Annotated in this window: 202 protein-coding genes, 1 pseudogene and 4 riboswitches (1 of these 207 cut by a window edge); of the genes and pseudogenes, 123 read left to right on the forward strand and 80 right to left on the reverse strand. The window is 68.5% G+C overall.

All coding sequences use genetic code 11. From position 1 onward, the window contains the following. Positions 1-167: 167 nt before the first annotated feature. From GC106_RS00490 to GC106_RS47430, 4 genes are all read right to left on the reverse strand, one after another. Positions 168-1,478 (reverse strand): nickel/cobalt transporter, encoded by a 1,311-nt coding sequence (locus GC106_RS00490; RefSeq protein ID WP_246364596.1) that lies wholly within the window; start codon positions 1,476-1,478, stop codon positions 168-170. Further along, positions 1,475-2,638: a tetratricopeptide repeat protein gene (locus tag GC106_RS00495; protein WP_173123163.1), complete on the reverse strand. Its 1,164-nt coding sequence runs from the start codon at positions 2,636-2,638 to the stop codon at positions 1,475-1,477. Before GC106_RS00495 ends, GC106_RS00490 begins: the two co-directional genes overlap by 4 nt. Continuing rightward, on the reverse strand, positions 2,635-4,194 hold the full coding sequence (locus tag GC106_RS00500; RefSeq protein ID WP_246364598.1) for a DUF4331 family protein: 1,560 nt from the start codon (positions 4,192-4,194) through the stop codon (positions 2,635-2,637). The genes GC106_RS00495 and GC106_RS00500 overlap by 4 nt, the downstream gene beginning before the upstream one ends. Before the next feature lie 87 nt (positions 4,195-4,281). Beyond that, positions 4,282-5,112, reverse strand: coding sequence for a hypothetical protein (locus tag GC106_RS47430; RefSeq protein ID WP_246364599.1), 831 nt, complete (start codon positions 5,110-5,112; stop codon positions 4,282-4,284). A 203-nt stretch (positions 5,113-5,315) separates the two neighbouring features. Here GC106_RS47430 and GC106_RS00510 point away from each other — a divergent pair, with 203 nt between their 5' ends. Together GC106_RS00510 and GC106_RS48645 are read left to right on the forward strand one after the other, a co-directional pair. Next, positions 5,316-6,119 carry a hypothetical protein gene (locus tag GC106_RS00510; RefSeq protein WP_173123165.1) on the forward strand — a complete coding sequence of 268 codons (804 nt, stop codon included), beginning with the start codon at positions 5,316-5,318 and terminating at the stop codon, positions 6,117-6,119. Continuing rightward, complete coding sequence (locus GC106_RS48645; RefSeq protein ID WP_173123167.1) at positions 6,116-7,882, forward strand: serine/threonine-protein kinase; 1,767 nt, start codon at positions 6,116-6,118, stop codon at positions 7,880-7,882. Before GC106_RS00510 ends, GC106_RS48645 begins: the two co-directional genes overlap by 4 nt. 144 nt (positions 7,883-8,026) lie before the next feature. On the opposite strand, the gene GC106_RS00520 is transcribed toward GC106_RS48645, so the two are convergent. After that, a complete protein-coding gene (locus GC106_RS00520) occupies positions 8,027-8,947 on the reverse strand; it encodes an anti-sigma factor RsbA family regulatory protein (protein WP_173123169.1) in 921 nt (306 codons plus the stop codon). Positions 8,948-9,074: 127 nt separating this feature from the next. On the opposite strand from GC106_RS00520, the gene GC106_RS00525 reads away from it, so the two are divergent. Further along, positions 9,075-9,680, forward strand: a complete 606-nt coding sequence (locus tag GC106_RS00525) for a GNAT family N-acetyltransferase (RefSeq protein ID WP_173123171.1) — start codon at positions 9,075-9,077, stop codon at positions 9,678-9,680. Positions 9,681-10,042: 362 nt separating this feature from the next. Here GC106_RS00525 and GC106_RS00530 read toward each other — a convergent pair whose 3' ends face one another. Next, positions 10,043-11,068: a 2-dehydropantoate 2-reductase gene (locus tag GC106_RS00530; RefSeq protein WP_312872330.1), complete on the reverse strand. Its 1,026-nt coding sequence runs from the start codon at positions 11,066-11,068 to the stop codon at positions 10,043-10,045. A gap of 58 nt (positions 11,069-11,126) precedes the next feature. Here GC106_RS00530 and GC106_RS00535 point away from each other — a divergent pair, with 58 nt between their 5' ends. From GC106_RS00535 to GC106_RS00570, 8 genes are all read left to right on the forward strand, one after another. Next, entirely contained in the window at positions 11,127-12,815 is a 1,689-nt protein-coding gene (locus GC106_RS00535) for a SelB domain-containing protein (RefSeq protein WP_173123175.1), read from the forward strand. Beyond that, on the forward strand, positions 12,812-13,078 hold the full coding sequence (locus tag GC106_RS00540; protein ID WP_217279907.1) for a DUF6457 domain-containing protein: 267 nt from the start codon (positions 12,812-12,814) through the stop codon (positions 13,076-13,078). The genes GC106_RS00535 and GC106_RS00540 overlap by 4 nt, the downstream gene beginning before the upstream one ends. Before the next feature lie 78 nt (positions 13,079-13,156). Continuing rightward, a complete protein-coding gene (locus GC106_RS00545; protein WP_173123177.1) occupies positions 13,157-14,890 on the forward strand; it encodes a thiamine pyrophosphate-binding protein in 1,734 nt (577 codons plus the stop codon). Between the two features lie 13 nt (positions 14,891-14,903). Continuing rightward, entirely contained in the window at positions 14,904-16,133 is a 1,230-nt protein-coding gene (gene frc / locus GC106_RS00550) for a formyl-CoA transferase (RefSeq protein ID WP_173123179.1), read from the forward strand. A 4-nt stretch (positions 16,134-16,137) separates the two neighbouring features. Beyond that, positions 16,138-18,270 carry an acetate--CoA ligase family protein gene (locus GC106_RS00555; RefSeq protein ID WP_173123181.1) on the forward strand — a complete coding sequence of 711 codons (2,133 nt, stop codon included), beginning with the start codon at positions 16,138-16,140 and terminating at the stop codon, positions 18,268-18,270. 210 nt (positions 18,271-18,480) lie between these two features. Next, positions 18,481-19,887, forward strand: a complete 1,407-nt coding sequence (locus GC106_RS00560; protein ID WP_246364600.1) for an Nramp family divalent metal transporter — start codon at positions 18,481-18,483, stop codon at positions 19,885-19,887. After that, positions 19,887-20,444 (forward strand): hypothetical protein, encoded by a 558-nt coding sequence (locus GC106_RS00565; protein WP_173123185.1) that lies wholly within the window; start codon positions 19,887-19,889, stop codon positions 20,442-20,444. Before GC106_RS00560 ends, GC106_RS00565 begins: the two co-directional genes overlap by 1 nt. After that, positions 20,441-21,427 carry a TerC family protein gene (locus GC106_RS00570; protein WP_173123187.1) on the forward strand — a complete coding sequence of 329 codons (987 nt, stop codon included), beginning with the start codon at positions 20,441-20,443 and terminating at the stop codon, positions 21,425-21,427. Before GC106_RS00565 ends, GC106_RS00570 begins: the two co-directional genes overlap by 4 nt. Before the next feature lie 35 nt (positions 21,428-21,462). Here GC106_RS00570 and GC106_RS00575 read toward each other — a convergent pair whose 3' ends face one another. Beyond that, positions 21,463-21,651, reverse strand: coding sequence for a hypothetical protein (locus tag GC106_RS00575; RefSeq protein WP_173123189.1), 189 nt, complete (start codon positions 21,649-21,651; stop codon positions 21,463-21,465). Between the two features lie 242 nt (positions 21,652-21,893). On the opposite strand from GC106_RS00575, the gene GC106_RS00580 reads away from it, so the two are divergent. Further along, positions 21,894-22,298, forward strand: a complete 405-nt coding sequence (locus GC106_RS00580) for a VOC family protein (RefSeq protein ID WP_173123191.1) — start codon at positions 21,894-21,896, stop codon at positions 22,296-22,298. 73 nt (positions 22,299-22,371) lie between these two features. On the opposite strand, the gene GC106_RS00585 is transcribed toward GC106_RS00580, so the two are convergent. From GC106_RS00585 to GC106_RS00595, 3 genes are all read right to left on the reverse strand, one after another. Then, the gene (locus GC106_RS00585; protein ID WP_173123193.1) at positions 22,372-23,568 is read right to left on the reverse strand and encodes an HNH endonuclease signature motif containing protein; all 1,197 of its coding nucleotides are present in this window, start codon (positions 23,566-23,568) and stop codon (positions 22,372-22,374) included. Between the two features lie 341 nt (positions 23,569-23,909). Beyond that, positions 23,910-24,647 carry a GntR family transcriptional regulator gene (locus GC106_RS00590; RefSeq protein ID WP_173123195.1) on the reverse strand — a complete coding sequence of 246 codons (738 nt, stop codon included), beginning with the start codon at positions 24,645-24,647 and terminating at the stop codon, positions 23,910-23,912. Then, positions 24,644-25,987 carry an OFA family MFS transporter gene (locus GC106_RS00595; RefSeq protein WP_173123197.1) on the reverse strand — a complete coding sequence of 448 codons (1,344 nt, stop codon included), beginning with the start codon at positions 25,985-25,987 and terminating at the stop codon, positions 24,644-24,646. Before GC106_RS00595 ends, GC106_RS00590 begins: the two co-directional genes overlap by 4 nt. A 52-nt stretch (positions 25,988-26,039) precedes the next feature. Between GC106_RS00595 and sucC the strand changes: the two genes are divergently transcribed. The 5 genes from sucC (at position 26,040) to GC106_RS00620 (ending at position 30,769) form a co-directional block, all read left to right on the forward strand. Next, positions 26,040-27,179 carry an ADP-forming succinate--CoA ligase subunit beta gene (gene sucC, locus GC106_RS00600; RefSeq protein ID WP_173123199.1) on the forward strand — a complete coding sequence of 380 codons (1,140 nt, stop codon included), beginning with the start codon at positions 26,040-26,042 and terminating at the stop codon, positions 27,177-27,179. A 1-nt stretch (position 27,180) separates the two neighbouring features. Next, positions 27,181-28,059, forward strand: coding sequence for a succinate--CoA ligase subunit alpha (gene sucD / locus GC106_RS00605; protein WP_173123201.1), 879 nt, complete (start codon positions 27,181-27,183; stop codon positions 28,057-28,059). Positions 28,060-28,134: 75 nt separating this feature from the next. Continuing rightward, positions 28,135-29,310 (forward strand): precorrin-6y C5,15-methyltransferase (decarboxylating) subunit CbiE, encoded by a 1,176-nt coding sequence (gene cbiE, locus GC106_RS00610; protein ID WP_173123203.1) that lies wholly within the window; start codon positions 28,135-28,137, stop codon positions 29,308-29,310. Continuing rightward, entirely contained in the window at positions 29,307-30,047 is a 741-nt protein-coding gene (gene cobM, locus GC106_RS47445; RefSeq protein WP_173123205.1) for a precorrin-4 C(11)-methyltransferase, read from the forward strand. Before cbiE ends, cobM begins: the two co-directional genes overlap by 4 nt. Then, a complete protein-coding gene (locus GC106_RS00620; protein WP_173123207.1) occupies positions 30,044-30,769 on the forward strand; it encodes a cobalt-precorrin-6A reductase in 726 nt (241 codons plus the stop codon). The genes cobM and GC106_RS00620 overlap by 4 nt, the downstream gene beginning before the upstream one ends. On the opposite strand, the gene GC106_RS00625 is transcribed toward GC106_RS00620, so the two are convergent. The 6 genes from GC106_RS00625 to GC106_RS00650 form a co-directional block, all read right to left on the reverse strand. Further along, on the reverse strand, positions 30,738-32,231 hold the full coding sequence (locus GC106_RS00625; protein WP_173123209.1) for a precorrin-2 C(20)-methyltransferase: 1,494 nt from the start codon (positions 32,229-32,231) through the stop codon (positions 30,738-30,740). The two genes, GC106_RS00620 and GC106_RS00625, sit on opposite strands and share 32 nt — an antisense overlap. Positions 32,232-32,298: 67 nt before the next feature. Next, complete coding sequence (locus GC106_RS00630; RefSeq protein WP_312872331.1) at positions 32,299-32,928, reverse strand: precorrin-8X methylmutase; 630 nt, start codon at positions 32,926-32,928, stop codon at positions 32,299-32,301. Further along, positions 32,925-33,959 carry a ferredoxin-like domain-containing protein gene (locus tag GC106_RS00635; RefSeq protein WP_173123211.1) on the reverse strand — a complete coding sequence of 345 codons (1,035 nt, stop codon included), beginning with the start codon at positions 33,957-33,959 and terminating at the stop codon, positions 32,925-32,927. The genes GC106_RS00630 and GC106_RS00635 overlap by 4 nt, the downstream gene beginning before the upstream one ends. A 23-nt stretch (positions 33,960-33,982) precedes the next feature. Beyond that, positions 33,983-34,513 (reverse strand): LppA family lipoprotein, encoded by a 531-nt coding sequence (locus tag GC106_RS00640; protein WP_246364602.1) that lies wholly within the window; start codon positions 34,511-34,513, stop codon positions 33,983-33,985. Next, positions 34,513-36,222, reverse strand: coding sequence for an alpha/beta hydrolase (locus GC106_RS00645; protein ID WP_173123213.1), 1,710 nt, complete (start codon positions 36,220-36,222; stop codon positions 34,513-34,515). Before GC106_RS00645 ends, GC106_RS00640 begins: the two co-directional genes overlap by 1 nt. A 3-nt stretch (positions 36,223-36,225) precedes the next feature. Further along, a complete protein-coding gene (locus GC106_RS00650) occupies positions 36,226-36,516 on the reverse strand; it encodes a hypothetical protein (RefSeq protein WP_173123215.1) in 291 nt (96 codons plus the stop codon). Between the two features lie 84 nt (positions 36,517-36,600). Further along, positions 36,601-36,739, forward strand: a riboswitch (cobalamin riboswitch). Between the two features lie 39 nt (positions 36,740-36,778). On the opposite strand from GC106_RS00650, the gene cobN reads away from it, so the two are divergent. After that, positions 36,779-40,366 (forward strand): cobaltochelatase subunit CobN, encoded by a 3,588-nt coding sequence (cobN, locus tag GC106_RS00655; RefSeq protein ID WP_173123217.1) that lies wholly within the window; start codon positions 36,779-36,781, stop codon positions 40,364-40,366. Positions 40,367-40,411: 45 nt separating this feature from the next. Here the strand turns inward: cobN and GC106_RS00660 are convergent, their stop codons facing one another. Both GC106_RS00660 and gltB read right to left on the reverse strand, forming a co-directional pair. After that, positions 40,412-41,863 (reverse strand): glutamate synthase subunit beta, encoded by a 1,452-nt coding sequence (locus GC106_RS00660; protein ID WP_173123219.1) that lies wholly within the window; start codon positions 41,861-41,863, stop codon positions 40,412-40,414. Then, positions 41,856-46,370, reverse strand: a complete 4,515-nt coding sequence (gene gltB / locus GC106_RS00665) for a glutamate synthase large subunit (protein WP_173123221.1) — start codon at positions 46,368-46,370, stop codon at positions 41,856-41,858. The genes GC106_RS00660 and gltB overlap by 8 nt, the downstream gene beginning before the upstream one ends. Positions 46,371-46,768: 398 nt before the next feature. On the opposite strand from gltB, the gene GC106_RS00670 reads away from it, so the two are divergent. Then, positions 46,769-49,900, forward strand: coding sequence for a family 78 glycoside hydrolase catalytic domain (locus GC106_RS00670; RefSeq protein WP_173123223.1), 3,132 nt, complete (start codon positions 46,769-46,771; stop codon positions 49,898-49,900). An 89-nt stretch (positions 49,901-49,989) separates the two neighbouring features. Continuing rightward, positions 49,990-50,898 (forward strand): proteasome assembly chaperone family protein, encoded by a 909-nt coding sequence (locus tag GC106_RS00675; protein ID WP_173123225.1) that lies wholly within the window; start codon positions 49,990-49,992, stop codon positions 50,896-50,898. Positions 50,899-50,951: 53 nt separating this feature from the next. On the opposite strand, the gene GC106_RS00680 is transcribed toward GC106_RS00675, so the two are convergent. Genes GC106_RS00680 through GC106_RS00690 form a run of 3 tightly spaced genes read right to left on the reverse strand, consistent with a single transcriptional unit; the run spans position 50,952 to position 53,976 of the window. Then, the gene (locus GC106_RS00680; protein WP_217279970.1) at positions 50,952-52,247 is read right to left on the reverse strand and encodes an ABC transporter permease; all 1,296 of its coding nucleotides are present in this window, start codon (positions 52,245-52,247) and stop codon (positions 50,952-50,954) included. Between the two features lie 5 nt (positions 52,248-52,252). Continuing rightward, positions 52,253-52,981 carry an ABC transporter ATP-binding protein gene (locus GC106_RS00685; RefSeq protein WP_312872332.1) on the reverse strand — a complete coding sequence of 243 codons (729 nt, stop codon included), beginning with the start codon at positions 52,979-52,981 and terminating at the stop codon, positions 52,253-52,255. Further along, positions 52,978-53,976, reverse strand: coding sequence for an efflux RND transporter periplasmic adaptor subunit (locus GC106_RS00690; protein WP_173123229.1), 999 nt, complete (start codon positions 53,974-53,976; stop codon positions 52,978-52,980). Before GC106_RS00690 ends, GC106_RS00685 begins: the two co-directional genes overlap by 4 nt. Before the next feature lie 147 nt (positions 53,977-54,123). On the opposite strand from GC106_RS00690, the gene GC106_RS00695 reads away from it, so the two are divergent. Continuing rightward, positions 54,124-55,086 (forward strand): hypothetical protein, encoded by a 963-nt coding sequence (locus GC106_RS00695; RefSeq protein WP_173123231.1) that lies wholly within the window; start codon positions 54,124-54,126, stop codon positions 55,084-55,086. Between the two features lie 120 nt (positions 55,087-55,206). After that, positions 55,207-56,865, forward strand: a complete 1,659-nt coding sequence (locus GC106_RS00700; RefSeq protein ID WP_217279973.1) for a serine/threonine-protein kinase — start codon at positions 55,207-55,209, stop codon at positions 56,863-56,865. Here GC106_RS00700 and GC106_RS00705 read toward each other — a convergent pair. The 5 genes from GC106_RS00705 to GC106_RS00725 all read right to left on the reverse strand — a co-directional run bounded on the left by GC106_RS00705 (position 56,826) and on the right by GC106_RS00725 (position 62,136). Beyond that, the gene (locus tag GC106_RS00705; RefSeq protein WP_173123235.1) at positions 56,826-57,707 is read right to left on the reverse strand and encodes a PfkB family carbohydrate kinase; all 882 of its coding nucleotides are present in this window, start codon (positions 57,705-57,707) and stop codon (positions 56,826-56,828) included. The genes GC106_RS00700 and GC106_RS00705 overlap by 40 nt on opposite strands. Then, on the reverse strand, positions 57,704-58,684 hold the full coding sequence (locus GC106_RS00710; protein WP_173123237.1) for an ADP-ribosylglycohydrolase family protein: 981 nt from the start codon (positions 58,682-58,684) through the stop codon (positions 57,704-57,706). The genes GC106_RS00705 and GC106_RS00710 overlap by 4 nt, the downstream gene beginning before the upstream one ends. A 136-nt stretch (positions 58,685-58,820) precedes the next feature. After that, the gene (locus GC106_RS00715) at positions 58,821-59,513 is read right to left on the reverse strand and encodes a hypothetical protein (protein ID WP_173123239.1); all 693 of its coding nucleotides are present in this window, start codon (positions 59,511-59,513) and stop codon (positions 58,821-58,823) included. A 43-nt stretch (positions 59,514-59,556) separates the two neighbouring features. Beyond that, on the reverse strand, positions 59,557-61,287 hold the full coding sequence (gene argS, locus GC106_RS00720; protein ID WP_173123241.1) for an arginine--tRNA ligase: 1,731 nt from the start codon (positions 61,285-61,287) through the stop codon (positions 59,557-59,559). Between the two features lie 33 nt (positions 61,288-61,320). After that, positions 61,321-62,136, reverse strand: coding sequence for a PaaX family transcriptional regulator (locus GC106_RS00725; RefSeq protein WP_281368330.1), 816 nt, complete (start codon positions 62,134-62,136; stop codon positions 61,321-61,323). 127 nt (positions 62,137-62,263) lie between these two features. On the opposite strand from GC106_RS00725, the gene GC106_RS00730 reads away from it, so the two are divergent. Next, entirely contained in the window at positions 62,264-63,157 is an 894-nt protein-coding gene (locus GC106_RS00730) for a M23 family metallopeptidase (protein WP_173123245.1), read from the forward strand. Positions 63,158-63,169: 12 nt separating this feature from the next. Here the strand turns inward: GC106_RS00730 and GC106_RS00735 are convergent, their stop codons facing one another. After that, the gene (locus GC106_RS00735) at positions 63,170-63,871 is read right to left on the reverse strand and encodes a DUF998 domain-containing protein (RefSeq protein ID WP_173123247.1); all 702 of its coding nucleotides are present in this window, start codon (positions 63,869-63,871) and stop codon (positions 63,170-63,172) included. A 138-nt stretch (positions 63,872-64,009) separates the two neighbouring features. Here GC106_RS00735 and GC106_RS00740 point away from each other — a divergent pair, with 138 nt between their 5' ends. Further along, entirely contained in the window at positions 64,010-64,342 is a 333-nt protein-coding gene (locus tag GC106_RS00740) for a hypothetical protein (protein WP_173123249.1), read from the forward strand. A gap of 64 nt (positions 64,343-64,406) precedes the next feature. On the opposite strand, the gene GC106_RS00745 is transcribed toward GC106_RS00740, so the two are convergent. Further along, positions 64,407-65,723 carry a protein kinase domain-containing protein gene (locus tag GC106_RS00745; RefSeq protein WP_173123251.1) on the reverse strand — a complete coding sequence of 439 codons (1,317 nt, stop codon included), beginning with the start codon at positions 65,721-65,723 and terminating at the stop codon, positions 64,407-64,409. Between the two features lie 10 nt (positions 65,724-65,733). Beyond that, entirely contained in the window at positions 65,734-66,282 is a 549-nt protein-coding gene (locus GC106_RS00750; protein ID WP_173123253.1) for a GNAT family N-acetyltransferase, read from the reverse strand. Positions 66,283-66,325: 43 nt separating this feature from the next. On the opposite strand from GC106_RS00750, the gene GC106_RS00755 reads away from it, so the two are divergent. The 3 genes from GC106_RS00755 to ku are packed head-to-tail and all read left to right on the forward strand — an operon-like array spanning position 66,326 to position 68,140. Next, complete coding sequence (locus tag GC106_RS00755) at positions 66,326-66,919, forward strand: TetR/AcrR family transcriptional regulator (protein WP_173123255.1); 594 nt, start codon at positions 66,326-66,328, stop codon at positions 66,917-66,919. Then, positions 66,910-67,317: a RidA family protein gene (locus tag GC106_RS00760; protein WP_173123257.1), complete on the forward strand. Its 408-nt coding sequence runs from the start codon at positions 66,910-66,912 to the stop codon at positions 67,315-67,317. Before GC106_RS00755 ends, GC106_RS00760 begins: the two co-directional genes overlap by 10 nt. A gap of 43 nt (positions 67,318-67,360) precedes the next feature. After that, the gene (gene ku, locus GC106_RS00765) at positions 67,361-68,140 is read left to right on the forward strand and encodes a non-homologous end joining protein Ku (protein ID WP_173123259.1); all 780 of its coding nucleotides are present in this window, start codon (positions 67,361-67,363) and stop codon (positions 68,138-68,140) included. Here ku and GC106_RS00770 read toward each other — a convergent pair. The 3 genes from GC106_RS00770 to GC106_RS00780 all read right to left on the reverse strand — a co-directional run bounded on the left by GC106_RS00770 (position 68,106) and on the right by GC106_RS00780 (position 71,369). Continuing rightward, positions 68,106-68,465: a DUF6401 family natural product biosynthesis protein gene (locus tag GC106_RS00770; RefSeq protein WP_173123261.1), complete on the reverse strand. Its 360-nt coding sequence runs from the start codon at positions 68,463-68,465 to the stop codon at positions 68,106-68,108. The two genes, ku and GC106_RS00770, sit on opposite strands and share 35 nt — an antisense overlap. Before the next feature lie 70 nt (positions 68,466-68,535). After that, the gene (locus GC106_RS00775; protein ID WP_173123263.1) at positions 68,536-70,716 is read right to left on the reverse strand and encodes an MMPL family transporter; all 2,181 of its coding nucleotides are present in this window, start codon (positions 70,714-70,716) and stop codon (positions 68,536-68,538) included. A gap of 59 nt (positions 70,717-70,775) precedes the next feature. Then, on the reverse strand, positions 70,776-71,369 hold the full coding sequence (locus GC106_RS00780; RefSeq protein ID WP_173123265.1) for a TetR/AcrR family transcriptional regulator: 594 nt from the start codon (positions 71,367-71,369) through the stop codon (positions 70,776-70,778). An 88-nt stretch (positions 71,370-71,457) separates the two neighbouring features. Between GC106_RS00780 and GC106_RS00785 the strand changes: the two genes are divergently transcribed. Continuing rightward, positions 71,458-72,711, forward strand: a complete 1,254-nt coding sequence (locus tag GC106_RS00785) for a cytochrome P450 (RefSeq protein WP_312872333.1) — start codon at positions 71,458-71,460, stop codon at positions 72,709-72,711. On the opposite strand, the gene GC106_RS00790 is transcribed toward GC106_RS00785, so the two are convergent. Next, the gene (locus GC106_RS00790) at positions 72,665-73,492 is read right to left on the reverse strand and encodes a serine hydrolase domain-containing protein (protein ID WP_173123267.1); all 828 of its coding nucleotides are present in this window, start codon (positions 73,490-73,492) and stop codon (positions 72,665-72,667) included. The two genes, GC106_RS00785 and GC106_RS00790, sit on opposite strands and share 47 nt — an antisense overlap. Before the next feature lie 421 nt (positions 73,493-73,913). Then, positions 73,914-78,185, reverse strand: a complete 4,272-nt coding sequence (locus tag GC106_RS00795; protein ID WP_173124578.1) for a HAMP domain-containing protein — start codon at positions 78,183-78,185, stop codon at positions 73,914-73,916. 195 nt (positions 78,186-78,380) lie between these two features. On the opposite strand from GC106_RS00795, the gene GC106_RS00800 reads away from it, so the two are divergent. After that, positions 78,381-79,640 (forward strand): PP2C family protein-serine/threonine phosphatase, encoded by a 1,260-nt coding sequence (locus GC106_RS00800; protein WP_173123269.1) that lies wholly within the window; start codon positions 78,381-78,383, stop codon positions 79,638-79,640. A 1-nt stretch (position 79,641) separates the two neighbouring features. On the opposite strand, the gene GC106_RS00805 is transcribed toward GC106_RS00800, so the two are convergent. Both GC106_RS00805 and GC106_RS00810 read right to left on the reverse strand, forming a co-directional pair. Further along, positions 79,642-80,004, reverse strand: a complete 363-nt coding sequence (locus GC106_RS00805; RefSeq protein ID WP_173123271.1) for an STAS domain-containing protein — start codon at positions 80,002-80,004, stop codon at positions 79,642-79,644. A gap of 9 nt (positions 80,005-80,013) precedes the next feature. Continuing rightward, positions 80,014-81,084 carry a YhjD/YihY/BrkB family envelope integrity protein gene (locus GC106_RS00810; protein WP_246364604.1) on the reverse strand — a complete coding sequence of 357 codons (1,071 nt, stop codon included), beginning with the start codon at positions 81,082-81,084 and terminating at the stop codon, positions 80,014-80,016. Positions 81,085-81,116: 32 nt separating this feature from the next. Here GC106_RS00810 and GC106_RS00815 point away from each other — a divergent pair, with 32 nt between their 5' ends. Genes GC106_RS00815 through GC106_RS00825 form a run of 3 tightly spaced genes read left to right on the forward strand, consistent with a single transcriptional unit; the run spans position 81,117 to position 82,821 of the window. Next, positions 81,117-81,665 carry a hypothetical protein gene (locus tag GC106_RS00815; protein WP_173123273.1) on the forward strand — a complete coding sequence of 183 codons (549 nt, stop codon included), beginning with the start codon at positions 81,117-81,119 and terminating at the stop codon, positions 81,663-81,665. Beyond that, entirely contained in the window at positions 81,662-82,138 is a 477-nt protein-coding gene (locus GC106_RS00820) for a hypothetical protein (RefSeq protein ID WP_173123275.1), read from the forward strand. The genes GC106_RS00815 and GC106_RS00820 overlap by 4 nt, the downstream gene beginning before the upstream one ends. Positions 82,139-82,188: 50 nt before the next feature. After that, positions 82,189-82,821, forward strand: a complete 633-nt coding sequence (locus GC106_RS00825) for an HNH endonuclease family protein (RefSeq protein WP_312872334.1) — start codon at positions 82,189-82,191, stop codon at positions 82,819-82,821. Positions 82,822-82,836: 15 nt separating this feature from the next. Here the strand turns inward: GC106_RS00825 and GC106_RS00830 are convergent, their stop codons facing one another. The 4 genes from GC106_RS00830 to GC106_RS00845 are packed head-to-tail and all read right to left on the reverse strand — an operon-like array spanning position 82,837 to position 85,771. Continuing rightward, positions 82,837-83,679, reverse strand: coding sequence for a helix-turn-helix domain-containing protein (locus tag GC106_RS00830; protein WP_173123277.1), 843 nt, complete (start codon positions 83,677-83,679; stop codon positions 82,837-82,839). A gap of 48 nt (positions 83,680-83,727) precedes the next feature. Continuing rightward, positions 83,728-84,534, reverse strand: a complete 807-nt coding sequence (locus GC106_RS00835; RefSeq protein ID WP_173123279.1) for a maleylpyruvate isomerase family mycothiol-dependent enzyme — start codon at positions 84,532-84,534, stop codon at positions 83,728-83,730. Further along, a complete protein-coding gene (locus GC106_RS00840; RefSeq protein WP_173123281.1) occupies positions 84,531-85,214 on the reverse strand; it encodes a mycothiol-dependent nitroreductase Rv2466c family protein in 684 nt (227 codons plus the stop codon). Before GC106_RS00840 ends, GC106_RS00835 begins: the two co-directional genes overlap by 4 nt. After that, complete coding sequence (locus tag GC106_RS00845; protein ID WP_173123283.1) at positions 85,211-85,771, reverse strand: TetR/AcrR family transcriptional regulator; 561 nt, start codon at positions 85,769-85,771, stop codon at positions 85,211-85,213. The genes GC106_RS00840 and GC106_RS00845 overlap by 4 nt, the downstream gene beginning before the upstream one ends. A gap of 140 nt (positions 85,772-85,911) precedes the next feature. Here GC106_RS00845 and GC106_RS00850 point away from each other — a divergent pair, with 140 nt between their 5' ends. The 8 genes from GC106_RS00850 (at position 85,912) to GC106_RS00885 (ending at position 94,283) form a co-directional block, all read left to right on the forward strand. After that, positions 85,912-87,219: an erythromycin esterase family protein gene (locus tag GC106_RS00850; protein WP_173123285.1), complete on the forward strand. Its 1,308-nt coding sequence runs from the start codon at positions 85,912-85,914 to the stop codon at positions 87,217-87,219. 81 nt (positions 87,220-87,300) lie between these two features. Further along, positions 87,301-88,350 carry a sensor histidine kinase gene (locus tag GC106_RS49180; protein ID WP_217279915.1) on the forward strand — a complete coding sequence of 350 codons (1,050 nt, stop codon included), beginning with the start codon at positions 87,301-87,303 and terminating at the stop codon, positions 88,348-88,350. Beyond that, positions 88,347-89,006 carry a response regulator gene (locus tag GC106_RS00860; protein ID WP_173123287.1) on the forward strand — a complete coding sequence of 220 codons (660 nt, stop codon included), beginning with the start codon at positions 88,347-88,349 and terminating at the stop codon, positions 89,004-89,006. Before GC106_RS49180 ends, GC106_RS00860 begins: the two co-directional genes overlap by 4 nt. Before the next feature lie 136 nt (positions 89,007-89,142). After that, complete coding sequence (locus tag GC106_RS00865; protein WP_173123289.1) at positions 89,143-91,368, forward strand: sensor histidine kinase; 2,226 nt, start codon at positions 89,143-89,145, stop codon at positions 91,366-91,368. Positions 91,369-91,407: 39 nt separating this feature from the next. After that, on the forward strand, positions 91,408-92,034 hold the full coding sequence (locus tag GC106_RS00870; protein WP_173123291.1) for a response regulator: 627 nt from the start codon (positions 91,408-91,410) through the stop codon (positions 92,032-92,034). Positions 92,035-92,068: 34 nt separating this feature from the next. Further along, positions 92,069-92,806 carry a nucleotidyltransferase domain-containing protein gene (locus GC106_RS00875; RefSeq protein ID WP_173123293.1) on the forward strand — a complete coding sequence of 246 codons (738 nt, stop codon included), beginning with the start codon at positions 92,069-92,071 and terminating at the stop codon, positions 92,804-92,806. Between the two features lie 6 nt (positions 92,807-92,812). After that, on the forward strand, positions 92,813-93,217 hold the full coding sequence (locus tag GC106_RS00880) for an FxsA family protein (RefSeq protein ID WP_173123295.1): 405 nt from the start codon (positions 92,813-92,815) through the stop codon (positions 93,215-93,217). A gap of 25 nt (positions 93,218-93,242) precedes the next feature. Beyond that, entirely contained in the window at positions 93,243-94,283 is a 1,041-nt protein-coding gene (locus GC106_RS00885; protein WP_173123297.1) for a DUF3616 domain-containing protein, read from the forward strand. A gap of 50 nt (positions 94,284-94,333) precedes the next feature. Here GC106_RS00885 and GC106_RS00890 read toward each other — a convergent pair whose 3' ends face one another. Continuing rightward, complete coding sequence (locus GC106_RS00890; RefSeq protein WP_217279916.1) at positions 94,334-94,795, reverse strand: MarR family winged helix-turn-helix transcriptional regulator; 462 nt, start codon at positions 94,793-94,795, stop codon at positions 94,334-94,336. Between the two features lie 74 nt (positions 94,796-94,869). Between GC106_RS00890 and GC106_RS00895 the strand changes: the two genes are divergently transcribed. Both GC106_RS00895 and GC106_RS00900 read left to right on the forward strand, forming a co-directional pair. Further along, entirely contained in the window at positions 94,870-95,238 is a 369-nt protein-coding gene (locus GC106_RS00895) for a cupin domain-containing protein (protein WP_173123299.1), read from the forward strand. Between the two features lie 100 nt (positions 95,239-95,338). After that, a complete protein-coding gene (locus tag GC106_RS00900) occupies positions 95,339-98,338 on the forward strand; it encodes an alpha-mannosidase (protein ID WP_173123301.1) in 3,000 nt (999 codons plus the stop codon). A 38-nt stretch (positions 98,339-98,376) separates the two neighbouring features. Here GC106_RS00900 and GC106_RS00905 read toward each other — a convergent pair whose 3' ends face one another. Both GC106_RS00905 and GC106_RS00910 read right to left on the reverse strand, forming a co-directional pair. Continuing rightward, positions 98,377-98,754 (reverse strand): hypothetical protein, encoded by a 378-nt coding sequence (locus GC106_RS00905; RefSeq protein WP_173123303.1) that lies wholly within the window; start codon positions 98,752-98,754, stop codon positions 98,377-98,379. Between the two features lie 10 nt (positions 98,755-98,764). Beyond that, positions 98,765-99,310: a hemerythrin domain-containing protein gene (locus GC106_RS00910; protein ID WP_312872335.1), complete on the reverse strand. Its 546-nt coding sequence runs from the start codon at positions 99,308-99,310 to the stop codon at positions 98,765-98,767. Between the two features lie 70 nt (positions 99,311-99,380). Here GC106_RS00910 and GC106_RS00915 point away from each other — a divergent pair, with 70 nt between their 5' ends. Further along, positions 99,381-99,800, forward strand: coding sequence for an SRPBCC family protein (locus GC106_RS00915; RefSeq protein ID WP_173123307.1), 420 nt, complete (start codon positions 99,381-99,383; stop codon positions 99,798-99,800). Between the two features lie 453 nt (positions 99,801-100,253). On the opposite strand, the gene GC106_RS00920 is transcribed toward GC106_RS00915, so the two are convergent. The 6 genes from GC106_RS00920 to GC106_RS00945 all read right to left on the reverse strand — a co-directional run bounded on the left by GC106_RS00920 (position 100,254) and on the right by GC106_RS00945 (position 107,196). Next, positions 100,254-100,622 carry a hypothetical protein gene (locus GC106_RS00920; RefSeq protein ID WP_173123309.1) on the reverse strand — a complete coding sequence of 123 codons (369 nt, stop codon included), beginning with the start codon at positions 100,620-100,622 and terminating at the stop codon, positions 100,254-100,256. Further along, positions 100,619-103,318, reverse strand: coding sequence for an FtsK/SpoIIIE domain-containing protein (locus GC106_RS00925; protein ID WP_173123311.1), 2,700 nt, complete (start codon positions 103,316-103,318; stop codon positions 100,619-100,621). Before GC106_RS00925 ends, GC106_RS00920 begins: the two co-directional genes overlap by 4 nt. Continuing rightward, positions 103,318-103,563 carry a hypothetical protein gene (locus GC106_RS00930; RefSeq protein WP_173123313.1) on the reverse strand — a complete coding sequence of 82 codons (246 nt, stop codon included), beginning with the start codon at positions 103,561-103,563 and terminating at the stop codon, positions 103,318-103,320. Before GC106_RS00930 ends, GC106_RS00925 begins: the two co-directional genes overlap by 1 nt. Then, entirely contained in the window at positions 103,560-103,820 is a 261-nt protein-coding gene (locus GC106_RS00935; protein WP_173123315.1) for a hypothetical protein, read from the reverse strand. Before GC106_RS00935 ends, GC106_RS00930 begins: the two co-directional genes overlap by 4 nt. 136 nt (positions 103,821-103,956) lie before the next feature. Further along, the gene (locus GC106_RS00940; RefSeq protein ID WP_173123317.1) at positions 103,957-106,551 is read right to left on the reverse strand and encodes an AfsR/SARP family transcriptional regulator; all 2,595 of its coding nucleotides are present in this window, start codon (positions 106,549-106,551) and stop codon (positions 103,957-103,959) included. A 69-nt stretch (positions 106,552-106,620) separates the two neighbouring features. Then, entirely contained in the window at positions 106,621-107,196 is a 576-nt protein-coding gene (locus tag GC106_RS00945; protein ID WP_217279917.1) for a histidine phosphatase family protein, read from the reverse strand. A gap of 164 nt (positions 107,197-107,360) precedes the next feature. On the opposite strand from GC106_RS00945, the gene GC106_RS00950 reads away from it, so the two are divergent. The 3 genes from GC106_RS00950 (at position 107,361) to GC106_RS00960 (ending at position 108,931) form a co-directional block, all read left to right on the forward strand. Continuing rightward, positions 107,361-107,552: a CbtB domain-containing protein gene (locus tag GC106_RS00950; RefSeq protein ID WP_173123319.1), complete on the forward strand. Its 192-nt coding sequence runs from the start codon at positions 107,361-107,363 to the stop codon at positions 107,550-107,552. A gap of 7 nt (positions 107,553-107,559) precedes the next feature. Further along, complete coding sequence (locus GC106_RS00955; RefSeq protein ID WP_173123321.1) at positions 107,560-108,285, forward strand: CbtA family protein; 726 nt, start codon at positions 107,560-107,562, stop codon at positions 108,283-108,285. A 169-nt stretch (positions 108,286-108,454) separates the two neighbouring features. Next, on the forward strand, positions 108,455-108,931 hold the full coding sequence (locus GC106_RS00960) for a hypothetical protein (RefSeq protein ID WP_173123323.1): 477 nt from the start codon (positions 108,455-108,457) through the stop codon (positions 108,929-108,931). Between the two features lie 113 nt (positions 108,932-109,044). Here GC106_RS00960 and GC106_RS00965 read toward each other — a convergent pair whose 3' ends face one another. Together GC106_RS00965 and GC106_RS00970 are read right to left on the reverse strand one after the other, a co-directional pair. Next, positions 109,045-109,509 carry a hypothetical protein gene (locus tag GC106_RS00965; protein WP_173123325.1) on the reverse strand — a complete coding sequence of 155 codons (465 nt, stop codon included), beginning with the start codon at positions 109,507-109,509 and terminating at the stop codon, positions 109,045-109,047. Between the two features lie 167 nt (positions 109,510-109,676). After that, entirely contained in the window at positions 109,677-110,882 is a 1,206-nt protein-coding gene (locus GC106_RS00970; protein ID WP_173123327.1) for a glycoside hydrolase family 18 protein, read from the reverse strand. Positions 110,883-111,036: 154 nt separating this feature from the next. Here GC106_RS00970 and GC106_RS00975 point away from each other — a divergent pair, with 154 nt between their 5' ends. Continuing rightward, positions 111,037-111,609, forward strand: coding sequence for a hypothetical protein (locus GC106_RS00975; RefSeq protein WP_173123329.1), 573 nt, complete (start codon positions 111,037-111,039; stop codon positions 111,607-111,609). Here the strand turns inward: GC106_RS00975 and GC106_RS00980 are convergent. Further along, positions 111,578-113,614, reverse strand: coding sequence for an AMP-binding protein (locus GC106_RS00980; protein WP_173123331.1), 2,037 nt, complete (start codon positions 113,612-113,614; stop codon positions 111,578-111,580). The two genes, GC106_RS00975 and GC106_RS00980, sit on opposite strands and share 32 nt — an antisense overlap. Positions 113,615-113,699: 85 nt before the next feature. After that, complete coding sequence (locus GC106_RS00985; protein ID WP_173123333.1) at positions 113,700-114,257, reverse strand: PadR family transcriptional regulator; 558 nt, start codon at positions 114,255-114,257, stop codon at positions 113,700-113,702. Between the two features lie 73 nt (positions 114,258-114,330). Between GC106_RS00985 and GC106_RS00990 the strand changes: the two genes are divergently transcribed. The 5 genes from GC106_RS00990 to GC106_RS01010 all read left to right on the forward strand — a co-directional run bounded on the left by GC106_RS00990 (position 114,331) and on the right by GC106_RS01010 (position 117,911). Beyond that, complete coding sequence (locus GC106_RS00990; protein WP_173123335.1) at positions 114,331-115,353, forward strand: LLM class F420-dependent oxidoreductase; 1,023 nt, start codon at positions 114,331-114,333, stop codon at positions 115,351-115,353. Continuing rightward, a complete protein-coding gene (locus GC106_RS00995) occupies positions 115,350-116,393 on the forward strand; it encodes an MBL fold metallo-hydrolase (RefSeq protein ID WP_173123337.1) in 1,044 nt (347 codons plus the stop codon). Before GC106_RS00990 ends, GC106_RS00995 begins: the two co-directional genes overlap by 4 nt. An 80-nt stretch (positions 116,394-116,473) precedes the next feature. Then, the gene (locus GC106_RS01000; protein WP_173123339.1) at positions 116,474-116,812 is read left to right on the forward strand and encodes an ArsR/SmtB family transcription factor; all 339 of its coding nucleotides are present in this window, start codon (positions 116,474-116,476) and stop codon (positions 116,810-116,812) included. Continuing rightward, entirely contained in the window at positions 116,809-117,285 is a 477-nt protein-coding gene (locus GC106_RS01005) for an SRPBCC domain-containing protein (protein WP_173123341.1), read from the forward strand. Before GC106_RS01000 ends, GC106_RS01005 begins: the two co-directional genes overlap by 4 nt. After that, positions 117,282-117,911, forward strand: coding sequence for a dihydrofolate reductase family protein (locus GC106_RS01010; protein WP_173123343.1), 630 nt, complete (start codon positions 117,282-117,284; stop codon positions 117,909-117,911). The genes GC106_RS01005 and GC106_RS01010 overlap by 4 nt, the downstream gene beginning before the upstream one ends. Positions 117,912-117,989: 78 nt before the next feature. On the opposite strand, the gene GC106_RS01015 is transcribed toward GC106_RS01010, so the two are convergent. Beyond that, the gene (locus GC106_RS01015; protein ID WP_173123345.1) at positions 117,990-118,421 is read right to left on the reverse strand and encodes a DUF6319 family protein; all 432 of its coding nucleotides are present in this window, start codon (positions 118,419-118,421) and stop codon (positions 117,990-117,992) included. 107 nt (positions 118,422-118,528) lie between these two features. Between GC106_RS01015 and GC106_RS01020 the strand changes: the two genes are divergently transcribed. Further along, positions 118,529-120,046, forward strand: coding sequence for a cobyric acid synthase (locus GC106_RS01020; RefSeq protein ID WP_173123347.1), 1,518 nt, complete (start codon positions 118,529-118,531; stop codon positions 120,044-120,046). On the opposite strand, the gene GC106_RS01025 is transcribed toward GC106_RS01020, so the two are convergent. Continuing rightward, positions 119,986-121,101: a sensor histidine kinase gene (locus GC106_RS01025; RefSeq protein WP_173123349.1), complete on the reverse strand. Its 1,116-nt coding sequence runs from the start codon at positions 121,099-121,101 to the stop codon at positions 119,986-119,988. The two genes, GC106_RS01020 and GC106_RS01025, sit on opposite strands and share 61 nt — an antisense overlap. Beyond that, the gene (locus GC106_RS01030; RefSeq protein WP_173123351.1) at positions 121,098-121,754 is read right to left on the reverse strand and encodes a response regulator transcription factor; all 657 of its coding nucleotides are present in this window, start codon (positions 121,752-121,754) and stop codon (positions 121,098-121,100) included. Before GC106_RS01030 ends, GC106_RS01025 begins: the two co-directional genes overlap by 4 nt. Positions 121,755-121,840: 86 nt before the next feature. Between GC106_RS01030 and dacB the strand changes: the two genes are divergently transcribed. The 9 genes from dacB (at position 121,841) to GC106_RS01065 (ending at position 133,678) form a co-directional block, all read left to right on the forward strand. Further along, positions 121,841-123,334 (forward strand): D-alanyl-D-alanine carboxypeptidase/D-alanyl-D-alanine endopeptidase, encoded by a 1,494-nt coding sequence (dacB, locus tag GC106_RS01035; protein ID WP_173123353.1) that lies wholly within the window; start codon positions 121,841-121,843, stop codon positions 123,332-123,334. Continuing rightward, positions 123,331-124,422 carry a serine hydrolase domain-containing protein gene (locus tag GC106_RS01040; protein ID WP_173123355.1) on the forward strand — a complete coding sequence of 364 codons (1,092 nt, stop codon included), beginning with the start codon at positions 123,331-123,333 and terminating at the stop codon, positions 124,420-124,422. Before dacB ends, GC106_RS01040 begins: the two co-directional genes overlap by 4 nt. A gap of 135 nt (positions 124,423-124,557) precedes the next feature. Continuing rightward, the gene (locus tag GC106_RS01045; RefSeq protein ID WP_173123357.1) at positions 124,558-127,257 is read left to right on the forward strand and encodes a lectin; all 2,700 of its coding nucleotides are present in this window, start codon (positions 124,558-124,560) and stop codon (positions 127,255-127,257) included. 23 nt (positions 127,258-127,280) lie between these two features. Next, complete coding sequence (locus GC106_RS48650) at positions 127,281-127,412, forward strand: hypothetical protein (RefSeq protein ID WP_281368307.1); 132 nt, start codon at positions 127,281-127,283, stop codon at positions 127,410-127,412. Between the two features lie 10 nt (positions 127,413-127,422). Continuing rightward, positions 127,423-127,494, forward strand: a riboswitch (cobalamin riboswitch). Positions 127,495-127,569: 75 nt separating this feature from the next. Next, complete coding sequence (locus GC106_RS01050; protein ID WP_173123359.1) at positions 127,570-129,519, forward strand: putative cobaltochelatase; 1,950 nt, start codon at positions 127,570-127,572, stop codon at positions 129,517-129,519. Between the two features lie 12 nt (positions 129,520-129,531). Continuing rightward, positions 129,532-130,146, forward strand: a complete 615-nt coding sequence (cobO, locus tag GC106_RS47455; RefSeq protein ID WP_312872336.1) for a cob(I)yrinic acid a,c-diamide adenosyltransferase — start codon at positions 129,532-129,534, stop codon at positions 130,144-130,146. After that, positions 130,143-131,474, forward strand: a complete 1,332-nt coding sequence (locus GC106_RS01055) for a cobyrinic acid a,c-diamide synthase CobB (protein WP_312872413.1) — start codon at positions 130,143-130,145, stop codon at positions 131,472-131,474. The genes cobO and GC106_RS01055 overlap by 4 nt, the downstream gene beginning before the upstream one ends. Positions 131,475-131,528: 54 nt before the next feature. Next, positions 131,529-132,695, forward strand: a complete 1,167-nt coding sequence (locus GC106_RS01060; RefSeq protein WP_173123363.1) for a bifunctional cobalt-precorrin-7 (C(5))-methyltransferase/cobalt-precorrin-6B (C(15))-methyltransferase — start codon at positions 131,529-131,531, stop codon at positions 132,693-132,695. Beyond that, entirely contained in the window at positions 132,692-133,678 is a 987-nt protein-coding gene (locus GC106_RS01065; RefSeq protein WP_173123365.1) for a cobalamin biosynthesis protein, read from the forward strand. The genes GC106_RS01060 and GC106_RS01065 overlap by 4 nt, the downstream gene beginning before the upstream one ends. 193 nt (positions 133,679-133,871) lie before the next feature. Here GC106_RS01065 and GC106_RS01070 read toward each other — a convergent pair whose 3' ends face one another. The 3 genes from GC106_RS01070 to GC106_RS01080 are packed head-to-tail and all read right to left on the reverse strand — an operon-like array spanning position 133,872 to position 136,896. After that, positions 133,872-134,693 (reverse strand): enoyl-CoA hydratase family protein, encoded by an 822-nt coding sequence (locus GC106_RS01070; protein ID WP_173124590.1) that lies wholly within the window; start codon positions 134,691-134,693, stop codon positions 133,872-133,874. Further along, on the reverse strand, positions 134,690-136,165 hold the full coding sequence (locus tag GC106_RS01075; protein ID WP_173123367.1) for a benzoate-CoA ligase family protein: 1,476 nt from the start codon (positions 136,163-136,165) through the stop codon (positions 134,690-134,692). Before GC106_RS01075 ends, GC106_RS01070 begins: the two co-directional genes overlap by 4 nt. Continuing rightward, complete coding sequence (locus GC106_RS01080) at positions 136,165-136,896, reverse strand: creatininase family protein (RefSeq protein WP_173123369.1); 732 nt, start codon at positions 136,894-136,896, stop codon at positions 136,165-136,167. Before GC106_RS01080 ends, GC106_RS01075 begins: the two co-directional genes overlap by 1 nt. 50 nt (positions 136,897-136,946) lie before the next feature. On the opposite strand from GC106_RS01080, the gene GC106_RS01085 reads away from it, so the two are divergent. The 3 genes from GC106_RS01085 to GC106_RS01095 are packed head-to-tail and all read left to right on the forward strand — an operon-like array spanning position 136,947 to position 139,704. Further along, positions 136,947-137,744, forward strand: coding sequence for a PaaX family transcriptional regulator (locus GC106_RS01085; protein WP_246364606.1), 798 nt, complete (start codon positions 136,947-136,949; stop codon positions 137,742-137,744). After that, the gene (locus tag GC106_RS01090) at positions 137,741-138,529 is read left to right on the forward strand and encodes a tryptophan 2,3-dioxygenase (RefSeq protein ID WP_173123371.1); all 789 of its coding nucleotides are present in this window, start codon (positions 137,741-137,743) and stop codon (positions 138,527-138,529) included. The genes GC106_RS01085 and GC106_RS01090 overlap by 4 nt, the downstream gene beginning before the upstream one ends. Continuing rightward, positions 138,526-139,704: a kynureninase/PvdN C-terminal domain-containing protein gene (locus GC106_RS01095; RefSeq protein WP_173123373.1), complete on the forward strand. Its 1,179-nt coding sequence runs from the start codon at positions 138,526-138,528 to the stop codon at positions 139,702-139,704. Before GC106_RS01090 ends, GC106_RS01095 begins: the two co-directional genes overlap by 4 nt. Positions 139,705-139,728: 24 nt before the next feature. On the opposite strand, the gene GC106_RS01100 is transcribed toward GC106_RS01095, so the two are convergent. Beyond that, positions 139,729-140,994: a PucR family transcriptional regulator gene (locus GC106_RS01100; RefSeq protein ID WP_312872337.1), complete on the reverse strand. Its 1,266-nt coding sequence runs from the start codon at positions 140,992-140,994 to the stop codon at positions 139,729-139,731. A 450-nt stretch (positions 140,995-141,444) separates the two neighbouring features. Here GC106_RS01100 and GC106_RS01105 point away from each other — a divergent pair, with 450 nt between their 5' ends. From GC106_RS01105 to GC106_RS01160, 12 genes are all read left to right on the forward strand, one after another. Beyond that, entirely contained in the window at positions 141,445-142,623 is a 1,179-nt protein-coding gene (locus tag GC106_RS01105; protein ID WP_173123375.1) for a DUF6801 domain-containing protein, read from the forward strand. 68 nt (positions 142,624-142,691) lie between these two features. Next, entirely contained in the window at positions 142,692-144,068 is a 1,377-nt protein-coding gene (locus GC106_RS01110) for a DUF6801 domain-containing protein (protein WP_173123377.1), read from the forward strand. Then, positions 144,068-144,856, forward strand: a complete 789-nt coding sequence (locus GC106_RS01115; protein WP_173123379.1) for an MlaE family ABC transporter permease — start codon at positions 144,068-144,070, stop codon at positions 144,854-144,856. Before GC106_RS01110 ends, GC106_RS01115 begins: the two co-directional genes overlap by 1 nt. A gap of 2 nt (positions 144,857-144,858) precedes the next feature. After that, positions 144,859-145,671: an MlaE family ABC transporter permease gene (locus GC106_RS01120; RefSeq protein WP_173123381.1), complete on the forward strand. Its 813-nt coding sequence runs from the start codon at positions 144,859-144,861 to the stop codon at positions 145,669-145,671. Continuing rightward, entirely contained in the window at positions 145,668-146,852 is a 1,185-nt protein-coding gene (locus tag GC106_RS01125) for an MCE family protein (protein ID WP_173123383.1), read from the forward strand. Before GC106_RS01120 ends, GC106_RS01125 begins: the two co-directional genes overlap by 4 nt. After that, entirely contained in the window at positions 146,849-147,862 is a 1,014-nt protein-coding gene (locus GC106_RS01130) for an MCE family protein (RefSeq protein WP_173123385.1), read from the forward strand. The genes GC106_RS01125 and GC106_RS01130 overlap by 4 nt, the downstream gene beginning before the upstream one ends. Continuing rightward, on the forward strand, positions 147,859-148,908 hold the full coding sequence (locus tag GC106_RS01135) for an MCE family protein (protein ID WP_246364608.1): 1,050 nt from the start codon (positions 147,859-147,861) through the stop codon (positions 148,906-148,908). Before GC106_RS01130 ends, GC106_RS01135 begins: the two co-directional genes overlap by 4 nt. Then, complete coding sequence (locus GC106_RS01140) at positions 148,905-150,005, forward strand: MCE family protein (RefSeq protein ID WP_173123387.1); 1,101 nt, start codon at positions 148,905-148,907, stop codon at positions 150,003-150,005. Before GC106_RS01135 ends, GC106_RS01140 begins: the two co-directional genes overlap by 4 nt. Beyond that, complete coding sequence (locus tag GC106_RS01145) at positions 150,005-151,039, forward strand: MCE family protein (protein ID WP_173123389.1); 1,035 nt, start codon at positions 150,005-150,007, stop codon at positions 151,037-151,039. The genes GC106_RS01140 and GC106_RS01145 overlap by 1 nt, the downstream gene beginning before the upstream one ends. Further along, positions 151,039-152,229 (forward strand): MlaD family protein, encoded by a 1,191-nt coding sequence (locus GC106_RS01150; RefSeq protein WP_173123391.1) that lies wholly within the window; start codon positions 151,039-151,041, stop codon positions 152,227-152,229. The genes GC106_RS01145 and GC106_RS01150 overlap by 1 nt, the downstream gene beginning before the upstream one ends. Then, entirely contained in the window at positions 152,226-152,711 is a 486-nt protein-coding gene (locus GC106_RS01155) for an Rv1363c family protein (protein WP_173123393.1), read from the forward strand. The genes GC106_RS01150 and GC106_RS01155 overlap by 4 nt, the downstream gene beginning before the upstream one ends. After that, entirely contained in the window at positions 152,708-153,307 is a 600-nt protein-coding gene (locus GC106_RS01160; RefSeq protein ID WP_173123395.1) for a nuclear transport factor 2 family protein, read from the forward strand. The genes GC106_RS01155 and GC106_RS01160 overlap by 4 nt, the downstream gene beginning before the upstream one ends. Before the next feature lie 64 nt (positions 153,308-153,371). Here GC106_RS01160 and GC106_RS01165 read toward each other — a convergent pair whose 3' ends face one another. Both GC106_RS01165 and GC106_RS01170 read right to left on the reverse strand, forming a co-directional pair. Further along, complete coding sequence (locus GC106_RS01165) at positions 153,372-153,959, reverse strand: hypothetical protein (RefSeq protein ID WP_173123397.1); 588 nt, start codon at positions 153,957-153,959, stop codon at positions 153,372-153,374. Between the two features lie 123 nt (positions 153,960-154,082). After that, entirely contained in the window at positions 154,083-154,667 is a 585-nt protein-coding gene (locus GC106_RS01170) for a helix-turn-helix domain-containing protein (protein ID WP_173123399.1), read from the reverse strand. Between the two features lie 79 nt (positions 154,668-154,746). On the opposite strand from GC106_RS01170, the gene GC106_RS01175 reads away from it, so the two are divergent. Further along, a complete protein-coding gene (locus GC106_RS01175) occupies positions 154,747-155,670 on the forward strand; it encodes an NAD(P)/FAD-dependent oxidoreductase (RefSeq protein ID WP_173123401.1) in 924 nt (307 codons plus the stop codon). Positions 155,671-155,749: 79 nt separating this feature from the next. After that, positions 155,750-157,258, forward strand: coding sequence for an alpha/beta hydrolase (locus tag GC106_RS01180; protein ID WP_173123403.1), 1,509 nt, complete (start codon positions 155,750-155,752; stop codon positions 157,256-157,258). Here GC106_RS01180 and GC106_RS01185 read toward each other — a convergent pair. Further along, entirely contained in the window at positions 157,233-158,444 is a 1,212-nt protein-coding gene (locus tag GC106_RS01185; RefSeq protein ID WP_173124598.1) for an ROK family transcriptional regulator, read from the reverse strand. The genes GC106_RS01180 and GC106_RS01185 overlap by 26 nt on opposite strands. A 126-nt stretch (positions 158,445-158,570) precedes the next feature. Between GC106_RS01185 and GC106_RS01190 the strand changes: the two genes are divergently transcribed. After that, positions 158,571-159,155, forward strand: a complete 585-nt coding sequence (locus GC106_RS01190) for a phosphatase PAP2 family protein (protein ID WP_173123405.1) — start codon at positions 158,571-158,573, stop codon at positions 159,153-159,155. A gap of 70 nt (positions 159,156-159,225) precedes the next feature. Here GC106_RS01190 and GC106_RS49185 read toward each other — a convergent pair whose 3' ends face one another. Beyond that, positions 159,226-162,354, reverse strand: a complete 3,129-nt coding sequence (locus tag GC106_RS49185) for a CHAT domain-containing protein (RefSeq protein ID WP_173123407.1) — start codon at positions 162,352-162,354, stop codon at positions 159,226-159,228. A 372-nt stretch (positions 162,355-162,726) separates the two neighbouring features. Between GC106_RS49185 and GC106_RS01200 the strand changes: the two genes are divergently transcribed. The 14 genes from GC106_RS01200 to GC106_RS01265 all read left to right on the forward strand — a co-directional run bounded on the left by GC106_RS01200 (position 162,727) and on the right by GC106_RS01265 (position 182,307). Continuing rightward, a complete protein-coding gene (locus GC106_RS01200) occupies positions 162,727-163,962 on the forward strand; it encodes an ROK family transcriptional regulator (RefSeq protein WP_173124600.1) in 1,236 nt (411 codons plus the stop codon). A gap of 29 nt (positions 163,963-163,991) precedes the next feature. Continuing rightward, positions 163,992-165,476, forward strand: coding sequence for a sugar ABC transporter ATP-binding protein (locus GC106_RS01205; RefSeq protein ID WP_173124602.1), 1,485 nt, complete (start codon positions 163,992-163,994; stop codon positions 165,474-165,476). An 83-nt stretch (positions 165,477-165,559) separates the two neighbouring features. Then, on the forward strand, positions 165,560-166,486 hold the full coding sequence (locus GC106_RS01210; RefSeq protein WP_173124604.1) for an ABC transporter permease: 927 nt from the start codon (positions 165,560-165,562) through the stop codon (positions 166,484-166,486). A 26-nt stretch (positions 166,487-166,512) separates the two neighbouring features. Continuing rightward, a complete protein-coding gene (locus GC106_RS01215; RefSeq protein ID WP_173123409.1) occupies positions 166,513-167,586 on the forward strand; it encodes a substrate-binding domain-containing protein in 1,074 nt (357 codons plus the stop codon). Positions 167,587-167,638: 52 nt separating this feature from the next. Continuing rightward, positions 167,639-168,796 carry a Gfo/Idh/MocA family protein gene (locus GC106_RS01220; protein ID WP_173123411.1) on the forward strand — a complete coding sequence of 386 codons (1,158 nt, stop codon included), beginning with the start codon at positions 167,639-167,641 and terminating at the stop codon, positions 168,794-168,796. Positions 168,797-168,827: 31 nt separating this feature from the next. Beyond that, positions 168,828-173,516: a ThuA domain-containing protein gene (locus GC106_RS01225; protein WP_173123413.1), complete on the forward strand. Its 4,689-nt coding sequence runs from the start codon at positions 168,828-168,830 to the stop codon at positions 173,514-173,516. 70 nt (positions 173,517-173,586) lie between these two features. Then, entirely contained in the window at positions 173,587-174,735 is a 1,149-nt protein-coding gene (locus GC106_RS01230; protein WP_173123415.1) for an inositol-3-phosphate synthase, read from the forward strand. Beyond that, entirely contained in the window at positions 174,732-175,571 is an 840-nt protein-coding gene (locus tag GC106_RS01235; RefSeq protein WP_173124606.1) for an SCO3242 family prenyltransferase, read from the forward strand. The genes GC106_RS01230 and GC106_RS01235 overlap by 4 nt, the downstream gene beginning before the upstream one ends. Before the next feature lie 85 nt (positions 175,572-175,656). Beyond that, a complete protein-coding gene (locus GC106_RS01240) occupies positions 175,657-177,111 on the forward strand; it encodes an EboA domain-containing protein (protein WP_173123417.1) in 1,455 nt (484 codons plus the stop codon). After that, complete coding sequence (locus GC106_RS01245; RefSeq protein WP_173123419.1) at positions 177,111-177,974, forward strand: TatD family hydrolase; 864 nt, start codon at positions 177,111-177,113, stop codon at positions 177,972-177,974. The genes GC106_RS01240 and GC106_RS01245 overlap by 1 nt, the downstream gene beginning before the upstream one ends. Further along, entirely contained in the window at positions 177,971-179,056 is a 1,086-nt protein-coding gene (eboE, locus tag GC106_RS01250) for a metabolite traffic protein EboE (RefSeq protein ID WP_173123421.1), read from the forward strand. The genes GC106_RS01245 and eboE overlap by 4 nt, the downstream gene beginning before the upstream one ends. After that, a complete protein-coding gene (locus tag GC106_RS01255) occupies positions 179,053-180,456 on the forward strand; it encodes an alkaline phosphatase family protein (protein WP_173123423.1) in 1,404 nt (467 codons plus the stop codon). Before eboE ends, GC106_RS01255 begins: the two co-directional genes overlap by 4 nt. After that, positions 180,453-181,460, forward strand: a complete 1,008-nt coding sequence (locus tag GC106_RS01260) for a sugar phosphate isomerase/epimerase family protein (protein ID WP_173123425.1) — start codon at positions 180,453-180,455, stop codon at positions 181,458-181,460. Before GC106_RS01255 ends, GC106_RS01260 begins: the two co-directional genes overlap by 4 nt. A gap of 10 nt (positions 181,461-181,470) precedes the next feature. Continuing rightward, positions 181,471-182,307, forward strand: coding sequence for a sugar phosphate isomerase/epimerase family protein (locus GC106_RS01265; protein WP_173123427.1), 837 nt, complete (start codon positions 181,471-181,473; stop codon positions 182,305-182,307). A 53-nt stretch (positions 182,308-182,360) separates the two neighbouring features. On the opposite strand, the gene GC106_RS01270 is transcribed toward GC106_RS01265, so the two are convergent. Next, complete coding sequence (locus GC106_RS01270) at positions 182,361-186,074, reverse strand: patatin-like protein (protein ID WP_173123429.1); 3,714 nt, start codon at positions 186,072-186,074, stop codon at positions 182,361-182,363. A 129-nt stretch (positions 186,075-186,203) separates the two neighbouring features. Beyond that, positions 186,204-186,371 carry a hypothetical protein gene (locus GC106_RS01275; RefSeq protein WP_173123431.1) on the reverse strand — a complete coding sequence of 56 codons (168 nt, stop codon included), beginning with the start codon at positions 186,369-186,371 and terminating at the stop codon, positions 186,204-186,206. A 212-nt stretch (positions 186,372-186,583) separates the two neighbouring features. Between GC106_RS01275 and GC106_RS01280 the strand changes: the two genes are divergently transcribed. Together GC106_RS01280 and GC106_RS01285 are read left to right on the forward strand one after the other, a co-directional pair. After that, a complete protein-coding gene (locus GC106_RS01280) occupies positions 186,584-187,405 on the forward strand; it encodes a crotonase/enoyl-CoA hydratase family protein (RefSeq protein ID WP_173123433.1) in 822 nt (273 codons plus the stop codon). Further along, positions 187,405-189,081, forward strand: coding sequence for an AMP-binding protein (locus GC106_RS01285; protein ID WP_376777697.1), 1,677 nt, complete (start codon positions 187,405-187,407; stop codon positions 189,079-189,081). The genes GC106_RS01280 and GC106_RS01285 overlap by 1 nt, the downstream gene beginning before the upstream one ends. Here GC106_RS01285 and GC106_RS01290 read toward each other — a convergent pair. From GC106_RS01290 to GC106_RS01300, 3 genes are read right to left on the reverse strand one after another with little or no spacing between them, the layout of a single operon-like run. Beyond that, positions 189,071-189,676 (reverse strand): DsbA family oxidoreductase, encoded by a 606-nt coding sequence (locus GC106_RS01290; RefSeq protein ID WP_173123435.1) that lies wholly within the window; start codon positions 189,674-189,676, stop codon positions 189,071-189,073. The two genes, GC106_RS01285 and GC106_RS01290, sit on opposite strands and share 11 nt — an antisense overlap. A 34-nt stretch (positions 189,677-189,710) precedes the next feature. Further along, complete coding sequence (locus tag GC106_RS01295) at positions 189,711-193,529, reverse strand: CHAT domain-containing protein (RefSeq protein WP_173123437.1); 3,819 nt, start codon at positions 193,527-193,529, stop codon at positions 189,711-189,713. Positions 193,530-193,533: 4 nt separating this feature from the next. Further along, positions 193,534-194,331 carry a caspase family protein gene (locus GC106_RS01300; RefSeq protein WP_173123439.1) on the reverse strand — a complete coding sequence of 266 codons (798 nt, stop codon included), beginning with the start codon at positions 194,329-194,331 and terminating at the stop codon, positions 193,534-193,536. Positions 194,332-194,454: 123 nt separating this feature from the next. On the opposite strand from GC106_RS01300, the pseudogene GC106_RS01305 reads away from it, so the two are divergent. From GC106_RS01305 to gcvP, 9 genes and pseudogenes are all read left to right on the forward strand, one after another. Next, positions 194,455-196,264: pseudogene (locus tag GC106_RS01305) on the forward strand (MFS transporter). Between the two features lie 174 nt (positions 196,265-196,438). Continuing rightward, entirely contained in the window at positions 196,439-196,648 is a 210-nt protein-coding gene (locus tag GC106_RS01310) for a hypothetical protein (protein ID WP_173123441.1), read from the forward strand. Between the two features lie 118 nt (positions 196,649-196,766). After that, positions 196,767-197,336: a cardiolipin synthase ClsA gene (gene clsA / locus GC106_RS01315; protein ID WP_173123443.1), complete on the forward strand. Its 570-nt coding sequence runs from the start codon at positions 196,767-196,769 to the stop codon at positions 197,334-197,336. A gap of 49 nt (positions 197,337-197,385) precedes the next feature. After that, the gene (gene gcvH / locus GC106_RS01320; protein WP_173123445.1) at positions 197,386-197,766 is read left to right on the forward strand and encodes a glycine cleavage system protein GcvH; all 381 of its coding nucleotides are present in this window, start codon (positions 197,386-197,388) and stop codon (positions 197,764-197,766) included. Positions 197,767-197,888: 122 nt separating this feature from the next. Continuing rightward, a complete protein-coding gene (gene garA, locus GC106_RS01325) occupies positions 197,889-198,335 on the forward strand; it encodes a glycogen accumulation regulator GarA (protein ID WP_173123447.1) in 447 nt (148 codons plus the stop codon). A 32-nt stretch (positions 198,336-198,367) separates the two neighbouring features. Next, a complete protein-coding gene (gene ftsR / locus GC106_RS01330; RefSeq protein WP_173123449.1) occupies positions 198,368-199,018 on the forward strand; it encodes a transcriptional regulator FtsR in 651 nt (216 codons plus the stop codon). A gap of 167 nt (positions 199,019-199,185) precedes the next feature. Beyond that, positions 199,186-199,659 (forward strand): bifunctional nuclease family protein, encoded by a 474-nt coding sequence (locus tag GC106_RS01335; RefSeq protein ID WP_037260078.1) that lies wholly within the window; start codon positions 199,186-199,188, stop codon positions 199,657-199,659. 239 nt (positions 199,660-199,898) lie between these two features. After that, complete coding sequence (locus GC106_RS01340) at positions 199,899-200,471, forward strand: MerR family transcriptional regulator (RefSeq protein WP_173124611.1); 573 nt, start codon at positions 199,899-199,901, stop codon at positions 200,469-200,471. A 123-nt stretch (positions 200,472-200,594) separates the two neighbouring features. After that, a riboswitch (glycine riboswitch) is annotated at positions 200,595-200,691 on the forward strand. Beyond that, positions 200,692-200,797: riboswitch (glycine riboswitch) on the forward strand. A 41-nt stretch (positions 200,798-200,838) separates the two neighbouring features. Then, positions 200,839-203,712 (forward strand): aminomethyl-transferring glycine dehydrogenase, encoded by a 2,874-nt coding sequence (gene gcvP, locus GC106_RS01345; protein ID WP_173123451.1) that lies wholly within the window; start codon positions 200,839-200,841, stop codon positions 203,710-203,712. 46 nt (positions 203,713-203,758) lie between these two features. On the opposite strand, the gene GC106_RS01350 is transcribed toward gcvP, so the two are convergent. Then, positions 203,759-204,808: an FAD-dependent oxidoreductase gene (locus tag GC106_RS01350; RefSeq protein ID WP_173123453.1), complete on the reverse strand. Its 1,050-nt coding sequence runs from the start codon at positions 204,806-204,808 to the stop codon at positions 203,759-203,761. A 3-nt stretch (positions 204,809-204,811) separates the two neighbouring features. After that, positions 204,812-205,465 carry a hypothetical protein gene (locus GC106_RS01355; protein ID WP_173123455.1) on the reverse strand — a complete coding sequence of 218 codons (654 nt, stop codon included), beginning with the start codon at positions 205,463-205,465 and terminating at the stop codon, positions 204,812-204,814. Between the two features lie 29 nt (positions 205,466-205,494). Between GC106_RS01355 and GC106_RS01360 the strand changes: the two genes are divergently transcribed. Beyond that, positions 205,495-206,103, forward strand: a complete 609-nt coding sequence (locus tag GC106_RS01360) for a TetR/AcrR family transcriptional regulator (protein ID WP_173123457.1) — start codon at positions 205,495-205,497, stop codon at positions 206,101-206,103. On the opposite strand, the gene GC106_RS01365 is transcribed toward GC106_RS01360, so the two are convergent. Next, complete coding sequence (locus GC106_RS01365) at positions 206,095-206,355, reverse strand: SWEET family sugar transporter (RefSeq protein ID WP_173123459.1); 261 nt, start codon at positions 206,353-206,355, stop codon at positions 206,095-206,097. The genes GC106_RS01360 and GC106_RS01365 overlap by 9 nt on opposite strands. A gap of 49 nt (positions 206,356-206,404) precedes the next feature. Here GC106_RS01365 and GC106_RS01370 point away from each other — a divergent pair, with 49 nt between their 5' ends. The 7 genes from GC106_RS01370 (at position 206,405) to GC106_RS01400 (ending at position 213,429) form a co-directional block, all read left to right on the forward strand. Then, positions 206,405-207,559: an ROK family protein gene (locus tag GC106_RS01370; protein WP_173123461.1), complete on the forward strand. Its 1,155-nt coding sequence runs from the start codon at positions 206,405-206,407 to the stop codon at positions 207,557-207,559. A 20-nt stretch (positions 207,560-207,579) separates the two neighbouring features. Then, entirely contained in the window at positions 207,580-208,494 is a 915-nt protein-coding gene (locus GC106_RS01375) for a Gfo/Idh/MocA family protein (RefSeq protein WP_173123463.1), read from the forward strand. A gap of 53 nt (positions 208,495-208,547) precedes the next feature. Next, positions 208,548-209,522 (forward strand): GlxA family transcriptional regulator, encoded by a 975-nt coding sequence (locus GC106_RS01380; protein WP_217279919.1) that lies wholly within the window; start codon positions 208,548-208,550, stop codon positions 209,520-209,522. 64 nt (positions 209,523-209,586) lie between these two features. Further along, on the forward strand, positions 209,587-210,726 hold the full coding sequence (locus tag GC106_RS01385) for an epoxide hydrolase family protein (RefSeq protein ID WP_173123465.1): 1,140 nt from the start codon (positions 209,587-209,589) through the stop codon (positions 210,724-210,726). A gap of 148 nt (positions 210,727-210,874) precedes the next feature. Then, on the forward strand, positions 210,875-211,699 hold the full coding sequence (locus tag GC106_RS01390) for an aldo/keto reductase (protein ID WP_173123467.1): 825 nt from the start codon (positions 210,875-210,877) through the stop codon (positions 211,697-211,699). A 107-nt stretch (positions 211,700-211,806) separates the two neighbouring features. Beyond that, positions 211,807-212,364 carry a putative immunity protein gene (locus GC106_RS01395; protein WP_173123469.1) on the forward strand — a complete coding sequence of 186 codons (558 nt, stop codon included), beginning with the start codon at positions 211,807-211,809 and terminating at the stop codon, positions 212,362-212,364. 99 nt (positions 212,365-212,463) lie between these two features. Next, positions 212,464-213,429 (forward strand): ABC transporter substrate-binding protein, encoded by a 966-nt coding sequence (locus GC106_RS01400; RefSeq protein ID WP_173123471.1) that lies wholly within the window; start codon positions 212,464-212,466, stop codon positions 213,427-213,429. 49 nt (positions 213,430-213,478) lie between these two features. Here the strand turns inward: GC106_RS01400 and GC106_RS01405 are convergent, their stop codons facing one another. Next, positions 213,479-214,981 (reverse strand): peptide deformylase, encoded by a 1,503-nt coding sequence (locus tag GC106_RS01405; protein WP_173123473.1) that lies wholly within the window; start codon positions 214,979-214,981, stop codon positions 213,479-213,481. Positions 214,982-215,170: 189 nt separating this feature from the next. On the opposite strand from GC106_RS01405, the gene GC106_RS01410 reads away from it, so the two are divergent. Continuing rightward, a complete protein-coding gene (locus GC106_RS01410; protein WP_173123475.1) occupies positions 215,171-215,404 on the forward strand; it encodes a hypothetical protein in 234 nt (77 codons plus the stop codon). Positions 215,405-215,561: 157 nt separating this feature from the next. On the opposite strand, the gene GC106_RS01415 is transcribed toward GC106_RS01410, so the two are convergent. Further along, positions 215,562-216,128, reverse strand: coding sequence for a GyrI-like domain-containing protein (locus GC106_RS01415; RefSeq protein WP_173123477.1), 567 nt, complete (start codon positions 216,126-216,128; stop codon positions 215,562-215,564). Then, positions 216,121-216,879, reverse strand: a complete 759-nt coding sequence (locus tag GC106_RS01420; protein WP_173123479.1) for a MerR family transcriptional regulator — start codon at positions 216,877-216,879, stop codon at positions 216,121-216,123. Before GC106_RS01420 ends, GC106_RS01415 begins: the two co-directional genes overlap by 8 nt. Before the next feature lie 59 nt (positions 216,880-216,938). On the opposite strand from GC106_RS01420, the gene GC106_RS01425 reads away from it, so the two are divergent. The 3 genes from GC106_RS01425 (at position 216,939) to GC106_RS01435 (ending at position 218,693) form a co-directional block, all read left to right on the forward strand. After that, positions 216,939-217,709 (forward strand): SGNH/GDSL hydrolase family protein, encoded by a 771-nt coding sequence (locus tag GC106_RS01425; RefSeq protein ID WP_173123481.1) that lies wholly within the window; start codon positions 216,939-216,941, stop codon positions 217,707-217,709. A gap of 92 nt (positions 217,710-217,801) precedes the next feature. Next, on the forward strand, positions 217,802-218,227 hold the full coding sequence (locus GC106_RS01430; RefSeq protein ID WP_173123483.1) for a MarR family winged helix-turn-helix transcriptional regulator: 426 nt from the start codon (positions 217,802-217,804) through the stop codon (positions 218,225-218,227). Further along, positions 218,214-218,693, forward strand: a complete 480-nt coding sequence (locus GC106_RS01435; protein ID WP_173123485.1) for an aspartate carbamoyltransferase — start codon at positions 218,214-218,216, stop codon at positions 218,691-218,693. The genes GC106_RS01430 and GC106_RS01435 overlap by 14 nt, the downstream gene beginning before the upstream one ends. A 1-nt stretch (position 218,694) precedes the next feature. Here GC106_RS01435 and GC106_RS01440 read toward each other — a convergent pair whose 3' ends face one another. The 5 genes from GC106_RS01440 to GC106_RS01460 all read right to left on the reverse strand — a co-directional run bounded on the left by GC106_RS01440 (position 218,695) and on the right by GC106_RS01460 (position 224,561). Continuing rightward, positions 218,695-220,458 (reverse strand): substrate-binding domain-containing protein, encoded by a 1,764-nt coding sequence (locus GC106_RS01440; protein ID WP_173123487.1) that lies wholly within the window; start codon positions 220,456-220,458, stop codon positions 218,695-218,697. A 125-nt stretch (positions 220,459-220,583) separates the two neighbouring features. After that, positions 220,584-221,471, reverse strand: a complete 888-nt coding sequence (locus GC106_RS01445; protein ID WP_173123489.1) for a 3-methyladenine DNA glycosylase — start codon at positions 221,469-221,471, stop codon at positions 220,584-220,586. Continuing rightward, positions 221,471-222,511 carry a hemolysin family protein gene (locus tag GC106_RS01450; protein ID WP_173123491.1) on the reverse strand — a complete coding sequence of 347 codons (1,041 nt, stop codon included), beginning with the start codon at positions 222,509-222,511 and terminating at the stop codon, positions 221,471-221,473. Before GC106_RS01450 ends, GC106_RS01445 begins: the two co-directional genes overlap by 1 nt. Beyond that, complete coding sequence (locus GC106_RS01455; RefSeq protein WP_173123493.1) at positions 222,508-223,857, reverse strand: hemolysin family protein; 1,350 nt, start codon at positions 223,855-223,857, stop codon at positions 222,508-222,510. The genes GC106_RS01450 and GC106_RS01455 overlap by 4 nt, the downstream gene beginning before the upstream one ends. Positions 223,858-223,997: 140 nt before the next feature. Further along, positions 223,998-224,561, reverse strand: coding sequence for a TIGR03086 family metal-binding protein (locus GC106_RS01460; RefSeq protein ID WP_173123495.1), 564 nt, complete (start codon positions 224,559-224,561; stop codon positions 223,998-224,000). Positions 224,562-224,900: 339 nt separating this feature from the next. Here GC106_RS01460 and GC106_RS01465 point away from each other — a divergent pair, with 339 nt between their 5' ends. The 6 genes from GC106_RS01465 to GC106_RS01490 all read left to right on the forward strand — a co-directional run. Continuing rightward, positions 224,901-226,169: a DUF8832 domain-containing protein gene (locus GC106_RS01465; protein WP_173123497.1), complete on the forward strand. Its 1,269-nt coding sequence runs from the start codon at positions 224,901-224,903 to the stop codon at positions 226,167-226,169. Beyond that, positions 226,166-226,549, forward strand: a complete 384-nt coding sequence (locus tag GC106_RS01470; RefSeq protein ID WP_173123499.1) for a FixH family protein — start codon at positions 226,166-226,168, stop codon at positions 226,547-226,549. Before GC106_RS01465 ends, GC106_RS01470 begins: the two co-directional genes overlap by 4 nt. Continuing rightward, on the forward strand, positions 226,546-227,550 hold the full coding sequence (locus tag GC106_RS01475; protein ID WP_173123500.1) for a hypothetical protein: 1,005 nt from the start codon (positions 226,546-226,548) through the stop codon (positions 227,548-227,550). The genes GC106_RS01470 and GC106_RS01475 overlap by 4 nt, the downstream gene beginning before the upstream one ends. A 2-nt stretch (positions 227,551-227,552) precedes the next feature. Next, the gene (locus GC106_RS01480) at positions 227,553-228,080 is read left to right on the forward strand and encodes a hypothetical protein (protein ID WP_173123502.1); all 528 of its coding nucleotides are present in this window, start codon (positions 227,553-227,555) and stop codon (positions 228,078-228,080) included. Positions 228,081-228,131: 51 nt separating this feature from the next. Beyond that, on the forward strand, positions 228,132-228,665 hold the full coding sequence (locus GC106_RS01485) for a DUF1707 SHOCT-like domain-containing protein (protein WP_173123504.1): 534 nt from the start codon (positions 228,132-228,134) through the stop codon (positions 228,663-228,665). A gap of 75 nt (positions 228,666-228,740) precedes the next feature. Further along, on the forward strand, positions 228,741-230,686 hold the 5' portion of the coding sequence (locus GC106_RS01490; protein ID WP_173123506.1) for a molybdopterin-dependent oxidoreductase. 268 nt of this gene lie beyond the right edge of the window; only the first 1,946 of its 2,214 coding nucleotides appear in the window; it begins with the start codon at positions 228,741-228,743; its stop codon lies off the right edge, out of view.

Below are 230,686 nucleotides of genomic sequence, written 5' to 3' on the forward strand. Positions count from 1 at the left end.
GGCACCCCCGCCCCAACAACTCACAGTGGAAAAGCTGGGCAGACCAGCGGCTCCCGCACGCCCACGACAGAAACCACCGGCCCACCAACACAACCACCCACGACCAAGATCACCAACAAAACCCATCGGTGGATCTGGGTTAGAACACGGATAAACACTCACGAGGGTCAGGCTGCGAGGCCGCGGACGGCGAGGCCACTGCCGACGAGCAGGACCATGGCCGAGGTCATCACCGGGACGAGTTTCGTGTAGCGCTGGATCCGGTCCGACAGTCCGTCCATCCGGTCACGCAGCTTCACCAACAGCAGACCGGCCGCGGTCAACGTCCCGGCCATGCCCAGTCCGTACGCCAGCACCAGCAGCACACCGAACCACGTGCGGCCCAACGCGATCGCGCCCAGCAGGACGACCAGCGCGGACGGGCTGGGCACCAACCCGCCCGCCACACCCATCCCGACCAGACCGGCCTTGCCGAAATGCCCGTGCCCGTGGCCGTGCCCGTGGCCGTGAGCTCGGCGGCCGCGAAGTGCGGACCGCATGAGCACGATCCCGATCCCCGCGATCAGCAAGCCGCTGGCCACGCCGAGCCAGCGAAGCACGGCCTCACCGGCGAGCACACTGGAAACGCTGATCAGCAGACCCAGGACGAGCACGCCCGCGGTGTGGGTCAACGTCACGGTCGCGCCCACCAGAACGGCGTCCTTCGGGGTTCCCCTGCGGCCGACCAGATACGCGGCGATGACCGTCTTGCCGTGTCCAGGCAGCGCCGCATGGGACGCTCCGAGGACGAGCGCGAGCAACACCGCCAGCAAACCCAGCCACAGCGTGAGATCGGCCGTGCCGACGATGTCGTTGAACGCCGCCGCGAGCCCTGATTCACCCTGAACCGGAACGACGGCGGACGCCGGAGCCGACCCCAGGCCCGGCTCGGCCATGAGCTCGACGCTCCGGACATCCAGCGGCGACGACAGCAGGTCCTCCGGGTAGCTGCGCAGTTCGTCGCTGACGCTCCGCGCGGGGACCGCGGAATCGACACGGACGTCCGTCCCGACCGCGGTGATCTCGTGCCAGCCGACCCGGTCCGGCCGATAGGAGTCGGTGAACGCCAGCCGCACCGGCCCGCGGATCTCGGCGGGCGCGGTCAGCTCACACGTCAACCGGCTGGTGGACAGGTCCGCCTGGCCCCGGGGGAATTCGAGCTGTGCGCGGCGGACCGACAGGGCCAGCCGTTGGGAGTCCACTGTGGCCCGGACCGAACCGGCGAGGTCGCGGCATTCCCGGCCGGCGTCGCCGGGCTTCTCCTGGAGTGTCGGGATTTCGGCGAAGTCCACCACCGAGCGGACGTCCACACGGTCGGGACGCAGGTGCAGGCCGTGGTAGTGGTTGACGCTGAAGTTGCCCAACGGATGCGCTGACGCCGTCCCGGACGGCCAGAGCAGGACCAGGCCGAGCACCATGAGAACCAGACGCTTGGTCATCGCAGGGCCTCCAGGATGGCGGTGCGGTGTGCCAGGACGGTCGCGTCGCGCCAGCCCGATGCGACGGCTTTGTCCGCGTACGAAAGGGCTTCGGCGTGGCGTCCGTTGAGGTGCAAGGCCCATGCCATGGCGTCGGCGACAAAAACGCTTTGCCGCTTCGCCCATTCGGCTTCGGCCAGACGCAGTGCCTCGGCCTTGTCGCCACGGTCCGCGGCGACGGCCGACGCGACCAGATCGTCGCTCGCGCCTTGTGCGGCCAGCAGTTTCCGCTGTTTCGCCAGGATCTCGTACTGCTGATCCGCCTCGGCGTTCCGGCCTGACGAGGACAACAGGCGCGCGTAGTCCGGCAGGTACTGCGGTGCCCGCACGGTCAGGTCGCGGTACACGGTCAGTGCTTCGTCGGCTCGGCCCTGGGCGGCGGCGACCTTGGCACGTCCGTGCAGCAGCGCCGTGTCCTTCGGGTTGGTCACGAGACCTTGTTCGTAGTGCGACGACGCCTCGTCCACCTGCCCGGAGTTCCACGCGAGTTCACCGAGGTGGAACTGGCAGAACGCGATCTCGTCCGACGAGGTGGCCGAGTCGAGACCACGCCGCATGGCCTCTATCGCTTCGGCTTGCCGGCCGTGCAGCTCGAAGTGGTACGAGGCACGTGTGAACGCCGCGACGTTCGGGCGCAGGTCCAGCATCCGTTGGACCGCGTCCATCGCTGCCTTGTCCTCGCCCAGCTGGGTCGACGCGTCCGCGAGAACGCCATAAACCTCAGCCGTGTCAGGCATGACGGCCTGCGCGCGAGTACCCCAGTCCTTGGCGGCGGCGAAGTCGTGACGGGCGTTGGCCAATGCGCCCATGCCGATCATGGCCTCGCCGTTGGCCGCCGGCTTGAGCTTCAGTGACCGGTCCAGCGCGCCCTGTGCCTTCGCGTAGTACGTCGGATCCGTGGTGGTACGGGCCAGTTCGACGTAGGACACGCCGAGCCGGGCCCAGCCGGAGGCGTCCCCGGGCACCCGGTTCAGCCTGGCCTGCAACGAGTCCACGTTCTGCCGGAGCCGGTTGGCCCGGCTGATCGGCTCGACGGCCACAGTGGACTCGTCAGTCTCGGTGAGGGTGACCACGGCGGCGATCAGCGCCGCCGCCGCGATGACGACGAGCAGGAATCTCATGACTGACGCCTGCGCCTGCGCAGCATCCAGAAACCGCCGCCCACCAACGCGAGCGCGCCGGCCGCGCCGCCGATCACCGGCCCGGCGGGCATGTCGTCCATGACGCTCCCACTCGGCTTGACGTCGATCAGCGCGGTGTTCGAGTTCACCGCGGTGTTGTGCGGCAGTGCCACGTAAGGGAACTGCTTGCCGAACCACTTGTCGTTGGCGTCCACTTTGTCCCCGGCGGCCAGTTCGGGCACGAGCCGTCCGGTCTGCGCGGCACCCGCGAGCGCCTGCAACTCGATGTCGACGACGTCGTCGGCGAGCCTGCGGCCGTTCGGGAAGCCCTGCAGATCACCGCCGATCACCCCGAGCCGGTTGGGCTGGTCGTTCGGCTGGATCGAGGTGTTGAGCCGCAGCATCTCCGACGGCACGAACTTCTTCGGGTCCACGTCGGCGTTGTTGAGCTGCGAGTTCAGGTCGGCCTTGATCGGGCCGCCCGCCTTGGTGGTGATGCCGGTCAGGAAGATCTCCACCAGGTCGTCGCGCGGGGCAGCCGGTGCCTTGAGCTGGTAGATCGATTCGAGCAGCTTGGCCACCTCGGGGCTGGTCACCCTGTCCAGCAACGGTTTCACGGTCCGGTCCTTGTCCGGGGTCAGACCGTTGAACGAGTCCTTCAACGCGGCCGAGGAGATGACCTCGTTGACCAACGGGTTGCCCAGCCGGGAAACCTGGACGAACGGGCCCTCGGGCTTGGCCTGGCCGGGGGACAGGCGCATGGTTCGCCGCTCGGTGTCGCTCCAGACGCCGATCACCGGGTTGCGCTTCGGGTCACCTTTCAGGCTCAGCATGGACTTGGGCACCTGGATGGCGATCGTGTTGACGTTGTAACCACGCAGCGTGTCCTGGCCGACCTCGCTCAGGTTTCCGCCGTATAGCAGGTCGAACACCCGCAGGTCGAGGAAGAACGAGTCCTCGGCCGCGCCGACGTACGTCTGGCCGCCGCCCGGGATCTGGGTGATCGCCTGGTCGCGAAGCGGCTTGTAGTCCGGAATGGACGCCGGGCCCACAGTGGACGGTGCCACCCGGCCCTTGCGGATCAACGTCTTGTCACGGCCCTTGTCGTCCATCACCTCGAGCTTGTAGTTCTGGCGGAACAACAGGTTCTCGTCGTCAAGGGACGTGACCGGACCGTTGTTGTACAGGAACGTGCTCTTGCCCCGCCGGTCGTCGTTCTCGAAGGTCCAGCGATAGGTGATGTCCGGCTTGGCGTCACCGTCGTTGTCGATGTTGATGTCGTAGTTCGCGTCGGTCGCCCACGGGTAGAAGTTCGGGCCGCCGTTCGGCTCCTGCAGACCGAACCAGTTGGCCACCACCGTGACCGTGTCCGGGTTGTCCGGGCTGACGAACGCGTACACGTCGGTGTTGTCGACAGTCGGGTCCGCCGCGATGAGCGGCGCCTCCCGGTGGCTGGACGCGCTCGCGGAACCGGGGATGAACCCGGCGAGCCCGGTGCACAGCAGCAGTGCCGCGGCCATCGCCAGCGGCTTGTGCCGCCCACGTAAGGCATTCATGACCATCCTCCCCGCCCCGGCGACGAAAGAGCCGGGCGCACCTACTGTTCGGTGCGCCCGGCTGTGCGGATTGCGGGAGGTTCCCGGTTACCTGAATCGGAGTACGGCGGCCCCGGCCAGGACGAAGAACACCAGGATGATCAACGAGCTGCTCTGCCCGCCGGAAGAGCTGGTCACCAGCTGGTCGACGGCTGCGGTGAGCACCACGCCGCAGTTCGCGGTGACCCAGTGCCTGCCCGCCTCGATCCGGTTGAACTGGACCGTCGCGGTGAAGTTGCCCTGGGCGTCGGCGATCGTCGCGCCGACCCGTTCGCCCTTCGACATCAGCGTCACCGGAGCGCCGGGTGTGCATCCCTTGCCGGTGGCCGAAAGTGAATCACCCGGGCCGACCGTCACACGGTCGAACACGAGGTCACCGTCGGCCCTCGGCCGTTGCTCCGCTGTGGACAGTGGAGGCAGTTCGGTCGACGGGATCGGTGGTGGCGGCGGGGTCACCGGCGTTCCGGGATTGCTCGCCGGTGGCTGTGACGGCGGCGGAGTCACCGGTGGGCGGCGGCTGCTCGTCGGCGGCGGTGGCGTGACGGGTGGCGTCACCGGCGGAGTCACCGGCGGGGTGACCGGGGGATTGCTGGGCGGGTTCGACGTCGGCGGCGGGGTCACCTGGAAGTCCGTTTCGTCGAACAGTTCCAGACTCGGACAGGTTCCGGTGACCCGGTGACCGCCGACCGTGGCGCCCGCGGGCACCTGGGCGCCGATCGACCCGCTCGCCCGGCCGGGTTCCGCGCTGGCCACCGTGGCGTCGTCGAAACGGAAGACGATCCCGGTCTTGCACAACGCCCTGCCGCCGTCGCGGGAGAACCCGGACCAGCTGATGGTGAGGGCCGATCCGGCGGGCCCGCCGGCCGGATTCACCGTCACTTGTGGGTTCGGTGGTGGTGGTGGCTGACTACTGCTCGTCTGCGCCGCCGCGAACGGAGCGCTGACCAAAAGTACGGCTATTCCGCCCGAAAGGGCAGCGATTCCTAGCGAACCAGTGCGCATGGCTACTACTCCCCTGAATACGTCCGCCACAGGTTGTAGCATCCCCATCCAGTTATCAACACCGACAATCGGGATGCCCAATGAGACGCGTGATTGCGGCAGGGGTTGCGCTCGGGGTGTGCGCTGTCCTTTTCGGTGGGTCGCCCGCCGCGGCCGCCGAACCGTTGAGGATCGCGATCACCTTCGACGGCAAGGACATCACCGGAAACACCGTCACGGTCGAGCCGAGCAAGCCGGTCGAGCTGACGGTCACCACGACCAACGAGAGCGACTCGCTGGTCAAGGTCCGCAGTGTGCGGGTGTCCGGGGTGGCACTGGCGTTGACCTTCTTCTCCTACGACACAGTGGTTCCGTACGACGTCCCGGCACGTCAGACGGTGACCCGGACGCTCGTGCTCGACCTGGCCGAACTGGAAGGCCAGGCCATCGGCCTGCTGCCGGCCACGGTGGAAGTGCTGGACCCGCAACGGGAAGTGATCGGCAGTTCGAAGACGGTGACCGACGTGCGCGGTTCACTGTGGTCGGTCTATGGCGTGTTCGGACTGGCGTTGCTGGCGCTCACGGCGTTCATCTGGACTACCGCGCTGGTCGCTTTGGCCCGGCACCGCCTTTCCCCCAACCGGTGGAAGCGCGCGCTGCGGTTCCTGCCCGCGGGCATCGGAACCGGCCTGGTGGCAGTGGTTTCGCTGTCGGTTCTGCGGCTCGTGCCGCCGGAGCCGTCGGTCGAGATCCCGATCGTCATCGCGGCGGCGGCGATCGGCCTGGTGCTGGGATACCTGACACCGCACCCGGTTCCGCCGCCGGTTCCGCCGATCGGTCCGGATGATCCCACGATCGGCATGACCACCCGCCGGATGGACAGCACCACCGAGGCATACGGATGACAGCGCCGCTGAGCATGGTCAACGCCTTGCCGCAGTACACGATCGGCGGGCAGATCGGCTCCGGCGGCATGGGCGAGGTCTTCTCCGGCGTGCACCGGACCCTCGGCCGTCAGGTGGCGATCAAGCAGTTGCCACCGGACCTGGCGGGCAGGGTCGGTGCCTACGTCCAGTTCGACCGCGAGGCAAGGGTTCTGGCCAGTCTCGACCACCCGCACATCGTGCCGGTCTACGACTACGTGCAGAACCTGCTCGTGATGGAGAAGCTGGACGGCGGCACCGTCTTCGACCGGTTCCACGCCGGGAAGATCGACAACGAACAGGCCTGCGCGATCACGCTGGCCATGCTGTCCGGACTGCACGCCGCGCACGTCGCCGGTGTGTTGCATTTGGACGTCAAACCGAAGAACCTGCTGTTCAACACCGCCGGCGTGGTGAAGGTCGCGGACTTCGGGATCGCGCAGGTGATCAGCGAGGGCGCGACGCTCGTCACGCACGGCGGCCAGATTCTGGGCACGCCCGCGTACATCGCGCCAGAACAGGCGATGGGCAACGCGTTGACGCCCGCGGCCGACGTGTACGCGGCCGGAACGGTGTTGTACGAACTGCTCAGCGGTGAGCTGCCGTTCGACCGTGAACGCGGTTCGCTGGCGTTGATCCGTCAGCACATGTTCGCCGATCCCAAGCCGATCGAACGGGTTCCCGAGCCGCTGGCGACCGTGGTGATGCGCAGCATCGCGCGGGAACTGCCCGCCAGGTACCGGGAAGCGGAGGCGTTCGCGACGGACCTCGCCGCGGCGGCGACCCAGGTCTACGGCCAGGGCTGGCTGGAACGCTCCGGCATCCCGGTCCTGCACCTGGCGCCGCGGGTGGTCGCGAGCCTGGCTTCCGGTGCCGCGCCGCGTGAGGAACTGACTGTCGCCACGCCGAAAGCAGGCGGTGCGGCGTCCGATCCGACCATTGTGGACCCGGACGGGCCGGGCCTGAAGCGGCCGAGGGTGCCGGGCTGGATCGCGGCGGCGGCGCTGCTCGGCGTCGTCGTCGTGTCGTTGCTGGCGCCGGCGACGTTGTCCCACGACAACACGTCGAACATGTCCGTGCGCGGCGCGCCCAGTGTCGGCCCGGCGACCGTGGACCTCACCAAACCGGTCTCGGTCACCGGGGACGACGTGGTCGACGGCGACCTGACGATGAGCATGTCCGGCGCGGGCATCCCGCTCGGGTCCGGGACCAGCGCGGTCGAGCCGGACCGGGATCGCAAGTTCACCACGGACATCGCCATGCCGCCGATCGCGCGCTGGATCGTCGGCGGCACGGTGACCGGCGAACTGCGGTGGACGCCGAAAGGCGGGGGACCGCAGGCAGTCCAGACGTTCACGCTGAAGTCCGAGCAGCATCCGCTCGCCACCTTCATGGGGACCGGCAGCCTGTTGCTCGGCTTGTTCGCCGTGGCGTACCTCGAATCCACCGCGCGCACGCTGCGGCGGGGCTATCGCCGCCCCTCGGCCCGCTACAGCGCCGGGTTCCTCGGTGCGCTGGTCGGCCTGGCGATCTGGCTGTTCACGTCACTGATGCTGGGCCACGAGCTGAGCATGATCTTCGGCGTCACGTCGGTCGTCCTGGCCGCGGCCGGTGCGGTCTGCCTGATCGTCGCGACCGAACGTGCCACCCTCATCGCCCGCCACCGGGCATTACGGGACGCACGGCACGGCGCACCTGGCGAAGGTGATCAGCGGCCGGCTCCGAGCAACACGGGAACCGCCTGAATCCGAGATTCGCCGTGTCCACCATTCCCGCACCATGAAATTCCCCAACGGCCGGGTCACGGCGGATCTCGGGGTGCCCGAAAGGGCGTTTCACGGTGCCGGAAAGGGTATTTCGAGGTGCTGGAAAGGTGGATACGGCGGCCGTCAGGCCAGCCTGAAGTAGATGCGGATTGTCGTCCCGGCCGGTGTCGTGTGCGTCCTGACCAGGTCGGACAGCAGGTTGACCAGCAGCAGGCCGCGCCCGCCGACCTGCTGGACCGGGGCGGGGATTCGTCCGGCCAGCGGGTTGCTCAGGTAGCCGGTGTCGCTGATCTGGCAGATCAGGTCGCCCGGCTCGGTCCACAGGCACACCGTTCCGGTGCCGCCGCCGTGCCGTGCGCTGTTGGCGGCCAGTTCGTCGACGGCGAGAACAAGATCGTCGATCCGGGCCGCCGCCAGACCGGCCTCGTCGGCGAACTTGGTGACGACTCGCCGTAGGTCGGCGAGGCTTGAGGCATCGACTGCCCGGCGCTCGGCGTTTGCCGGCGCGATCAGTGGCTGGTTGTACGCCGCGACCACAGCGTCCGGGGCGTACGAGCTGCTGTCGCGGGTGCCGTCCGTGTCGATCACCGTCGGGTGCGTGCGGAACGCGTCGGCCAGAACAGCGGGGGACAGCGTCCCGGTGTCGTACGGACACAGAATCGTGACCTGGCGACCGGTGAACGCGTGGTTGATCAGCGCTTCGTGCTGGGCGCAGGCCGGGTACTCGGCCACGGACCGGCCCGCCCAGATCGGCTCGCCGATGATCCGGACCCGGCCGTCCTGGTGCTGGTCGGCGAACGCGCGAAGGACACCGGGGATGATGCGGCCGGGGTTGCGGCCCGCCTCGGTCATGTCGAGCAGCCGCACCTTGGCCGCCGACGAGCCCAGTGCGGTACGGATCAGATCCAGTTGGGGCCCGGGTACGGCGACCGCCACAGGTTCGCCCTTCGCCAGCCCTTCGGCGATGAACGGCACTGTGCCGGCCACGTACTCGTCGGCACCCCGGTAGAACAGCGCGGGGTGCACGAATGGATCTGCGGTCATCTAGCCCCTTTGACGTCTGCGTCGATTCTACGATCCCATGGCCGGGAAACTGGCGCATGACGCGGTCCGGGGAGTATCCACGCGGTCACGGGGCATGTGCGTTGCGTGCGCGAAGTAGGTTGTTCCTGTGATCAATGTCAGGCCCGGCAGGCTGGATGACCTCGACGCGCTGTACCGGATCTGCCTGCAGACCGGTGACGCGGGCGAGGACGCCACAGCGTTGTACGAGGACCCCCAGCTGCTCGGCCACATCTTCGTAGGGCCGTACGCGGTGCTCGAACCGTCGTTGGCGTTCGTCGCCGAGGACGCCGAGGGGGTGAGCGGATTCATCGTCGGCGCCCTGGACACGAAGGCGTTCGAGGCGGAACTGGAACGGGACTGGTGGCCGGAGCTGCGGACCCAGTACCCGGACCCGCCCGAGGACGCCGTGCTGACCGAGGACCAGAAGCTGATGAGAGTGATCCACCATCCCTATACCACACCGGAGGAATATCTCGACCGGTACCCGTCGCACCTGCACATCAACCTGTTGCCGCGGACCCAGGGGCAGGGGGTGGGCGGCCGGCTGATGACCACCCTGTTCGACGCGTTGCGAGCGAAGGGGTCTCAGGGCGTGCACCTGGGCGTGTGGGCGGCCAACACCAGGGCGATCGGGTTCTACCGGCACCTCGGGTTCACCGAGATCGACCGGAGCGAGACGGGGTTCACGTTCGGGATGAGCCTGCGCTCGTGAGCGTTTATCGGTGTTCTAACACGGATAAACGCTCACGAGGGGCTGAGCGGTCAGGGTGGCCGGGAAGGTCCCGGCCGGGGCGTCCCGGCCACCCTCCATTGTGGACAAACCTGGTCGTGGTTCCCCGCACTTCGAGGATCCGGTGCCCTTCCAAGGAACACCCGTTCGCCTTGCGGCGTAGGACCGTCGAATCTGTTACCCGGGCGGACGATCGGCACGTCGGGCTCGTGGGTACGAGCTCGCGGATCGCCGCGGACAGCGACGGTGGGAAACGTGACACGCCTGCGCTGCGCGCGAGAAAGGCCCCTCGCGAGCCAGGGCCACGAGGTCACTCGAGCTGACGCAGCAACACGGCCCGAAGGCTACGCGGCGGTCAACTGCTCGTTCAACAGGTCGGCCACTGCGCCGATGGTGCGCAACGTGGGTACCTTGACGCCGGTCAGATCGGCCAGCTCCACGACCGCCTTGATGATCACGTCCAACTCGAGGGGCTTGCCCTTCTCCAGGTCCTGGAGGGTGGACGTCTTGTGCTCACCCGCTTTCTCGGCGCCGGCGAGCCTGCGCTCGACCGACATCCTGGGGTGGCACCCGAGGCTGGCGGCGACCTCGAGGGTCTCGGTCATCATCCTGACGACCAGTTCGCGGGTCTCGTCGTGACGGCAGATCGATGCCATCGTGGCCCGCGACAGTGCGCTGATCGGGTTGAACGCGATGTTGCCCATCAGCTTGATCCAGATGTCGTTGCGCAGGTCGGCCTCGACCGGGCACTTCAGCCCGCCCGCGACCATCGCGTCGGAGAACTCCTTGCAGCGCACGGACATCGTGCCGTCCGGCTCGCCGATCGAGAACCGGGTGCCTTCCAGGTGACGGATCACCCCGGGCTGTTCGATCTCGGTCGCCGCGTAGACCACGCAGCCGACGGCACGGTGGACCGGTAGTGCTCTGCTCACCGCGCCGCCCGGATCGACGCTCTCGATCCGGTGACCCTCGTAAGGACCGGGCAACCCGTGGAAGTACCAGTACGGGATGCCGTTCTGTGCGGTGATCAGTGTCGTGGTCTCGTGCAGCAACGGTTTGACCATGGGGCCCGCCGCTGCGTACTGGTTGGCTTTGAGGCCGAGGAAGACGTGATCGACTGGCCCGACCTCTTCTGGGTTGTCGGTAGCGTACGGATGGACCTCGAAGTCTCCTCGCGGAGACAGTACCTTGAGACCCGACGCCTTGATCGCCTGCAGATGGGCTCCACGGGCGATCAGATGAACCTCGACTCCAGCACGATGGAGTCCGGCTCCGACATACGCGCCGATTGCACCGGCGCCAAGAACAGCAACTCTCACGGGCGGCTCCGTTCTTGCGTCGATAGTGTATTCAGTATACCGTATGAACACCTTCGGTCAACGGTGTCGAGGAGGCATGCCAAATGCCTGGTACGGGGCGATATGAGCGATGTTTGTGATCGCTACGGCCGGCCATGCCGACCACGGAAAGTCGACACTGGTGCAGCGGCTCACCGGGATGACGCCGAACCTCGGTTCGGCGTGGACGAAATTGCCGTCCGGGCGCATGGTCGAATTGGTCGATTTGCCCGCGGCCGCCACTTTGGCGGGCATTTGCCCGGTCTCCGCGGTACTCCTGGTGGTCGCCGCGGACTCCGGCTGGATGCCGCAGTCCGGTGAGCATTTGGCGGCGCTCAACGCGTTAGGAATCCGGCACGGCCTGCTCGTGGTGACCCGCAGCGACCTGGCCGATCCGCTGTCCACGGTGCGGCGCGCTCGCGCGGAGCTGGCCGGCACCAGCCTCGCCGAGGCCGAACCGGTCGTGGTCAGCGGTTCGACCGGCGAAGGCATTCCTCAGCTGCGGCACGCGCTGGACCGGCTCGCCGACCGGATGCCGCCGTCCGGCACGGATACCGCCGTGCGGCTGTGGGTGGACGAGACGGCGGGAACAGTCGTCACCGGCACACTTCCGGTTGGCACTTTGCACACCGGAGATGAATTGGTGGTCGCGCCGACCGGGCGCCGGGTCCGAATCGAGTCCCTCGAGTCACTCGGGCGGCCGGTGAACCAGGTGATCGCGCCGGGCCGGGTGGCGGCCGGAATCGACGGAATCAATCCCCGGCGGATGCGCCGGGGACAGGCTCTGGTCGCGCCGAACAGCTGGCGATTCGTGGCCGTTGTCGACGTGCGGCTGAAGATGCTGGACAAATCGGGGATGCCGGCGCGGGAACTGGTGTTGCACATCGGTTCGGCCGCAATACCCGCCCAGGTCCGTCATCTCGGCCCCTCGGTGGCGCGGCTGACGCTGCGCTCCCCGTTGCCGCTGCGGCTCGGCGACTCCGGCCTGTTGCACGATCCGCAGCGGCACCTGGTCGTCGCCGGTGTCACCGTGCTCGACATCCTGCCGCCCGACCTGCGGCTCGGCGGGACCGTCGCCGAACGCGCCGTCGAACTGTCCAAACGCGACATCACCACCGACGGCATGGCGGAGTTGCGCAGGCGTGGCATGGTCCGGCGCAGTGACCTCGTCGCCATGGGATGTACGGTGCCGCGCGCGCCGTCGGTGGGGGAGTGGCTGTTCGATCCCGACCGGTTCCAGAAGCTGCGCCAGTCCCTGCTCGAGGCCGTGCGCGAGTACGCCGCCCGGCATCCCGAGGACCCGGCGATGCCCAAACCCCTTGCCGCGCAGACGATCGGCCTGCCGGATCGCCGGCTGGTCGAGCCGCTGGCGCGGGCGTCACGGGGACTGGGCGTGCGCATGTTGGGCGGACGGCTCGTACTGGGCCCGCGTGACGCGCTGGAAAAGCTGATCGACGATCTGGCGATGGAACCCTTCGCCGCGCCGGAACAACCCAGGCTCGCCGAGCTGGGCCTGACCACCAAGCGGCTGAACGCCGCTGTGGCGAGGGGAATGCTGATCCGGCTGGCCGACGGGGTCTACCTCCGGCCGGACGCGATCGACCTGGCCAAGGCCGTGCTGACCGAACTGCCCGAGACGTTCACGGTGGCACAGGTGCGCACAGCGCTGCGGACGAGCAGGCGCGTGGCCGTGCCTCTGCTGGAACTGCTGGACGCCCGGGGGGTGACCGAGCGACTCGACGCAAGTCAACGACGACTGCGGAAGGGGCGGCGGCAGTGAAGTTCTCCCTCACACACAACAAGGTCCTGGACGAATGGGCCGAGCTGGCCGTCGCCGAACTCGGCGTCGGTCCGGACGAACTGGACAAGCAGGAACTGTTGTCCGTGGCGCACTGTGTCGCCAGGGACGTGGGCGGCTCGGCCGCCGCACTGGCTTGTTACCTGATCGGAATCGCTGTCGGACGGGGGATGTCCTTGTCCGAGGCGGCATCCCGAGTGTCCACAGTGGTGGAACGGTGGCGCGGCGTGGACTGGCGCGACTGAAGTCTGGACAAAGGGACGTCAGGAGGTCCACTATGAAGTACATACGGTATGCAGTATGCGACCCGAGGAGCTGACCAGATGGCACAAACGGCCCAGGCGGTGCCCGAGAACGCAGGTGTCGAGGCATCCAACGGTGCCGCTGAGCCCGAGATGATCTCTGGTGGTCACCTCGTGGCTAAGGCGCTCAAAGCCGAAGGCATCGATGTGATCTTCACGCTCTGCGGCGGTCACATCATCGATATCTACGACGGCTGTGTCGACGAGGGCATTGAAGTGGTCGACGTACGCCACGAGCAGGTGGCGGCGCACGCGGCCGACGGGTACGCCCGCATCACCGGCAAGCCCGGTTGCGCGGTCGTCACCGCGGGCCCAGGCACGACCGACGCGGTGACCGGTGTCGCCAACGCGTTGCGTGCGGAGAGCCCGATGCTCCTGATCGGCGGCCAGGGTGCGTTGAGCCAGCACAAGATGGGCTCACTGCAGGACCTGCCGCACGTCGACATGATGACCCCGATCACCAAGTTCGCCGCGGGCGTGCCGCACACCGAGCGCATCGCCGACCTGGTGTCGATGGCGTTCCGTGAGGCGCTGGCCGGCGCGCCCGGCCCGTCGTTCCTGGAGATCCCGCGCGACATCCTGGACGCGAAGGTGCCGCTGGCCAAGGCCCGTATCCCCGAGGCGGGCCGCTACCGCGCCTCCACCCGCTCGATCGGCGACCCGGCCGACATCGAGCGCCTCGCGGACCTGATCGTGCACTCCGAGAAGCCCTGTGTGCTGCTCGGCAGCCAGGTCTGGACCACCAGGGGCAGCGATGACGCGATCGACTTCGTGCGCACGCTGAACATCCCGGCGTTCATGAACGGCTCCGGCCGCGGCACCCTGCCGCCCGGCGACCCGCACCACCTGCAACTGGCGCGCCGCTACGCGTTCCAGAACTCCGACCTGATCATCATCGTCGGCACCCCGTTCGACTTCCGGATGGGGTACGGCAAGCGGCTTTCGCCGTCGGCCACGGTCGTGCAGATCGACCTGGACTACCGCACGGTCGGCAAGAACCGCGACATCGACCTCGGCATCGTCGGCGACGCCGGTGCCGTGCTCGCCGCGGTCACCCAGGCCGCGTCCGGCCGCACCAGCACCGGGGCCGCCAACCGCAAGGCCTGGCTGGAGGAGCTGCGGGGCGTCGAGGACGCCGCGTACCAGAAGCGCCTGCCGCGCCAGCACTCCGACGCCAGCCCGATCGACCCGTACCGGCTGGTGCACGAGATCAACGAGTTCCTCACCGAGGACTCGATCTACATCGGCGACGGCGGTGACATCGTCACCTTCTCCGGCCAGGTCGTGCAGCCCAAGTCGCCCGGCCACTGGATGGACCCCGGTCCACTGGGGACGCTCGGTGTCGGTGTGCCCTTCGTGCTGGCGGCCAAGTACGCCCGCCCGGACAAGGAGGTCGTCGCGCTGTTCGGTGACGGCGCCTTCTCGCTGACCGGCTGGGACTTCGAGACGCTGGTCCGCTACAACCTGCCGTTCGTCGGCATCGTCGGCAACAACTCGTCGATGAACCAGATCCGCTACGGCCAGATCGCCAAGTACGGCGCCGACCGCGGCCGCGTGGGCAACACGCTCGGCGACGTCAGGTACGACGAGTTCGCCAAGATGCTCGGCGGCTACGGCGAGGAAGTGCGTGACCCCAAGGACATCGGTCCCGCGCTGCGGCGCGCCCGGGAGTCCGGCCTGCCGTCGCTGATCAACGTCTGGGTGGACCCGGAGGTCTACGCGCCCGGCACGATGAACCAGACCATGTACAAGTAGGGAGGGCACTGTCATGGGCAAGGCACTCGACGGCGTTCGCGTCCTGGACTTCACCCACGTCCAGTCCGGGCCCTCCGCCACTCAGATCCTGGCGTGGCTGGGAGCCGATGTGGTCAAAGTGGAGGCTCCGACCGGCGACATCACCCGCAAGCAGCTGCGGGACCTGCCGGACGCGGACTCGCTGTACTTCACGATGCTCAACTGCAACAAGCGCAGCATCACGCTGAACATGAAGAGCGACCGGGGCAAGCAGCTGTTCACCGAGATGATCGGCAAGTTCGACGTCATGGTGGAGAACTTCGGCCCCGGAGCGGTGGACCGGATGGGGTTCCCGTGGGAGAAGCTCCAGGAGCTCAACCCGCGGCTGATCTACGCGTCCATCAAGGGTTTCGGCGACGGCCCTTACACGCACTACAAGGCGTACGAAGTGGTGGCTCAGGCCATGGGCGGCTCGATGAGCACCACCGGCTTCGAAGAGGGCCCGCCGCTTGCCACCGGCGCGCAGATCGGCGACTCCGGCACCGGTATGCACGCCGTGGCAGGCATTCTTGCCGCGCTGTACCAGCGTGAGCAGACGGGACGCGGCCAGCGCGTGACGGTCGCGATGCAGCACGCGGTGCTCAACCTGTGCCGCGTCAAGCTTCGCGACCAGCAGCGCCTGACCCACGGCCCGCTCAAGGAGTACCCGAACAAGGAGTTCGGCGACACGGTGCCGCGTTCGGGCAACGCCTCCGGCGGTGGACAGCCGGGATGGGCGGTGCGTTGCGCACCGGGCGGGCCGAACGACTACGTCTACGTGATCGTCCAGCCGGTGGGCTGGGAACCGATCACCCAGCTGATCGGCCGCACCGACCTGACCGAGGACCCCGAGTGGGCCACCCCGGAGGCCCGGCTGAACAAGCTGGACAAGATGTTCCAGCTGATCGAGGAATGGTCGATCAACCACACCAAGTGGGATGTGCTCGCGATGCTGAACAAGCATAACATCCCCTGTGGACCGATCCTGTCCACCAAGGAGATCATCAACGACGATTCGTTGCGCGCCAACGACATGGTCGTCGATGTTCCGCACCCGCAGCGGGGCACGTTCACCACGGTCGGCATGCCGATCAAGCTGTCCGACTCGCCTGCGGAGGTCGAGCGCTCACCGCTGCTCGGCGAGCACAACAGGGATATCTACGTCCAGGAACTGGGCGTCGCCGAGGAGGAGCTCGCCGAGCTCTCCGCGAACGGAGTGATCTAGAGTCATGAGTTACGACGCCGAGACGGTCCGGGAGATCCTGGACAAGGTGCGGGCCGAGGGCCGTGAGGCGCTGACCGCGCCAGAGGGCAAGCGCGTGTGCGACGCCTACGGCATCCCGACACCCGGCGAAGGACTGGCCGCGACCGCCGACGAGGCGGTCGCGCTGGCCGAGAAGATCGGCTTCCCGGTCGTCATGAAGATCGTGTCGCCGGACATCCTGCACAAAACGGAAGCAGGCGGTGTCCTGGTCGGCGTCGCGGACGCCGACGGCGCACGGTCGGGCTACGACCAGATCATCGCCAACGCGAAGAACTACAAGGCCGACGCGCAGATCGACGGCGTGCAGGTGCAGCAGATGGTCGGTGGTGGCCAGGAGGTCATCATCGGTGCCACGACCGACCCGACGTTCGGCAAGGTCGTCGCGTTCGGACTCGGCGGCGTGCTGGTCGAGGTGCTCAAGGACGTCACCTTCCGGCTCGCGCCGGTGAGCCAGGACGAGGCACTGTCCATGCTGGACGGCATCGCGGCCGCCGAAGTCCTCAAGGGAGCCAGGGGCGCCGACCCGGTCGACGCGGACACGCTGGCCGACGTGCTGCGCCGGGTGTCCGAACTGGTCACCGACTTCCCGGAGATCAGCGAGTTCGACCTCAACCCGGTGTTCGCCTCGAAGGACGGCGCGGTCGCCGCGGACGTGCGGATCATCCTGCAGACCGGACCGGTCACGCCCCGCGAGCAGATCCCGCAGGAGGAGATCCTGCGGGTGATGACCAAGCTGATGAATCCCGCCGCCGTCGCCGTGATCGGTGCCTCCGACCAGGAGGGCAAGATCGGCAACTCGGTGATGAAGAACCTGATCAACGGCGGCTACCAGGGCGGGATCCACCCGATCAACCCCAAGGCCGACGAGATCATGGGCAAGAAGGCCTACGCGTCGGTCAAGGACATCCCCGGTGACGTCGACGTCGCGGTGTTCGCCATCCCGGCGAAGTTCGTGCCCGCCGCGCTGGAGGAGTGCGGCGACAAGGGCATCCCGGCCGCGGTGCTGATCCCGTCCGGCTTCGCCGAGACCGGCAACCACGAGCTGCAGGACGAGATCGTCGAGATCGCCAGGCGGCGCGGGATCCGCATGCTCGGCCCGAACATCTACGGCTACTACTACACGCCGCAGAACCTGTGCGCCACGTTCTGCACGCCGTACGACGTCAAGGGCGGCGTCGCGCTGACCTCGCAGAGCGGCGGCATCGGCATGGCGATCCTCGGCTTCGCCCGGTCGACCAAGATGGGTGTGTCCGCGATCGTCGGGCTGGGCAACAAGTCCGATGTGGACGAGGACGACCTGCTGACGTACTTCGAGCAGGACGACAACACCAACGTCATGGCCATGCACCTGGAAGACCTCAAGGACGGCAGGGCCTTCGTCGGCGCGGCGAAGCGGATGACCAAGAAGAAGCCGGTCATCGTGCTCAAGGCAGGCCGGACCGACATGGGTGCCCGTGCGGCCAGCTCGCACACGGGTGCGTTGGCGGGCAACGACAAGGTGTACGACGACATCCTCAAGCAGGCGGGCGTGATCAGGGCGCCGGGCCTGAACGAGATGCTGGAGTACGCCCGTGGTGTGCCGCTTCTGCCCACGCCACAGGGCGAGAACGTGGTGATCATCACCGGGGCCGGTGGCTCCGGTGTGCTGCTCTCGGACGCGGTCGTCGCGGAAGGACTGTCCTTGATGGACATTCCATCGGATCTCGACGAGGCGTTCCGGAAGTTCATCCCGCCGTTCGGTGCCGCGGGCAACCCGATCGACATCACCGGTGGTGAACCCCCGTCGACGTACGAGGCCACCATCCGGCTGGGGCTTGAGGACCCCCGCATCCACGCGCTGATCCTCGGCTACTGGCACACCATTGTCACACCGCCTATGGTGTTCGCCGAACTGACCGCGCGAGTCGTCGAGGAGGCCAGGGCGAAGGGCATCGACAAGCCGGTGGTGGCGTCACTCGCCGGTGACGTCGAGGTGGAACGCGCTTGTGAGTACCTCTATGACAGGCGCATTGTGGCGTACCCGTACACCACCGAGAAACCGGTGGCGGTGCTGGGTGCGAAGTACCGGTGGGCCAGGGCGGCTGGGCTGCTCGGCTGACAACCAGAGGCTCCTTGTGGCGGGTGGTGCTTCGCCCGCCACAAGGTAGGAAGGGGGAGGGAAGCACAGGCAAGGGGTTGTCCGACCGGGACGAAATCGAAATTCCTCAAAGGAGAGGGGTCTGAGATGGAGACCTCGAAAACCCCGGCAGCCGGGCCGAAAGCAGTCGCCGGCGAGGAGAGAGTGTGGCGAGCCGGTCGGCTCGATCCAATGCCCATCCGTACCCTGCCCGAGCCACCGCCGTCGGTCCACCTGTTAGGTCCGACGGTCTTCCTGGTCGCGCTCGGCGTCGGGATGGGCGAGTCCTACATGTGGCCGAGGCTGGTGCTGGTCTTCGGCCCGGAGATCAGGTGGCTGTTCCTGATCGGTGTGACCCTGCAGGCCGTGGTGATGCTCGAGATGGCCCGTTACGCGATGGCCACCGGCGAGAGCATCTTCACCGGTGCGGCCCGCGTGTTCAAACCGATCATGTGGTTCTTCTTCGTCACGGCCATCTTGGTCTATATCTGGCCAGGCCATCTTTCGGCTGGTGCCGCGGCGTTCGAACAGATAACAGGCATACCGTGGGTCGTGACAGCCTGCGTTGCCCTGGTCCTGGTGGGCATTCTGTTCAGCCTCGCCAGGGTCATCTACAACCTGCTGGAGAACGTGCTCGCGCTGCTCATCGGACTGCTCGTGGTGGGCACCGCGGTGATCGCGTCGATGGTCGGCAGCTGGGGCGACCTCACCACGACCATCACCGGGATGTTCAACATCGGGTACTTCCCGTCCGGGGCGATGAACGCCGAGTGGTTCCCGATCGTGGTCGGCGCCATCGCGTTCGCCGGTCCGTCCGGTATGCAGCAGATGTGGTACACGCTGCACCTGCGGGACAGCGGCGCCGGCATGGGTTCGCACATCCCGAAGCTGCGAGGGCTGCGGCACGCGGGTGAAGAAGAGGAGATGCCCAACCGCGGGTTCATGTTCGACACCGAGAACACGGAGGAGATGCGCAAGTGGAAAGGGTGGCGGCGCTGGGTCACCTTTGACGCCCTGTTGTTGTTCTGGGGCGTCACGATGCTTGTCACCATCTCGTTCACCGTGCTCGCCCAGTCGGCCGCCCGGGCCAATCCGGACGTCAAGACACTGATCGAGGGCGGTGACCGGTCCGCGGCGCTCGCGGCGATGTCGGACGCCTTCGCCGCGGCGGGTGGTTCGGTGCTCGGCACGGCGTTCTTCGGCTTCATCGCCCTGATCGGGTTGAACGCGACCCTGGGCCTGTTCGACTCGTTCTCGCGTGGCCAGGCGGACATGACGTACTTCTTCGTCAAGGGCGCCAAGCGGTTCAAGATGTCACACCTCTACGCGTTCTTCCTGTGGGCTGTGATCATCTTCGGCATCCTGATCCTCAACTTTGGGCCTGCCGACGGACCTGAGGCCGTGCTGGACATCCTGGCGTTCCTCTCCACCTTCGCCATGGGTGCGTACTGCGTCGTGTTGTTGCTGGTGAACAACAAGATGCTGCCCAAACCCATCCGTCCGAAGTGGTGGACCAACGGCATCATCGGCTTCGGAGCCGTGTTCTACCTGGGCATGCTGTTCTTCAGCCTGTTCGCCTTCGGGGTGGTCGTGGACTGATGACAGTGCCGAATCGAGGGGCAGCACGAGTACGCGAGCTGGCAGAAGTTTCCCGTCCCGGATTCGCCGTCGGTTTCCTCGCCGGCAGTGTCGCCGGACTGATGGCGCTGATCGTCGGTCAGCCGATCGGCTGGGCGATGGTGAGCGCGTTGGCGCTCGGGTTGCCGCTCGGGCTGCTCGGCGCCGTCTACAGTGTCCTGATCGCCTTGGGCAAGGTCCGCCTCGGCGGTTTCGCCCCGGCCTGCCTGTTCTGGCTGATCGGCTTCCCCCTGTCGCGCCTGTCACAGGAGGTGCTGACCCGCCTGGTGCTGACCGGAGAGCTCGGCGGCCCGCCCGACGTCCTTGGTTTCCTTGCCTACCAAGGGCTGATCAGCGCGGGGTTCGCGTTCGGGTTCCTCTGGATGCACGAACGCCTTGCGCCACGCTGGTGGCACAGGATGTCCGGCCAGAACCCGACTGCACTGCGGGTCTATGATCGCTACGCCTCACATGCGCGTGTCATGTGGGAGGCGCGAGAGGCGCGTAAACGCAGGCGGGAGGCGAGCAAAGCCCGATGAACATCCCCACATGGGTTTGGCTGGTCACAGTGGCCGGTCTGTCCGCGATGATCATGTTCGACTTCTATCTGGTGTCGCGTAATCCGCGGAAACCCTCCATGCGGGAATGCACTCTGTGGGTGTCGGCCTACGTGGGCCTCGCCGTCCTCTTCGGATTCGGCGTGACCCTGTTCGCAGGCGGGCAGCATGGTGGTGAGTTCTTCGCAGGCTGGATCACCGAGTATTCGCTGTCGGTGGACAACCTGTTCGTGTTCATCATCATCATGGGCACCTTCGCTGTTCCCAAGCAGTTCCAACAGAAGGTGTTGTCGATCGGGATAGTCCTGGCACTGCTGATGAGAGGTTTGTTCATCGCGGTGGGAGCCCAGGCCGTCTCCCGATTCGACTGGTTGTTCTACATCTTCGGCGCCTTCCTCATCTACACGGCCTGGAAGCTCATCCGCCACCAGGACGACGATGAGGAAGAATTCACAGAGAACGCGGTTCTCCGCGTGGCCAAGAAATTCCTGCCGGCCACGGACTCCTATGACGGGGCCAAGCTGACCACCAGGGTGGACGGGCGAAAGATGGTCACGCCGATGCTGATCGTGATGATCGCGATCGGTACCACGGACCTGCTTTTCGCCCTGGATTCCATCCCGGCGATCTTCGGCCTCACCAAGGAGCCCTACCTGGTGTTCACCGCGAACGCGTTCGCCCTGATGGGCCTGCGACAGCTGTACTTCCTGATCGGCGGCTTGCTGGACAAGCTCGTCTACCTCAGCAAGGGGCTGTCGATCGTTCTCGCCTTCATCGGCGTGAAACTCGTGTTCGAGGCTCTGCACCACGACGGTGTGAGCTGGGCTCCGGAAATTCCGATCCTGGTCTCACTCGGCACCATTCTCGGCACGCTGGCGGTGACGACGGTGGCGAGTTTGATCAAGGTTCGGCGGCAACCGAAGGAAGCGGAGCCCAAGTCAGTGACCGTTACGGCGGCTGACTGACTGGCGGTTACCTGGCGGCAGGCGTCAGGACGGTGTCATCCGGCCGTCTTGGCGTCTGCCTTCTTGGTGTCGCTGTCGCGCAGGTAGGTCTCGACCTCGTCGGAGAGACCCCGCTCGGCCCGCGCCATGGCGGCCGTGAGTCCCACACCGATCATGCCGCCGTCCGCCGAAGCGCCCAGCGGACCACGGGTGAGAGTCTCGAAGATCTCCCGGATCCTGCTCATCTGACTTTCACTCCTCCTAGTCGTGTCGATCGTTCTGGTCGACTGCCTACAGCATACAATCCGTACAACCGTCCTGGTCGGTGTGAACAGTCACATCACATAAAGTGACGATCGGTCACTGTCCCGCGCTGCTCGTGGAATACCCACCCCGGCGAGCCGCAACCGTCGCAAAGTGCTCATGAGGTGAGCGCTTTGCGACGGAAGATGGTCCCTGACAAGCCAACCGAACGGAGGGACCACCGATGTTGCGAGGATTCACCACCATCACCTACTGGGCAGACGACATGGACGCCGCGCGGCGGTGGTACACCGAGCTGCTCGGCGTCGAGCCGTACTTCGTGCGCCCGGTCGAGGGCCCGCCCGCGTACGTCGAGTTCCGGATCGGCGACAGCCAGGACGAACTGGGGCTGAAAGACCGCCGTTACGCCCCCGCCGAGGCGGCACACGGCCCGGGAGGCGCCGTCATGTACTGGCACGTCGACGACATCGAGGCAACGTTCCAGAAGCTGCTGTCACTGGGAGCCAAGGAATACCAGCCGATCACGCCCCGGGGAGAGGGGTTCGTGACGGCGTCCGTGGTCGACCCGTTCGGGAACGTCCTGGGAATCATGCACAACCCCCACTACCTGGAAATGCTGGCCCGATGACGCATCCCGCCGCCGCCAGGCCTCCGCACTCAAGGCAGCACAAGCTGCGGCTTGAGTGGAGGGCGCGCAGCCTCTAAAAGGGTGGGATCTCGTAGCGTTCCGGGGTGGTCACGACGGTTCTGCTGGCCGGCGTGTGGAAGACGAGTGTGCCTGGTTCGATCTGTTCGATCCTCCAGTTGGTGCGTTGGCGCATGAGGTTGTGGCGCTTGCAGAACATGGCGGTGTTGTCTTGCGCGGTGAGCCCGCCGGACGCGTACGTCTTGGTGTGGTCGGTCTGGCAGCGTTCGGCCGGGACTGTGCAGCCTGGTTGACGGCATACTCTGTCGCGCATCTGGATGTGACGTTTCAGCGTGGGGGAGGCGAACCGTCGCCTGCTGACTTCCAGCACCTGCCCGCTCGGGTCCGTGAGCACTCGTCGCCATGTGGCGTTCTGGGCGAGTTCGCGTGCGTATTCGGCTGTGATGGGCCCGTAGCCGCTGATCTCGCCTGGTTCCTGGTTCAGGCCCATGAGCGTCGTCATCGGGACCAGGACGTTCACGGCCACCGGCGGTTGCTTGGATTCCTTGCCCAGCACCAGGTCCATGAACACGTCGGCCTTGCGGTGCGCCAAGCTGCGTCCGGTGCTCCCGGCCTGCTCGGCCAGGGAAGTGATGCGGGCATAGGCCGCTTGAGCCTCGTGCGGCTCCATGGTGATGGTCAGCGACGTGGTGCCGTCCGGCTTGTCCCACTTCGTCACATCGCGCTTGGCGCGGGCGAGCCGCCTGCGTTCGTTGGCGGCCGCGGGGTCGGCGCGGATGACTTCACGGCGGAGGCTGTGCTTGAACCGGGTGAGATTTTCACGCTGCCCGCCGTCCAGCACGCGTCTCTCCACTCTGGACGCCTGGTCATCGTCCAGGTCGGCGGTGTAGTCGTGCATCGCCTTGGCACACATGTAGTCGATGGCGCCTGCTTCGAGGGCGTCGACGGTCGCGCCCAGGCGTTTGACGAGCGCCTGGGCGAAGGCGATCTGGCTGGAGGTGGTGTTGGGGCTGAGGTTGAGTTCCATCGCCACTTCCTCGGCGGCGCCGTCGCCGAGGTCGATTCCCCGGCGGCCGGGTGGGCGATGCTCGGCCAACCGGGCCAGAGACCGGAGAAACAGGGCTTCCGCGCGGCATTTCTCCCGGTGGTGGTAACCGGCGCTGTCGAGGGCCTCCTCGTCGTCCATCGCTTCGATGGGGACCTCCGGCGGTGGCTTCACCTCCCGGAATCGGACTGTCAGTTGTTCGCTCATATGTTCAATTTACCGGAATCATGACGGTGTTGCGTCACTCGACCGGGTGGACGTTTGTCCTGTGTGGACTGACCGGGTGTCACCGGCGGGGCTGTCTTGCCTCGTGGTACACGGTTGGTCGTGGAAGAGCGCGTTCTGGCTGGCCAGTGTCTGGGCGGTGTTCCAGGCCGGGGTCGCCTTTCCGGAGGGCAAGCGGCGCGAGAAGGCGTCATGTCGGCGCGGACGGCGATGACCGCGGACGCGGTCTGCGGCGGCCTCGGCTACCTCGGGAGCAGGTCAATTCCTCCCCTGGGGCCCAAGAACACCGCATCTTGGCACATCAGGGGAGGAGCCGGGCAAACCTATTCCGCTTCGGAGACCCGCTGGTCGTGATACGCCTGGCGGGTCCTTTCCGTGTGCCGGTTCATGATCGTGCTCGCCAGGTCCGCGTCGTGCGCGGCGATCGCCTTGATCAGCTCGGCGTGCTCGGCCCACGCGTCATGGCCACGCGGGCGGGCGATCGGCCGGTAGTACCACCGGACGCGGCGCTCGACCAACGCGATGTGCTCGGCCAGGACCGCGTTCCGGGAGATCTCGGTGATGTACGCGTGCAGCGCCGCGTTCGCGGCGGTCATGCCTTCCGCGTCGTCGGTCTCCACCGCGGCCTCACCTTCGCGCTGCAGTTCCCACAGCCGCGCGACTTCCTCCTCGGTGGCCCGGCCTGCCGCCAGCCGGGCGGAGTGCGTCTCCAGCACCGAACGCACGCTCAGCAGCTGGTCGGCCTCCTCCTCGGTCGGTGTGTGCACGAACGCGCCCTGCGCGGGGCGCAGGTCGACCCAGCCTTCGGTTTGCAGGCGCTGCAACGCTTCGCGCACCGGTTGCCTGCTGACTCCCAGGTACTGAGCCAGTTCCAGCTCGACCAAGTGCTGACCTGGCTGCAGGGTGCCGTTGATGATCAGCTCGATCAGCGCGGAGTGGACGGCTTCGCGCAGCGGAGCGGGCCGCTCGACCCGTTGGGTCGCGGCCCCGCTCAGCGCGCCTCGTCCACCCCGTTTGCCGCTCCCGAGTGGCTCGGGAAGCTGGATCACGGGTTCGTTCACCTGGTTCCTCCCGAACCGACGGACGACATCGTTGTGTCTACAACATACATTATGGGAAGCGTGGATACATGTCCTGGACGGCGCAGGCGCACGCTCAGTATCGCCGATCCGAGCGCGACCAGCCCGGATATCAGGAAAACGGCAGGGAATCCCCACGCCGGGACCGCCAGTGCGGCGAGTCCGACGCCGATCACGCCGCCGAACGCCTTCGCGCTGTAAACCACCCCGTGGGTCTTGGCGACGTCGCGGTCGCCGAAGAACTCCCTGGCCAGGCTGGCGAAAAGCGGATAGAACGCGCCACCGCCCGCGCCGGCCAGCGTGGCCGCGACCAGGAGCAGGAAGATCGATCCGGAGGACGCCGCGCCGGCGAGGAACACCTGGCCGACGGCCTGGGCCACCAGCACGGCGCCGATCGCGCGCCTGCGGCCGATCTGGCCGGAGATCCGGATCGCCAGCGATCTCCCGGCGCCGTTGGCGCCGAGCAGAACGGCCGTGCCGATGGCCACGACGACCAGACCAATCCCCATCTGGGCGCCGAGGACGGCGAAGAAGGTGACCGTGAACAGCGACACCGCGCTGGCCGTCAGCAGAACGAAGTACATCAACGGAAGCACGCCCGTGCGTAGCGCTTCCCGCACTGAGAACTGCCGTACCGCACGTGATGGGCTACGCCTGCGATCGACCGCCCATTCCTGCGGGTCGATGTGCGGCGGCCACCAGTTCGCCGGTGGGTCACGGAAGAAGACGCCGGTCGTGGCCACGACAACGCCCACGATCACCGCGGCGACGTCCAGAGCGATCGTCGGCGGCGAGAACAGGAACGCGATCGCGAACGGCACCGCGCCGTAAGCGAAAGCACCGGTCACGAAGCTCACCCGGGACGCCATCTGCTCGGGATGCCACTTCGCCACGGTCGACGTGCAGGTCGCGTAGACCAATCCCGCGCCGGTGCCGCCGAGCACCGAATAGCCGAGCAAAGCCATGACGTACGAGTCGAAATGCGCCAGCGAGACCATTCCCGCCAGCATCAGCACCGCGCCGAGCACCATCACCGCGCGCGGCCCGAGCTTGCCGCGCTCCCGCAGATAGGCGGTGGGGAACCCGGCGACCGCCTGGAAGACGGCCCACGCGGCCAGCAGCCAGAGGGTTTCCCTGACGCCCCAGCCGCGTTCGGCGAGCTGGGGGACGAGCGAGCCGAAGGCGTACTGCATCACCCCGGTCGCCGCCATCGCCGCCCAGGGCAGCCAGGCCATCCAGGCCCGCGAACGACCGATGAGCTCTTCGGGAACCGGGCCGAGGAGATACGTCCGGCCAAAGCAATCCCGCACCGATGGATACATCTCGCCCTCCTACCTCTGGACAGGCCGCTCCATACTGCATACAGTCTACAACGTGGACCTGTACGAGTATCAAGCCAAAGAGCTCTTCTCGAAGCACGGCGTCCCGGTCGGCCCGCAACGGGTCGTCACCAATCCGACCGACGCCGTAGCCGCCGCCCGGATCCTCGGCCTGCCTGTCGTGATCAAGGCACAGGTCAAGACGGGAGGGCGCGGCAAGGCGGGCGGCGTCAAGCTGGCCCGCACCACCGACGACGTGACCGCGCATGCCGAGGCGATCCTTGGTTTGGACATCAAGGGCCACATCGTGCGTAAGGTGCTTGTCACTCCGGCGTCCGAGATCGCCGGCGAGTACTACTTCTCGTTCCTGCTCGACCGTGCCAACAGGACGTTCCTCGCGCTCGCCTCCGCGGCGGGCGGCGTGGAGATCGAGGACAACGCCGACACCCTGGCGCGCGTACCGATCGACCCGATCGAGGGCGTGGACCTGGCCAAGGCCAGGCAGATCGCGGCCGAGGCGGGAATTCCCGAGGCCGCCGCGCCGACCATCGTCCGGCTGTGGAAGGCCTTCGTGGCCGAGGAGGCCACGCTGGTCGAGGTCAACCCGCTGGTCAGTGACTCGGCCGGGGAGATCATGGCGCTGGACGGCAAGGTCACCCTGGACGACAACGCGGACTTCCGGCACCCGGGGCACGCCGACTTTGTCGACACCGCGGCCGAGGATCCGTTGGAGGCCAGGGCGAAGTCGAAAGGCCTCAACTACGTCAAGCTCGACGGGCAGGTCGGTGTCATCGGCAACGGCGCGGGGCTGGTCATGTCCACTTTGGATGTCGTCGCCTACGCGGGCGAGGCGCACGGTGGCGTGAAGCCCGCCAACTTCCTGGACATCGGCGGTGGCGCGTCGGCCGAGGTGATGGCCAACGGCCTGGAGATCATCCTGTCCGACCCGGACGTGCGCAGCGTGCTGGTCAACGTGTTCGGCGGCATCACCGCGTGCGACGCGGTGGCCAACGGCATCGTGCAGGCGTTGCGGTTCCTCGGCAAGGTCGACAAGCCGATCGTGGTCCGGCTCGACGGCAACAACGCCGAGGAGGGCCGCCGGATTCTCGAAGAGGCCGCGCTGCCCGCCGTCGTGCAGATCGAGACGATGGACGCCGCCGCCGAGCACGCGGCCAAGCTGGCAGCAGGGGTGTGACATGGCGATTTTCATCGACGAGAACTCCAAGGTGATCGTCCAGGGCATGACCGGCGCGGAGGGCCGCAAGCACACCGCGCGGATGCTCGCCGCCGGCACGAACATCGTCGGCGGCGTGACGCCGGGCAAAGGCGGCCAGTCCGTCGAAATAGGACAGAAGGAACTGCCCGTCTTCGACTCGGTCGGCAAGGCGATGGCCGACACGGGCGCCGATACGTCGGTGATCTTCGTGCCGCCGAGGTTCGCCAAAGCCGCTGTGGTGGAAGCGATCGACGCCGAGATCGGCCTCGCGGTCGTGATCACCGAAGGCATCCCGGTGCACGACTCCGCGTGGTTCTGGGCGCACGCGGTCGCCAAGGGCAACAAGACCCGGATCATCGGCCCGAACTGCCCCGGCATCATCTCGCCCGGCAAGTCCAACGCGGGCATCATCCCGGCCGACATCACCACGGCCGGCCGGATCGGCCTGGTGTCCAAGTCCGGCACGCTGACGTACCAGCTGATGTACGAACTGCGGGACATCGGCTTCTCCACGGCCATCGGGATCGGGGGCGACCCCGTGGTCGGCACGACCCACATCGACGCGCTCGCGGCGTTCCAGGAGGACCCAGAGACCGAGCTGATCGTGATGATCGGTGAGATCGGCGGCGACGCCGAGGAGCGCGCGGCGGCGTTCATCCAGCAGAACGTCACCAAGCCGGTCGTCGGCTACGTCGCGGGCTTCACCGCGCCGGAGGGCAAGACCATGGGCCACGCGGGCGCGATCGTGTCCGGCTCGGCCGGTACCGCTGCCGCGAAGAAGGAGGCCCTTGAGGCGGCCGGCGTGCAGGTCGGCAAGACGCCGAGCGAGACCGCGACCTTGGCCCGTCAAGCCCTCTGACCCCGGATAACCCCTGGTCACCCCTCGTGAGTACTTTTGCGTGTTAGAACACGGATAAGTACTCACGAGGGATTCATGGTCACGGTTGTCGGTATTGGTGCTGAGGGGTGGGACGGCCTGACCGCCGTCGCCCGGCGGGCTCTGCGGGAGGCGGAGGTCCTGCTGGGCAGCAGGCGCCAGCTCGACCTCGTGCCCGCTGAGGTCGAGGCGCAACGGGTGGAATGGCCCTCACCGATGATGCCCGCGGTCCCCGGTCTGCTGGAGACGTACGCCGGCCGCGGGTTGTGCGTGCTGGCCAGCGGCGACCCGATGTTCTACGGCATCGGCAGCAAACTCGGGCCGGTCCGCGTGATCTCGCACCCGTCCTCGGTGTCCCTCGCGTGCGCCCGGCTGGGCTGGGCGGTGCAGGACGTCGAAGTCATCAGCGTTGTCGGCCGCCCGATCGAGCTGCTCAACGCGGCCGTGCATCCGGGGCGGCGGCTCGTTGTGCTCAGCTCGAACGGCGACACACCTCGTCAAGTCGCGGAACTGCTGACCCGGCGCGGCTACGGCACCAGTGTGATGACTGTGCTTGAGCGACTGGGCGACACGGCCGAGAACCAGGTCGTGGGTGTCGCCGAACAGTGGCAGGGATCGTCGGATCCGCTGAACGTGATCGCGATCGAATGCCACGGCGGTGAACTGCTGCCCAACGTGCCCGGTTTGCCTGACGAGGCTTACGAAAGCGACGGGCAGCTCACCAAACGCGAAGTCCGCGCGATCACGTTGTCGCGCCTCGCGCCCGTGCCCGGCCAGTTGTTGTGGGACGTCGGCGGGGGAGCGGGCAGCATCGCGATCGAATGGTCGCGTACGCATCCCTCCTGCCGTGCCATCACGATCGAGCGCGACGCCGAGCGCGCCGCGCGCATCACGCGCAACGCACACGAACTCGGCGTGCCGGGGATCAAGGTCGTCGAAGCCAAGGCCCCGGTGGACGGCCTGGAAACGCCGGACGCGATCTTCGTCGGCGGCGGGCTGACCGCGCCGGGCATGGTCGAGTGGGCCTGGGAGGGCCTCAGGCCCGGCGGACGGCTCGTGGTGAACGCGGTCACTGTGGAGTCGGAGGCGGTCGTGGCACGATGGCACGCCCGGCTCGGCGGCGACCTGGTCCGGATCTCGATCACCCGTGGCTCACCGGTGGGCGGGTTCACCGGCTGGCGGCCGCTGATGCCGGTCACCATCTGGAGCGTGACCAAGGAGGACCAGGCGTGACGGTGCACTTCATCGGCGCGGGACCCGGCGCGGCCGACCTGATCACCCTGCGCGGCCAGCGGCTGATCGCGTCGTCGCCGGTGTGCCTCTACGCGGGCGCTCTGGTTCCGGCCGAGTTGCTGGAGATGTGCCCCGAAGGCGCTCGTCTCGTGGACACAGCCAACCTGAACCTGGACGAGATCACCGCCGAACTCGTCGGCGCGCACAGCAAAGGCCTGGATGTGGCACGACTGCATTCCGGCGATCCTTCGGTGTACAGCGCGATGGCCGAGCAGATGCGTCGGCTCGACGCCGCTGGTGTGCCGTACGACGTGACGCCTGGTGTTCCGGCGTTCGCCGCCGCGGCGGCTTCGCTGAAGCGTGAGCTGACCGTTCCCGGCCTCGGGCAAACCGTTGTGCTGACAAGGACCTCGGCGCGGGCCACCCCGATGCCGGAAGGAGAGGACCTCGCCACCCTCGGCCAGAGCCGGTCGACCATGGTGCTTCACCTTGCCGTGCAACGGATCGACGAGGTCATCGCCGAACTCGTGCCCAACTACGGTCCGGATTGCCCGGTCGCGGTCGTCGCCTACGCCAGTCGTGCGGACGAAACCGTGCTGCGCGGCACACTGGCGGACATCGCGGACCAAGTGCACGCCGCCGGGATCAAACGGACCGCGGTGATCATCGTCGGTCAGGTGTTGTCCGCGACCGAGTTCATCGACAGTCACCTCTACTCGGTCAACCGCGCCCGGTGACCGTCCTCATCCTCGGCGGGACCGGCGAAGCGCGCAGGCTGGCAGGCGAACTCCCCGGCATCAGGGTGATCTCGTCGCTGGCAGGCCGGGTTCGCACGCCCCGGCTACCTCCCGGCGAGGTCCGGATCGGCGGCTTCGGTGGCCCGGACGGACTCAGGAAGTGGTTGCTCGGCAACGACATTCACGCCGTCGTCGACGCGACTCATCCTTTCGCGGCGAGGATGACCGCGACCGCCGCCCAGGTCACGGCCGAGCTCGCGATCCCCTTCACGGTGCTCAGCCGCCCAGGCTGGTCGCCGGGCCCAGGCGACGACTGGCGGTGGGTGGACAGTGTGGCCGAAGCCGCCCGGAATCTCCCGGCTGAACGGGTTTTCCTCGCGACTGGCCGTGAGGAGCTCGCCGAGTTCGCGGACCTCGGCAACTGGTTCCTGGCGCGTTCGGTCGAGCCGCCGCAACCGCCAGTTCCCCGACGGCTGCGCGTCGTCCTCGACCGTGGACCGTTCACTGTGGAGGGTGAGCTCGCGTTGATGCGCGAGCACGGCATTCAGGCGCTGGTCACCAAGGACAGTGGCGGCGAGATGACCGCGGCGAAACTGACCGCCGCGCGGGAGCTGGGAATCCCGGTGGTCGTCGTTCGCCGCCCGCCGCTGCCTGCCGGCGTCAGCGTGGTGTCCAGTGTGGACGAGGCCGTCAGCTGGGTTCGGGGTATCGGCGAGGCGTGAACACCTTGCCGTTCTCGGTCAGCCGCGTCTGCGACGACCCGATCAGCAGCAGGCACCGCATGTCCACCTTGGACGCGTTTAGCTCGCCGAGCCGGACGATCTCGACGGCTTCGGCCGGGTGGCCGACGTCCCGCCCGATCACCACCGGGGTGTCCGCCGACCTGTGTTCCAGCAGCAGATCACGGGCCGCCTCCACCTGCCACGTCCGGCTCTTGGACGCAGGGTTGTAGATCGCGAGCACCAGGTCGGCCTTGGCCGCGGCGGACAGCCGCGACGCGATGACGTCCCACGGCTTGAGCCTGTCGGACAACGACAGCACGCAGTAGTCATGGCCCAGGGGAGCACCGACTCGGCTGGCGACGGCGTTGGCGGCGGTCAGTCCGGGCAGGACCCGCACGGGAACTTCGGCGTATTCCTCGGCGACTTCGAGCACGGCGCTGGCCATCGCGAAGACGCCGGGATCACCCGACGACACCACGGCAACCCGTGCCCCGCCGCGCGCGAGGTCAAGGGCGAACGCGGCCCGCTCAGCCTCGACACGGTTGTCCGAGGCGTGGCGGCGTTGACGTGGATTCGGTGCCACACGGTCGAGATACGGGCCGTAGCCCACCAGATCCGTTGCTGTGGCCAATGCGTCCTGCGCTTCCGGCGTCAGCCATTCGCGTCCGGCCGGGCCAAGCCCGACGACCACGACCTCACCCTGCGACGACTGCGGGACGGCGGTCGGCGTGACGGCCGCCGCCCGGCTGGACAGCAAAGCCACGGAGAAATAGGGAACTGTCGACGGGTCCACTTCACTGAGCGGCTCGACGCGCTGCTTGTCGGTCGTGGCGCGTTCGACGTACCAGGCCTCGTCCAGGCGCCCGGCATCCTCCAGAGCCGACCGGACCTTCGAGAACGTCCGCCCCAGCTTCATGATCGCCGCGGAGTCCGTCGCCTTGAGCTTCTCGGTGAGCGCCTCAGGATCCAAAGTCCCTGGCAGCACAGTGAGGATCTCGTCCCGCTCGACCAACGGCCTGCCCAGTTCGGCCGAAGCCGCGCTGACCGACGTCACGCCGGGCACGACCTGAGCCGGGTACCGGTGCGCAAGACGCTTGTGCAGATGCATGTACGAGCCGTAGAAGAACGGATCCCCTTCGGCGAGAACGACAACGTCCCGGCCCGCGTCCAGGTGGGCGGCCAGCCGGGCGGCGCACTCCTCGTAGAAGTCGTCGAGCGCACCCTGGTACCCGCCGGGATGATCCGTGGTCTCGGTGGTGATCGGGTACATCAACGGCTCTTCGATCTGGCCTTCCCGCATGTAGTGCCTGGCGATCGAACGGGCGATGCTGCGGCCGTGCCGTGCGCTGTGGAACGCGATCACGCCGGCGGACTCGATGAGCCGGGCCGCCTTGACGGTGATCAGTTCCGGGTCGCCGGGGCCCAGCCCGACGCCGAACAACCGGCCTGTTGGCTCACGCATGCCTACTCCTCGTCGCGGCTCTTCGTGAGCCGGCTCCCTGTGGTGAATGATTCGCTCGCGAGCTCGCTCACACTTCCGCCTCACTCGCGATCGCGTTCACGGCCGCCGCGGTGATGGCACTGCCGCCGCGCCGCCCGTGGACCACCAGATACTCCAGCCCAAGACTGTTGCCGGCCAGCGCCACTTTGGACTCCGCGGCACCGATGAACCCGACCGGAACACCGAGCACGGCAGCCGGTCGCGGCGCGCCGTCCGCGATCATGTCGAGCAGGTGGAACAACGCGGTCGGCGCGTTCCCGATCGCCACGACGGAGTCGCCCAGCCTGTCCTTCAGCAGTTCGAAGCCCGCGACACTCCGGGTGTTGCCCATTCGCCGCGCCAGGCCGGGCACCCGGGGATCACCGAGCATGCACACGACCTCGTTGTCGGCAGGCAGGCGTTTGCGCGTGACACCGGCGGCGACCATCTGGGCATCGCACAGGATCGGTGCGCCGTTCCGCAGTGCGGCACGGGCCTTCGCCACCACGTTCGGCGAGAAAGCGATGTCCTGGACCAGGTCCACCATGCCGCACGCGTGGATCATGCGGACCGCGACCTTGGCGACGTCCTCGGGCAACCCGCCGAGGTCCGCCTCGGCGCGGATGGTCGCGAAGGACCTGCGGTAGATCTCCGCGCCGTCCCGCAGGTACTCGGTCACTCGCTCCTCCGATATCCGTCGCCCGTGGCGATCATCTCCACCACGCGCCCTGCCGGTTTCCCGCACCGCCGCTCGCAACCCGACCAGTGCACGGGAAGTTCATCCGTCCTGGTGGGGACCCACGCGGTCGCGTCCGCTCGCACGTCCGCCAACGACTTCGCGCAGCCGGGCCGTCCGGCACACGCGGTCACGCCGTGCCAGGGAGAGCCGGGGTCGGTGACCAATCCTTCCACCTCAACGGCCGGAACCACGACGCTACGCCACGGTGTGAGCCGCACCCAGGGAGCAAGATCACACAACGCCTGCGCCTGTTGCCTCGTGAGCCGGCCGAGCGGCACGGCCGCGACGGTCACGTCGCCGAAGCGTCCGATCGGGTGCGTGGCCTGGTGCCGGATCTCGATCCGGTCCGGCCCTGGTGTGCCGAGTGTGGCGGTGATCCGTTCGACGCCGTCGGGCACTTCGGCCAGCCGCCAGGCGTCTCCCCGGATCTTCTGGAACTCCCGTGCGGCCTTGATGACGGTTTCCACCGGGTTGTCCACCCGGAGCCCGGTGTCGGCTCCGGCGAGCAGCAGGGCGTTGCCGTGCAGGCCGATGTCGCCCTTGAGTCCGCTCACGTCGCCACGGCCGTCGTCCACGGTGATCAGGAACCGGCCGGGCAGTGCGGCGAGTTCCGGTTCGGCACACAGCGCCCGGTCGATCTCGTCGACGAGGTGCTGATCATCACCCAACGGCGACGCGATGATGTTGCGAACCCGCTCATGGCTCAGGGAAGGCAGCAGGTCCGCGTCCCAGAGCCTCTTGGCCAGTTCCGCGCCGTCCGCCAGTCCCCGGATCTGGACGTTGGCCCGCGACGTCAGCTCAAGACTGCTGTCGCCGAGTTCGGCCGACGCGTCACTCAATGCCCTGAGCTGGGCACTCGTCACCGTGCCACCAGGAACCCGCACCCTGGCAAGCCCACCGTCCGCCGCCTGGTGCAGCGTGATCGCGCCAGGACAGGCATCCGGGCGCGTGCGGTCGGGATTCGTGGGCACGCGCCGGATGCTACGCGAGCGGATCAGGCGGGCTTGCCGCGTTCCTTGGCGGCCTTGGTGAGATGACACCCGGTGCTGACGCTCAGAGTCGTGTTGGCGGCCGTGCCGAAGAGCAGTTCGGCGCCGTAGTCGTTGCCGAAGGTGACTTCGTGGTCGCTGGGCCGGTCGACGACGGCGCCGTGCAGCTTGAATCCGTGTCGGCCGGCGATCGACTCGACGAGTTTGACGGCGTCGGCCCACCTGGCGTCCGGCAGGTTGCCAGGGGAATGGCCGGAGCTGTACCGCCGTTTGTGGGCTTCCGAAAGGTCGGAGAACTCCGCGCAGCCCGACCCGCTGAACGGCTCGTCCTTGGGCACCCAAGGTGCTATGCCGATCTGGGCTACCAGCTCGTTGCGGATCTCTTCGAGCATCTTGGTGTATTCGTCGTGGATCTGCTCGATGTCCGGCCGCTTGAGCAGCTCGGCGTATTGCTCGTCCTTCGACATGGAACCACCTTTCGAGTCACACGCGCCGACGAGCAGCAAGACCGTGCAGAGCAGGACAACAAGTCGCATCAGTAGGTCCCCGGGACGGGCCAGGACAGAACATCGCCGAAACCCTTGCCATCATCGCGCACGGCTCGTTCCGGCATTCCACCGACCACCACGCTCAGGTTGTACTGGCTGGTGCTCTTGTCCGTCATGTACGCGCTGTGCCCGGTGGATTCGGAAAGCTGACGGCCGTCCGGCAGTGTGGTCTCCTTCGCGGAGACGTGGTTCATGCCGTCCATGTGGCTGGGGTCGATACCGAAATACCCGAAGTCGCCGACCGCGTCGTTCTTGGCCTCGACGTAGTACGAGTTCCCGGTCGGCACGTTGATCTTGTCGACGTCGTTCGTGCCGAGCCCGGGCGAGCCGTAGAACACCGCGTTGTCGACTCCGGTGTTCTGTTGCAGAGCGATTCCGGTCGTCGTCGATCCGTAGGAATGGCCCAGCGCGGTCATGTGCGGATCGGTGGCGCGTGACGCGTCGATTCCGTTCAGGAATGGCGCGAGCTTCTTGGCACCCTCCTTGGCGGAGTGATCGTCGAGCACGGTGTTGTCGTCGAAGATCAGACCGTGCCCGGTCAACTGGGGCGCTTGGTATCCGATCCAGGTCACCGTCGCGACCTTACTGCCGTCGCCGTAACGCGCCAGTTCTTCCTCGCTCCGGTGCTTCAAGTTGTCCATGGCGTCGTCATAGCCCTTGAGGCTTCCGTCGACCGTGGAGGTGAGGCCAGGTGTGAACACCGCGACGTGGTCCGCGGTGTCGATGTTGCCGACGGCGACCGCCGCTTCGGCACGTTCGTTCGACATGTTCAGCAGCAGAAGCTGTCGCTCACCGGGCTGGGCGAGAGTTTCCTCGATCTTCTTGAGCGATTCCAGCTTGGCGTTGACCTGCTCCAGTTCCGCGTCGGCGTTGGTGAACGTGCCACCGAACCAGTTGTCGTCCAGGTCCGCTTCGAGTTCGCGCTTGCGGGCCTCCAGCTTGGCGCGTTCGTCGTCGATACGGTTGCGGTTGGCCTCGTCGCGGGCCGCGCCGGGCACGCCGTCGAGGTTGCCGACCCACTCCGGGTGCTGGGCGATGATCTGCTTGCGTTCCGCCTCCGACAGCGAGTCCCACCAGCCCGCGTTGTCCCAGGGGGAGCCGCCTTTCGGGGGCTCGAGGGTGGACAGGCCGCCCTGCTTGGCGCCCGCCGCCGCGGCGGCCTGCAACGAGGTGGCGCCCTGGTCGTCGACCTCGCCCTTCTCGGCCCTCGTCAGGATCGCGGCCAGGTCGTTGTCGATGTCCGTACCGCGCCGGACCGCCTGCTCGACGCGGTCGGCCAGCTCGGTCTGGATGCGTTGGCGCTCACGGAAGTACTCGTCGATGTGCGCGGGGTCGTGTGCCGTGTCCGGCGCGTTGTCGACGATGCTGCCGTCGTCGCGGATCACGAAGTGGTGCCGCTGGGCGATGTCCTCGGTTTCCTTGATCGCGTGACCGAGGGCCTCGACCGCGTCGGCCGCCTCGCCCATCCCCCTGCGGACCGCGGCGACCCCGGCCACCAGGCGTTCCATCCGGTTGTTCAGGTCCTCGCGCTTGGCCCGCGCCTGATCGGCCGCCTGCCCGGTCCAGCCTTGCGGCGTGCCGGACGCGGCGAGCTCGTCGCTGAGGCCGAGCAGTTCGTCGCAGCGCTTGTTCAAGTCCCCGACCGCGGTGTCCAGCGGACCGGACTGCCATTTGCGGACGTCTCCATACGCGACCACGGGCTACCCCAGACCTTCGAAGTCGGCCTTGGCGGCCTGCTCGTTGGCGGCGTAGTGGTCCGCCGCCTTTGTCAGATTCTCGCTGTAGGCCTGCGCGTCCGAGCTCCAGTTCTTCACCTGGCTGGTCCACGCCGTCGCGAGCGACGCCGCCGCCGGACCGGACCGGCTGCCCGGCATGGCCGGGCCGACGTCGTCGATCGCCGCCCCCAACTGGACCTTGCCCGCCTGGGCGGCCGCGTCGGCCGCGGCCGACGATGCCTTCCTCAGCGAATCGATCACGACCTGGTAGCCCACGTATCGCCTCCTGTTTCCGACGCGCAGGTGAGAGTGTCCCGAGCAGTGCCCGGTTCCGCCGGACGGAGTCCGTGACCTGACTGTGACATGTTCGTCAGGTAGGGTCGGCGGCAACGACGAAGCAGTGAGGAAGCCGGTGTGAATCCGGCGCGGTCCCGCCACTGTCACCGGGCCCGGACAAGGGGCCCGGGAGCCAGACACTCGCGCTTCGCCGCATACCTGCGTCCCGGGGCGAGGACCTCGGGGGACTGGAGTGAGCCGCGTGATCCTGCTGCTGTCGACGTCCGACACCGACCTGTTGTCCGCCAGGGCCAGCGGCGCCGAGTTCCGTCTCGGCAACCCGGCCCGCCTCGGGGTCGACGATCTTCCCGCCCTGGTCGACGGCGTCGACCTGGTCGTGGTCCGCATCCTCGGCGGCCGCCGGGCCTGGGAGGAAGGCCTGGACGCCCTGCTGGCCGGCCCACGGCCGGTGGTCGTGCTCGGCGGTGAGCAGGCGCCGGACGCCGAGCTGATGGAGCTGTCCACGGTGCCCGGTGGTGTCTGCGCGGAAGCCCACGCCTACCTGGCCCACGGCGGCCCGGCCAACCTCACCGAGCTGTACAACTTCCTGTCCGACACCGTGTTGCTCACCGGTCTGGGCTTCACCCCGCCGGTCGAGGCACCGACGTGGGGCCTGCTCGAACGCGAGTCACGCGGGGAAGGCCCGGTTGTCGCGGTCCTGTACTACCGGGCGCACCACATGGCCGGGAACACGGCCTTCATCCACACCTTGTGTGACGCCATCGAGGCAGCGGGCGGGCAGGCGATGCCCGTGTTCTGCTCGTCGCTCAGGACAGCCGAACCCGCGCTGCTGGAGACGTTGGGCAAGGCGGACGCCCTTGTCGTGACCGTGCTCGCGGCCGGCGGAACGAAACCCGCCACGGCCTCGGCCGGTGGGGACGACGAGGCGTGGGACGTCGGCGCGCTCGCGGCGCTGGACGTGCCCATCCTGCAAGGGCTTTGCCTCACCACCAGCCGGGCCGCGTGGGACGAGAACGACGACGGCCTGTCCCCGCTGGACACCGCCACACAGGTCGCGATCCCGGAGTTCGACGGCCGGATCATCACCGTGCCGTTCTCCTTCAAGGAGATCGACGAGGACGGCCTGACCGTGTACGTCGCCGACGAGGAACGAGCGGCGCGTGTCGCGGGCATCGCCGTCCGGCACGCTTCACTGCGGCACATTCCACCGGCCGAGCGCCGGATCGTGGTGATGTTGTCGGCGTATCCGACGAAGCACTCCCGCATCGGCAACGCGGTCGGCCTGGACACCCCGGCGAGTGTCGTCCGGCTGCTGGCAGCGCTGAAAGAGCGCGGGTACGACGTCGGCGACCTGCCAGGTGTGGCGGCGCAGGACGGCGACGCGCTGATCCACGCGTTGATCGCGGCCGGCGGGCAGGACGCGGACTGGCTGACCGAGGAGCAGCTGACCGGCAACCCGATCCGGATCTCGGCGGCGAAGTACCGCCGGTCCTACGAGAAACTGCCGCGGGACGCCCGGGAAGCGATCGAGCGGCACTGGGGCCCGGCGCCCGGCGAGCTGTTCGTCGACCGGTCGTCCGATCCGGACGGTGAGATCGTGCTGGCGGCGTTGCGCGCCAACAACGTCGTCGTGATGGTCCAGCCGCCGCGCGGGTTCGGTGAGAACCCGATCGCGATCTACCACGACCCGGACCTGCCGCCGAGCCACCACTACCTGGCCGCGTACCGCTGGCTGGCCGAGGAGTTCGGCGCGCACGCGATGGTGCACGTGGGCAAGCACGGCAACCTGGAGTGGCTGCCGGGCAAGACCGTCGGCATGTCCGCCGGGTGCGGCCCGGACGCGGCACTCGGCGACATCCCGCTGATCTACCCGTTCCTGGTCAACGACCCCGGCGAGGGCACGCAGGCGAAACGGCGTACCCATGCGACGTTGGTCGACCATCTCGTGCCGCCGATGTCGCGTGCCGACAGCTACGGCGACATCGCCCGGCTGGAGCAGTTGCTCGACGAGCACGCGAACATCGCCGCGATGGACCCGGCGAAGCTGCCCGCGATCCGTGCCCAGATCTGGACGCTGATCCAGGCCGCCAAGCTCGACCACGACCTCGGTCTGGCGGACCGGCCGCACGACGCCGAGTTCGACGACTTCCTGCTGCACGTCGACGGCTGGCTCTGCGAGGTCAAGGACGTGCAGATCCGTGACGGCCTGCACGTGCTGGGTGTCGCGCCGGAGGGCGAGGCCCGCGTCAACCTGGTGCTGGCGATGCTTCAGGCCCGGCAGATGTGGGGCGGCCAGGCCGACGCCCTGCCCGGTCTGCGCGAGGCCCTCGGCTTGTCCGAAAAGGACTCCGACCGGACGGCGACGGACACCGTCGAAGCGACCGCACGGGCTTTGGTCGAGCGCATGGAGAACGCTTCATGGTCCGCTGACTCGGCGCCGTCCGTGGTGTCCGAAGTGCTCGGTCGCGCCGACGACACGGTGGAGAAGATCCTGGTCTTCGCCGCCACCGAGGTCGTGCCCAGGCTCGCGAGGACGACAGATGAACTCGACCACGTGCTGCACGCCTTGGACGGCGGGTACATCCCGGCCGGCCCGAGCGGGTCCCCGTTGCGTGGCCTGATCAACGTGCTGCCCACCGGGCGGAACTTCTACTCGGTCGACCCGAAGGCCGTGCCGTCGCGGCTGGCGTGGGAGACCGGGCAGGCCATGGCCGACTCGCTGCTGGCCCGGTACCGCGACGAGACAGGGGAGTGGCCGCCGTCGGTCGGCCTGTCGGTGTGGGGCACCTCGGCCATGCGGACAGCGGGCGACGACATCGCCGAAGTCCTCGCGCTGCTGGGTGTGCGGCCGAAGTGGGACGACCAGTCCCGGCGGGTCAGCGGGCTCGAGGTCGTCTCGTTGGAGGAACTCGGCCGTCCGCGCATCGACGTGACCGTGCGCATCAGCGGCTTCTTCCGTGACGCGTTCCCGCACGTCGTGGCCTTGCTCGACGACGCGGTGAAGATGGTCGCGGCGCTCGACGAACCGTCGGACCAGAACTTCGTCCGCGCGCACGTGGAAGCCGACCGGCAGGAGCACGGGGACGAACGGCGCGCCACCATGCGCATCTTCGGCTCCAAGCCGGGTGCTTACGGCGCGGGCATCCTGCCGTTGATCGACAGCCGCAACTGGCGCGACGACGCCGACCTGGCCGAGGTCTACGCGGTCTGGGGCGGTTACGCCTACGGCCGTGACCTCGACGGAGTCCAAGCGCGCCAGGACATGGAGACGTCGTACAAGCGGATCGCGGTGGCGGCGAAGAACATCGACACGCGCGAACACGACATCGCCGACTCGGACGACTACTTCCAGTACCACGGCGGCATGATCGCGACCGTCCGCGCGCTCACCGGCAAGGCGCCCGCGGCCTACGTCGGCGACAGCACACGCCCGGACGCCGTGCGGACCCGGACGCTGAACGAGGAGACCACGCGGATTTTCCGTGCCCGCGTGGTGAACCCCCGGTGGCTCGCTGCCATGCGCAGGCACGGCTACAAGGGCGCGTTCGAACTCGCGGCCACTGTGGACTACCTGTTCGGCTACGACGCCACGACCGGAGTCGTCGCCGACTGGATGTACGAGCAGCTCGCCGCTTCGTACGTGCTCGACCCGGAGAACCAGAAGTTCCTGGCCGAAGCCAACCCGTGGGCGCTGCACGGCATCTCCGAGCGGCTGCTCGAAGCGGCCGACCGCGGCATGTGGGAGCACCCCGAGCAGAGCACCCTCGACGCCCTGCGCGCGGTCTACCTGAACACCGAAGGCGACCTGGAAGCCCAGTCCCCCTCGTGAGTGTTTATCAGGGTTAGAACACCGATAAACACTCACGAGGGTTGGTCAGGCGATGGGGCGGTCCGTCGGGGCGATGGGGGCGGGCAGGACGTCGCGGCCCATCAGGTACGCGTCGACGCCGGCCGCCGCCGAGCGGCCTTCGGCGATGGCCCAGACGATCAGGGACTGGCCACGGCCCATGTCGCCCGCGACGAAGACGCCATCGACGCTGGTGGCGAACGACTCGTCGCGGGCGACATTGCCCCGTGGGTCGTAGTCGACCCCGAGCTCGTTGAGCAGGCCTTCCCGCTGCGGCCCGACGAACCCCATGGCCAGGGTGACCAGGCCGGCCGGGATCTCCCGCTCGCTGCCCTCGACGGGCACGAACCGGCCGCCGTCCAGCTTGACGTCGACCAGCCGCAACGCCCGCACGTTCCCCTCGGCGTCACCGAGGAACTCCGTTGTGGACACCGAGTAGATCCGCTCGCCGCCCTCCTCGTGGGCCGAGGAGACGCGGTAGATCATCGGGTACGTCGGCCACGGATGCGCGTCGGAACGGACCTCCGGCGGACGCGGCATGATCTCCAGCTGCGTCACCGAAGCGGCGCCTTGCCGGTGCGCCGTGCCGACGCAGTCAGCGCCGGTGTCACCGCCGCCGATCACCACGACGTGCTTGCCGGAAGCGCTGATCGGTGACGTGGCCAAATCGCCCCTGGCCACGCGGTTGGCCGGCGGCAGGTACTCCATGGCCTGGTACACGCCCTGCAACGAGCGGCCAGGGATCGGAAGGTCACGCCATGCCGTCGCGCCACCGGCCAGCACCACCGCGTCGAAGGACGTCCGCAGCTCGGTCACGGTGATGTCCACGCCGACGTTCACGTTCGCCCGGAACTCGGTGCCTTCGGCGCGCATCTGGTCCAGCCGCCGGTCCAGCCGCCACTTCTCCATCTTGAACTCGGGAATCCCGTACCGCAGCAGGCCACCGATCGCGTCGGCCCGCTCGAACACGGTCACCGAGTGACCCGCGCGGGTCAGCTGCTGCGCCGCCGCGAGCCCGGCCGGGCCGGAGCCGACGACCGCGACCTTCTTGCCGGTCAGCGTGACCGGCACCTGCGGAGTCACCCAGCCTTCGTCCCAGGCGCGGTCGATGATCGAGATCTCGACCCGTTTGATCGACACCGGGTCGCCGTTGATGCCGACCACGCACGCGGTCTCGCACGGCGCCGGGCACAACGTCCCGGTGAACTCCGGGAAGTTGTTGGTCGCGTGCAGCCGCTCGATCGCCTCCCGCCAGTCGGTCTTCCAGACCAGGTTGTTCCACTCCGGGATCAGGTTGCCCAGCGGGCAGCCCTGGTGGCAGAACGGGATTCCGCAGTCCATGCAGCGGCCGGCCTGCCGCTGCGTCCGCTCCGTCGCGAAGTCCTCGTAGACCTCGCGCCAGTCCCGCAGCCGCAGGAAGACCGGCCTGGTGGCGGCCGTCTCCCGGGGAGTGGTCATGAAACCCTTGGGGTCAGCCATGCGCGGCCTCCATGATCGCCTCGTTCACGTCACGGCCGTCCCGTTCGGCACGGGCCCGCGCGGCCAGGACACGCTTGTAGTCCTTCGGCATCACCTTGGTGAACCGGCCGGCGTCGAGGACGGCGTCCCAGTCCACGAGCAGGTCGTGCGCGACCACGGAATCCGTCTCGGTCAGGTGCTTCTCGACGGTCAGCCGCAGGAACTCACGGTCGGCCTCGTCCAACGGGTCCAGGTCGACCATCTCGCTGTTCACCCGGTGGGTGGCCATGTCGAGCACGTACGCGATACCGCCGGACATGCCCGCCGCGAAGTTGCGGCCGGTCGGCCCGAGCACGACGACCCGGCCACCGGTCATGTACTCGCACCCGTGGTCGCCGACGCCTTCCACCACGGCCAGCGCACCGGAGTTGCGCACGCAGAAGCGCTCGCCGACCTTGCCGCGGATGAAGATCTCACCGCTTGTGGCGCCGTAGCAGATCACGTTGCCCGCGATGATGTTCTCCTCGGCCGCGAACGGCGCCGACGGATCGGGCCGCAGGGTGATCCGGCCGCCGGACAGCCCTTTCGCGACGTAGTCGTTCGCGTCACCGATCAGCCGCAGCGTCACGCCGTTCGGGATGAACGCGCCGAACGACTGGCCCGCCGTGCCGGTGAAGGTGATGTCGATGGTGTCGTCCGGGAGCCCGGCGCCACCCCAGATCCTGGTCACCTCCGAGCCGAGCATGGTGCCGACGGTCCGGTTGACGTTGCGGACCGGAAGTTCCAGCCGTACGCGGTCGCCCGAGGACAACGCGCCTTCGGCGAGCTGGATCAGCGTGTTGTCCAGTGCCTTCGCCAAGCCGTGGTCCTGCTCGACGATCTGGTGACGGGAGGCGCGCGGCGGCAGGTCGGGCACGTGGAAGATCGGTGACAGGTCCAGACCGGACGCCTTCCAGTGGTCGACGGCCTTGCGGGTGTCCAGCAGCTCGGCGTGCCCGATCGCCTCGGCCAGGGACCGGAAACCCAGCTGGGCCAGGTACTCGCGGACCTCCTGGGCGACGAACTCGAAGAAGTTCACCACGTACTCGGCCTTGCCGCTGAACTTCTCCCGCAGCACCGGGTTCTGGGTGGCCACCCCGACCGGGCAGGTGTCCAGGTGACACACGCGCATCATGATGCAGCCCGACACCACCAGCGGTGCCGTGGCGAACCCGAACTCCTCCGCGCCCAGCAGCGCGGCGATGATCACGTCCCGGCCGGTCTTGAGCTGACCGTCGGTCTGCACCACGATCCGGTCCCGCAACCTGTTGGCCAGCAGGGTCTGCTGGGTCTCGGCCAGGCCGAGCTCCCACGGCCCACCGGCGTGCTTGATCGACGACAGCGGAGAGGCGCCCGTGCCGCCGTCGTGCCCGGAGATCAGCACGACGTCCGCGTGCGCCTTGGACACCCCGGCCGCGACCGTGCCGACGCCGACCTCGGACACCAGCTTGACGTGGATACGCGCCCGGGGGTTGGCGTTCTTCAGGTCGTGGATCAGCTGCGCCAGATCCTCGATCGAGTAGATGTCGTGGTGCGGCGGCGGGGAGATCAGCCCGACGCCCGGCGTGGAGTGCCGGGTGCGCGCGATCCACGGGTACACCTTGGTCCCCGGCAGCTGGCCGCCTTCGCCGGGTTTGGCGCCCTGGGCCATCTTGATCTGGATGTCGTCGGCGTTGACCAGGTACTCGCTCGTCACGCCGAACCGTCCACTCGCGACCTGCTTGATCGCCGAGCGGCGCAGGTCGCCGTTCTCGTCCGGGGTGAACCGGTCCGGGTCCTCGCCGCCCTCGCCGGTGTTCGACTTGCCGCCGATCCGGTTCATCGCGATCGCCAGGACCTCGTGCATCTCCTGGGAGATCGAGCCGTACGAGATCGCGCCGGTGGCGAACCGCCTGACGATGTCGCCGACCGGCTCGACCTCTTCGATCGGCACCGGCGGCCGGTCGGTCTTGAAGTCGAACAGGCCGCGCAGGGTCAGCAGCCGCGTCGACTGCTCGTCGACGGCTTTGGTGTACTCCTTGAAGATCTCGTACCGGCCGCTGCGGGTGGAGTGCTGGAGTTTGAAGACGGTCTGCGGGTTGAACAGGTGCGCCTCGCCGTCGCGGCGCCACTGGTAGTCGCCGCCGGTCTCCAGTTCCCGGTGGCTCGGGCGCACGCCGTCGGGCGGGAACGCCCTGCGGTGCCGCTGCGCCACTTCCTCGGCCAGCACGTCGAACCCGACGCCGCCCAGCCGGGACGTGGTGCCCGTGAAGCAGCTGTCGATCACCTCGGCGCCCAGGCCGATCGCCTCGAAGATCTGCGCGCCGGTGTACGAGGCCACAGTGGACACGCCCATTTTGGACATGGTCTTGCGGACGCCCTTGCCCAGCGCCTTGATCAGGTTGCGGGTGGCCTGCCCGGACGTCTCCGCGGGCGCCATCTCCTCGACGCTGGCCATCGCCAGGTAGGGGTTCACGGCAGCGGCGCCGTACCCGATCAGCAGCGCGATGTGGTGCACCTCGCGGGCGTCACCGGCCTCCACGATCAACCCGACCTGTGTACGGGTCTTCTCGCGGATCAGGTGGTGGTGCACCGCTCCGGTCAGCAGCAGCGACGGGATCGGGGCGTGCGTCTCGTCCACGCCACGGTCGGACAGGATGATCAGCCGGGCGCCGTCGGCGATCGCCGCCGAGACCTCGGCCCGGATCTCGTCCAGCCGCCGCTCCAGCGCCGCGCCGTCACCGGTCACGTCGAACAGGCCGCGCACGGTGAACGTCTTGAAGCCAGGCAGGTCGCCGTCGTCGTTGATGTGCACGATCTTGGCGAGCTCGTCGTTGTCCAGCACAGGGAAGGACAACGAGATCCGGCGGCACGCGCTGGCCACCGTCGACAGCAGGTTCGGCTCCGCACCGACCGAAGTGTGCAGCGAGGTGACCAGTTCCTCGCGGATGGCGTCCAACGGCGGGTTGGTCACCTGGGCGAACAGTTGCGTGAAGTAGTCGAAGAGCTGCCGTGGCCGCTCGGACAACGGCGCCAGCGGCGAATCGTTGCCCATCGACCCGATCGGCTCCGCCCCGGTCGCGGCCATCGGACGCAGCAGGACGTTCAGCTCTTCCTCGGTGTACCCGAAGGCCTGCTGACGGCGCACCAGGGACGCGTGCGTCGGCACCTCCCGTTCACGCTGGGGCAGATCCGCCAACCGGATCACACCGGCGTGCAGCCATTCGCCGTACGGGTGCTCGGCCGCGAGCTCGCCCTTGATCTCGTCGTCGTCGATGATCCGGCCGGCCACGGTGTCCACCAGGAACATCCGGCCCGGCTCCAGCCTGCCCTTGCGGATCACGCTGGCCGGGTCGATCTCCAGCACCCCGGCCTCACTGCCGAGCACGACCAGACCGTCCTCGGTGACCCAGTAGCGGGCTGGACGCAGACCATTGCGGTCGAGCACGGCACCGATCAGCGAGCCGTCGGTGAACGACACCAGCGCCGGCCCGTCCCACGGCTCCATCAGGTTCGAGTGGTACTCGTAGAAGGCGCGCCGCGCCGGATCCATCTCCTCGTGGTTCTCCCACGCCTCCGGGATCATCATCAGCACCGCGTGCGGCAGGCTGCGGCCCCCGAGGTGCAGCAGCTCCAGCACCTCGTCGAAGCTCGCGGAGTCGCTGGCGCCGCGGGTGATCACCGGCAGGATCCGCTCGATGTCGCCGGGGATCAGATCGCTGGACAGCATCGACTCGCGTGCGTCCATCCAGTTCCGGTTGCCGCGCAGCGTGTTGATCTCGCCGTTGTGGGCCACGTACCGGTACGGGTGGGCCAGCGGCCACGACGGGAACGTGTTGGTCGAGAACCGGGAGTGCACCAGGCCGATCGAGCTCGTCACCCGCTCGTCGGTGAGGTCGGGGAAGAACCGGTCGACCTGGGTCTCGGTGAGCATGCCCTTGTAGACGATCGTGCGCGAGGACAGGCTGGGGAAGTACACGTCCGTCGTGTGCTCGGCCCGCTTGCGGACGCAGAACGCCAGGCGCTCCAACGCCAGCTCGTCCTGCCCGGCAGTGTTCTCGGCGGCCAGGAAGACCTGGCTGAAGTAGGGCATGGTCGTGGCCGCGGTCGGGCCGACGTGGCCGGTGTCCACGGGCAGTTCCCGCCAGCCGAGCACCCGCATGCCCTCTTCGGCCGCGATCCGTTCGACCGTGCCGACGACCTCGGATCTCGTCGTGCTGTCGACCGGCAGGAAAGCCGTGCCGACAACGTATTCGCCCGCGGGCGGCAGAGCGAAGTCCACCACGGCGGCGAAGAACTCGTGCGGGACCTGGATGAGCAGCCCGGCGCCGTCGCCGGTGTCGGGTTCCGCACCCCGGGCACCGCGGTGCTCCAGATTTCGCAGTGCGATCAGGGCTTTGGCCACGATGTCGTGGTTCTTGCGGCCGGCGAGATCCGCGACGAACGAGACGCCACAGGCGTCGTGCTCGAACTGTTCGTCGTAAAGGCCCTCGGTCTGATGGCGGGTCACAGCAGCGGCCCTCCCAGGCAACTAAAGGGGCTGGTGCCGCACGTCGTTGTGCGAGATTGCTGCGGCGGTTCCCGGATGGCGGGACAGCAGGCAGCGCAGGGCAAGCTCCCCGGGATCTCCGGGTGTCTCGTGACAGTAATGTGAACACACGGTTATACCTGATGTCACGTGGTAAATCCCACGCGGCCGTTGACAGTTCCCGGCAGGCGGTGCTCAACTGCGGCATTCCATAATGTGGACAGCCTGTCGGCGTGGGGCTCTGTCCGGCGTTCTGTCCTGTTCCAGGCGTGGCCCATCCGGTGCTGCTGGGTTAGCATCCGCGTCATCCCCCAACTCGGTGGGACCTTGTGCGGCGCGTGATTGAAACGTTTCAACAACACCCAACGGAGGGTGCAGCGATGGAGATGAACCGCCGTGTCTTCTTGCAGAGCTCGGCCATCGGCGCCGGAGCGCTTGCCATGCCCCACGATCCGCCTGGTGGTGAACTTGACCGTGTGGGCAAACCTGAGGTGATGTGGGTCGAACGGACCACAGTGGAGTACGCCGAGACGTTGCTGGGCACCGATGTGGCGCGGCCACGGTTGTCCTGGGTACTCGGTTCGGATCTGCCCGGTGCCCGCCAAACGGCGTATCAGATCCGGGTGAAGGGGATCTGGGACTCCGGCAAGGTTTCCTCGGACCAGTCGGTGGCCGTGCGCTACGCCGGACCGCCGTTGCGGCCACGGACGCGCTACGAATGGCAGGTCCGCGTCTGGGACGGCCGTGACCGGCCGACGGAGTGGTCGGCCCGGCAGTGGTGGGAGACCGGGTTGCTCGGCTCGCCGTGGACCGCACGCTGGATCGGCGCGCCCGCGCCGGAAGCGCCTCCCGGAGTCGAGGGCGCGTCCTGGATCTGGTCGGCCACGGCGCCCGCGGCGGCACGGTGGTTCCGGGCGGCCACGGACATCACCGGTTCCGTCGTCCGGGCCCGAATCGTGGCGACCGCCGACGACGACTTCACGCTTTTCCTCGGCGGCACCCAAGTCCTGCACGCGCCGCAAGCCACCGACAGCTGGAAGACGGCGTTGAGCGCCGACGTGACGGACCTCGTACGGACCGGCCGGAACGTGATCGCGGCTGTGGCGACGAACCGCGGGACACCCGGTACGACCAACCCGGCGGGTTTGTTGGTACGTCTGGTCGTCGAAACCTCTTCGGGACAACAGACTGTGGTCAGCGGACCCGGCTGGCGCGTCGCCGAAACGGAGCAGAGTGGGTGGCGGCAACCGGAATTCGATGACAGCTCGTGGGCATCGGCGACTGTGCTCGCGCCATATGGGCAAGGCGTGTGGGGGTCGAACGTGTCCGTGCTCGCGCCAGAGAACCCAGCGCCATTGCTGCGCAAGGAATTCTCGTTGAGCAAGCCGGTAGCCAGCGCACGGCTGTACATCAGCGGCTTGGCGTACTACGACGCCACGATCAACGACAAGCGTGTCGGCACTCAGGTGCTCGACCCCGGCTTCACCGACTACGACGAGACCGTGTTGTACGCCACGCATGACGTGACGAAGTCGTTGAAGCGGGGCGACAACACCCTGGAGGTCCTGCTGGGCCGCGGTTTCTACGGCATGACGACTCCGAACGTCTGGTACTGGGAGCGGGCGACCTGGCACGGCGAGCCCAGGCTGCTGGCCCAGCTGGAGATCACGCACCCGGACGGCACCACCACCACGATCGCCTCCGGACCGGACTGGAAGCTCGCCGAGAGCCGCACCATCACCAACTCGCTGTACGCGGGGGAGACCTACGACGCCCGCAAGCCCATCGCCTGGCGTCAGGCGTCCACGATGGACGCTCCAAAAGGGACGCTCCGTGCCCAGCAACACGAGCCCATCGAGATCATCGAGACGGTCACGCCGACGATCCGGGAACTGAAACCGGGCGTCTACGTAGCCGACATGGGCCGCACGATGTCCGGCTGGACCCAGCTGACCGTGCGTGCCCCGGCCGGCACGGTGGTTCGGATGCGGCACGGCGAAAAGCTGCGCGCCGACGGCAGCGTGGTGTGGGAGAACGGCCACGTTCCCGGCAGACACCAGACCGACGAGTACATCTGTGCGGGTACAGGCGTGGAAACCTGGGAGCCGAAGTTCTCCTACAAGGGATTCCGTTACGTCGAGATCACCGGGGCGCGCCCGGAGGCGCTGGCCGGCAAGGTCGTCCAGACGAACGTCCCGGACACCGGGACGTTCCGGTGCTCGGAGCCGTTCTTCGACCGGCTGGAACGCGCGATGCGCCGGACGTTGCGCAACAACCTGCACGGAATCCCGACCGACACCCCGATGTACGAGAAGAACGGCTGGACGGGCGACGCCCAGCTCGGCGCGCCGGTGATGATGTACGCGTTCGGCGTGGCACGGTTCCTCACCAAGTGGCTCAACGACCTCGCCGACAGCCAGACCGACGTGGGCCAGTTGCCGGTCATCGTGCCCAGCGGCGGCTGGGGGTACCGGGAACTGGCGCCGTCGCCGGAGTGGACGACCGTGTATCCGTTCATCATCCGGGAGATGTACCGGATCTACGGTGACCCGTCCGTCGCGGCCGAGCACTGGACGACACTGACCCGTTATCTGGACTGGGAAATCGGGCGGCTGCGGGACGATCTGGCGATCACCGCGCTCGGCGACTACCTGCCGCCCGGTTACGGCGGGAACCCGCCGGAGGACACCCGGCTGACGGCGACCGCGTACTTGCACCGAGCGTTGACCAACACCGCCGAACTCGGAGACCTGTTGGGGCACAGCGATACCGCCGCCAGGTATCGCTCGGTCGCCGCGCGGTGCCAGGCGGCGTTCAACGCGGCTTTCCTCGCGGACGGCCGTTATCGCACCGCCAAGGACCCGGACTACCGCCAGACGTCCAACGCCCTCCCGCTGATGTTCGGGCTCGTGCCGCCCGGCTCGGTCACGCAGGTGGTCGGCAATCTGGTCGCCGACATCAAAGCCCGGGGAAACCACCTCAACACCGGTGCGCTCGGCACGAGCGTGCTGTTGCGGGCACTGACCGCGCACGGTCACGCCGACGTCGCGCACGCGGTGGCGACGCAACGGACCTACCCGAGCTGGGGCTACTGGTTCGACAACGGCGCCGACACGATGTGGGAGATGTGGCCGCTCGACTCGCGGTCGCGTGACCACTACTTCCAAGGCACGGTCGTGCAGTGGCTCTACGAGAACGTCGCCGGACTACGCCCAGGCGACGACGGTTACCGGCGGTTCACGGTCAAACCGGACGCCCGCGTCGGCGTGAACTGGGCGCAGACGTCGGTGCGGACCGTGCGGGGCCTGGCTTCGGTGGAGTGGGCTCACGTCGGTTCCACCGTGCACCTGACCGTCCGGGTACCAGTGGGCTGCACCGCCGAGATTTTTGTCCCCGGAGTGTCCCGTGGCCGGCCGGACGGCGTGGAGTTCGTCCGCGAGGAGCCGGGTTTCCAGGTCTTCCGGGCACCGGCGGGCCGCTGGGTGTTCGCCGGTGACGTGGATCACCCTTAACAAGCCCCTAATTCGGGCGGTGTGGAATGGTTCCGGGACCGTCGCGCGTTGTAATAGGCGTTGAGGATTGTTCGCGTGCTTGGAGGCTTGTGGTGCTGGAGCCGGAGAACCTGTACGAGGTCGATTCGGACGTGCCGGACCTGACCGGCGCGGTGCTGCTGCATCACTTCGACGGTTTCATGGACGCCGGTTCCGCCGGTGCCGCCCTCGTGGAGCAGCTGCTGACCGCGTACGACAACCGGGTGATCGCCCGGTTCGACGTCGACGGGCTGCTGGACTACCGGGCCAGGCGGCCCGCGATGACGTTCGTGCAGGACCACTGGGAGGACTACCAGACTCCCGAACTGGTCGTGCGGTTGCTGCACGACCGGGTGGGCACCCCGTTCCTGCTGATGACCGGGCCGGAACCGGACTTCCGGTGGGAGACGTTCGTCCAGGCGGTCCGCCAGCTCGTGGAGCGGTGGGGTGTGCGGTTGACGATCGGAGTGCACGGGATCCCGATGGGCATTCCGCACACCCGTCCGCTCGGCCTGACCGCGCACGCCACTCGCCCTGAGCTGGTGGCCGAGCACCAGCCGTTGTTCAGCCGCGTGCAGGTGCCGGGGAACGTGGCGGGCCTGCTGGAGTTGCGGCTCGGCGAGTCCGGGCACGACGCGATCGGTTTCGCCGCGCATGTGCCCCATTACCTGGTGCAGTCGACGTATCCCGCGGCCGCGCTCGTGTTGCTCGACGCCGTGAGCCGGGCGACCGGCCTGGTGCTGCCTCCCGGCGGGCTGGAGGAGAGCTCGCGCCGGGCGGATGCCGAGATCGCGCGTCAGGTGTCCGAGTCCGCCCAGGTCGCCGAGGTCGTGGCGGCGCTGGAGCAGCAGTACGACGCCTTCACGTCGGCCAAGCAGGAGGACAACCTCCTGCTGGACCCGGACAACATCCCCAGCGCCGACGAACTGGGCGCGGAGCTGGAGCGGTTCCTGGCCGAGCAACAGGGCAAAACCGACTGACCCCCCTCGTGAGTGTTTATCAGTGTTAGAACACCGATAAACACTCACGAGGGTTATGCACGCATTACGGTGGCGATGGGGATGCGCGCCGCCCGGATCGCCGGGATGAGGCCACCCAGCAGACCGGCGACGAGACCGGCGACCACGCCCGCGACCCCGGCCTGCCACGGGAACTCGACGTTCGCCAGTGACGGGAACCGGCTGCCGAACATCGAAGCCCCGGCCTTGATCCCCAGGGCCCCGGCGCCGATCGCGGCCCCGGCGGTCATCAACCCGGTCAGCAACGTCTCGGACAGCACGATCCCGGCCAGCAGGATTCGAGGCGTGCCCACGGCTCTCCGCAACGCGAACTCCTCGATGCGTTCGCCGACAGTGGCAAGGCCGACGTTGAGAATCCCGGCCGTGCCGATCAGCAGCACCAAGGCGGCCATTCCGAGGAAGATCAGGCGCATCATCGCCAGCTGGTCCTCGACGCGTTCGCGCGCGTTGATCCTGTTGACGTAGATCTCCCCGGCCTGCACGCCCGCCGCGACCAGCCGAGCCTTCAGCGTCTGCTCCAGGTCACGTGCCTGCGGCGACATCAGGACCTGCAGGCGCGCGTTCCCGTCGCTCAACGCGACGGGCTTCATCCAGTTCAGCAGTTCGTCGGCCCGCACGTACGCCATCGGGCCGTAGGACGCGCCGCCGTCGTCGACCACGCCGATGATCTGCGGCGTCGAGTCGGCCGTGCCGTTGTCGACGTGCATCTGGGCCGGCACCTGGTAGCGCGTGAACCCCTTCGCGGCTTCCTTGTTCAGCACGATCCTGGGCGCCAGGGACGGCGCGGAGGCGAAGTCGAGCCACTGGCCGGAATCCTGCCGGAAACCGCGGAACGGCCGGATGTCCCCGGTCAGCGCGACCAGGTTGAGCTCGATCGCCTTGCCGGGTGGTGCGCCGGTCTGGCTGGCGTCCGTGCAGTTGCCACGGTTGTCGCACCGGTAGAAGCGTCCGGGGCCGCCTGGCTGGTCGAAGGGCGCGCCACCGGGATTCACCGGGGCCACGTTCGGTTCGCCGATGATCGCGCGGTTTTCGAACATGGCTACGGCGTCCTGCCGGCCACGCAACGTCTCCAGGGCCACCGGGGCGGCCTTCTCGTGCGGCGGCATGTACATCTGCAGCGTGCCGTCCTTGGCCATCGAGCGTTCGGCGTCCGCGAGCAGTTCCTTCTGCGCGAACTCGGAACCCGCCTGGACCACGACCACCGCCAGCACGCCGAGGAACAGGCTCAGCATGGACAGCAACGTCCGGAGTTTGCGGGCACGGATGCCCTGCCCGCCGATGATGAGCGCGGACCGGAACCGGCCGGACATCCTGATCACGCGACCACCTGCTGATGTGCGGGAGCCAGCTTGCCGTCCTGCAGCCGCAGGACCCGGCCCATCCGGTTGGCGTGCGCGTGGTCGTGCGTGACCAGGATCAGGCCGCACCCGCGTTCGGTCGCCGAGTGCAGCGCGTCGATCACGAGGTTGCCGGTCTCGGTGTCCAACGCGCCGGTCGGCTCGTCGGCCAGCAGGATGCGGGGATCGCGGACCAGGGCGCGGGCGATCGCCACGCGTTGCTGCTCACCACCGGAGAGCTTCGGCGGCTTGTTCTTGGCCAGGTGCGCGATGCCGACCTGCTCCAGCGCCTCCAGCACGCGGGCCCGGCGCTTGCGCCGCGGCAGCCAGCCCTGGCCGTTGACCAGCGCCATCGCCACGTTCTGTGCCGCGGTGAGGTTCTTGAGCAGGAAGAAGCGCTGGAACACGAACCCGAACCGGGCACTGCGCAGCGCCGCGGCCCTGCGTTCGGCGATCCGGGAGATGTCCTGCTCCTCGAGCATGTACTGGCCGCCGTCCGGCCGGTCGAACAGGCCGATCAGGCTCAGCAGCGTGGACTTGCCCGACCCGGAGCGGCCGAGGATGGCCACGCTCTCTCCACTGTGGACGGTCAGGTCGACGCCGTCCAGGATGGTCCTGGGCTGCTGCTGGCCCTTGAGCGTCTTGGTGATCCCGCTGAGCCGGATCAGCGCGGGCGTGCCGATCGGCTGGGTCAGGTCCGGACTCACTTGCCTGTGCCCCCTGGCCCGTTGGGCTCCCGCGGCGCGGGCGGCAGGTTCGGGCCGGGCACGGCCACCGTCTCGTCCTCGGTCAGCCCCGACTTGATCTGCACGACCTTGCCGTCGGTCAGGCCGAGCACGACGTCCTTGGTCACCCGTTCGCCCTTGGCGCCCAGCACGTCGACCTTGCCCTTGCCCTGGCCGCCCGCGACGGCCTCGACCGGCAGCACGAGCACGCCGATGGCCTTCTCGGTGACGACCTCGATGGTCGACTCGGCGCCGTTGATCAGCTTGACGTCAGCGGGCGCGGTGCAGACCAGCCGCATCCCGGTCGCCTCCGAGGGGTCCGGCTTGTCGGCGGGCGGCTGGTTCGATGCGGGCGGCGGCGCTGCCGGAGCGGACGGCGCGCCGGTGCCCGTGGGGGCCGTCGAGGTCTGCGCGGGCGGAGGATCGGGAATGGTGCCTGCGGGCAACGCGGCGATCGTGCCGAGCACGGCGCACGGGAACGGCCCGGGACCGTTCTTGATCTGCGCCTGCACCGAGGAAAGCGTGTCGGACAGCTGGTAGGCCTGCTCGCCCTTGATCTCCGCGACGATGCCGTAGCCGACGTGCTTGGCCGACACGATCGGCTGGCCCGCGGCGACCGTGGCCTTGTCGTCGGCCAGCCGTCCGCTGAAGATCGCCCCGGCCGGGATCTCGACGGACGTCGCCTTGCCGCCCGCGAACACGTTGGCCGCCTTGGTGGGTTTCGCCGGTGTCTTCTCCGGCACCTTCACGTCCAGGTACCTGACCTGCCCGGCGACCGGTGAGACCAGCCCGAACACCGGGTTGATGGTCACCTTGCCGCTCAGGCTGACCTTGCTGGTGAGGTCCTGGCGGGTCGGCTTCGCCGTGGTCATCTGGGTGCCGCGGGGCGCCAGGTCGGGGCTCGGTCTCTCCGGGGTCGACGTACTGCACCCGGCCACCAGGAAAAGCGCCACGCCGAGCGTGGAGACTGTGCGCACCAGTTGACCCCCGAAGTCCGGTTCATGGTGATTCACTGACAATGACGCCGGCCGGTCGCGCAAGGTTGCGTCGAGTGTCACCCCAGAACCCGGCATTTGATCTTGCACTGGCCCCCGGCCTCCGTCAGGCTATCGGGGTGGACCGGCGTGCCGAGGAGGGGGACCCTGAGCGATCAGACCGTCACTGAAGGAAACGACCTCAACGCCCAGGTAGACCGGCTTCCCACCGTCATCGCGCCGTCCGAGCACGCCGAATACCGTGCGCTGGCGCGCAAGTGGCTCGCCTCGGCCGGTCCTGGTTCCTCAGTGGCACATCGGATCACGGTGGCGCGTGGCTGTCTCAAGCTGCTGGCCGCCGGAGTGTGGGGCGTTGACGAGAGCTGGCGCGCCGAGGTCCGTGACCTCGTGCACGCGTTGCGGCCCGGTGAGAACGACCAGGCGAGCGCGTCCGGCGAGCAGCTGGACGAGCTGTACGCGCTGATCGCGATCGGGCTGGCACTGCTGTTGCAGGACGCCAACCTGCACGGGGGAGCGGGCCCGGACCTGATCGCGAAGTCCGCGTGGGACGAGACGCAGGAGCTGGCCGCGTTCGCCGACGAGTCCGTGGTCGGCCGGTTCCTGGTGCACTCCACCCAGTTGCACGCGCGGGTGGCGACCGAGTCCGAGGTCCAGGCCGTGGTCGAACTGGCGATGGCCGCCGCGGACGACCCGAACGCGGAACTGGTCGCGGCCCTGGAGGCCGAAGGCCTGAACGCGCAGCTGATCGACGCGGTGTGGGTCATCGACGGCGACTTCCGCACGCCGCTGCGTGCGGCGGCGCGGGCCGCGACGCTCATCGGCAGCCCGTGCGTCGTGCTCGCCCGCAACACCAAGAAGTCCACGGTGTTGCTGTGGCGGGACGCGACGCTGGCGATGGCCGATTCGGCGGTGCCGCGATGGCGCGTCTACCGGATCGTGCCGCCGACCACGCCGCAGTCGAAGTTCGGTGGCGGCGAGGGACTGCCGTCCACCCGCGACATCTTCCCGCTCGCGCCGGCTCCCGAGCAGGTCCGCACGCTGGCCGAACAGGCCGGTGTGCAGCTGCCGATGCTCCTCGCCGCCCTGCGGTAGGTGCCCTGATCAGCCCGGCTACGATGCGTGGCCTGGGCTGATCCGGAACTGGGGTGGGGGTAAGCCGTGAGAGTGGTGGCAGGCAGATACGCCGTTCGCGACGAACTCGGCCGTGGCGGGATGGGCGTGGTCTGGCGTGCCGACGACCAGGTGATCGGCCGTCAGGTGGCGCTCAAGGAGCTGCCGCCGCCGCAGGGGATCTCCGGCAAGGACCGTGCCGTCTACCTGGAACGTGTGCTGCGCGAGGCGCGCACCGCCGGGCGGCTGAACGACCCCGCCGTGGTCACGGTGTTCGACGTGGTCACCGAGAACGGCACCACGTTCATCGTGATGGAGCTGGTCGAGGCACCGACCCTGGCCGACGTCATCGCCGCGGAGGGGCCGATGCGCGCCGACCGCGTGGCGTCCATCGGCCTGCAGGTGCTGGGCGCGCTGCAGACCGCGCACGCGGCGGGGATCGTGCACCGGGACGTCAAGCCCAGCAACATCATGGTGCTGCCCGGCGACCGGGTGAAGCTGGCGGACTTCGGCATCGCCAGGGCGATGGACGACCCGAACCTGACGATGACCGGCGGCATCATGGGTTCGCCCGGCTACATGGCGCCGGAGCTGTTCGCCGGCTCGCAGCCCTCGCCGGCCACGGACCTCTGGGCCTTGGGCGCCACGCTGTTCCACGCCGTGGAGGGACGTTCCCCGTTCAGCCGTGAGACGACCGCGGCGACGATGCACGCGATCATGTACGACGACCCGCGGCTGACACGCTGCGAAGGGCCGCTGGCCCAGGCCATCATGGGCCTGCTGGCGCAACCCGCGGAAACCCGCCTGACGGTGGCGGGCGCGCGGGAGATGCTGAGCCGTCCGGTCTCCGACCGCACGCAGGTCGTCGACAGTTCGACTCAGGTTGTCGACGCTCCGACCGTGCAGGTTCACGCGGTCCGCAGAGACACCCGGCCGCGTGAGCCGTGGCAGGAGTCCTACCCCGAGGACGTGCCGCTGGCCACGCCCGCTCCGGTGAGCTGGGCCGAGGATCCGTGGGAGCAGCAGGGCAGCAGGAAGAGCGGGTCGCGTAACCGGGTCCTGATGCTGTCCGGCGCGGCCGTGGTCGTGGTGGGCGCGTTGCTCGCGGTGTTCCTGATCTCGCCGGGCGGCGGGGAGGGCGAGGCCACGCCGGCGTCGTCCAATGTGGCCAAGGCGGGGGCGACCGAGCCGCCGAACGAGATCGCGAGCCCGCTGATGCCCTCGTCCGCTCCGCCGTCGTCGTCGTCATCGTCCACAGTGTCCTCGGCGCCGCCGGTGAGCACGGTGACCGTGACCAAGCCGGGCACGCCCGCCAAACAGCCCAAGCCCCCGGCCGGGCAGCAGCCGGTCGGAACGCCACCGCCGCCACCGGCGGACAAGCCGCAACGGACATTGGTCCAGATCACCCGGTACAACCACCCCGCCGGTCCGCATTTCACGGCGACGCCGGGTGTTCCGGCGCCCGCCGGGTTCAACCGCGAGTTCCCGATGGGCTGGCTGGTGAAGGACTCCGAAGCGGGCACGAAACGGTTGTACGCCTGCCACCTCAAGGGTTCCGACGACCGGATGACCTCGGTGGACCCGGGCTGCGAGGGGCACACGCAGGTCGGGGTGCTCGGCTACATCTTCACGAGCAAGCCCGCCGGGGTGAACAGCCGAGGGCTGTACCGCTGCACCTACAGCGGCGGGCACTACGACTCGACCGACGCCAAGTGCGAGGGCTACAACCCGGAGTTCCAGTTCGGCTGGGTCCTGGTCTGAACCAGGTCGTCGACCTCGGCCCTGGTCGGTGCGGTGGCTGGGCCCCGCCTCGTCACGGCGATCGCCGCGGCCGCGTTCGCACGTACCGCGGCCGTCAGGATGTCGTTGCCGCGCAACAGTTCGGCCGCCAGAACGCCGCAGTGGGCGTCGCCAGCGCCGTTGGTGTCGACCGCTTGGACCACGAAGCCGGGGACATGTGTGCTCCGGCCGTTGTGGATGACCGTGCAGCCGTTCGGGCCTTCCCGGCGGATCACGGTTGCGACGTCCGCTTCGGACAAATGGCCTGCCTCGGTCACGCTGCTGCTCAGGATGTCCACATTGGCCAGCACCGCACGCCAGATCTCCGTGGAGATACCGGCGACCAGCGGGCCCGGGTCGAGCAGGACCGTCGCTTCGGTTGTCGGCAGCCACTCCAGTAGTGCGTCGGCGTTGTGCTGGTGGGTAAGGCTGTAGCCGCTCACGTAGACGAGATCGTTCGCTGAGGTGCCGACCGGGGTGAAGCGGCCTTCCGCGCCAGGGCTGGTCACGAACGTCCGCTCGCCGTCGCTTTCGACCAGTGCGACGGAAATCCCCGAATCGGGCTCGGTGACCGGGTGCGCGACGTGGATCTGTTCGCGCTGGAGGGCATCGCGGATCAGGTCGCCGTAGGCGCCGCGGCCGTGGCTGCCCGCGTAGACGACGTCCGCCCCGGCCCGTCGCGCCGCCGCCATCACGTTGAACCCGCCGCCCGGGGTCTGCAGGAAGTCGGAGGCGAGCACGTCGCCGCCGCGTGGTGGCATCCTGTCGATCCGCAGGACCAGGTCGACCACGACCTGTCCGGTGTGGACCAACCGGCCGGTCATCGCAACGCGAGCAGCTCGTCGACCAGTGGCTCGAGTTCGAGCCGGTTCACCTCGCGGACCTTGCCGACCTGGTCGGCGGGCAGGCCCGCCAGACCGTGCTGGGCGCCGAGGATCGCACCGGTCATGGCCCCGACGGTATCGGTGTCGCCACCGATCTGGGCGGCCACCGTGAGCGCGTCGTGCTCCAGGACCTCGACCAGGGCTATCGCCGCGACCACGGATTCCTGTGCCGCCACGGAAGTCCCGATCACCTCGGCGACCGCGTCGGCCACGTTGTCCCGGCTCATGCCGCGCACCCACTGGCGGGCCCACCGGATCCGAGGCCCGATCTCGCCGCCGGGTACCCACTTGCCCCGCCGCGCGCCCTGGTCCGCCGCGCGCTCGGCCTCGTCCAGTGCGGCACCGAGATCGGCGCCGTCGAGGGAGGCGGAGATCGCGGCCGCGATGGCGGAGGCGGCCGCGATCCCCAGACTGGTGTTGTGCGTGACCATGCTGGCCTGTGCGACGGCGTCCAGCAGACGGTCACCCACAGGGTTGGCGATGCCGACCGGCGTCACCCGCATCGCGGCCCCGTTGGTGGCGCCGGTGACGCCGGCCTGTTGGGGGTCCAGGCCGGCGTCGAGCAGCTCGAGCGCGCGCTTGGTCGAAGGGCCGAGCAGGTCACGGGACCCGCGGGCGATCATGTCCGCTTCCCACGCGCGCAACGCGCCGGCGAACGCGTGCGGATCGATCCGGCCCCGTCCTTCGACGAGCAGCTTCGCCACGAGCACTGCCTGTTCGGTGTCATCGGTGACCGACCCGGCGGGCATCCCGGGTGCGATCGGCTGGTCGGGGGCTGCGTCGACCAGCCCGGTGATCGAGCCGTAACGGTCCTTGATCCGGGCGCGGGACATCGACTGCGTCGGCATCCCGAGGGCATCACCCAGGGCAAGACCATAGAACGCACCCAGCGCCCTGGCCCGCACCTGTTCAGGCATGTCCAAACATGTACCGTACGGCGGCGGACCGGTCAAGACGGCCGGACGCCGGCTTGAGGATTCGTCGAGCGGTCGCGCGCTACCGGCCCAGCTCCGACGGATCGATCAGCTTGTCGGCCGGTAACGGCGGTGAAGGTCATTCCAGCCGATAGAAGCGGACGTAGCCGTTGCCGCGCAAATACACCTGCAGAGGCGTCCACACGAAGGCCTGCTCGTCGCGCTTCGCCAGGAACTGGCATCTGTACCCGGTGTCGGTTTCCCCGTCGGCCTGCACGACGAAGGCGGAGATGTCCGGGATCCTGTCGCAGCGGCGCCGCACCGGCTCGGGTTCTCCGACGTTCTGGCTCAAGAAACTGGAGTACACCCGCTTGCCCAGCAACAGAACCTTGTCGGGCGGGGAGATGGTGTACGAGTAGAGCTGAGAGCCCTCCGCAGTACGGGAACCTTTCCGGACATCGACGTGCCACTGCAGTGCGACTCCGTTGAAGGTCGTGGTGCAGGTCGTTGTCGCGCCGTCCCGCAGCGTGACGCGGTTTCCGGCACAGCTCGCGGTGAGCTCGCCGCGCGTCCTCGTCATCACGAGCGTGTCCCAGCGGATCTCGCCGAGGACCCGGTCGAGGATCGGCGCGGTGACGTCCGCCCGCGCCGCCAGCCGGTCGATCTCCGCCACGCCCAGGTCGTGCTCAGGTGGCCCGACGACCTCGACCGGCAGTTCGGTGCCGATCGTCGTGGGCGGGCTCGACGTCCTGACCACGGTGGGCTGGGGCGGACTGGCACAGCCGCCGAGCGTCACAGCCAGGACGACGTACAGGATCGACCGTCGGCGCATGAACTGCGACGCTACCCGCGCACAGGCGGGACCCCTCCCGTGCTCAGAGCCGGGTCGGTGCCTCGATTCCCAGCAGGTCCAGCCCGAGCGTGAGCACCTTGGAGGTCAGCGCGCAGAACACCAGCCGGGACTTGCGGATCTCCGGCTCGGCCTTCAGCACCGGGCACTTCTCGAAGAAGCTGGTGAACGCGGAAGCCGTGTCGTACAGGTACGTGGCCAGCTTGTGCGGGGTGTAGCCGTCGACCGCGGCCTGGATCGCGGCGGGCAGCTGGATCAGCTGCAGTGCCAGATCGCGTTCGGCCTTCTCGGTCAGGATGACGGTGGCGCCCGGTTGCACGGTCTCGCCCGACTTGCGGATGATCGACAAGGTCCGGGCGTTGGCGTACTGCAGGTAGGCGGCCGTGTTGCCGTCCGTGGCCAGCATCTTCTCCCACGAGAAGACGTAGTCCTTCTCGCGGTCGCTGGACAGGTCCGCGTACTTCACCGCACCGATGCCCACGGCGTGGGCGATCGACGCACGCTCCTCTTCGGACAGGTCGGTCCGTTCGCCGACCACCGCTGCCGCCCGGTCCACCGCCTCGCTGAGCAGGTCGATCAGTTTGATCGAGTCGCCGGACCGGGTGCGGAACATCTTGCCGTCCTCGCCGAGGATCGAGCCGAAGTTCACGTGCACCGCGGTGTGGCCGGGCGTCAGCCAGCCCGCGTCCCGCGAGGCCGCGAAGACCATCGCGAAGTGCTGGGACTGCGGGGTGCCGACGACGTACACCAGATCCGTCGCGCCGCGCTCGCCGGTCCAGTACCGGACGGTCGCGAGGTCCGTGCTCATGTAGCCGTAGCCGCCGTCGCTCTTGCGGACGATCAACGGCAACGGGTCGCCTTCGCGGTTGAAGAAGCCCTTCGGGAACACGCAGACCGCGCCGTCGCTGATCTCGGTCAGCCCTTTGCGTTCGAGCTCCGCGACGGTGTCGGCGAGGAACGGGTTGTAGAAGCTCTCGCCGTAGTTGTCCTCCGGCGTCAGGCCGATCCCGAGGGTCTTGTAGACCTTCATGAAGTGCCGCATGGACTCGTCGACGAGCTCGCGCCACCGCCGCAGCGTCTCCTCGTCGCCGCTCTGCAGCTTCACCACGCGCAGCCGCGCCCGCTCGGCGAAGTCGGGATCGGCGTCGAACTTCTTGCGTGCCGCTTGGTAGAACGTGTTGAGGTCGCTGATCGAGTGGTCGGCGCTGAATCCCTCGTCGATCAGGTGCTCGATCAGCATCCCGAACGGCGTGCCCCAGTCGCCGAGGTGGTTGTGCGGGATGACCTCGTCGCCGTGGAACCGCCGCAGCCGCACGAGCGCGTCGCCGATGATGGTCGAGCGGACGTGCCCGACGTGCATCTCCTTGGCCACGTTCGGGCTGGAGTAGTCGATCGCGATCCGGCGGGGGTGCCCGGTCTCCGGCACGCCCAGCCGCGGGTCGGTCAGCAGCCCTTCCAGCTGGGTGGTGAGCCACGTGTCGGTCAGCGTCAGGTTGATGAACCCGGGGCCGGCGATCTCCGGCTCGACGATCAGGCCGGTGCCGTCCAGCGCGCCGACGATCGCGGCGGCGACCTCCCGCGGCGGCCTGCCCACCTTCTTGCCCAGGCCCATGGCGGCGTTGCACTGGTAGTCGGCGCCCGGTCGGCTCGACGGGCGGATCAGCGCCTCGGCCGGGGTGATGTCCAGGTCAAGCGACGACTTCACGGCCGCGGCGACCCGCGCGGCCAGTTCCAGTCCAACGTCTCCGTGTAGCACCGATCCAGTATCCCAAACGCGTTCGACGAGGTATCAGGCGAGCTTGTCCCAGTGTTCCTGAGCGGCCGGCCGCCATTCCTGGTGCTTGCGGTGGAACAGGTGCGCGGCCTGCGCGCCGCGCCAGTTGGCGGGCAGCAGGTCGGCCGGCAGTTGCGGGTCCAGGAACGGGAACCGGCGCCATTCGTGCACCAGCAGCGTCTGGGCGTGCAGGGTGGACGGGCCGTCGTCCGGGTCGAGCGCGGCGAACTCCTCGATGAAGTCCTCGTACCGGCGCTCCACTTCGGACAGATCCCAGGCGCGGCCGACCATCGCGCCGACTTCGCCGATCGAGCCGTACTCCGCGACGAACGACATGGCGCCGCGGGTGAGCTCCAGGCCGGTGAGGATCTCCTTGGCCTCGTCCTGCCTGCTCGCGTCCGGGCAGATCCACACCCCCGCCTCGGGTGAACCGAAACCGGCCCACGTCAACCGGGTGCGCAGCCGGTGCCGGAGGTCGCGTTTGGACTCCGGGACCGACACGAGCAGCACCAGCCAGCGGCCGTCCCACTGGCGTTCGACGCTGCCGAACTCGTAGATCCGCCGTGCGCCTTCGGTGAGCAGTTTGCGCCCGGGCGGCGTGAGCGACCACCGCACCCGGCGGCCCACCCGATCGGATGTCAGCCACCCCTCCGCGGCGGTCCGGGCGAGGGCCTGGCGGGCCGACTTCTCCTCGATGTCGAATTTCGCCAGCGTGTTGACCAGCACTGAGGTCCACACGGGGTGGTCACGGGGCAGGACGTACTCACCGAGTAGTGTCATCAGCAGTGAACGCGCGCTGGTGTGACTCACTTCCCTGCGCCGGGTCACCATCGGTCGGCTCATTCCCGGCATAATACATGAAATCAACGTGGCGTCACGTTTCTGTAGAACTTCGGTTGTATCTGTTTTATAAGTGCCCGTCCGACACTCTCGCCGTGCATCCAGCGAAGGGACGGCGATGAGAGTCAAGCGGTTGGTCAGCCTGGGCGTCGCGCTGCTCAGTGCGACCGGATTCATTGTCTTCGCGCCAACAGCGGGCGCGGCCGGGCCGCGGCCCGCCTTCCAGTTGCCCTTCCCGTGCAATCAGGCCTGGCACGGCAACTCCAGCAATTCCAGCGCGCACCGGGCCTGGGAGATCGACTTCAACCGGGGAAGCACGGCGGACGCGGATCTCGGTGACACGGTTGTCGCCGCGGCCGCGGGCAAGGTGGTCATCTCGGCGCACCAAGGATCCGCGAACGGTTACGGCAATCTCGTGAAGATCGACCACGGCGGCGGCTGGTCGACGTACTACGCGCACCTTCGGGTCCGCTCGGTGGGGCTGAACGCGCAGGTCAGCCGTGGTCAGAAGATCGGCGAGGTCGGTAACACCAGCAAACCGGGCAATGCGATCTCACCGCATCTGCACTACGAGGTCCGGACGACGGACGCGGCCTATCCGGCGAACATCCAGAAGGCCGTGTTCAACGGCGTGACGTTCGGCTATCCGGACCAAACCGTCACCTCGCGCAATTGTGGCGGGAGTGCGAACCCCTACGAAGCGGCAGAGGTTTGCGGCAGCGGTTTCGGCGTGATCGACTCCGCCGCGCTCGGTTCGGCGGCGACAGTGTATTTGCTGTGGAACGGCAGCACGTCGCAGAACTGTACGGTGACCATCAAGAACACCTCGGTCGGCAGCGCGACGGCGGTGTCGGCGTATTTGGAGGTGCAAGGCGCGAGCCGGGTCACTGATTCCGGCAATTTCGAGTACTACGCCGGACCGGTGCGGGCCGCCGCACCCGGCAAATGTGTCAAGTGGGGCGGCTCGGCCGGATCAACCCGCTACGACAGCCCTTTCGAGCACTGCTCGTGACTGCCGTGGTGCTCAGCCCCGCACGGTGATGTCGGCGGCGTGAGGCGCGGTGGCGATGGCAGGCTCCTGGCGGCCGAGCGCTTTCGAGCGGAGCGAGGACAAACCAACACAGGCGAGGGCTGCTACCGCTGCGACTTCGGTGATCAGCAGCCCTCGCTCGACCGCGCCGAGCGGGATCGCGACCCACCAGCGGACTCCGGTGAACGGCTGGAGCACGACCGCGCCGAGGATCAACGCGAACCAGCCGAGCGACAGCACGCCCAGCCAGACCGGCCACGCGGCCCTCGCGGCCCGGCCGACGATGATCGCCGCGATCGGCAGCGTGAGGAACGCGACGACGCTGGCGTACCGGTGGATCATGCCGCCGACGCTCGGGCCGATCGCCCAGTTGTTCTTCGGGAACACCACGACGGCGATCAGGCACAGCGCCCAGACGGCGATCAGGACCGAGGCGGGGGAGACCGCCCTGATCACGCCACGGCCGACCAACGCGGCGATCACCGCGAAGGACCCGGCCGCGAGTGCCAGGACCCCGACGTTGAACACCCAGGCGTCCTCCAGCAGCGCGTACTCGCTGACAGTCCGGCGCACGACGTTGACCTGCGACGACGGCGGCAGTACGTGCAGCAGCCCGATGAGCACGACGGAGGCCGCGACGCCCACCAGCCCGAGATGACCCGTCGCTCGGGACCATGTGGTGCTGCTCGCGGGCATAGGGAGTACCTCCTGCGGGTGAGTGGTTCTGACGAACGGACCAACTTCGGGAGAATTCCGGAGGTTCCCGGCGACAGCGGTTTGACAGCTTCCATGGCTGGGTACCTCTCGGCCATGTTTATCGGCACCGAGGAGCGCATGCTTGGCCCACTGGTCTGGGTGCACTTGGTGATGTATCGCCCGGTGCTGCTGCCCGACAGGGCGGTCGACGACGTGGTCCGTGACGTCGAGGAGCTGGCCGGGCACATGGCCGACCTGCTCGCCGTGGACGGGCCGCAAGCCGCCGCCTCGCTGGAGGCGGCGAACCGCGTCCTCGACGAGTGCTGCATGTTCGTCGAACGCTGGACGCTGGGCCAGCAGCGGCCGGGGACTTTCCGGGGTGACGTGCTCAGGCTGCGGATGCGCTTGGACACCATCGCCGCCCGCCTCGTGCCGGACACCGACCTCGACGTGACCCGAATGGCCTCGTAACCCCTCGTGAGTGTTTATCCGTGTTCTAACCCTGATAAATACTCACGAGGGCTGAGCTGGGGATTCAGCGGGCCTGGCAGACCACGTCGGGCTTGACCGGGTTGGGCCCGTTCGTTCCCGCGATGAAGCCGAACGAAGTCGACGTCCGCACGGCCGTGTTCCATTGCGCGGGCGCGACCTGCACGGCCGTGCCGTCCTGGGACAGGGTGCCGTTCCAGAGGTTGTTGATGCGTTGCCCGCCAGGCAGTGTCCAACTGACGGTCCATCCGTTCAACGGCTTGGTCGCGCGCACGGTCACCAGGGCTTCGTATCCGTCCGGCCACGAGTTCGTGATCTGGTAGTCGGCCTCGCACGTCGAAGGCGCGCGACTCGACGTCGTGGTCGTCAAAGGCAGCGCCGGGCCGGCCTGGGGCTGCTGCGGCGAGTCGCCGCGGTTGATCGCCAGGCCGACCACGAGTCCCAGTACCACAAGGAGAACGGCCGCCGCGGCGAACAGGATGCCGCGTCTGCGCGGTTTGGGCGGCGGCAACGCCATGGTCGCCGTGCGCGGCTGGAACTCGGGCGGCGGTTTGCCGTTCGCCAGGTGGTCCTCGGCCTGGCGCATGCTCGGGCGCTCGCTCGGGTCCGCGCGCAACAGCCACAACAACATCGGCGTGAGCGTGCCGGACTGACGTGGCGGGACGATCTCGCCGGTGGACACGCGGCGCAGCAGCGCGATCGGGTTCTCGTCCAGCCCGAACGGGGGGATGCCTTCGGTCGCCGCGTACAGGGTCGAGCCGAGGGAGTAGACGTCGGACGGGAAGCCCGCCTTGCCGCCGCCCGCGACTTCCGGCGCCAGGAACGCCGGAGTGCCCGCGATGATGCCGTTGCTGGTCATCGTCGCGTCGCCGACGGCGCGGGAGATCCCGAAGTCGGTGATCTTCGCCGTGCCGTCCGGGGCGATCAACACGTTGTCCGGCTTGATGTCCCGGTGCACGATGCCCACTTCGTGCGCGGCCGCCAGTGCACCGGCGATCTGCGCGCCGATCCTGGCCACCTCGTCGGCGGGCAGGGCGCCGCGGTCGTTCAGGACCGCGGACAGGCTTTCCGAAGGCAGGTACTCCATGACGAGGCACGGCCTGCCTTCGTGCTCGACGACGTCGTGCACCTGGATCGCGTTGGGGTGCTGGAGCCGCGCGGCCAGACGGGCCTCGCGCATCACGCGCGTGTCGGTCTGTTCGCCGTCCGTGCCGCCCAGGGCCGCGTCGAACGACAGCAGTTTCACGGCGACCGTCCGGTCGAGGCGCTCGTCGTGCGCGCGCCAGACCACCCCCATCGCGCCGCGGCCGATCCGGCCGACCAGCCGGTAGCGTCCGGCGACCAGGTCGTCCTTGTTCGTCACCCGCCCGATTCTACGGTCGCGCGGGCCATTCCGAGGCCAGTACGGACCACACCTGGGCGTCCTGACGGATGCCGCCGATCGGGTACTCCGAGCGCAGCACACCCTCCAAGGTCATGCCAAGTCGTTGTGCCACGGCGATACTGCGCTCGTTGTCCGGGCTGCAGCGCCACTCGACGCGGGACATTCCACGAACGCATACCGCCCAGTCGATCATGTGCCGCACCGCCGTGGTGACGAGCCCGCGACCGGCCGCGTCGGGATCCAGCCAGACGCCCACTTCGCACACGCCGTTCTCGGCGTTGAACACGCGGAACAGCGTGCCGCCCATCAGTTTCCCGTCGATCCAGATCCCGTAGATCCGGCCCTGGTCGGCGGCGAGCTTGTCGGCGTAGCGCTGCAGGATGACGCGGCCGCTTCCGGTGTCCGTGACGAGCTCCGCCATGCCGATCCACGGTCCGATGTAGTCACGGACGTGATCGATGTGCGCGGCGAACTCCTCGGCGTTCCAAGGCTCCAACGCGCGCAGTTCCGCGTTGTCGGTCAACCGCAGTGACAGCATCCCCAGACCTCCGTACCAAACGTTTGTTATGTACCATCATGCCATGCCTCCAGCTCCCGGCGATCACGACGCCCGCAGGCGTGACGTGTCCGAAGCGGTCTGGCGCGTGCTCGCCGACCGGGGATTCGGCCAGCTCACGCTGCGTGCGGTGGCGGCGGAGATGGGCGCGTCGACCGGGATGCTGACGCACTACTTCCCGGCGAAACGCGACCTGGTCCGCTACGCCCACGCCGTCGCCGAGGAGCGCACGTTGGCCGCGCTTTATCGCGAGCTGGACGTGACCGGCCTGGCCGCGCTGCGTGCGTACCTGCTCGACGTCCTGTCGCTGACACCCGAGGCGACCGCGATGAACCGGGTGTGGGTGAGTTTCTGGGACGCGGCCATCGGCGATCCGGAGCTCGCCGCGACCGAGACCGCGCGGTACGAGCGGTGGCGCGGCAAACTCCGGCCGCACGTCGTCGCCGCGATCGAGCAGGGCGAGATCCCGGCGGACCGGGACGTCGAGGACATCGTCGCCTCCGCGGCCGCGCTGACCCACGGCCTTGTCGTGCAGGCGTTGTTCGATCCGGACCGGTTCCCGCCGGACCGGCAGACCAGGCTGATCGACGACTACTTGAGGACTCTGACATGCCCGTAGAAGACCGGTTCGCTGACGTGCCAGGCAATGCGCCGGGCAACGGATACGCCCATGCCGTCACGGCCTCCGGCCGGTTGGCGTTCATCTCGGGCCAGGTGGCGATCGACGAGCAGGGCCGGCTTGTCGGTCCTGGTGACCTGGCCGCGCAGACCCGGCAGTGCCTGCGCAATCTGGAGAATGTGCTGAAGCGGCTCGGCGCGGGCTGGGCGGACGTGGTCCGGTTCAACTGGTACGTGGTCGACGTGGCCGAGGTGCAGGTCGTCCGGGACGTCCGTGACGAGTTCGTCCGGCCCGCGCTCGGCGGCGACCCGAACCCGGCCAGCTCGTTGATCCAGGTGGCGGGCCTGTTCAAGCCGGAGTTCCTGATCGAGGTCGACGCCGTGGCAGCTGTCCCCTAATGGCCCTGTCGCCGCCGGGGCGGGAGCGGGTAGCACGGAAGTCATGCGAGCTGTCTGGCGTGGTGCCTTGGCGGTCGGCCTGGTGTCGATAGGTGTGCGGGCGTACGCCGCCACCAAGGAGCACGATTTCCGGTTCCACCACGTGCACCGGGCCGACGCCGGGCGGATCCGCTACCGGCGGGAATGCGAGGCGTGCGGCGAGGAGATCGATTTCGCCGACGTGGCAAGGGGATACGAGCTGCCGGACGGGCGGCTCGTGGTGCTGGACCGCGCCGACTTCGACACGCTGCCCCACCCGTCCGACCGGACGATGCAGGTGCGGTCCTTCGTCGCGGCGGGCGACATCCACCCGGTCTTCTTCCAGCGAAGTTACTACCTGGAACCGGAGGACAACGCGGTGCAGCCGTATGTCCTGCTGCGCCAGGCAATGGAGCGCACGCGACGGCTGGCGGTCGTGAAAGTCGCGCTACGGCGCCGGGAAGTCCTGGCGGCGGTGCGGCAACGCGGGGACATGCTGATGCTGCACACCATGCTGTGGCCCGACGAGATCCAGCCCGCGGATTTCCCTTTCCTGCGACGGGAGGTCACAGTCCGCCCGCAGGAAGTGGCGGCGGCGACGGCGTTGGTGACGAGCATGGCGGCGCAGTTCCGGCCGGACGACCTCACCGACGACTACCATGAGGCGCTGGCCCGGTTGATCGAGGCCAGGACAGCCGAGGCGCAGGCGCCGCCCATTCCCGTCCAACGGGACGGCGGCACCACGATGGACCTGCTGGAGGCGTTGCGGCTCAGCGCAGAGCGCGCGCGACTGGACGATCTTTAGCCACCACACAACAAGCGAGCAGCCGCAAGGACAGGCCGTCCAGGCAGGTCCAGACGAGCGGCGGTTCCCAGCCCGCCCGGACGGCTTCCTGGTGGATCTCCTCGGCGTAGATCGCGAGCAGGACCAGCGGCGGTGCTTCGACCAGACCCCGGCGCAGTTCGGCGTCCCGGTCCAGTTGGATCCGGACCACCTGGACGTGCCGGGCCAGTGCGCCGGCGAGTACCGGGTCATGGCCGGCCGAGGTGTGGCCAGCCTCAAGACGGGCGTCCAGCCTGCGCAACCAGCGCCGGGCGGACCACCTGGCAGCGCGGTCCCAAATGCTCACGGATCGGATTCTGTTGGTCGGACGAGGAGTCGGCGGCCGCACCAACTTACGCTGTGCGGCCGCCGAATGCTCACACCGGCTGCGGAACCTTCTCGTGGCGTTCCTGGTCGCCGATGTGGCGGGCCAGTGTCTCGCCTTCGACGTCCACGTTCGGGGTAATTCGGTCGAGTGGCCGGGGGTACCACCACGCCGCCTTGCCGAACAGCGTCATCAACGCCGGCACGAGGGTCATCCTGACCACGAACGCGTCCACCATCACGCCGAACGCGAGCGCGAAGCCCATCGACTTGATCACCGTGTCGTGCGAGAACACGAAGCCGAGGAACACCGCCGTCATGATCAGCGCGGCGGCCGTGACCACGCGGGCGCTGTGGCCCAGGCCGTCGACGACGGCCTCACGAGGCGTGTCGCCACGCACGTACGCCTCTCGCATGCCGGAAACGAGGAACACCTCGTAGTCCATGGCCAGGCCGAACAGGATGCCGGTCATCAGGATCGGCAGGAAGCTGATGATCGGCGAGCCGTGCGTGAGGCCGAAGACGTCGCCGAGCCAGCCCCACTGGAAGATCGCGACCACGGCGCCGATCGACGCGGCCACGGTGAGCAGGAAGCCCGCGGTCGCCTTGATCGGCACCAGGATCGACCGGAACATGATCGCCAGCAGGATCAGCGACAGGCCGACGATGACGATCAGGTACGTCGGCAGCGCGTCGGACAGCTTCTGCGACACGTCGATGTTCAGCGCGGTCTGCCCGGTCACGCCGATCGTCGAGCCGGTCTGCGCCTTGATCTCGCCGGTCAGGTCACGCAGCCGCGAGACCAGTTCCTTGGTGGCCTCAGTGGATGGTCCACTGCTCGGGATCAGTTGCAGCACAGCGGTTGTCCGGTCCGCGCTGACGCCGGCGGGCACCACCCTGGTGACGTCGGGGACGGAGCCCAGCCTGCCGGCCAGCGCGCCGAGGGCCTGTTCGGGGTTCGCGCCGGACGGCAGGTCGGCCACGACCACGAGCGGACCGCTGAAGCCCGGCCCGAACGCCTCGGTGACCAGCGCGTTCGCCCGCTGCTGCGGGCTGCCCTCCGGGGCGGTCGAGTCGTCCGGCAGGCCCATCTCCAGCGAGAACGCCGGGATCGCGATGGCCCCCAGGGACAGCACGATCAGCACGAGCGCGGTGATCGGGCGGCGGGACACCGCGCGGCCCCAGCGGTAGCCGAAGGCCTCCTGCTGGCCGGGCGCGGCGGCCCTGGCGCGGGCCTTCTCGGACACGATCCTGTCGCCGACGAACCCGAGGATCGCCGGGACCAGCGTCAACGCGACCAGCACGGCGATCGCCACGGTCGCGGCGGCGGCGAGGCCCATCACCGACAGGAACGGAATCCCGACGACGGTCAGGCCGACCAGCGCGATGATCACCGTCAGGCCGGCGAAGAACACCGCACTGCCCGCCGTGCCGATCGCCCGCGCGATGGACTCGTTGACCTCCATACCGCCGAGCACCTGCTTGCGGTGCCGGTGCACGATGAACAACGCGTAGTCGATGCCCACCGCGAGGCCCAGCATCAGCGCCAGCACCGGAGCGGTCGAGGACATGTCGATCACGCTGGTCAGCGCGTACAGACCGCCGATACCGATGCCCACCCCGACCAGCGCGGTCAGCAAGGGCAGACCGGCGGCCACGAGCGAGCCGAACGTCAGCACGAGCACGATCGCGGCGATCACGACACCGATGCCCTCGGTGACACCGATCGCGACCATCTCGCCCGCGATCTCCTGGCTGTAGGCGACCTCGATGCCGGAGTCCGACACGGACCGCACGGCGTCCTTGATCGCGGTCTTGGTCTCCTCCTTGACCTCGGGCGGGGAGACCGAGAACTGCACCTGCGCCAGGCCGATCCGGCCGTCCTGGGAGATCGCCTTGGTCACGAACGGGCTGAACGCGCCGGAGACCTGCCCGGTCCGGCCGACCTGGGCCATCACGCCGTCGATGGCCTGCTGCGACTCGGCCAGGGTGCTGCCCTGCGGCGCGGCGAACACGATCCGGCCGGACGCGCCCGCGGCCTGCGGGAGCTTGTCCTTCAGGTGGTCGAGCGCCTGCTGCGACTCGGTGCCCGGGATGGAGAACTGGTTCGTGGTCTGGCCGGCGAACCCGAGCGCGCCGATGCCGGCGACGGCCAGGACCAGCAGCCAGATCCCGAGGACGGTGCCCCGGCGCCGTCTTGCGGCGTGCGCGAGTCGGTAGAGCAGCTTCGCCACCGGCGTGCTCCTTCGTGTCTTGTTCGATGGATCGAGTGATGCGGGCTGATCCGCCCTGATCAGCCCTGAGTGGTCTGGAACCCGGTCCGCAGGTAGCCGAACGCCTCGTCGATGAGGGCGCTCACCGGGACTTCCGGGTGGTCGTTCGCGTGATTGATCGCCGCCTGGATGACCCCGAACGCCGCGTGCACCAGCGCGAGGGCGTAGAAGGTCGGGAAGCCGGAGGGCATCCGGTCGACCAGCGCCTCGTGTGCGCCCTGCACCATCCGTTCCCTGACTGCCAGCTCGTACGGGATGAGCTCGTGGTAGTCGGTGGCGATCGTGGCGAGCCGGTTGATCAGGCCCAGGTTCCCGGGGCTGATGACCAGTTCGGCGACCACGCGCAGCGAGTCCACCAGCGGCTCGTCCGCCGGGCGGGCCTGCAGTGCGGCCATGCCGTCGTCGAACACGAACCCGCCGACCGCGACAACGGCTTCTTCCTTGCGGTTGAAGTAGTTGAAGAAGGTCCGGCGGGACACCCCGACCCGGTCGGTGACGTCCTCGACGACAAATCCGTGCAGCCCGCGCTCGGTGGCCAGGTCGAAGGCGGCGAAGCCGAGCGCTCGTCGCGTCTCGTACTTCTTCGCCTCACGAATCCCCGGCTTGGGTGTCACTCGATCAGGCTACCGAGTAATCTTGCCCGGCGTGCAACTTTGCCCGCTGTGCAGGAATGTGACGTTGCTCATGGGATAGCTTGCCGGTGTGCCGAACGTGTTCGATCCCCGGGTCTTCGCGCAGGGCCTGCCGCACGCGGCGTTCCAGGAACTGCGGGACACCGCGCCGGTCAGCTGGCAGGACGAGCACGCGGTGCTCGACTGGCCCGCCGGGCCCGGGTACTGGGCGGTGACGCGGTACGCCGACGTCAGGCACGTCCTGCGGACGCCGGAGGTCTTCTCGTCCTGGCTCGGGGCCACCCAGATCCGTGACCCGGAACCCGACGACCTGGCCTTCATCCGCCGGATGATCCTGAACATGGACCCGCCGGAGCACCAACGGCTGCGCAAGATCGTCGCAGCCGTGTTCACCCGGCGCCGCCTCGAACAGTCCGCCGCGCAGATCGCTTCCCGGGCCTCGGCGCTGCTCTCCTCGGTGGCTTCGCGTGGTTCGTGTGATCTGCCCGTTGACGTGACCGACGACTTCCCGCTGCTGAATCTGGCGGACCTGCTGGGTGTGCCCCCGGCCGACCGGAACCTGTTGCTGCGCTGGACGAACCGGGTGATCGGCTACCAGGACCCCGAACACGCCCACGAGGTCGTCCGGGACGCGTCCGGCAAACCGGTGAACCCGCGCTCGCCCGCGATGCTGGCGGACATGTTCGCCTACGCCACCGAGTTGGCCGCCGCCAAGCGGAAGAACCCGGGCGACGACCTGATGTCCGCTCTGGTCACCGCCACAGTGGACGGTCGCAGGCTCGATTCCGCCGAGCTGCAAATGTTCTTCTTCCTGGTGGTGATCGCCGGGAACGACACGGTCCGCAGCGCGTTGCCCGGTGGCGTCCTGGCGCTTGTCCGGCACCCGGCGGAGTACCGCCGTCTGAGGTCCAATGTGGACCTCCTGGGCACGGCCGTTGAGGAGATGCTCCGCTGGCATCCGCCGGTCCTGAGTTTCCGCCGGACCGCCACGCGGGACGTAGTCCTTGCCGGGCAACAGATCCGCGCGGGTGACAAGGTCGTCGTGTACCACGCGTCCGCGCACTACGACGCACGTCAGTTCCCGGACCCGTTCCGGTTCGACATCACGCGGACGCCCAACGACCACATCGCCTTCGGGCAGGGACCACACCTGTGCCTGGGCGCCCACTTCGGCAGGCTGCAGATGCGCATCTTCTTCCGCGAGTTCCTGACCCGGCTGCCCGAAGTTCAGCTGGCGGGTGCGCCGACGCACCTGACGTCGAACTTCATCAACGGCGTCACGCACCTGCCGCTGAGCTGGTCTCCTCAAGGACCGCGTCACTGAACACCGGCCACGCCTCGGCGGCCCACTCGCCGAACGCCCGGTCGGTCAGGGCGACGGTGGCGATCCCGGCGTGTGGGTCGGCCCAGAGGAACGTGCCGCTCTGTCCGAAGTGCCCGAACGTCTCGGGGGAGTTGCGCCGCCCGGTCCAGTGCGGACTCTTGTGGTCCCGCAGGGAGAACCCGAGGCCCCAGTCGTTCGGTTTCTGGTGCCCGAACCCGGGCAGGACACCGTTCAGGCCGGGGAAGACCACCGTGGTGGCCTCCTGGAACAACTGCCGGGACACCAAGGCCGGCTCCAGCAGTTCGGCGGCGAACCGGCTCAGGTCGGCGCAAGTGGACACCCCGGCGTGCGCGGGACTGCCCTTGAGCGTCGAGTCGTTCATGCTCAGCGGCGCGAACACCGCCTCGGCGAGGTAGGCGTTGAACGGAATCCCCGACGCCTGCTGGACGGCTTCGGCAAGCGCGTCGAAGCCCGTGTTGGAGTAGATCCGCTTGGTGCCCGGCTTGGCCTGGATCTTGTCCTCCGACATGGCCAGACCGGAGGCGTGCGCCAGCAGATGCCGGATCGTGGACCCTTCCGGTCCCGCGGGCTCGTCGAGCTCGACGGCGCCTTCTTCGACGGCGATGAGCACGGCGTAGGACGTCAGCAACTTGGTCACGGACGCCAACGGGAACAACCGGCCCTGGTCACCCCGCGACCCCAGAACCTGCCCGTCCCGCCCGACCACGGCCGTGGCCACGTTGTCGACCGGCCACTCGTCCACCAACCCCAAGCTCCGCATGACCCAAAACTACAGGGCGGCCCCACAAAACCCGACCCGGCTCCACCACCCCAAGCCGACCACTCCACCACCCCGTGTCCACCACTCCGGCACCCCGTGTCCACCACTCCGGCACCCCGTGTCCACCACTCCGGCACCCCGTGTCCACCACTCCGGCACCTCGTGTCCACCACTCCGGCACCCCGTGTTGACCGTTGCGGCACCTCGTGTCCACCACTGCGGCACCCCGTGTCGACCGTTCCGGCATGGTGAAATTCCCTCACTGGTGGGCGGGAATTTCAAGGTGCCGGAGTGTGCATCTCGGGGTGTCGGAACGTGCGGTTCGGGGTGTCGGAACGTGCGGTTCATGGTGCCGGAGGGTGCATCTCGGGGTGCTGGAAAGGTGGACACGGGGTGTCGGAAAGGTGGACACGGCGAGGGGTCAGGTTGTGGTTTCGTCTCCCTCCAGGTGCTTGGCGATCAACCTGAGCAGGCGGTTGTTGTTGACGGGCTTGGTCACGTAGTCGTTCGCGCCCGCCGCCAATGTCCGCTCCCGGTCCTCGGGCATGGCCTTGGCCGTCACCGCGATCACGGGAAGGTCCTTGTGCGACGACATCTCGCGGATCGCGGCGATGGTGGCGTTGCCGTCCAGCTCCGGCATCATCACGTCCATCAGCACCAGGGCGATGTCCTTGTACTGCTCCAAAGCACGGACACCGGCCACGCCGTTGTCGGCGTAGACCACGTCCAGCCCGTGCTGTTCGAGCATCGCGGTCAGGGCGAAGACGTTGCGGAGGTCGTCGTCGACGATGAGGATCTTCTCGCCGTGGAACCGGATCGGGAGCAGGACGCTCGGGTCCTCCGCCAGTTCCTCCGCCGGGCTTTCGATCACGAGCGGCGCGGCCGGTTCGGGCTTCTCCGGCTGGTCGACCGCCAGGTACAGGGTGAAGATGCTGCCCGACCCCGGCTCACTGGTCACGTGCAGCTCGCCGCCCAGCAGTTGCGTCAGCTGACGGGAGATGGACAAACCAAGCCCGGTACCGCCGTACTTGCGTGACGTGGTCCCGTCGGCCTGCTGGAAGGCCTCGAAGATCACGGCCAGTTTGTCCTGGGGGATACCGATTCCGGTGTCCTCCACGGCGAACGCGATCACCGCGTCGGCCGACCGCAGCCGGGCGGTCTTCATCATCGCCGGGTCGACCATCGTGATCCGCAGTTCCACGCGGCCTTCGTGGGTGAACTTCACCGCGTTGGACAACAGGTTGCGCAGGATCTGCTGCAACCGGTGCTCGTCGGTGTGCAGGATCGACGGCACGGTCGGCTCCACGACCACCGAGAAGTCCAGGCCCTTCTCCGTGGTCAGCGGGCGGCACAGCGCTTCGACGTAGCTGACCAGCTCGGGCAGGGCGAAGTCGTTGATCTGCAGTTCCAGATGCCCGGCTTCGACCTTCGTCAGGTCGAGGATGTCGTCGATCAGCTGTTGCAGGTCGCTGCCCGCCGAGTAGATCGTCTTGGCGAACTCGCGCTGCCGTGGCGTCAGGTTGCCTTCCAGGTTGTCGCTCAACAGCTTCGCCAGGATCAACGCACTGTTCAACGGCGTGCGCAGCTCGTGCGACATGTTCGCCATGAACTCCGACTTGTACTTCGAGGCCGTCGCGAGCTGCCGCGCCCGGTCCTCCAGCTCTTGGCGGGCCTGCTCGATCTCGGAGTTCTTCACCTCGATGTCACGGTTCTGCCGGGCCAGCAGCGCCGCCTTCTCGGCCAGTTCGGTGTTCGAGCTCTGCAGTTCGTCCTGCTGGGCCTGCAACTGCTCGGAACGGGCACGCAGCTCGCGCGTCAGGCGCTGCGACTCGGCGAGCAGCGCCTCGGTACGTGCGTTGGCCAGCAGCGTGTTCATGTTGACGCCGATGGTTTCCTTCAGCTGCTCGAGCAGGTCGTGGTGGACCGAGCTGAACTCGTTCACCGACGCCAGCTCGATCACGCCGAGCACCTGGCCTTCGAACAGCACCGGCAGCACGATCACGTTCTTCGGCGCCGTCGACCCCAGGCCGGACGACACCCGGATGTAGTCCGCGGGCGCACCGGTCATCACGATCGGCCGCTTGTCCATGGCGGCCTGGCCGACCAGCGACTCGCCGAGCTCGAACGTCAGCGGCCCGTCCGCCTCGGAACGACCGTACGCCGCGATCCGCCGCAGCCACGTGCCGCTGTCGCCGGTCTCGGCGAGGAACACCGCGCCGTACTGGGCACGGACCAGGGGAGCGAGCTCGCTCAGGATCAGCGACGCGACCGCGCCGAGGTCACGGTGTCCCTGCATCAACCCGGAGATCCTGGCCAGGTTGGTCTTCAGCCAGTCCTGTTCCTCGTTGATCCTGGTCGTCTCGCGCAGTGTGACGATCATCTGGTTGATGTTGTTCTTCAGGTCCTCCAGCTCACCGGACGCGTCCGCAGTGACCTGCCGCGTCAGGTCACCCGCGGTCACGGCCGTCGCGACCGCACCGATCGCGCGGACCTGGGTGGTCAGGTTACCGGCGAGCTGGTTCACGTTCTCCGTCAGCCGCTGCCACGTGCCGGACACGTCGACCACGTTGGCCTGGCCACCGAGCTTGCCCTCCGTGCCGACCTCGCGGGCCACACGCGTGACCTCACCGGCGAACGACGACAGCCGGTCGACCATGCTGTTCAAGGTGTTCTTCAGCTCGAGGATCTCGCCCCGGGCGTTCACGTCCATCTTCTTCGACAGGTCGCCGTTGGCCACGGCCGTGGTCACCTGAGCGATGTTGCGGACCTGGGTCGTCAGGTTCTCGGCCATGACGTTGACGTTGTCGGTCAGCTCTTTCCACGTGCCCGCCACGTTCGGCACGCGCGCCTGGCCACCCAGCGTGCCCTCGGTGCCGACCTCGCGCGCCACACGCGTCACCTCGTCACCGAACGCGCGCAGCGTGTCGACCATGCCGTTCATCGTCTCGGCCAGGTCGGCGACCTCACCGCTCGCCTCGACGGTGATCTTCTTCGACAGGTCACCGTTGGCGACCGCGTTCGCCACGGTCGCGATGCTGCGGACCTGGGTCGTCAGGTTCTCGGCCATGACGTTGACGTTGTCGGTCAGGTCCTTCCACGTGCCCGCGACACCACGGACCTGCGCCTGACCGCCGAGCTTGCCCTCGGTGCCCACCTCACGGGCCACCCGCGTGACCTCGTCGGCGAACGCCGACAGCTGGTCCACCATGGTGTTCAGGGTGTTCTTCAGCTCCAGGATCTCGCCCCGGGCGTCGACGTTGATCTTCTGCGTCAGGTCGCCACGCGCGACCGCGGTCGTCACCTGAGCGATGTTCCGCACCTGGTCGGTCAGGTTCGACGCCATGAAGTTCACGGAATTCGTCAGCTCACGCCACGTGCCGGCGACGCCAGGCACTTGCGCCTGACCACCCAACCGCCCGTCGCTGCCGACTTCCCGGGCCACCCGCGTGACTTCGTCGGCGAAGGCGGAGAGCTGGTCGACCATGGTGTTGAGGGTGTTCTTGAGTTCGAGGATCTCGCCCCGGGCGTCGACGTTGATCTTCTGCGTCAGGTCGCCGCGCTGCACGGCCGTCGCGACCGTCGCGATGCTGCGGACCTGGTCGGTCAGGTTGCCCGCCATGAAGTTCACCGAGTCGGTGAGGTCGCGCCACGTGCCCGCGACGCCGGGAACCTGCGCCTGACCGCCCAGAATGCCGTCCGTGCCGACCTCGCGGGCCACACGGGTGACCTCTTCCGCGAAGGCGGAGAGCTGGTCGACCATGGTGTTGAGGGTGTTCTTGAGTTCGAGGATCTCGCCCCGGGCGTCGACGTCGATCTTCTGCGTCAGGTCGCCCCGGGCCACCGCGGTCGCCACGGTCGCGATCTTGCGGACCTGGTCGGTCAGGTTGCCTGCCATGGTGTTGACCGAGTCGGTGAGGTCGCGCCAGGTGCCCGCGACGCCAGGCACTTGTGCCTGACCACCGAGGATGCCGTCGGTACCGACCTCGCGCGCCATCCGCGTGACTTCGTCGGCGAAGGCGGAGAGCTGGTCGACCATGGTGTTGAGGGTGTTCTTCAGCTCCAGGATCTCGCCTCGCGCGCCGACGGCGATCTTCTGGGTCAGGTCACCCCGGGCCACCGCGGTCGCCACCCGGGCGATGTCACGCACCTGGTCGGTCAGGTTGCCCGCCATCAGGTTCACCGAGTCGGTCAGGTCACGCCAGATGCCCACACCGCCCGGGACCTGCGCCCGGCCGCCGAGGATGCCCTCGGTCCCGATCTCCCGGCCGACCCTGGTCACCTCGGACGCGAACAGCGAGAGCTGGTCGACCATCCGGTTGACGGTGTGCGCGAGTTCGAGGACGTCACCGCCGAGCGGCCTGCCGTCGATCTCCAGCGGCATCCGCTTGGTCAGATCACCCTCCGCGACCGACGTCAGCACGTGGTTGATCTCCACGGTCGGCCTGGTCAGGTGATCGATCAGCTCGTTGACGACGTCGGTCGCGACACCCCAGCCGCCCGAGTCACCCATGGAACGGACGCGTTCGTGCAGCACGCCGTCGGTCGCGACGCTCTCGCGGACCCGCAGCAGCTCGTTGACCAGCTGCTGGTTGCGTTCCGCGATCTCGTTGAACGCGGTGGCCAGCTGCGCGGAGCGGCCCTCGCCCTTGGCGACGATCCGGCGGCGGAAGTTGCCGTCCCGCAGGTCTTCCATCGCGGCCAGCAGTCTGTCCAGCGCCGCGTCCTCGCCATCCTGGCTCACTGCTTCTTGGTTGATGTGCGTAGTCACGGCGACTGCTCCCCGGATCGAGGCGACCTTCGGTGTCTAACCTTGCCATGTCCGTCAGCGCCCGTGGTGGCAGGCGCTACGGTTATGGACGAAGTTGCCGAAGCGTCAGCGAGGTGCGGGATGACCGATGCAGAGGCATCGGCCCGTCCGGCCGTTGTCGAGCAAGACGACACGGCCTTTCTTGCCGAGGTCGGTGGCCGGCTCTGCGGCAGCATGGACACCGACACGGCCGCGGCATGCGTCGCGGAGCTGGCGAGTCCGGTCCTCGCCGAGCGCGCGGTGGTGCTCCTGCCGTCGACCCGAGGCCGCTGGGCGTGGTGGTGCCACGTCCTGGACGGCCGTTCGCTGCGCGGCAAGGTCAGGCGGCTGACACCGGCGGTCGCTCCGGTGCTCGCCAGAGCCATGTTCGCGACGCAGTCCACGGTTCGCGCGCTGCCACGGCCCGAGGTCGAGGCGATCCCGGGCATGTTGCGTGAGCTGCTCGTCGGACACCCCGAGATCCATGCGGTACCGCTGGTCACGAACGAGACGCCGGGCGTGCTGATCCTGGCCCGCAGCGAGCCGTTGTCCGACGTGGAGCAGCGGGTGGTCCGGGAGTTCGCCGCCCGCGCGGGCGCCGCCCTGGACGCTGCCGCTGTGCTGGGCAAACAGCGGGCGGCGATCGAGGGCCTGGAGAGCACGTTGCACCCGTCGGAACTGCCGGCCGTGCCGGGCTGCCGGATGGCCGCGCTGTACCGGCCCGCGTCCGGCCCGCTGCAGGTCGGCGGCGACTTCTACGACGTGCACCCGCGCTCGGACGGGACGCTGCTGTTCCTGCTGGGCGACGTCTGCGGGAACGGACCCGAGGCGGCCGCGCTGACCGGCAGCATCCGGCACGCGCTGAGCGCGCTGCATCTGGTCGAGCGGGAGCCGCAGCGGCTGCTCGACCTGGTCAACCAGACGCTGCTGGCCACGGGACGCAGCCGGTTCGCCAGTCTCGTGGTCGGCTCGCTGACCTCACGCGGCGCCGACTCGATGCGCCTGGCGATGGGGTCCGGCGGGCACCCGAGCCCGTTGGTGCTGCGCCGGGACGGCCGTGTCGAAGAGGTGATCATCCCGGGCATGCTGGTCGGGGTGACCGCGAACGCCAAGTTCGGCCAGGAGTTCGTCGAGCTGCGCCGCGGTGACGTCTGCCTGCTCTACACCGACGGCATCAGCGAAGCCCGCGGCGGGCCGTCCGGCGACGAGCTGTACGGCGAGGAAAGGCTGCACGATCTGTTGTCGTCGTGTGCCGGTGAACCGATCGACGCCATGCTCGCCAAGATCAACTCAAGCGTGCGGGAATGGCTCGGTGGCAACGATCACGACGACATCGCGCTGCTGGCCATCCAGCCGTACTGACTCAGCGGCCCTCGCCCAATGCGTCCAACGCGTCCGAGACGGACGGGTAGATCGGCAGGACCTGCTCGAGGCCGGTGATCTTCAGCGGGCGGCTGATCGGCGAACTGCCCGCGACGATGCCCCACCTGACGTTGCGGCGCTCGGTCTCGCGGTGCGTCTCGACCAGCACCGAGAACCCGAGCGACCCCATGAAGGTCACGCCGTCCAGGTTCAGCACCAACGCGTCGCAGGCGGCCACGCTCTCGGCGAGGCCCGCCCGGAACACATCGGCCGACGCCAGGTCGATGTCCCCGGTCACGTGGGCGACGGTCACCGCCGACTCGTGACGTTCCAGCTGGATCTGGACCACGTCGCTGTCGGACACGCTTTCTCCCTACTTCGGCCGCGTTTTCCGTCGGAAGGTCCGCTGGAGCCACAGTGCCGCCACGGCACCCGCCGCCACCAGCCAACCTGCGGTCGCCGGGCGCAGCGTCGGCGCGGCGGACCCGGCAGTGGTGTCTCCAAGGTACTCCCCGCGCTGCTCCGGTTGGACCACCAGTGGGGTGGCACCTTGATCACCACCGGTCGCTATCCACGCGGCGACCAGCAACAACAGCCGTGCCACGAGGTAGACGAAAACCAGCAGACCGATGATCGAGCCGAACGCCGCGCTCGTCGGGGACCGGCCGAGCAGGTTCAGGTACACGTTGGCGCCGATCTTGAGGATTTCGAACCCGATCGCGGCGGCCAACGCGCCACGCACGGCGTAGCGCTTGCTGACCTTGGCCCGCGGAAACCGGACGAGAACCCACAGGAACACCAGCCAGTCCGCGAAGATGGCCAGGGGAACGGACAGCAAGGACAGCACGGTGCCCGCCCACGGATGGTCGTCCATCCCGGTCCACTGCAGGATCGATCCGTTGAGCCAACTGCCCGCGGCGGTCAACGAGAACGAGACCAGCAACGCGATGGCCAGGCTGATCAGCGCGAACAGGTCCCGCAGGATGGTGCGGAAGAACGGCATCGGCGGCCGTTGGAGGTTCCACATCGCGGTGAGCGCGTCACGCAGGGCGTTCATCCAGCCCCAGCCGGCGTACAGGCCGATCACCAGACCGAAGACACCGAGCGACGCGCGCTGATCGATAACGTTGTCGTAGATGTCCGCGACGAAGCCGTCGAGGCCGGACGGCAGCGCCTGGATGATCGTGATCCGCAGGTCACGGGTGATCTCGTCGTCGTCGGCCAGCACAAAACCGGTGACCGACAGACCCACCATCAGTACCGGGACGACCGACAACACGCTGAAGTACGTGATCGCGGCCGCGTACTGGTACGCGTTGTGGTCGACGTACCGGTCGATCATCCGGACCAGGTGGTCGAACCAGGCATATCGGTTCCGTAGCCGCATGAGCACCGCCCGATTCTCGCCGACCGGGGTGTAGTGATCATCACGAAGGGCACCCAACAGGCAAACCTTCGAGAACAGGAGGTCTCACGATGTCAACGGGTGCGATCATCGCCATCATCGTCTTGGTGGTGCTCGTCGCCGCGGCGGCGGTGTTCTTCTTAATGCCGCGAATGCGTAGTCAACGCCTGCGCCGTAGGTTCGGCCCCGAGTACGACCGCGTGGTGTCGACCAACGGTGACCGGAAGGCAGCGGAGAAGGAACTGGCCGACCGGGAACGGCGACATTCCCAGCTTGAACTCCACCCGCTCCCGCAGGAGAAACACGAGCGGTACCGCGCCGAGTGGACGCGTATCCAGGAGCGGTTCGTCGACGCACCGGTGGAGGCTGTGGGGGAAGCCGACCGGCTGGTGAACGTCGTGGTGACGGATCTCGGGTATCCGGCCGAGGGCTACGACCGTCAGCTCGCCGACCTGTCCGTGGAACACGCGGGGGCGGTCGACCATTACCGGACGGCACACGACGTCCGGACCCGATCCGACGCCAGCACGGACGACCTGCGCAAAGCGATGATCTCGTACCGCAAGGTCCTGGACGACCTGCTGGATCACAAGCCGGGTAAGGCGGTGCAACGCGCATGACGACCATCGACCCCAACGACCGCAGGCACGAGGTACGCCGGAACGACGCGGGGGACGAGGCGCAGGCGAACATCGACGAAGCCACGAGAAACGACGACCGGATGGCCGAAACCCGCGCCGACGAGCGGACGAACGGCCGTGTGGACGGCGAACGGGTGGCCGAGGACCGGACCGACAACCGGATTCCGGAGGACCAGGCGCCGGTCGCCGCACGAACGCGGATCTTCGAGGACAGCGACGCGGAGCAGTACCGCGCGCAGTGGCGTGAACTGCAGGCGGGCTTCGTGGACGAGCCCCGTGAGGCCGTCCGCGAGGCGGACGCACTGGTGACGCAGATGGTGGAGACGCTGACGTCCCAGTTGAACGAGCGGAAACGGGCGCTACAGGGCGAATGGGACTCGGTGGACACCGAGCAGCTGAGGGTGGCGCTGCAACGGTACCGGTCGCTGTTCGACCAGATGGTGCAGATTTAGTCCGGCGCGCCTCGTCCGGCTCACGCCAGTGATCGTTTTGAATCTGTGGTGTGAGCCGGACTCGTCATTCGACCGTCGCCGCAGTCGGCGCGGTCGCCCTGCTGCTTGTCCTGGCGGTCGCGTTCTGGTGGCTGAACCGGGCCGAATCCGCCGCGTTACCACCGGAATCAGCGGACCTGCAAAGCCTCAAGGTGGCGCCGCCGGGGCCGATGAGCGGGTACAGCCGCGACCGGTTCTCGCACTGGGCGGGCAACGGGGACTCGTGTGACACCAGGGAGATCGTGCTGCAACGCCAAGGAGCGCAGGTTCAGCGGGACGCGCAGTGCCGTGCGGTGTCAGGCAAGTGGGTGAGCCCGTACGACGGCGTGGAGCTGACGAAGGCGGCGGACATCGACATCGACCACATGGTGCCGCTGGCTGAGGCGTGGCGGTCCGGCGCGTCGACGTGGACCGACGAGAAGCGCAAGCAGTTCGCCAACGACCTGGGCAACCCGCAACTGTTCGCGGTGACAGCGGCGGCGAACCGGTCGAAGGGCGATCAGGACCCGGGCACGTGGAAGCCGCCGGTGCGGGCGTACTGGTGCACGTACGCGAAGAACTACGTTGCGGTGAAAGCCTTCTACCAGCTCACGGTGGACACGAAGGAGCGGGACGCCCTCGCGACGATGCTCGCTACCTGTTGACGGAAGCTGTATTCGCTACTGCTCAACGTCCTTGAGATCCTCCACCACTTGCTCAATCAGGGTGATGGAGGCTGCCGGAGTCAGCGCCTCAGCCTGCAGCAGGCTGAACTCAAGCTTGGCCTTCGCCACATCTCCGGGATCATCGATGTGGATTGCTCCGGCGACATGTTCGACATAAAGAATGGCGGGATCCTCCTGGTCGGGAAAGGTCAGAATGTTGAATGGGCCGGTCAAACACCTGGCCGCCCGCCGGAACGGCAGGATTTGGAGGTTGACTGTCGGCAAGGCGGCCGCCGCGAGCAGGTGCCTGAACTGCTTGAGCATCGCTTCAGGTCGAGGTCCGGCTATGTCACATCGAAGCACTGCTTCATCGATGACTGTGTTCAGCCGCAGGGGCTGTCCTTCACCCATGAGTCTGCGCTGGCGCATCAGCCGGACTGCGGTGTCATTGTCGGCCGCGGACGGCTCCCAGTGGCCGAATACTGCTCGCATGTACTGCTCCGTCTGGAGCAGGCCCGGTACCAACTGCACCTCGAAGTTGTCGACCTGCGCCGCCGATGTCTCAACATCGACATATCCCAGACCTAAGTCGCCGTAGGCGCGGTACCACGGCGGCTTGTAGGCCTCCCGTGCCTCCTCGATCAGGTCCGGGTCGTAGATGTCGTAGAGGTCCATCATGGACCGCACCATGTGGACGTCGACCCGCGTCTCCCCGGTTTCCATCCGGTGCAACGCGCTCCTTGTCTTGTCCAGTCTCGGTGCGGCGTCGTCCAAGGAGAACTCCGCCGCCTCGCGCATCCTCCGCAACTTCGCGCCCAGTTTCCGGCGCAGGAACGTCGACCCGGTGTGCTTCGCCACCGTGCCATGGTGTCATTCCCCGTCCCAGCACTGGGATTCCCAGTTGGGTCAGATCGTGAACGGGAGCGCGAACGCCACCTTCTCCGCCAGGTCGGCGTCGCCTTTCACCGTGGTACGACCGAATCCGAGTTCCACCGGCATCCGGCCACCAGCCAATCGGGTGAAAACCGTCGACGACATCGTCAGTGTCGCGGTCGCTTCGCCCGCCAACTGCGGCACCACCGTGGCGCGACCGTCGACCTGGACGTGCAGCCGGCGCCGGACCGGGCCATCGAGGTCGAACGTGACCGACGATCCCTGCGGCGCTTTCGCCTTCTTGCCGACGATGTAGCCCAGCGCCACCGAAATCTCGTCGAGCGACATCTCGGCCGGATCGCCCGACTCGTGGCCCGGCCGGTCGACCGCTTCCCGGACATCCTGTTCGTGCATCCAGCAGTCGAACACCCGGATCCGCATGAACCTGGCGTACGTGTCCTGGCCCGCCGGTGTCCACGAGGGAGCGTCGAAGTCCTCTTCGGACATCGCGGTGAGCGCCTCGGCGCGGGTCGCGGTGGCCTCGCGGAAAAGCCGGTGCACGTCGGCGGGGGACTGGGCGCGCATCGACTCCACCCAGCACTCGTTGAGCGCGGCGATGTCGTTGTGCACGTGCGGGTATTCGCGGACGCCCGGCACCTCGGGCGGCTGCTTGCCCGACAGGTTGAGTTCCGTGCCGACGATGTGGGCGACCACGTCCTGCACCGACCAGCCCGGCAACGCCGTCGGCGTCTTCCACTGCTCCTCGGGCAGTTCCGCCAGCAGCTGGTCGATCGAGGACCACTCGTCGATCAGCGTCTGCACCGTCTTCGCCTTGGTCATGCGGTCCCTCCAGAGAAGTCGACGATCTCGCCTCGGTTGACGCTCACCCAGTCCCGTCCGTCCAGGTACGGCCGCAGGTGCTGGGCGATCAGGTGCTGGTCCGCCGGTGACTTGGGTCGTTGCAGTTCGTAGACGTGCGGCAGGTCCGCCATTCCGGTGACGACGTGCCACAGTTTCACCGCGTCCTGGCCTTTCGGCGGGTCGACCAGCACCGGCCCGAACAGTGTCTGGCCGTCTTCGAAGAACAGTGTCGGCACACCGAATCCGCCCGCGTCGACCACCCGTTGGTGATCCGCTTTGACCTCGTCGTGTGTCGTCGGGTCGTTGATCGCTTCGTCGAACACGCCCGGGTCGTCGAGCAGTTGCCTCGCGACGGCCGGATCGTGGGGCTTCTCGCCCCGCATGTGCAGTGCTTCGCCGATTCTGGCGTACCAGGTGTCCAGGTGGCCCATGCCGCGCCTGCGTAGCGTGGCGCCGATCCGCATCAGCGACCAGCCGTACGACCATTCCCGTTCCCACGGGTGCTTCTTGCCTTCGAACCGGTTGATCTCTTCGAGGCTGAAGAAGCGCCAGTTGATCGTGATGCCGATCCGGTCGCGCACCTCCCGCAGCCACACGGAGGTCTGGTAGGCGAACGGGCACATCGGGTCGAAGTGGAAGTCCACAGTGGAGCGTGTCATCCCGGCTCCTTGAGGTTGGCGCTGATCAGCGCGCGGATTCCGGCGGCGATCTCGGTGGCCGGACGCAACCGCACCTTGGCGATGAGGATCTGCCCCTGGATCTGGGCGAGGATCATCCGCGCCAGCTGCTCCGGCTCGACGCCGTCCCGGAGAGGCGCCTGTTCACACGCGGCGACGAGGCGCTTCTCCCACCGGTCGAACACCGCGGCCACATGAACCCTCAGCTCGTCGTCGGTGGTGGACAACTCCGCCGCGAGGTTGCCGAACGGGCACCCCACGATCCGGCCGAACTTCTCCTCGAACGCGCCCTGGACGTCGGCGACCGCGCCGGCGACCGCGTAGAGGCCCTTGGCCTCGGCGAACCGCCTGTCGAACTCGGCCGCGTGCAGGTCGACCACGGCCTTGGCCAGCTCGGCCTTGGACGCGAAGAAGTGGTAGAAGCTGCCCTTGTGCACGTCCGCGGCCGTGCACAGATCGCTGATCCCGACCGACGCGTAGCTGCGCGTGAGGAACATCTTCGCGGCCGACCGCACGATCCGTTCCCTCGACACCACCATGCGGGCACGCTAGCGCCCTCTTGACTGGTCGGTCAACTAGGTCCGCGTACGTCGAGTGGCGTACTCGGCGACCCGCTCGGCGACGGATGTGTGCGATGACCGCTCCCGGAATGGTGTCCCAGCAGGAGAAAGGAGTTCTGATGGGGCAATCGGTATTCGGCAGAGGGCTTGTCGTGACCCTCGTGTGCGCCGGGATGCTGGGCGGTGCGTCGGCGGCGTCCGCCGGGCGTTCGGAGCACCCGGTGACCGGCTGGGTCACCCAGACCATGGCGCCGCTTGACCGGGTCGATCCGGCGGGATCGCTTGACGATCTGGCGCCGCTGCGCGAGTCGGTCCGGCAGGCACAGATCGTCGGGCTGGGCGAGTCGGTGCACGGTGCGTCCGAGGAACTGCGGCTCAAACACCGTGTGCTGCGTGTGCTGGTCGAACAGTTGGGCTTCCGGTCCATCGCCTGGGAAGACCAGTGGACGACGGGCGTCGAGGTCGACGAGTACATCAGTGGCGGTGCCGTGGACCTGGGCGTGGTGCTCGGCAACCTGGGCCCGATGTGGCAGAACCATGAAGTGGCCGATGTGCTGCTGTGGCTGCGCGACTTCAACAAGGGGCGGGCCGACAAGGTGCGCTTCGTCGGCGTCGAGTACTACCTGACCGGTCTCTCGGCGTATGACGCCGTCGACGCCTTCGTCGCCCGGACCGCGCCCGAGCGGCTGGCGGAGGTTCGTGCCCACCTGCGGGTGATCCGTCCGGCGTCAGCGGACATCTTCGGGCACATCGCGAAGTACCAGGCCATCGTGGACAAGCAGCCCTTCATCACGGCTGCCCAGAAGGTCCATGACTTGGTCACGAGCCTGCCGCACAAGCCCGGAGACCGGGCTCATGCGCTGGCCGTGGGGCATGCCCGGCAGATCAAGTTCTTCTACGAGCACTACAGCCGCTCGGCGGCCGATGGCCTGGTGTACCGGGACGCCCGTGCTGCGGAGAACCTGCGGTGGTGGCGTGACCACAGCGGCGACAAGGTGGCGTACTGGGCGGCCAGCCCGCACGTCGCCAACGCCCCGCACCTGCGGATCGCGATTCCGCCCGACCCGGACATGCGCTTCGCGAGCGCCGGGTCGTACCTGCGCGACTGGTATGGCCGCCGGTACGTGCCGATCGGGTTCACCTTCGACCACGGCACGGTCAGCGTGAGCCCCGGCGAGACGGTCGCACTGCCCGCGCCTCCGCGGCACTGGTTCGAGTGGCCGTTGGGTGCCGTCCGCGCCGACCAGTTCGCTGTGGACCTGCGCGTGCCCGCCCCACCTGAGGTGCGGAGCTGGCTGCGGGCGCCGATCGTGACCCGTGGCCTGCCGGACCGCGGGCCGGGCTCCTACACCAGCGGCGGCTCGGTGGGGCAGTGGTTCGACGTGATCGTGCACCGCCAGAAGGTGACCCCCGCACAACCGGTCTGACAGCTACCCCCTCGTGAGTGTTTATCAGTGTTAGAACACCGATAAACACTCACGAGGGCTGAGCTGGGGCAAACTCGGGTTGTGGCGGAGTGGACAAGGGACGCGCTGTGGGCAGGTGCCGTGCTGGCCGGTGTCCTGGGACTGACGTATCTGAACGGACCCGCGCCGGACGTGGCCGGGTTCGTCGTCATCATCCTGACGTGTGGGATTCTGGCGTTCCGGCGGCGCTTCCCGGTGTCGGTCACCGTCGGCACGATCATCGGCTGCGGCGTCTACTACCCGTTCGTGACAAGTTCCGGTCCGTTGCTGGCGGCCTTCGTCATCGCGCTGTACTCGGTCGCCGCCGCGGGACGGATCGTCCTGGCGATCGCGATCGCGGTAATCGCCATGACGAGCGTCGTGCTGGGCGAGATCGCGACGCCTGTCAGGCACGTCGACAACATCGCCATGTTCATGCTGGTCGGCTGGTTGGTCGCCGTGATCGCGCTCGGCGCCGTGAGCAGTGGCCGTCGTGCGCTCGTCGCCGAAGCGGAGAAGCGGGCAGCCGGTGACGAGCGCCTGCGCATCGCACGGGAGCTGCACGACGTCCTCGCGCACAACATCTCGTTGATCAATGTGCAGGCCAGCGCGGCGCTGCACCGGAGGAACAACGAGCCCGAAGCGCTGGAAGCGATCAAGCAGGCCAGTAAGGACGCGTTGCGGGAACTGCGGGCGACGCTCGGTGTGCTGCGCCAGGTCGACGAACAGGCACCGACCAGGCCGCCCGGGCTGAGCCAGCTCGACGAACTGGTCGAACGCACCCGTGCCACCGGCCTGAAGGTCACAGTGGACGGCGAGCCCCGGCCGTTGCCGCCGGAGGTGGACCTGGCGGCGTACCGGATAATCCAGGAAGCGCTGACCAACGTGACCAGGCATGCTTCAGCGCGGGCGGTGAACGTCCGGATCCAGTACGGCGACAAGGACATGCGGGTGCAGGTCGACGACGACGGCCGCGGCGGCGACGTGCACGCGGGCAACGGGATTCGTGGTATGACCGAAAGGGCACGATCCGTCGGCGGCGAGCTGACCGTGCGAGGTGGAACCGGCGGCGTGCGAGTGTCGGCCACGCTTCCGATTGGGGCGGAGCGATGATCAAAGTCCTGCTCGCGGACGACCAGCGACTGGTCCGCGCCGGTTTCAAGTCCATACTGGACGGCGAGGACGACATCGAGGTGATCGCCGAGGCCTCGAACGGCACGGAGGCGATCAGCCAGACCCGCGCGTGCGAACCGGACGTCGTGCTGATGGACGTCCGGATGCCCGAACTCGACGGCCTGGCCGCGACCCACGAGATCGTCCGGAGCTCGGCCGTCCGCGTGATCATCCTGACCACCTTCGACCTCGACGACTACGTCTACGGCGCGCTGCGAGCCGGGGCAAGCGGCTTCCTGGTCAAGGACACCGAACCGATGGAACTGATCCACGCCGTCCGCGTGGTCGCCCGGGGAGACGCGCTGCTCGCCCCCACGGTGACACGCAGGTTGATCGCCGAGTTCGCGGGCCGGATCGACCGCCCGGCGCCCAGCCCACGGCTGAACTCGTTGACCGAACGGGAACGCGAGGTGATGACCCTGGTGGCCACCGGGCTGTCCAACGACGAGATCGCCGCGAAACTCGTGCTCAGCCCGGCGACCGCGAAGACCCACGTCAGCCGGATCATGACCAAACTGGACGTCCGTGACCGAGCACAACTGGTGGTACTGGCCTACGAATCGGCGATGATCACCCCCGGCTGGATGTCACCCTGAAACCCCAGCTCACCCCTCGTGAGTGTTTATCAGGGTTAGAACACGGACAAACACTCACGAGGGGGCGCTGGAACACGCCTGATCGGCGGCAGAATTACCCACCGGGACGCGGGGCACTTGTGCCTAACATCGGCGAGTGGGGTCCGCGGAACGGGAACTGTTGAGAATCGGGCTGCGGTACGCCCTGGGGTTGCGGCTGGTCGTGGTCGCCATGGCCAGCCTGGTGTCCCTGCTGCTGGAACCGGCGCGGGAACCCGTGCTCGCGGCGGCCGTCGTCCTGGTCCTCAACGGGTGGAACGCCTGGTACGCCTACCGCAAGGTGCGCAACGGCGGGATCTGGCTGACGGTGGCCGACGTCGCGGTGATGTGCGCGGCGTGCCTGACCCAGGTGTGGACCGCCACCCCCGACGCCGCGGCCGCCGCGAGCTGGGTGTTCGTCGCCGCGGCGATCACGGTCGTGTCGTACCCGTGGCAACTGGGGCCGATCACGCTCGCGGTCGCGACGCTCGTGATCATGGCGGCCTACCTGGCCGGCACGGCGGTGGCCGACCCCACCGGGTGGACGGCGAACGTTCCGGTGCAACTGTGGATGATCATGGAAGCCGCGCTGTCGTTCGCGTTGTACAGGTTCGTCCGGCGCGGCGCGCGGATCGCCGACCGGCTGGTCGCCCGCAACGAGGAACTACGCAGGCAAGCCGCGATCGCCTCGGCCCGGCGAGCCGACGAGCGGGAGTACCTGGCAGCGTTGCACGACACCGCCTCCGCCACGCTGCTGATGGTCGGCGCGGGGGTGGTGGCCAAGCCGGAAAGGTGGTTGTCCGAGCAGGCGGCGCGTGACCTGGAAGTCATCCGTGGCCGTGAGGACATCCCCGCGGGCCAGGTCGACCTGGTGGACATGTTGCGTGAGGTCACCGACCGCGCGCCGTTGACCATCACCTGGCAGGTGCCCGGCGCGGTGACCGTCCCCGCGGTCGTCGCGATCGCGTTGTCCCGTGGCACAAGGGAAGCCTTGACGAACGTGGTCCGGCATTCCGGGGTGCGGGACGCCGAGATCCGTGTCGGCCACCACGACGGCACCGTTTCGGTCGAGATCGTGGATCGCGGCAAGGGCTTCGACCCCGCGAGCGTGCCGGACAACCGGTTCGGCGTGGCACGGTCGCTCGTCGAACGGATGGACCGTATCGGCGGGAACGCCTCCGTGGCCAGCAAACCCGGCGAGGGCACCACGGTCCGCCTGGAAAGCCCGATCAGGATGGGGGAACCGGCGGGCGGGGACGCCGACATCATCGCCAACCGGTTCCTGCGGGGGCTGCGCTGGGCGATGGTCGCGATGAACCTGGTGATCCTCTACGGCCTGGACCTGCCGAAGATCCTGGCCAATCCGGAGTCGTACACGTCCGGCGCGACACAGTATCTGACGCTCGGCGTGTGCACGTTCATCTCGCTGTGGGCCGGGTTCACCCTGTGGACCGGGGCTTCGCGGATTCCGTTGCGCTGGCCGTTGGTGTTCCTGGTGTTCGGGGTCTCGATCCTCGCCACCCAGGCCGTGCTGCCGGAGCAACGCCTGGGTTTCGCGCACTGGTCCGAAGGCGACGTGGCCTGGTCGTTGGTCCTGTTGCTGCTGGACGAACGCGCCGTGGTGTTCGCCGGGGTGGTCGTCCTGCAGTACGCGCTGACGTTCGTCCAGGTCTGGATCGGCGGCGTGAGCGCGGTGACCATCGCGGGCGCGGTGAACGCGACCGTGCTCGTGCTGGCGTACCAGATGGCCGTCGGCATGATCGCGACCGTGCTGCGGGGAATCGCCGTGTCGGCCGCGAAGATCGCGCGGGACGAGGAGGAACTGCGGACGTCGGAAGCCGTCGCGGATCAACTGCACGGTGACCGTAAGGAACGGTACGCCGTCCTCGCCGACACCACGGCGCCTTTGCTGACCGGCCTGGCTTCCGGGGCCCTGGACCCCGGCGACGCGACGGTCCGGCGACAGTGCTCGTTGGACGCGGCCAAGATGCGGCGCCTGTTCGCTGAGGGCACCCCCGACCCGCTACTGCACGAGCTGCGCGGATACATCGAACTGGCCGAACGTAACGGCGTCTCCGTACGGTTCGCCGAGCGCGGGCAACGGCCTGTCGTGCCGCCCGAGGCCCGCCGCGCACTGACGGAACCCGCGGTCACGATGCTCACGACGGCCGTCAGCATGGCGCGGGTAACCGTTGTCGGCACAGGGGAATCCGTGACCGTCAGCGTGGTCTCCGACTCACCGCCGGAGAGCGTCCCGGCAACGTCCCACAACGGGGTCACAAGCTCGACGGTGCACAGCGGATCGCAGGTCTGGGTCGAGGTGACCTGGATGAGGGGTGAATGACTGTCACACCGCGCCACGGCCGGTTCCTACTGTGGTGCCATGGGGATCACAGTCGGGGTGATCGAAGACCACCCGCTCTACCGCTCGGCCGTGGCACAGCTGCTCACGGAGTCACCGGACTTCGAACTCGACACGGTCGCCGAATCCGTCGCCCAGTTCGCGGTCCGGCGACGCTCGCCGGAGTCCGTGGTCGTCCTGGACCTCAAACTGCCGGGCGTGCGCGACTCGGCGGCGGTCATGGAAGTCGTCGGGATGGGCCACAAAGTGCTGGTGGTCAGCGCGCACGCCGGCCAGCACGAAGTGCTCAGCGCGATGGCCGCCGGAGCGCGCGGATTCCTGTCGAAGGACGTCGAGGCCGCCGAGCTGCTGCGGGCGTTGCGCCTGATCGCCATGGGGGAGAGCTACATCTCGCCGACTCTGGCCTCGTACATGCTTTCCGCCACGCGGGGCAGGCACGTGATCGAGCTGTCCGTGCGGGAGCGTGAGGTGCTTTCCCTGGTGGCGTCCGGGGAACGTGACCAGGACATCGCCCTGGAACTGGCCATCAGCATCCGCACCGTCCGGTCCTATCTGGACAGGATCAGGGACAAGACCGGCCAGCGCCGCCGGTCGGAGCTCACCCGGTACGCGATCGAACAGGGCGTGCTGGCCCGCCGCTCCGCCTGACACCGCCCCCGGACCACAGGATAAGGTCGGGGAGGTGATCGAGCGGATCGTGCACCGATACCTCACCGTGGCCGACCGGCTGCTGCCCGGCCAGATCACCGGCTTCTACCTGGTCGGCTCGGCCGCTCTGGGCGCCTGGCACGCCGATCGCAGCGACGTGGACTTCGTCGCGGTGCTGACCGGCGACCCCAGCCGGTTGCGGGCGCTGCATGTCCTGGGCAACCTGCGGACCGCGGGAGCGGCCGTGCTGCTCGGGAAACCCGGCATTCCGGGCACGATGAACGGCGTGTTCGTCGCCCCCGAGGACATGGCCAAGCCGGTGACGAGCATCCGGCCCATCGCGTCGCACAGCGGACGGCGGTTCAAGGCCGGACGCGGGTTCGACGTCAATCCGGTGATGTGGAAGGTACTGCTGGACAAGGGAATCACGGTTCGCGGGCCCGCGCCGACGGAACTGGGCCTCGATCCGGAACCGGACAAGCTGCGGCAGTGGAACCTGGACCAGTTGACCGGCCACTGGCGGTCCTTCGCCCAGCAGTGCCTGTCCGACCGGCCGCCGCGCAAGGCGCTGACCCGCATGATCGGCCCGCCGAGACTGCACTGCACGGTCAGGACCGGACAGATCATCTCCAAGGACGAGGCCGTGCGCTACACGCTGGACACGTTCGGCGTGCGCCTGGGTGATCTGCGTGACCCCGGGCAAGCGGGGGAATTCATGCTCAGGGTGATTGAGGACGCCGGACGGGAGTGTTTTCACGCTCCCGGACGTTGAGCGGGTATGCCCGTTCTGATCCTCTTGTTGCTGGCGATGGCGGTCGAGCTCACCGTGCTCGTGGTGATCGGCTCGGCGATCGGCGTGCTGCCGACGATTCTGCTGGTGGTCGCGGCCACCGTGATCGGTGCCGTGCTGCTGCGCCGCGAGGGGATGCGCGCGCTGACGGCGTTCCAGAGCAAGGTCCGGTCCGGACAGCCGCCGCAGGGCGAGATGATCGACGGCGTGCTCATCGCGGCCGCCGGGTTCCTCGTCGTGCTGCCCGGATTCGTGAGCGATGTCGTCGCGATCGCCCTTTTGTTCCCGCCGACACGGGCGTTGATCCGCAGGCGCGTGCTAAAACGGGCGGAAGCACGTGCGCGTCGCTACCGTGAAGGCGGTCCGCTCTTCATCGTCGACGCGCAGCCTTGACGGCTTCCAGCGACAAGGGGGGCACATGACCGTCGTCAATCGCCAGGTCCGGCTCCGGTTCGACACCGGCGCCGTCGAGGCACTCACGCACGTCAACCTGTCCGCGGTCCGCAGTGACGGGCGTTACCTGTGGATCGCCGGCGACGAGACCGCGACCGTCGAACGGCTGACCGCCGACGAGATCGGCCGGCCCACCGAGTACGCCGAACACGTGACGTTCCCGCTGCCCGCCGTGATCAAGCTGCCCGGGGAGGCGCACGAAGAGGTCGACGTCGAGGGCCTCGCGCGCGTGGGACCGTACCTCTGGGCGGTCGGTTCGCACAGCTCCAAGCGCAAGAAGCTCAAGCGTGACCACTCGGACGCCAAGTCCGCCAAGCGGCTGGCCAGCGTGAGTGCCGAACCGTCACGCCGGGTCCTCGCACGGCTGGCGATCGAGAACGACGAACCGGTCTCCGAGACCTGCGACGGCCACCGCAGTGCCGCGCTGGGCAGGCCCGGCCTGATCGACCTGCTGGAGGACGACGACCACCTGGCGCCGTTCCTCGCCATTCCGGGCAAGGACAACGGCTTGGACATCGAGGGCATCGCCGCGGCCGGTGAGCCGGGGGAGGAGCGCGTGTTCCTCGGCCTGCGCGGGCCGGTGTTGCGAGGCTGGGCGGTGATCCTCCAGCTCGCGCCGCGTGCCGACGGCAACGAGCTCAAGCTGGACAAGGTCGACGGTGGCCGGTACGTCAAGCACTTCATCGACATCGACGGCCTCGGCGTGCGGGACCTGTGCGTGCAGGGCGACGACCTGCTGATCCTCGCGGGCCCGTCGATGGACCTCGACGGCCCCGTCCGCGTCTACCGCTGGCGCGGCGCCGCCGACCTCCGGGCCTCCGACGTCGTGCACCGGGAAGAGCTGGAGCGCGTGCTCGACCTGCCGTACGGCGAGGGCGACGACCACGCCGAGGGCATCGCCTTGCTGCCGGACAACGAGCTGCTGGTCGTGTACGACAGCCCGGCACGGTCCCGCTTGACCGAACCCGATGTCGTCCTGGCCGATGTGGTCACCTTGCCCTCGTGAGTGTTTATCGGCGTTCTAACCCTGATAAACACTCACGAGGTTGTGGGCGGTTACCAGGAGGGGCGTAGGGCTGGGATGTCCTGGCCTGCCATGGTCCGGATCAGCTTGGTCAGCTCGACGCGCAGGCCGGCGAAGTCGACCTGTTCGGCCAGCTCCGCTTCCAGGGCGTGCAGGATTCGCCCGGCCACCGTCAGATGCCGGAAGGCCTTGCCGGTCAGCACGACCAGCTTGCGTCTGCCGCCTTCGGGGTGCGGCTCACGGGTGACGTAGCCCTTCTCTTCGAGCTCGTCCACGATCTGCCCGGCTGCTTGTTTGGTCACGCCGAGGCGGTCGGCCAGCTCCGTCCCGGTCGCGCCCGACGACTTCAGCGCCTGGAACACCGCGCCGTGGATCGGCCGCAGGTCCTGGTAACCGGCGGCGTCCATGCGCGTGACGAACTCGCGGAGCACCAGCTGGAAACCCATGCCGAGCAGGAACGTCAGCTCGGTCCTGGCCAAGGGGTCCTCAGTCACGCCTCCATCTTGACACATTCGAGTCAAGTAGCTTTACTCGCAGACGAGTAAAGCTACTTGACTTAGGAGCCGAGATGATCGTCGTGACCACCGCCCGGACCGTCGAAACGCCGAACGCCGCCATGGCCAGCCTGGCCACGCCGAGCCTGGGCAGCAAGGAACAGAGCACGTGGCGGGTGAGCATGCGGCCCGGTGCGCAGGGCCCGGTGCACGCCGTCGACCGCGAGCAGGTCTGGGTCCTACTGGACGGTGCTGTCGAGTTCGTTGTGGATGGTTCGGCGAACCTTGTCCGCGCGGGCGAGACCGCCATCCTGCCGGCCGGTGAGACGCGGCAGGTGAGGGTCGCCGACGGGCCGGTCGAAGCGTTGGTGTGCATGCCCGTCGGCGGGTCCGTGACCCTGCCCGGCTCGGACGACCGGCGCCCGTTGCCCTGGGCGGAATGACAGGAAATGACAGGACGGCCGCTCGTCCGGCAAGAGTCTGCCCAGAGCGGAAACCTTGGTATACCGTCGGCCGGGAACCCCGTCTTCCTGGAGGTCACCTGTGCACGACGATCGGCGGCAGGTCGAGGACCGGCTGGCACGGATGCTCACCACTCGCATCGCGCCCGCCAAGTACGCCGGGTCCTACCCACTGGAGATCGAAGTCTGGCACGTGCCCGACGAGCCCGTGCCGGTCGCCGAGGCGCTCGCCGCGGACTACGAGCCGTTCACCGTGGGACAGCGCTGGGGTGCGCCCTGGTCCACCAGCTGGTTCCGGATCCGCGGCGCGGTTCCCCAGGAATGGCACGGCAAGCGCGTCGAAGCCGTGATCGACCTCGGCTTCACCGGGACGCAGGCGGGCTTCCAGGCCGAAGGGCTCGCGCACGACCTGGACGGCCGCCCGATCAAGGGGATCGCCCCGCGCAACAACCACGTGCCGATCACAGGTGACCTGGTCGGCCTGCTGATCGAGGCGGCCGCGAACCCGGATGTGCTCGCCAACGGCATGCAGCCGACACAGATGGGGGACAAGCAGACCGCGGGCAAGGAACCGCAGTACGTCTTCGCGGCCGCCGACGTCAAACTCCTCGACGAGGACGTGTGGCAGCTCCAGATGGACGTCGAGGTGCTCAGCCAGCTGATGGTCGAGCTGTCCACATCGGACCCGCGGCGGCACGAGATCCTGCGTGCCCTGGAACGCGCTCTGGACGCGATCGACGTGGCGGACATTTCCGGCACGGCGGCGGACGCACGTGCGGAACTGACCGAGGTGCTGTCGCGACCCGCGCACGCCAGTGCGCACAAGCTGTCGGCAGTCGGGCACGCGCACATCGACAGTGCGTGGCTCTGGCCGCAGCGCGAGACGATCCGCAAGACCGCACGCACCTTCGCGACCGTCACCGCGTTGGCGCAGGAGTACCCGGAGTTCGTCTTCGCGTGCTCGCAGGCGCAGCAGTACGCGTGGATCAAGGAACATCAACCGGTCATCTTCGAACGGATCGCCGCGGCCGTGAAGTCCGGCCAGTGGGCGCCGGTCGGCGGCATGTGGGTCGAGTCGGACGCCAACCTGCCCGGCGGCGAGGCGCTGGCCCGGCAACTGGTGCACGGCAAGCGGTTCTTCCTCGACGAGTTCGGCTACGAGTGCGAGGAGGTCTGGCTGCCCGACTCCTTCGGCTACACCGCGGCCTTCCCGCAGCTGGCCCGGCTGGCCGGGGCGAAGTGGTTCCTGACGCAGAAGATGTCATGGAACCAGACGAACAAGATGCCACACCACACCTTCTGGTGGGAAGGCATCGACGGCACGCGGGTGTTCACGCATCTGCCGCCGGTGGACACGTACAACTCGGAGTTCTCCGGTAAGGAGATGGCGTACGCCGTCTCGAACTACCTGGAGAAAGGGCGCGGCACCACGTCGCTCGTGCCGTTCGGGTACGGCGACGGCGGTGGCGGCCCGACCAGGGAGATGCTCGAACGCGCCCGCCGGCTGAAGGACCTCGAAGGCACGGCGAAGGTCGTGATCGAGAAGCCCGGCGAGTTCTTCGAGAAGGCACACGCGGAGTACCCCGACGCGCCGGTCTGGTCCGGCGAGATGTACCTGGAACTGCACCGCGCCACCTACACCAGCCAGGCCCGGACCAAGGCGGGCAATCGACGGAGCGAGCACTTGCTCCGGGAAGCCGAGCTGTGGGCCGCGACCGCCGCGATCGCGGGTGCCTACGACTACCCGTACGAAGCGTTCGACCGGTTGTGGAAAGTCGTGCTCCTGCACCAGTTCCACGACATCCTGCCGGGCAGCTCGATCGCGTGGGTGCACAAGGAGGCGGAGGCGAAGTACGCGGCCGTGGCCGCCGAACTCACCGCGATCACGCACGCCGCCCTGGAATCGTTGGCCGGTTCCGGCGATCAGGCCGTGGTCTTCAACACCAGCCCGCGCGCCCGGACCGAGATTGTCGACGGCGTGCTGACTTCCGTGCCCGCGTCCGGCGCCGCTGTGCTGTCCAGTGCGGACGCCGTGCCGGTGACCGTGTCCGATCGCTTGCTGGACAACGGCTTGGTCCGCGTCGAGCTGGACGACAACGGCCTGTTCTCGTCCGTTGTGGATCTGGCCGAAGGACGTGAGGTGCTTGCCGGACCGGGCAATCTGCTCCAGCTGCACCCGGATCTGCCGAACTACTGGGACGCGTGGGACATCGACGCCCACTACCGCCGCAGGCACACCGAACTAACCGAAGTGGACTCGATCTCGGTGGTGAGCACCGGTGCCGAAGGCGCGATCGAGGTCGTCCGGTCGTTCGGGTCGTCCCGGATCACCCAGGTGATCAGCGTGCGGGCCGGCAGCCGCCGGATCGACGTGCGGACCGAGATCGACTGGCACGAGTCCGAGAAGATCCTCAAGGCCGCGTTCCCGGTGGACGTGCACGCCGACCGGTCGGCGGCGGAGATCCAGTTCGGGCACGTCCACCGGCCGACGCACACCAACACCAGCTGGGACGCGGCCCGGTTCGAGATCTACGCCCACCGCTGGGTCCACGTCGCCGAGCCCGGTTACGGCGTCGCCGTCCTGAACGACTCGACGTACGGCCACGACATCGGTCGTTCCTCCAATGAGGACGGTACGACGACCACGACTGTGCGTCTGAGCCTGGTCCGTGCGCCGCGCTGCCCCGACCCGTACGCCGATCAGGGCAAACACGTGATGACGTACTCGCTGCTGCCGGGTGCGTCTGTTTCGGACGCTGTCGCCGAGGGATATGCGTTGAACCTTCCGGTGCGTTCCGTGCGAGGCGGACGCGCGCCGGAACCTTTGATCACTGTGGACAGCGACGCGGTGACGGTTGAGGCCGTGAAACTCGCCGACGATCAGTCCGGTGACGTGATCGTGCGCCTGTACGAAGCGCTCGGAGGCCGCGCGAAGGCGGTTGTGAAGACGAGTTTCCCCGTGTCCGCGGCCAAGCCCACGGACCTGCTGGAACGCCCCCTGGCGGACGCCGAGGTCACGCCGGACGGCATTCCGGTGTCACTGCGGCCGTTCCAGGTGCTGACCCTGCGCCTGAGCCGGTGACGAACGGGGGAAGGCCGCGTGGGCCTTCCCCCGAACCATCATTCCGCCTGGCGCGGCGGCGTGCGTTGCTCTGCCGCCATCGAGCCGCCTGCCTCGTCCGCGAGCTGGCCACGGTCGGAAGCCTCCCGCGCCACCTCGTCGTCCAGCGGGGACGGTCGTTCCGGCTGCGCGTCCGGCTCTTCTTCCTCCAGCCGTTCGCCGAAAGGCCGAGGATGAGCCTGCTCGTAGGGAGTCGTCCCGTACTTGTCCGCGCCTGACCAGCGCTCGGGCGGGTCCATCCCGGCTTCGAGCGGGTCGACGCGCAAGCGGTCCTCGTCGAGGTCCTCGGCAGCCGACAGGGCGGCCGGATCGCGCTCCACCGGATCGGGTTCCCCGGTGTCGTGTGGTGGTGTGGGAGAGTCGTACTCGGAAGTCACGTGTTCCCCTTCAGGACTGCGACTGCAGTGCCTTCGTCAGTTCGTCCCTGTTCATGCCGGACACGCCGCTGATGCCCGCGTTGCGTGCCTGCTGGAGCAGCTCCTGTTTGGTGGCCTCGCCCGGCTGTTCGCCGAGGTGCCGCGCCCTGCTGGCGGCGAAGGCCTTGCCCAGCTGCGAGAGGCGTGAGTCGTCCAGGCGCTCGCGCATCTTCGGCAGGACGGTCGACTCTTCCTCCTCGACGTGGTGGGTCACCGCCTCGGTAACCTTCTTCAGCAGTTCGTCGTACTGCGGCGACGTCGGGTTGGCCTTGGCGAGCCGGGCGAGCAGTTGCTCGGCCTCGGCGTGCTCGTGCTGGCTGTGTTCCACTTCGTCGGTCTCGCCCGCCTCCTGCTTGGCGACCGGATAGACCTCCGCTTCCTCCGCCCGGCTGTGCGCGACCAGCAGCGAACAGAGCACGGGGGTGAGCAACGGGCGTTTGTCCGGGTGATTCTTCAGTTCATCGAACAACCGCTCGACCTCGCGGTGGTCGTCCATGATCAGGTCGACGACGTTCACGGTTACCTCCATGGCGGAATGGACCTGGCGTCAGCCGATTACCCACCTGGCTGGCGGGTATGCAGTAGCCATGCCAACGTTTCGTCGCTCGCGCACACTGCACGCCGGTGAGGACCGCGTCTTCGAGTACCTCGCCAAGGTCGACAACCTGCCGAAGTACTTCGACCAGATGACCTCGGCCAAACCGGCCGGTGGCGACCGGGTGGACGTCGTCGCCGAGGTCCACGGCGAGAAGGAGGAAGGTGAGGCGTGGTTCCGCGTCGACCGCACCGCCCGCCGCATCCAGTGGGGCGCGCCGGGCAGCGACTACTCCGGCGTGCTGGACATCAAGGCCGACCAGGACCGGACCATTGTGGACATAGAGCTGCACACCGCGCAGCCACACGCCTCGGATGACGAGATCGACCAGGCACTGGACGCGACCCTGGACCACATCCGCGACCAGGTCGAAGCGGACAACGCACAAAAAGGCACAGTCTCCGACACCTAACGGCCGCGTCCACCACTCCAGCACCCCGTGTCCACCACTCCGGCACCCCGAGATGCACGTTCCGGCACCTGGTGTTGCACGTTCCGGCACCTCGAAATGCACGTTCCGGCACCGGGTGTTGCACGGTGCCGGGCGTGTCCTCAGCCGCGGTTGGCCCCGCCTCGTGACCCACCTCTGGGCCGCGAGGGCACCAACGGCGAACTCGCGGTGCTGGAACGTGTGACTCGGGGTGCTGGAAGGTGGAACTCGGGGTGCTGGAACGTGGGACTCGGGGTGCTGGAAGGTGGAACTCGGGGTGCTGGAACGTGTGACTCGGGGTGCTGGANGTGGGACTCGGGGTGCTGGAAGGTGGGACTCGGGGTGCTGGAACGTGTGACTTGGGGTGCTGGAAGGTGGAACTCGGGGTGCTGGAAAGTGCATTTCAGGGTGTCGGAAAGGTGGACACGGCGTGGGTTAGCGGGGCTTTTTCGGCCAGACTGCCTTGCGGAGGGCCGCTGTGAAGGTGTTCGTCGCCGGTTCGATCTCGGCTAGGTAGTCGTCCAGGCGGTCGGGCCTGCCTGCCGGGTCCGGTTCGGGGGGCCTGCCCGGGGTGATCCAGGTCAGCCCGGCGAGCCGGGCGGTGACCTGGCGCCACCAGGCGGTGATCTCCTTGCGGACCTGCTCTTCCTGCGCCGCCGCCGACTTGATCTCCTTTTCGGCCGCCGCTATCTCCGTGACCAGCTCGACCCGGCGGCGGCGCTCGCGCTCGGCCAGCTTCTGCGCCGCCTGGCGGGTCAGGTCGAGGATCTCCTTGTACTGGGCCACCGGGTCCTGGTGTGTCATGCGGGATCCACCGTGTCGAAGGGGATGATCACGTCGGGTGAGCTGTGGGTCGACTTGTCGAAGTAGATCGCCCGCCTCGGCCTGGGCGCCCAGTCGATGATCTGGCCCGCCGCGAGCGCGCTCAGTTCCTGGCCCTGCACGTCCAGAGCCACCCACGCGCCGATGTCGTCGGTGCCGCCGAAGCCGAGGGTGTCCTTCAGCCGCCCGACGCCGCGCCACCAGCCGAAGGTGTGCACGTGGTTGGCCGGCCCGTTCTTCAGCAACGCCCGCAGGTCGTCCAGTCCGCTGCGCATGGCCGGTGGTTGCTTGCGTTCCAGCCATTGGTGGGCCGCGTCCACCGCGAAGAACATGATGTACCGCGGCCGTTCGCCGGACGACGGCACCAGTTTCGCGATCTCCTCGTCCGTCCGGTGGTCCACCGAGTGCCCGATCGCCCTGAGGATCTTCGCCAGCCGGGTGACCCGTTCCCGCAAGGCGGGCACCGAGCACCAGATGCTGAAATCGACCGAACCCGGGGAGTGCTTGCGGGCCAGGGAGAACGTCATGCTTTCCATAATGGACAGAGCGTCGGCCGTCGCCGTGCCGATCACCGCGAGGTTGCGGCCGGGCACCGCGTCCAGTGCCATCGTCGCGGCACGGCAGCCCACGTCGATGATCTGGCCGAGCAACGGTCCCGCCGGGTCGGCGAAATCCGCTGCCTCGGCGAGCAACGGCTGGTGCGCGCCGTCGAACAGCGTTGGCGCCGGCCAGTTCCCGGCCGACCACAGGCGCTGCTGAAGCTTGTCGAACGTGCCCCTCGCGGACGCGTCCGGGATGTGCGCGACCTGGTTTCCGTGTGCCACACCGGAATCATGGTTGATCACGGCGTGCCAGCGCGGCAGAGTGAACGCCGCGTTGTTGGTCTCGGAGAGCACCCGCTTGGCCTTCGGCATCGCGATGCGCAGCGTGCACTGCTCGAACACCGCCGGTTTGCCCCAGAACGCCTCGATGCCGGCGATGTCCTGGCTGGCCAGCACCAGGTGGATGCCCTGGGAACGGCCGCGCCTGGCCACGTCCTCCAGCAGCACCGTGGCCTGCTGGGTGATCCGGTCCCGGCCGCCGAACAACGCCTGGAACTCGTCGATCACCGCGACGATCCGTGGCCAGTGCCCGTCCGGGTCGGCCTCGCGCAGCTCGGCGAGCTTGGTGACCTCCTGCCGCTTGGCCGCCTCGGCCCGCCGCGCCAGCTCCTCGGTCAGGAACCGCAGCAGGGCCAGGCCGAACTCGCGGTCGGTGTTGACATTCACGCCCACCAGCCGCGCCTGCGGCAGCCAGCTCGGGTCCTTGCGTCCCGGCGCCAGCCCGGCGAACGAGACGCCTTCCTTGAAGTCCAAAAGGTACAGTTCGAGCTCGCCGGGGCCGTACCGCGCGGCCAGCCCGCCCAGCATCGCGTACAGGAAGTTCGTCTTGCCCGAACCACTCGGCCCGGCGATCAGCGCGTGCGGTGTGGCGTCGCCGATCACCACCTCGACCGGGACGCCGTCGGCGAACCCGACCGGGGCACGCAGTTCGTCCTTGGACGACAGCGTGCCGAACTCCGGCGGCAGTAAATCCTCGAAGGTACGGGGTTTGCCCCGGCGAGCGATCAGGTCCGCGGCGATCGCGGCGGCCGCCCGGCTGGCCAGACTGCCGTCCGGCGCGTCGTCCGGGCGGAACCTCACGCCAGGGCCGGTCATGCTCGTGGTGGCGTGCCGGGGATCGGTGAACGCGATCGTCTCGAGTGGACTGTTCGCCGACAGCGGCACGTCGACGCAGATCAGGCTCACGCCCGCGTCGATCCCGGTCCGGGCGACACGTTGCAGTTCGCGTTGTTGCTCGTCCGGCAGGCGCTCACCGTTGCCGAACAGCACCACGACGCGCCACGGCTCGACCCGTTCGCCCTTGGCCACGCACACCGACCGCAGGGACGTCTCGCCCTCGCGCATCGCCTTGGCGTGCACCCGGCGGATGTGCCCGGCCAGATCGGCCAGCAGGTCGTCCAGCCGGGTCGGATCATGAACGGTGAGTAAACCGGCTGAGGTCAACGGTTGCAGGTTGGGCAGTGAACCGGTCAAGTGCCCGATGTCCCACAGATGGACCTTGACAAGGCCGGGCCGGAAGTAGCTCATCAGCCGGAGCAGCAACGTCTCGACCAACGAGTCCACAACGGACCGGCTGTCCGGTACCGAGTTCACCCGCAGGTGCGCCCGGTCGAGTAACGGCACCGCCACCGGGAACTCGTCCTCCCGCGGCGCTTCCTCGACCACGGCCGTGCCGACCCGCCACATCGCCGGAGCCTCGCCGCCCGCGTCGTGGCCCGTCCTGCCCAGCCAGTCCTGCCACGGCGAACCCGCCGATCCGGGCGCCGCGCCGGCCACGAGCGCACGCAGCCGGTCCGGGCCGTCGTGCCAGCCCGCGTAGAGCTCGTCGCGTTCGGCGATCACCTTGTCCCAGGTCACAGCCAGTTCAGGCCGTTGGCGCGCCTCGATGATCTCCAGGTCGACCCGGGCCTTGGCCAGCCCGAGCCGCGTCACCGACTGCTCGAACTCGAGCTGGTCCTTCCTGGTCTGCGCGTTGCGCAGAATGGCCACGGCGGCGCCGAGCGCGAGCCTCAGTGCCTTGCGCAACTCGTCGAGCGCGTCCTGTGCTCGCTGCCGGCGTTCGCCTTTGCCCAACATCACAGCCTCAACAAGTAGTCCAGGAGGGCTTGCCGGGCCAGGGAGATCAGCTCCCCGGCCGTGGTCAACTGTGCCATCGCGAAATCGAGTTCGACTGGTTCGTACCCGTTCGTGTCTTTGCTGGCGGCCGTCAGCGTGGCTCTGGATTCGGCCAGTAACGGAACGGCGTTCGTCGCGGTCGATCGAGCCCGTTCCAGGGTGAGGGTCACCTCACGCAGCGCACCGGCCAACTCCGAAATGGTCAAAGCCGGCTCGCGTATCCCTCGGCGGAGGAGATGCTGGCCTGGATCGCCGACTGTGCGTTCGCCAGCGTCTGCAAGGCCTCGGCGAGCAGGCCCTGTGCCTGGTTGACGTCGGCGTGGGTGCTGCCCTGTGTGGCGTTGACCAGGGTCATGCGCGCCTCGTCGAGCTGTTGTGCGGCTTGCATGATCGCGGCGATTCCGGCGTGCGACTTCTCGTTGGCCATGGCGATACTGCTCTTGACTTCTTCAACACCACCCATGCTGGCACAAGATACTGTTGATCACCGGTGGGCTATCACCCGGGTGGCCTAATCTCCTTGCCCGGTGCGGACTTCGTCAAATTCTCGAACTACCCACGATACTGGCGCGCCCACCGCTCGCACGCACCGGGTCCACTCAGTACTCGAGCCGGCCGAGCAGCATCGTCACGGCGGCGGCCGAGCGGCGATCACCGCTGCGCAGATGCGCGTCCAGCGACTCGGTCAGCAGATCCCTTGCCTTGGCGTGATCGCCGGTACGCAGGAACAACTCCCCAGTGTTCTGGCGCGCGTACGCCACGCAGTGCTCGTCTCCCAGCATCTGGAACAACTCGGTGGCTTCAGTCAAGTGACTGAGTGCCTGCGCCGGTTCCCGCAGCCCGGCCAGCCGTTGCAGCGCGTGTGCTTCGCGGTGCCGGTCACCGATCCGGGCGGACAGTTCCCGTGCGCCGGTCAGCCACCGTTCGGCCGCGGGAAGTCTTTGCTGGGCAAGCAGAGCCGTGCCGATCGCGGTCCGGGCGGCTGCCTCGAAGTGCGGCTGGCCGGTGCGGACGAAGATCCGCAGGGCGTGCCGGTGGTGGCGCAACGCGCCGGCGTAGTCGCCGTGGATCCGGGACGTCGTGCCGATGCCCGCGTGGGCGATTCCTACGCCACTGTAATCATTCTCCTCGGTGAACAGGCGCAACGATTCCCGGGTGGCCGCTTCCGCGTCGGCGTATCGGTCCTGGTAGAGCGCGACCTGCCCCTGGTTGCGCAGCACGATCGCCTCGCCGTGCCGGTCGCCTGCCTGCCGGGCGCCACGCAGCGCGATGTCGTGCGAACGCCGCCACTCGTCGTGCCTGCCGCGCAGGTCGAAATAGGGCGCGGTCACGGCCGGTATCCGCCAGGCGTGGTCCGCCATTTCCAGGTCCTCGGCCACTTGCAGGATGGCCGTGATGGACGGCAGTTCGGCGTCGAACCACGCGACCGGATCGTCAGGGCCGGTGACGACATGGCCGAAGCGAGGCAGGACGCCGAAGTACGACACAGGAATGCGTGTTGCCGCATGTGTTGCCCGCGCGAGGTAACCGTCCAGCACGCGGCGGGCGGCGGCGCGCAGGGCGTGCCGGGATTCGCCGGACAGTCGTTCGGTCGCGTAACACCGGAACAGATCCGGCATCCGATAACGAGACGTGCCGGTCGGATCCACTGAGACGGCAAGGAGGTTGGCGTTCACCAACGTGTCGAGAACGTCGTCCGCGTTCGCCCGGCCGAGCAGCGCCGCGACGGCCCAGCCGGGGAACGAGACCGGGCCGAGCATCCCGGCGAACCGGAACGCCCGGGCCGCCGCCGTGGACAACCGGAGGTAGCTGTCGGTGACGCTCGTCCGGACGGTCAGGCTTCCGGTCGTCAGCTCATCGAGTCTGCCCCGTTCGTCGGCCAGCCGCTCGGCCGCGACCCGCAACGGGACCGACGGGCGGGCCGCGAGCTTGGCGCCGGCCACCCGGATCGCCAGTGGCAGATTGCCGCAGGCCCGCAGGATTTCCCCGGCCCGACGGGGTTCCGCGGCGACGCGGTCGTGACCGGCCACGCGGGCCAGCAGCTCGCGGGCATCCCGGTCGGTCAACGCGTCGACGTGGACGTGCGTGGCGCCGTGCAGTTCGGGCAGCCACGTCCTGCTGGTGATCAGCGCGGCGGAGCGCCCGGACCCCGGCAGCAAGGGCGCGACCTGGCTGGCGTCGGCCGCGTTGTCCAGTACTACCAACAGCTCCCGGCGTGCGAGCACCGAGCGGTACCGCGCCGCGCGTTCGGCAAGGCTTTCCGGAACGTCCTGGACGCCCAGGGCCCTCAACAGGTACTCCAGCACCTCGGCCGGATCCTGGTCGCCCAGTACGACGTGCACCTGGCCATCCGAAAAGGACCGCTCGACACGATGTCCGATATGGACGGCCAGAGTGGACTTCCCGGTGCCGGCCGCCCCGGTCAGCACCACGGCGGACGGCCGCCTGCCGAGATGCCGCTCGACCTCGGCGACGGTCTCCAGCCTGCCGGTGAAGTCCGGGATGTCCATCGGCAGCTGGCAGACCGGGAAAACGCCGGTCCGGATCTCGTCACGCGCTCCGCGCAGCTCCGGGCCCGGCCGGGTGCCCAGTTCCTCGGCCAGCACCCGTTCGGCTTCGCGGTACGCGTGTAATGCTTCGGCGGTCCGTCCGTCGCGGTGCAACGCCTGCACGAGCTGCCGCCAGAGTTCCTCGCGCAACGGGTACTCGGCGAGCAGGCCACGCAGTTCGGGGATGGAGACGTCCGGACTCCGTTCGAGCACCGACAACCGGAGCTCCTCCAGCCGGGCCAGCGTCGGCTCCCACGCCGGGCTGCGGGGCAGGTCGGCCAGGGCCCGGCCGCGCCACAACGCGCTGGCCTCGGCCAGTTCGCCTTGCCGTGCCTTGGCTTCGAAGGTGGTCATGTCGAGCTCGTCCGGGCTGACGGTGACCTGGTAGCCGCCTGGCCGCGTGCGGACCCGGTCGCCGATCCCGGCCCGCAGGGCATGGGCGTACGTGCGGACGTTGGCGACGGCCGACCGGGGCGGCGAACTGGGCCAGAGCACGTCGACCAAGGTGTCGACCGCGACGGTGGTGTTCGGTTCCAGCAACAACGTGGCCAGCAGCATCCTCGGCTTACGGCCGCCCAGCGGGACCGCTCGTCCGCCGACGGTCACCTCCAGGGGACCGAGCACACGGAACGCGATGCTGTCCACGGCGAACCCCCGCTGGGTAGGCGACCGCCCCGATGGTAAATCCTTGACCAGCATGTGGGCTAGGGTTGGTTATTGATTAACCGCGTGGCCGGTTTCCCGCAAGGTCCAGTTCGGCCCCGAGTTCGACAGGCGCGTGACCGACAGGGGAGTGACGTCGATGCGCCAGAACGACTGCGCGGGCGCGTTCAACACGTGCACGACCGCCGCGCGAACGACCGCGGGATGGGTCACCGCGGCGACACGTTCACCGGTTCCTCGCAGGCCCTTCAGCCACTCGCCGACCCGATCGAGAACGTCCCGCACGGACTCGCCGCCGTGAGGCGCCGCGTCGGGATCAGCCAGCCACGAGAAGTCGGTGACCTCGTCGAGGGCACGACCGCGCCAGTCGCCGAAGTCCAGATCGGCCAGGGCATCGTCGACCGTGGCCGGCCAGCCGAACGCGGCCGCGGTCTGTCGGCAGCGCGATTCCGGACCGGTGTGGAATCGGGTGAACCGCCCAAATTCCACGGGGACGATGTCATCCGGTCGTTCCACCGGTTCGTCACCGGGAAAAGCGGCGGCCCGCGTCGCGCGCGTGGCGGCGTGACTGACCAGCACGACGCGCGTCGAGGCATTCGGGTGAGCAGGGTCTTCCAGCGTTGACACAGTGTGCGGCTCCTGCCTACGTTCCTGTGGCCATCGTCGGAGTAAGCCGGTGAGAACCCGGCACGGTCGCGCCACTGTAAGCGGGCTCGCAGCCCGTGAGTCAGACACTCCGGCTGTTCCATCCGAAACCCCATTGGGTCGCGTCAGCCCGAGGAGGTCACACTGTGACTAGCGCAGCAGCACCCGTACCAGTTCCCATTCGTATTCCCGTTCGCGAGATCCTGCCGTGGGCGGCGTTCACCGCCATCCTGTCACTCGTACTGCTGTATTTCGTCGGCAGCGCGCAAGGCGCGGACAGCATGATCCACGAATTCGTGCACGACGGCCGTCATCTGCTCGGTTTCCCGTGCCACTGAGCTCGCCGTGAGAACAGGAAACCTTCTGGTCCGGGGCATGGCCGCCGGACTGCTCGCGGCCGTGCTCGCCTTTGTCTTCGCCTCGGTGTTCGGTGAGCCGCAGGTCGACAACGCCATCGCCGTCGAGGAATCGACGGCCGGCCATGATCATGGCGACGCAGGGGAAGTGGTCAGCCGCGGTGTGCAGAGCACGCTCGGGCTGGCGGTGGCGACAGGCGCGTACGGTCTGGCCTTCGGCGGGCTGTTCGCTCTGGCGTTCGCCTTCGCGTACGGACGGATCGGCACCCTCAGCGCTCGCGCGACCGCCGCTGTCCTGGGAGCCGGCGCGTTCCTGACCGTCTTCCTGGTGCCGTTCCTGAAGTACCCGGCCAATCCACCGGCGGTCGGCCAAGGCGAGACCATCGACGAACGGACCACTTGGTACTTCGTGATGGTGTTGATCTCGGTGGTGGCCGCGACCATGGCCGCGGTGCTGGCCCGCAGGCTCGCGCCGCGCCTCGGCAACTGGAACTCCGCGCTGGCCGGCGCGCTGGGTTACGTCGTGGTGATGGCCGTGATCGCGGTGGTCCTGCCGAGCATCAACGAGGTGCCGCCCGGGTTCCCGGCGAGCCTGCTCTGGGACTTCCGGATCGCGTCCCTCGGCACCCAGCTGATCCTGTGGGCCGGAATTGGACTGCTGTTCGGCGTATTCACGGAGCGCCGCGTCCGGCGTGTCGCCGAAGTTCCCGGATGATAGCCGCTGACCTCGTAATTCAGCAGCTTGTTCGCCGTTTGCCCCCTAATCTCTGGTTAGGGGGCAAACCCTGTGTCCAGCGTCACGTTTGGTGACGTACGATGGGGACACCGAGCTCGGGGATCGCTCGGATGGAGTAACAGGCGAACAACGGGGTAGGGGAACCGTGATGACAACGATGACACAACCGGCTCCGGCCTGGCTGCGGGATCTGGCCGCGGCACGGGCCCACTATGAGGAAACCTTCGGCTGGCCGGTGGCCGTCCAGGTCGGTCAGCGTCAGCTGGCCGTGGCCCTCGGTCAGGTGCTCGACGCGATCACCATGCCTGCCGGCCTGGCGGATCAGGTGCACCAGCAGCTCGGCATCGCCATGCTGGCGGGGCCGGTGATCGCCCACCCGGACGGCGGGCGGTGGACCTTCCTGACCCAGGCGGCGACCATGATTCGTGGGGACATCGTGGACGGCCTGCAAGAACACGACGTGCGGCACGCGGGGGCGGGCGCGTACACGGTCGTTCCGACCGAATCCGGCGACGGGGGCTGGCGCTGGATCAACGAGCCTCGGCGGCACCAGATGCTTCCCTCGGCCTACGCGGTCATCGCCACGGTCCGTCGGCTGTGCGCGGCGGCCAGCGCCGCGGCCTGAGAGTTCTTTTCCCGACCGGGCGGCCTGGTGCCGCCCGGTCATTTTTTCGTGCTGCTGCACATGCACGGGCACGCTGACGTGCTCGGGCAACGGATCGATGAGGCGGTAGGGCCCTAGACGGAGGTGTCGTAGAAAACGATGGCCTCATAGAGCAGATCGCCGTAAGCGGCGGTGAAATGCGTGCGCGTGTATGTGTCGTTGACCGTCTTGATCCCGAGTTCGATGGTCGGCATCGCCTCACCGGGCGCGACGGTCGCCTTGCTGGTACAGGTCCTTGTCCCCAGGGAGCCGGTGCATTTCCAGCCTTCGCCGGTCGCCCCGGTGAAGTGGGTCGCCAGTTCCGTGCCGGTCCTGGGATCCGGTTCTCGCTGCTGGAGTTCGAACTTGATTTTGGGTGAGGTGATCTGTTCGTCGCCGACGTTCTGGAAGACCACGTACATGGTGGTGGCCCGGCGCCAGTGACGGAACAACTTCACCTGCTGACCGCTGGTTGACTGGATCCGGCGGCCGCCCGAGTCGACCTCGACCTCGAGCCATTCCTCCGGCGGAGGTGGTGGTTGCTCCGTCGCCGGGGTCACGGTAGGTGTGTACGGCCCGGTAGTCGTCGGTGGCTGCCGCGGGGGTGATTCCGCCATGCAGCCGGTCAGGACCAACATCGCCAGCAGGATGCGTAACACTCTTCGACATTACCGAAACGGGCCAGGGGCGCGGCTGGAGAGGCCGCGCCCCTGCTTTCCTTCCCCGGTCAGCCGTTCTTCATCACGGTGATCAGTTCACCGGTTGCCGTGTCGCCGGACAGCTCCCAGAAGAAGGAGCCGCCCAGGCCCTGGCTCTTGGCCCAGCCCATCTTCCCGGCGATCGTCGACGGGGTGTCGTAGCTCCACCATTGCGAGCCGCACTTGGCGTACGCCGTCCCGGCGACAGTTCCGGTGGCGGGACACCGGGTTTTGAGGACCTTGTAGTCCTCGATTCCGGCCTCGTACGTTCCGGGTGCCGCACCGGTCGCGGTGCCGCCGGGAGCGGTCTGCGTGACGCCGGTCCAGCCACGGCCGTAGAACCCGATGCCGACCCAGAGCTTGCTCGCCGGTATGCCCTTGGCCTTCAACTTCGCGATGGCCTCGGCTGTGGTGAATCCGGCCTGGGGAATCCCGGTGTACGGCGTCAGCGGCGAGTGCGGGGCGGTCGGGCCGGTGGCGGCCCACGCGCCGAAGAAGTCGTACGTCATCACGTTGTACCAGTTGAAGTACTGCGCGGCTGAGGCGTAGTTCGCCTTGTCGATCTTGCCGCCCGCTGACGCGTCCGCCGTGATCGCCGCGGTCACCAGCTGCGAACCGAAACGGCCGCGCAGGGCCTGGGCGAGCCGGGTCAACGCCTCGGGCCCGCTGGTGTCACAGGTCAGCCCGCACGCGTTGGGGTACTCCCAGTCGATGTCGATGCCGTCGAACACGCCCGCCCAGCGCGGGTCGTTGACCAGGTTGTAGCAGGAGTTCGCGAAGGCCGTGGGGTTCTGCGCGGCCTGGCCGAAGCCACCGGACCAGGTCCAGCCGCCGAACGAGAACAGCACCTTGATCTGCGGGTACATCTTCTTCAGCTTGCGCAGCTGGTTGAAGTTTCCGCGCAACGCGCCCGCGTCCCACGTGTCCGACGTACCGTCCACACTGGACGCGGCATCGTAGAACCTGTCGTAGTCGGCGTACGTGTCGCCGAGGACGCACTGGCCGTTGGTCACGTTGCCGAACGCGTAGTTGATGTGCGTCAGCTTCGCGGCCGAACCGCTCGTGTGGATGTTCTTCACGTGGTAATTGCGCTGGTAGACACCCCATTGGGCGAAATAGCCGAGGACGTTGCCGTTCGGGGCGGCCGCTGCCGTGGGCGTCGAGGCCGGCGGGACGGTCACGACCGCGACTGCCGTGACCAGGGCGCTGGCGAAAGCGAGGAGCCTTCTGGACATGCGTTCTCCGTAGGTGACGCGGTGCGTCGCCGCACCGCACCCAGCAGGGAACCGCTGAGCCCGCGCCTGGCCGGCGGTTGGGTCGAACGTCCTTCACGGTAGGTGGACTAGACCAATACGTCAATGGTCAACAGGACAGGCCACGATGAGGGGCATGGACGTCACCATCGCCGATGACCACATCCGGTTCCTGCGCTACGAGTTCCGTGGCGCGTCCGTGCACCCGCACGGCACGCTGACGGCCGCGCAGATCCGCGGCGTCAACTGGAAGCTCGCCCCGCCGGAGATCCGGACCGTACTGGGCGAAACGCTGTTCGTGCCCGCCGGTCAACGGCAGGAACTGGAACAGTTCTGCCGGCGCAACGACATCGCCTTCGACCGTCGCCTGGACGCCTGGGGCAACCTGCTCGAACCGTTCCTGGACACCAAGATCAGCGACGAGACGGCGGACGCCACCGACGAACGGCTCCGCAAGGCGGGGTTCGACTTCGGTGAGATCGCGGAGATCCGGCTGCGGATCGCGCCGCTGATGAAGGCCTACAACATCGACAGCATGCTGTGGGACTGGGCGAACCTGGGGCTCTACGACCTGCTCCGAGCGGTGTCCGGGCATCTGGTGCCCGCTGGCCTGCCCGCCACGCTCGGCGACCCGGCCGAGGTTTACGCCTGGGCGCAGGAGATCGCGGACCGGCCGTTCACCAGTGGCCGTCCTCCAGCATCCGCTTGAGCACCTTGCCGGTCGCGTTGCGCGGCAGGGCTTCCACGAACACCACGTCCCGGGGAACGGCGAACCGGGCCAGCCGCTGATGTACGTAGGCCTGCACGGTTTCCGCGTCCAGGCGTGCGCCTGGGCGCAGCACGATGTACGCGGCAAGCCGTTGCCCGTACTCGTTGTCCGGCACGCCGACCACCGCGGCCTCGTGAACCTGGGGGAGTGCGGTCAACGCGTCCTCGACCGGTCGCGGGAAGACGTTCTCGCCGCCGGACACGATCATCTCGTCGTCCCGGCCCGCGACGAACAAACGCCCGTCAGCGTCCAGATAACCGCGGTCCCCCGTGTCCATCAGGGAGTGTCGCAATGCGAGGTTCGCACCGTTGGTGTAGCCGTCGAACAGCATGTCGTTGCCGACGAAGATCCGCCCGACCGCGCCGGGCGGAGCGGGATGCCCGTCCCTGTCCAGGATCCCGATGCGTGTGCCGTTGGGCGGCAACCCGGCCGTCGTGCGTGCGGCCCGTAGGTCCGTCGGGTCGGCGATGGTCGCCCACGACACTTCGGTGGAGCCGTACAGGTTGTAGAGCACGTCTCCGAACGTGTTCATGAACTGCTCGACCAGTCGTCCCGGCAGCGCCGAACCGCTGCTCGCCACGACCCGCAATGACGACGTGTCGTAACGGGATCGCACGTGGTCCGGCAGATCAAGCATGCGCTGCAACATGATCGGCACCGCGAACATCGACGTGCAGCGGTGCTCGTGGATCGCCTGGAGTGCGGCTTCCGGGTCGAAACGGCGTTGCAGCACCAGACTTGCCCGCAGCGGCATGCCGAGTTGCATCGCGGCCAGGCCCCACGTGTGGAACAGCGGCGCGGCGATGAGCATCTTCTCCTCGGCCCGCAACGGAATCCGGGACAGCACCGCGGCGGCGTCGGCGAGGCCGCGTGGCGTCGGCCTGCGAGCACCCTTGGGCGGTCCGGAGGTGCCGGACGTCAGCACCACGATCCGGCCGGGCCGCTTGGGCGGCGTGAGCCTGTCCGCCGGCGCGCCGGCGATCAGGTCCTCGGTCGTCGGGCCGGAACCGGTTTCCTCCGGCCAGGTCCGCACGCGCGGCAACTCCGGCGGCAGATACGTGGCCAGGCCGGCGAACTCGTCGTCGGCCAGCAACAGGACCGGGTCGTGGTTGCGGACGACCTCGGCGACCTGGTTGGCGGCCAGGCCCGTGTTCATCAGCACGACTTCGGCGCCGAGCTTGCCGCACGCGATGAACGCCTCCAGCATCGCACCGTGGTTACGGCACATCAGCGCGACCCGCGATCCGGCCGTCACCCGGTACCGGGACAGGGCGTTGGCCAGCCGGTTGGTCCGCTCGTCCACTTCGGCGAACGTGTGCGATCTCCGCTCGTCGCGGTAGGCGAGTTCGTGCGGTCCACGTGCCGCGGATGCCTGGTAGCCGCCGACGATCGTCGCGCCCCACCTGGCCAGTGACGCGAGCTGACGTACCGTCCGATCAGGCCGGGCCGGGCGCAGCACACCGGCCTTGACCAGGGTTTTCGCGATGCTGAGGGTCGATCCGCGAGCGGACGCGGGATCGCGGGGCGCCGGCGGCAGCGTGGCGGGAACGCCGTCGAGGTGATCACTCAGGCGGGCGAGTGCGTCGTCGATCCTGCGCCGCAGCGCCGTCACGTTCTGGTCGTCGGACGCCAGCGACAGCAGCACGCCGATCTCGGTGCCGCCCTTGTCGGTGTGCCGGAGCCTGATCGACAGCCGGTGCGTCTGCCGCTTCACGCTGGACCACACGAGGTGCTCGTCGCGGCGGAAGATCAGCAGCTCGACCTCGTCCTCATGGTCCGTACGCACCAGATAACGCGCGCCGCGGCCCGGGTGTGGCGTCAAACGCTCACACCAGCTCAACCCACGGACATAGCGTGGGTACAGTTCCGGGTCGCTGATCACCTCCCACACCCGAGCGGGTGGTTGGCGCACGACCGCTCGCGTTTCAACGCTGTCGGCTCGCATACCTACTGATGAGTAGCAGTGTTCCGCCAATCAGCGCAAGTCACCCCTCGTGAGTGTTTATCGGGGTTAGAACACGGATAAACACTCACGAGGTGGTTCGGTGGCGCAGGATCGCCGCGGCCCATTCGCACCATTCGGCCTGGTCGTCGTGGTACATCTTGCCGCGGGTGCCGGCCAGGTACGGGCCCACGTTGTCGGCCGACGCCAGGAAGTCCGCCTCCGGCTTGTCGCCGCGCAGCTTCTCGAGCTGGGCGGCCAGGAACTCGGCCTTGGCACGGGACTGCGCGGCGCGGTCCTCCAGCTGTTTGATCAAGGTGTCCGGGTCGGCGGCCTGCTCGGCGTAGGCCTTGACCATGAGGTCGTCCCGGATCGAGGTGGGCTTGGTCGGCGCGCCGGTGAACCGGGTCAGCTCGTCGCGGCCCGCGTCGGTCAACGCGAACACGCGCTTGTTCGGCCGGCCCTGCTGGACCACCTCGTGCCCGGTGAGCAGGCCGTCGGCCTCGAGTTTGCCGAGTTCGGCGTAGAGCTGCTGGGACGAGGCGTGCCAGAACGAGGACGCGCCGAGGTCGAACAGCTTGCTCAGCTGGTAGCCGCTCAGCTCGCGGTCCAGCAGCGCTGCCAGCAGAGCGTGCCGGAGTGCCATGTGTCTCCCGTCTCTTGTGGAGATGATACTCAAGGATATGATTAGTCAAGAAATTGAGTAGTGGGAGGCGCGTGTGAAGCTCGGATTCCACACCGGCTACTGGTCGTCGGGCCCGCCCGCGGGCGTCGAGCAGGCCATCGCCGAGGCCGAACGGCTGGGCCTCGACTCGATCTGGACGGCGGAGGCGTACGGCTCCGACTGCCTGACGCCGCTGGCGTGGTGGGGTTCGAAGACCACGACCGTGCGGCTCGGCACGAACATCCTGCAGATGTCCGCGCGAACGCCCACCGCGACCGCGATGGCCGCGCTGACGTTGGACCACCTCTCCGGCGGCCGGTTCGTGCTGGGGATCGGCGCCTCCGGGCCGCAGGTCGTCGAAGGCTGGTACGGCCAGTCGTACCCGAGGCCGCTCGCGCGCACCCGGGAGTACTTCGACATCGTGCGCAAGGTCGTCGCGCGCGAACGGGTGGAGTACGCCGGGAAGTTCTTCCAGTTGCCGTACCAGGGCGGCGCCGGACTGGGCAAACCGCTGAAGTCCACCGTGCATCCACTCCGGACGGACATCCCGATCTTCCTCGCCGCCGAGGGCCCGAAGAACGTCGCGCTGGCCGCCGAGATCGCCGACGGCTGGCTGCCGATGTTCTTCTCGCCGCGCAGCAACGACTTCTACCGCGCCGCACTGCGGAACGGCTTCTCCCAGCCGGGTGCGCGGCACGACTGGGACACCTTCGAGGTGCCCGCGTTCCTGCCGGTGGTCGTCAACGACGACGTCGAGAAGGCCGCCGACTGGGTACGCCCGATGCTCGCGCTGTACATCGGCGGAATGGGCGCGAAGGGCGCCAACTTCCACTTCGACGTGTTCGTGCGCCTGGGCTACGAGGCCGAGTGTCAGAAGATCCAGGAACTCTATCTGGACGGCCACAAGGCGGAGGCGGTCGCGGCCGTGCCGACCCGGATGGTCGAGGACATCGCCCTGGTCGGGCCGCTGGCCAAGGTCCGGGACGAACTAGCCGCCTGGCGGGAAAGCGTGGTCACCTCATTGCTGGTCAACACGGACGTGCCGACGTTGCGTGCGCTCGCGGAAATCGTCGCATGAGCACGGTCGCGGCTGAGCCGAGCGCGCAGGGGCAATGGGAAGCGTGGAAGCGTAAGGAGTTGCCTCCCGCCGAGCAGGTGAGGCCCGGCCTGTGGTCGGTTCCTGTGCCCATCCCGCACAACCCCTTGCGGTACACCATCACCTATCTTTCGGTCGCGGACGACGGCGTCGTGGTCGTCGATCCAGGCTGGTTCGCCACCGAGACGTGGGACGCCTTGGTCGCCGGGCTGTCCACCGCCGGTGCCTCAGTGTCCGATGTGGTAGGTGTGGTGGTCACGCACATCCACGCGGATCACCACGGCCTGAGCGCCCGGCTGAAGCAGGAATCCGGTGCGTGGATCGCGATGCACCCGGCCGAGCGGGAAGTGCTCCCGGCTCGCCTCGCCGCGACGACAGTGTCCTCGTTCGACCGTGACTGGCTGCGTTCCTCCGGTGTGCCCACGGACGTCGCGGCGAAGCTCAGCTTCGACGCCGAGTCCATGAAGCCGTTCATGGAACTGGCCATGCCGGACATCCTGCTCGCAGACGGCGACCTCGTCCCGTCCCGGGCCATGCGGGCAGTGTGGACGCCTGGGCACACCCCTGGCCATATCTGCCTGTACGACCAGGAACGCGGTGTTCTGCTGACCGGTGATCACGTGCTGCCGCGGATCAGCCCGAACATCGGCATGATGGTCGGCGACGACGATCCGTTGTCCAGCTACATCGCTTCCCTGGAACGGATCGCCGCGTTCGACGACGCCGAAGTCCTGCCCGCGCACGAATACCGCTTCCACGGCGTCGCCCGCCGGACGCTCGCGCTGATCCGGCACCACCAGGACCGCTGTGACGAGATCACCCGTGTGCTGCGGGAAAACGGCGAGTCCACGACGTGGGAGATCACCGAACGGCTCACGTGGTCGCGCGGCTGGGAGAACGTCCGCGGCATCATGCGCCGCAGCGCCGTCGCGGAGACGGGCGCGCACCTGCAATACATGCGCAAGCACGGGGCCGTCGAACTGGTGGATGGTGAGGTGCGCCGCTGGCGGGCCGGGATGTGACCCGCCGGCCAATGCCCGAGCCGCTGAGCCGCGACAGTTAGCCCTTGCGCTAACTGTCGCGGCTCGTAATACTTAGCCGCGTGGCACAGTATTCGGCGCATCTGGACGGTGTGTTCGTCGCCCTCGCTGACCCGACCAGGCGTGCTGTCGTGCGGCGCCTCGGCCGCGGGCCGGCGAGCGTCGGCGACCTCGCCCGTGAGTTCCCGATGACCCTCCCGTCCTTCATGAAGCACGTGCGGACGCTCGAATCGAACGGGCTCATCCGCACGGTCAAATCAGGCCGGGTGCGTACCTGCGTGCTCAACCGCGAGCGGCTCGGCCTCGTCGAGGACTGGCTCGCGGAGCAGCGCCGGATCTGGGAAGAGCGCACTGACCGCCTCGAACAGTTCGTCACCGCCCCGGAGGAGAACCCGCAGTGAATCCCGATCTCGACCTTGGCGTGGAACGGATCATCCGCGCCCCGCGTGCGACCGTGTGGCGCGCGTGGACCGACCCGGCGCGGCTGGAACAGTGGTGGATCCCGGCTCCCGCCCGGTGCCGCGTGGAACGCCTGGACGTGCGGCCCGGCGGGGCGTTCCGCACGCGGATGAGCGACGACGGGACCGAGTTCGTCCCGCACCTGGACGCGTGTTTCCTCGCCGTCGACGAACTGGAGCGGATCGTGTTCACCAACGCGGTCGACAGCACGTGGCGTCCGGCGAATCCCGCTCCGGTCGCGATGACCGCCACGGTCACGCTGACCGACCACCCGGACGGCACGGACTACCGGGTCGTCGTGCGGCACGGCGACCCGGATGCCCGCGCGCACCACGAGAAGCTCGGCTTCGCCGACGGCTGGGGTTCGGTCACCGGCCAGTTGGCAGCGGTCGCCGAAAGCATGGTCTCGCGATGAAGCTGGCCCTCATCCAGTTCGTCACGCTGGACGGCGTCAGCCAGGGCCCCGGCTCGCCCGACGAGGACACCAGCGACGGTTTCACCCGGGGCGGCTGGCTCGTTCCCCACATCGACGAGCGGTTCGTCCAGCGCACGTCGGACTGGCTCGACCTCGCCGACGGCCTGCTGCTCGGACGGCGGACCTACGAGGCGTTCGCGCGTGACTGGCCACGGATCACCGATCCGGCGGATCCGTTCACCAAGCGGATGAACGCGCTGCCGAAGTACGTCGTGTCGGACACCCTCACCGAGGCGACCTGGGAACCCGTGACTGTGCTCGACGGCGATCCGATTCAGGCGGTCGCCGGACTGAAGGCGCGACCGGGACGGGAACTGCAGATCCACGGCAGCTCCCGGCTGGGCGACACGCTTCTGGCCGCGGGCCTGGTCGACATCCTCCGCTTGGTGGTCGCGCCCACCGTGCTCCGGTCGGGACGGCGACTGGTCACGGGCGCAGGCGCGTCGTCCGGTCTGCGCCTGATCGGCCACGAGGCAACGCCGAACGGGCTGGTGATCCTCGAATACGAGACGAAAGGCGAAGCGCCCCAAGCGGAATACGAGGGCGTCGCCGCCTTCGTGCGGTGAATCCGCTTGCGTGGCAAGGCACAGACAAGCCGCCGCCGGCGCGTCACAACGGTGACACGCCGGCGGCGGAGGGGTACGTCAGGCGTCTTCGCCGAGGTCGGCGAGAGCCTGCTTGACCTTGGCCATCTCGGCCTCGAGCTCACGCAGGCGCGACTCGTGCTGCTCGCGGGCCGCGGTGATCACCTCGTCGATCTTCTCGGCGATCTCCGGGTGCAGTTCCTGGGCGGCCTTGGCCACGGCGGCGGCCGGGATCGTGAGGCCCTGCACGACGCGCGTGGTGCCGTGCATCAGGTCTGCCTGCCACGCACCGTCCAGGCTGCCCGTCACCGTCAGGGTGAGCTCGACGGTCCGGGTCTTCTTCGCGGTGCTCTTGGTCCGGGTGGCGCGCTTGGGCTTCTCCTCGACTGCGGCTTCCTCGGCAGCGGGAGCTTCGGTGCCCTGTCCGTTGGTCGAGGCAGGCACCTCCTCGTCACCGGGAGCGCTTGCCGCCTCGGCGGTAGGAGCGGTCATCCTGGTCCTTTCGTGGTCACGTGGAGGGGGTATCACATCCTAGAACACGTGTTCGACCGTGTGTGCTCCAGGGGGCGTCAAGACACTATCCCGATAGGGTGCACCGGGTGAGCGGAGGCCTGCTGGTGGCCGGCACGTCGTCGGATGCCGGGAAGAGTGTGCTGGTCGCCGGGCTGTGCCGGTGGCTGGCCCGGCAGGGCGTGCGGGTCGCGCCGTTCAAGGCGCAGAACATGTCGAACAACTCCGTCGTGACGATGGAGGGCGGGGAGATCGGCCGGGCGCAGGCGTTGCAGGCCGCGGCCGCCGGAGTGGTCCCGAGTGTCCGGTTCAACCCGGTTCTGCTCAAACCGGGCGGGGACCGGACGTCCCAGGTGGTGCTGCTGGGCAAGGCGATCGGGCAGGCCACCGCGCTGTCCTATCGGGACCGCAAGCCCGAGTTGTTCGAGACCGTCCTGGCCACTTTGGAAGGGCTGCGGGCCGAGTACGACGTCGTCATCTGCGAGGGCGCGGGCTCGCCGGCGGAGATCAACCTGCGGGCCGACGACATCGCCAACATGGGCCTGGCCAGGGCCGCCGACCTGCCTGTCCTGGTGGTCGGCGACATCGACCGCGGCGGCGTCTTCGCCCATCTGTACGGCACGGTCGCCTTGCTCTCACCCGCTGACCAAGCGCTTGTCTCCGGGTTCGTGATCAACAAGTTCCGCGGCGACCCGGCCCTGCTGCGGCCCGGGCTGGACCAGATCCAGCGGATCACCGGGCGGCCGGTGCTCGGGGTGCTGCCGTGGGACGCCGGGCTGTGGCTGGACGCGGAGGATTCCCTGTCCTACACGGCGGACGGCGTGGTGGGCAGGCCACGGCCGCCGGTGGGCAACCAGTGGCTGAGGGTCGCGGTCGTCCGGCTGCCCAGGATCTCCAACGGCACGGACGTCGAAGCGCTGGCCTGCGAGCCCGGCGTGTCGGTCCGGTTCGTGACCGAGCCGTCCCGGCTGGCGGACGCCGACCTGGTCGTGATCCCGGGCTCGAAGGCCACAGTGCACGACCTGGAATGGTTGCGGCACACCGGACTCGCCGACGCGATCGCCGGACACGCGAAGAGCGGGCTGCCGGTGGCCGGGATCTGCGGCGGGTTCCAGATGCTGGGCACCAAGATCACCGATTTGTATGAGTCCGGTACCGGCACGACGGCCGGGCTCGGCCTGCTCGACGTCGAGTTCGAGTTCGTGCCCGACAAGATCCTGCGCCGCCCGGACGGGTTCGTTTTCGGCAAGGCCGCGACCGGCTACGAGATCCACCACGGCACAGTGGTGAACCAGCCCGCCGAAGGCCTCGTGACCTTGCCGGACGGTTCACCCGAAGGCGTCGTCGACGGGGCGGTCATCGGCACGCACTGGCATGGCCTGCTGGAGAACGACGAACCCCGGCGCGAGTTCCTGCGCTGGGCCGCGGGGCACGCCGGACGGGACTTCGTGCCCGCGGCGGACACGTCCTTCGCGGCGATCCGGGAAGCCCAGCTGGATCTGCTCGGTGACCTCGTCGCCGAGCACATCGACACCGACGTCCTGCGTCAGCTGCTCGCCGACGGTGCGCCGTCAGGACTGCCCGTGCTGCCGCCAGGGGTGAACTGAGCGGTGATGTCCAGCCCGCCGTCCGGGCAGGCGACACACGACAGCGTTCCGCCGTGCGCGTCGACCACCGCACGCACGATCGACAGGCCCAGTCCGGTGCCACGGCCCCGGCCCGCTCCACGGACGAACGGTTCGAACAACGTGTTCACCTCAGCCGGGTCGACGAGCGGGCCCGAATTGGTGATGTGCAGGGAAGACGGTCTGGTGCGCACGGTGATGTGCCCGCCGGCATGGTTGTGGCGCACGGCGTTGTCCACGAGATTGCGGACCATCCGGTCGAGCAGGACGGGCTCACCGCGGATCGGAGCGGGCTGTAGGTCGCGGCGAACCTCGACGCCGTCGACCGTGCTGAGTGCCTCGGCGGCCAACGAAGCGAGGTCGACGACCCGCTGTTTGCGCACCCCGGTCTGGCTTCTGGCCAGGATGAGCAGCCCGTCGAGCGTCCGCTGGCTGTGCTCGACCGCGTCGCTGACGTCGACCGCCATGGACAGCAACTCGTCCTGCGTGGGCTTTCCGTCCAGTGTCACGTCAATTGCCGTGCGCATGGTGGTCAACGGCGTGCGCAGCTCGTGGGCCGCGTTCGCGACGAACATGCGTTGGCTTTCCAGCAAACGGTCGCGTTCGGCCACACCGGACTGGATACGGTCGAGCATGCTGTTGATCGTCTTCGCCAGCGTGGCCAGTTCATCGGCCGGTGCGGGCACGGGAACGCGCGCGGACAGGTCCTCCGCGGACAGCCGGTGGGCCGTGGCGGACACGTCCCGGATCGGCCGCAGCACCCGTCCGGCGACCAACCAGCCCAGCGCGGCCGCGAGAACGGCCACGATCCCGAGCGCGATCGCGGACCGGGTCAGCAAGTCAGTCATGGTCTGGGCGTGCATGTCCGCGAGGAACCCGGCGACGTCCGCGGGGTTGAACGGCGGTCCGACGCCCTTCGTCACGACCACCTTGGGCCGGTCGCGTTGGACCAGGACGAAGGTGAGCGCGATCAGCACGAGGCCCGCGATGAGGACCAGGCCCGTGTAGAGCAGGGCCAGCCTGCCGCGTGCGGTCATGTCGCGACGCGGTATCCGGCGCCGGTCACGGTCTGGATGACGGGTGGATCGCCGAGCTTGCGGCGCAACGTGCCGACCGTGATCCGCACGGCGTTGGTGAACGGGTCGGCGTGTTCGTCCCACACCTTGTCCAGCAGGGTTTCCGCGCTGACGACGTCACCCGCGGCCATCAACAACCGTTCCAGCACACCGAATTCCTTCGGCGTCAGGTGCAGCAGCACGCCACCGCGCTCCACGGTGCGCCGGGCGGGGTCGAGCACGATGCCGGCCGCACGCAACACCGGCGGCCGGGCCGGAGTGGCTCGACGGGCCAACGCGCGCACGCGGGCGACCAGTTCGGTGAACGCGAACGGCTTGCCCAGGTAGTCATCGGCGCCAAGGGTGAGGCCGTCCACCCGATCCTCGACCGTGCCCGACGCGGTGAGCATGAGAATCCGTGACGTTCCGAGGTCCGCCAGGTGTCTGCACACGGTGTCGCCGTGCACCACTGGCAGATCACGATCCAGCACCACCACGTCGTACGGCGTCAGCTCCACTTTGGCCAGAGCGGTCCGGCCGTCCGGCGCGACATCGACGACGCACCCGTGCTTGCGCAAGCCCGCGGCGATGTAACCGGCCAGCGGCTGCTCGTCCTCGACCAGCAACACCCGCATCGTGCCAAGTATCCGCGGACGGCATATGGATTTCGTATGGCCGCCGCAGACGTGCCCGAGACAGGCCCGCCGATAGAAGTGGTGGCATGACCAGAGAGCTACAACCGTCACGGCGGACAGTGCTCGGCGGACTGGCCGCGACCGGTTTTCTCGCCACGACCGGGATCGCGCGCGCCGACGCGACCGGCCGGATCCAGGACATCGTCAATCGGCCGCAGTTCAGGGGTGCGCGCTGGGGAATGACCTTCCACGCGCTCGACAGCGGCGAGACGTGGCACGTGATGAACCCGGCCGAACTGTTCACCGCGTCGTCGTCGTTCAAGATCTTTCTCGGCGGCACGGCGTTCGAGGCGCTCGGGCCCGATCATCGGTTCCGCACGCGGGTCTACCGCACCGGCCCCGTGACGGGTGGTGTGCTGCACGGGGACCTCGTGCTCGTGGCCAGCGGCGACATGCTGCTGTCCGGCAGAGTGCGGCCGGACGGCTCGCTGAACCTGCCCGACCCGGACCACACGTATCCCATCGGACGGCCACTGCCCGGCGACCGGCTGGCGGAGATCCGGGATCTCGCCGCCCAGATCAAGGCGGCCGGTGTGCGGCGGGTCACCGGCAAGGTGTCGGTCGACGTCTCGCTGTTCCGTGAAGGACAGGAGAGCATCGCGATCAACAACCAGCTGATCACGGTGTCGCCGATGATGGTGAACGACCACATGATCCACGCCGCCGTGACACCGGGCGCCGCGGTCGGCGATCCGGCCGTCGTCCAGGCGATTCCGCAGACGGGCTATGTGCGGTTCGTCAACAAAGTCACCACGGTCAGCGGGACGCCGAAGCCGCTCGTGTTCGTGGGCGACCGGCTCACCGGGGAGATCCAACTGGGCAGCGCTCCGAGATACGTTGCCCACTACGTGCGTGAGCCGAGCCGGTTCGCCGCGGTCGCGCTCACCGAAGCGCTGCGCGACAGGGGAGTGCAGGTCCGTGGCGAGGCATGCCGTGCGGCGCGGCGGATCCGGATCGCCGAGCACGTGTCGCTGCCGTTCGCCGAGCAGTCGAAGGTGATGCTCAAGGTCAGCTCGAACATCCACACCGCCACGATTCCCTACCTGGTCGGCGGGATCGCGGGTCGTGCGCCCGGCAACCCGAAGGCGTCCTATGAGGACTTCCGGCGGGCGCTGTTCCGCAAGGCGGGCCTCGACCCCGATCCGGCCGGATCGGCCGAGGGGCGGTACACGGTGGAGACGTTCATCAAGTTCCTGGCGTACGTGGCCAAGCGGCCGTACATCGACCGGTTCCGGTCGGCGCTGCCGATCATGGGCAGGGACGGCACCCTGGCCGGGAACCAGCCGGACTCGCCCGCGGCTGGGCACGTCTACGCCAAGACCGGCACCGGCCTGATGGGCCCCACGCTGAACAAGGCGCTGGCCGGGTACATCGAGCTGCCGGGTGGGCGGTGGCTGGCCTTCGCGCAGTTCATGCGGCTGGAACTGGCGTCGGCCGCGGACGGCAGGGCACTGGACGGGCAGGCCCAGGAGGCGATGGCCGAGATCTGCACCGCGGTGTACGAGGAGCACGCACGATGACAACGCGGCGATCACTGCTGCTGGCCGGGAGCGCGCTGGTGGCCGCGCCCAGCGTCGCGAGTGCCGGGCCTGCGGAGGATCTCAGATCGTACGAACGATTCGTGGCGGCGCAGGCGGCGCAGGACAAGTTCTCCGGCACCGTGCTGCTCGCCCATCGCGGCAAGCCTGTCCTCGTCCGGTCGTACGGCATGGCCGATCAGAGCAAGGCGATCCCGAACGGCAAGGACACCGTCTTCTGCCTCGCGTCGATCTCCAAGGTCTTCACGGCGGTCGCCGTCGCCCAGTTGGCGCAGCAGGGCAGGCTGGCCTTCCACGATCCGCTGCGCACGTACCTCGACGGCTTCCCGGACAAGGTCACCCTGCACCACCTGCTGACCCACACCTCCGGACTCGGCAGGCCGTCGCAGGGCGGTGGCGCCCCGCCCGCGTGGCAGAGCTTCGACGAAGCGCTCGCGGGCACGCTGGACATCGTCCGGTCGACGCCACCGCAGTTCACGCCGCCCGGCACCGAACACCGCTACAGCAACGACGGCTTCTGGGTGCTCGCGGGAGTCGTCGCCCGGGTGACCGGGACGTCCTTTTTCGACTACGTGCGGGACCACGTGTTCCGTCCGGCGGGCATGACGCGCACTGACTACCACAGCAAGCCGCAGGTCCAAGCGTCAGCGCAGATCGCGCGTCCCTATTGGACGCGGCCGTCGGGTGGCCGTGTCGACGCCTTGACCACCCCGTTCTTCCCGTTCACGAACGGGCCCGCGGGTGGCGTCTACTCGACTGTCTCGGACCTGCTGGCGTTCGTGACCTCGTACGGAAAGGTGCTGAACCGGCCGTTCGCCGACGTGATCACCAGCGGGAAGGTCGCGCTGCCCGCCGGGACGTCGCCGGTCCGGGCGAACTTCTACGGGTACGGGCACATCGACGCGATCTGGCGTGACCAGCGCGTGTTCGGGCACTCCGGCAGCGGCCCCGGCATGGCGACCAGGCTGGACGTCTTCCCGTACGGCGACTGGGTGTCGATCATCCTGAGCAACTACGACACCAGCATCGACCCGATCGTCACCGCGGCCCGTGACCTACTCACCTCGTGAGTGTTTATCAGGGTTAGAACACCGATAAACACTCACGAGGAGGTTGAGCCGAGCGGTGGTTTCCGGAGGGGGTGGCGGGGTGCGAAAATCGTGGTTGACAACGTTGTCAGCCTCCCTCCCTGCAGGAGGAACACCATGCGTGCTCTCGCCGCGTCCCTGGGGTTCGCGGCGGCGCTCATGTTCGCCGCCGTTCCCGCGACCGCCGCGCCCGTCCAGGTGGCGGTCAGCGATCCCGCGCAGTACGTCAATCCTTTTGTCGGCACCAAACCCGGCGGCCCGGACTTCGGGCACGGCGGCGGTGCCGGCAACACCTTCCCCGGCGCGGACGCGCCGTTCGGGATGATGCAGTGGAGCCCGGACACCGTGACCCACCAGCACGGCGGTTACCACTACGACGACAACCGCATCAAAGGCTTCAGCCTGACGCACCTCTCCGGCCCCGGTTGCAGCGACTTCGGCAACATCCCGTTCATGCCGGTCCTGGGCACGAGCCCGGTCAGCCACTACACGTTCTCGCACGCCAACGAATCCGCCTCGCCCGGCTACTACTCGGTGGCCTTCGGCAACGGCCTGCGAACCGAGCTGACCACGACCACCCGCTCCGGCATGGCCAGGTTCACGTACCCCGCCGGCCAGCGGGCATCGTTGTCAGTCGACGCGGCGAAAGCGTTCAACGCGGCCAGCGGGACGATCACGATCGGTACCAACACGCTGTCCGGCTACACCGACAGTGGTGGTTTCTGCGGCGCCGGAAACCGGTACCGCCTGTACTTCCACGCGGTGTTCGACAGCCCGTTCGCGACATCCGGTGTCGCGGGCGCGGACGGCAAGGTCGACGAGAGCCGCAAATCCATCGTAGGCAGCAGCACGGGCAGTGTGCCGCAGCCGCGGAAAGGCACGGACACGCGCAAGGGCCCGGCGGTCACGAGTGACGTGACACCGCTCGCCGCCTCGGCGTTCGTGTCGTTCAACGCCACCACGGTCACGGCACGTGTGGGAATCTCCTTCGTCAGCCTGGAAGGCGCGCAGGCGAACCTCAACGCTGAGCAAGGCACCAAGAGCTTCGACGAGATCCGCACCGGCACGCGCAACGCGTGGAACGCCCTGCTCGGCCGGATCAACGTCACGGGCGGAACGGATGCGCAGCTGCGCACCCTCTACACCGGCCTGTACCACTCCTTGTTGCATCCCAACGTGTTCAGTGACGTGGACGGCCGGTACACCGGGTTCGACCGGCAGATCCATTCGGTGCCCAGCGGACGTGCCCAGTACGCCAACTTCTCCGGCTGGGACGTCTACCGCTCCCAGGTGGCGCTGATAGCCCTGATCGCGCCCGCCGAAGCGGCCGACATCGCCCAGTCGGCGATCAACCAGGCGGCGTACGGCGGCTACTTCGACCGCTGGACCGTCGCCAACGGCGGAACCGGTGTGATGAACGGCGATCCGGTGTCCATCATCGTGTCCACCATGCACGCCTTCGGTGCGACCAACTTCGACGCCGCGGACGGCCTGCGCCGGATCGTCGCCGGGGTCAACGATGTCCGCCAGCGCCCCGGATGGCTCCAGTACAACCAGTACGGCTACGTGCCGATCGGCCTGGGGGACGTCTGGGGATCGGCGTCCACGACGCTCGAATACACCAGTGCGGACTTCGCGATCTCGCAGTTGGCCGCGCGGCTCGGCGACACCACGACGGCCGAGAACTTCCTCAGGCGCGCCCAGAACTGGCGTAACCTTTTCGAGTCGGGCAGCAAGTACATCCAGCCACGCAACACCGACACGTCGTTCCCGTCGTTCAGCCCGACGCAGCAGAACGAGTTCGTGGAAGGCAACGGCGGCCAGTACGCCTGGATGGTGCCGTACAACCATCGTGGCCTGTTCGATGCCATGGGCGGCAACGCCACCGTAGTGTCGCGATTGGACGCGTTCTTCACCGAGCTGAACGCGGGCCCGACGAAGAACATGGCCTACCTCGGCAACGAGCCCACGCTGAACACCCCCTGGGCGTATGCCTACGCAGGCGTGCCTCACAAGACGCAGGACGTGGTCCGGCGCGCGTTGACCACGTTGTTCAAACCGTTGCCGGAAGGCATCGTGGGCAACGACGACCTCGGTCAGATGTCCTCCTGGGCCGTGTGGGCCGCACTCGGCATGTACCCGCAGGCGCCGGGCAGGGCCGAACTGGTCCTGGCCAGCCCGCAGTTCCCGAGCATCACGATCAGCCGGGGCAACGGCAGGACGATCACCATCACCGCGCCGAACGCCTCGGACAGCGCGAAGTACGTGCAGAACCTGCGGGTCGACGGCCAGGCGTCGAACCGCGCGTGGCTTCCGGCGTCCTTCGTGGCCAACGGCGGAACGCTCGACTACACACTCGGCACCAGCCCGAACACCGCCTGGGGCAGTGCGCCCGCGGACGCGCCGCCGTCGTTCGACGTCGGCCCGGCGTCGCCGAGGACCGGTGCCGTCACGGGCCTGGCGAGCAAGTGCGCGGACGCGGACCCCAGCCAGACGGCCAACGGTGCCGTGGTCCGGCTGTGGGACTGCAACGCGTCGCCCGCGCAGCAATGGACCTTGGCCTCGGACGGGACGCTACGTGCCTTGGGCCGTTGCCTGGACGTCTCCAGCAGCAAGCGGGACAACGGCACCAAAGTGCAGCTGTGGGACTGCAATGGCACCGGCGCCCAGCAGTGGTGGCCCAAGCCGAACGGCGCGCTGGTGAACCCGCCGTCCGGCCGATGCCTTGACGTCCCGAACAGCAACACCGCCAACGGCACCCAGTTGCAGATCTACGACTGCAACGGTTCGGGCGCGCAGACCTGGCGGCTGCCGTAGCCGACGGCTTCGGCCACGGTGTGGTGCTCGACACGTCGATCACCCCGTTCCTGCTGGTCGCGGCGATGAGCTCGCGGATCGGCCGCGGGATCTGGTGGCGGGACGTACCCCCGTGGTTGGGGTTCGGGCACGGGGGATGCGACGATGGCCGGTAGTGCGATCGCGGAGGAAGCCGGTGCGAATCCGGTGCGGTCCCGCCACTGTGACCAGGCCCGGCGGCCTGGGAGCCAGACACTCCGCCCGCGCTCGGGTGCGCGCCCGCGTGCCCGTGGCCTCGACTTCGGGCGTGGACACCCGGGGAAGGATCTCGCCGTGCGCTTCCCGTTCTCCGCCATCGTCGGACACGACGACCTGCGGATGGCCCTGCTGCTCAACGCGGTACACCCGGGTATCGGGGGAGTGCTGGTCAGAGGCGAGAAGGGGACCGCGAAGTCGACGATCGTGCGTGCGCTCGCGGCCCTGCTGCCCGCCGTGGACGTCGTGCCCGGCTGCCGGTTCGCCTGCGACCCCGCCGGCCCCGACCCCCGCTGCCCTGACGCCCCGCACGACGGCGCTGACCAGCGCGCCGCGCGGCTGGTCGAGCTGCCGGTCGGCGCGACCGAGGACCGGCTGGTCGGCTCGCTCGACCTGGAGCGGGCGCTGACCGAGGGCGTGCGGGCGTACCAGCCGGGGCTGCTGGCGGCGGCTCACCGTGGCGTGTTGTACGTCGACGAGGTCAACCTGCTGCACGACCACCTGGTCGACCTGCTGCTGGACGCGGCCGCGATGGGCCGGGCGCACGTCGAGCGGGAAGGCGTCTCGGTCTCCCACGCGGCGAGTTTCCTGCTGGTCGGGACGATGAACCCGGAGGAAGGCGAGCTGCGGCCGCAGCTGCTGGACCGGTTCGGGCTGACCGTGCACGTGGTGTCGTCGCGGGACGTGGCCGTCCGGACCGAGGTGATCCGCCGTCGCCTGGCGTTCGAGGCCGACCCGGCGGGCTTCGCTGCCCAGTGGGCCGCCGCGGACGCCGAACTGGCCGAGCAGATCGTCAAGGCGCGCACGGCTCTGCCCGGTGTGGCGCTGCCTGATTCGGAACTTCGCCGGATCGCGTCGGTGTGCGCTTCGTTCGAAGTGGACGGTATGCGGGCCGACCTCGTCGTTGCCCGCACAGCGATCGCGCACGCCGCCTGGCGTGGGGGTGATGCCGTGACCGCTGATGACGTCGAAGTCGCTGTGCGCCTTGCCTTGCCGCACCGCCGCCGCAGGGACCCGTTCGACGAGCCCGGGATCGACGAGCAGCAGTTGCAGGACGCGTTGCGCAACGCGGCAGAGCAGGAAGAAGGCCCGGAGGACGACCCGGACGGCCCAGACAGCCCGGACAGTCCGGACAGCCCGGATGACGGTGGCGGTGAGCCGCCGCGCAACGCCGAGCAGCCCCAGGGTTCCGGCGGAGGTGACCAGCCGCCCGTTCCGCCCGCGCCCGCGTTCCGCGCGAGGCTTCTCCAGGTCCCTGGTGTCGGTGAGGGCGCTCCAGGCCGCCGATCCCGTGCGGCCGCTCGCAACGGGCACACGGTCCGTCCGTCCACTGTCGAAGGTCACGGCCTGCATGTGGTCGGCACGTTGTCCGCGGCCGCGCCGCATCAGGCGGCGCGTGGCCGGGCCGGCGCCGGATTGGTGTTGCGGGCCCAGGATCTGCGGCTCGCGGTCCGTGAAGGCAAGGAAAGCAACCTGGTTCTGTTCTGCGTGGACGCTTCCGGTTCGATGGCCGCCCGCAAGCGCATGTCCGCCGTGACGGGCGCGGTTCTGTCGCTGCTGCGGGACGCCTACCAGCGCCGCGACAAGGTCGGTGTGGTCACGTTCCGCGGCAGTTCGGCTGAGGTGACACTGCCTCCAACGTCCTCAGTGGACGCTGCGGCGGCGCGGCTGAAAGGGCTGCGTACCGGTGGTCGGACGCCGCTGGCCGATGGACTGCTGCGCGTGCGCCGAGTGCTTGCCGCTGAACGGCTTCGCGATCCGCGACGACGTCCTTTGCTGGTACTGCTCACCGATGGCCGGGCCACGCAGGGCGCCGGGGGCCGTGACCCGATGGACGACGCCATGCGCGCGGCCGGAATGCTCGCCGCGGACGGCGTCGCCACCATCGTGGTCGACTGCGAACAAGGCCACGTCCGGCTCGGGCTGGCCGCGAAACTGGCCGCGGTGATGGGCGGGACGTGCCTGCGGCTGGCCGAGCTGTCGGCCGACCAGGTCACCGGCGTGGTCCGGGCAGCACGAGCGGCGTAAGGGAGAACTGGCGTGCCACAAGGAAAACCTGTCGCGGTCCCGGACGACGGCCTGACCACCCGGCAGCGCCGCAACCGGCCGTTGCTGATGCTGCACACCGGCGAGATGAAGGGCAAGTCCACCGCGGCCTTCGGGCTGGCGCTGCGGGCATGGAACCAGGGCTGGCCGATCGGCGTGTTCCAGTTCGTCAAGTCCGCCAAGTGGAAGGTCGGCGAGGAGAACGCGTTCAAGGCGCTCGGCAGGCTGCACACGCAGACCGGTGAGGGCGCGCCCGTCGAATGGCACAAGATGGGCGAAGGCTGGTCGTGGAGCCGCAAGCAGGGGTCCGAAGAGGACCACGCGGCCGCGGCACTGGAGGGCTGGCGGGAGATCGCACGCCGCCTCGCCGCCCGAACGCATGGCTTTTACGTGCTCGACGAGTTCACCTATCCCATGCACTGGGGCTGGGTCGACGTGGACGAGGTCGTGGCGACGTTGCGCGACCGGCCGGGGCACCAGCACGTCGTGATCACCGGGCGGCACGCGCCGCAGGCGCTGATCGACGCGGCGGACCTCGTGGTGTCGATGACGAAGGTGAAGCACCCGATGGACGCGGGCCAAAAAGGTCAACGAGGCATCGAGTGGTGATTCCCCGGGTGGTCATCGCCGCCCCGGCGTCCGGCAGCGGCAAGACCACGGTCGCGACCGGCCTGATGGCGGCGCTGCGGCGGCGTGGCGACAAGGTCGCGCCGTTCAAGGTCGGCCCCGACTACATCGACCCCGGCTACCACACGCTCGCCGCGGGCAGGCCCGGCCGTAACCTCGACCCGGTCCTGGTCGGCGAATCCACCATCGCGCCGCTGTTCCTGCGTGGCGCGGCGGGCGCGGACATCGCGGTGATCGAAGGCGTCATGGGCATGTTCGACGGCCGGGACCCGGCGTCGGACTTCGGCTCCACCGCGCACATCGCCAAACTCCTGCGGGCCCCGGTGATCCTCGTCGTCGACGCGTGGGGCCAGGCCCGCAGCATGGCGGCGCTGGTGCACGGCTTCCGCGCGTTCGACACGTCGATCCGGCTGGCCGGCGTGATCGCCAACCGGGTGGGGTCGTCGTACCACGCCTCGATCCTGGAAAAAGCGTGCGAAGAGGTCGGGTTGCCGTTGCTCGGGGCGTTGCGGCGGGCAGAGAGCCTGCAGGTGCCGTCCCGGCATCTCGGCCTGGTGACCGCGGCGGAGCACGGTCCCGAGGCGATCCGGGTGATCGACTCGATGGCTCACCTCGTGGCGGGCGGTGTCGATCTGGACGCGGTGACCGCCATGGCCCGTTCGGCCGGCCCCCTGGAAGGGACCGCCTGGCAGGCCGGCATCGAGCCGGTCGGCCGGCCGGTGATCGCGGTGGCAGGCGGGCCCGCCTTCACCTTCGGCTACGCCGAGCATGCCGAACTGCTGGCCGAGGCCGGGGCCGAGGTCGCGGTGTTCGACCCGATGCACGACTCGACGCTGCCCGCGGACGCCCGTGGCCTCGTTCTGCCTGGTGGTTTCCCTGAGCAGCACGCCGAGGCCCTGTCCGCGAACTCGGCGCTCCGCCGTGCCGTGGCGCAGTTCGACGGCCCGGTCCACGCGGAGTGCGGTGGACTGTTGTTCCTGGTCAAGAGCCTGGACGGACACCCGATGTGCGGCGTGCTCGACGCGACCGCCGAGATGACACCCGCGCTGTCCCTGGGCTACCGGGACGCCGTGGCGGCCACTGATTCGCCGTTGTGCCAGGAGGGCACGCGGTGGACCGGGCACGAGTTCCACCGGACCGTCGTGCAGCCCGTGCACGGCGACAAACCCGCGTGGATCTGGCGGAACCGGGCGGGCTCGGTGGTGCGGGAAGGCTTCGTGTCGGGCCGGGTGCACGCCTCCTACCTGCACACTCACCCCGTGGCCAACCCGTCGGCGATCGCCCGGTTCGTCGCCTCCGCCGCCCGCTGAACCCTGATGTGGCAGGGTATGCGTCGGCTCGTATGAAACGGGGTGAGCTGGCCGATGACAGTGACGGTGATCGGGGTCGACGGCAAGACACTGCCCGCGGGTGCCTCGGCCGCGTTGGGTGAGGCCGACCTGGTGCTCGGCACGCGGCGGCAGCTGGACGCGCACGCGCCGGACACGGCCCGGACAGTGGAGCTCGGGTCGGTGGAGTCGGTGCTGACGGACCTGACTGTCGCGGCGCACGCGGTGGTGCTCGCGGACGGCGACCCGGGGTTTTTCGGCGTGGTCCGGACCCTCAGGGAACACGGCGTCCGGCTGACCGTGTTGCCCGCCGTCTCCAGCGTGCAGCGGTTGCTGGCCGCGATCGGGCGGCCTTCGGACGACGTCGTCGTGGTCGATGCCTCCGGCGGCGCGGGCCGTGCGGTGAACGTGTGCCGGGCTCGGCCCGCGGTGGCCGTGCTGGGGATGGCTCCGGCCGAGCTGGCGCTTGGTCTGCGTGGCTGGCACCGCACGCTCGTGGTGGCCGAGGACCTGGGCGGCCCGGACGAGAAGGTGTCCACTGTGGATGCCAATGAGGCCGTTTCGCGGGAGTTCCGTGACCCGAGTGTCGTGTTGTGCCTCGCGGAGGCCGAACGCGTGCCGCCGCGAGGCTGGATCGCCGGCGCCCAACCGGTTTCCGGCGGCTGGGCGTTCCCGGAGGACGACTTCGCGCACCGCGACGGCATGGTGACCTCGGCCGAGTTGCGTGCCGTGGCGTTGTCCCGGATCGCCCCCGCGCCCGGCATGCTGGTGTGGGACGTGGGCGCCGGTTCGGGCGCGATGGGCGTGGAATGCGCGCGGCTGGGGGCCGCTGTGCTCGCCGTGGAACGGGATCCGGTGCAGTGCGTCCGGATTCTGGCGAACTGCGGCAAGTACGGCGTGGACGTCCGGGTCGTCGAAGCCGAACTGCTGGCCGCGATCAGTGGCCTGCCGAAGCCGGACGCCGTGTTCATCGGCGGTGGCGGCGAGGCCGTTGTCCGTGCTTGCGCGACAGTCGACGCGTCGCGCGTCGTGGTGGCGCTGTCGTCGATCGACCGGGTAAGCCCGACTCGTCAGGCGTTGAAGGCAGCGGACTATCGTGTGGACGGTTGCCAGCTGACTGTGGCGCGTTTGTCCGAGCACTCCGACGGCGCGACCCGGTTGGCGGCGGTTGATCCGGTGACTGTGGTTTGGGGCGTGCGTTGATCGGTTTGTTCGCGGCGACAGCTCAAGGCAGGAAGGCCGCTGCGTCGTTGTCACTGGGACCCGATGCCGTTCTGGTGGGCGGCCCGGTCAAGCCCGCGCTGCACCGCATGTGGCCGTCGTTGGGATCGGCCGTGTTCTTCATGGGCGCGGGTGCGGTCGCGCGGCTTGTCGCGCCGTTGCTGGAGAATCGGCGTGACGATCCCGGGATCGTGTGCGTGCACGACGGTTTTGTCATCGCGCTGACGAGCGCGGGGAACGTTCTGGCCACGGAGATCGCGGAGACGTTGAACGTCACCGCCGTGCCCACTTCGGACTACGTCGGCGAGTCCCCGCTCGACGAGATCGTGGAGACCTTGGACACCGCGGTCGACGGCGACATCGCGGCGTGTGGCGTGGCGGTCCTCGCGGGCGATCCGATCCGCCTGCTGAACCCGCTGGGCTTCGACCTGCCGGACATGCCCGCGAACCTGCAACCGGACAACTACGGTACCGAGTGGACGATCCTGATCGACGACCGGCTGCCCGCCATGCAGGTCAAAGGCAAGCTCCTGCGGCTGATCCCGAAGACGCTCGTCGTCGGCGTCGGCTCGATCCGTGGCGTGACCCAGGAGGCGGTCACGGCGGCACTGGCCTTGCTGGAGTCCGAACACGACCTTGATCCGCGTGCCGTCCGGTCGTTCGCGACCATCGACGTGAAGGCCGACGAGATCGGCATCCAGGACGCGGTGGCGGACTGGGGTTTCTGGCACGGCGAAGGCGACGGTTGCGCACCGCCGATCACCATCCACACCGCCGACGAGCTCGCCGCCGTGGCCGTGCCGAACCCTTCGGCGGTCGTGCGGGGCGAGGTCGGCACGTCGAGCGTCGCCGAGGCCGCCGCGCTGCTGACCGCCCGGGAACTGGGCGACCGGGTGGAGATGGCCGCGCCGAAGACCAGCAGCGCCACCGTGACCGTCGCGGCAGCCCGCATCCTGCCCACCTAACCCCCGTGTCCACCTTTCCAGCACCCCGAAATGCGCGTTCCGGCACCCTGAAATGCGCGTTCCGGCACTGTGAGTTCGCCGGTGGACGCTCGCCGGAGATTTCATGGTGCCGGTGTGGACAACTCGGGGTGCTGGAGTGGTGGACACGGGGTGCTGGAAAGGTGGACACGGCGAGGGCTGGGTGGGGGTGGGGTTAGCGGCCCTTCCACTGGGGTTCGCGGCCCGTGGTCCAGGCCGCGTAGAACTCGGCGTGGTCCTCGGACTTCATCAGCAGGGCCTGGGTGATGGCCTCGAGTTCGATCGCCGAGCCGAGGGCCATGTCGAGTTCGCGGGTGAGCAGGACCTTCGTGGTGGAGTACGCCAACGCGGGCCCGGACGCGAGGCGGGTCGCCAGAGCCGTGGTCTCGGCCGGGAGGTCGTCGACGACCTTGGTGGCCAAGCCGATGGACAACGCCGTGGCCGCGTCGACCTTGTCGCCGAGCATCAACAGTTCGGTCGCCCGGCCAAAGCCCACCAACCGGGGCAACAGATAGGCCGAGCCCATGTCGGCGCCCGCGAGACCCACCTTGGTGAACAGGAAAGCGAACGACGCGGACGCGGCCAGCAGCCGGAAGTCGCTGGCCAGGGCGATCACCGAACCCGCGCCCGCGGCGATCCCGTTGACCGCAGCGATCACGGGCAACGGGCACTCGCGCAACGCCTTCACGACCGCGCCGGTCATGCGGGTGAACTCCAGCAGCTGGGCGGGTTCCATCCCGCGCAGTTCGCCGATGATCTCCTCGACGTCACCGCCCGAGCAGAAACCGCGGCCCTCGCCGGTGATCACCAGCACCCGGGCGTCACCGCGGTGCGGCAGTTCGGCCACCAGGTCCCGCAGGTCCGCGTAGACGTCGAACGTCAGCGCGTTCAGCTTCTCCGGACGGCAGAACGTCACCGTCGCGACCCCGTCGGCCACCGAGAAGTCGAAGTGCTCCCACGACGAGGTGATCCCGGCCGATGCCCGGAAGACCATCAGCGTTCTCCTTTCAGGGCACGGCGGTCCAGCTTGCCCGACGCGGTTTTCGGCAGCGCGGACACAAAACGCACATCCCGCGGGTACTTGTGCGGCGCCAGCCGCGAGCGGACGAAGTCGCGCAACTCCTCAGCGGTGACGGAGGACGAGGCGACGACGAACGCGCGCGGCCGGGTCAGGCCGTCCTCCTGATAGCCCACGACAGCGCACTCGACGACAGCGTCGTGCGACAGCAGGCAGTTCTCGATCTCCGCGGGCGCCACCCAGACCCCGCCGACCTTCAGCAGGTCGTCCACGCGCCCCTGGTAGTAGAAGAAACCGTCCTGGTCACGGGTCACCAGGTCACCCGAGCGGACGGTGTGCGGACGCGGGAACGTCTCGGCGGACTTCTCCGGTGCCTGCCAGTACTCCACGGCCACGGTCTCGCCGGTGATCTCCAGCCGGCCCGCCTCGCCGTCCGGCACCGGCTCGCCGTCCAGGTCGACCACCCGTGCCCGGTAACCCGGCACGACCTGGCCGAGGCTGCCCTGCCGGGACTGACCGGGCCGGTTCGACAGGTAGATGTGGTACGCCTCCGAAGACCCGATCCCGTCGACCACTTCGACGCCGAACGTGTCCATCCAGCGCCGGTACAGCTCACCCGGCAACGCCTCGCCCGCGGACGTGCACAGCCGCAACGAACTGAAGTCCTGTTCGGACGCCAAGGGATGCGACACCATGGCGCTCATCATCGTCGGCACGTTCACCAGGAGAGTCGGCCGGTGCTCGGCGATCAGCTCGAACAGGGTCTCGACCGTGCTCCGTTCGGGGAACACGATCCCGGCCGCGCCGACGCCGAACGGGAACAACGCGGCGAGGTCCCTGGCGTACCCGAAGAACAGCTTGGGCACGGGAAGCACGACGTCGGACGGCTGGATGTCCAGCACGCCACGCGCGTACCAGTGAAAGCTCAGCAGCGGGCTGCGTGCGGTCAGCACGCAGGCCTTGGGGGCGCCGGTGCTGCCCGTGGTGAACTTCCAGATCGCCACGTCGTCCTTTGTGGTCGCCGCTGCTTCCAAAGTGGACGGATAGCCGCCGGCGACCGTGGCGTCCACCACGCGAGTCGCGCCGGCCTCTCGGAGCTTGTCCGTGGTCGTGTGGTCCGCCAGGACGACGGAGGGCGTGACATACTCCAGGAAATACCGGTAGTCCTTGACCTGAAGGTACGTGTACACCTCGGCGGTGACGGCCCCGATCTTCTGCGCGCCGTACCAGGCGGCGACGAAATCGACGCTGTCGCTCAGCGCGAGCAGGACTCGATCACCTTGCCGCACACCGAGATCGAGCAATGCGTTGCCCATCTGGTTGACACGCGAGGCCAGTTCGCCGTACGAAACCGGGCCGTCGCGGGTGATCAACGCCGTCCGCGAAGGCTCGTTGCGGTCGACGAAGTACGAAGCGATGTTGAACGACGAGGGGATATCGGTGTAGCGCATCAAACCTCCCCGATCAGTTCGAGCACCATGTCCACGAGTACCGCGTACGTCCGCTCGCCCTCTTCGGCGGTGGCCGTCGCGGGTGATCCGCAGTACGCCTGGTCCATCCCCATCTGGACGAAATCCTTGTGCCCGGCCGACATCGCCGACGGCATGTCCACGTGCACTTCGGGCAACGAGGCCATCCGCTCGTGGTCGACCAGGTCAGGCCGGTCCGCGAGCACCAGGGACGTCTCGTACTGCCCGGCGTGGCACGAACCGGACTGGAATTCGGGCGTCAACCGTGCCGCGTTCGCCCGGCGGACCAGATCCAGGTACCCCACCCCGGCCGTTGCGGTGGCGCGGCGCAAAGTCGTCACGTGTTCGGGTTCGAAGTGGTTGTTCACCACGACGATGTCCGCGAACCCCTGGTTGATCAACGACGTGCAGACGTCCGTGACGATCGCGTACAGCGTGTCCTCGCTGACGTGCACAGCACCGGGGAACGCCGAGGCGTAGCGGGTCACGCCGTAGGGGAGCGGCGGCAGGATCAGGGCACGGATCGACGGGTGGTCGGCCAACCGCCTGGCGACCCGTTCGCACACACCGATGGAGATCATCGGGTCGGTGCCGAGAGGCGCGTGCGGGCCGTGCGGCTCGATCGCGCCGACCGGCAGCAGTAGCACCGGCCGTCGCGATGCCGTCAACAGCCCGGCGACCTGCGGCGAGGTCAGCTCGGCGAAGTAGAGCACCCGCGAAACTTTACGGTTGACCCCGCTGGGCAGTCAACTATGCTCGCGGCATGCCCGAGGCGCCCCAGGACCTGGTGATGACGCTGCTCGGCGCGCACCTGCGCCCGCGCGACCGGCAGGCGTGGTCGGGCGGCCTGGTGGAGCTGCTCGGCGGCTTCGGGATCTCCGAAGGGGCCGCCAGGGTGGCGCTGACCAGGCTGGTCCGCCGCGAGCTGCTGGCCAAGGTCAAGGACGGGCGGCTGGTGCACTACACCGTCACGCCCCGCAGCGCGGCCGTCTTCGAGGAAGGCGACACCCGGATCTTCCAGCTCGGCCGGGAGGTCCCGGAGACTCCACAGTGGACCGTGCTGTGGCACGCGATCCCCGAGGAGGAGAAGGTCGCCAGGACCCGGCTGGTGCGCAGGCTGCGGTTCCTCGGGTTCGGCCCCGTCCAGGACGGCACGTGGATCGCGCCGCACGACCGGGAACGTGAGGTGGCGTCCCTGCTGAAGGAACAGGGCGTCGAGCGGCACGCCGGGCTGCTGCTCGGCAGCCCGGCCGGCTCACTGGACTTCAGCTCGTTCGTCAGCCGGGTCTGGGACCTCGACGACCTGGCCGCCCGGTACCGCGCGTTCGTCGACGAGTTCAGCGGCTGCGACCCGGCGGACCTGACCGGCCGGGCCGCGCTGCTGCTGCGGACCAGGCTGGCGCACCAGTTCCGGCAGTTCCCGTTCCTGGACCCGGAACTGCCCGCCTGCCTGGTGCCGCCACCCGCTCACCGTGCGCAGGCCGTGCGGTTGTTCCATGATCTCTACACCGCGCTGGCCCCCGCGGCGATGCGCCATTTCGACGAGGTGATGCAGCCTTGACCGACCACAACGCCGCCCTGACGTACTCCTCCTATCTGGCGCTCGACGAGATCCTCGGCGCTCAGCGGCCCCGGTCGGACGAGCACGACGAGATGCTGTTCATCGTCATCCACCAGGTCTACGAGCTGTGGTTCAAGCAACTGCTGCACGAGTTCGGCCGGGCACAGCAGGTCCTGGCGAACGGCGAGACCGCGCACGCCCTGCACACCCTGCACCGGGCGTTGACGATCCTCAAGGTCGTCGTCGCGCAGATCGACGTGCTCGAGACGATGACGCCGCGCCAGTTCACCAGCTTCCGTGAGCGGCTGGAGGCATCGAGCGGCTTCCAGTCCGCGCAGTTCCGCGAGGTCGAGGCGGTGCTGGGCCGCCGCGACGCGCGGGTGTTCCGGCACTACCCGCCGGGTGAGCAGCACGACCGGATCGCGGCGGCGATGAACCGTCCGTCCCTTTTCGATTCGTTTGTCACCTACCTTTCGCTGCACGGCTACGACGTGCCGGGCAAGAGCCTGCACCGGGACGTCGCCGCGCCGCTGGAGCCGTCACCGGAACTGCAGCAGGTGCTGCTGCGGGTCTACCAGGACGACGCGGGCCCGGCGCAGATCTGCGAGCGGCTGGTCGACCTCGACGAGGGCATCCAGGAATGGCGGTACCGGCACGTGAAGATGGTCGAACGGGTGATCGGCGCCAAACCGGGCACCGGCGGCTCGGCGGGCGCGGAATACCTGCGCAAGACGCTGTTCACCCCGATCTTCCCCGACCTGTGGGCCGTCCGGAGCGACCTGTGAGTGACCAGTCGGCCAGGCTCGCGCCGCACTACTCGAACTTCGGGGTCTCGCACCGGTTGCTGCTGTCCGGGCACTCGCACCAGGCATGGCCGGACGTCGCGGTGGAAGGCATGATGGAAGCCTTCGACGACGCGGCCGAGCTGGTCGACGAGAAGTGGGCCCGTGCGTTCGCCAAGGCCGAACGCCTGCGTGACGGCTTCCGCCTGTTCCTCGGCGAACCCGGCGCCCAGCTCGCCCTCGGCGCCAACACCCATGAGCTCGTGCTGCGCTTCCTGTCCTGTCTGGATCTGCGGCGGCGGCCGAGGCTGATCACGTCGGACGGCGAGTTCCACTCCCTGCGCAGGCAACTCGGCAGGCTGGCCGAGGAAGGCCTGGACGTGGTCCGGCTCGCGTCGGCTCCGGCGGACACGCTGGCCGAGCGCATGGCCGGCGCGATCGACGACCGGACGAGCGCCGTGCTGGTCTCGGCTGTCCTGTTCGAGACGTCGCGGATCGTGCCCGGTTTGGAGTTTCTCGCCGAGGCCTGCCGGCGGCGGGGCGTGGAGTTGCTTGTGGACGCCTACCACGCGCTCGGCCCGGTCCCGTTCTCCACCGCGGGTTTCCCCGGCGCGTGGGTCGTCGGCGGCGGGTACAAGTACCTCCAGCTCGGTGAGGGCAACTGCTTCCTGCGGCTGCCGCCGCACGCCGACACGCTGCGGCCGGTGATCACCGGCTGGTACGCGGAGTTCGCCGAGCTGACCGGGCACCACGACGGGACAGTCGGCTACCCGCTCGGCAGCGCCCGGTTCGCCGGCGCCACCTACGATCCGGCCAGCCACTACCGGGGTGCCCGGGTCTTCGACTTCTTCGCCCAGCACGGCCTGACCCCGCAGGCGCTCCGCGAGGTGGCGGTGCACCAGGTCGGTCTGCTCGGGACACTGTTCGACGAGATCGGCGCGCCGGACGACGTGATCACCCGGGATCGCGCGCCGGTCGAGGACTTCGGCGGATTCCTTGCCCTGCGCACACCGCACGCGCAGCGGCTACAGGCCCAGTTGGCCGAACACGGCGTGCTCACCGACAGCCGTGGTGAGTACCTGCGGTTCGGCCCGGCGCCGTATCTTTCCGACAGTCAGCTGGAAGCGGCGATGGAGGTGCTCGCCCGGCTCACGACGCCGGGCGGCAACGGAATCTGACGCTTTCCCTGTGCTCCGGCCGGGTCAGTGCGGTTCGAGCAGGCGCATCGCCCGCAACGAGATCTCCATCCGGAACCGGTCGTCGGGATCGGTGAGCCGGTCGCCGAACAACGCTTCCAACTGGTGCAGCCGGTAGCGCACCGTCTGCGGGTGCACGTTGAGCATTCCCGCGATCTCCGGTGCGCTGCCGCTGGTCTCCAACCAGGCCAGCAGAGTCTCGCCCAGCCGTGCCCGTTGTTTGACGGTCAGCCCGGCGAGCGGCCGCAACGTCCGCTCGGCCAGTTCCCGCGCCAGGAACTCGTCGGTGAGCAGCCACAACGTCGACAGGTGGTCGTCGCTCCAGACCACCGGCGCGTCCTGGATCAGGCCACGATGGACGTACGTCAGCGTGCGCCGGGCCAGTCGCAACGAGGTCGAGGCCTCGGACAGCCGGACGCGGGGGCCGACCACGGCGCGCCAGCCGGGCAGTTGCTCGTGCAGCGACGGCAGATGGTCGTTGTCAGCGGCCATCACCAGGCACGGTTCGGCGGCGTCGAAATCCTCGAGGACGCTGTCGTCGAACGAAGGAAGGTCGTGATCGCCTTCGCCGCGTTCCAGCGCGACGGCGACCACGTGATCGGGGACGGTCCACCGCGCGGTGGCGGCGAGGTCGGTCACCGTCTGGGCAGGGACGGGAGGGTCGGACAGCAGCAGTTCGAGCAGGCGTCTGCGTCTGCGGTCCAGCGCGCCCGCGGCCTTGGCCTGCGCGGCGGCGAAACCCTCCAGCGACAGCACGGAGATCTCGTCGACGTAGTCGAACACCGCTTCGGCCAACTGGCAGATCGTCACCGTCGGCAGGTTCACCGACTGCCCGAACTCCGCGATCCGGCGCCACGCCACCCGTGCGCCGATCCGGTACGCGCTCTGCAGCGTGTCCACGCTGCGGCCCTGGGCGACCTCGAGCTTGCCGAGGTGCCGGAAGAGTTTGGCGCGGTCCTCGCGTGGTGCGGAGGGGTCGGCGAGCCGGTCGATGAACTGGGCGATCGCCTCCTCGACGCCGCCGGTCACGATCGGGCCGAACGGGCCTTCGAGCAGCCGGGCGTACTCCGGGATGGACCGGCGGATCTCCTGCACGACCGCCACCGCCACGTCGGCGGCGCGGGGCCGGAACATGCTCGCCAGCTCGCGGGGAAGGGTCGACCAGATACGCGTCGACGCCGCCGCCGAGCGCGGCGGCACTAACGATTCGAGGCGCTGCGGAGGTACGGCCATGTTGGCGGTGGTGATCCGGCGGGCACCTGACTCAGTCACGGCGGCGTCCTTTGAGCGGCAACAGAAACCCTGTCGTATCGTCGTTGATATCGCCCAATAGTTATAACCCGCGCACTATATTTTGACGCAACCTTTGCTGTCAACGGCTCACCGGGCACTTCCGCAGGTCGTGAAGGCCATTCGGGTTCGCCTCGGGCGACTGTCACGACCATGACAACTTTTGCGCCCGCCGCTGTCTTCCGGTCCACAAGTCTGCGCTGAACGGGCGCTGTCGCGCTACTCCCCGGCGCTTCACCCGCAGGCGCGTGACAAGTGGTTCCAACGGATTTCGCCGGGTCGTGACAAATTTGACCACCGAGCCGGGGTTATTGGACAACCTCTTGTTACCCGCGAGTCATGGGAAGTAACCTACTCCCCGGTAGGTCTGCCGTGTGAATCGAAGCCACCTGTTCTCGCCGCCCTGTCGGCGAGAGCCTGAGGAGGTAGTAAATGAAGTCACGGTTTTCCGGGAGACGCAGCGCCGCCCTGGCCGCTGTCGCCGTAATGGCTGCTGGCGCGTTCGTGGCGGGCGGCCAGGCCGCGGCGGCACCGGATTCCGGTGCGCTGGGCGAGGTCACCAAGAACCTCACCTATCGGTGCACCTTCCCGCTGGTGGGCGCGCAGGACGTCAATGCGACCGTCACTATCACGATCCCGGACACGGGTACCACCGGTGCCCGTATCGTCAATGGCGATCTGAAGATCACGGCCACCTTGAGCGCCAATATCGTGAACGCTTTGCGCGCGTTCCAGACGGCCACGACCGAGGGCACGGCCGTCGCCGACGTGGACGCCGCGTACGACAGCAAAAACTTGACCCTTGGAATTCCCGGACTGAAAATCGCAAAACAGACGGTGCCGCCGTCCGGCACCATGCCGGTCGACATTTCCGGGCCGACGCCGAGCTTGATCGTCTACAAGGCGGGCAGCGTCAGTCTCGCCGCCGGTGCCGTTTTCACGGCCAAAGTCGACACCCGCAAGGCGGACGGAACACCCACCGCGCTCGGTGTGCTGAACGTTCCCTGCTCGGTGAAGGCGACCACCCCGCCGCAGGACCGCTCACTGGCGGCCATCGCGGTCAGCGGAAACGACGTCACCCCGCCGGCCGGCGGCACACCCCCGTCGCAGCCCATTGACAAAACTTTGACGTACAACTGCGTCTTCCCGGAGAGCGGCGCGGTCGACGTCACCGGCCGGATCACCGGCACCATCCCGGCCACGGGCACGGTCGGCAACCGCGTCCAGCCCAACCTGTCGATCACCGCGACGCTGCCCACCTCGGTCGTGGACGTGCTGCGGGCCAACGCCGCGGCGACTGTCTCCGGCAGTGGCGTGGCCGACGCGGACAACACGTACAACGGAACGTCCATCACCGTCGGGATTCCGGGCCCCGTCCCCTCGGTGAACGTGCCTGCCTCCGGGGAACTCGTCGCGACCCTGTCGCCCGCCGTGCCCAGCGTCACCGTCGGCGCGCCGGGAACGGTCGCGATCAGCGCCGGACAGCAGCTGAACGGCACGTTCACGCCGCTGAAGGCGGACGGTACCCCGACCGCGCTCGGCACCTTCACTGTCCCGTGCACGCTGAACGCCGGACAGAACCCGGCGCTCGGCGCGATCACCTTCAGCTGACCACCGGCGGTGGGACCGTCCCGGGCGTCGTGCCCGGGGCGGTCCCGCCGCCAAACCATGGAGTCACGTTGTCGCACCGAAAGCGCGTAGGTCTCGCCATCGTGCTGGCCGCGGTGACCGCGGCGGCACCCACCGCCGCGGGCGCGGGAGCGGGACAGCAGGCGGCGGAGTCCGCCGTGGTCAAGGCCGTCCGCGGGACGTGCGACATCGAACCGGTCGGCAAGCAGGTGATCACCGCCGAGGTCGCGGTGACGCTGCCGGCTTCGGTGCCGGCCGGGACGCCGATCAGGCCACAGGACGTCAAGCTGAAGGTGACGTTCCCGGCCGAGGCCGTGCAGGCGTTCAAGGACAAGCAGATCACCACACTCGAAGGCATCCTGGGCATCCAGCTCGGCGCCGCCGGCAAGATGTTCCCGGTCCGTGGCCCGTTGCCCGAGACGGCGTTGCCGGACACCGGCGAGCTGGCCGTCGACCTGCCGCTGAAGTCCACAGTGGAGGTTCCGGCGGCCGAGCCGGGCCCGGTGCACTTCACCGTCGGTCCGCTGGAGATGCTGCTGGCCCAGGTCAGGGCGCTGGAGGAACCGACGGGCGAGGCGACGCCGGTCGCGTGCGTCCCGGACGAAGGCCAGGACACGGCGCTCGGCTCGGTCGCGGTGCTCAACCCGCCGCCGACCTCGATCTCCCGGCCGTCGAAAGCCACTCAGACCCCGGGGACGACGTCGACGACGGCACCATCCCGCCCTGGCCCGTCCGGGACCGCCAGGCCACCGGCCGGGCAGCGGCAGCAAGGGCAGCAGCGGGAGGAGGAACCCGAGCTGTGCCAGGACATCCCGCCGGACTCGTACAACTTCTGGTCGTACTACGACCTTTCCGGGCACGCCCAGGTCCGCAAGCTCAAGTCCGGCATCGACTTCGGCCCCGGCTACCTCAGCGCGCAGCTGTACTTCTGGTTCGAGGGCCCGACCTTCGAGATCGCCTGCGGTGCGGTGTTCGGTGACCTGCTCTGGCCGCCCGCCAGCGGGTCGTTCGTGGCCTTCGGGTTCATGCCGACGACCGCCGTGGTCACCGTGATCCCGGTCGGTCGCGCCGAAGGACGCCTGCGGGACGGCGTGTTCACCGGAACCGCGAAGGTCCACTTGCTGCTCAGCGACGTGAAGGTGAACGGGACCCCGCTGCCGGTCGGCACGAAGTGCCAGACCGCGGAGCCGGTCGTGATGAACCTGAAGTCCGTGCTGGGGGAGTGGGACGTGTTCACCGGCGGCACCATCGAGACCGACGTGACCATCCCGCCGTACTCGGGATGTTTCGGCACGGAGAACCTGGACCCGCTGTTCACCGGCCTGATCTCCGGTCCCGGCAACCACGTCAAGCTGACCTTCGGCAACATCAACTTCTGCGAACCGCCCGACCAGCCGTGCGTTCCGCCGCTGAAAGGCGGGCGGTGATGGCCACCCCGCAGTTCGCGGCACGAGGCCTGGCCGGGCTCAGGGAGGTCGGCAGGCTCTGCTCGCTCGGCCTGGACGTCTTCCGGATGACGTTCCGCCGGCCGTTCCAGTTCCGCGAGTTCGTCCAGCAGTGCTGGTTCATCGTGTCGGTGACGATCCTGCCCGCGGCACTGGTCGCGATCCCGTTCGGTGGCGTGATCGCCCTCCAGCTCGGGTCGTTGACCAGGCAGATCGGCGCGCAGTCGTTCACCGGGTCGGCCAGCGTGCTGGCGGTGATCCAGCAGGCGAGCCCGATCATCACGGCCTTGCTCATCGCGGGCGCGGGCGGCTCGGCGATCTGCGCGGACCTGGGCTCCCGCAAGATCCGCGAGGAGATCGACGCGATGGAGGCGTTGGCCGTCTCGCCGATCCACCGGCTGGTGGTGCCGAGGGTGTACGCGGCGATCGTGATCTGCGTGCTGCTCAACGGAATGGTCAGCGTTGTCGGTGTGCTCGGCGGCTACTTCTTCAACGTCATCCTGCAAGGCGGCACGCCGGGCGCGTATCTGGCCACGTTCTCGGCGTTGGCGCAGTTGCCGGACTTGTGGATCAGTGAGATCAAAGCCGTGCTGTTCGGGTTCGTCGCCGGGGTGGTCGCCGCGTACCGCGGCCTGAACCCGAAGGGCGGTCCGAAAGGCGTCGGCGACGCGGTCAACCAGGCCGTGGTGATCACGTTCCTGCTGCTGTTCTTCCTCAACTTCGTGCTGACCACCATCTACCTGCAGGTCGTTCCGCGGAAGGGGCTGTAGCGATGGTGATCCAGCGCCAGCTCGACCAGGCCGGCAAACTCGGCGACCAGCTTTCCTTCTACGTCAAGGCCCTGCTGTGGATCCCGCGCGCGGCCCGGCGCTACACGCGGGAGATCGTCCGGCTGCTGTCCGAGGTCAGCTTCGGCACCGGCGCGCTCGCGGTGATCGGCGGAACCATCGGCGTGATGGTCGGCATGTCCGTGTTCACCGGCACAGTCGTGGGTCTGCAAGGGTTCTCGGCGTTGAACCAGGTCGGCACGTCGGCCTTCGCCGGATTCCTGTCGGCCTACTTCAACACGCGCGAGATCGCGCCGCTTGTCGCCGGGCTGGCGTTGTCGGCCACGGTCGGCGCGGGCTTCACCGCGCAGCTCGGCGCGATGCGCATCTCCGAGGAGATCGACGCGCTCGAGACCATGGGCGTGCCCAGCCTGCCGTACCTGGTCACGTGCCGCGTGATCGCCGGGTTCATCGCGATCATCCCGCTGTACGTGATCGGCCTGCTGACCTCCTACCTGGCCGCGCGGACCATCACGGTCGAGTTCTACGAACAGTCGGCCGGTACCTACGACCACTACTTCACGCTGTTCCTGCCGCCGGAGGACGTGCTCTGGTCGTTCGTCAAGGTGATCATCTTCAGCGTCGCGGTCATCCTGGCGCACTGCTACTACGGTTACCGGGCCGCGGGCGGTCCGGCCGGTGTCGGCCTGGCGGTCGGCCGGGCGGTGCGGTGGTCGATCGTGGCGATCAGCATCCTCGACTTCTTCCTGAGCCTGGCCATCTGGGGCACCGACACGACGGTGAGGATCGCCGGATGACCGAGGAGCGCTACCAGAAGACCAGCATGCGCCTGCTGGGACTGGTGTACGTGGTGATCGTGGCGTCGTTCCTCGCGCTGACCGTGGCCATCTACGCGGACGCGTTCTCCGACGACCCGGTCGTCACCCTGCGCACCAGCCAGGTGGGCAACCAGATGCAGGCCGACGCCGACGTGAAACTGCGCGGTATCAACGTCGGCCGGGTGCTCTCGGTGGAGAGCCGTGGCGACGGGGCCGTGCTCGAACTGGCGATGAACCCGGCCACGTTCGAACGGATCCCCGCGAACGTGACCGCGCGCCTGCTGCCGAAAACCCTGTTCGGCGAACGGTACGTCAGCCTCACCATGCCCGACCACCCGAACGGGAAGCTCGCGCCGGGGGCCGCGATCGACCACGACAAGTCGGCCGCGGGCGTGGAGATGGAACGTGTGCTGAACAACCTGTTGCCGCTGCTGCGCTCCGTCCGGCCGGAGAAGCTCGCCGAAATGCTCACCGCGCTGTCCCAGGCGCTGGACGGCCGGGGTGAGCAGCTCGGCGACACGTTGGTCCAGGTAGGACAGTACGTCGGCGAGCTGAACCCGAAGCTGCCCCAGATCAAGGCGGACATCAGCCGGTTCGCGGCGGTCGCGGACACCTACGGCGACGCCGCCGACGACTTCCTGCAAGCACTGTCCGATTTCACCGTGACCAGCAGGACCATTGTGGACCAACGCGACGCACTGCTGAGCCTCTACAGCTCGCTCGGTACCGCCGGCACCGACCTGACGACATTCCTGTCACAGAACCAGAACACCATCATCTCACTGGCCGACACCGGCCGGGGCACGCTCGAACTGCTGGCCAAGTACGCGCCCTCCTACGCGTGCTTGCTGACCGCGGTCGCGGACTTCAAACCCCGCGTGGACAAGGCGTTCGCGGACGGCGGGCTGAACGTCAGGCTGAAGGTCGTGCACGATCGCGGCAAGTACGTCCCCGGCCGCGACGAGCCGGTGTACGACGCCAAGCCCGGTCCGCGCTGCGCCGGTCCGCAAGCGCCGAAGTTCCTGCCGGTGGGCATCGAGCCGCTGCCGAACTCACCGGCCGAACGGGAGATGCTCGGCGCCGTGCTCGGCGACATGCCCGCGTGGGGCAGCCTGCTGGTCGGCCCGCTGTACCGCGGGGCGGAGGTGACCGTCGAATGAGAAGCCTTCTCGCACCGCTGGTGAAACTGTTCCTGTTCGCGGTCGTGACGGTCACGTCGACCGGGTTGCTGGGGCTGACCATCGCCAACGTCGACCTGCGGCCGTCGGTGGAGTACTCCGCCCGGTTCGAGGACGTGACGTCGTTGTCGGCCGGCGACGACGTGCGGATCGCCGGTGTCCGCGTCGGCCAGGTGGAGGCCGTCGAACTGGCCGACAAGCGGGTCGCCCGTGTGGCGTTCACGGTCGACGCCCGGCGCAAGCTGCCGGCCTCCGTCACCGCCACCATCAAGTACCGCAACATGATCGGCCAGCGGTACATCTCGCTGGAGCGCGGAGTCGGCCCACTCAACGAGATTCTCGCACCCGGCGACGAGATCCCGTTGCAGCGCACCAAGCCCGCCCTGGACCTGACGGTGTTGTTCAACGGCTTCAAGCCGCTGTTCCAGGCGCTGTCGCCGGACGACGTCAACCAGCTCTCGCACGAGATCGTCCAGGTCCTGCAGGGCGAGGGCGGGACGGTCGAGAACCTGCTGCGGCACACCGCGTCGCTGACCTCGACCCTGGCCGAGAAGGACAAGGTGATCGGTGAGGTGGTCGGCAACTTCAACCGCGTGCTGGACACCGTGAACGCGCAGAGCGACCGGCTCGGCGGCCTGATCACGACCCTGCAGCAGTTCGTGACCGGCTTCGCCCAGGACCGCGAGCCGATCGGCGCGGCGATCAGCTCGCTGGACGAACTGGCCGGGGCGACCGCCGGTCTGGTCGGCGAAAGCCGCGCACCGCTGAAGGACAGCATCGCGGCGCTCGGCCATGTCGCCAAGAACCTGGCCGACAACGAGCAGATCGTCGACACCGCGCTGCGCAACCTGCCGATGAAGATGGAAAGCATCGGCCGGACCGTCAGCTACGGGTCCTGGCTGAACACCTTCCTGTGCTCGGCCGAGGCCGGGACCCCGTTGCCGATGCCGTTCGCGGGCATTCCCGTGACCCAGCCGAGGTGCGAGTCATGAAGTCGGTATTGTTCGGCGCCTCCGCGAGGAAAAGCACGTCGGCGCGCCAGGAACGAAACCAGGCCATGGTGGGCGCGATCAGCATCGTCGTGCTGACCCTGGTCGGCCTGGCGGCGTTCTACTCCGACGAACTGCCGGTCATCGGCGGCGGCCGGACGTACACCGCGCAGTTCAGCGAGGCCGCCGGGCTGATCTCGGGCACCGAGGTGCGCGCGGCGGGCGTGAAGATCGGCACGGTCAAGGAAGTCGCGCTGGACGGCGACCACGTCCGGGTGCGGTTCCGGGTCAAGGACGCGTGGATCGGCGACCGGAGCACGGTCGCGATCCGGATCAAGACGCTGCTGGGCTCGAAGTACCTGGCCGTCGATCCGCTGGGCGACGCCGACCAGGATCCCGGCACACCGATCCCGATGAGCCGCACGTCGGCGCCGTACGACATCAACCAGGTCTTCGACCAGCTGGCGACCACGGTCACCGAGATCGACACGGGCAAACTGTCCGACGCGCTCGGCGTGCTGGCCGACACGTTCGCCGATTCGCCGCAGGAGATCCGGTCGGCGCTGCAAGGGCTTTCCGCGTTGTCGAAGACGATCTCCACCCGGGACGCGGAACTGGCCAAGCTGTTCGCCAACACCCAGGAGATCAGCCGGACCTTCGCCGACCGCAACGCGGACGTCGAGAAGCTGCTGAAGGACGGCGAACTGCTGCTGGCCGAGATCCGCAAACGGCGTGACTCCATCAGCTCGTTGCTGGCCGGAACACGTGACCTGGCCGCGCAGTTGTCGGGGCTGGTCGCGGACAACACCGCCCAGTTGCGTCCCGCGTTGGAACAGCTCGACCGTGTGAACGCTGTCCTGCAACGCAACCAGGACAACCTGACCAAGAGCCTGCAACTGGCCGGGCCGTACTACCGGCTGCTGGGCAACGCCGGCGGGAACGGCAGGTGGATGGACATGTACGTGTGCGGCCTGATCGCGCCGGCCGGCTCGCCGCCGGACACCGATCCGCTGGACGGCAACTGCGTTCCACCGAAGGGACCGCGATGAACCGGGGACTGCGGGCTCTGACGATCATCTCCGTCGTCGCGCTGGCGTTGACGGCGGTCACTTACCTGGTGTTCCGGCCGTCCGGCGGCCTGCGGCTCACGGCGTATTTCTCGTCGGCTGTCGGACTGTACGAGGGCTCGACCGTCCGGGTGCTGGGGGTTCCGGTCGGCACGGTCAACGAAGTGGTACCGGCCGGGCGCCTGGTCCGTGTGGAGATGTCGGTCGACTCCGCGCACGCGATCCCCGCGACCGCCTCCGCCGTGGTGGTCGCCCCCAGCCTGGTCAGTGACCGGTTCGTGCAGCTCTCGCCGGTGTACGTCGGCGGCTCGAAGCTGGAGTCCGGCGCGGTCATTCCCGTCGAGCGCACGATCACTCCGGTCGAGCTGGACGACCTGTACAAGAGCCTGAGCCGGCTTTCGACCGCGTTGGGGCCGGACGGCGCCAACTCCAAGGGCGAGCTGTCCCGGCTGCTGGACGTGATGGCGGCCAACACCAAAGGCAACGGTGCGCTGATCGGCGAGACGATCAAGCAGTTCGCCGATGCCTCACGCACGTTGGCCGCCGCCAAGGACCAGCTCTTCGGTACGGTCGACGGCCTCCAGCGGTTCACGACCATGCTGGCCCGCAACGACGACACGGTCGTCCAGTTCACCAACCAGCTACGGGACGTGTCCGCCTCGCTGGCCGCCGACCGGGCCGACCTCGGTGGCGCGCTGGCGGAACTGGCCGTCGCGCTGGAACAGGTGCGCGGCTTCGTCAAGGACAACCGGGCGGCCCTGAAGTCCAACGTGGACAAGCTGACCGGGATCACCCGGGTGCTGGTGGATCAACGGAAGTCGCTGGCCGAGGCGTTGGACGTGGCGCCGAACGCCGTGCGGAACCTGTCCGACGCGATCAACCCGGCGACCGGAGCGCTGGAGGGCCGGGCCAACCTGCCCGAGTTCTTCCAGCCCGGGTCGATGGTCGTGTGCAACGTGACGCCGCCGACCGGCGCGGTGACCTCGTTGTCCCAGAAGTGCCTGGAGCTCAAACCCGGCTCCGGTGGGCCGCCGTTGCCGCTTCCCGTGATGGGACAGCAGTATTCGGGAGGCAGCTGATGCGTGTCCTGATCGTGGTCGCTGTCCTGCTCCTGTCCGGCTGTGGCGCGGGCGGGTTCAACGGCGTGTACAACTTCCCGCTGCCCGGCGGTGCCGACATCGGTGACCATCCCTACCGGGTCCGGGTGCAGTTCTCGGATGTGCTGGATCTCGTGCCCCAGGCCGGTGTGAAGGTCAACGATGTGCCGGTCGGCCGGGTGGACAGCATCGACGTGGGTGCCGACGGATGGACCGCTGAGGTTGTCCTGCTTGTCAACGGCGACGTCACGCTGCCTGCCAACGCTCAGGCGTCCGTTCGCCAGTCGAGCCTGCTCGGCGAGAAGTTCGTGGAGTTGCGTGCGCCTGCCGCGGCTTCCGGCAGGCTGGACGACAACGCGGTGATCCCGGTGGACCGGACCAACCGCAACGCCGAGGTCGAAGAGGTCTTCGGCGCGTTGTCGTTGCTGCTGAACGGTGGCGGCGTCGGCCAGTTCCAGCAGATCGCCCGCGAGGTGAACAACGCCCTTTCCGGGAACGAAGAGGGCCTGCGGTCCTTGCTGTCCAACATGGACCAGTTCATCGGGGAACTCGACAACCACCGCACCGAGATCACTCGCGCGCTCACCAGCCTCAACCGGCTCGCCGCGACCGTGTCCGCCCAGCGTGGCCGGATCACCGGTGTGCTGAAGGACCTCGGTCCGGGCATCGACGTGCTTACCCGGCAACGGGAACAGCTCGTCGGGTTGTTGAAGTCGCTGGACAACCTGTCGAAGGTCGCCGTGCAGACGGTGACCAGGTCGAAGGACGACATCGTGGCGGACCTCAAGGCGCTGGCGCCGACCTTGCGTGCGCTGGCCTCGGCGGGGGAGAAACTGCCGCAGTCCTTCGAGTTGCTGCTGACGTACCCGTTCACCGACAAAGCCGTCGAGTCGATCAAGGGCGACTACTTGAACGTGTTCATCCACCTCGCGCCCCCGGCCGCCCCCGACCCGGACGCTCCGGCCGTGCCCCTGCGCCCGATGGACCCACCCGTCGGCACGCCTGGAGGTCGCTGATGCTGACCCGTCGGATCAAGCTGCAGGTGGCCATCTTCATGGTGATCGCCCTGGTCGGCGTGAGCTACGTCGGCGCCAGCTATGCGGGCCTCGATCAACTGGTCGGCGGCCGGGGCGTGGTCGTCACCGCGCGGATGCCGGAGTCAGGCGGGCTGTTCACCAACTCCGAAGTCACCTACCGCGGCGTGCGAGTCGGCCGTGTCGGACCGATGCGCCTGACCGACGACGGCATCGAAGCCGAGTTGCGCCTGGAACCGGATGCGCCGGAGATCCCCGACGACCTGGTCGCGGTCGTGGCCAACCGGTCCGCGGTCGGTGAGCAGTACCTCGACCTCAGGCCGCGCCGCGACGACGGGCCGTACCTGCATGACGGTTCCGTGATCACGGGCGTGCACCTGCCGATGCCCGTCCAGACCGTTCTGTCCGACCTGGACGGTCTGATCACGTCGGTGCCGATCGAGTCGCTGCGGACCGTGGTCGACGAGATGAGCGACGCGTTCCGTGGCCGTGGCGCGGACCTGCAAACCTTGCTCGACAACCAGGCTCAGTTCGTCCAGACGGCGTCGCAGTACTTGCCGCAGACACACCAGTTGATCGACGACGGCGGTGCCGTGCTGCTCACGCAACAGGAACTGTCGTCGTCGATCAAAGGGTTCAGCGAGGACGCGCGCCTGCTGGCCGGCCAGCTCAGGAAGTCCGACGGGGACCTGCGCGAACTCATCAAGGCCACGCCCGAGGTCGCCGCGGAGATCAGCGGGCTGCTCAGGGAATCCGGTACGGGCGTTGGGGTCGTGCTGGCCAACCTGCTGACGCCCGCGCAGATCTTCGCCACCCGCGGTGACGCGTTCGAACAGTTGCTGGGCACGTATCCGCGGGCGATCAGCGACGGGTACCGCGTGATCGGGCCGAACGGGGAGACGAACATGGCGCTGGCCTTGAACTTCAACAACCCGCCGTCATGCCGGCAGGGCTACGGGGGCACGGAGTACCGGCCCGGCAAGGACGTCAGCCCCGCGCCGCTCAACACCGACGCCCGTTGCACGTTGCCACGCGGCAACCCCAGTTCGGTGCGTGGTTCGCAGAACGCGCCCAAGGGCGGCCCGGTGCCTGGCGAGCCGACGATCGTCGCGCTCACGCCCGTGCCGCAAGGCCCGAAGACGCTGACCCAGGTCCTTGGAGGTGACCGGTGAAGGTGTTCGCACTCGTCCTGGTGGTCGCGGCCGCCGCGTTCGCCGGGTGGTTCGGCTGGTCCTGGCTGCGTGCGGCCGGGAGCGCCGAGGCGTACGCCGAGACGCGCGAGGAGGTGCTGCGGGTGGGCGAGCAGGGCATCGCCCACCTGACCACGTTGGACCACCAGCGGATCGACGAAGGGCTGGACCGCTGGCTGGAGTCGTCGACCGGGTCACTGCGCGACAGCCTCCTGCAAGGCCGGGACGACAGCCGCAAGCGACTGGAGGAAGGCAGGTCCACGACCGTCGGCAAGGTGGTCGACGCCGCCGTGACCGAGGTCGACCAGGAGAACGCCCAGGTCATCGCCGCCGTGGAGATCACCGTGACCCCGGCGGGCGGGGAGCCGGTGGTCAAGCGCAACCGGTTCGAGGCCGGGCTGAGCCGGACCGATTCCGGCTGGAAGCTCAGTTCACTGCGCGCCGTCGAGGTGGGGACGTCATGAGTGTGAAGCAGCAACGACCGGTGCGCAGGCCCAAGGTCGCCGGGCACAACCGGCCTCGCCCGGCCCAGCCGGAGCAGGCGCCTGTCGAGGATGTCGAGGAGGGTGAAGAGGTCGTCGAGGTCCAGCGGCCCCGGTGGCCGCTGGCGCTGGTGATCGCCGCGGCCGTGCTGGCCGGGGCCGGGGTGTTCTTCCTGGTCAAGGCGCAGAACGTGGACTCCGGCGTGGACACGAGGGCGATGACCGAGGTCAACGGGCAGGTCAAGGCCGGCCTGGAGAGGATCTTCTCGTTCAGCTACGACAAGATCGACGCCACGGCGGCGCGGGACGTGCTGGCCGGGCAGGCGGTCGGCGAGTACGACAAGCTGATCGAGCAGGTCCGTGCGCAGGCACCGGCCCAGAAACTCGTGCTGGCGACCCGGGTCACGACCACCGGCGTCAAGCGGATCGACGGCGACAGGGCCGAGTTGCTCGTGTTCCTCGACCAGGTCGCCACCCGGGCCGACACCGGCAAGACCAGCGGCAGCGCGGCCGCGTTGAGCGTCACCGCGGAAAAGCAGGACGGCGTCTGGAAAATAACCCAGCTAACCCCCAGGTAAACCCTCGTGAGTGTTTATCAGGGTTAGAACCCCGATAAACACTCACGAGGGATATGGTGGGGGTTTACCACTTGATGGCGAGGGTGAGGCTCAGTGTGTTGTCCGGGCCGGGGATGAGACCGTTCAGGATGCCGGTCGAAAGGCCGCAGTCGGTGAATTCCGGAATGGTGTAGGACGCGGCGGTCAGCTCGCCGCCTTCCAGCGGGTTGAACCCGGGCGCGGACACCAGGTCGATGGACGCGGGCTTGGCGGTCCGGCAGTTGTCGCCGACGAACAGCGGCAAACCGATCGCCTTGACGTCGGTCAGCCTGATCGTCACTTCGGCGTGCGCGGCGACCGCGCCGTCGGTCAGCGTTCCGGTCACCTTGCCGACCTGCTGCATGGTCACGGTCGCGGTGGTCGGGAAGATCCCGAAGATCTTGAAGTTGCCCTGCGACGGCGGCAGCTGCATGTCCGCGGTGAACCGGCCGGTCGCGCCCTCCAGGTCGACGACGAGCGAGCCGGGCCCGAGCGGCAGCGTCGCGTCGAGTTTTTTGATGGTGGACGAGCCTTTGGTGACGTCGTAGGTGAAGACGGGATCAGCGGCGGCCGTCCCTGTTGCCAGCAACGAGGCCGTCACTGCGATGGCACCGATCAGGACAGGTCTGAGCATGGGTCGATCTCCTTGCCGAAAATCGCACTCCTCAGGGTGGTGAAATCAAACCTACTCGTGAGTACGTTGTCGCCACAAGGTCGGCGCCGGCACGGCGGTGAAATTGTCACGGCGGTGAGCGGTCTACTGCTTCGGCCTGGCGCGGACGTGCATTTTCTCGCCCTGCCTGCCGAATAGGCTCAGTATTTCGACCGGACGGCCGTCCGCGGTGCCGAACCAGTGCGGCAACCGGGTGTCGAACTCGGCCGCCTCGCCGACGCGCAGCACGATGTCCTTGTCGGCGAGCATCATCCGCAGCTGCCCAGACAGGACGTACAGCCACTCGTAGCCCTCGTGCGTGACCATGTTCGGCTCGCACCGGTCGGCGGGCAGGATCATCTTGTACGCCTGAAGCCCGCCTGGCTGCCGGGTCAACGGCAGAACGGTGACGTACTTGCCGTCGCGCTGCCTGACCCGGCGCGGCGCGATCCGCACGCGCGGATCGCCGACCTCCGGGGCCCCGACGAGCTCGTCCAGCGGTACCTGGTGCGCCTGCGCGATCGGCAGCAGCAGTTCGAGGCTGGGCTTGCGCAGCCCCGACTCCAGCCTGGACAGCGTGCTCTTCGAGATGCCGGTGACCGTGGCGAGCTCGGTCAGCGTGACGCCGCGCTCGGTCCGCACACGTTTGAGGCGCGGCCCGACCTCGGCCAGGGTTTCGGTGAGATCCATGCCCCCAGTGTGGCTCCGGCGTTGCCGAATCGGCAACAAATGTTGTCAACTCGGCACCAAGGCCCGCATCCTCGTCGACATGAAAACCTCTGACGTTGTCGTGATCGGAGCCGGCGTGGCCGGGCTCAACGCCGCCCTGGTGCTGACCAGGGCCCGCCGCTCAGTCGTGGTCGTGGACTCGGGACAGCCACGCAACGCGCCCGCGGCGCACTCGCACGGCTTCCTGACCCGGGACGGTGTGCCGCCGAGCGAGTTGCTGGCCCTCGGCCGGAAGGAGGTCGACGGGTACGGCGGCGAGTTCATCTCCGGCGAGGTCACCAGGATCACCCGGGGGTTCACTGTGGACCTCGCGGACGGCACACAGCTCAAGGCGCGCCGCATCCTGGTGGCGACCGGGCTGCGGGACGAACTGCCCGGCGTCCCCGGACTGGCCGAACGGTGGGGCAAGGACGTCTTCGCGTGCCCGTACTGCCACGGTTACGAGTACGCGGACCGGCCGATCGCCGTGCTCGGCGACGCGCACCACGCGTTGCTGTTGCGGCAATGGTCGTCGGACCTGGTTTTCATCACGCCGACGCAGGACGTTCCCGAGCGTTCGAAGCTGGCGGCCAGGGAGATCCGGATCGTCGAGGGAACCGTGCGTGGGCTGGTGGTCGAGGACGACCGGCTGCGTGGCGTGGAGCTGACCGATGGTCGTTTCATCGCAAGGGAAGCAGTGTTCCTCAGGCCGGACTTCGTGCCCCGGGACGACTTCCTGAAGCCCTTGGGCTACGACCCCGCGCTGACCGGCTTCGCGGGCAAGACCAACGTCGAGGGCATCTGGATCGCCGGCAACGCCGGCAACATGATGGCCAACCTGATCAGCTCCGCCGCGGAGGGCTCGACCGCGGCCGCGATGATCAACTCCGACCTGGTGCAGGCCGACACCGATCGGGCGATGGTCTTCTCCCACGCCATGGAACGCGAGGCGCACGACATGCGCCACCGTGACAGCCGAGTATGACAGCGGGTCGTTCGCGCGAAGGATGTCAGGGCACCGGCGTTCGCACTACCTTCCCCGGTATTCCTAGAGGGGAGAACAGATGCGAAGAACATTGTCGGTGCTCGTCGCCGCGGCCGCGTTCGCGGTGCCCGTGCCACAGGCGAACGCGGCACCGCCCGAACCGGCCTGGGGGAAGTGCCCGCCGTCGCTGATCGGGGCCGACGATCCCCGGCTGGTGTGCGCGACCCTGAAGGTCCCGCTGGACTACCGGGACCCGAAGGGCCGCACGATCGACGTGCAGGTCTCGAAACTGGCCACCGCCAAACCGGGGCTGCGCCGGGGAATTCTGCTGCACAACGCGGGCGGGCCGGGTGGGCCGAGCCTGCACCTGCCCGCCGCGTACGTCCAGCTTTATCCGCAGGAAGTGCTCGACCAGTACGACCTGGTCAGCTTCGACCCGCGTGGAGTCGGGTACAGCACACCGGTCACGTGCGGGCGCACGCCGCTGGAATACCCGCCGGACCTGTACTTCCCGTTCCCGGCGAAGGACGGGTCGATCGACAGGAACGTCGAGTTCGGCAAGGCACTGTCCCGGGACTGTGAGCTGCACGGCGGCGACATCCGGCCGTTCATCACGACCGCGAACACCGCACGCGACATGGACCAGATCCGGATCGCGTTGCGGGAGAAGAAGGTCTCGTACAACAGCGGCTCGTACGGCAGCTACCTCGGTGCGGTCTACGCGACGATGTTCGCCGACCGGACCGACCGGTTCGTCATCGATTCCAATGTGGACCCCAACAGGGTCTGGCACGAGCAGTGGGCGTTGTGGGACCACGGTTTCGAACTGCGGTTCGCCGACATCGCGGCGTGGCTCGCCGAACGCCACGCCACCTACCAGCTCGGCGCGACACCGGCCGAGGTGCGCGCGAAGTACTTCGAGCTGGTGGCCAAACTGGACGCCAGCCCCATCACCGACCCGTCCGGCCTGGTGATCAACGGTGACGTGGTCCGGGCGCTCTCCTTCAGCTACTCGTACCACACGGTCCAGTTCCCCATCCTGGCCGACTGGTGGGTGTTCTTCAACGGCGGAGCCGCCCCGGCGACTCTGGCCGTCCCGCCGACGGTGCCCGGCGACAACCTCCGGGCCTCGCAGCTGGCGGTCATCTGCGGCGACGCCAAGGCGCCACGGGACATGCGGCACTACCAACGGGAGGTCGCGGTCAACCGCAAGCTGTTCCCGTTGCTGGGCGGGATGGGCACGAACGTCTGGTCCTGCGCGTTCGGGCGTGACCCGGTCGAGCCGCCGGTGAAGGTGACGAGCAAGGGCCCGGCCAACATCCTGATGGTCCAGACACTCCGGGATCCGGCGACGCCGTACCTCGGCGCGCTGGGCATGCGTCACGCGTTGGGACAGCGGACGAAGATGGTGTCGGTCGACACCGGAAACCACGGTGCGTACGACCCGTCGACGCCGTCGTGCGCCGTGCGCGAAGTGCACCGGTTCCTGGAAACCGGCGTGCTGCCGGCACGGGACATGTTCTGCGAGCCCGATCCGGTGACCGGTTCCGGCACGGGGAAGATCAGCCCACTGATCCAGACCCGGTAGCGGCGAAGGCGTGATCGGTGGCCGACCACGCGGCGCCGATCACGCCCGCCATCTCGCCCAGTTCGGACAGCACGATCGGCAGATTGCCGGTGGCCAACGGAAGCGAGCGGCGGTAGACCGCGCTGCGGACCTCGGCGAGCAGCTGGTGGCCCAGGCGCGAGACACCGCCGCCGATCACGACCATGCCCGGGTTCAGGAAGCTGACCAGGGACGCGACCACGTGACCGAGCCGCCTGCCGCCCTCCCTGACCAGGTTGGCCGCGGCGAAGTCGCCGGCGCTGGCGGCCGAAGCCACGTCGCTGGCGGCCAGTTCACCCTTGTGCGCGAGCAGGTCGGCCAGGAACATCGACCTGCCGCTGCGCGCGAGCGTCAGCGCGTCCCGCGCCAGTGCCGCACCACCGAAGTACGCCTCCAGGCACCCGACCTCACCGCACGCACAGGCCGGGCCGTAGTCGTCCAGTTTGATGTGCCCGATGTCGCCCGCGGTCCCGGCGACACCCCGGTAGACCCGTCCACCGAGGACGATCCCGCAGCCGATGCCGGTACCGACCTTCACGAAGATCAGCTCGTTCAACGACCTCGCGACTCCCGCGTGCCGCTCGCCCAGGGCCATCACGTTCACGTCGTTGTCGACCGTGACCGGGCATCCCCACGCGCTGGCCAGCCGGTCCCGCACGGGGAAACGGTCCCAGCCCGGCATGATCGGCGGCGCGACCGGCATGCCGTCGCGGAAACTGACCGGGCCCGGCAGGCCGACACCGGCGCCGATGACACGTCCGGTCACCTCGCCGAGCACCTTGCCGGACAGCTGGGTCAGCCGCTCGAGCACGGACACCGGGCCCTTGCGGATGTCGTAGTCCTCCACGATGTGCGCCAGCACCTCGCAGCGGGCGTCCGTGACCGCGACACCGATCGACGTCGCCCCGATGTCGGCGGCGAGAAACCGCAGGTCGTCGGCGAGTTTCACGAGCGTCGAGCGCCTGCCTCCCCGGCTGGCCGCCGGGCCGCCGGACTCGACGAGGTTCCACTCGAACAGCTTGGCGATCTCGGTCGCCAGTCTCGCGCGTGGCAACTCCAGCCGCTCGCCCAACTCGACTTTGGCCAACGGGCCCTCGTCGCGCAGCAGAGCGAGCAACTGGGACTGCTGCCTGGTCTCGACCCGGGGCGTGGAGGCTGCGGCTTGCATGGTCACCCTTACATTGAACCTCACCCCCACGTGGGAACCTATCGACTGTCGTCAAGCCGCCACAGCCAGTGAAGAGGAGTGCTGGGCCTGGTCGGTAGGCTTGCGCCGGTGTGACATGGGGGCGAGTTGAGGACGAGATACGCGCGGCTGGTGACCGAACTGCTGGCGCCGTGGATCTGGGTGTTCGGGCTGCCGTTCGTGGTCGCCGCGCAAGCGACCCGTGACCTGGGCGGAACGGTGCTGTGGGGCGCGGTTGTCGGCGTGACGGGGTCGCTGGTCCCGATGGCCGTGGTGTTGCGTGGGGTCAAGCAGGGCAAATACGACAGTCACCACGTGACCGTCAGGGAACATCGGCTGATCCCGTTCCTGGTCACGATCCTGTCGGTCGGCACCGGCTGGCTGATCCTGGGGGTGGGCGGCGCGCCGCCGCAGATGCTGGCGTTGTCGGTCAGCCTTTTCGTGAGCCTGCTGGTGATGCTGGGGATCACGTTCGGGCTCTCCTGGAAGGTCTCGATGCACTCGGGCGTGGCCGCGGGTGCGATGGTCGTGCTCGCGGTGACGTTCGGGCCGTGGCTTGCCTTGGTGGGTGTGCTCGTGGCGTTGGTGGCGTGGTCGCGGGTGGCCCTCGGCGACCACACGACCGGGCAGGTCATCGCCGGCGTGCTTGTCGGCGCGGGTGTCGGGGGAATGCTGTTCTGGGCGCTGACGTAATCCGCTCGCGCGAGGCCAGGCATCGCAGTTCCGGGGTTCGACACGCTGCGGTCAGCGGTTCGCTGTGGTGTCAGGCGCCGAAATGCAGGTAAGCGGCCCACATTGACGGCAGGTGCGGGATGTCGGTGCGGATGCCGCGAATCGCCTGGTGCAGGGCGCGGGCCGAGTCGCTCGTGGAGGCCATGGCGCCGTAGAAGTCCGTGGCGATGAACGACGCCACGGACGGGTCCGGGACCTCCCACAACGTGCCGACCACGTGCGGGTAGCCGGCCAGCTGGAACGCCGCGGGCAGCTGGATCGGCTCCGCCGACGGCGGGGGAGTGGTGCACGCCGACAGGTAGGCCAGCCGTGCCCGGGTCAGCTGGACCGGGACCAGGCTGGCGATCCGCAGCGGATCGTCCTCGAGCACCAGTGACGTGCCGGTGCCGCGGCAGGCGAAGTGGACGATCGCGCAATTGTCCACATGCGACAGTACGTTGCCGCGGGTCGGCCAGTGTGCCGGTGGTGTGTCCGCGGTGCTGGTCAGCAGGGTGGAGTTGGGCACGAGTTGGCGGACGGCTTCGGCCTCGGCGACGGCGTGCGGCAGCGTGGCGACCACGAGAGCGTCCGACACGGCGGCCGGCCGCGCGTAGTCCCGGGCGTGCCGGAGGGCCTGGATCGTCGGTGTGTACGACGAGATCACGCGGTCCAGCACGGACTGTCCACGGGAGTAGTGGTATCCGGCGGCGTGCAGCGGCAACAGGCCCAAGGCGCCCTGGGCGACCCACCACATCCGGGGCCACTCGCCGCGGGGCGTGCCGGTGAACCCCAGCGCGGACAGGACCGGCTCGGCCGCCACGTCCCACAGCCATTCCAGGACCGCGTGCACGTGTTCCTGGTTGGCCGACCGCACCGCGCCGTGGAACTCCGTGACGCGGGAGGCGATCGCCCGCTTGGTCAGCCGAGGCAAGGCGACAGACGTGATGCCCGAGGCCGTGACCAGGATGGCGTCGCTGCCGTACCGGCTGACGTTCAGCACGGCGACCGGGCCGTCCGCCGCCGCGGACAGGTCGACTTCGACCGGCACCAGGAACGTCTCGAAGCCCGGCAGCGCGCGGATCGCGGCCAGTGTCGTGTCGAACGCCGCGGCGAGGCCGCCGCGGTCGGCGGGCGCGGCGGCCAGCGGATCGGCGGGCTGGCTGAGCTGGTCCCGCAGATCGACGAACCGCCTGGTGAACTCCGGGTACTCGGCCCGCAGGTCGACGACGTCGCCCCGGGTGCCGAGGGCCTGGCTGAGGTGTTCGCCGCGCCCCAGTTCCAGCAAGCTCAGCGCCCGGCTCGGCGAGCCCGCCGTCAGCGCCAGCGAAGCGGCCTCCATCGCGAGGTCTTCCGGCTGTGACGGGGACAGCGCCGCCACGCGTACCGCGGTTTCCAGCAGGTTCGCCGCGCGGCCGGGGCTCGACCCGGCGATCAGCGACCCGGCGGCCCGGCAGGAATTGACCACAATGGACGGCAACGCCAACGGGACGGACGCCGACTCGACGAACCGGGTGAAGGCTTCGTCGTGGTCGCCGGCTTCGAGCAGCAGGTAGCCCAGGTCGGCCAGGCGCGCGGCCAGTTCGGGGTCGTCGGCGCCGGTCGCCTGGACCGCCGCGCGGCTGAACGAGATCACCTCGTCCAGGTCGGACGTCTCCCGCAGCACCTGCGCCAGGTCGGCCAGGGACCGGGCGTCGTGCGGATCGGCGGCGTCCTCGGCGAGCGCGAGTGCTTCGCTCAGATCGGCCCGGATGCCCCGCAGCCGATAACGTTCGAGCAGGGCCGGGCCGAGCGAAGGACTGGCCGCGCCCCGGAACGCGCTGATGGCGGCGTCCAGGTCGGTGGCCGAGCCGGACCGGTGGTACCGGGTGAGCAGGACCTGACCGACCACAGTGGACACTGTGGCGCGTTCGGTGAGCGGTACGACCGCGTGCGCCTCGCGAGCGAGCGTCAGGGCTTGGTCGAGGTCGGCCTGTGTACCGGTTCTTCCGTAACGGCGTAGCAGAGCCTGTGCCAGGACGCTGAGGTGTGCGTGGTTCGCCGTGGTGGTGGCGACGGCCTCCCAGCCGGTCGCGATCGCCTCGTCGAGATCGGCCAGCGCGCCGGTCCGTTCGAAACGAATCCGCAGCGCGGCCATCAGTTGCGCCAGCATCCGGGGCCGGTCGGTCCTGGCGGCACCAGCGGCCGACCGGATCAGGCTGATCGCGTCGTCGAGGTCCGCCGGCTCGTTGAGCAGCTCGTAGCGGTTCATCAGCGTGGCGCCGAGCGTGTGGTAGTGGTCCGCTCGTGCCGGATCGTCGAGCGCCGCGGCCTCGACGGCAGCCTGTGCGGTGCCCAGCGCGACGTCCAAGTCGGCGGGCGAGCCGGTGGCCAGGTACTGGACACGCAGTGCCACTGCGAGATCACCCAACGCCGCCGCGCTCGGGCAGGCTTCGGCCGCGGCCCGGCCGTACCCGACGGAACGGTCCAAGTCGGACCGGTTGCGGGCGTGCTCGAAGCGCACCCGGAAGGACGTGCACAGGCCGGACACCGCGCGGACCCACTCCGGATGCCCTTGGGGGAACGCGTCGGCCGCGGTCAATCCCGCCGCGATGGCCTCGTCCAGGTCGGCCGGATCACCGCTGGACTCGAACCGGGCGAGCAACGCGGTGCTGAGGTCGGACAGCAGTGCGGGCTGGCTGACGGCCGACCGGATCAGCGAGATGGCCTCGTCCAGGTCCGGCTTGCTGCCGGACAGCTTGTACCGGCTGAACAGCGCGACCCCGAGCATCGTCAGGCACAGCGTCCGCCCTGGTTCGGCGCCTGCCGTACCGCGCCGTGCGACGCCGATGGCCTCCGCGAGATCCTCGCGGCGGTTGGCGCGGCTGAACCGCAACCACAGTGCCATAGCGAGGTTGTGCCGGTAGGAGCTGAGGTTCGGATCGCCCCCGGACGCCGTGTCCAAGGCCTGGCGGCTGGTGGCGATCGCGAGCTGGAGGTCGTCCGCCGACCCCGCCCGCTCGAACCGCAGCCGCAACGCCAGACTGAGGTTGTGCAGGTGCACGGGCCGGTCGATGTGGTCGTGCGGCACCGAGTCCGCCACCTGGCGGCACGCCTCGACGGCGGCGTCCGCCACGTCGAGGTCGGTACTGCCCTGTGCTTGGTCAAGATAGCTCAGGGCCTGCTCGACATGACTCACCACCACGGTAGGAAAAGGTACCCATAAGGTGCCCTAACTCGTGTCAGGGGAGCGGTTCCGGCGTGGTGGCGAGGCCGACCGTGGCATCCCCGCCTGCCACTGTGCCCTCCTCGTGAGTGTTTGTCAGGGTTCTAACCCCGATAAACACTCACGAACGGAGTCGGTGACCGTTCCATCACGGGCTGAACAAAGGGTTCAACTCCGCGTCACTTCGCGCTAGACTCGCCCCACTTTTGTCGGAGCTGAGCAAAAGGTGGCCCGAAGTATTAGTACTTTTGGCGGATTGCGATACAAGTACCCCAGAATCCAGGGTTACGTGTGAGCTAGGGCACCTTAGTTCGGCTAGTTACCCAACGAAGTGGAGCTGGTGTGCCGGTCATGCCGGAGCAGCCGACCGACCGCGCCGCATTGCGCAGGGCGAACCTCGCGTGGGTCATCCGCGTCCTCAGGGAGCAGGGTGGCCTGTCGCGCGCGCAACTGGCGGTGCTGTCCGGGCTGAGCAAGGCGACGGTGTCCACGTTGGTCGCCGAACTGACCACGCGCCGGCTGGTCCGTTCCGGCGGCGTCGCCGCCGGTGGGCAGGGCAGACCCGGGCAGATCGTCGAGCTGGACACCGACGGCGCCCGGGGCATCGGCCTTGAGGTGCACCTCGACCACCTCGCCGCGACGTCCGTGGACACCGCGGGCAACGTGGTCGCCGACCGGCAGGTGCCGTTCGACGTGCTGTCCGCCGGCGTCGAGCGGACCATCGACAAGCTCGCCGAGGTCGCGGGCAAGGAACTGGGTGACGTCGTCGGCGCCTATCCGGCCGGAATCACCGTCTCGGTTCCCGGGCTGGTGGACACCGGGCGCGGTGTCGTGCGGCTCGCTCCCCGGCTGCGGTGGCGTGAGGTGCCGTTGGCGGACGGCCTTGCCGGCCGGCTCGGCTTCCCGCTCGACCGCATCTCCGTCGACAACGACGCCAACCTGGCCGCGACCGCCGAGTTCGAGGCGGGCGGCATGCGGGGCACGGCCGACCTCGTCTACGTGACCGGCGACTTCGGCATCGGCGCCGGGGTGATCGCGGGCGGGCGCCTGGTCCGCGGCTCCATCGGGTACGCCGGCGAGGTCGGCCACATGTCCATGGACCCGATGGGCCCCCAGTGCTCGTGCGGCCGGCGGGGCTGCTGGGAGACCCAGGTCGGGCTGGCCGCGTTGTTCCACGCGCTGGCCGCGCCCGGCGACCCGGTGTCGGATCCGCACCGGTCGATCGAGGAACGGATGTCCCTCATCCGGACCCGGGCCGAGCAGGGCGATCAGCGCACGCTCGGCGCCCTGCACCAGATCGGCGCCGCCCTCGGCGTCGGAGTGTCCATTGTGGTCAACCTGTTGAGCCCGGCCGTCGTGGTACTCGGCGGCTACTTCGCGGCTCTGCCGGACTGGCTGATCGAACCGGCCCGGATCGAGGTGGCGGCGCGGGCGGTGGTGGCCGAGGCCGCGGCCGTCCGCGTGGTCGGCTCCGAGCTGGGGTTCACCGCCGCCCGCACCGGCGGTGCGTTGGCCGCGTTGAGCCGGGTCTTCGAGGACCCGACTCAGGTACCGGAACGAAGTGAAAAGACGGAGGCACCCGCTTGACCGCCGAAGCGAGTACAGCGCTGTTGCAGATGACCGGGATCGTCAAGACGTTCCCGGGAGTTCGTGCGCTCGACGGCGTCGACCTGACGGTCCGCGCCGGGGAGGTGCACTGCCTGCTCGGCCAGAACGGCGCGGGCAAGTCCACCCTGATCAAGGTGCTGGCCGGAGCGCACCAGCCGGACGAGGGCGAGATCCGCTGGCAGGGCGAGAAGACGGCACTGAGCACCCCGGTCGCCGCGCTGCGGATGGGCGTCGCGACGATGTACCAGGAACTCGACCTGATCCCCGGGCTTTCCGTGGCCGACAACATCTTCCTCGGCCACGAACGCGCCAGGTGGGGGTTCACCAAGGACCGGCAGGCGCGCAGGCAGGCCACGGCGCTGCTCAAGCGCCTCGGCCACCCGGAGATCCCGCCGGACCGTGAGGTGGGCGACCTGTCCGCGGCCGGACAGCAGCTGGTGTCCATGGCGCGGGCGCTCGCGCACGACGCCAAGCTGATCGTGATGGACGAGCCGACCGCCGCGTTGGCCGCCGACGAGGTGACCAACCTGTTCCGGGTCGTCGCCGACCTGACCGCGGAAGGCGTCGCGGTCGTCTACATCTCGCACCGGCTGGAGGAGATCCGGGAGATCGGCCACCGGGTGACGGTGCTGAAGGACGGCCGGACCGTGGCGCGTGACCTCGGCGCGGACACACCGACCTCGGAACTGGTCGCGCTGATGTCCGGCAAGCGCGTGGAAACGGTGTACCCGAACCGTGAGGAGTCCACAGTAGACTCCTCGCGGGAGATCCTGAAGGTCGAGAAGCTCGGCCGGGACGACGAGTTCGCCGACGTGAACTTCACCGTGCACGCGGGCGAGATCCTCGGCATCGCCGGGCTGGTCGGCGCGGGCCGCAGCGAGATCCTGGAGACGATCTTCGGCGCCCGCAAGGCCGACGAGGGCACGGTCTACGTCAACGGCAAGAAGCTGAAGAACGGCGACGTGCGGTCCGCGGTCGACGCGGGCGTGGGCCTGGCCCCCGAGGAGCGCAAGAGCCAGGCGTTGCTGATGGACATGTCGGTCGCGCAGAACGTGACCCTGGCGAGCATGCGGTCCTACAGCAGCTTCGGGTTCACCGACCGGGCCAAGGAACTCCGGGACTCCCGCGCCAAGCTGGAGGACCTGGACCTGCGCCCGGCCGACCCGCGCCGCAACGTCAGCACGTTGTCCGGCGGCAACCAGCAGAAAGCCGTCGTGGCGCGGTGGCTGGTGCACGGGTGCCGGGTGCTGCTGCTGGACGAACCGACCCGAGGCGTCGACGTGGGCGCGAGGGCGGAGTTGTACCGGTTGATCCGGGAACTGGCCGCGGATGGCGTGGCGCTGGTGCTGGTCTCCAGCGAGATGCCCGAGGTGCTCGGTCTGGCCGACCGGGTGCTGGTGCTGCGCGATGGACGGGTGATCCATGAGGCGCCCGCCGACGAGCTGACCGAGGCGGACGTGTTGGACATGGTGATGGAGGGAAGTGCGGCGTGACCCAGTTGGACCCCGCGGCGAAGCGGGACACCGATGTGCCGGAGGCGCCGGCACCGCGAGCCAATCGGGGATTCTCGGTGGACATGCGCCTGGCCAGCCTCTTCGGCGTGCTGGTGCTGTTGATCCTGATCGGGTGGATCACCAGTCCGGACAACTTCCTCACCGGTAGCAACCTCGACACCATCCTGCGGCTGGCGGCACCGTCCGGTGTGGTCGCGGTCGGCATGACGTTCGTGATCATCAGCGGCGGCATCGACCTGTCGGTCGGGTCGGTCGTCGGCCTGGCCAGCGTCTGGATGACGACGTTGGCGACGCAGGCCTACGGCCCGTTCGTGATGGTCGTCTGCGGCCTCGCGGTCGGCCTCGGCGCCGGTCTGGTCAACGGTGTGCTGATCGCCTACGGCCGGATGGTGGCCTTCATCGCGACGCTCGCGATGTACATCTCGGCCAGGGGCCTGGCCGAGTACCTGAGCAACAAGCAGACCCAGGTCGTGCGCGACCAGGACTTCCTCACGTTCTTCCGCGGTGAGTTCCTCGGCGTGCCGACCCTGGTGTGGATCCTGGCGATCGTCGTGGTCGCCGGCTGGATCCTGCTCAACCGCACCACGTTCGGCCGTCGCACGTTCGCCGTCGGCGGCAACCCCGAGGCGACGCGTCTCGCGGGCATCAACGTCAAGCGGCACATCGCCATGGTGTACGGCCTCGCCGGTCTGCTGGCCGGTGTCACCGCGGTCATGCTGGCGGCGCGCACCACAGCCGGTTCGTCGACCAACGGCATGTTCTACGAACTGGACGCGATCGCCGCGGTGGTGATCGGTGGCACGGCGCTCACCGGCGGCCGCGGCACCATGGTCGGCACCCTGATCGGTGTGCTGATCTTCACCCTGATCACCAACATCTTCGTGCAGAACAACCTGCCGACCGAAGTACAGAACATCGCCAAGGGCGCGATCATCGTCATCGCCGTTCTGCTGCAGTTCCGCACCAACCGGGCACGCTCCACCACCTAGTTCCAGTACAAACCAGGAGATCAAAGATGACCGACCTGCCTAACTCCCTCGCCCGACGCGGATTCCTGATCGGCGGAGCAGCCGTGGGAGCGGGTGCGTTATTGACGGCGTGCACGTCCAACGAGCCGCCCGCCGCGCAGAACAACGGCGGCGGCGCGAACGTCGCCGCCGGCCAGGGAGACAACGCCCAGCCGGGCAAGATGGTGACCATCGGGTTCTCCGCGCCCGCGGCCGACCACGGCTGGATCGCCGCGATCACCAAGAACGCCAAGGCACAGGCCGACAAGTTCAAGGCCGACGTCACGCTCAAGCCCACCGAGGGCACCAACGACCCGAGCCAGCAGATCGCCCAGGTCGAGACGCTGATCAACCAGAAGGTCGACGTCCTGGTGATCCTGCCGATGGACGGCAAGCAGCTGACGTCGGTCGGCCAGTCCGCGATGGACAAGGGCATCCCGGTGATCAACCTCGACCGGATCTTCGACACCCCGCTGGCGTACCGCACGTGGATCGGCGGCGACAACTACCGGATGGGCGTCAACGCCGGCAACTACATCGCCGGCGAGATGAAGAAGAAGGGCATCTCGAACCCGATCATCGGCGAGATCGCCGGCATCGACTCGCTGCCGCTGACCCAGGACCGCAGCCGTGGCTTCAAGGACGCACTGGCCAAGGCCGGTTTCCAGGTCGGCCCGCGGCAGGCCGCGGAGTTCACCGTGGAGACCGGTGAGCGGGCGACGGCGAACCTGCTGCAGGCGGCGCCGAAGCTGGACGCGTTGTGGAACCACGACGACGACCAGGGCATCGGCGTGATGGCCGCGATCAGCGCGGCCAACCGCAAGGAGTTCATCATGGTCGGCGGCGCCGGCTCGCGGAACATGATCGACAAGATCAAGGCGGACACCGACGTCATCAAGGCGACGGTGCTCTACAGCCCGTCGATGGCCTCGTCCGCGATCGCGCTGGCGCGGCTGCTGGGCCAGGCCAAGGGCATGGGCGATCTCGCCGAGCACGAGATCCCGGCTTCCATCACCACGTACTCCGCGGTCGTCACCAAGGAGAACGCGGACCGGTACGCCGACGTCGCCTTCGACTCGTAGGTCCTGTGACCGGGGTGTGGAAGCAGTTCTGTGAAGTAAGGATGGGTGATCGATGAGCAACGCAGGCGACGGGACTATCGGCGTCGGCATGGTGGGCCACGCCTTCATGGGGAGGGTCCACTCGCACGCATGGCGCACCGTGCACCACTTCTTCGACGTGCCGCTGGTGCCGCGGCTGGCCGTGCTGGGCGGCCGGGACCTCGACCGCACCAAGGCGGCCGCGGCGAAGCTGGGCTGGGAGGCCGTCGAAACCGACTGGCGTGCCCTGATCGCCCGTGACGACGTGCAGATCGTGGACATCTGCACGCCGGGCGACTCGCACAAGGACATCGCGCTGGCCGCGCTGGCGGCCGGCAAGCACGTGCTGTGCGAGAAGCCGCTGGCGAACTCCGTCGAGGAGGCCGGGGAGATGGCCGAGGCCGCGGCCGCCGCCGCGGCCAACGGCCAGCGCTCGATGGTGGCGTTCAACTACCGCCGGGTGCCGGCCATCGCCGTGGCCCGGCGGATGGTCGCCGAGGGCAGGCTGGGCAAGATCCGGCACGTCCGCGCGCAGTACCTGCAGGACTGGCTGTCGGACGGCAACACGCCGATGGCCTGGCGGCTGCGCAAGGAGGAGGCCGGATCCGGTGCGCTGGGGGACATCGGCGCGCACATCATCGACGCCACCCAGTTCATCGTCGGCGAGCAGCTGACCGGTGTGTCCGCGCTGACCGAGACCTTCGTCCACAAGCGACCGATCGCGGGCGACCCGGACGGCAGGCTCGACGACGTCACGGTGGACGACGCCGCCCTGTTCATCGGCCGGTTCCCGTCCGGCGCGCTGGCCTCGTACGAGGCGACCCGCTTCGCGTTGGGGCGCAAGAACTCGATGCGCCTGGAGATCAACGGCGAGAAGGGCAGCCTGGCGTTCGACTTCGAGTCGATGAACGAACTGTCGTACTACGACGGTGAGTCGGCCACGGAGACGGCGGGCTTCCGGCGGGTGCTGATCACCGAGGCGACTCACCCGTACGTCGGTGCCTGGTGGCCACCCGGCCACATCATCGGCTACGAACACACCTTCACGCACGAGGTGTTCGACTTTCTCACCGATGTCCACAACGGCACCGACCCGGTGCCGAGCTTCGCCGACGGGCTTCAGGTCCAGCAGGTGCTCGGCGCGGTGGAGGCCAGTGCGGGCAACGACTCCCGGTGGACACCGGTGAGCTGAGCCAGGAGATGAACGACGCTGCCCGTCAGGGATGGGCGCCCACGCGGGCAGCGTCGCCGCTCACGCGAGGAAAGGAGAAAGTCCTCCCCTTCTTCAACGGTCACACGCAACCGCCGCGAGCAAGGAGAACCTACCAGTGCGACCGATCAATCGCGCGGGAATCCACAGACGCTTGACCTGGCGCTTAGGCGCCGCCGCTCTGGCTGTCACCACCGGCCTGGGCGTGGCGAGCGCGGCCCCCGCCGCCGCTCACCCCGACCAGCCCCACGTGCTCGTCTTCTCCAAGACGGCGGGCTTCCGCCACGACTCGATCCCCGAGGGCATCGCCGCGATCCAGCAACTGGGGCAGCAGAACAACTTCGAGGTCTTCACCACCGAGGACGCGGGCGCCTTCACCGACGCGAACCTCAGCCAGTACGCCGCTGTGGTGTGGCTTTCCACCACCGGTGACGTGCTCAACGCCGAGCAGCAGTCGGCGTTCGAACGTTATGTCAACGGCGGCGGCGGTTATGTGGGCGTGCACGCCGCGTCGGACACCGAATACGACTGGCCGTGGTACGGCAAGCTCGTCGGGGCGTACTTCAAGTCGCACCCGCACAACCAGAACGCCACTGTCAAGATCGAGGACACGACGCATCCCTCGACGGCAGGTCTGCCGGCGTCGTGGCAGCGGTTCGACGAGTGGTACAACTACCGGACCAACCCGCGCAAGGACGTCCGGGTACTGGCCACTCTGGACGAGTCGACGTACTCGCCGGGCGCCGACGCGATGGGCGATCACCCGATCGCGTGGTGTCACGGGCAGGAGCGCGGCCGGTCCTGGTACACCGGTGGCGGGCACACCAAGGAGTCGTACGGCGAGGAGAACTTCCGCAAGCACCTGCTCGGCGGGATCCAGTACGCCGCCGGGGTCAAGGAGGCGGACTGCTCGCCGTCGCAGGCGCCGGTCGACGCCGACTTCGACGTGATCACCCTGGCCAAGGGCAAGGAGAAGACCGGCGAGCCGATGGCGCTGTCGGTGCTGCCGGACCGCCGCGTGGTGCACACGTCCCGTGACGGCACCGTGTGGCTGACCACCCCGGACGCGACCACGAGGCAAGTGGGCAAAATCCCGGTGTACAACCACGACGAGGACGGTCTGCAGGGCGTGGCCGCGGACCCGGACTTCGCCAACAACAAGTGGCTGTACTTCTTCTACGCGCCACCGCTGAACACCCCGGTGGACGACCCGGCGACGCCGGACGTCAACGAGGGCAACGCGCCGGAGAACGGCACCCCCGCGGACTTCGCGCCGTTCAACGGCTACAACCAGTTGTCGCGGTTCAAGCTGGCCGACGACGGCACCCTGGATCTCGCCTCGGAGCAGAAGATCCTGCAGATCCCGGCACAGCGCGGGCTGTGCTGCCACGTCGGCGGCGAGATCGACTTCGACGCCGCGGGCAACCTGTTGATGAGCACGGGTGACGACACCAACCCGTTCGCCTCGGACGGTTACACGCCGATCGACGAGCGGTCGACCCGCAACCCGGGCTACGACGCCCAGCGCACCTCGGCGAACACCAACGACCTGCGCGGCAAGCTGTTGCGCATCAAGGTGAACGCGGACGGCTCGTACTCGATCCCCGAGGGCAACCTGTTCCCGCAGGGCACGGAGAAGACCCGTCCGGAGATCTACGCGATGGGCTTCCGCAACCCGTTCCGGTTCGCGGTGGACAAGAAGACCGGCTGGGTCTACCTCGGTGACTACGGCCCGGACGCCGGTTCGGCCAACCCGGCTCGCGGTCCTGGCGGCACGGTCGAGTTCAACCTGATCAAGGGCCCGGGCAACTACGGGTGGCCGTACTGCGTGGGCGACAACCAGCCGTTCATCGACTACAACTTCGAAACCGGCCAGTCGGGGCAGCCGTTCGACTGTGCCGCGCCGAAGAACGAGAGCCCGAACAACACCGGCCTGGTGGACCTGCCGCCCGTGCAGCCCGCCTGGATCCCGTATGACGGCGGGTCCGTGCCGGAGTTCGGGACCGGTGGCGAGTCGCCGATGGGCGGCCCGGTCTACCGCTACGACGCGAACAACCCGTCGCCGACGAAGTTCCCGCAGTACTTCGACGGCAAGAACTTCGCGTACGAGTGGGACCGCGGCTGGATCAAGGAGATCACCGTCGGCGCGAACGGGGAACGCGGCGCCATCAAGCCGTTCATGGACTCGATGACGTTGGTGCGGCCGATGAACATCGAGTTCGGGCCGGACGGTTCGCTGTACGTGCTCGACTACGGCACCGGATACTTCGGCGGTTCGCCGGAGTCGGCGATCTACCGGATCGACTACACCAAGGGCACCCGCACACCGGTGGTGAAACTGACCGCCGACAAGACGTCCGGGCCTGGTCCGCTCACGGTCAACTTCGACCCGGCGGGCACGACCGACCCGGACGGTCAGCCGATCACCTACGCGTGGGACTTCCAGAACGACGGTGTGGTCGACTCCACTTCGTCGAGCCCGGTGAGCCACACCTACACCACGGAAGGCCAGTTCATCGCCAAGCTGTCGGTGACGGACTCGACCGGGCTGGTGGGCTCGGCCAACCTGATCATCACGGTCGGCAACACCGCGCCCACGGTGACTGTCCAGACGCCACTCAACGGCGGGTTCTTCGCCTTCGGTGACAAGGTTCCGTTCAAGGCCGTCATCACCGACCCGGAGGACGGCACGATCGACTGCAGCAAGGTCGTCGTGCGCTATCTGCTCGGGCACGACAACCACGCCCACGAGCTGAGCCAGACCGCCGGCTGCGAGGGCGTGATCGACACGCCCGCCGAGGGTGGCCACGGTGACGACAGCAACATCTTCGGTGTCATCAACGTGGAGTACACCGACAAGGGCAAGGGCAGTGTGCCCCCGCTGACCGGCGAGGGCGAGAACATCATGCAGCCCAAGCACAAGCAGGCCGAGTTCTTCTCCAGCATGAACGGCGTCCAGGTCGTCAACCAGGGCGAGGCCAGCGGTGGCAAGCGGGTCGGCTACATCGACGGCGGCGACTGGATCTCCTTCGATCCGGCCAACCTGGCCGGCATCACCGGGCTGGGGATGCGGGTGTCGTCGGGCGGCACCGGCGGCACGATCGAGGTCCGCTCCGGCGCGCCGGACGGCCAGCTGCTGCAGACGTTCCAGGTCGGCAACACCGGCGGCTGGGACACCTACGTGGACCTGCCCGCCAAGCCGGTCCCGGATCCCGGTGGCACCAAGCCGTTGTACCTGGTGTTCCAGGGCACCGGCAGCGGTGGACTGTTCGATGTGGACGTTCTGCGGTTCGAGGGACCCGGTGTGGCCCAGCCGCCCGCCTGCCAGCCCACCCAGCCGGAGGCCGGCTACCGCAGCCTGTACGACGGCACCGCCGCCAGCCTGGGCAACTGGAAGCAGGCCGGTCCCGGCCGTTTCGCCCAGCAGGCGGACTGCACGATCCTGTCCGAGGGCGGGATGGGTCTGCTGTCGTTCAACGAGGAGTTCAACGCCTACAGCCTGAAGCTGGACTGGAAGGTCGCGGGCGACGACAACTCGGGCATCTTCGTCGGCTACCCGGATCCCGGCAACGACCCCTGGGCCGCGGTGAACCAGGGTTACGAGATCCAGATCGACGCGACCGACGCGCAGGACCGGACGACCGGGGCGATCTACTCGTTCCAGTCGGCCGACATCGCCAAGCGTGACGCCGCGCTCAAGCCGCCGGGTGAGTGGAACGCGTACGAGATCATCGTGCGCGGCCAGACGATCCAGGTGTGGCTCAACGGAGTCCTGATCAACGACTTCGTGTCCACCGACCCCAACCGGGATCTGACGCAGGGCTTCATCGGCCTGCAGAACCACGGCAACGGCGACGACGCGTCGTTCCGCAACGTCCGGATCAAGGAGCTGGAGACCACACCGCCGGTGACGGTCGCCAACTTCGCCAACCCGGGCGGCTGGCACCCCGGTCAGGTCCCGGTCGAACTGGCCGCGACCGACGAGGGTTCCGGTGTGGCACGTACCGAGTACAAGCTCGACAACGGGCCTTGGACGACGTACAGCCAGCCGGTCGTGGTCACCGGCGACGGGCAGCACACGCTGCTGTACCGGTCGGTGGACAAGGACGGCAACGTCGAGCCGGACAAGGCCGCGACCATCCAGATCGACGGGAGCAAGCCGACCCTGCTCGTCTCGGGCATCGCGGACGGCCGTGTCTACGGGGACGCCACCGACGTGGTCGTCAAGTGGCACGCCGAGGACGCGACCTCCGGGATCGCGTCGGTCACCGGCTCGCTCGACAGCACGCCGATCCAGTCCGGCCAGGTGACGTCGCTGTACCAGCTTCCGCTCGGTGTGCACAACCTTTCGGTTACGGCCCTTGACAAGGCGGGCAACCGGACCGAGCAGAAGCTCACGTTCGCGACGACGACCTCGTTGCGGGACATCGACCAGCTGATCACCCGGTTCCGGGCGACCAACCGGCTGTCGCTGTCGGCCTCCGTAACCCTTTCCGGCCAGATTGCCAAGGCCCGAAAGGCGGAGGCCGCCGGTGATGATGCCAAGGCCGTCAAACAGTTGCGAAAGTTCGTTGAACTCGCGAATGATCCGGTGAAGGTCACCGACGAGGACGTTCGGACCACCTTGGTCCGCGACGCCAACGCGGTGATCGGCTCGCTCGAGGGTGGCCCTGCCCTGCGGCGGGCGAGTTCCGGAAGCTGACCACGGCCGAGGTGTTCTTTTCATGACGCGGGAGCACCTCGGCCGTTCGCGGGAAATGGGGATGAGGCCAATGCGGCAACGATGCGGACTCTGGCTGATGGGGGCGCGCGGATCGGTCGCGACCACCGCGATCACCGGTCTGCTCGCTTTGCGGGCCGGACTGGTCCGGCCGGTCGGGTGTGTCACCGAGCGGCTGGCGATGGATCATTCGGTGCTGCCGACGTGGGACGAGATCATCGTCGGCGGCCACGACATCGTCTCGACACCGCTGGACAAGCGAGCCGAGCAGCTCGCCGAGTCCGGCCTCATCCCCCATTCGGTGTTCACCGCCGTGGCCTCCGGGCTGCGCGCGGTGGACGCCGAACTGCGGTGCGGGTACCACCCCGCGTCGCACAGCGGATCACAGGCGGCCGCGATCGACCGGCTGGTCGCGGACATCACCGAGTTCCGGGAGCGGCACGGCCTGGCCAGGGTGATCGTCGTCAACGTCACCTCGACCGAGCCGCCCGTGCCGCGGATGCCGGAACACGCGGATCTCGACCTGCTCGTCAAGGCACTGAACGATCCACAGCGGACCGTCCTGCCGCCCAGCTCGGTGGGCGCGTACGCGGCTCTGACGGCAGGATGCCCCTATGTGGACTTCACCCCCTCGCCCGGCGTCAAACTGCCCGCGCTGATCGAACTGGCGGGCCGCAACGGCCTTCCGTACGCGGGTGCGGACGGCAAGACAGGCGAGACCCTGCTGCGCACGGTGCTCGCGCCGATGTTCGTCGCCCGTGCGTTGAATGTCCGTTCCTGGTCGGGCACCAACCTGCTCGGTGGCGGCGACGGAGCGAACCTCGCCGATCCGGAGCAGGCCAAGGGCAAGCTGGAGTCCAAGGCGCGCGGGCTGGCGTCACTGATCGGCGACGTCACCGCGCCACTGCACATCGACAACGTGCCCGACCTGGCCGAGCGCAAGGTCGCGTGGGACTACGTGTCGTTCGAGGGCTTCCTCGGCGCCAAGATGAGCCTGCAGTTCACCTGGGACGGTTACGACTCGGCGCTGGCGGCCCCGCTCGTGCTCGACCTCACCCGGCTGGTGAGTGCCGCGCACGCCAAGGGACTCACCGGCGCTTTGCCCGCTTTGGCGTTTTTCTTCAAGGACCCGCTGGGCACCGACGAACACAGGTTCGCCGAACAGGCCCGGATGCTCGACGAATGGGCGGCGACGCTGTGAAGGCCTACGTCGAGTTGGTCAGGGCGCCGGCCGCGTTGTCGGTTCTGGGGGACACCGTCGCCGGCGCGGCCGCGGCCGGGATTCCGTTACGCGGCAGGCGGCTTGCCCTGCCGCTGGCGTCGGTCGCGTTCTACTGGTCCGGGATGGCGTTGAACGACTGGTCCGACCGGGTGATCGACGCCGAGGAGCGCCCGGAACGCCCGATTCCGTCCGGCCGGATCTCGCCGAACCAGGCGCTCGCTGTCGCCGGTGGGCTGACCGCGGCGGGCCTCGCGCTTGCCGCGTATGGGAAATCTCTCAAGGTGGCGCTGCCGCTGGCCGGCGCGGTGTGGGCGTACGACCTCGTCCTGAAGTCCACTGTGGCTGGTCCGGCGGCGATGGCGCTCTGCCGTGGCCTGGACGTCATGCTCGGCGCGGGCGGTGCCCGTGCGGCCGTGCCCGCGGCGACCGTGATGGCCGGGCACACGTTGGGGCTCACGGCGCTGTCACGCGGCGAGGTGCACGGCGCGTCCGACATCGTTGCCAAGGCCGCGTTGACCACGACGGCCGCCGCCACGGCCGCCGCCGTGACCGGCAAGGCCACGTCGTGGAAGCACCGGCTGGGGGCGTTGGCCTTCGGCGGCATGTACGCGGCGAACGTCGGCTCGGCCCAGCTCGCGGCGACCCGTGATCCGTCCGGCCCGGTTGTCCGGAAGGCGACGATGGCCGGGATTCACGGCATGGTCCCGCTCCAGGCGGCACTGGCCGCCCGGCGCGGGTCGCTGCTCGGCGCCGGGCTGATCGCCGCGGCGTTGCCGGTGGCCCGTCGGCTGGCCAGGAAGGTGAGCCCCACATGACCAGCCCAAACCCCCTCGTGAGTGGTTATCAGGGTTCTAACCCCGATAAACACTCACGAGGCGCACGCTGGGAGGTGAGCCCGGCATGACCTTCTCCCTTGGCTACGGCACCAACGGATTCGCCAACCACCGCCTCGACGATGCCCTGCGCGTGATCTCGGACCTCGGTTACACCTCGGTCGCGCTCACCCTCGACCACCACCACCTCGATCCCTTCGCCGAGGATGTGGCGAAGGAAACCGCTCGGGTGGCCGGCCTGCTGTCGTCGTTGGGGCTTCGGTGTGTCGTCGAGACGGGTGCCAGGTACCTGCTCGATCCGACTCGCAAGCACCATCCCACGTTGGTGTCCGAGGACTCCGATGGGCGGATCGACTTCCTGCACCGGGCCATCCGGATCGCCGCCGACCTCGGCGCGGACTGCGTCTCGTTCTGGTCGGGCATCAAGCCGTCCGATGTGGACGACGAGACCGCCCGCCAGCGGATGCTCAGCGGCGTCGGGAAGGTGCTCGTCGAGGCGGACCGCAGGCAGGTCAGGATCGGCCTTGAGCCCGAGCCGGGAATGTACGTCCAGCACCTCGCGCAGGCTCTGGCGTTGCGCGACGAGCTGGGCAAGCCGGAGATGCTCGGCATCACCCTCGACGTCGGGCACTGTGTCGCCGTTGAGCCGATGAACGCGGCCGAATGCGTCCGGCACGCCGCCGGGCTGCTGGTCAACGTCCAGCTCGACGACATGCGGCCAGGAGTGCACGAGCACCTCGAGTTCGGCGAGGGCGAGCTCGACCTGGCCGGCACCCTGGCCGCATTGGCCGAGGTCGGCTACACCGGCGTGGCCGCGGTGGAACTGCCCCGGCACAGCCATGCCGCGCCCGACGTCGCCCGCCGGGCGATGACGGCACTGACCGCGGCCGTGAAATCGGTGCTGCCCGCTGCTGACTCGGAATCGGTGGGACAAGTGGATCATCCCTGGCTGGTGGGCGCCGAACGGCGGGTCCGGTCCGAACCGGCCGCCATCCGGGCCCTTTTCCCCGCGGTGGGCCGCGAAGTGGGCCGTGACCCGCTGCGGCCGGAGTCCGATCCGCAGGGCCTCGTGCACGGCACTGTGGACGATCTGGCCCGCACGCGCCTGCTGGCCGCGCTGGCGGACGTCCTGGCGCCGGTCGAGCTGGTCGACGAGGTGACCGAGCTCTACCGGTACGGCGACGACGCCGAACGCCGCGGCGTGCTGCGTGGCCTGACATCGCTGCCGGCGCCCGCGGTCAAAGCAGGGCTGGAGCTCGTGCAGGATGCCCTGCGCACCAACGACATCCGGTTGGTCGCGGCGGCGCTCGGGCCGTTCGCGGGTGAGCACCTCGACCAGCATTCCTGGCGGCACGGCGTGTTGAAGTGCCTGTTCGTCGGCGTTCCGTTGACCGCGGTCGCGGACCTGGACCGCCGTACCGACACCGAGTTGCTCCGCATGGTCGCCGACTACGCCGACGAGCGCAGGGCGGCGGGCCGCGAAGTCCCTGCCGACGCAGTACGTCTTCTGGAGGTCAGCTGATGCGTATCTTCGACCCGCACATCCACATGACCTCGCGCACCACCGACGACTACGAGGCGATGTTCGCCGCCGGTGTCCGGGCTCTGGTCGAACCGGCCTTCTGGCTCGGCCAGCCGCGCACCACGGTCGGGTCCTTCAAGGACTACTTCGACGCGCTGATCGGCTGGGAGCGGTTCCGGGCGGCCCAGTTCGGCATCCGGCACCACTGCACGATCGCGTTGAACCCCAAGGAGGCCAACGATCCCCGGTGCAAGCCGGTGCTCGACATCCTGCCGCGCTACCTGGCCAAGGACGGCGTGGTCGCGGTCGGCGAGGTCGGCTACGACTCGATGACGCCGGAAGAGGACGAGGCCTTCGCCCGCCAGCTGGAGATGGCCGTCGAGCACAAGCTGCCCGCACTGGTGCACACCCCGCACCGGGACAAGCTCGCAGGCACCCGCCGTACCCTGGACGTCGTCACGGAGTCCGGGATCGCGCCGGAGTTCGTGGCCGTCGACCACCTCAACGAGGTCACCGTCAAGCTGGTCAAGGATTCCGGCTGCTGGATGGGCTTCTCCATCTACCCGGACACCAAGATGGACGAGGACCGGATGGTCGCCATCCTCCAGGAGTACGGCACCGACCGGATGCTGGTGAACTCCGCGGCCGACTGGGGCCGGTCGGACCCGTTGAAGACCTACAAGACGGCCAGGAAGATGCTCGAGGCCGGCTTCGGCGAGTCCGATGTGGACAAGGTGCTCTGGCAGAACCCGGTCGACTTCTACGGCCAGAGCGGCAGGCTAGTGCTGGACGAGCTGCCCGGGTTCTCGGCGTCCACCGAGACGTTCGCGGGCAACTCGGTACTGCGGGGCGGGCGGCAGTGACCCGGCTCTGTTACTGCACGAACGTGCACCCGGCGGAGGATCTCGACGGGATTCTCCGCCAGCTGGACACCTACGCGGTGCCGGTGCGGGAGAAGCTGGGTGCCGATCGCCTGGGGCTCGGTCTGTGGCTGGCGGCCGACGTGGCCGCCGGCCTGGCGGCTTCGGGCACCGCGCGCCGGCGGTTGCGGGCCGAGCTCGACGCCCGCGGTCTCGCCGTGATCACCATGAACGCCTTTCCGTACGGTGGCTTTCACGCTGACGTCGTGAAGCTGTCGGTGTACGAGCCGCGATGGACCGATCCCCGGCGCTTGCGGTACACAGTGGACTGCGTCACGGTTCTCGGCGATCTGCTGCCGGACGACGTGGCCTACGGCGGCATCTCCACGCTGCCGCTGGGCTGGCGTGAACCGTGGACCGCCGAGGACGACAGTGCCGCCCTGGCCTCGCTGGCCTCGCTGACGCGGACGCTGCGGTCCTCGCCACGGCGGATCAAACTGGCCGTCGAGCCGGAGCCCGGATGCGTTCTGGACACGGTGGCGGACACGGTCGCCTGGCTGGCGCCGCGCGTGGACCCGGAGTACATCGGCCTGTGCCTGGACACGTGCCACCTCGCGGTGTCCTTCGCCGATCCCGTGCGGACCGTCGAGTCGATCACCGCCGCCGGGCTGGAGATCGTGAAGGTGCAGGCTTCGGCGGCGTTGCACGTGGACGACCCGCGAGCGGCCCGTGCCGAGCTGGCCGAGTTCGCCGAACCCCGTTACCTGCACCAGGTCCGTGAACTCGCGCCGGACGGCACCGTGCTCAAGGCGGACGATCTGCCTGAGGCACTGGAAACGTTGCCGGGTGAGGGACCGTGGCGGGTGCACTTCCACGTCCCGTTGCACGCGTCCCCGGACGCTCCCTTGCGTTCCACCAACGACGTGCTGACCCAGGTGCTGACCACAGTGCCCGGTGACCGGACGATCGAAGTCGAGACGTACACCTGGCAAGTGCTGCCCGACCGGCACCGGCAGGATCTGGTAGACGGGATAGCAGCGGAGCTGGCCTGGGCAGACGGCCAGTTGACAGTGGAGGTTCCATGAAGCCGTTGGTCGTCATCGACATCGTCGGGCTGACGCCACGCCTGTTGCGGCACATGCCGAACGTGTCACGGATCGCCGACAAGGGCTGGCAGGCCGAACTGGGCACGGTGCTGCCCGCGGTGACGTGCAGCGCGCAGTCGACGTTCCTGACCGGCAAGATGCCCGCCGAGCACGGAATCGTCGGCAACGGCTGGTACTTCCGGGAACTCGGTGAGGTGTTCCTGTGGCGGCAGCACAACAAGCTCGTCGGCGGTGACAAGGTCTGGGAGACCGCGCGAGCGGCTCACCCGGGTTACCAGGCGGCGAACGTGTGCTGGTGGTACGCGATGGGCGCCACCACGGACCTGACGGTCACGCCGCGGCCGATCTACTACGCGGACGGCAGGAAGTCGCCGGACTGCTACACCAGGCCGGTGCGGCTGCACGACGAACTGACCGAGGCGCTCGGCGACTTCCCCCTGTTCCAGTACTGGGGCCCGACCGCGTCGATCGCGTCGAGCAAGTGGATCGTGGGCGCGTCGCGGCGGATCCTGTCCGGGCACAAGCCGGACCTCTTGCTGGTCTACATCCCGCACCTGGACTACGACCTGCAGCGGTTCGGGCCTGACTCGCAGGAGGCGATCAACGCCGCCCGTGACGTCGACGCCGAACTGTCGCCGTTGCTGCAGGACGCGGCGAACGCCGGGGCGACTGTGGTCGCGTTGAGCGAGTACGGGATCACTGAAGCCCGTCGCCCGGTCGACATCAACCGGGCCCTGCGTGCCGAGGGTCTGCTGGAGGTGTACACACAGGACGGTATGGAGTACCTGGACCCGTGGGTGTCCCGGGCTTTCGCCGTCGCCGACCACCAGGTCGCGCACGTGTACGTGGCCGACGACGCCGACCTGCGACGGGTGAAGGACCTGGTCGGGCGGATGCCCGGGGTGGACATGGTGCTCGACCGAGCGGAGCAGGCGCGCTACCAGATCGACCACCCGCGCGCCGGGGAACTGGTGGTGGTCGCTGAGCCGGACGCGTGGTTCACTTACTACTATTGGCTGAACGACGATCGTGCGCCGGATTTCGCCAGGGGTGTGGATATCCACCGCAAGCCCGGCTACGACCCGGCGGAGTTGTTCTTCAACCCGGCGGACCCGTTGGTGAAGGCCAAGGCGGGGCTGAACCTGGTGAAGAAGAAGGTCGGTCTGCGGTACGCGATGAACGTGGTCCCGTTGGACGGCGGCATGGTGCGCGGCTCGCACGGCAGGCTGCCGGACTCACCGCAGGACGGCCCGGTGCTGCTGTGCTCCGACCCGCGTGATCCCGGCCGCGAGAAGCTCTCCGCCACCGACGTGCACGACCTTTTGCTGGGCTTGCAAGACATCAGGCCGATGGCCGAAGTTCTGAAAGGACAGTCATGAGCCGACCGATCACGCTGTTCACCGGGCAGTGGGCGGACCTGCCGTTCGAGGAGGTGTGCCGGCTCGCTTCGAGCTGGGGCTACGACGGGCTGGAGATCGCCTGTGGCGGCGACCACTTCGAAGTGGACCGTGCGCTGTCCGAACCGGACTACGTGGCAGGCAGGCACAAGATCCTGGAGCAGTACGGCCTGAAGACGTGGGCGATCTCCAACCACCTCGTCGGCCAGGCCGTGTGCGACGACCCGATCGACTTCCGGCACCAGAACATCGTGCCCGCCCGGATCTGGGGCGACGGGGACGCCGAAGGCGTACGTCAGCGTGCCGCCAAGGAGCTCGCCGACACCGCCCGTGCGGCCCGGAAGCTGGGCGTGGACACGGTGATCGGCTTCACCGGTTCGAAGATCTGGAAGTACGTCGCGATGTTCCCGCCGGTGTCCCAGGACGTCATCGACGACGGCTACCAGGACTTCGCCGACCGGTGGAACCCGATCCTGGACGTGTTCGACCAGGAGGGCGTGCGGTTCGCGCACGAGGTGCACCCGTCGGAGATCGCGTACGACTACTGGACGACCCGCAAGACGCTGGACGCGGTGGACAACCGGCCGGCGTTCGGGCTGAACTGGGACCCGTCGCACTTCGTCTGGCAGGACCTCGACCCGGTCGGCTTCATCCTGGACTTCGCCGACCGGATCTACCACGTGGACTGCAAGGACACCAAGAAGAGGTTCGACGGCCGCAACGGCCGGATGGGCTCGCACCTGGCGTGGGCGGACCCGCGGCGTGGCTGGGACTTCGTGTCCACCGGGCACGGCGACGTGCCGTGGGAGGAGTGCTTCCGCGCGCTCAACGCGATCAAGTACACCGGCCCGATCTCCGTGGAGTGGGAGGACGCGGGCATGGACCGGCTGCGGGGTGCCGAAGAGGCGGTGAAGTTCGTCCGCAACCTGGCTTTCGATCCGCCTGCCGCGGCCTTCGACGCGGCGTTCAGTTCGAAGAAGTCCTGAAGGGATCACCATGGCACTGTCTCGTAGGTCCATGCTGCGCGGCGCGGCTGCCGCCGGTGTCGCGGCTGTCGCGTTACCCGGTACGGCCGCGGCGAGCGAGGCGCGCTTCCGGCTGCGGATTCCGCGCGAGAAGATCAGCATCCAGCTCTACACCCTGCGCTCGGTCCTGGAGAAGGACCTGGAGGGAACCCTCTCGGCACTGGCCGACATCGGGTACCGCCGGGTGGAACTCGCGGGCACGTACGGGCGCAGCGCGGCGGAGTTCCGCAAACTGCTGGACCGCAACCACATCAAGGCACCGTCGACGCACATCAACATCGACGACGACCTGAACAAGATCATCGCGGACGCCAAGACCCTGGGCAACCGGAAACTGGTCCACCCGTACTCGAACTACGGCACGGCCGCCGAGTGGAAGGCGTTCGTGACACGCCTCGAAGCGGCGGGCAAGGTGGCACGGGAAGCCGGATTCACCCTCGGCTACCACAACCACGACCACGAGTTCCGGCCGGTGGAAGGGCAGCGTCCCTGGGACCTGATCGCCCGCGGCACGACCAGGCGCAACGTCCACCTGCAGATTGACCTGTTCTGGGCGGTGCACGCCGGCGAGGACCCCGTCCGGCTGGTGTACGAGAACTACGGCCGCGTGCCGCACTACCACGTCAAGGACCGCACCCCGGACGGCCAGATGGTCGACCCCGGCAAGGGCGTGATCGACTTCGGCGAGATCTTCCGCCGCACCTGGCGCGAGGGCATCCAGGAGTACATCGTCGAACACGACAACCCGGTCGACCCGCTGGTGACCGCCAAGGTGGGCTTCGAGTACCTGACCGGCCTGCGTTTCTGAGCCGGCCGCCGAACCGCCCCGGGGACTTTGGTCCCGGGGCGGTTCGGCGTGTTCTAGGCCTTGGCGGCGGCCTTCAGTTTGCGCTGGATCCGGGCAGCCAGGCGCCTGCCCGCCGGAGTGAGCACGAACTTGTTGTCCGAGCCGGGTTTGCGGGCGAGGCCGCGGCAGATCAGGCCGTGGGTCTCGATGCGGCCGCAGAGCTTCTCGGTGATCTCCTTGAGCGACGACCCGGTGTACAGAGTGGAGTGTGCTTCGTCGAAGAGCTTCGCGTACAGCGCCGCACGGGCTCGCCAGGGGACGTACCAGGGCACGACGAGCAGCAGGATCGCGGCGAAGGTGATGCACGTGGCCATCGCCGCGCGAGCCCACCACGGCGCGCCGGTCCACCACGATGAAGCGAAAGGCGTGCCCGCGGCGGTGAAGGACAGGCCAATGCCGATGAGCACGTACACGGTTCCGTAGACCACGGCCCAGCCCGCCGCGGCCGCGGCGGGATCGCGGGTCGCCGGGTCGGTCCAGCCCTTCTCCGGGTGCAGATGCCAGCGGCGCAGGCCACGGCCGCCGAAGTAGCTCAACACAGCCGCGAGCACCACGAGGCCGGCCGTGATGATCAGCAGCACCGTGGCGTTGGCGTCGAGGAACCCGAGGATTCCGCTCCACCAGACCAGCGCGCCGATTCCGGCCATCGCCAGCGCCACCAGCGGGCCGGCCCAGTTGCGGGACTTCAGCCACTCCGGGAAACCGGAGATCACCGCGCCCGCCGTGCCCATCGGCGTGAGGCTCGCGCCCGGCAGGCTGCCGAGCAGCAACAGCGCGGTGACGAACAACCCGACGCCGATCAGCCCGGCCAGGCCCTGTCCTGTCCGGTCCGATGTGGACTCGGTGAGGCCGTAGGCCACCAAGGGAACGACCGGCGACAGCAGCACCAAACCGTGGAGAAGGCTGCCGGTGCGGACCGCGCTGTAGCCGAACGCGGCCAGCAACGCGCCGCCGCCGAAGGACGCGGCCGGGGTCTCCGCCCATTCCGGCAGGGCGCCGAAGACGGCCAGCACGAGCGCCAGCCCGCCCGCCGCGAGGCCGAACTGGCCGAGGAACCGCGCCATCCGGCCGCCTCTGGTCAGGCCGAAGACGATCCAGTACGGCAACAGCGCCAGGCCACGTATCGAGCGCGTGACCGGGCGGGCGGCCTTCAGGCCCAGTTGCGGGCTGTCGGCGAGGGTGACCGCGGTCGCCGCGGCGGTCGCGACCGTGCGGATCATCTGGTCGCTGGCGACCTCCTCGCCGAGCGGCTCACGGCCGATTCCGGCCCGGTCGAAGGCCTCGAGCCCTTTCAGGCCCAGGTCGACGGTCTCCGGCGTCAACGGCCGGCCACGCGGGACCCGTTCCAGCAAGTCCAGCAGTCCCGCGTACTGCTTGACGAAACGTTCACCGTTCGAGCGGACGTTCGCGCCGTCGACGGCGTCCGCGGCGATCGCGCGACGCAGTTCGGGAAGTTCCTCGATGATGATCTGGATGTGCAGTGCCCACGCCACCAGGTCGGCCAGTGCCAGGCAGGTCGCGGGCAGGGCCGAGCCCGCCTCGGCCGTGAGTGCGTGCTCGAGTTCCTTGATCGCCGCGTCCCGGCACTGCTCGATCCGGCTGTCCGACGGCATACCGCCGAACAACTGCTTGATCAGGTCGTCGACCATGGCCTGCGCGTCCGTGGTGGACAGCCGGCCGGAGAGGTCCGCGGCGCGCCGGATTCGCGCCGGGTCCAGCATGACACGGCACAGCATGCTGGCCGCGTCCATCCGGCCCCAGATCCAGTCGTTGGCCCGCCAGGACCGCTTCAGGAACCCCGAGAACCGGGACAGCGAGTAGCCGCCCGCCTTGTCGTCCGGCGTGATGCTGTAGCGGGCGAAGCTGTTCGCGGTCTGCAGGCTGATCTGGGCCAGTTCGACCTGCTGTTCCTCGGGCCCTTCGGAGTCGTCGGCCAGGCACGTGGTCGCCACCTCCAGTGCCAGCAGCCGGGACATCCACCGGTCCGCCGGGCGCAGGTCGGCGTCCGGGTCGTCGTCGGACAGCCGGGCGAAGTCGCGCCATGCCGCCAGGTTCGGATCGCGGACCACGAGGGTGTCGTCCGAGGTGAGCACTTGGGCGCCGGTGCCGAAGGCCGCCGCGATGCCCAGCACCAGCTCCCGCACCTGAGTGCCCTGCTCGCCGGTCATGCGCGCGTTGTACTCCGTCAGCCGCTGCTTCCAGCATTCGCCGTCCGGCGACTGGACCGGCTGGTCCTCCCACGCCTTGTGCATCGCGAGCCGCATACGCCGTAACTGGTTGCGGGCCGTGTGCACGGTCGCGCGGGCGGTGTGGACGTCGCTGATCGGGGAGTCCTTGGGCAGCACCCAGACCAGGCGCTTGAGCATGTCCAGAGCGGACGCGGCGACCCGCTCGCCGGTCGTGATGTCCCACGGCCAGCCGGTCTCACCGAGCTCCCGGACACCGGCGACCGGGGGAGAGGCCGGGACGTACGGCAGGGAGCCCTTGTCCTTCAGCCATTTCCGGTGCGCGACCTCCACCGCGTCCTTGATCCGGTCGAAGGACCACGCCTCACCCGCCGCGCCGGCGGTCTTGCCGCGGGCGATCACCTGACGCTCGGCCAGTTTCCACGCCGCCCGGCGCAGCCGGATGTCGCGGTAGTGCGGGTAGATCGTCCGCACGAGCGAGTACAGCTGCCCGGCCACTGATCCGTCCGATGTGGACAGGCGGGCGAGCAGCGCGTTGCGGCCGCCGCGCCGGGCCCCGGCACTGCGGTTGTACTTCTCGATCTCGTCGACGAAGGTCCGGTTGCTCTGGCTGGACTGCGCCCGCATGATCGACCGGACCGCCGTGACCACACTCGGCTGGTCGTCCCCGGCCTGCCCGGGCGACGCCGGTCCGGCGGCCGCCGCGTGCGGGAAGACCAGCAGCATGACCCGGCGGGTCGGTCCCTCGGCGGGCATCCGGTCGATGGCTTCGAGAGCCTCCCTGGTCGGCGTGTTCACCAGCACGCCGCCGTCGACCACGTGCTGCGACCCCTCCCAGGACGCGACTTCGCGCATCGGGGAGTCCTCGTCCAGCGGCACATAGGACGGTTCGAACGCGACCGGGAAGGACGCCGACGAGCGTGCCGCGAGCGCGAGCTGGTGCGTCAGATCCGGCGGGAGCGTCCCGTTCTCGCTGAAATGGTCCCGTTCGTCGTCCCGCCGGAACCGGAAACCGCCCTGGTGGATGTTCTGCGTCAGCCGCTGCCCGAGCGCGTCGGTCGTCGTCTTGGTGACGCCCTGCAGCAGGGTCGTGGTGATGCGCAGGTCCATCGGCCGGTCGTGCACGTCCCGCGGCTCGTAACGCGAGGTCAGCCTGCGCATCGCGTCTTCCAGCCTCGGCAGGAAGAACTCGTCGCCCTTCAGCAACGACACCGGCTCGCCCTTGAACGGCGTGCGCAGCAACAGGTCCATCCGGCCCTGCTCGGCCCACAGCTCACGCAGGCCGGTCAGGTCCGCCCGCGGGTTGACCTGCGCCAGCGCCAGTGCGGCGCCGTTGATCCCGCCTGCCGAGGTCCCGCTGATCACGTCGGCCCGCGCGGTCGCCCCGACCAGGTTCAGCAGCTGCGCGTAGCCGTCGGAGGCACGAGTCAGCCGGTCCAGTTCGAGGACCACACCGCCCATCCATACCGCGAGGCTGACGCCGCCGTTGAGCACGACGGCGAACCTGACTTCCTCACACGTCGGATCTTGATCATCGGTCATGACGTCTCCCCTGTACGCATCACTCGAAAATCGGCCGTGTGCACGAGCCGGTTACGCCTCGTCACCTGTTCGAGACCCAGCGGGGAAGGTACAGACAGGTGCCGGGCGGGCTCTCGCGGGCCCGGCCCGCTACTCCGCGCGGTGACGAGTCGCCGTCTGCCCTGGTGTGGCGGGTTCCGGCTGTTCGGCCGGGGAGGGCTGGCCCGGCGTGGCCGTGCGCTGATCCTCCATCCGGCTGGCGTACTCGCGCAGGAGCTCGTCGAAGATCGGCGTGGACATCGGGCGCGGCTGTGTCACGGCGGTGCCCTCCTCCCGGAAGTCTTGCCTCGGCCTGCTGTGCCGGGTCACGGTCTCACGCTGTGACCCACCACGACTGGGCGATCCGTGCCTTGGCGAACAGCCACCCGATCCGGTGATTTCGAGCGGCATTCGGTGGACGCTGTGTAGTACGGCCGGAGCGGTGGCCGGGGCGGTCGCTGGGTTACCGGCCGGTAGGCAATGATGGGGGCATGGCTGACAACCTCGTATCGCTCCAGGTGGAGCAGTCCGGTCACGTCGCCGAGGTGACGCTGCTCGGGCCCGGCAAGGGCAACGCGATGGGCCCGGACTTCTGGCGCGAGCTGCCGGTCGTGTTCCGTGAGCTGGACGCGGACCCGGACGTGCGTGCGGTCGTGCTCACCGGCAGTGGCAAGCACTTCTCCTACGGCCTGGACCTGCCCGCGATGATGGGCAGCTGGGGCGAGCTGCTCGGCGGCGCGCTGGCCGGGCCGCGCACCCGGTTCCTCGACGAGATCCGCAGGTTGCAGGACTCGGTCACGGCCGTGGCGGACTGCCGCAAGCCGGTGGTGGCGGCGGTGTCCGGCTGGTGCGTCGGGGGCGGCGTCGACCTGATCTCGGCCGCCGACATCCGGCTGGCCTCGGCGGACGCCAAGTTCAGCGTGCGCGAGGTGAAGGTCGCGATCGTCGCGGACATCGGCAGCCTGCAGCGGCTGCGCGGGATCATCGGCGAAGGCCACCTGCGTGAGCTGGCGTACACCGGCAAGGACATCGACGCCGCCCGTGCCGAGAAGATCGGCCTGGTCAACGACGTCCACCCGGACCGGGACGCGGTGCTGGCCGCCGCGCACGAGCTGGCCGCCGGGATCGCCGCGAATCCGCCGCTGGTCGTGCAGGGTGTCAAGGACGTGCTGGACCACGGCCGGGCGCCGGCCGTCGCGGACGGCCTGCGGTATGTCTCGGCCTGGAACGCGGCGTTCCTGCCGAGCAAGGACCTGGGCGAGGCCGTGCAGGCGTTCCTGGAACGTCGCGATCCGGAGTTCACCGGGGAATAATCGCCGCCGTGACCTTCCAGAGCGCGCGTGACTTCCTGCTGGCCCACCGGGACGACTACGACACCGCCTACCGGGAGTTCCGGTGGCCCGAACCGGCCGAGTTCAACTGGGCGCTGGACTGGTTCGACACGCTGCCCGCCGGCCGGACCGGGCTGTGGATCGTCGAGCAGGACGGCGCCGAGCGCAAGTGGACCTTCGGCGAGCTGCGCGAACGGTCCAATGTGGTCGCGAACTGGCTGCGGTCGCTCGGGGTACGGCGTGGCGACCGGCTGATCCTGATGCTGGGCAACCAGGGTGAGCTGTGGGAGACCATCCTCGCCGCGATGAAACTCGGCGCCGTGATCATCCCGGCGTCCACGTTGCTCGGCCCGGAGGACCTGCGGGACCGGGTGGACCGCGGTGCGGTCAAGCACGTCGTGGCGCGGTCCGCGGACGCGCCGAAGTTCGAGTCGGTGCCGGGCGACTACACCCGGATCGCGGTGGGTGATCCCGTCGAGGGCTGGCACTCCTACGGTTCCGCGTCGGGTTCGGCGGAATTCGACCCTGACGGCCCGACCGCCGCGTCGGACACGCTGTTGCTGTACTTCACGTCCGGCACGACCGCGAAACCGAAGCTGGTGCGGCACACGCACGCCAGCTACCCGATCGGTCATCTGTCCACGATGTACTGGATCGGCCTGGAACCGGGCGACGTGCACCTGAACATCTCCTCGCCGGGCTGGGCGAAACACGCGTGGAGCAACGTGTTCGCGCCGTGGAACGCGGGCGCGTGCGTGTTCATCCACAACTACACGCGCTTCGACGCGGCCGCCCTGATGTCGCAGATGGACCGTTGTGGTGTGACGTCGTTCTGCGCGCCGCCGACGGTGTGGCGAATGCTCATCCAGGCTGATCTGTCCCAGCTGTCCACCCCGCCGTCCAAGGTGGTCGGCGCGGGGGAGCCGCTGAACCCCGAGGTGATCGAGCAGGTCCGCAAGGCGTGGGGGGTGACCATCCGGGACGGTTTCGGGCAGACCGAAACCAGTGTCCAGGTGGCCAACACCCCCGGTCAGCCCGTCAAACCCGGATCGATGGGACGCCCGCTGCCCGGTTTCACCGTGGCGCTGGTCGACCCGGCCACCGGCGAGGAAGGCGACGAGGGCGAGATCTGCCTGTCGTTGGCGGATCGGCCTGTCGGGCTGATGACGGGCTACGCCGACGACGAGGAACGCACCGCCGAGGTCATGCGCGACGGTTACTACCACACGGGTGACGTCGGAGCTCGCGATGCCGACGGCTACATCACCTACGTCGGGCGCGCGGACGACGTGTTCAAGGCATCGGACTACCGCATCTCACCGTTCGAACTGGAGAGCGTGCTGATCGAACACCCCGCGGTGGCCGAGGCGGCGGTGGTTCCTTCGCCGGATCCCGTGCGGCTGGCGGTGCCCAAGGCCTACGTGGTGCTCGCTGCGGGCTACTCGCCCTCGGCCGAGACCGCGCGCGACATCCTGGCGTTCGCTCGTGAGCATCTGGCGCCGTACAAGCGAATCCGGCGGCTGGAGTTCGCCGAGCTGCCCAAGACGATCTCCGGCAAGATCCGCCGGGTCGAACTGCGTGGCCGGGAGAACGAGGTGCACGGGGACCCGTCGGCGCAGGTCCCGGGTGAGTACACGGACGAGGACCTCAGGGGCTGAGCAACCGGCGGAGTTCGGCGACGGGCAGTACGGCCGAGGTCGGCCGCCCGTCGCCGATCACCAGCGACGGAACGCCCGTGACCTGGTGTTCGCGGGCTTTGTCCTGGTCCTGCCGGACGGTTCCGGCGTGCCGGTCGCCGGTGAGCAGTTCGTGCACGTCGGCTTGTGGCAGGCCGGCCCTGGTCCCGAGGTCGCTGAGCGTCTCGGAATCGGCGATGTCCAGGCCTTCGGTGTGAAAGCCGCGCAGGAGGCTCTCCCAGGCCTGGTCCTGCCGGCCGTGGTCGGCAGCGAGGTGCAGCAGGCGATGCGCGTCGAACGTGTTCACCGGCCGTGCCCTGTCCAGGTTCAGCTCAAGGCCGTCCTGCAAGCCGATCGCTTTGATGTGCGCGACCCGTTGTGGCGCCCGCTCACCCCACCACTCGGACATCGCCTCAGCCGCCGTCGGCCCGGGTCGTGTGGACGCCGTCGGCGCAAGCTGGAAGCTCCGCCACCGCACCTCCGGCGGGTCGGCGAGGCCCGTGACGGCCGCGGCCACCCGGCGTTTGCCGATGTAGCACCAGGGACAGATGACGTCGGCGTAGACCTCGACCTTCATGCCGAGCAGTCTGCGACCTCAACCGGACTCGAGGTCAACCCGGGAAAGGGCCGGAGAACCGGTTGTACGTCGGGAAGTCCAAGGGGATGGTGTACGGCAGCTGCACGAAGGTCCGGTCGTAGAACTCCGTTGTAACCTTACCGACGTACATCGAGATCTCGCCCAGCCAGGGCGCGTCCGCCGCGGTGAGTTCGATGACGCATCCTGTCGGCTCGAACATGATCTGGGTGTGCGGGCTCGCTCCGGACTTCGGCCGGTACATCACCATCAACGGAACCAGGCCGCGTGCCAGTTCGATCGTCAGGTCGTACCGCAACATCGTGCTGCCCCAGGTCTCGACGTAGAACCCGCCCTGGTCTCCGGCCGCGTCCCGCAGGGAAGCTCCTACCTGGCTGATCCGGACTTCGTCGTAGTTGCTCAGTTCGTACACGGCCACGCCGGCCACAACAGTCGCCTCGGTTTGCTCCTGGCCGAGCGACGGGCAGATGCCGTAGACGGTCTCCGGGTCGTCCCCGGCGCCGTACATGTCCTCCCAATAGGTGGTGAGGTGCGTGTCCACCAGGAAGTCGCCGCCGATGCTCACGTTGCCGATGCGGGCCAGCGACCCGTCGGCGGCCAGTTGCTTCACGGCCGCCACATTGCGGGGGTGCGCGGCGTTCGCGAGCAGTTCGTAGTCCGGCCGGGCCTGACCTTGCGGCCACGCCTTCTGCGCGGTGTATCCCCGCAGCGCAAGCCGCCAGTCACCGCGGTCGGCCACCTGCCGCCAGATCGAGACGGTGTTGTCCCAGATGTCGGTCGACTGTTCGCTCAACGTCGCGCGCACGGCCGGTTGCGCCTTGAGGATGCGTCCCATCTTGCCGGAGTACTCGAAGAACGTCCGCAACCGCTTGGTCTCCGGCTTCCGCTGGTACGCCCGGAGAGCGACTCGCGCGACAAAACCGCAGTCGCGTGCGGCGGCCTCGAAATGACGTGCCTGGAGGAGCACCTCGGCGTTGTGCGTGGCGCAGGACATCGAGCGGTCGAAGTCGCCCTGTTCGTAGTACCAGACCACGAGCGCGTTGAACGGATTCGACGGCCGCACACCGAGTTCGGTCATGTCGCGGGCGATCTCGCCGATGGCGGCCCTGGCGAGGTGGTGATCGCCGCGGCTGGCGTGGTACGTGGCCAGTGCGCCGAGGATCTCGCCGCGCAGCTCGGCGCGCGTCACCAGTCGCTCGATCGCGTCCGTTCGGCGAAGTGCTTGGCGTGCGAAGCCTTTGGGTACCTCTTGGCCGTCGCGGGCCGCGTCGCGCAACCGTCGCGCGGCGGCTGCCGACTCGGTGTGCACGTCGGACTGGGAGCCGGGACCGTCGATGGCGTCATGGAATCGCTTCGCGGACTGCTGGTTGCCGAGCCGCTCGTGGATCTCGGCGAAATGATGCAGCACCGTCGACCGGTTGACTCCTGATCCGTCCAGCAGGTCGACCCGCACGGTCCCACCAGGTCCGGTGACCTGCTGGGCCGACACCCGCAAGCCGGTCTTGACCTGCGCGATCACCACGTCGTCCGGGAGATCGCCGTCGGTGCCGGGGTGCCCGGGCCGGGCGATCAGGGAGGCGGCCACACGCAGGCACCACCGTGCCTTCTCGGTGAGACCGGGTTCGCCGGCCTCGGCGAGCACGACGCCCACCGGAAGGGCGCACGCGGCGGCGAACATGTAGTGGCGAAGTGCGTGGTCCAGGCTGAACGCCCGGGCAGGCCGGCCGTTGCGTTCGTCCCAGGTGACCAGTTCCCGGTAGGCGAGATCAGCGAGCCTGGCCAGTCGATGGGCGATCTCCCGGTGCCTTTCCCAGGGCGCCGCCCGCCGGACGTCGAGCAGAAGGGTGATGCTCCGGCCGGCCAGGACGTAGTCGATGTCCACGACCGACGCCTGGGCCATCGGCGGTGGCAGGTGCGGCTGGACCGGCTGGTCCGGCTCGGCCAGGGCCAGGAACCGTTCCCGGAGTGCGGGCACGGTCGCGTCGTGCAGCGCCTCGGCTTCGTCGATCTTGTTGGCGCCGACGAGTTCATGCATGCAGTCGAACAGGGTCGTGAGCAGGTTGGCCAGCACGGCCACTGTTTCGTCCTCGTCCACGGAGGCTCGTGAGGACACCCTGGCGTGGGGGACACCGACGTACAGGTACGCGGCCGCGTCGGCGTCGCCGCTGACAGCGTCCTTCAGCGCCGCCACCAGTTCCCGCTCGTGCAAGTGGTCGGCGACGCGTTCTCCCACCCGGATGGCGAGGTCGTTGGCGACCGGCCAGAGCGTGCCGATGACGGCTCGTGCCCCGGCGGCGACGAAGGCGGATCCCGTGCTGGTCCAGCTCCCGCACGAGTTGTTGATCACGATCGGCGTGCCGCGCGTTCGCCAGTGCCGGATGGTCGCGTCCCTGATTCGCTCGTTGACGCCGTCGTCGAAGTAGTCGTCCCGGCCGTGCGCGATGATCAGCAACAAGTCGGTGTCGACGGCCTGCACCAGTTCGTGCAGGACCGTGCGCCGGGCGTGTTCGGCGGACAGCACGATCGGCGCGGACAGTCCTGCGGCCAGGCGTTCCTCGTAGACCGTGCGCTCGGTCGCCAACACGCCCAAGGCGTCGAACACGACGCCCAACGAGACCGCTGGCACTGGCCGGCTCTCGTAATCCAGCGACCGCGGCACGAGCGTGCTCGCGGTTTGACCGGGCAGGTGCGCGACGGCGTAACGGTCCATCCATCTGGCTCCGTGCCGCGTTGGCGTCAGATGCAGCGGGAGCGTCCGAGTGAAGACAGTGAGCGTTCGGGCGTCTGGTGTACGCAGTGAGTCGGGCACCGCATCGGCCGCCCGCCGCGTCAGCGCCGTCGCGTCGGTGAACGGTCCGACGTCACCGACCGGCGGTATGAAGGCGATCCGGCAGCCCCACAGGGACGCGTAGCCCACCGCCTGGCAGATCAGCAGGTCAGCGAGTGAAGTCTCACAGACGACGAGCTCGTCGGTCGCGTCTCCGAAGACCTCCAGCGGGGTGCCGAGCACGTCCGGCAGTGCCCATTCGGCTGATCCATCACTCAAGGTCAGCCGATCCACGTCGGCGAACCGCAACCGCGCGCCCGCGGCGACAGCGAGTGCCAGCGCCGGCCCGTAGGCCTCCTCCCGGTCCGGGGCGGTCAACGTCAGCCGATCGGAGTCACCCACGTCTTCGGCGCTGTCGGCGAAGCCGAGGGTGACCAGGTCCTTGACGGTGAGTCCGGCGAGCAGGTCCGGCACTTCGGCGCGGTCGTCGACGACAAAACACGGCACGAACCCGGCGCCCAGGCCGGCTCGCACCATGACCGCGGCGCGCTCGTGCCCGGTACGGGCGACGATCACCGTGTCCCGCACCTGCGGCACGGACCGGCGGATCTCCACGAGGAACGACACCGTGCCGGGCTGGTCACCGGTGATGGCCTGGAAAGTCGTGCCGTCATAAGTCCACGGCAGCGTGGTGGACACCGACAGCCGCACACCGGGTGCCAGTTCGAACGTGCCGGCGTCGTCGGGAGGGCTCTGCCATGCGATCCGGTACAGGACATGGTCCGGCAAATCCACGTGCAGCCTCGCCGCGGACGTGCCGGTCCCGGCGTTCTCAATCCGCTCATAGCGCAGCGTCCGGCCGAATTTGTCCGGCCTGATCATGTACGGCGGCGTGGTCGCGCCGCCGACGACCACTGTGGACTCTTCACGCGGCACCGCCGCGAGGTCGACCGGCTCCGACTCGACGAACCCGACCGTCTCGCCGCGGTGGGCCCGGTCGCACAACCCGGTGATCGTCCAGCCGCTCATCAGGAAGTAGATGTGGTTGTACTCGCCGAAGTAGTGCATGTCCTCACCAGAGGTAGGGAAGCCTCGCCCGGGTGGACCGGCCGTTGATCACCGGGATCTGCTGCCCGCCGGTGTGGTCGGCGACAGCCGCCGCGACCTCCTCGTACAGCCGATGTACGCCGATCGTGAAGCCGTCGTCAGCCGTGGCCGGCCCCTTGAGCAGGTAGTGCGTGAACACACCATGGCCCAGCCCGCGTCGCTCGTAGGCGATCTGGTCGTCGTCGCAGGCGCTGATCATCAGGCGTCCTTCGCCCAGTTCCAGGTCGTCCAACGAGATCATCCCGCTGTCCCTGGCGGTCGCCCGTGCGGCTTTGCGCCGTGGCCCCTCGAACGTGCGGCCCCCGGCCCGGCCGCTGAAGCACGCGTCGATCAGCATCAGCACCAGGGGCGGCCGTGAGATCCGTTCGAACAGCCATGGCAGCTCGCGTTCCATGCTCAGGCCGGTCGCGTAGACGTTGTCGTACTCGGTGTCGTGCAGTGCGAGGTAACGACCTGCCTCGTCCGGACCCGAGCTGGTCTCCGGGGTGCCGTGACCTGCGAAGTAGAGCAGAACGACGTCGTCCGCGCCGGCGTCGCGGGCGAGCCGCTCGCCGATCTCGACCTGGACGTTGCGCTTGGTCGCGTCCTCGTCGAGCAGCAGCGTGACGTGGCGTTGCGCCGGGTGTACCTGCTCGATGAGCTCGGCAACGGCCTCAGCGTCGGTGCGAGCGTAGGACAGGTCTCTGATCCGTTGGTCGCGGTAACGATCGATGCCCACTATGACCGCGCGTAAGGCCACCGCGACCTCCAAAACCGGGGACATCCGTAACCGTATCGCTACGGCGCGCAGTGATGACTCCCGTGTCACACCCGCCGACTAGATAGTTGCTGCACGCAACGATATTGATTAGCATGACTAAGTAAATCGTGACGCGGGAGGTTTGTGGTGGCCAGGCGGGGTGCGGAGGCGAAGTCCCTGGATGAGCTCGGGCCGCGGTACAAGTGGATCGCGCTGTCGAACACGACGCTCGGTCTGCTGATCGCGACGATCAACTCGTCGATCGTGCTGATCGCGCTGCCGGACATCTTCAAGGGCATCGGGGTCAACCCGCTGGACGCGGGCAACACCGGTTATCTGCTCTGGATGATGTTGGGCTTCCTGGTGGTGACCGCCGTGCTGGTGGTCGCGTTCGGGCGGCTCGGCGACATCTACGGCCGCGCCAGGATGTACAACCTCGGCTTCCTGATCTTCACCGTCTCGTCGGTCATGCTCGCGGTCACCTGGATGAGCGGGGACGCCGCCGCGATCTGGCTGATCGCGTGGCGAATCGTGCAGGGTGTCGGCGGTGCGTTCCTGATGGCGAACTCCAGCGCGATCCTCACCGACGCGTTCCCGGCCGGCCAGCGTGGTCTCGCGCTGGGCATCAACGGCATCGCCGCCATCGCGGGCAGCTTCCTCGGCCTGGTCATCGGCGGGGTGCTCGCGCCGATCGCCTGGCACCTGATCTTCCTGGTGTCCGTCCCGTTCGGTCTGGTCGGCACGATCTGGGCGTACCTCAAACTGCACGACACCGGCGTGCGTCAGCGGGCCAGGATGGACTGGGGCGGCAACATCACCTTCGCGATCGGCCTGGTCGCGGTGCTCGTCGGGATCACGTACGGCATTCAGCCCTACGGCGGTCACTCGATGGGCTGGACGAACCCGTGGGTGGTGACCGCGCTCGTCGGTGGCGTGCTCGTGCTGGCCTGGTTCGTGAGCATCGAGAAGCGGGTCCCCGAACCCGCTGTTCACCCTGGACCTGTTCAGGATCAGGACCTTCACGTGGGGCAACATCGCCAACCTGATGGCCTCGCTCGGCCGTGGCGGGCTGCAGTTCGTCCTGATCATCTGGCTGCAGGGGATCTGGCTGCCGCAACACGGCTACTCCTTCGAGGAGACGCCGTTGTGGGCCGGGATCTACATGGTGCCGATGACGATCGGGTTCCTGCTCGCCGCGCCGGTCTCCGGGGTGCTGTCCGACCGGATCGGCGCCCGCGGCCTGGCCACCGCCGGGATGGTCGTCACGGCGGCCACGTTCATCGGGCTGACCGTCCTGCCGGTGAACTTCGACTACGTCGTCTTCGCGGCTCTGCTGCTGGTCAACGGCATCGGCATGGGGATGTTCTCGTCACCCAACCGCGCGGCGGTGATGAGCAGCCTGCCGGGCAACGCCCGGGGCGCGGGTGCCGGGATGAACGCCACGTTCCAGAACGCCGCCATGGTCCTGTCGATCGGCATCTTCTTCAGCCTGATCATCGCGGGCCTGTCGACGAGCCTGCCAGGCGCGCTGACCACCGGTCTAACCGCGCACGGTGTGCCCGCGGCGGACGCCAACGAGATCGCGCAGCTGCCTGCCGTAGCCGTGCTGTTCGCGGCGTTCCTCGGGTACAACCCGGTCCAGCAGCTGCTCGGTCCGGCGCTCAGCCAGCTGTCGCCCGACCAGTCCGCCTTCCTGACCGGCCGGAGTTTCTTCCCGGGCCTGATCACCGAACCGTTCGCCGACGGGCTGCACATCGCCTTCTGGTTCGCGATCGCCGCCTGTGTGGTCGCCGCCGTCGCCTCGTGGCTCGCCGGGTCCGGCAGGCCGGCGCGGGAGACAGCCGGTGCGGAGCCGGCGGCCACAGCGTCGGATTCCGGGACGATCCCCGCTGACCTGGCCGGTATGAGCCGGGCCGATAACGGCGTGACCGCTGGGCGCTCGGTGAGCGGCGGCTGACGGCACGCCTGCGATCGTTCCGTCTAAATGATCTTCGACCGATCGGCGCGCGTTCGCGCCGATCGGCGCCATACACCGGCGAATTGCCCATGGCAAGGTGAACCGTGCCGCATCATTTCCCGGTGGCTAACGGAGCGGCTCCGTCGGCCGACACCCCTGACGGAGGTGGGGGACATGACTGACGTGGCAGAACCCGAAGCAATGTCCGACCGCAGGCTCCCGACCGCGCCGTGCAGCGTGGTGTGGAGCCGAGGGCACGCGTACGTCCTGGAGGCGGCGCTCGCCCGGTCCCGCTGGGTCGGCTGTGACGACCGCGGCCGTCCGGTCGAGTTCACCAACGCCGAGCTGGAGCGCCGGGGCTGGACCCTCACCCGCGCCAGCTGACCCACCCCCCACTAAGGTTTCCCCTGGTCACCCCTCGTGAGTGTTTGTCCGTGTTCTAACACGCATAAACACTCACGAGGGGTGAGCAGGGGTTTTTCGTGTCTGGAGGGGCTGGCGAGTGACGCAGGGCGATCGTGTGTGGACGGTGCCGAACGCACTGAGCGTTCTGCGGCTGGCCGGGGTGCCGCTGTTCCTCTGGCTGTTGCTCGGGCCCGAGGAGGACGGCTGGGCCCTGCTGGTGTTCGTGGTCAGCGGGATCACCGACTGGCTGGACGGCAAGATCGCCCGCTGGCTCAACCAGATGAGCAGGTTCGGCGCGATGCTCGACCCGCTGGCCGACCGGCTGTACACGCTCGCCGCGATGATCGCGTTCGTCGCCCGCGACATCGTGCCGCTCTGGGTCGTGCTGCTGGTCATCGGCCGTGACCTGGCCGTGCTGGTCTGCCTGCCGCTACTGCGCCGCGCGGGCTACGGCCCGCCGGAGGTGCTCTACCTCGGCAAGGGTGCCACGTTCGTGTTGCTCTACGCGTTCCCGTTCCTGCTGCTCGCCCAGATCGACTCGGTGTTCGCGGACGTGGCCAGGCCCATCGCCTACGCCTTCACAGCCTGGGGCGTCGTGCTGTACGTCTGGTCCGGGCTGATCTACGTAATGCAGGCGGTCACCGCGATCCGGCGACCGTGCCTCTAAGCTCTGCGCCATCCAGCGCAGTCGGTGATCGGAATGAGGAGACGGGGACGTGACGCCGGAACAGTTGAAGTACACACCTGACCACGAGTGGATCGCCGTGAACGGCGACACCGTGCGGGTCGGCATCACCGACTTCGCCCAGGACCAGTTGGGTGACGTGGTGTTCGTGCAGGTCCCGGAGGTCGGGGCGGCGGTCGGCGCCAAGGACGCGGTCGGCGAGGTGGAGTCGACCAAGAGCGTGTCGGAGATCTACGCCCCGGTCGGCGGCGAGGTGACCGCCGTGAACGAGGCGCTCAACGACAGCCCGGAGCTGATCAACTCGGACCCGTTCGGCGACGGCTGGATGTTCGAGCTCAAGATCACCAATCCCGCGGAGCTCGGCGAGTTGCTTGACGCGGAGGGCTACCGCGCACTAACCGGTCAGGCATGAGAAGGATCTTGGACTGGTTCCGCAAGCGACGGAGCGGATCAGGGGGACCAGCCGATTCGTCATCCGGCACGCACGGTACGTTTGCGGGAACAAGCGAATCCAGTAGCAGGAGGAGAGCTCAGGTGAGCACGAACGACGGACCCGGCGTTCCGCCGGAGCAGTCTCCGGAGCGGACCTCCGTCTTCCGGGCCGACTTCCTCGACGTCGAGGGCCAGCACGCGCCCGCGCCCGACCCCCAGGTCGCCGGGATCGACGCGCTGCCGGCCGGTTCCGCTCTGCTCGTGGTGAAGCGCGGCCCGAACGCGGGCTCGCGGTTCCTGCTGGACCGGGACACCACGAGCGCGGGCCGGCACCCGGACAGCGACATCTTCCTCGACGATGTCACGGTCTCCCGCAGGCACGCGGAGTTCCGCCGGGAAGGCGGCGACTTCGTGGTGATCGACGTCGGCAGCCTGAACGGCACGTACGTCAACCGTGAGCCGGTCGACCAGGCCGTGCTGGCCGGTGGCGACGAGGTGCAGATCGGCAAGTTCCGCCTGGTGTTCCTCACTGGTCCCGGGGGCCAGTGACGGCGTCGGCCGGACGGCCGCTGCCTGACGGGATGAGCATCGGCGCGGTGCTCGATCGGTTGCGTGCCGAATTCCCCGACGTGACGATCTCCAAGATCAGGTTCCTGGAGTCGGAGGGTCTGGTGCTGCCGGGCCGGACACCGTCCGGTTACCGGCAGTTCACCGAGCGGGACGTGGAAAGGCTGCGGTTCGTGCTGCGCGCCCAACGTGACCAGTACCTGCCACTGAAGGTCATCAAGCAACAACTGGACGCCGCGGACCGGGGTGAGTCCCCCGGTCCGCTTGGTCTGTCCGAGCCCGAGGACCGCGGGCCACGCAGGCTGACCAGGGAGGGGCTGCTCGGCGAGACAGGGCTCACCGAGGCGACGCTGACCGAGCTGGAGGAGTTCGGCCTGGTCAAGCCGGGGCCCGCCGGGTTCTACGACCTGGTCGACGTCGAGCTGTGCGTGGTCGTGAAGGCGATGGCCGAGTTCGGGCTCGAGCCGAGGCACCTGCGTGCGTTCCGCACCGCGGCCGACCGGGAGGTCGGCCTGCTCGAACAGATCGTGACGCCGCTGTACCGTCAGCGTGACGAGAACGCGCGGGCCAGGGCCGATCGGGTGCTCGCCGAGCTGACATCGCTTTCTGTTGCCCTGCACACACTTTTGGTGAAGATGGGGTTGCGCCGGGTGACCGGCGGCTAGAACAGGCCATCATATGAGCAGGACACGGGTCACATCGTGATCGATATGCAAGCCTGGGAAGTCAAGCGTGGTGCCCGGATGGCGGGTAGCGTCATTGTTGACGATGCGCGATCCTCTTGGCAGCAGGGGGTCGTCGCGGTTGAGCGTGCTGAGGGAGGCGATGGCCGATGAGCGAGATGCGCGTCGTTGGCGTGCGGGTCGAGCTGCCCGCCAACCAGCCGATCTTGTTGCTACGCGAGACCGAGGGCGAACGCTACCTGCCGATCTGGATCGGCTCGGTGGAGGCCACAGCGATCGCACTGGAACAGCAGGGTGTCCGGCCGGCCAGGCCGCTGACACACGACCTGCTCAAGGACGTGATCGCGGCGCTCGGGCGTGAGCTGGAGCAGGTGCGGATCACCGACCTGCGGGAAGGCACGTTCTTCGCCGAACTGGTCTTCGACGGTGACATCCGGGTGTCGGCGCGGCCGAGCGACTCCGTCGCGCTGGCCCTGCGGATCGGTGTGCCGATCCACGCCGAGGACTCGGTGCTGGCCGAGGCCGGGCTGATCATCCCGGACGAGCAGGAAGACGAAGTGGAGAAGTTCCGCGAGTTCCTGGATTCGGTCTCGCCGGAGGATTTTAGAGGTGCGGACACCTGAGCTTCCTCGGAGTGTCCGCGTGCCCCGTTCTTCACAGGACTAAACCTGCGAGTGGTGTGAGCCACTTCGTTCGATCGGCGGCGTCCCGCGCGTCGCGTTGACCGGGATGCCTGCCCGTCCTACCGTCAGAGATGAGCCCATGACGACGGCGTGACCACCAGAGGCGCCGCCGTCGAATGCTCATGACCGGCGTTTTCCGCTCCTGGGGGTGGGCGCCGGGGACGATGGGAGGCAGCGTGATGGAGCATCGGCCCGACAGTCCGCTCGCCGGCGTGGACGCCGGTGAACAGGGCGAGCTGTTCCCGGACGCTTCACTGCCGGACGAGCTGGTCGGCTACCGCGGCCCGGCCGCCTGTCAGATCGCGGGGATAACGTACCGGCAGCTCGACTACTGGGCGCGCACCGGGTTGGTCGCCCCGTCCATCCGTACGGCACACGGATCGGGCAGTCAGCGGCTCTACTCGTTCAAGGACATCCTGGTGTTGAAGGTGGTCAAGCGGCTGCTGGACACCGGGGTCTCCCTGCAGAACATCCGCGTGGCGGTCGACCACCTGCGCCGGAGAGGCGTTCGTGACCTCGCGAAGATCACCTTGTTCAGTGACGGCACGACCGTCTACGAGTGCTCCTCGCCGGAGGAGGTCGTGGATCTGCTGCAGGGCGGCCAGGGCGTGTTCGGCATCGCGGTGAGCGGCGCGATGCGGGAGATCAGCGGAACCATTCACGAGTTCCCCGCCGAACGGGCGGACGGCGCCGAGCTGATCCAGCACGACGACGAGCTCTCCGCGCGGCGGCGCGCGCGCAACGCGGGCTAGGGAAACAACTGGTCAACGGCCGCTGTCCGCAAGGCGACGCGCGGGCAGCGCCGAGTGATGAAGACTCCAGTGAGAGTTGGCTGGTTGATGATCTGCGTCAAGGTATCCTTGGCAAGCAGTCGTTGACGTCGTGCGGGAGAGACCGGGTGCACGCGAGCCCGGCACCGAAGGAGCAATTCCTCCCCGGAACCTCTCAGGTACCCAGGACCGCACGAAGCAGACGCCTCTGGAAAGTGGGTGCGCACACCCCGCCGACGGTGAAAGCCCGCGCTGGCCGCGGGTGAAACTCTCAGGCGCCCCTGCCGGGCATGGACAGAGGGGGAGGGCTTGCCGGAGCACGCCCGACTCTCCATGCCGGAGGCAGATGATGACCCAGGACCGGATCTCGCTGGCAGACCTCGAGCACGGTACGCCGTTCGCCGACCGGCACATCGGTCCACGGCAGGCGGAGCTGACGAGGATTCTCGACGTGGTCGGGGTCGACTCGCTCGAGACGTTGGCGCGGCGGGCCGTGCCGGAGTCGATCCGCGAGACCAACCTGGTGATGGACCTGCCGCCGGCCGCGACCGAGGCCGAGGCGCTGGCTGAGCTTCGGGCGCTCGCCGCGCGTAACCGTCCGGTGACGCAGATGATCGGCCTGGGCTACTACGGCACCGTCACTCCGCCGGTGATCCTGCGCAACGTGCTGGAGAGCCCGGCCTGGTACACCGCGTACACGCCGTACCAGCCGGAGATCTCGCAGGGCAGGCTCGAGGCGCTGCTGAACTTCCAGACGATGGTCGCCGACCTCACGGGCGTGCCGGTGGCGAACGCGTCGATGCTGGACGAGGGAACGGCCGCGGCCGAGGCGATGACGTTGGTGCGGCGCGGCGGGAAGGCCAAGTCGCCCAGGTTCCTGGTGGACGCCGACACGTTCCCGCAGACGATCGCGGTGATCGAGACCCGCGCCGAGCCGCTGGGCATCGAGGTCGAGGTCGTCGACCTGACCGACGGGCTGCCCGAAGGCGAGTTCTTCGGCGTTCTGCTGTCGTACCCGGGTGGCAGCGGTGTCGTGCGTGACCACTCAGCACTGATCGACGAGGCGCACTCCCGTGGCGCGCAGGTCGTTGTGGCGTCGGATCTCCTGTCGTTGACGTTGCTGCGGCCGCCGGGCGAGATCGGCGCGGACGTCGTCGTCGGCACGACTCAGCGTTTCGGTGTGCCGATGGGCTTCGGTGGCCCGCACGCCGGATACATGGCGGTACGCAAGGGACTTGAGCGTCAGTTGCCGGGTCGTCTGGTCGGCGTGAGCACCGACGTGGACGGCTCGATGGCGTATCGGCTGGCGCTGCAGACGCGTGAGCAGCACATCCGCCGCGAGAAGGCGACCAGCAACATCTGCACCGCCCAGGTCCTGCTCGCGGTCGTCGCGTCGATGTACGCGGTCTACCACGGTCCCGCGGGTCTGAAGTCCATTGCCTTGCGGGCGCACCGGATGGCGGCCGTGCTGGCCGCCGGTCTGCGTGCCGGTGGCGTCGAGGTCGTGCACTCGCGGTTCTTCGACACGATCCGGGTCCGCGTTCCCGGGCGGGCCTCCGACGTCGTGCGCGCGGCTCGTGAGCGTGACATCAATCTGTGGCTTGTGGACGGTGATCACGTCGCCATTTCGTGTGACGAGACCACCACGCGTGCGCACATTTCCGCTGTGTGGGAAGCGTTCGGCGTCTCCGGCGACATCGACGCGCTCGATGCGTCCACTGAGGACGTCATCCCGGCCGAGCTGGTGCGGACCTCGGAGTACCTGACCCACCCGGTGTTCCACACGCACCGCTCGGAGACCGCGCTGCTGCGCTACCTGCGGGCGTTGTCGGACAAGGACATCGCGCTCGACCGGAGCATGATCCCGCTCGGCTCGTGCACCATGAAGCTGAACGCGACCGCGGAGATGGAGCCGATCACCTGGCCGGAGTTCTCGGCGCTGCACCCGTTCGCGCCCGCCGACGACGCGGCCGGACTGCTGGAGATCATCTCGGACCTGGAGAGCTGGCTGGCCCAGATCACCGGCTACCACGCGGTTTCCCTGCAACCCAACGCGGGCAGCCAGGGCGAGTTCGCCGGTCTGCTGGCGATCCGCGCGTACCACCGCGACCGTGGCGAGGCCGACCGTGACGTCTGCCTGATCCCCGCGAGTGCGCACGGCACCAACGCGGCGTCCGCGGTGATGGCCGGTATGCGGGTCGCGGTCGTCAAGTGCGACGACCAGGGCAACATCGACATGGACCACCTGCGTTCCTCGGTCCAGGAGCACAAGAACGACCTCGCCGCGATCATGATCACGTACCCGTCGACGCACGGCGTGTACGAGGACACGGTCCGCGAGGTGTGCGCGCTGGTGCACGACGCGGGCGGCCAGGTGTACGTCGACGGAGCGAATCTGAACGCGCTGATCGGTCTGGCGCAGTACGGCCGGTTCGGCTCGGACGTGTCACACCTGAACCTGCACAAGACTTTCTGCATCCCGCACGGTGGTGGCGGCCCGGGCGTCGGCCCGATCGGTGTGCGTGAGCACCTGGCGCCGTTCCTGCCCAACCACCCGCTACAGCCGTTGGCCGGGCCCAAGACCGGTGTCGGCCCGATCAGTGCCGCGCCGTGGGGCAGTGCTTCGATCCTGCCGATCTCGTGGGCTTATGTCCGCATGATGGGCGCCGACGGGCTCCGGAACGCCACTCTGACGGCCGTGGCCGCCGCGAACTACGTGGCGCGCAGGCTGAACGAGCACTATCCGGTGCTCTACACGGGTGAGGGCGGTTTTGTCGCCCACGAGTGCATCCTGGATCTGCGGCCGATCACGAAGGCCACCGGGGTGACCGTGGATGACGTGGCCAAGCGGCTCGCCGACTACGGCCTGCACGCTCCGACGATGTCGTTCCCGGTCGCGGGAACGCTGATGGTCGAGCCGACCGAGAGCGAGGACCTCGCGGAGCTGGACCGCTTCTGCGAGGCGATGATCGCCATCAAGCAGGAGATCGACAAGGTCGGCGCGGGGGAGTGGCCGGCGGACGACAACCCGCTGCGAAACGCCCCGCACACCGCGGCGTCCATCGCCGGGGAGTGGAACCACCCGTACAGCCGGGAGATCGCCGCGTTCCCCGTCCCGACGACGCGGCCCAAGGCGTGGCCGCCGGTCCGCCGGATCGACGGCGCCAAGGGCGACCGGAACCTGGTCTGCTCCTGCCCGCCCCTGGACGCCTACACCACCTGAAAACCCCCTCGTGAGTGTTTATCGGGGTTAGAACCCTGATAAACACTCACGAGAAACGGTGGGGGTTCATGAAGTCCGTGGGGCAGTAGGCCGGTTCGCCGAGGACCAGCTGGGCGAGCAGTTCGCCGATTCCGGCGCAGTGCTTGAAACCGTGGCCGCTGTCGCCGCCCGCGATGGTCACGTGCTCGCTGATCCGGCCGACGAGGAACTGGCCGTCGGGTGAATCGGTGACGTGGCACGGCCTGACGGCGAACGGCTTCGGCTCGAGCTCCGGGAATGCTCGCGCCACAGCGTCTTCGACGTTGACGGTGGCCACGGGGTCGGCGCCGACCTTCACGGCGTAGCCCTCGTCGGAACCGTGACCCCACAGGCTCATCTCGTCGGAGAACTCCCAGATGAACGCGGGGAACCGCGCCAGCGAGAAGTCCGCGGAGTCCTTGGGACGGAACCAGTTCACCGGCGTCGGCGTGTGCTTCAGCGGCAGGTCGGGGACGAAGTGCCGCAGTCCCGCGCCGGCCGCGATGACCACCTGGTCCGCTTCGATCGCCAAGGTCGGCGTGTACACCGTGGTGCCCTCGATGGCCAGGACGGTGGTGTTCGCGTGGACGTCCGCGCCGAGCCGTCGGGCGGCGGCGACGTGGGCCCGGACGTTGCGTTCCGGGTAACAGATGCCCGCGCCGGGATCCCAGACGCCCACTTGGCCGGGTTGGACATCGTACTGCGGCTGACGGGCGACGACCTGCTCGTGCGTCAGCAGTTCCACGGGCACGCCCGCGGCCTGCGGGCCGGTGATGGTCTTGCTGCCGGGATTTCCGACGTACAGCAGGCCGGTCTGGCGCACGTACGTCTCGCCGGTTTCCGCCGCGAGTCCGGTCCACAGCTCCAGCGACTTCAACGCGATGGGCGACAGGCCGGGGTGTTCCATGCACGCGATACGGAACAGCCTGGTGTCGCCGTGGGACGAGCCTTGGTCGTGGCCGATGCTGTGCTGTTCGACGCCAGCCACGCGCACGCCTCGATGGGCCAGGCGCCAGAGGGCGGCCGACCCGAACGCGCCCAGGCCGACGACGACCACGTCTTTGCGGACGGTCTGCACGGTCTAACTCCCGATGTGTTGGGGCGTCAGGCGGATCAGGGTGACGCCGTACGTGCCGATCCAGACCACCCACATTAACCAGCCGGTCAGACCGATCAAGCCAAGCGGACCGGCGGTGTCGATCACCCAGGGCGTCAGCGTGGCCGAGGTGAGCGTGAACGTCGCCGACACGAAACCCAGGATCGCGTGCCAGCGGCGGATCAACCCTGAGCGCAGTCCCGCCGTCGACAACCCGAGCATGGCGACGGCCAGGAATGTGCCGTTAATGGTGAGCAGGGCGTCGTGCAGGGCCCACAGCCCCTCGTCCGGTGCGGACGTCGCCGCCAGCCGCAGAGCGATCACGGCGGTGAAGGTGCCGTTCTGCAGGAGCAGTCCGGCGAAGCCGACCAGGGACCAGCCGGGTGTGGACGACCAGAGCGCCACGACCGCTCCGGCGCCGAACACCGTGGCGGACATCCACGTGACCGGCGCGAGGGCGGACACGAGGCCCACGGTGCCGCCATGGGCCAGGAGGAACTCGCTGACCTGGCCGAACTCGGTGCCGGGGACCGGCATGCCCGCCGGAACTAGGATCGCGTTGCCCAGCACGATCAAGATCGCGAATCCCAGGCCGGCCACCCCGCTGACCTGGGAGAACGAATTGACTTTACGGTACATATAATCAATATAGCGAATGAAAGGCGGTCATGGAGAGGCGGAAGTACGACTCCCTGCGGCGCGCGACGCAGGCCCTGGAGACGCGCGCTGAGATCGCACGTGCGGCGCGGCGGTTGTTCGTGGCGCAGGGTTGGGCGGCGACGAGCGTGCGTGACGTGGCGCGCGAAGCAGGCGTGTCTGTGCCGACCGTGTACTCGGTCTACGGCAACAAGACCGGGCTCGCGCTGGCCGTGGCGGACTCCGCCGACCTGGCCGCGGACGGCCAGCGGATGGTCGAGGAACTGGAAACCGAGGCAGATCCCAGTCGTCAGTTGGCGGCGATGATCGGCTACGACCGGCGGTTGTTCGAGCGCTCAGGCGACGTGATCACGCTCCTGCGCGACGCCGGTCGCGTCGAGCCGGAGCTGGCGAACGTGTACACCGACGGGCGCCGTCGCGGCGACGAAACCCGTGTGCAGGTGTTCTCGTCGTGGCCGGACGGCGCGCTGCGGATGGACGTTGAGACCGCGGTCGACGTGTACGCGGCGCTCTGCAACATCGACGTCTACCTCACGCTGACCAGCGAACGAGGGTGGGCGCCGGACCGGGTCGAGCAGTGGTGGAACGACGTGCTGGCTCGTGAACTGCTGTCAGGGTGAGGTGGTTCGTTCGTGCAGGCCCTTGATCACGCCGAGCGCGGCCACGAGCACGAGCGTGATCCCGTTGGCGACGATCACCGGCAGGTCCGCGCCGAGCAGGCCGTAGACGAACCACGTGCCGACACCCGCGCACATCATCACGATCCAGGCCCATGACAGGTCGCGGGCGCTGCGCGTGCGGATGGTCCGCATCACCTGCGGCAGAAAGGCGAGCGTGGTGAGCGCGCCGGCGAACAGACCCAGGACCGTCAAGGTTTAACCCCTTGTTTGTGCAGTAGCTGTACAAAGGTACAGTACGGGGATGGGCGGCGTGACACAAGCGCCGAAGGACACGCTGGGACAGCTCCTGCTCGAACTGCACGTGTCCGGCGGGCAAGCCAGCCGTGCCGCGCTGACCGACCGGCTCGGCTGCGGCCGCAGCGTGATGGGGTATCTGCTCGGCGAGCTGGCGGACCGTTCCTTGGTGCGGATCGACCGCACGGGCGGCAAACCCGGAGGCGGGCGGCCATCGCACCAGGTGATCATCCCGCCGCAGGCGCCGACGGTCGTCGCCGCGCAGATCCAGCCGGACGGCTTCACCGTCGCGACGGTCGGGCTCGGCGGCAAAATCCTGTCCCGCTCCACGCTTCCGTTGCGCAGCCCGCAGCCGTCCGAGGCGCTCGACGAGCTCTGCGAGCTGATGAACTCCCATGTCGAGCCGAACGTCCTCGGCTTCGGCGTGGCCGTGCCCTCGCCCGTCCGCGCCGACGGCTACGCGCCCGCCGCGCTGCACCTGGGCTGGCCGGGCCTGCATCTGCAGCAACTGCTGGAAGAACACCTGCGGCTGCCGGTCTCGATCGCCAACGACGCCAACCTGGCCGCGCTCGCCGAGCACAGGCACGGCGCCGGTCGCGGTTCGCATCAGTTGCTCTACCTGACGACCGGAAACGTCGGGCTCGGCGGGGGAGTGGTCACCGACGGGCGGCTGTTCCTGGGTGCCCACGGGTACGCGATCGAGCCGGGCCACATCACCGTCGACCCGGGCGGGGCGTCGTGTCCTTGTGGTTCGACCGGTTGCCTTGAGGTTGAGGCCGATCACCGTGCGCTGTTGCGGTTGCTGGGGGTAGACGTCCCGCTGCGGTCGGTCGCCGCCAGGATCGAGTCGTTGCTCGCCGAGCCGACTCCCGAAGTGCTCGAAGCGGTCCATCGCGTCAACACCCGGCTCGCGATCGGCCTGGGCAGCCTCGCGAACATCGTCGACGCGGACCGCATCGTGCTCGGCGGAACACTGGGCGTGCTCTACGAGCTGGAGCCCGACATCGTCCGCGGCAAACTCGCGGAGCGGGCGTTCCTGGCGGATCTGGCGCACGTGCCCATCACACCGGGGGAGCTGGCCGACAGCGTGCTGCTGGGCGCGGCGGAGCTGGCTTTCCAGCCGCTGCTGGATGATCCGCGGGCCTTCCCGGCGGGCCGGTAGCACCTGCGAGGATGCTCCCCATGAACGAGACAAGGCTGGGCATCGTCGGACTCGGCGTGATGGGCACGAGAATGCTCAACGTCGCCGTCGGCCATCCGGACTTCACCGTCGTCCGCGCGAGCGACATCACCCCGGCCGATCCCGGGGTTCCGTTCACCACCAACGCGGACGACGTCGTCTCCGCGTCCGATGTGGACGCCGTCTACATCGCCACCCCGCCGAAGTTCCACGCCGATCTCGCGGTGGCCGCGCTGCGGGCGGGCAAAGCCGTGTTCTGCGAGAAGCCGTTGGCCGTCAGCCTGCGGGACGGCCAGCGGATGCTCGATGCCGCAACGGAAAGCGGCCTCGCGAACGCCGTCAACTTCGCGCTGTCGGACCGTGACGCGGTGCGGCACATCGCCGGTCAGGACCTCGGCACGGTTCGCGGGGTCGACATCCGGTTGCAGTTCCCGCGGTGGCCCCGTGGCTGGCAGGCGTCCGCGACCTGGCTGGCCGGGCGGGAACAGGGCGGGTTCGTGCGGGAAGTGCTGTCCCACTTCGTGTACCTGACCGATCGGCTGGCCGGGCCGCCGGAGCCGGTGTGGACCACTGTGGACTACCAGGGCGACGGCAGCGAAGTCGCCGCCCGTGGCCTGCTCCGGGCGGGGGACGTGCCGGTGCACGTGTCCGCGATGGCCGAACTGTCCGGACCCGAGCTGTACGAGTGGATCATCTGGGGCACTCGCCGCTCGTTCCTGCTGCGCAACTGGGCCCAGCTGTTCGTGTCCGAGGAAGGCGGGCAGTGGCAGCCGGTCGCGGTGAGCGACCACGGTTCGGAGGCGACCAGGCTTTCGCTGTTCGCCCAGGCCATTCGCGGCACGGCGACGCCGGACCTGGCCGACTTCGCCTCGGGCTGGCGGGTCCAGCGGGCGATCGAGGCGTTCCACGGGTTTTAACCGTGGCTGAAACGGCTGGTCAAGAGGGGTGCCGGGGTCACTAGGATCCCGGCATGACGACAGTACTGGGGGCAGTGCGCAGTCTGGTCGTGGTGGTTTTCGACGGCGTTTCGCTGGGCATCATGTCCTTCGCGTTCGGCGTGTTCGACATGGCCGCGAGCTTCGGCGAACTGCGTGACGTCGACGTGCGGCTGGTCAGCGGTGAGCCGGACGCGGCCCTGTCCGGCGGCGGTCTGTCCTGTCCGGTGCCGTACGACCTGGCCGCGATCCGTGACGCGGACCTGGTGATCGTGCCGAACTGGCGGTCACCGTTCGAGAATCCGCCTGAGCCGGCCCTTGCGGCGATCCGCGCCGCGCACGCCAGGGGCGCGCGGGTGGCGGGGCTGTGCAGCGGTGCTTTCGTGCTGGCCGCGGCGGGCCTGCTGGACGGCCGTCCGGCGACGACGCACTGGGGGATGGCCGGTCTGCTCGCCGATCTGCACCCCAAGGTCAAGGTCGACGCGGGCGCGCTCTACGTGGACGACGGGGACGTGCTCACCGCGGGCGGCGGCGCGTCCGGAATGGACCTCGGACTGCACCTGATCCGGGCGATGTGCGGCGCCGACGTGGCCACCCGGCTGGCCAAGGGCATGGTGCTGCCGCCGCACCGGCAAGGCGGTCAGGCGCAGTACATCGAGTCACCGGTCCCGAACCTGGACGACCAGGACCCGATTGCCGAGACGATGGCGTGGGCACTGACCAAACTGGACACCACCCTCCCGGTGGACGACCTGGCCCAGCGCGCGCACATGAGCAGGCGCAACTACGACCGGCGGTTCCGGGAGATCACCGGGACGGCACCGGCCACCTGGCTGACGCATCAGCGCGTGATCCGGGCCCAGCGGCTGCTGGAGTCGACCGCGCTGCCTGTCGACCTGATCGCGCGGTACTGCGGGTTCTCGTCGGCGGCCGCGCTGCGTCCGCATTTCCGTCGGCTGGTCGGCGTCGCTCCCGCGGCTTACCGAGAGACGTTCGGAAGCGTGTCCTGAAACCGACGCCCGTTGGCGCGATCGCGTCTCACACCCTGGCTCGCCGGGACGCGAACCTATCGGTATGAGCGAAGACATCAAGCCGTTCCGGATCGACATCCCGCAGTCCGAACTGGACTACCTGAAAGATCGGCTCACCCGGACCCGCTGGGCCGACGGCCAGGTGCCGGGCTGGGAGCGTGGCGTGCCGGGCGAGGCGCTGAAGCACCTCGTCACGTACTGGGCGGACGGCTACGACTGGCGTGCGCATGAGGCGCGGATCAACAGCTTCCCGCAGTTCCAGACCGAAATCGACGGCACGAACGTGCACTTCCTGCACGTGCGGTCGCCGGAACCGGACGCGTTCCCGCTGGTCCTGACGCACGGCTGGCCCGGGACCTTCGCCGAGTACCTCGACGTGATCGGCCCGCTGACCGATCCGCGGTCGCACGGCGGGGACCCGGCCGACGCCTTCCACCTGGTGATCCCGTCGGTGCCCGGATTCCCGTTCTCCGGCCCGGCCGCCGAGGCGGGCTGGGACGATACCCGCGTCGCCAGGGCGTGGGCCGAACTGATGCGGCGACTGGGTTATGGCCGTTACGGCGTCGCGGGCAACGACGTCGGCTCGATGGTTTCGCCGATCGTCGCGCGGATCGCGCCCGAACAGGTGCCCGCTGTGCACGTGACGCAGGTGTTCTCGTTCCCCAGCGGTGACCCGGCCGAGTTCGAGGGCTTCGGCCCGGAGGAGTACGGCAGGCTGGCGTTCCTGCAGCGGTTCATGGACGAGCACTCGGGATTCAACAAGATCCAGTCGACCCGCCCGCAGACGCTCGCGCACGCGCTCGCCGACTCACCCGCCGGCCAGCTGGCGTGGATCATGGACCCGATCCGCGGCTTCGGCGACCACCCGCCGGAGGTGGACAAACTGCTCAATGAGGACTTCATCCTGACCGTCGCGTCCCTGTACTGGTTCACGAACACCGCGGGCTCGGCGGCGCGCCTCTACTACGAGAACGCGCACCACACGGACGAAGCCGAGCGCGGCACGGTCCCCACCGGCGTGGCGGTGTTCGCCCACGACTTCCGTGCCATCCGCCAGCTGGCCGAACGCGACCACAACATCGTGCACTGGTCGGAGTTCGACCGTGGCGGGCACTACTCCGGCACCGATGCCCCCGATCTGCTGACCGGCGACCTCCGCACGTTCTTCCGCGACCACAGGTGACCACCCCCTCGTGAGTGTTTGTCAGGGTTAGAACACGGATAAACACTCACGAGGGGTGGGCTGGACGGCGGCGGTGCGGAACTGCTTCGACTGAGCCACTACGATCGCTGGTCGTTGTGCCGTGTGGAGTCGGGAAGGCAGTTCGTTGATGCGCGAGGTTCCAGTCGTCGGGATGAACAACGGCGTGTCGATTCCGCAGGTCGGGTTCGGGGTCGGGCTGGTGCACGACAGCGACGTGCCCGGGGTGGTCCAGACCGCGATCGAGGCGGGTTACCGCAGCTTCGACACGGCGTCGATCTACGGCAACGAGACCGGCCTCGGCCAGGCCATCGCCCAGTCAGGCATGCCGCGGGAGGAGTTGTTCGTCACCACGAAGCTGTGGAAGAACGCCCAGGGCTACGACGCCGCGCTGCGGGCGTTCGACGAGAGCCTGACCCGCCTGGGCCTGGAATACGTCGACCTGTTCCTGATCCACTGGCCCGCGCCCGCCCGCGGCGACTTCGTGCAGACCTGGAAGGCGCTCGAGAAGCTCGCCGCCGACGGCCGGGCGCGCACGATCGGCGTGTCGAACTTCCAGATCTCCCACCTGCGCAGGCTCAGCGAGGAAACCGGCACAGTGCCCGCGATCAACCAGATCGAGCTGCACCCGAACCTGATCCAGGGCGACCTGCGCGCGTACCACAGCGAGCACGGGATCGTGACCCAGGCGTGGAGCCCGCTGGCCAACGGCAGGCTGGTCGGTGACGAGAGCATCAGGCTGATGGCCGAGAAGTACGGCAAGACGCCCGCCCAGGTGATCCTGCGCTGGCACCTGGAGCTGGGCAACGTGGTGATCCCGAAGTCGGCGACGCCGGAGCGGATCCGCGAGAACATCGACATCTTCGACTTCGAGCTCGCCGAGGACGACGTGCTGGCACTCTCGGAGATGCACAACGACACCCGCGTCGGCCCGCACCCCGACCACTTCTCCTGAGCCGCGTGACCGGCCCCTCACCGCGCTGTCTTGAGGGTTTTGCCATGCTCTCCTGCGAATAGCCTCGCGAAGTACCAACCGGCTGTTCAACGATACGGTCGAATCTCATGGATGCGACGACCATCGAGCTGAGCATGGCGGAACTGCGTGAGGTCACGCGCTTCGCCGTGGCCTGTGCGGAGCCCGCACTGGGAATCTTCGAACGCGAACGGCCTGACGATCGGCGTCCGCGAGACGCGGTCGCGGCCGCGCAGGCGTTCGCTGACGGAGCCAGGCGGACCAAGGCGATCCGTGATGGCGCCTGGGCGGCCCATCGGGCGTACCAAGAGGCCCGTGATGCGGGGCAGGCGGCGGCGAGTGACGTGGCACGTGCAGCCGTCGCCGCGGCCAGTGCGGCGTACCTTCACCCTCTCGCGAAGGCGACCCAGGTTCTGCACATCCTCGGATCGGCCGCTCACGCCGCCCGGGCGTTCGAGCTTGACGCCGGTGACGACCGCACCGTCGGCGCCGCCTACATCGAGAAGGCACGCGACTTGGCCACTCCGGCGGTGGTGAGCGTTCTGAGGCGTTATCCGGATGCCCCGGGTGGTCGCGGGCGTGTGGGGGAATTGACGCGGCTGCTGGACGGATGGATGCGCCGGCACCAAGCAAATTGTTTACGCTAAACAAGCAAGGAATTGTACGATTTTTGCGGAAAGTGGCGTAAGGCCGTAGCGGTGTCGCTACCCTCGGCATCCTCCGTCATCGAACTGGAGGAAAATTTCATGCCATTGCGGGGGTTGGTCGCGGGGTTGCTGGTCGTCACGCTTGCCGGGTGCGGGCTCATGGGGTCTCCGGATCAGGAAACTCCGGCCACCGGGCGGCTCGAGCGGACGGTGATCAAGGTCGGCTCACTGGGGATCGTCGACTCGGCGCCGTTGCACCTGGCCATCGACAACGGGTATTTCGCCGCCGAGGGCCTGGAGGTGCGGCTGACCACCGGGGCCAAGGGATCGGCCAATGTGGACAATGTGCTCGGCGGGTCGCTGGACTTCGGGCTGACCAGCTACCCGCCCGCGTTGATGCCCCAGGTCAAGGGCGTGGCGAACCTCAAGATCGTCGCCGACGCGGTGCAGACCACCGAGAACCTGATCCTGTGTGTCGTGCCCGACAACAGCACCATCAGGAAACCCGTCGATCTGGCCGGCAAGAAGATCGCCGTCTCGTCCAAACGCGGCATTTCCGAGCTGACGCTGAACTCGCAGCTCAAGATGATGTCCGTCGACCACAAGACGGTCGAGTACATCTCGATGGAGATCGCGTCCATGCCTTCGGCGCTGCACCGCGGTGACGTCGCCGCGGCCGTGATCGCCGAACCGCACCTGACGGCGGCGACAAAAGAAGGTCTGGTCAAGCTGATCGATCCGTTCTCCGGGCCGACCGCGAACTTCCCGTGGTCCGGCTGGATCGCCAAGAAGGAGTTCACCGACGCCAACCCGAACGTCGTCGCCGCGTTCAAACGGGCGCTGAACAAGGGCGTCGCCCAGACCGGCAGCCGGGACCAGGTCGGCCAGGTGCTGGCCAAGCACCTCAAGATCGACTCCAACACCTACCAGCTGATGACCATGCCGGTCTTCCCGACCACCGTCGACCCGGCGCGGCTGCAGCGGGTCGCCGACCTGATGCTCGAGCAGGGCGAGATCGACAAGCCGCTCGACATGCGCACCATGATGCTCGAAACCCCCAGCTAGTCCCTCGTGAGTGGTTATCCGTGTTAGAACACGGAAAAACGCTCACGAGTCAGTACTGCCAGTTGAGGCCGCTGCCGCCGTACTGCTCGATCGGGATCGCCTCGGTGCCCGGCGGCAGCCGGTCGGTGTAGAGCTTGCCGTGCAGGTGATCGATCTCGTGCGCGACCAGGCGGGCGACTCCGCGCTCGAAGATCGTGATCTTGCGGGCGCCGGTCAGGTCCTGGTGTTCGACGTGCAGCACGAGCGGCCGGGGGACCAGTCCGCGAACGTCGAAGAACGACAGGCATCCCTCGTACTGTTCGTCGTACTGCTCGCCGTTCTCCACGATCCTGGCGTTCAGCAACATGATCACGTCGTCGGTCCCGGGCGGGAACACGATCGCCGCCGCCCGGTCGATGCCGATCTGGTTGGCCGCCAAGCCGATTCCCTTGCCGAACGTGTGCGCGGCCGACACCCGTTTGGCGGCTGACACCAGTTCCGCGATCACTCGTCTGGCGTCCTCGGCTTCTTCCGGCAGGTGGAAGGGTTTGGCCGGGCGGTGCAGGATCGGGTCGTCGGACTGCACGACGCCCAGGGAACGCATGACCTGACTGGGTTTCTCGGCCGGTTCCGCGGGCTGGGTCGACGGCTTGCGCCGGAAGTGCCATTCCAGGCGATAACGGGCGTGCAGTGGGGGTTCCTCCGTTGTCCACGAGAAGATCCGCCGGTTGCCCGAACGCTGCTCGTCGATCGCGGTGCGAAACGGCATCGACTCGGCGGTCATCGAGGTGTGCAGGCCCCAGACAGCCGGGTCGAGGTTCTCCGGGAAGTCAAGGCGGACAGACAAAAGCGACGTGGGCAGCCGTACCGCGCGCTGAAACCAGTTGCCCCACTTGTCATCCCGGACGGAGTAGGTGTACTCGATCCACGTGCTCTGCCCGGGATACAGCGGGAAATGCCCGCTGTCGTTGGCGAACTGCAGCCACACCTCCTTGAACGCGTCCCGGTCGTGCTGCGCCACCCAGCGCATCGGCTCGGACCGGTTCTCGCCGCACCACGCCTGCAGGTCCAGTTCCTCCCATGTCAACGGTCTGTCCCGGTAGAGCTGATTGGACAGATCCGGATCGCCGGGGAACCGGTCGACCGAGATCCTGATCATGTAGCGGGTGATCGGGTCCGTGCCGTGGTTGACCAGGCGCCGTCGCATGATCGCGCGGTAAGTCCGGCCTTCGTAACGAAGTTCGGCGTCGTCATGCTCGACGAAGAGACTACGGGTCGACGGTTCGGGTGTGCGCTCGATTGGAGTAGGCCGCGCCACGACTGGGCGAACCGCTTCGTACTCACGCCACGCACGTCGTAACGCGCCACCGGCGTTCAGCGCGTCGTCCGCGGCTTTGGCGAACTCACGGGACGGTCGTTCGTGGCCGCTCTCCACTTTCGAGACGTACGAACGGCTGTAGCCCATGGCCACGGCCACGGCGGTACGCGACATCCCCCGCACCTCGCGCCACCGGCGAAGTTCGCCGACGAAGACGTCTTGATGCGCAGGCGAGTCCTCGTCCTGGGTCGCCATGTTGCCTCCCACACCGGCTGACCGTGAGTACGCGTGAGCGCGCCGTGAGTAGCACTCAGTCTTCCATGACATACCCCGTCGCTGGTGTCCTCGTATTTCAGATGTAGCACAGAAGGGGCTGAAACAGTGCGGAACACGACGACCACAGGGACAACGAGTCCGACGCCGTCGCGCAGCAAGGGTCTTGTAATGAGCAAGCGTGCGCGCAGTGCCAGGCGCCTAGCCAGCCTGTTGACCAGCAAGTCAGGAACCTACGTCCGCGTCTACTACGACCGGCAGATCCGCCGGTACCGGGTGGTGTGGACCAACGGGCCGGACGCGGCACAGATGTTCACGTTCGCTGTTCAGGCAGCCGGGGAAGTGCCTGAACTCGACGTGGCAACGTTGCTGTGGGACCGGGGTACGACCAACAACCACCACTAGTGAAGACCCGCCGACCGGACGACGTATCGCGGCTGGACGCCTGTGTCCAAGAAGCTGATGCCGCACCCCTCCCGACGCGTTGCCCGGTACGGCGTGCCGTTCCGGTGACCAGCCGACAGCCCCCGTGCTGGTCACCGGAACGGCGTCCACAACCTCCTCAGACCGGATAGCGGATCAGCGTGCGCATCTTCTCCGGCGCGTCGGTCCTCGGCCTGGTCAGGTAGATCTCGTGGTGGTTCCCGGTGATCCGCCGCCCTTGCGCCCGCACGAACGCCATCAGCCTGGCGATCGTCGCGGGCTCTTCGCTGTACGGGCCCTTGTGCAGGATCTGCGCGCACGTGCCTTCGGTGAACAGCTCGAACCGCACGCCGTCCACCGCCTTGCGCTGGGCGGCCTTGCCGATCGCGGCCGCGGCGATCTCGGCGGTGGCCTGCGGCGGTTGCAGGATCATCATGGTCCAGCACCACTGCGACCGGTCGCCGGACGTGAAGACTGCCGGATCGGGTGACCACCATTGACCCTGAAGGGGCAGGACCGAGTACTGCACAACCGGTTTGAGCGCGGCTCGCACGGCGTACGCCACCGCGTACAAAGCGGACACGGCGTTGCTGTATTCGGGTGATTCCGGCGCGCCTTTGCCGTCCACCATCAAGTACGGCAGTGACGGAACCTCGATCAGCGCGGGCTCCTGCTTGCCGGAGAACAGGTGTTTGTATTCATTCATGGTTTTGCTCCAAAGGGATGATGAGCCGGGTGACGAGCTGTTCCGGCGTTGACGTGAGCGGCCCGGCCAAGTAGGCCTCCCGGGCGGGACCGAGAGGCCGGTGCCCGCGTTCGTAGATCCACGCGAACAACCCCTGATAGGCGAGCGTGAGGTCTTCGTAGGGCCCGACATGCGTGGTCATCGCGACCAGACCGGCGGGCAGCTGTTCGACGTCGCCGCCGGGCGCGTCGGTTTCCACGCCCGCGGCGACCGTGAGCTCACTCGCGTCCAGGTCCAACGGGAACAAACCCCAGCGGGGGCCCGGCAAATCGGCCAACGCCCGCATGCCATGGCCGACCGCGGACCCGATTTCCTCCAGGGCGCACACGGTTCTGTGCACGACCAGCCGCCGCGCGGGCTCCTGGACAAGCGAGACTTCCTGGCGTAGCAAGCCTTCGTCCAACAGCCGCGTCAACGCACGCGCGGTACGCCGCCGGTGTTCGATCTCCGCCTCGACCCTGCCGAGGTGCCTGCCCAGCACCCGCTCGTCCCGCAGCGCCTCGGCGATCTCCGGCAGGGGCACGTCCAGCTTGCGCAGCAACGCGATCGCCAGCGCCCGGCGGGCCTGCGTGGCGGAGTAGTACCGGTAGCCGGTGGACGCGTCGACTTCCGCCGGGGTGAGCAGGCCGAGGCTGTCGTAGTGGCGCAGCTGTTTGGTGCTCAGCCGGCACATCCGGGCGAACTCGCCGATCGGCAACAGGTGTTCGGTCACCCGTTCATCCTGGTCCTTGCCACAGTGGCAAGGTCAAATCCCGTGGCTAACCTGGTTGAGTGAACGAGTACCGCTTTGTCGCGACCGGGGACAGTTTCACCGAGGGCGTCGGCGATCCCGCGCCGGACGGGACGTTGCGCGGGTGGGCCGACCGCTTCGCCCAGTTGCTGGCGGCCCGCCGCGGGCACGTCAGCTACGCCAACCTGGCCGTGCGCGGCCTGACCACGCGCCAGATCGTGGAGACCCAGCTCAAGCCGGCCGTGGCGTTGGAACCCGACCTCGTCACCGCGGTCGCGGGCATGAACGACCTGATCCGGCCGAAGCTGAACTTCCGTGAGTTCGTCGACGACCTGCACAAGCTCGTCGGCACGCTGGCCGCGACCGGCGCCACGGTGATCACCGCGACGCTGCCGACGCCTGGCCAGGGCACGCCCTTGCCGACGCCGCTGCGGCGAACCCTGATCAAGCGCCTGAACCTGGCCAACGCCTTCGTCCGCCGGATCGCGGCCGATCACGGTGCGCTGTGTCTCGATCTCGCCGTGATGATCCCGCCGGGCATCGGCGGGTGGAGCGAGGACCGCCTGCATCCGGGCCCGGAAGGTCACCGCGCGGCGGCCGAAGCGTGCATGGGCCTGCTCGACGGCAACCCGCCGAGCCGCCTGGCCCTGGCTGAGGTGGCCGCGGCGGAGCCGGGCGAGCCGTCGCTGCTGGAGCAGTACCGCTGGGCCCGGCAGTTCCTGGTGCCGTGGGTGAAAAGGCGGATCCGCCGCGAGACGGGCCCGGCCGAGGTGGTGCCGAAATGCCCGTCGTATCTGAAGATCGGTCCCTGACCCCCGCGGACGGTCCCGGCAGGGACTTGGTGACGGCGGCGGTCCAGAACAGATAGTTGCGAACTGGAACCACATGGTTCTAGATTGGAACTATGCCGGACGACTTCGCCGAGGTGTTCGCGGGCTTCGTGCGTTCCTTCGGGCTGCTGGAGCCGGATCGGACGCCCTGTGGCTCCGCGATGTCCGTCGCGGAGGCGCATGCGTTGACGATCCTCCGGGAAAGCCCGCTGCACCAAGGAAAACTCGGTGCACTGTTGCATCTGGGCAAGTCGTCGACGAGCCGTCTCACCGACGGCCTGGAGGAGCGTGGGTGGGTTCGGCGCGAGCCTGATCCCGGTGATGGACGGGCCAGACTGCTGGTGCTGACCGAAAACGGCGAACGGGTCGCCGCCGGGGTCGTCGAACGACGCGGCCGTCGCCTGCAAGCACTGCTCGACCACATCGAACCCGACCAGCACGGCACTGTGCTCACTGCCTTACGCCTGTTGAAGGAGGCCGCCGACCGTGAAAGTCCCTGAGGTCGTTCCCGTCTTGCTGCTCGTCGCCGCGCTTGGCACAGCGTGTTCCGAGCCGACGCGCCAGGCGGAAGTGGCGGAGCGTGGAAAGACGGTCATGCCGTTCGACCTGGAGAAGACCACACACCGCTTCACCCCGCGGGACAACGGCCTGGTACAGGAAGTCGTCGCCGACCAGCCCGGTGATACGGGGCAGATCACGCTGATCCGACAGCACCTCGTGGACGAGTCCGAACGCTTCCGCCGTGGTGACTTCGCCGACCCGTCCAAGATCCACGGCGAGACCATGCCTGGCCTCAAGGAACTCTCGGCGGGCGCACAGCGGATCACCATCGAGTACCGCGAGCGCGTCGACGGTGCCGAACTGTCTTTCCGCACAGGCGAAGCAGCGCTCGTCAAGGCGCTGCACAGCTGGGGTGAGGCCCAGGTGTCCGATCACGGCTCGCACGCCGAGCACGGTACGAAGTAGCTTAGCCTTCGGCCGACAGCAGTTGTCCCAGTGCGCCGTCGACGCCGCTGGCGTCGGTCAGCACGGACACCGTGCCGCCGGTGGAACGCGACAGCTCGGTCAGCTCCCGGCGATTGAGGTCCGAGCCGATGGACAGGAAGCTGATCGGCAGCTTCCCCCGGGCAACGTTCTTGTCCCGCAAGCGTTCTCGCAGTTGTGAGTACGTCATGCCGCCGTCGTTGGGGCCGTCGGTGATGACGACGACGCGGTTGCGTTTGCCTTCGGCGTACGTACTCAGCGCGGCCTGGTAGACGGCGTCCAGGCTGGTGTACAGATGCGTTCCGGTGGCGGGCTTGAGGGCGTCGATCGCGGTGTGCAACGCGGGCCTGCTTGTGGCCACTGGGCTTGCCGGCACCAACTGCCGGTACGGCCGGCCGGCGTCGAGGCGGCGGGAGAACTCCCAGATTCCCAGCGCGCCACTGGCCAATCGGTCGGTCAGCCCGTGCAGTGCCTGCTTGACCTCGTCGATCCGGCCTTGGGTGCGCATGGAACGGGAGACGTCCACCAGCACCGTGATCACCTGGCCGCCGTCGGCCGCGTTGGCCCACGTCGCCGAGATCTGTTGCGTGGTCGTGGCATCGGCCGGGACGAGGCTCGTTGTCGCGCTGTCCCAACGGATTCCAGGTGCTTCCCGCGGGTACCCGGCGCCGCCCGCGGCGCGCAGGCCGATGCGGTTGAACATCTCCTGCTGCGCGGTGTGCTTGAGGAAGTCCCGGAACTTCAGCGCCGCACGGATCTGGGCCTGGTCGCCGGACATCGCGACGAACGGGAAGTCCGCGGCCGGACTCGGGCCGCGCGCGGCGACCTCGTAGAGCGGCGCGGCCGCCGGCTTCGGTTTGCCGTCCAGGCCGAGGTTGCGGCGGTACAGGTCGACCTCGGTGACCGGGACGGCGCTGAACGGCGCGCCCTGCACCTTGCCCGCCTTGCCGAGTTCCATCAGCGCGTCGACGGTCGTGCCCGGAACGTTGGCCGGACGTGCGGCGGCCAACTGGGTCAGGTTCTGCTGAACCTCAGGCAGCGTCAGGGTTTCGACGGTCACCGGCCCGGCGCGTTGCGGGCTCACGCCGGCGATCGCGCACTGCAACGCGAGCACGCTGGCGGTGTTGGACGTCGGGTCCGGCATCGCGACGGTGAACTTGCCCCATTCCGGCTTGCCGTACCGCGCCCAGCCGTCCGGTGCGGTGGTCAACGCGGCCAGGTCGCCGAACGTGAACGAGTCGCCGTCTTCGAGCGGCTGCACGGCCTCGTACGGCACGGCCAGCACAACGGGGCTCGTCGCAACGGATTCCGCGTTGGAGCCGATCAGTGCGCTGTCGGCGGCGGCCAGCCGGTTCACCCAGTACGTCGACTCGGGCAGCCACGCCTGCGGCTCGCCGCCCATGGTCTGCTCGTTCCAGTCGCCGGTCAGCCCGGCGAAGACCTGGCTCGGTTCGTGTGCGGCGACATCGACCCGCACGCAGTGGTCGTTGACGACGGTTTTCTCGGCGTTCCAGCGCTTGGCGGCCTCGTCGACGGCACCGGCGGCACTCGGTGCGACGGCGACCCGCACCACGATGTCCCCTTCGGGACAGGTTTTCGACTGCGCCACGGCTCGCTGCTCGAGCCGGTCGCCGATCCAGGTCCAGCCGATCCAGGCGAGCGCCACCGCCGTGGCGACTCCGGCAACGACGACCGGCCATCTGGCGACGCCACGCCGGACGTTCTCCAGCGTGCGATGCCGACCCATGCAAACTCCGCCTTCGTGTCTGTCCGTAACCGACAGGCCTTACTTACGCGCAATAAACGCTAACAGGCGAAAGCTAAGGGTCAAGTTGGGTCACTCTACGTGTGCGTTACGTAACCGAGATTGACCTAATCGTTACGTGACGGCTGGTCCCATTCCAAGATGTGCGTACACAGAGCGATCAATCGAGCACGTAACGGCGCGGCTCGTTCGGCGAACTCGGCCTGCATCCGGACATACGCGGCCCGCCCGGCCGGAGTCTCGATCGGCACCGGGGAGTAGCCGAAATCACTCAGGTCGTACGGGCTGGCGCGCATGTCGAGCTCACGGACCTCGGAAGCCAGCTCGAAGCAGTCGGCGAGCAGCTCCGACGGGGTGAACGGCGCCAGCTTGTACGACCACTTGAACAGGTCCATGTTCGCGTGCAGGCACCCGGGCTGCTCCAGGTCGATCTGGGTCGGCCGGGTCGGTTGCAGCGCGTTCAGCGGCCGGGCCTGCGGGGTGAAGAAGCGGAACGCGTCGAAGTGGCCGCACCTGATCGGCAACGACTCCACGACGGTGTCCGTCCCCGCCGAGCCGAGGCGCAACGGCAGGGACTCGTGCCGGATCTCCGCGGCCTTGTAGACCATCGCCCATTCGTGCAGGCCGAAGCAGCCGAGCCGGGGCGTGCGGGACTGGGTGGCCACGAGCAGGTCGCGGATGAACCGCACGGAGGTCCGCCGTTGTTCGGTCAGCACCTCGCGGGACAGCATCACGCCCGACGGCGTCTGGACGTACCCGGTCCACGACAGGTGCCGGCGGGCATCCCCGGCCAGCGCCACGTCCGGACCGGGGTGCCAGCGCAGCAGCCGGGTCGGCCGGTAGGAGTAGTACGTGAACAGGAAGTCCAGGACCGGGTGCTTGTGCCCCGCGGCCTTCCGTTCCTGGTGCGGCTCGACCCACCTGCGCATCCGCGCGACATGGGCCTCCTGACGGGCCTGCCACTCCTGCTCGGCCAACACGATCACGGCAGTCATTATTCGCCGATGTGCGTGCTGTCCCGAACGGTGCCGACGTACTCCTCGACCAGGTCCTCCAGCGCGACCACGCCCAGCACCGTGCCGTCCGCGGCGACCGCCTTGGCGAGGTGGCTCTGAACGCGCCGGAGAGCCGCCAGAGCCTCGTCCAGCCGGGCGTCGGCGGGCAGTTGCGGCAAGCCGCGCACCCGCGCCCACGGCAGGGGCGTGTCCGGGTCGCCTGCGAGGTCCAGCACGTCCTTGACGTGCACGAACCCGTTCAGCCGGCCGTCGGAGAGCCGGACGGGGAACCGGGAGAACCCGGTCGCCGCGACGGCCGCCTCGATGTCCCCGATCTTCGGCGGATAGGGCACGGTCGTGACCTGGTCCAGCGGGACGAGGACCTCCGCGACGGTCCGTTCGGCCGACGACAGCGTCTGGGTCAGCCTGCGGTGTTCGAGGTCGTCGAGCAGGCCTTCGCGGCGTGAGTCGGCGATCAGGCTGGCCAGTTCCTCCGGCGTGTACGACGCCTCGAGTTCGTCCTTCGGCTCGACCTTGAGCAGCCGCAGGATGCCGTTGGCCATCCAGTTCAGCAGGCTGATCACCGGACGCACCAGCCGCACCCACGCGACCAGGAACGGCGTCAGCCACACCGCGGTCCGCTCGGGCGCGGCGATCGCGATGTTCTTGGTGACCATCTCGCCGAGCAGCACGTGCAGCACCGACACGATCAGCAGCGCGATGGCGAACGCGATGCCGTGCATCACGGCCGGATGCACGCCGAGCGGTTCGAGGATCATCTCCAGGTAGTGCGCGACGGCGGGTTCGCCGAGCGCACCGAGGGCGATCGTGCACAGCGTGATGCCGAACTGGGCGCCTGCCATCATCAGCGACGTCTTCTCGGCCGCCCGCATCACCATCCGGGCCCGGTCCACGCCCCGGTCGGCCATCGCCTCAAGCCGGTCGTGACGGGCGCTGACCAGCGCGAACTCGGCGCCGACAAAAAACGCGTTCAGGCCGAGCAGCAGCAGGGACACCAGGATCGCGGGGATGCCGGTCATCGCGCACCCGCCTCGGCCTTGGCCGCCGCGTCCTGGTCGGCCATCCGGGTCACGCGCAGCTCGGCGACCCGGTGGCGGTCCATCCGCAGCACGGTGATCCGCCAGCCCTCGACGACCACCTCGTCGTTGACCTCGGGAATCCGGCCGAGCCGGGACAGCACCAGGCCGGCCAGGGTCTCGTACTCGCCCTGCGGCATCCGGAACCCGGTCGCCTCGGCCAGTTCGTCGTCCCGCAGCAGGCCCGACACCATCCAGCTGTCCCTGCCCAGCGACCGGACCGGGCTGACCTCGCCGCGGTCGTGTTCGTCGCGCACGTCGCCGACGATCTCCTCGACCAGGTCCTCGATCGTCACGATGCCCGCTGTGCCGCCGTACTCGTCGACGACCAGCGCCATCTGTAAGCCGGAGCCACGCAGGCGGTCGAGCAGCGTGTCACCGTCCAGGCTTTCCGGCACGGTCGGGACGGGCCGGGCGAGCTCGGCCATGTCGGTGGTGGCCCGCAGCTCGTGCGGCACGCCGAACACCTGTTTGACGTGCACGACACCGATCACCTCATCGAGGTCACCCTTGTGTACGGGAAAACGCGACACACCGGTGGTCCGGGCGAGTTCGATCAGGTCCGGGACGGTCGCGTCGGCGCGCAGGGCGTGGACACGCACGCGTGGTGTCATCAGCTCGTCGGCCGTCCGGTCACCGAACCGCAGCGAGCGGTCCAGCAGCTTGGCCGTGCCCTGGTCGAGCGTGCCGTGCTCGGCGCTGGTGCGCACGAGCGATCCCAGTTCCTGCGGCGAGCGCGCCGAGGCCAGTTCGTCGGCCGGTTCCACCCCGAACCTGCGGACCAGCCAGTTGGCCGACCGGTTCAGGCCGTTGATCAGCCAGCTCAGCGCCCGGGAGAAGCCGATCTGGAAACCGGCGACCATCCGCGCGGTCTCCAGCGGCTTGGAGATCGCCACGTTCTTGGCCACCAGCTCGCCGAACAGCATGGAGATGAAGTTGGCCAGCAGCAGGGCGACGGCCAGCGCGAACCCGTGGGCCGCGCCGTCGGGCAGGCCGATCGCGCGCATCAGCGGCACAAGCCACTCGGCGATGATCGGCTCGGCCAGATAACCGGTGGTCAGCGTGGTGATCGTGATGCCGACCTGGGCGCCGGACAGCTGGAACGACAGCGTGCGGTGGGCTTTCCGGACGTTCTGCGCCTTACGGTCGTCCTGCCGCTGCACGTGGCTTTCGACCTGGCTGCGGTCGAGTGCGGTCAGCGAGAACTCGGCCGCGACGAAGATCGCTGTGCCGAGGGTGAGGAGGACGACGGCGAGAACACCGAGCACGTCGAGCAATGGTCCGGTCACCGTGCAACTCCGGTGTCCGGGCGAATATGGCAGCCGGGAGAATCGCCCGGCTGGCTACTGCCAGCAGGCGACGTGGCGTCGCACACCTACTTACTCACTCCTCGCAAGGTCCAAAGAAGACCTGTCAAGTGTAGCGAGCATCAGGGGTGACGGCCGACCAAACCGAGCAGGCGGGCGGGTGCCCCGGCGTCGGCCGCGACCGGTACCGGCGGGGCGAAGATGCCGGTGCCCTGCCACCGCCAGACCTGCGGGGAGAACACCGCCAGCAGCGTCCCGGCCAGCTCGTCGTGCAGTGGCGAGGTCTCCCCGATGCCCTGGGCGAGGTCCCAGCCGTGCACGGCCAGGTCGAGGGTCATCTGCCAGCCGAATTCGGCGGCGGGCACGAGGCCGTAACTGAGATGGACCTCTCGGTCCAGGGCGCCGGGCAGCAGCCAGGCCTCCCTGGCCTCGGCGGAGGCCGTGGTCCACGTGCCGACCGGGTCGTCGCCGAGCACGTCGCCGTCGAACCGGTCGCCGATGTCGTCGATGTCGGCACCGCTGAGCAGCTCAGGCACCCAGAGCTGCTCAGCGACCAGGTGGTTGAGCAGGTCACGGACGCTCCAGCCGGGGTTGGGCGTCGGCCGGGCCCAGTCATCTGGGCCGATCGCCTTCACCAGCCAGTCGAACCCGCTCAACGCACTGCCATGAGCGTCCAGCAGTTCCATACGATCAAGTGGACCACTGGTCGGTCATCCCCGCAGCGGGGCGACCAGGGCGGTATACCGCCCACGCCCGCTACGTTGAGTGACACCCAACCTCCCTCCCCGCGCCCGTGTCCGCCATTGGTGCACCATGAAATGCACACTCCGGCACTGCCTGGCGCCCACGCGCCCTGCCCGGGGAGTTTCCCGGTGCCGCAACGGCGAAGACGGGGTGCCGGAAAGGTGGACACGGGGTGCCGGAATGGTGGACACGGCGGGGGTGAGCCTCGTGCTTAAGTAGGACGTTCGCGGGGGCTTTCGCAGGATTCGGCCGGATGTCGTTGCGCCGTAACGTCTTGCGGCATGGTGCGGATCTTCGTGGTGCTGGGGACGGTCGTCGCGCTGGTGGTGGCGAGCACGCCACCGGCCGGGGCGCACGGGGTCAGTGACACCGCGGATTTCTCGCTGGCACAAAGCTTCGCGGGCAACGAGCTGACCTTGGTGGTCCGCAGGACGCACACCGTTCCCGGGCCGTTGACCGTCGACTTCATCGCGCACGACCCGGTCACCAGGACATCCGTCGACGTCGGACTGGTCGGTCAACCGCGGCACGCCAAGGTCGAGCTCAGCAGGCGCGGCACGCATCCGGTCCGGCTGGAGGTCGACCGCACGGGCCGGTGGGAGCTCATCCTCACGGCCGCCGACGGCGAGCAGGCGCGGATTCCCTTCCAGGTCATGCGATCCACGCTGACGCTCTGGGAACCGGTGGCCTACGGCGGACTGGCGGCAACCGGCCTTTTCATGGCGCTGGCGCTGATCACGGCCGTGTTCGCCAGACGCCGGTTCATGGTCGTCGTGCCCGCGGGGGCCGGTGTGCTGGCGCTGACCGTGGCGATCACCGCCGCCTTGCTCTCCTCAGCCATCCCACCGGCGCAGGCCGAAGGAGCGATCCCGGTCGACCCGGCCGGCGGCCGGCCGTACGTCAACTCGGGCGTCACCACCGACCAGGACCCCGTCACAGGCAAGGAATTCCGGTTGCGCCTGGCGATCACGGACGGCAACACCGGTCGTCCGGTGGACGATCTGGTCGCGCATCACGACGCGCTCGCGCACCTGATCGTGTCCAGTGTGGACGGACAGTTCTTCCGGCATCTGCACCCGGTCCGGACGGCCCCGGGCGAGCTGGCGGTTCGCCTGGCGGTCGACCGGCCGGGCCGGTACCTGGTGCACGCCGAGTTCGAACGGGTCGGCTCCGGGTCGCAGCTGGTCAGGGGATCGTTCGAGGCATCAGGGCCGAAGGCCGGCGTCGACGTGCCGAAGGACGTGCGGCGGGCCGTCGCCGGCCGGAGCCACACGATCGAGATGTCCGTCGGCGGCCGAGCGGACCTGCAACCGTGGCTCGGCATGGCGGGGCATCTGGTGCTGCGTGAGGAGAACGGCGACTTCTTCGGGCACGTCCACGAGATGGGGCCGATGCGCGGGACCGCCGACGAGACGGTCGCCTCGCTGCCGCCACACCTGCGTTTCACGTTCACGTTCCCGCAACCGGGGAGGTATTTCGGATGGATTCAGTACCAACGGAACTTCACGGTGACGACCGTGCCACTCCTCGTCGACGTCCAGTCGCCGTGATCGTCCTCATCGGACTGGTCGCGGCCGGGGTGATCGCCTTCGCCCTGTGGCCCCGGTCGCGGACGTCGACGGCAACGGCGTCCGGCGACAGCGAGACGTACCGCGTGGACCTGACCACGAGCCCGCGCAGCGGTCCGGTGAAAACGTCGGTCCAGGTCAAGCGGCACGACTCCGGGCCAGTCCAGCTCAACGAGGTCGTCATCGACGCGGTGATGCCCGCGATGGGCCACGCGATGCCACAAGTCGTCGCCACGAGGCAGAACGACCGGTTCGAGGCACACGGAGAGCTGTTCACGATGGGCGGCCTGTGGGACGTCTCGCTGCGCTTGGCGGACGAGACGGTCACCGTGCAGATCCCGGTAACGGAGGGACAGGGATGAAAGCGGAGCGGATAGGCGCATGGCTGCTGCTGGTCTGCGCCACGATCACGATCGTCGGGTTCTCGTGGGACATCCAGTGGCACGCCGACGTCGGGCCGGACACGTTCTTCACCGCGCCACACCTGGTGATGTACCTCGGCACGGCGACAACAGGGTTCACCTGTCTCGGCGTGGTGCTGTACCGGACGTTCCGGCGGCCCGATCCGGCTGTGCGCACGGTCAAGGTGCTCGGCACGTTCCAGGCTCCCATCCCGTTCCTGGTCACCGGGCTCGGAGCCGCGGCGGAGTTGCTGTACGGCCTGACCGACCTCTGGTGGCACACGGTCTACGGCTTCGACGTGACGCCGACGTCGCCGCCGCATGTGGCGATGTCGCTGTGCGTCCTGGTCGAGGCGATCGGCGCGGTGATGGCCTTCGCGTCACTACGCGAAACCCGTTCCGGCCGAGTCGGGTTGGCCGTCTACGTCGGCCTTGCCACGTACGGTCAGGTCTTCCTGCTGCTGTCGACTCCGGCGCTGCCGTGGGTCAGGGAGTTCTTCTTCGCGGTCGCGCTGATGGGCGTGCTCGCCTTGGTCTTGGTCGCGGCGGTCACTCGTTCGCCTGGTCTGGTCGTGGTGACAGGCTTGTCGTACGCCGTGGTCCACGCCGTCACGTGGTTCACCATGCCGCCGTTGACCCGGGCGTACGCCGCGTCGATCGACCTGCCGGTGCGTGACTACGTCGATGGGACGTCGGTCTACGCATCGTTCTCGCCACTGGTGATGCTTCCAGCCGCGTTGCTGATGGCGGGTGCTTTGGCTCTGGGCAAGCGATTCGGCTCGGTGAAGGGTGCGGCCATGGTGGCAGGGGTCGTGGGCGCGGCGCTGCTGACGCTCGGGTACTGCGTCCAGTACAACGTGATGGACGTCGTCACCATCGTTGTCACGGCCGCGTTCGGTGTCCTCATCGGCTTGGCGGCATGGCGGATGAGCGCGCCACTACGGAATCTTGCGGAGGTCTGACGATGCGAGCGTTCACCCTTGCCCTCGCGGTGATGGTTCTGACGGCCGCGCCCGCCTACGCGGCCCCGCCTCCGGTTGAGGTCGTGCACTCGGAGAACGTGCAGGTCGGCCCGTACGACCTGCGGGCGTCGTTCAGCGAATGGCCGATCCGTGCCGAACGGTCGCTGGACTTCACGTTCGTGCCCGACGGCGGCATCACCGGCCATCAGGGCACTTTGCGCCTGGTCGGCCCGGCCACCACCGGCCGGCCGGAACGACTCGCCCGGCACCCCCGTGCCCGAACCGAGTGGGGCCTGGACGTCCGGGCACTGCCGGAGGAAGGCACGTGGCAACTGGAGTTCACTGTGGACGGTCCGAAAGGTCCCGGCAGCGGCGTGCTCGCGGTTCCCGTCGGCCCTCGTCCCGGTCCGCCCGCCACGCTCAGCTGGACGCTGGGGCTCGGCCCGATGATCGTCGGCGGCCTGGTCTTGGTGATCGTCTGGATTCGTGGCCGAGGCCGTCGGCGAGCCGACACCTGGACATGGTCTTAACGGTGTGCAAGACTCTCTCGAACTAAGATAATCAGTCATTGAGGGGTTGACATGTCCGGGGACCTGGTGATTCGGCTGTCGGATGCCGAACGGATGGAAGCGGTTCGTGTGCTGGACACGGCCGTGGGCGATGGGCGGATCACGTGGGACGAGCACCTGGAGCGGACCGAACGGGTCTGGGCCGCCAGGACCAGGGCGGACCTGGCGCCGCAGCTGGCCGATCTCGGTCCGGTCGTCGCCCAGGGCGAGCCGGCGCAGCGTGTGGTCGCCACGGTCAGCAAGGTGATCCGGACGCCGGAGGCGGCGCGGGAGGTCCGGGCGCGGGCGACGTTCGGCGCGGTGGTGCTGAACCTGTCCGGGATGCGGCCGGGGGAGCAGGTCCGGGTCGTCGCCGACGCGTTCTGCGGCAAGATCGTGGTCTCGGTTCCGCAGAACGCCGTCGTGATCGACGAAGGGACCGCCGTGATGGGCAAACGCGGCATCTTCGGCGCCGCGACCGGCCAGGGCGGGCCGGTCGTCCGGATCAGCGGCCGGGTGACCATGGGAAACATCAAGGTGTTCCGCGGCGAGGACCGCCACTGGTGATTACCTGATACAGAATGGCTTTTTGTCACACGGGCGCGGTAGGTTGCTGGCAGCCCGTGTGACAAGGAGCTGTGCATGTCCACCACCACACATTTCCGTACCTGCCCCCTGTGTGAGGCCACGTGCGGCCTGAAGATCACGCTCGACGGCGACCGCGTCACGGACGTCCGCGGTGACCGCGACGACATGTTCAGTCTCGGCTTCATCTGCCCCAAGGGCGCCAAACTCGGTGATCTCGACCAGGACCCCGACCGGCTGAGCAGCCCGTTGGTCAAGCGGGACGGGCGGTTCGCCGAAGTGTCGTGGGACGAGGCGTTCGCCGAGGTGGAACGCGGCCTCGCCGCCGTAAGGCAGAAGTACGGCAACGAAGCGGTCGCGCTGTACATGGGCAACCCGAGCATCCACACGATGGCGGGCCCGGTCTACAACGGTGTTCTGGCCAAGAGCCTTGGCACGCGCAACATCTACACCGCCAGCACGAGCGACCAGATGCCCAAGCACGTGTCGTGCGGATACGTCTTCGGTGACCCGTTCTCGATCCCGGTGCCGGACATCGACCGCACGGACTACCTGCTGATGCTCGGCGCGAACCCGGTGGAGTCCAACGGAAGCCTGTGCACCGCGCCCGATTTCCCCGGCAGGCTCAAGAAGTTGCGGGCCCGTGGTGGCACGGTCGTCGTGGTGGACCCGCGCCGCACACGGACGGCGGACCTGGCCGACCAGCACCTGTTCATCCGGCCCGGCGCGGACGCGGCGTTCCTGTTCGCCTTGGTCCACACCCTGTTCGACGAGAACCTGGCCGTCGAGGTGCCGGAGATCGTCCACGGCGTGGCGGAACTCCGGGTGCTGGCGTCGAAGTTCCCGCCGGAGACGGTCGCTTCCGCGTGTGGCATCGACGCGTCGGCGATCCGGCAGGTCGCCAGGGACCTCTCCGCCGCGCCGACGGCCGTCGTCTACGGGCGCATCGGCACGACGACCGCGGAGTTCGGCACGCTGTCCAGTTGGCTCGTGGACGCGCTGAACGTGCTGACCGGCAACCTGGACCGGCCTGGCGGTGCGATGTTCCCCGCGTCCGCCGCGCGTGCGACGTATGTGAAGCGCAAGCCGTTCCGGACCGGCCGGTGGTCCAGCCGGGTGCGCGGTCTACCCGAGGTCGCCGGGGAACTGCCGACCGCCACGCTGGCCGACGAGATCGAAACCCCGGGCGAGGGCCAGGTGCGCGCGCTGTTCACGGTCGGCGGCAACCCGGCGTCGTCCGCGCCGAACGCGCCACGGCTCGCGGCCGCGTTGGCGGACCTGGAGTTCATGGTCTGCGTGGACCCGTATCTCAACGAGACCACGCGGCACGCCACCGTGATCCTCCCGCCGCCGCGGCTGACGCAGTCGCCGCACTTCGACTTCGGGCTGACGCAGTTCGGTGTCCGCAACTTCGCCAACTACTCCGCGCCGGCGTTGCCGTTGCCGGCGGGACGGCCGGGCGAGGCCCAGATCCTGGCCAGGCTGGTGATGATCGCCGCCGGCCAGGGCGCCTCGGCGGATCTGCGCGGGCTTGAGGAGATGATGATCGGCGGGCTGCTCGCGAAGGCCGTCCAGGCCGAGGGTTCGCCGGTGTACGGGCGTGATCCGGCCGAGCTGCGCCCGATGATCGAGGGCGACGGGCCGTTGGAGCGCTGGCTGGACCTTTCGCTGCGCCTTGGCCCGTACGGCGAAGGCTTCGGCGCCACCCCCTCGGGCCTGAAACTGGCCACGCTGCTGGAGAATCCGCACGGTGTCGACCTCGGCCCGTTGCGGCCCAGGCTCACCGAGGTGCTGTCCACCGCGGACGGGAAGGTGAACCTCTGCCCGGCCGAGCTCGCCGCCGACGTGCCCAGGCTGCTGTCGTGGCTGGCCGACCGCCCGCGCGGCATGGTTCTGATCGGACGCAGGCACCTGCGTTCCAACAACAGCTGGATGCACAACGTGCCCGCGCTGGTAACCGGCTCCAACACGTGCACGCTGCACATCAACACCGAGGACGCCGA

Source organism: Kibdelosporangium persicum (genome assembly GCF_013280595.1).
Lineage (GTDB): Bacteria > Actinomycetota > Actinomycetes > Mycobacteriales > Pseudonocardiaceae > Kibdelosporangium > Kibdelosporangium persicum.

Bases quoted from the DNA above. Each gene is read 5' to 3' on its own strand.
- GC106_RS00705 (WP_173123235.1), bottom strand. From the start codon at position 57,707: ATGACCGGCCGGTTGGTCCACACCGGACAGGTCGTGGTCGACCTGGTC.
- GC106_RS00790 (WP_173123267.1), bottom strand. From the start codon at position 73,492: ATGCGGAGCTTGGGGTTGGTGGACGAGTGGCCGGTCGACAACGTGGCC.
- GC106_RS01225 (WP_173123413.1), top strand. From the start codon at position 168,828: ATGGGCGCCCACGCGGGCAGCGTCGCCGCTCACGCGAGGAAAGGAGAA.
- GC106_RS00700 (WP_217279973.1), top strand. From the start codon at position 55,207: ATGGGCGTGGTCTGGCGTGCCGACGACCAGGTGATCGGCCGTCAGGTG.
- GC106_RS01300 (WP_173123439.1), bottom strand. From the start codon at position 194,331: ATGTCCCCGGTTTTGGAGGTCGCGGTGGCCTTACGCGCGGTCATAGTG.
- GC106_RS01140 (WP_173123387.1), top strand. From the start codon at position 148,905: ATGAACCGGGGACTGCGGGCTCTGACGATCATCTCCGTCGTCGCGCTG.
- GC106_RS01485 (WP_173123504.1), top strand. From the start codon at position 228,132: ATGTCCGGGGACCTGGTGATTCGGCTGTCGGATGCCGAACGGATGGAA.
- GC106_RS01060 (WP_173123363.1), top strand. From the start codon at position 131,529: ATGACAGTGACGGTGATCGGGGTCGACGGCAAGACACTGCCCGCGGGT.
- GC106_RS00870 (WP_173123291.1), top strand. From the start codon at position 91,408: ATGGGGATCACAGTCGGGGTGATCGAAGACCACCCGCTCTACCGCTCG.
- GC106_RS00915 (WP_173123307.1), top strand. From the start codon at position 99,381: ATGCCAACGTTTCGTCGCTCGCGCACACTGCACGCCGGTGAGGACCGC.
- GC106_RS01460 (WP_173123495.1), bottom strand. From the start codon at position 224,561: ATGGAACTGCTGGACGCTCATGGCAGTGCGTTGAGCGGGTTCGACTGG.
- GC106_RS01255 (WP_173123423.1), top strand. From the start codon at position 179,053: ATGAAGCCGTTGGTCGTCATCGACATCGTCGGGCTGACGCCACGCCTG.
- GC106_RS00755 (WP_173123255.1), top strand. From the start codon at position 66,326: ATGCCTCCAGCTCCCGGCGATCACGACGCCCGCAGGCGTGACGTGTCC.
- GC106_RS01170 (WP_173123399.1), bottom strand. From the start codon at position 154,667: ATGGATCTCACCGAAACCCTGGCCGAGGTCGGGCCGCGCCTCAAACGT.
- GC106_RS00820 (WP_173123275.1), top strand. From the start codon at position 81,662: ATGACGACCATCGACCCCAACGACCGCAGGCACGAGGTACGCCGGAAC.
- GC106_RS00750 (WP_173123253.1), bottom strand. From the start codon at position 66,282: ATGCTGTCACTGCGGTTGACCGACAACGCGGAACTGCGCGCGTTGGAG.
- GC106_RS00800 (WP_173123269.1), top strand. From the start codon at position 78,381: ATGACCGATGCAGAGGCATCGGCCCGTCCGGCCGTTGTCGAGCAAGAC.
- GC106_RS01380 (WP_217279919.1), top strand. From the start codon at position 208,548: ATGACGACAGTACTGGGGGCAGTGCGCAGTCTGGTCGTGGTGGTTTTC.
- GC106_RS00845 (WP_173123283.1), bottom strand. From the start codon at position 85,771: ATGGTGGTGTCGAGGGAACGGATCGTGCGGTCGGCCGCGAAGATGTTC.
- GC106_RS00570 (WP_173123187.1), top strand. From the start codon at position 20,441: ATGAACATCCCCACATGGGTTTGGCTGGTCACAGTGGCCGGTCTGTCC.
- cbiE (WP_173123203.1), top strand. From the start codon at position 28,135: ATGGTCACGGTTGTCGGTATTGGTGCTGAGGGGTGGGACGGCCTGACC.
- GC106_RS01160 (WP_173123395.1), top strand. From the start codon at position 152,708: ATGAGTGTGAAGCAGCAACGACCGGTGCGCAGGCCCAAGGTCGCCGGG.
- GC106_RS01175 (WP_173123401.1), top strand. From the start codon at position 154,747: ATGAAAACCTCTGACGTTGTCGTGATCGGAGCCGGCGTGGCCGGGCTC.
- GC106_RS01405 (WP_173123473.1), bottom strand. From the start codon at position 214,981: ATGGCGACCCAGGACGAGGACTCGCCTGCGCATCAAGACGTCTTCGTC.
- GC106_RS00960 (WP_173123323.1), top strand. From the start codon at position 108,455: ATGACAACGATGACACAACCGGCTCCGGCCTGGCTGCGGGATCTGGCC.
- GC106_RS00995 (WP_173123337.1), top strand. From the start codon at position 115,350: ATGAGCACGGTCGCGGCTGAGCCGAGCGCGCAGGGGCAATGGGAAGCG.
- GC106_RS01465 (WP_173123497.1), top strand. From the start codon at position 224,901: ATGGTGCGGATCTTCGTGGTGCTGGGGACGGTCGTCGCGCTGGTGGTG.
- GC106_RS01450 (WP_173123491.1), bottom strand. From the start codon at position 222,511: ATGACCGGCATCCCCGCGATCCTGGTGTCCCTGCTGCTGCTCGGCCTG.
- frc (WP_173123179.1), top strand. From the start codon at position 14,904: ATGGGCAAGGCACTCGACGGCGTTCGCGTCCTGGACTTCACCCACGTC.
- GC106_RS00580 (WP_173123191.1), top strand. From the start codon at position 21,894: ATGTTGCGAGGATTCACCACCATCACCTACTGGGCAGACGACATGGAC.
- GC106_RS00895 (WP_173123299.1), top strand. From the start codon at position 94,870: ATGATCGTCGTGACCACCGCCCGGACCGTCGAAACGCCGAACGCCGCC.
- GC106_RS00835 (WP_173123279.1), bottom strand. From the start codon at position 84,534: ATGACCAAGGCGAAGACGGTGCAGACGCTGATCGACGAGTGGTCCTCG.
- GC106_RS01220 (WP_173123411.1), top strand. From the start codon at position 167,639: ATGAGCAACGCAGGCGACGGGACTATCGGCGTCGGCATGGTGGGCCAC.
- GC106_RS00760 (WP_173123257.1), top strand. From the start codon at position 66,910: ATGCCCGTAGAAGACCGGTTCGCTGACGTGCCAGGCAATGCGCCGGGC.
- GC106_RS00815 (WP_173123273.1), top strand. From the start codon at position 81,117: ATGTCAACGGGTGCGATCATCGCCATCATCGTCTTGGTGGTGCTCGTC.
- GC106_RS00730 (WP_173123245.1), top strand. From the start codon at position 62,264: ATGAGAGTCAAGCGGTTGGTCAGCCTGGGCGTCGCGCTGCTCAGTGCG.
- GC106_RS01360 (WP_173123457.1), top strand. From the start codon at position 205,495: ATGGAGAGGCGGAAGTACGACTCCCTGCGGCGCGCGACGCAGGCCCTG.
- GC106_RS00710 (WP_173123237.1), bottom strand. From the start codon at position 58,684: ATGCCTGAACAGGTGCGGGCCAGGGCGCTGGGTGCGTTCTATGGTCTT.
- GC106_RS01475 (WP_173123500.1), top strand. From the start codon at position 226,546: ATGAAAGCGGAGCGGATAGGCGCATGGCTGCTGCTGGTCTGCGCCACG.
- GC106_RS00555 (WP_173123181.1), top strand. From the start codon at position 16,138: ATGAGTTACGACGCCGAGACGGTCCGGGAGATCCTGGACAAGGTGCGG.
- GC106_RS01180 (WP_173123403.1), top strand. From the start codon at position 155,750: ATGCGAAGAACATTGTCGGTGCTCGTCGCCGCGGCCGCGTTCGCGGTG.
- GC106_RS00975 (WP_173123329.1), top strand. From the start codon at position 111,037: ATGGACGTCACCATCGCCGATGACCACATCCGGTTCCTGCGCTACGAG.
- GC106_RS01270 (WP_173123429.1), bottom strand. From the start codon at position 186,074: ATGACCGATGATCAAGATCCGACGTGTGAGGAAGTCAGGTTCGCCGTC.
- GC106_RS00725 (WP_281368330.1), bottom strand. From the start codon at position 62,136: ATGGTGACCCGGCGCAGGGAAGTGAGTCACACCAGCGCGCGTTCACTG.
- GC106_RS00535 (WP_173123175.1), top strand. From the start codon at position 11,127: ATGTTTGTGATCGCTACGGCCGGCCATGCCGACCACGGAAAGTCGACA.
- GC106_RS01030 (WP_173123351.1), bottom strand. From the start codon at position 121,754: ATGCGGGTGTTGCTGGTCGAGGACGAGCAGCCGCTGGCCGGTTACATC.
- GC106_RS00925 (WP_173123311.1), bottom strand. From the start codon at position 103,318: ATGTTGGGCAAAGGCGAACGCCGGCAGCGAGCACAGGACGCGCTCGAC.
- GC106_RS01215 (WP_173123409.1), top strand. From the start codon at position 166,513: ATGACCGACCTGCCTAACTCCCTCGCCCGACGCGGATTCCTGATCGGC.
- GC106_RS00980 (WP_173123331.1), bottom strand. From the start codon at position 113,614: ATGCGAGCCGACAGCGTTGAAACGCGAGCGGTCGTGCGCCAACCACCC.
- GC106_RS01245 (WP_173123419.1), top strand. From the start codon at position 177,111: ATGCGTATCTTCGACCCGCACATCCACATGACCTCGCGCACCACCGAC.
- GC106_RS00575 (WP_173123189.1), bottom strand. From the start codon at position 21,651: ATGAGCAGGATCCGGGAGATCTTCGAGACTCTCACCCGTGGTCCGCTG.
- GC106_RS00585 (WP_173123193.1), bottom strand. From the start codon at position 23,568: ATGAGCGAACAACTGACAGTCCGATTCCGGGAGGTGAAGCCACCGCCG.
- GC106_RS00885 (WP_173123297.1), top strand. From the start codon at position 93,243: ATGACCGTCGTCAATCGCCAGGTCCGGCTCCGGTTCGACACCGGCGCC.
- GC106_RS00495 (WP_173123163.1), bottom strand. From the start codon at position 2,638: ATGAGATTCCTGCTCGTCGTCATCGCGGCGGCGGCGCTGATCGCCGCC.
- GC106_RS01025 (WP_173123349.1), bottom strand. From the start codon at position 121,101: ATGACCGCACGCGGCAGGCTGGCCCTGCTCTACACGGGCCTGGTCCTC.
- GC106_RS01150 (WP_173123391.1), top strand. From the start codon at position 151,039: ATGCTGACCCGTCGGATCAAGCTGCAGGTGGCCATCTTCATGGTGATC.
- GC106_RS01085 (WP_246364606.1), top strand. From the start codon at position 136,947: ATGCCCGAGGCGCCCCAGGACCTGGTGATGACGCTGCTCGGCGCGCAC.
- GC106_RS01290 (WP_173123435.1), bottom strand. From the start codon at position 189,676: ATGAAGGTCGAGGTCTACGCCGACGTCATCTGTCCCTGGTGCTACATC.
- ftsR (WP_173123449.1), top strand. From the start codon at position 198,368: ATGAGCATCGGCGCGGTGCTCGATCGGTTGCGTGCCGAATTCCCCGAC.
- gcvP (WP_173123451.1), top strand. From the start codon at position 200,839: ATGACCCAGGACCGGATCTCGCTGGCAGACCTCGAGCACGGTACGCCG.
- GC106_RS01260 (WP_173123425.1), top strand. From the start codon at position 180,453: ATGAGCCGACCGATCACGCTGTTCACCGGGCAGTGGGCGGACCTGCCG.
- ku (WP_173123259.1), top strand. From the start codon at position 67,361: ATGCGAGCTGTCTGGCGTGGTGCCTTGGCGGTCGGCCTGGTGTCGATA.
- GC106_RS01410 (WP_173123475.1), top strand. From the start codon at position 215,171: ATGAGCAAGCGTGCGCGCAGTGCCAGGCGCCTAGCCAGCCTGTTGACC.
- GC106_RS01075 (WP_173123367.1), bottom strand. From the start codon at position 136,165: ATGCGCTACACCGATATCCCCTCGTCGTTCAACATCGCTTCGTACTTC.
- GC106_RS01390 (WP_173123467.1), top strand. From the start codon at position 210,875: ATGCGCGAGGTTCCAGTCGTCGGGATGAACAACGGCGTGTCGATTCCG.
- GC106_RS00670 (WP_173123223.1), top strand. From the start codon at position 46,769: ATGGAGATGAACCGCCGTGTCTTCTTGCAGAGCTCGGCCATCGGCGCC.
- GC106_RS00740 (WP_173123249.1), top strand. From the start codon at position 64,010: ATGCTTGGCCCACTGGTCTGGGTGCACTTGGTGATGTATCGCCCGGTG.
- GC106_RS00715 (WP_173123239.1), bottom strand. From the start codon at position 59,513: ATGCGCCGACGGTCGATCCTGTACGTCGTCCTGGCTGTGACGCTCGGC.
- GC106_RS01400 (WP_173123471.1), top strand. From the start codon at position 212,464: ATGCCATTGCGGGGGTTGGTCGCGGGGTTGCTGGTCGTCACGCTTGCC.
- sucD (WP_173123201.1), top strand. From the start codon at position 27,181: ATGGCGATTTTCATCGACGAGAACTCCAAGGTGATCGTCCAGGGCATG.
- GC106_RS01185 (WP_173124598.1), bottom strand. From the start codon at position 158,444: ATGCAAGCCGCAGCCTCCACGCCCCGGGTCGAGACCAGGCAGCAGTCC.
- GC106_RS00625 (WP_173123209.1), bottom strand. From the start codon at position 32,231: ATGCGTGAGCCAACAGGCCGGTTGTTCGGCGTCGGGCTGGGCCCCGGC.
- GC106_RS01165 (WP_173123397.1), bottom strand. From the start codon at position 153,959: ATGCTCAGACCTGTCCTGATCGGTGCCATCGCAGTGACGGCCTCGTTG.
- dacB (WP_173123353.1), top strand. From the start codon at position 121,841: ATGACCAGAGAGCTACAACCGTCACGGCGGACAGTGCTCGGCGGACTG.
- GC106_RS00595 (WP_173123197.1), bottom strand. From the start codon at position 25,987: ATGTATCCATCGGTGCGGGATTGCTTTGGCCGGACGTATCTCCTCGGC.
- GC106_RS01295 (WP_173123437.1), bottom strand. From the start codon at position 193,529: ATGCACTACTTCGGCGAGTACAACCACATCTACTTCCTGATGAGCGGC.
- GC106_RS00970 (WP_173123327.1), bottom strand. From the start codon at position 110,882: ATGTCCAGAAGGCTCCTCGCTTTCGCCAGCGCCCTGGTCACGGCAGTC.
- GC106_RS00545 (WP_173123177.1), top strand. From the start codon at position 13,157: ATGGCACAAACGGCCCAGGCGGTGCCCGAGAACGCAGGTGTCGAGGCA.
- GC106_RS01205 (WP_173124602.1), top strand. From the start codon at position 163,992: ATGACCGGGATCGTCAAGACGTTCCCGGGAGTTCGTGCGCTCGACGGC.
- GC106_RS00520 (WP_173123169.1), bottom strand. From the start codon at position 8,947: ATGACCGCAGATCCATTCGTGCACCCCGCGCTGTTCTACCGGGGTGCC.
- GC106_RS01440 (WP_173123487.1), bottom strand. From the start codon at position 220,458: ATGGGTCGGCATCGCACGCTGGAGAACGTCCGGCGTGGCGTCGCCAGA.
- GC106_RS00565 (WP_173123185.1), top strand. From the start codon at position 19,887: ATGACAGTGCCGAATCGAGGGGCAGCACGAGTACGCGAGCTGGCAGAA.
- GC106_RS01280 (WP_173123433.1), top strand. From the start codon at position 186,584: ATGGCTGACAACCTCGTATCGCTCCAGGTGGAGCAGTCCGGTCACGTC.
- GC106_RS01130 (WP_173123385.1), top strand. From the start codon at position 146,849: ATGAGAAGCCTTCTCGCACCGCTGGTGAAACTGTTCCTGTTCGCGGTC.
- GC106_RS00840 (WP_173123281.1), bottom strand. From the start codon at position 85,214: ATGACACGCTCCACTGTGGACTTCCACTTCGACCCGATGTGCCCGTTC.
- GC106_RS48645 (WP_173123167.1), top strand. From the start codon at position 6,116: ATGACAGCGCCGCTGAGCATGGTCAACGCCTTGCCGCAGTACACGATC.
- GC106_RS00500 (WP_246364598.1), bottom strand. From the start codon at position 4,194: ATGAATGCCTTACGTGGGCGGCACAAGCCGCTGGCGATGGCCGCGGCA.
- GC106_RS01040 (WP_173123355.1), top strand. From the start codon at position 123,331: ATGACAACGCGGCGATCACTGCTGCTGGCCGGGAGCGCGCTGGTGGCC.
- GC106_RS00920 (WP_173123309.1), bottom strand. From the start codon at position 100,622: ATGACACACCAGGACCCGGTGGCCCAGTACAAGGAGATCCTCGACCTG.
- GC106_RS01015 (WP_173123345.1), bottom strand. From the start codon at position 118,421: ATGACCGCTCCTACCGCCGAGGCGGCAAGCGCTCCCGGTGACGAGGAG.
- GC106_RS00510 (WP_173123165.1), top strand. From the start codon at position 5,316: ATGAGACGCGTGATTGCGGCAGGGGTTGCGCTCGGGGTGTGCGCTGTC.
- GC106_RS00490 (WP_246364596.1), bottom strand. From the start codon at position 1,478: ATGACCAAGCGTCTGGTTCTCATGGTGCTCGGCCTGGTCCTGCTCTGG.
- GC106_RS01125 (WP_173123383.1), top strand. From the start codon at position 145,668: ATGACCGAGGAGCGCTACCAGAAGACCAGCATGCGCCTGCTGGGACTG.
- GC106_RS01135 (WP_246364608.1), top strand. From the start codon at position 147,859: ATGAAGTCGGTATTGTTCGGCGCCTCCGCGAGGAAAAGCACGTCGGCG.
- GC106_RS01385 (WP_173123465.1), top strand. From the start codon at position 209,587: ATGAGCGAAGACATCAAGCCGTTCCGGATCGACATCCCGCAGTCCGAA.
- GC106_RS01480 (WP_173123502.1), top strand. From the start codon at position 227,553: ATGCGAGCGTTCACCCTTGCCCTCGCGGTGATGGTTCTGACGGCCGCG.
- GC106_RS01105 (WP_173123375.1), top strand. From the start codon at position 141,445: ATGAAGTCACGGTTTTCCGGGAGACGCAGCGCCGCCCTGGCCGCTGTC.
- GC106_RS01395 (WP_173123469.1), top strand. From the start codon at position 211,807: ATGGATGCGACGACCATCGAGCTGAGCATGGCGGAACTGCGTGAGGTC.
- GC106_RS01210 (WP_173124604.1), top strand. From the start codon at position 165,560: ATGCGCCTGGCCAGCCTCTTCGGCGTGCTGGTGCTGTTGATCCTGATC.
- GC106_RS00560 (WP_246364600.1), top strand. From the start codon at position 18,481: ATGCCCATCCGTACCCTGCCCGAGCCACCGCCGTCGGTCCACCTGTTA.
- GC106_RS00795 (WP_173124578.1), bottom strand. From the start codon at position 78,185: ATGGAAGACCTGCGGGACGGCAACTTCCGCCGCCGGATCGTCGCCAAG.
- GC106_RS01375 (WP_173123463.1), top strand. From the start codon at position 207,580: ATGAACGAGACAAGGCTGGGCATCGTCGGACTCGGCGTGATGGGCACG.
- GC106_RS01335 (WP_037260078.1), top strand. From the start codon at position 199,186: ATGAGCGAGATGCGCGTCGTTGGCGTGCGGGTCGAGCTGCCCGCCAAC.
- GC106_RS00935 (WP_173123315.1), bottom strand. From the start codon at position 103,820: ATGGGTGGTGTTGAAGAAGTCAAGAGCAGTATCGCCATGGCCAACGAG.
- GC106_RS01265 (WP_173123427.1), top strand. From the start codon at position 181,471: ATGGCACTGTCTCGTAGGTCCATGCTGCGCGGCGCGGCTGCCGCCGGT.
- GC106_RS01415 (WP_173123477.1), bottom strand. From the start codon at position 216,128: ATGAATGAATACAAACACCTGTTCTCCGGCAAGCAGGAGCCCGCGCTG.
- GC106_RS00985 (WP_173123333.1), bottom strand. From the start codon at position 114,257: ATGGCACTCCGGCACGCTCTGCTGGCAGCGCTGCTGGACCGCGAGCTG.
- GC106_RS01045 (WP_173123357.1), top strand. From the start codon at position 124,558: ATGCGTGCTCTCGCCGCGTCCCTGGGGTTCGCGGCGGCGCTCATGTTC.
- GC106_RS01310 (WP_173123441.1), top strand. From the start codon at position 196,439: ATGACTGACGTGGCAGAACCCGAAGCAATGTCCGACCGCAGGCTCCCG.
- GC106_RS01230 (WP_173123415.1), top strand. From the start codon at position 173,587: ATGCGGCAACGATGCGGACTCTGGCTGATGGGGGCGCGCGGATCGGTC.
- GC106_RS01145 (WP_173123389.1), top strand. From the start codon at position 150,005: ATGCGTGTCCTGATCGTGGTCGCTGTCCTGCTCCTGTCCGGCTGTGGC.
- GC106_RS01355 (WP_173123455.1), bottom strand. From the start codon at position 205,465: ATGTACCGTAAAGTCAATTCGTTCTCCCAGGTCAGCGGGGTGGCCGGC.
- GC106_RS01370 (WP_173123461.1), top strand. From the start codon at position 206,405: ATGGGCGGCGTGACACAAGCGCCGAAGGACACGCTGGGACAGCTCCTG.
- GC106_RS00680 (WP_217279970.1), bottom strand. From the start codon at position 52,247: ATGTCCGGCCGGTTCCGGTCCGCGCTCATCATCGGCGGGCAGGGCATC.
- GC106_RS00880 (WP_173123295.1), top strand. From the start codon at position 92,813: ATGCCCGTTCTGATCCTCTTGTTGCTGGCGATGGCGGTCGAGCTCACC.
- GC106_RS00660 (WP_173123219.1), bottom strand. From the start codon at position 41,863: ATGGCTGACCCCAAGGGTTTCATGACCACTCCCCGGGAGACGGCCGCC.
- GC106_RS00640 (WP_246364602.1), bottom strand. From the start codon at position 34,513: ATGCGACTTGTTGTCCTGCTCTGCACGGTCTTGCTGCTCGTCGGCGCG.
- GC106_RS01430 (WP_173123483.1), top strand. From the start codon at position 217,802: ATGCCGGACGACTTCGCCGAGGTGTTCGCGGGCTTCGTGCGTTCCTTC.
- GC106_RS00735 (WP_173123247.1), bottom strand. From the start codon at position 63,871: ATGCCCGCGAGCAGCACCACATGGTCCCGAGCGACGGGTCATCTCGGG.
- GC106_RS01200 (WP_173124600.1), top strand. From the start codon at position 162,727: ATGCCGGAGCAGCCGACCGACCGCGCCGCATTGCGCAGGGCGAACCTC.
- GC106_RS01240 (WP_173123417.1), top strand. From the start codon at position 175,657: ATGACCTTCTCCCTTGGCTACGGCACCAACGGATTCGCCAACCACCGC.
- GC106_RS01340 (WP_173124611.1), top strand. From the start codon at position 199,899: ATGGAGCATCGGCCCGACAGTCCGCTCGCCGGCGTGGACGCCGGTGAA.
- GC106_RS01120 (WP_173123381.1), top strand. From the start codon at position 144,859: ATGGTGATCCAGCGCCAGCTCGACCAGGCCGGCAAACTCGGCGACCAG.
- GC106_RS00850 (WP_173123285.1), top strand. From the start codon at position 85,912: ATGGGGCAATCGGTATTCGGCAGAGGGCTTGTCGTGACCCTCGTGTGC.
- GC106_RS01010 (WP_173123343.1), top strand. From the start codon at position 117,282: ATGAAGCTGGCCCTCATCCAGTTCGTCACGCTGGACGGCGTCAGCCAG.
- GC106_RS00860 (WP_173123287.1), top strand. From the start codon at position 88,347: ATGATCAAAGTCCTGCTCGCGGACGACCAGCGACTGGTCCGCGCCGGT.
- GC106_RS01445 (WP_173123489.1), bottom strand. From the start codon at position 221,471: ATGACTGCCGTGATCGTGTTGGCCGAGCAGGAGTGGCAGGCCCGTCAG.
- GC106_RS01115 (WP_173123379.1), top strand. From the start codon at position 144,068: ATGGCCACCCCGCAGTTCGCGGCACGAGGCCTGGCCGGGCTCAGGGAG.